General features: G+C 60.5%; 211 protein-coding genes and 2 pseudogenes (1 of these 213 only partly in view). 122 read left to right on the forward strand and 91 right to left on the reverse strand.

The window, feature by feature from the left end; genetic code table 11:
* The 8 genes in view from J5M72_RS09855 to J5M72_RS09890 are tightly spaced (at most 3 nt apart) and all read right to left on the reverse strand, a layout consistent with a single transcriptional unit that may run on beyond the window.
* Positions 1-243, reverse strand: partial view of a glycosyltransferase family 4 protein gene (locus J5M72_RS09855; protein ID WP_169432564.1) — the beginning only. Its footprint begins 888 nt before the window's first position; 243 of the gene's 1,131 nt are visible here — the first part of the coding sequence; the start codon lies at positions 241-243; its stop codon lies off the left edge, out of view.
* Complete coding sequence (locus tag J5M72_RS09860) at positions 244-1,374, reverse strand: glycosyltransferase family 1 protein (protein WP_207865354.1); 1,131 nt, start codon at positions 1,372-1,374, stop codon at positions 244-246.
* Positions 1,358-2,725, reverse strand: coding sequence for a glycosyltransferase family 1 protein (locus tag J5M72_RS09865; RefSeq protein WP_207865355.1), 1,368 nt, complete (start codon positions 2,723-2,725; stop codon positions 1,358-1,360). Before J5M72_RS09865 ends, J5M72_RS09860 begins: the two co-directional genes overlap by 17 nt.
* Positions 2,722-3,972, reverse strand: a complete 1,251-nt coding sequence (locus J5M72_RS09870) for an ABC transporter ATP-binding protein (protein WP_207865356.1) — start codon at positions 3,970-3,972, stop codon at positions 2,722-2,724. Before J5M72_RS09870 ends, J5M72_RS09865 begins: the two co-directional genes overlap by 4 nt.
* Positions 3,972-4,769 carry an ABC transporter permease gene (locus tag J5M72_RS09875; protein WP_169432560.1) on the reverse strand — a complete coding sequence of 266 codons (798 nt, stop codon included), beginning with the start codon at positions 4,767-4,769 and terminating at the stop codon, positions 3,972-3,974. Before J5M72_RS09875 ends, J5M72_RS09870 begins: the two co-directional genes overlap by 1 nt.
* On the reverse strand, positions 4,770-6,212 hold the full coding sequence (locus tag J5M72_RS09880) for a mannose-1-phosphate guanylyltransferase/mannose-6-phosphate isomerase (RefSeq protein ID WP_207865357.1): 1,443 nt from the start codon (positions 6,210-6,212) through the stop codon (positions 4,770-4,772).
* A 3-nt stretch (positions 6,213-6,215) separates the two neighbouring features.
* Positions 6,216-7,187, reverse strand: coding sequence for a GDP-mannose 4,6-dehydratase (gene gmd / locus J5M72_RS09885; protein ID WP_007954189.1), 972 nt, complete (start codon positions 7,185-7,187; stop codon positions 6,216-6,218).
* Positions 7,184-8,098, reverse strand: a complete 915-nt coding sequence (locus J5M72_RS09890; RefSeq protein ID WP_207865358.1) for a GDP-mannose 4,6-dehydratase — start codon at positions 8,096-8,098, stop codon at positions 7,184-7,186. Before J5M72_RS09890 ends, gmd begins: the two co-directional genes overlap by 4 nt.
* Positions 8,099-8,499: 401 nt before the next feature.
* On the opposite strand from J5M72_RS09890, the gene J5M72_RS09895 reads away from it, so the two are divergent.
* Genes J5M72_RS09895 through J5M72_RS09925 form a run of 7 tightly spaced genes read left to right on the forward strand, consistent with a single transcriptional unit; the run spans position 8,500 to position 17,595 of the window.
* Positions 8,500-10,086 (forward strand): glycosyltransferase, encoded by a 1,587-nt coding sequence (locus J5M72_RS09895; protein ID WP_207865359.1) that lies wholly within the window; start codon positions 8,500-8,502, stop codon positions 10,084-10,086.
* Positions 10,080-11,384 carry a glycosyltransferase gene (locus J5M72_RS09900; RefSeq protein ID WP_169432556.1) on the forward strand — a complete coding sequence of 435 codons (1,305 nt, stop codon included), beginning with the start codon at positions 10,080-10,082 and terminating at the stop codon, positions 11,382-11,384. The genes J5M72_RS09895 and J5M72_RS09900 overlap by 7 nt, the downstream gene beginning before the upstream one ends.
* Complete coding sequence (locus J5M72_RS09905) at positions 11,381-12,265, forward strand: class I SAM-dependent methyltransferase (protein ID WP_207865360.1); 885 nt, start codon at positions 11,381-11,383, stop codon at positions 12,263-12,265. Before J5M72_RS09900 ends, J5M72_RS09905 begins: the two co-directional genes overlap by 4 nt.
* Positions 12,262-13,416: an acyltransferase gene (locus J5M72_RS09910; RefSeq protein ID WP_207865361.1), complete on the forward strand. Its 1,155-nt coding sequence runs from the start codon at positions 12,262-12,264 to the stop codon at positions 13,414-13,416. The genes J5M72_RS09905 and J5M72_RS09910 overlap by 4 nt, the downstream gene beginning before the upstream one ends.
* Positions 13,410-14,228: a class I SAM-dependent methyltransferase gene (locus J5M72_RS09915; RefSeq protein WP_169432553.1), complete on the forward strand. Its 819-nt coding sequence runs from the start codon at positions 13,410-13,412 to the stop codon at positions 14,226-14,228. Before J5M72_RS09910 ends, J5M72_RS09915 begins: the two co-directional genes overlap by 7 nt.
* Before the next feature lie 48 nt (positions 14,229-14,276).
* Entirely contained in the window at positions 14,277-15,470 is a 1,194-nt protein-coding gene (locus J5M72_RS09920) for a DUF3142 domain-containing protein (RefSeq protein ID WP_207865362.1), read from the forward strand.
* On the forward strand, positions 15,457-17,595 hold the full coding sequence (locus J5M72_RS09925) for a hypothetical protein (protein ID WP_207865363.1): 2,139 nt from the start codon (positions 15,457-15,459) through the stop codon (positions 17,593-17,595). The genes J5M72_RS09920 and J5M72_RS09925 overlap by 14 nt, the downstream gene beginning before the upstream one ends.
* Here the strand turns inward: J5M72_RS09925 and J5M72_RS09930 are convergent.
* Positions 17,592-18,221, reverse strand: coding sequence for a LysE family translocator (locus tag J5M72_RS09930; protein WP_207865364.1), 630 nt, complete (start codon positions 18,219-18,221; stop codon positions 17,592-17,594). The genes J5M72_RS09925 and J5M72_RS09930 overlap by 4 nt on opposite strands.
* Before the next feature lie 144 nt (positions 18,222-18,365).
* Between J5M72_RS09930 and J5M72_RS09935 the strand changes: the two genes are divergently transcribed.
* Positions 18,366-18,839, forward strand: a complete 474-nt coding sequence (locus J5M72_RS09935; RefSeq protein ID WP_007954205.1) for an Lrp/AsnC family transcriptional regulator — start codon at positions 18,366-18,368, stop codon at positions 18,837-18,839.
* 37 nt (positions 18,840-18,876) lie between these two features.
* Here J5M72_RS09935 and lpdA read toward each other — a convergent pair whose 3' ends face one another.
* On the reverse strand, positions 18,877-20,277 hold the full coding sequence (gene lpdA, locus J5M72_RS09940) for a dihydrolipoyl dehydrogenase (RefSeq protein ID WP_207865365.1): 1,401 nt from the start codon (positions 20,275-20,277) through the stop codon (positions 18,877-18,879).
* 193 nt (positions 20,278-20,470) lie between these two features.
* Between lpdA and J5M72_RS09945 the strand changes: the two genes are divergently transcribed.
* The 5 genes from J5M72_RS09945 (at position 20,471) to cfaB (ending at position 27,787) form a co-directional block, all read left to right on the forward strand.
* The gene (locus J5M72_RS09945; RefSeq protein WP_207865447.1) at positions 20,471-22,429 is read left to right on the forward strand and encodes a protease modulator HflK; all 1,959 of its coding nucleotides are present in this window, start codon (positions 20,471-20,473) and stop codon (positions 22,427-22,429) included.
* The gene (locus tag J5M72_RS09950) at positions 22,426-23,469 is read left to right on the forward strand and encodes a protease modulator HflC (RefSeq protein WP_207865366.1); all 1,044 of its coding nucleotides are present in this window, start codon (positions 22,426-22,428) and stop codon (positions 23,467-23,469) included. The genes J5M72_RS09945 and J5M72_RS09950 overlap by 4 nt, the downstream gene beginning before the upstream one ends.
* Positions 23,466-24,518 (forward strand): protease modulator HflK, encoded by a 1,053-nt coding sequence (locus J5M72_RS09955; protein WP_169432546.1) that lies wholly within the window; start codon positions 23,466-23,468, stop codon positions 24,516-24,518. Before J5M72_RS09950 ends, J5M72_RS09955 begins: the two co-directional genes overlap by 4 nt.
* Complete coding sequence (locus J5M72_RS09960; protein WP_207865367.1) at positions 24,515-26,422, forward strand: heavy metal translocating P-type ATPase; 1,908 nt, start codon at positions 24,515-24,517, stop codon at positions 26,420-26,422. Before J5M72_RS09955 ends, J5M72_RS09960 begins: the two co-directional genes overlap by 4 nt.
* 177 nt (positions 26,423-26,599) lie before the next feature.
* On the forward strand, positions 26,600-27,787 hold the full coding sequence (gene cfaB / locus J5M72_RS09965; RefSeq protein ID WP_169432544.1) for a C17 cyclopropane fatty acid synthase CfaB: 1,188 nt from the start codon (positions 26,600-26,602) through the stop codon (positions 27,785-27,787).
* A 1-nt stretch (position 27,788) separates the two neighbouring features.
* On the opposite strand, the gene cls is transcribed toward cfaB, so the two are convergent.
* Positions 27,789-29,228: a cardiolipin synthase gene (gene cls / locus J5M72_RS09970; protein ID WP_207865368.1), complete on the reverse strand. Its 1,440-nt coding sequence runs from the start codon at positions 29,226-29,228 to the stop codon at positions 27,789-27,791.
* A gap of 146 nt (positions 29,229-29,374) precedes the next feature.
* Here cls and J5M72_RS09975 point away from each other — a divergent pair, with 146 nt between their 5' ends.
* Complete coding sequence (locus J5M72_RS09975; RefSeq protein ID WP_207865369.1) at positions 29,375-29,893, forward strand: DUF3617 domain-containing protein; 519 nt, start codon at positions 29,375-29,377, stop codon at positions 29,891-29,893.
* 38 nt (positions 29,894-29,931) lie between these two features.
* On the opposite strand, the gene J5M72_RS09980 is transcribed toward J5M72_RS09975, so the two are convergent.
* From J5M72_RS09980 to folE2, 6 genes are read right to left on the reverse strand one after another with little or no spacing between them, the layout of a single operon-like run.
* The gene (locus tag J5M72_RS09980) at positions 29,932-31,269 is read right to left on the reverse strand and encodes a dihydroorotase (protein ID WP_207865370.1); all 1,338 of its coding nucleotides are present in this window, start codon (positions 31,267-31,269) and stop codon (positions 29,932-29,934) included.
* Positions 31,270-31,272: 3 nt separating this feature from the next.
* A complete protein-coding gene (locus J5M72_RS09985) occupies positions 31,273-31,833 on the reverse strand; it encodes a carbonate dehydratase (RefSeq protein WP_169432540.1) in 561 nt (186 codons plus the stop codon).
* Complete coding sequence (locus tag J5M72_RS09990) at positions 31,830-32,705, reverse strand: metal ABC transporter substrate-binding protein (RefSeq protein ID WP_207865371.1); 876 nt, start codon at positions 32,703-32,705, stop codon at positions 31,830-31,832. Before J5M72_RS09990 ends, J5M72_RS09985 begins: the two co-directional genes overlap by 4 nt.
* Positions 32,706-32,716: 11 nt before the next feature.
* Positions 32,717-33,583 (reverse strand): metal ABC transporter permease, encoded by an 867-nt coding sequence (locus J5M72_RS09995; RefSeq protein ID WP_169432538.1) that lies wholly within the window; start codon positions 33,581-33,583, stop codon positions 32,717-32,719.
* The gene (locus J5M72_RS10000; protein ID WP_169432537.1) at positions 33,583-34,251 is read right to left on the reverse strand and encodes an ATP-binding cassette domain-containing protein; all 669 of its coding nucleotides are present in this window, start codon (positions 34,249-34,251) and stop codon (positions 33,583-33,585) included. The genes J5M72_RS09995 and J5M72_RS10000 overlap by 1 nt, the downstream gene beginning before the upstream one ends.
* Positions 34,248-35,144, reverse strand: coding sequence for a GTP cyclohydrolase FolE2 (gene folE2 / locus J5M72_RS10005; protein ID WP_207865372.1), 897 nt, complete (start codon positions 35,142-35,144; stop codon positions 34,248-34,250). The genes J5M72_RS10000 and folE2 overlap by 4 nt, the downstream gene beginning before the upstream one ends.
* A gap of 84 nt (positions 35,145-35,228) precedes the next feature.
* Between folE2 and J5M72_RS10010 the strand changes: the two genes are divergently transcribed.
* Entirely contained in the window at positions 35,229-36,428 is a 1,200-nt protein-coding gene (locus tag J5M72_RS10010) for an N-acetylmuramoyl-L-alanine amidase (RefSeq protein ID WP_207865373.1), read from the forward strand.
* Here J5M72_RS10010 and J5M72_RS10015 read toward each other — a convergent pair.
* Positions 36,425-36,799 carry a glutamine synthetase gene (locus J5M72_RS10015; protein ID WP_207865374.1) on the reverse strand — a complete coding sequence of 125 codons (375 nt, stop codon included), beginning with the start codon at positions 36,797-36,799 and terminating at the stop codon, positions 36,425-36,427. The genes J5M72_RS10010 and J5M72_RS10015 overlap by 4 nt on opposite strands.
* A gap of 218 nt (positions 36,800-37,017) precedes the next feature.
* On the opposite strand from J5M72_RS10015, the gene zigA reads away from it, so the two are divergent.
* Together zigA and J5M72_RS10025 are read left to right on the forward strand one after the other, a co-directional pair.
* On the forward strand, positions 37,018-38,223 hold the full coding sequence (gene zigA, locus J5M72_RS10020; RefSeq protein ID WP_207865448.1) for a zinc metallochaperone GTPase ZigA: 1,206 nt from the start codon (positions 37,018-37,020) through the stop codon (positions 38,221-38,223).
* The gene (locus J5M72_RS10025; protein WP_207865375.1) at positions 38,223-38,873 is read left to right on the forward strand and encodes a DUF1826 domain-containing protein; all 651 of its coding nucleotides are present in this window, start codon (positions 38,223-38,225) and stop codon (positions 38,871-38,873) included. Before zigA ends, J5M72_RS10025 begins: the two co-directional genes overlap by 1 nt.
* A gap of 4 nt (positions 38,874-38,877) precedes the next feature.
* Here J5M72_RS10025 and J5M72_RS10030 read toward each other — a convergent pair whose 3' ends face one another.
* Positions 38,878-39,234, reverse strand: coding sequence for an NADH:ubiquinone oxidoreductase (locus tag J5M72_RS10030; protein WP_207865376.1), 357 nt, complete (start codon positions 39,232-39,234; stop codon positions 38,878-38,880).
* 25 nt (positions 39,235-39,259) lie between these two features.
* On the opposite strand from J5M72_RS10030, the gene J5M72_RS10035 reads away from it, so the two are divergent.
* On the forward strand, positions 39,260-40,231 hold the full coding sequence (locus tag J5M72_RS10035) for a CobW-like GTP-binding protein (protein WP_207865377.1): 972 nt from the start codon (positions 39,260-39,262) through the stop codon (positions 40,229-40,231).
* 1 nt (position 40,232) lies between these two features.
* On the opposite strand, the gene J5M72_RS10040 is transcribed toward J5M72_RS10035, so the two are convergent.
* Positions 40,233-40,646, reverse strand: a complete 414-nt coding sequence (locus J5M72_RS10040) for a DUF3301 domain-containing protein (protein ID WP_169432531.1) — start codon at positions 40,644-40,646, stop codon at positions 40,233-40,235.
* A gap of 117 nt (positions 40,647-40,763) precedes the next feature.
* Here J5M72_RS10040 and pdxY point away from each other — a divergent pair, with 117 nt between their 5' ends.
* Positions 40,764-41,636, forward strand: coding sequence for a pyridoxal kinase PdxY (pdxY, locus tag J5M72_RS10045; RefSeq protein WP_169432530.1), 873 nt, complete (start codon positions 40,764-40,766; stop codon positions 41,634-41,636).
* Between the two features lie 117 nt (positions 41,637-41,753).
* On the opposite strand, the gene J5M72_RS10050 is transcribed toward pdxY, so the two are convergent.
* On the reverse strand, positions 41,754-42,236 hold the full coding sequence (locus J5M72_RS10050; protein ID WP_003229693.1) for an acyl-CoA thioesterase: 483 nt from the start codon (positions 42,234-42,236) through the stop codon (positions 41,754-41,756).
* Positions 42,237-42,519: 283 nt separating this feature from the next.
* Here J5M72_RS10050 and J5M72_RS10055 point away from each other — a divergent pair, with 283 nt between their 5' ends.
* Positions 42,520-44,283, forward strand: coding sequence for a cation:proton antiporter (locus tag J5M72_RS10055; RefSeq protein ID WP_169432529.1), 1,764 nt, complete (start codon positions 42,520-42,522; stop codon positions 44,281-44,283).
* Positions 44,284-44,304: 21 nt separating this feature from the next.
* On the opposite strand, the gene J5M72_RS10060 is transcribed toward J5M72_RS10055, so the two are convergent.
* The 4 genes from J5M72_RS10060 to uvrD all read right to left on the reverse strand — a co-directional run bounded on the left by J5M72_RS10060 (position 44,305) and on the right by uvrD (position 48,667).
* Entirely contained in the window at positions 44,305-44,712 is a 408-nt protein-coding gene (locus J5M72_RS10060) for an SMI1/KNR4 family protein (protein WP_007995855.1), read from the reverse strand.
* A 137-nt stretch (positions 44,713-44,849) separates the two neighbouring features.
* The gene (locus tag J5M72_RS10065) at positions 44,850-45,725 is read right to left on the reverse strand and encodes a Tim44 domain-containing protein (RefSeq protein WP_169432528.1); all 876 of its coding nucleotides are present in this window, start codon (positions 45,723-45,725) and stop codon (positions 44,850-44,852) included.
* A gap of 175 nt (positions 45,726-45,900) precedes the next feature.
* A complete protein-coding gene (locus J5M72_RS10070; protein WP_016984014.1) occupies positions 45,901-46,341 on the reverse strand; it encodes an EamA family transporter in 441 nt (146 codons plus the stop codon).
* Between the two features lie 142 nt (positions 46,342-46,483).
* Positions 46,484-48,667 carry a DNA helicase II gene (uvrD, locus tag J5M72_RS10075; RefSeq protein ID WP_207865378.1) on the reverse strand — a complete coding sequence of 728 codons (2,184 nt, stop codon included), beginning with the start codon at positions 48,665-48,667 and terminating at the stop codon, positions 46,484-46,486.
* A gap of 259 nt (positions 48,668-48,926) precedes the next feature.
* Between uvrD and J5M72_RS10080 the strand changes: the two genes are divergently transcribed.
* The 3 genes from J5M72_RS10080 to J5M72_RS10090 all read left to right on the forward strand — a co-directional run bounded on the left by J5M72_RS10080 (position 48,927) and on the right by J5M72_RS10090 (position 53,138).
* On the forward strand, positions 48,927-51,800 hold the full coding sequence (locus J5M72_RS10080; protein ID WP_207865379.1) for a GGDEF domain-containing phosphodiesterase: 2,874 nt from the start codon (positions 48,927-48,929) through the stop codon (positions 51,798-51,800).
* 150 nt (positions 51,801-51,950) lie between these two features.
* A complete protein-coding gene (gene hexR, locus J5M72_RS10085) occupies positions 51,951-52,817 on the forward strand; it encodes a transcriptional regulator HexR (protein WP_007954250.1) in 867 nt (288 codons plus the stop codon).
* Between the two features lie 108 nt (positions 52,818-52,925).
* A complete protein-coding gene (locus J5M72_RS10090) occupies positions 52,926-53,138 on the forward strand; it encodes a hypothetical protein (protein WP_085708792.1) in 213 nt (70 codons plus the stop codon).
* On the opposite strand, the gene J5M72_RS10095 is transcribed toward J5M72_RS10090, so the two are convergent.
* A complete protein-coding gene (locus J5M72_RS10095) occupies positions 53,080-54,042 on the reverse strand; it encodes a LysR family transcriptional regulator (RefSeq protein WP_169432525.1) in 963 nt (320 codons plus the stop codon). The genes J5M72_RS10090 and J5M72_RS10095 overlap by 59 nt on opposite strands.
* Before the next feature lie 191 nt (positions 54,043-54,233).
* Between J5M72_RS10095 and J5M72_RS10100 the strand changes: the two genes are divergently transcribed.
* Both J5M72_RS10100 and oadA read left to right on the forward strand, forming a co-directional pair.
* Positions 54,234-55,649, forward strand: a complete 1,416-nt coding sequence (locus J5M72_RS10100) for an acetyl-CoA carboxylase biotin carboxylase subunit (protein ID WP_169432524.1) — start codon at positions 54,234-54,236, stop codon at positions 55,647-55,649.
* A gap of 11 nt (positions 55,650-55,660) precedes the next feature.
* Entirely contained in the window at positions 55,661-57,469 is a 1,809-nt protein-coding gene (gene oadA / locus J5M72_RS10105) for a sodium-extruding oxaloacetate decarboxylase subunit alpha (RefSeq protein ID WP_169432523.1), read from the forward strand.
* A 104-nt stretch (positions 57,470-57,573) separates the two neighbouring features.
* Here oadA and J5M72_RS10110 read toward each other — a convergent pair whose 3' ends face one another.
* The 5 genes from J5M72_RS10110 to J5M72_RS10130 form a co-directional block, all read right to left on the reverse strand.
* Positions 57,574-59,772 (reverse strand): autotransporter domain-containing protein, encoded by a 2,199-nt coding sequence (locus J5M72_RS10110; RefSeq protein ID WP_207865380.1) that lies wholly within the window; start codon positions 59,770-59,772, stop codon positions 57,574-57,576.
* A gap of 172 nt (positions 59,773-59,944) precedes the next feature.
* Entirely contained in the window at positions 59,945-62,902 is a 2,958-nt protein-coding gene (locus J5M72_RS10115) for an autotransporter outer membrane beta-barrel domain-containing protein (RefSeq protein WP_207865381.1), read from the reverse strand.
* A gap of 222 nt (positions 62,903-63,124) precedes the next feature.
* Positions 63,125-63,796 (reverse strand): GNAT family protein, encoded by a 672-nt coding sequence (locus J5M72_RS10120; RefSeq protein ID WP_207865382.1) that lies wholly within the window; start codon positions 63,794-63,796, stop codon positions 63,125-63,127.
* Positions 63,797-63,808: 12 nt separating this feature from the next.
* A complete protein-coding gene (locus J5M72_RS10125) occupies positions 63,809-64,255 on the reverse strand; it encodes a GNAT family N-acetyltransferase (protein ID WP_207865383.1) in 447 nt (148 codons plus the stop codon).
* A gap of 10 nt (positions 64,256-64,265) precedes the next feature.
* Entirely contained in the window at positions 64,266-64,889 is a 624-nt protein-coding gene (locus tag J5M72_RS10130) for an FMN-binding negative transcriptional regulator (RefSeq protein WP_207865384.1), read from the reverse strand.
* 92 nt (positions 64,890-64,981) lie between these two features.
* Here J5M72_RS10130 and J5M72_RS10135 point away from each other — a divergent pair, with 92 nt between their 5' ends.
* Positions 64,982-66,535, forward strand: coding sequence for a PLP-dependent aminotransferase family protein (locus J5M72_RS10135; RefSeq protein WP_207865385.1), 1,554 nt, complete (start codon positions 64,982-64,984; stop codon positions 66,533-66,535).
* 59 nt (positions 66,536-66,594) lie between these two features.
* Here J5M72_RS10135 and J5M72_RS10140 read toward each other — a convergent pair whose 3' ends face one another.
* From J5M72_RS10140 to J5M72_RS10150, 3 genes are all read right to left on the reverse strand, one after another.
* The gene (locus tag J5M72_RS10140; protein ID WP_207865386.1) at positions 66,595-67,695 is read right to left on the reverse strand and encodes a polyamine ABC transporter substrate-binding protein; all 1,101 of its coding nucleotides are present in this window, start codon (positions 67,693-67,695) and stop codon (positions 66,595-66,597) included.
* The gene (locus J5M72_RS10145; protein WP_169432516.1) at positions 67,692-68,717 is read right to left on the reverse strand and encodes a histone deacetylase family protein; all 1,026 of its coding nucleotides are present in this window, start codon (positions 68,715-68,717) and stop codon (positions 67,692-67,694) included. Before J5M72_RS10145 ends, J5M72_RS10140 begins: the two co-directional genes overlap by 4 nt.
* A 132-nt stretch (positions 68,718-68,849) precedes the next feature.
* Positions 68,850-69,848, reverse strand: coding sequence for an AraC family transcriptional regulator (locus J5M72_RS10150; protein ID WP_169432515.1), 999 nt, complete (start codon positions 69,846-69,848; stop codon positions 68,850-68,852).
* A 329-nt stretch (positions 69,849-70,177) separates the two neighbouring features.
* Here J5M72_RS10150 and J5M72_RS10155 point away from each other — a divergent pair, with 329 nt between their 5' ends.
* Both J5M72_RS10155 and J5M72_RS10160 read left to right on the forward strand, forming a co-directional pair.
* Entirely contained in the window at positions 70,178-70,654 is a 477-nt protein-coding gene (locus tag J5M72_RS10155) for a hypothetical protein (RefSeq protein ID WP_207865387.1), read from the forward strand.
* A 332-nt stretch (positions 70,655-70,986) separates the two neighbouring features.
* Positions 70,987-71,388, forward strand: a complete 402-nt coding sequence (locus J5M72_RS10160; protein WP_207865388.1) for a hypothetical protein — start codon at positions 70,987-70,989, stop codon at positions 71,386-71,388.
* Between the two features lie 166 nt (positions 71,389-71,554).
* Here the strand turns inward: J5M72_RS10160 and J5M72_RS10165 are convergent, their stop codons facing one another.
* The 3 genes from J5M72_RS10165 to aspA all read right to left on the reverse strand — a co-directional run bounded on the left by J5M72_RS10165 (position 71,555) and on the right by aspA (position 75,970).
* The gene (locus J5M72_RS10165) at positions 71,555-72,559 is read right to left on the reverse strand and encodes an asparaginase (protein WP_127800703.1); all 1,005 of its coding nucleotides are present in this window, start codon (positions 72,557-72,559) and stop codon (positions 71,555-71,557) included.
* A 99-nt stretch (positions 72,560-72,658) separates the two neighbouring features.
* Positions 72,659-74,104 (reverse strand): alanine/glycine:cation symporter family protein, encoded by a 1,446-nt coding sequence (locus J5M72_RS10170; protein ID WP_011336625.1) that lies wholly within the window; start codon positions 74,102-74,104, stop codon positions 72,659-72,661.
* Positions 74,105-74,545: 441 nt separating this feature from the next.
* On the reverse strand, positions 74,546-75,970 hold the full coding sequence (gene aspA / locus J5M72_RS10175; RefSeq protein ID WP_039765095.1) for an aspartate ammonia-lyase: 1,425 nt from the start codon (positions 75,968-75,970) through the stop codon (positions 74,546-74,548).
* A gap of 180 nt (positions 75,971-76,150) precedes the next feature.
* Between aspA and J5M72_RS10180 the strand changes: the two genes are divergently transcribed.
* On the forward strand, positions 76,151-77,062 hold the full coding sequence (locus tag J5M72_RS10180) for a LysR substrate-binding domain-containing protein (RefSeq protein WP_207865389.1): 912 nt from the start codon (positions 76,151-76,153) through the stop codon (positions 77,060-77,062).
* Positions 77,063-77,159: 97 nt separating this feature from the next.
* On the opposite strand, the gene J5M72_RS10185 is transcribed toward J5M72_RS10180, so the two are convergent.
* Entirely contained in the window at positions 77,160-77,774 is a 615-nt protein-coding gene (locus J5M72_RS10185) for a hypothetical protein (RefSeq protein ID WP_169432509.1), read from the reverse strand.
* A gap of 510 nt (positions 77,775-78,284) precedes the next feature.
* On the opposite strand from J5M72_RS10185, the gene purE reads away from it, so the two are divergent.
* From purE to J5M72_RS10205, 4 genes are all read left to right on the forward strand, one after another.
* Entirely contained in the window at positions 78,285-78,776 is a 492-nt protein-coding gene (gene purE / locus J5M72_RS10190) for a 5-(carboxyamino)imidazole ribonucleotide mutase (RefSeq protein ID WP_007954291.1), read from the forward strand.
* Positions 78,777-78,786: 10 nt separating this feature from the next.
* Complete coding sequence (locus tag J5M72_RS10195; protein ID WP_169432508.1) at positions 78,787-79,869, forward strand: 5-(carboxyamino)imidazole ribonucleotide synthase; 1,083 nt, start codon at positions 78,787-78,789, stop codon at positions 79,867-79,869.
* 113 nt (positions 79,870-79,982) lie between these two features.
* Entirely contained in the window at positions 79,983-80,228 is a 246-nt protein-coding gene (locus J5M72_RS10200; RefSeq protein WP_003229635.1) for a GlsB/YeaQ/YmgE family stress response membrane protein, read from the forward strand.
* A 103-nt stretch (positions 80,229-80,331) separates the two neighbouring features.
* Entirely contained in the window at positions 80,332-80,868 is a 537-nt protein-coding gene (locus J5M72_RS10205) for a DUF3299 domain-containing protein (protein WP_169432507.1), read from the forward strand.
* Positions 80,869-80,916: 48 nt separating this feature from the next.
* Here the strand turns inward: J5M72_RS10205 and J5M72_RS10210 are convergent, their stop codons facing one another.
* Positions 80,917-81,816: a D-hexose-6-phosphate mutarotase gene (locus tag J5M72_RS10210; RefSeq protein ID WP_207865390.1), complete on the reverse strand. Its 900-nt coding sequence runs from the start codon at positions 81,814-81,816 to the stop codon at positions 80,917-80,919.
* A 57-nt stretch (positions 81,817-81,873) separates the two neighbouring features.
* Complete coding sequence (locus tag J5M72_RS10215; protein ID WP_003229628.1) at positions 81,874-82,278, reverse strand: acyl-CoA thioesterase; 405 nt, start codon at positions 82,276-82,278, stop codon at positions 81,874-81,876.
* Between the two features lie 379 nt (positions 82,279-82,657).
* On the opposite strand from J5M72_RS10215, the gene J5M72_RS10220 reads away from it, so the two are divergent.
* The 8 genes from J5M72_RS10220 to J5M72_RS10255 all read left to right on the forward strand — a co-directional run bounded on the left by J5M72_RS10220 (position 82,658) and on the right by J5M72_RS10255 (position 93,226).
* Positions 82,658-83,956, forward strand: a complete 1,299-nt coding sequence (locus tag J5M72_RS10220) for an MFS transporter (RefSeq protein ID WP_169432505.1) — start codon at positions 82,658-82,660, stop codon at positions 83,954-83,956.
* 154 nt (positions 83,957-84,110) lie between these two features.
* Entirely contained in the window at positions 84,111-85,112 is a 1,002-nt protein-coding gene (locus tag J5M72_RS10225; protein ID WP_011336616.1) for a phosphate ABC transporter substrate-binding protein PstS, read from the forward strand.
* A gap of 424 nt (positions 85,113-85,536) precedes the next feature.
* On the forward strand, positions 85,537-87,570 hold the full coding sequence (locus J5M72_RS10230; protein WP_207865449.1) for an ABC transporter permease subunit: 2,034 nt from the start codon (positions 85,537-85,539) through the stop codon (positions 87,568-87,570).
* Positions 87,571-87,585: 15 nt separating this feature from the next.
* Entirely contained in the window at positions 87,586-89,256 is a 1,671-nt protein-coding gene (gene pstA / locus J5M72_RS10235; protein WP_207865391.1) for a phosphate ABC transporter permease PstA, read from the forward strand.
* A gap of 82 nt (positions 89,257-89,338) precedes the next feature.
* Positions 89,339-90,172, forward strand: coding sequence for a phosphate ABC transporter ATP-binding protein PstB (gene pstB, locus J5M72_RS10240; protein WP_065258233.1), 834 nt, complete (start codon positions 89,339-89,341; stop codon positions 90,170-90,172).
* Positions 90,173-90,246: 74 nt separating this feature from the next.
* Complete coding sequence (gene phoU / locus J5M72_RS10245) at positions 90,247-91,008, forward strand: phosphate signaling complex protein PhoU (RefSeq protein ID WP_065258232.1); 762 nt, start codon at positions 90,247-90,249, stop codon at positions 91,006-91,008.
* Positions 91,009-91,195: 187 nt separating this feature from the next.
* Entirely contained in the window at positions 91,196-92,143 is a 948-nt protein-coding gene (locus J5M72_RS10250; RefSeq protein ID WP_169432503.1) for a response regulator, read from the forward strand.
* 186 nt (positions 92,144-92,329) lie between these two features.
* Complete coding sequence (locus J5M72_RS10255; RefSeq protein ID WP_119426844.1) at positions 92,330-93,226, forward strand: M23 family metallopeptidase; 897 nt, start codon at positions 92,330-92,332, stop codon at positions 93,224-93,226.
* A 6-nt stretch (positions 93,227-93,232) separates the two neighbouring features.
* Here the strand turns inward: J5M72_RS10255 and J5M72_RS10260 are convergent, their stop codons facing one another.
* The 3 genes from J5M72_RS10260 to phoB all read right to left on the reverse strand — a co-directional run bounded on the left by J5M72_RS10260 (position 93,233) and on the right by phoB (position 96,735).
* Entirely contained in the window at positions 93,233-94,573 is a 1,341-nt protein-coding gene (locus tag J5M72_RS10260) for a hemolysin family protein (RefSeq protein ID WP_169432502.1), read from the reverse strand.
* A gap of 111 nt (positions 94,574-94,684) precedes the next feature.
* On the reverse strand, positions 94,685-95,971 hold the full coding sequence (gene phoR / locus J5M72_RS10265) for a phosphate regulon sensor histidine kinase PhoR (protein ID WP_243433280.1): 1,287 nt from the start codon (positions 95,969-95,971) through the stop codon (positions 94,685-94,687).
* A 74-nt stretch (positions 95,972-96,045) separates the two neighbouring features.
* A complete protein-coding gene (gene phoB / locus J5M72_RS10270; protein WP_007896474.1) occupies positions 96,046-96,735 on the reverse strand; it encodes a phosphate regulon transcriptional regulator PhoB in 690 nt (229 codons plus the stop codon).
* Between the two features lie 151 nt (positions 96,736-96,886).
* Here phoB and J5M72_RS10275 point away from each other — a divergent pair, with 151 nt between their 5' ends.
* Positions 96,887-97,270 carry a hypothetical protein gene (locus J5M72_RS10275; protein ID WP_207865393.1) on the forward strand — a complete coding sequence of 128 codons (384 nt, stop codon included), beginning with the start codon at positions 96,887-96,889 and terminating at the stop codon, positions 97,268-97,270.
* A 51-nt stretch (positions 97,271-97,321) separates the two neighbouring features.
* On the opposite strand, the gene ubiA is transcribed toward J5M72_RS10275, so the two are convergent.
* Together ubiA and J5M72_RS10285 are read right to left on the reverse strand one after the other, a co-directional pair.
* On the reverse strand, positions 97,322-98,212 hold the full coding sequence (gene ubiA, locus J5M72_RS10280) for a 4-hydroxybenzoate octaprenyltransferase (protein ID WP_207865394.1): 891 nt from the start codon (positions 98,210-98,212) through the stop codon (positions 97,322-97,324).
* The gene (locus J5M72_RS10285) at positions 98,212-98,763 is read right to left on the reverse strand and encodes a chorismate lyase (protein ID WP_207865395.1); all 552 of its coding nucleotides are present in this window, start codon (positions 98,761-98,763) and stop codon (positions 98,212-98,214) included. Before J5M72_RS10285 ends, ubiA begins: the two co-directional genes overlap by 1 nt.
* Positions 98,764-98,962: 199 nt before the next feature.
* Between J5M72_RS10285 and J5M72_RS10290 the strand changes: the two genes are divergently transcribed.
* The 3 genes from J5M72_RS10290 (at position 98,963) to J5M72_RS10300 (ending at position 100,765) form a co-directional block, all read left to right on the forward strand.
* Complete coding sequence (locus J5M72_RS10290) at positions 98,963-99,130, forward strand: rubredoxin (protein WP_169432497.1); 168 nt, start codon at positions 98,963-98,965, stop codon at positions 99,128-99,130.
* 20 nt (positions 99,131-99,150) lie between these two features.
* Positions 99,151-100,299, forward strand: coding sequence for an FAD-dependent oxidoreductase (locus J5M72_RS10295; RefSeq protein ID WP_207865396.1), 1,149 nt, complete (start codon positions 99,151-99,153; stop codon positions 100,297-100,299).
* A 190-nt stretch (positions 100,300-100,489) separates the two neighbouring features.
* Positions 100,490-100,765 carry an HU family DNA-binding protein gene (locus J5M72_RS10300; protein ID WP_003213368.1) on the forward strand — a complete coding sequence of 92 codons (276 nt, stop codon included), beginning with the start codon at positions 100,490-100,492 and terminating at the stop codon, positions 100,763-100,765.
* A 99-nt stretch (positions 100,766-100,864) separates the two neighbouring features.
* Here the strand turns inward: J5M72_RS10300 and J5M72_RS10305 are convergent, their stop codons facing one another.
* The 3 genes from J5M72_RS10305 to J5M72_RS10315 are packed head-to-tail and all read right to left on the reverse strand — an operon-like array spanning position 100,865 to position 103,024.
* On the reverse strand, positions 100,865-101,809 hold the full coding sequence (locus J5M72_RS10305; protein ID WP_039765128.1) for a phosphatidate cytidylyltransferase: 945 nt from the start codon (positions 101,807-101,809) through the stop codon (positions 100,865-100,867).
* A complete protein-coding gene (locus tag J5M72_RS10310) occupies positions 101,806-102,405 on the reverse strand; it encodes a lysophospholipid acyltransferase family protein (protein WP_085747938.1) in 600 nt (199 codons plus the stop codon). Before J5M72_RS10310 ends, J5M72_RS10305 begins: the two co-directional genes overlap by 4 nt.
* A complete protein-coding gene (locus J5M72_RS10315) occupies positions 102,392-103,024 on the reverse strand; it encodes a CDP-alcohol phosphatidyltransferase family protein (RefSeq protein WP_207865397.1) in 633 nt (210 codons plus the stop codon). The genes J5M72_RS10310 and J5M72_RS10315 overlap by 14 nt, the downstream gene beginning before the upstream one ends.
* A 693-nt stretch (positions 103,025-103,717) precedes the next feature.
* On the opposite strand from J5M72_RS10315, the gene tssA reads away from it, so the two are divergent.
* From tssA to J5M72_RS10530, 43 genes are all read left to right on the forward strand, one after another.
* Positions 103,718-105,280, forward strand: a complete 1,563-nt coding sequence (gene tssA, locus J5M72_RS10320) for a type VI secretion system protein TssA (protein ID WP_207865398.1) — start codon at positions 103,718-103,720, stop codon at positions 105,278-105,280.
* A 32-nt stretch (positions 105,281-105,312) separates the two neighbouring features.
* Positions 105,313-105,816 carry a type VI secretion system contractile sheath small subunit gene (gene tssB / locus J5M72_RS10325; protein ID WP_003229587.1) on the forward strand — a complete coding sequence of 168 codons (504 nt, stop codon included), beginning with the start codon at positions 105,313-105,315 and terminating at the stop codon, positions 105,814-105,816.
* A 28-nt stretch (positions 105,817-105,844) separates the two neighbouring features.
* Positions 105,845-107,320, forward strand: a complete 1,476-nt coding sequence (gene tssC, locus J5M72_RS10330; RefSeq protein ID WP_085731350.1) for a type VI secretion system contractile sheath large subunit — start codon at positions 105,845-105,847, stop codon at positions 107,318-107,320.
* Positions 107,321-107,329: 9 nt separating this feature from the next.
* Positions 107,330-107,737, forward strand: coding sequence for a type VI secretion system baseplate subunit TssE (tssE, locus tag J5M72_RS10335; RefSeq protein ID WP_085708830.1), 408 nt, complete (start codon positions 107,330-107,332; stop codon positions 107,735-107,737).
* Between the two features lie 11 nt (positions 107,738-107,748).
* On the forward strand, positions 107,749-108,261 hold the full coding sequence (locus J5M72_RS10340) for a PAAR domain-containing protein (protein ID WP_207865399.1): 513 nt from the start codon (positions 107,749-107,751) through the stop codon (positions 108,259-108,261).
* On the forward strand, positions 108,258-109,064 hold the full coding sequence (locus J5M72_RS10345) for a hypothetical protein (RefSeq protein WP_207865400.1): 807 nt from the start codon (positions 108,258-108,260) through the stop codon (positions 109,062-109,064). The genes J5M72_RS10340 and J5M72_RS10345 overlap by 4 nt, the downstream gene beginning before the upstream one ends.
* 4 nt (positions 109,065-109,068) lie before the next feature.
* Entirely contained in the window at positions 109,069-109,269 is a 201-nt protein-coding gene (locus J5M72_RS10350; protein WP_207865401.1) for a hypothetical protein, read from the forward strand.
* Positions 109,270-109,397: 128 nt separating this feature from the next.
* On the forward strand, positions 109,398-109,574 hold the full coding sequence (locus J5M72_RS10355) for a hypothetical protein (RefSeq protein ID WP_207865402.1): 177 nt from the start codon (positions 109,398-109,400) through the stop codon (positions 109,572-109,574).
* Entirely contained in the window at positions 109,567-110,349 is a 783-nt protein-coding gene (locus J5M72_RS28915; protein ID WP_243433268.1) for a hypothetical protein, read from the forward strand. Before J5M72_RS10355 ends, J5M72_RS28915 begins: the two co-directional genes overlap by 8 nt.
* Positions 110,350-110,410: 61 nt before the next feature.
* Positions 110,411-110,797, forward strand: a complete 387-nt coding sequence (locus tag J5M72_RS10365; protein ID WP_207865403.1) for a hypothetical protein — start codon at positions 110,411-110,413, stop codon at positions 110,795-110,797.
* Positions 110,794-111,186 (forward strand): hypothetical protein, encoded by a 393-nt coding sequence (locus tag J5M72_RS10370; protein WP_207865404.1) that lies wholly within the window; start codon positions 110,794-110,796, stop codon positions 111,184-111,186. Before J5M72_RS10365 ends, J5M72_RS10370 begins: the two co-directional genes overlap by 4 nt.
* Positions 111,183-111,404, forward strand: coding sequence for a hypothetical protein (locus J5M72_RS10375; protein ID WP_096817211.1), 222 nt, complete (start codon positions 111,183-111,185; stop codon positions 111,402-111,404). Before J5M72_RS10370 ends, J5M72_RS10375 begins: the two co-directional genes overlap by 4 nt.
* 123 nt (positions 111,405-111,527) lie before the next feature.
* Entirely contained in the window at positions 111,528-113,315 is a 1,788-nt protein-coding gene (tssF, locus tag J5M72_RS10380) for a type VI secretion system baseplate subunit TssF (protein WP_207865405.1), read from the forward strand.
* Positions 113,279-114,286, forward strand: a complete 1,008-nt coding sequence (gene tssG / locus J5M72_RS10385) for a type VI secretion system baseplate subunit TssG (RefSeq protein ID WP_039765146.1) — start codon at positions 113,279-113,281, stop codon at positions 114,284-114,286. Before tssF ends, tssG begins: the two co-directional genes overlap by 37 nt.
* Before the next feature lie 11 nt (positions 114,287-114,297).
* On the forward strand, positions 114,298-116,955 hold the full coding sequence (gene tssH / locus J5M72_RS10390; RefSeq protein WP_207865406.1) for a type VI secretion system ATPase TssH: 2,658 nt from the start codon (positions 114,298-114,300) through the stop codon (positions 116,953-116,955).
* 10 nt (positions 116,956-116,965) lie between these two features.
* On the forward strand, positions 116,966-118,486 hold the full coding sequence (locus tag J5M72_RS10395) for a sigma 54-interacting transcriptional regulator (protein WP_207865407.1): 1,521 nt from the start codon (positions 116,966-116,968) through the stop codon (positions 118,484-118,486).
* Positions 118,487-118,579: 93 nt separating this feature from the next.
* Positions 118,580-118,720, forward strand: coding sequence for a type VI secretion protein (locus J5M72_RS10400; RefSeq protein ID WP_207865408.1), 141 nt, complete (start codon positions 118,580-118,582; stop codon positions 118,718-118,720).
* A gap of 18 nt (positions 118,721-118,738) precedes the next feature.
* Positions 118,739-119,932, forward strand: a complete 1,194-nt coding sequence (gene tagH, locus J5M72_RS10405) for a type VI secretion system-associated FHA domain protein TagH (RefSeq protein WP_169432486.1) — start codon at positions 118,739-118,741, stop codon at positions 119,930-119,932.
* A gap of 5 nt (positions 119,933-119,937) precedes the next feature.
* A complete protein-coding gene (tssJ, locus tag J5M72_RS10410) occupies positions 119,938-120,438 on the forward strand; it encodes a type VI secretion system lipoprotein TssJ (protein WP_169432485.1) in 501 nt (166 codons plus the stop codon).
* Between the two features lie 2 nt (positions 120,439-120,440).
* Positions 120,441-121,772: a type VI secretion system baseplate subunit TssK gene (gene tssK / locus J5M72_RS10415; RefSeq protein WP_085731357.1), complete on the forward strand. Its 1,332-nt coding sequence runs from the start codon at positions 120,441-120,443 to the stop codon at positions 121,770-121,772.
* Positions 121,773-121,777: 5 nt separating this feature from the next.
* Positions 121,778-122,653: a type IVB secretion system protein IcmH/DotU gene (gene icmH / locus J5M72_RS10420; protein ID WP_011336585.1), complete on the forward strand. Its 876-nt coding sequence runs from the start codon at positions 121,778-121,780 to the stop codon at positions 122,651-122,653.
* A gap of 13 nt (positions 122,654-122,666) precedes the next feature.
* Positions 122,667-126,206, forward strand: coding sequence for a type VI secretion system membrane subunit TssM (gene tssM / locus J5M72_RS10425; protein ID WP_207865409.1), 3,540 nt, complete (start codon positions 122,667-122,669; stop codon positions 126,204-126,206).
* Positions 126,206-126,934, forward strand: a complete 729-nt coding sequence (locus J5M72_RS10430; protein WP_039765158.1) for a PP2C family serine/threonine-protein phosphatase — start codon at positions 126,206-126,208, stop codon at positions 126,932-126,934. The genes tssM and J5M72_RS10430 overlap by 1 nt, the downstream gene beginning before the upstream one ends.
* The gene (locus J5M72_RS10435; RefSeq protein ID WP_207865410.1) at positions 126,931-127,932 is read left to right on the forward strand and encodes a serine/threonine-protein kinase; all 1,002 of its coding nucleotides are present in this window, start codon (positions 126,931-126,933) and stop codon (positions 127,930-127,932) included. The genes J5M72_RS10430 and J5M72_RS10435 overlap by 4 nt, the downstream gene beginning before the upstream one ends.
* Positions 127,933-127,960: 28 nt before the next feature.
* Complete coding sequence (locus J5M72_RS10440) at positions 127,961-130,015, forward strand: type VI secretion system tip protein VgrG (RefSeq protein WP_207865411.1); 2,055 nt, start codon at positions 127,961-127,963, stop codon at positions 130,013-130,015.
* Positions 130,016-130,066: 51 nt separating this feature from the next.
* A complete protein-coding gene (locus J5M72_RS10445; protein WP_207865412.1) occupies positions 130,067-132,859 on the forward strand; it encodes a hypothetical protein in 2,793 nt (930 codons plus the stop codon).
* Positions 132,859-133,791: a tetratricopeptide repeat protein gene (locus J5M72_RS10450; RefSeq protein WP_207865413.1), complete on the forward strand. Its 933-nt coding sequence runs from the start codon at positions 132,859-132,861 to the stop codon at positions 133,789-133,791. Before J5M72_RS10445 ends, J5M72_RS10450 begins: the two co-directional genes overlap by 1 nt.
* A 199-nt stretch (positions 133,792-133,990) precedes the next feature.
* A complete protein-coding gene (locus tag J5M72_RS10455) occupies positions 133,991-134,395 on the forward strand; it encodes a hypothetical protein (RefSeq protein WP_207865414.1) in 405 nt (134 codons plus the stop codon).
* A 175-nt stretch (positions 134,396-134,570) separates the two neighbouring features.
* Positions 134,571-134,969: a hypothetical protein gene (locus J5M72_RS10460; protein WP_207865415.1), complete on the forward strand. Its 399-nt coding sequence runs from the start codon at positions 134,571-134,573 to the stop codon at positions 134,967-134,969.
* 27 nt (positions 134,970-134,996) lie between these two features.
* Positions 134,997-135,428, forward strand: a complete 432-nt coding sequence (locus J5M72_RS10465) for a hypothetical protein (RefSeq protein WP_243433269.1) — start codon at positions 134,997-134,999, stop codon at positions 135,426-135,428.
* A 9-nt stretch (positions 135,429-135,437) separates the two neighbouring features.
* Positions 135,438-135,899, forward strand: a complete 462-nt coding sequence (locus J5M72_RS10470; protein ID WP_169432476.1) for a hypothetical protein — start codon at positions 135,438-135,440, stop codon at positions 135,897-135,899.
* 54 nt (positions 135,900-135,953) lie between these two features.
* Complete coding sequence (locus J5M72_RS10475; protein WP_207865416.1) at positions 135,954-136,442, forward strand: hypothetical protein; 489 nt, start codon at positions 135,954-135,956, stop codon at positions 136,440-136,442.
* Positions 136,442-136,969 (forward strand): hypothetical protein, encoded by a 528-nt coding sequence (locus J5M72_RS10480; RefSeq protein ID WP_169432474.1) that lies wholly within the window; start codon positions 136,442-136,444, stop codon positions 136,967-136,969. The genes J5M72_RS10475 and J5M72_RS10480 overlap by 1 nt, the downstream gene beginning before the upstream one ends.
* A gap of 26 nt (positions 136,970-136,995) precedes the next feature.
* Entirely contained in the window at positions 136,996-137,571 is a 576-nt protein-coding gene (locus J5M72_RS10485) for a hypothetical protein (RefSeq protein WP_169432473.1), read from the forward strand.
* Positions 137,572-137,670: 99 nt separating this feature from the next.
* A complete protein-coding gene (locus J5M72_RS10490; RefSeq protein ID WP_207865417.1) occupies positions 137,671-139,065 on the forward strand; it encodes a TIGR01777 family oxidoreductase in 1,395 nt (464 codons plus the stop codon).
* Between the two features lie 9 nt (positions 139,066-139,074).
* On the forward strand, positions 139,075-141,525 hold the full coding sequence (locus J5M72_RS10495; protein WP_207865418.1) for an alpha/beta fold hydrolase: 2,451 nt from the start codon (positions 139,075-139,077) through the stop codon (positions 141,523-141,525).
* Positions 141,522-142,031, forward strand: a complete 510-nt coding sequence (locus tag J5M72_RS10500; protein ID WP_236192136.1) for a hypothetical protein — start codon at positions 141,522-141,524, stop codon at positions 142,029-142,031. Before J5M72_RS10495 ends, J5M72_RS10500 begins: the two co-directional genes overlap by 4 nt.
* Before the next feature lie 35 nt (positions 142,032-142,066).
* Positions 142,067-142,573, forward strand: a complete 507-nt coding sequence (locus J5M72_RS10505; protein WP_243433270.1) for a hypothetical protein — start codon at positions 142,067-142,069, stop codon at positions 142,571-142,573.
* A 4-nt stretch (positions 142,574-142,577) separates the two neighbouring features.
* Positions 142,578-143,123, forward strand: coding sequence for a hypothetical protein (locus tag J5M72_RS10510; RefSeq protein WP_207865419.1), 546 nt, complete (start codon positions 142,578-142,580; stop codon positions 143,121-143,123).
* Positions 143,110-143,961 (forward strand): tetratricopeptide repeat protein, encoded by an 852-nt coding sequence (locus tag J5M72_RS10515; protein ID WP_169432724.1) that lies wholly within the window; start codon positions 143,110-143,112, stop codon positions 143,959-143,961. Before J5M72_RS10510 ends, J5M72_RS10515 begins: the two co-directional genes overlap by 14 nt.
* 2 nt (positions 143,962-143,963) lie before the next feature.
* Positions 143,964-144,719 carry a lysozyme inhibitor LprI family protein gene (locus tag J5M72_RS10520; protein WP_169432723.1) on the forward strand — a complete coding sequence of 252 codons (756 nt, stop codon included), beginning with the start codon at positions 143,964-143,966 and terminating at the stop codon, positions 144,717-144,719.
* Positions 144,720-144,770: 51 nt separating this feature from the next.
* Entirely contained in the window at positions 144,771-145,763 is a 993-nt protein-coding gene (locus tag J5M72_RS10525) for a hypothetical protein (protein ID WP_243433271.1), read from the forward strand.
* Between the two features lie 28 nt (positions 145,764-145,791).
* The gene (locus J5M72_RS10530) at positions 145,792-146,880 is read left to right on the forward strand and encodes a hypothetical protein (RefSeq protein ID WP_243433272.1); all 1,089 of its coding nucleotides are present in this window, start codon (positions 145,792-145,794) and stop codon (positions 146,878-146,880) included.
* A 62-nt stretch (positions 146,881-146,942) separates the two neighbouring features.
* Here the strand turns inward: J5M72_RS10530 and J5M72_RS10535 are convergent, their stop codons facing one another.
* On the reverse strand, positions 146,943-147,311 hold the full coding sequence (locus J5M72_RS10535) for a DUF6124 family protein (RefSeq protein ID WP_243433273.1): 369 nt from the start codon (positions 147,309-147,311) through the stop codon (positions 146,943-146,945).
* Between the two features lie 532 nt (positions 147,312-147,843).
* On the opposite strand from J5M72_RS10535, the gene J5M72_RS10540 reads away from it, so the two are divergent.
* Positions 147,844-148,227: an SCP2 sterol-binding domain-containing protein gene (locus J5M72_RS10540; protein ID WP_207865421.1), complete on the forward strand. Its 384-nt coding sequence runs from the start codon at positions 147,844-147,846 to the stop codon at positions 148,225-148,227.
* Positions 148,228-148,342: 115 nt separating this feature from the next.
* Here J5M72_RS10540 and J5M72_RS10545 read toward each other — a convergent pair whose 3' ends face one another.
* Positions 148,343-148,840, reverse strand: coding sequence for a hypothetical protein (locus J5M72_RS10545; RefSeq protein ID WP_207865422.1), 498 nt, complete (start codon positions 148,838-148,840; stop codon positions 148,343-148,345).
* Between the two features lie 460 nt (positions 148,841-149,300).
* Between J5M72_RS10545 and J5M72_RS10550 the strand changes: the two genes are divergently transcribed.
* The 3 genes from J5M72_RS10550 to J5M72_RS10560 all read left to right on the forward strand — a co-directional run bounded on the left by J5M72_RS10550 (position 149,301) and on the right by J5M72_RS10560 (position 151,906).
* Positions 149,301-149,549: a hypothetical protein gene (locus tag J5M72_RS10550; RefSeq protein WP_207865423.1), complete on the forward strand. Its 249-nt coding sequence runs from the start codon at positions 149,301-149,303 to the stop codon at positions 149,547-149,549.
* A gap of 505 nt (positions 149,550-150,054) precedes the next feature.
* Positions 150,055-150,438 carry an SCP2 sterol-binding domain-containing protein gene (locus J5M72_RS10555; protein ID WP_169432469.1) on the forward strand — a complete coding sequence of 128 codons (384 nt, stop codon included), beginning with the start codon at positions 150,055-150,057 and terminating at the stop codon, positions 150,436-150,438.
* 139 nt (positions 150,439-150,577) lie between these two features.
* Complete coding sequence (locus tag J5M72_RS10560; RefSeq protein WP_207865424.1) at positions 150,578-151,906, forward strand: hypothetical protein; 1,329 nt, start codon at positions 150,578-150,580, stop codon at positions 151,904-151,906.
* 59 nt (positions 151,907-151,965) lie between these two features.
* Here the strand turns inward: J5M72_RS10560 and J5M72_RS10565 are convergent, their stop codons facing one another.
* The 6 genes from J5M72_RS10565 to exbB all read right to left on the reverse strand — a co-directional run bounded on the left by J5M72_RS10565 (position 151,966) and on the right by exbB (position 158,772).
* A complete protein-coding gene (locus tag J5M72_RS10565) occupies positions 151,966-153,366 on the reverse strand; it encodes an aminoacyl-tRNA deacylase and HDOD domain-containing protein (RefSeq protein WP_169432467.1) in 1,401 nt (466 codons plus the stop codon).
* Positions 153,367-153,445: 79 nt separating this feature from the next.
* Entirely contained in the window at positions 153,446-155,521 is a 2,076-nt protein-coding gene (recG, locus tag J5M72_RS10570) for an ATP-dependent DNA helicase RecG (protein ID WP_011336566.1), read from the reverse strand.
* A 9-nt stretch (positions 155,522-155,530) separates the two neighbouring features.
* A complete protein-coding gene (locus J5M72_RS10575) occupies positions 155,531-156,460 on the reverse strand; it encodes a hydrogen peroxide-inducible genes activator (RefSeq protein WP_007954418.1) in 930 nt (309 codons plus the stop codon).
* Positions 156,461-156,637: 177 nt separating this feature from the next.
* The gene (locus tag J5M72_RS10580; RefSeq protein ID WP_207865425.1) at positions 156,638-157,387 is read right to left on the reverse strand and encodes an energy transducer TonB; all 750 of its coding nucleotides are present in this window, start codon (positions 157,385-157,387) and stop codon (positions 156,638-156,640) included.
* Complete coding sequence (exbD, locus tag J5M72_RS10585; protein ID WP_169432465.1) at positions 157,384-157,812, reverse strand: TonB system transport protein ExbD; 429 nt, start codon at positions 157,810-157,812, stop codon at positions 157,384-157,386. Before exbD ends, J5M72_RS10580 begins: the two co-directional genes overlap by 4 nt.
* A gap of 6 nt (positions 157,813-157,818) precedes the next feature.
* Positions 157,819-158,772 carry a tonB-system energizer ExbB gene (gene exbB, locus J5M72_RS10590; protein ID WP_207865426.1) on the reverse strand — a complete coding sequence of 318 codons (954 nt, stop codon included), beginning with the start codon at positions 158,770-158,772 and terminating at the stop codon, positions 157,819-157,821.
* Positions 158,773-158,960: 188 nt separating this feature from the next.
* Here exbB and J5M72_RS10595 point away from each other — a divergent pair, with 188 nt between their 5' ends.
* Complete coding sequence (locus J5M72_RS10595) at positions 158,961-159,818, forward strand: SDR family oxidoreductase (protein ID WP_207865427.1); 858 nt, start codon at positions 158,961-158,963, stop codon at positions 159,816-159,818.
* A 139-nt stretch (positions 159,819-159,957) separates the two neighbouring features.
* Here the strand turns inward: J5M72_RS10595 and J5M72_RS10600 are convergent, their stop codons facing one another.
* The 6 genes from J5M72_RS10600 to J5M72_RS10625 form a co-directional block, all read right to left on the reverse strand.
* Positions 159,958-160,698 carry a hypothetical protein gene (locus tag J5M72_RS10600; RefSeq protein WP_169432462.1) on the reverse strand — a complete coding sequence of 247 codons (741 nt, stop codon included), beginning with the start codon at positions 160,696-160,698 and terminating at the stop codon, positions 159,958-159,960.
* A 73-nt stretch (positions 160,699-160,771) separates the two neighbouring features.
* On the reverse strand, positions 160,772-161,152 hold the full coding sequence (locus J5M72_RS10605) for a RidA family protein (RefSeq protein ID WP_003229509.1): 381 nt from the start codon (positions 161,150-161,152) through the stop codon (positions 160,772-160,774).
* A 24-nt stretch (positions 161,153-161,176) separates the two neighbouring features.
* On the reverse strand, positions 161,177-163,282 hold the full coding sequence (gene spoT / locus J5M72_RS10610; protein ID WP_007954439.1) for a bifunctional GTP diphosphokinase/guanosine-3',5'-bis pyrophosphate 3'-pyrophosphohydrolase: 2,106 nt from the start codon (positions 163,280-163,282) through the stop codon (positions 161,177-161,179).
* Positions 163,283-163,339: 57 nt separating this feature from the next.
* Entirely contained in the window at positions 163,340-163,603 is a 264-nt protein-coding gene (gene rpoZ / locus J5M72_RS10615) for a DNA-directed RNA polymerase subunit omega (RefSeq protein ID WP_003229503.1), read from the reverse strand.
* A gap of 168 nt (positions 163,604-163,771) precedes the next feature.
* Positions 163,772-164,392, reverse strand: a complete 621-nt coding sequence (gmk, locus tag J5M72_RS10620) for a guanylate kinase (protein WP_169432461.1) — start codon at positions 164,390-164,392, stop codon at positions 163,772-163,774.
* Positions 164,393-164,402: 10 nt separating this feature from the next.
* Complete coding sequence (locus tag J5M72_RS10625) at positions 164,403-165,266, reverse strand: YicC/YloC family endoribonuclease (RefSeq protein WP_207865428.1); 864 nt, start codon at positions 165,264-165,266, stop codon at positions 164,403-164,405.
* Positions 165,267-165,534: 268 nt separating this feature from the next.
* Here J5M72_RS10625 and rph point away from each other — a divergent pair, with 268 nt between their 5' ends.
* Positions 165,535-166,257, forward strand: coding sequence for a ribonuclease PH (rph, locus tag J5M72_RS10630; RefSeq protein WP_169432459.1), 723 nt, complete (start codon positions 165,535-165,537; stop codon positions 166,255-166,257).
* A gap of 29 nt (positions 166,258-166,286) precedes the next feature.
* Positions 166,287-166,655: a DUF4870 domain-containing protein gene (locus J5M72_RS10635; RefSeq protein WP_207865429.1), complete on the forward strand. Its 369-nt coding sequence runs from the start codon at positions 166,287-166,289 to the stop codon at positions 166,653-166,655.
* A 63-nt stretch (positions 166,656-166,718) separates the two neighbouring features.
* Here the strand turns inward: J5M72_RS10635 and J5M72_RS10640 are convergent, their stop codons facing one another.
* Positions 166,719-167,498, reverse strand: coding sequence for an exodeoxyribonuclease III (locus J5M72_RS10640; protein ID WP_007920349.1), 780 nt, complete (start codon positions 167,496-167,498; stop codon positions 166,719-166,721).
* An 82-nt stretch (positions 167,499-167,580) separates the two neighbouring features.
* Between J5M72_RS10640 and pyrE the strand changes: the two genes are divergently transcribed.
* Positions 167,581-168,225 carry an orotate phosphoribosyltransferase gene (gene pyrE / locus J5M72_RS10645; RefSeq protein WP_169432456.1) on the forward strand — a complete coding sequence of 215 codons (645 nt, stop codon included), beginning with the start codon at positions 167,581-167,583 and terminating at the stop codon, positions 168,223-168,225.
* 70 nt (positions 168,226-168,295) lie between these two features.
* Here pyrE and argB read toward each other — a convergent pair whose 3' ends face one another.
* From argB to coaBC, 4 genes and pseudogenes are all read right to left on the reverse strand, one after another.
* Entirely contained in the window at positions 168,296-169,201 is a 906-nt protein-coding gene (gene argB / locus J5M72_RS10650) for an acetylglutamate kinase (protein WP_003229488.1), read from the reverse strand.
* Between the two features lie 24 nt (positions 169,202-169,225).
* Positions 169,226-170,602, reverse strand: a pseudogene (locus J5M72_RS10655) (phosphomannomutase/phosphoglucomutase); the annotation flags it as partial.
* Between the two features lie 257 nt (positions 170,603-170,859).
* Complete coding sequence (gene dut, locus J5M72_RS10660; protein ID WP_007954445.1) at positions 170,860-171,315, reverse strand: dUTP diphosphatase; 456 nt, start codon at positions 171,313-171,315, stop codon at positions 170,860-170,862.
* A gap of 5 nt (positions 171,316-171,320) precedes the next feature.
* The gene (gene coaBC / locus J5M72_RS10665; protein WP_085606127.1) at positions 171,321-172,529 is read right to left on the reverse strand and encodes a bifunctional phosphopantothenoylcysteine decarboxylase/phosphopantothenate--cysteine ligase CoaBC; all 1,209 of its coding nucleotides are present in this window, start codon (positions 172,527-172,529) and stop codon (positions 171,321-171,323) included.
* 135 nt (positions 172,530-172,664) lie between these two features.
* Between coaBC and radC the strand changes: the two genes are divergently transcribed.
* Positions 172,665-173,339 (forward strand): DNA repair protein RadC, encoded by a 675-nt coding sequence (radC, locus tag J5M72_RS10670; RefSeq protein ID WP_169432454.1) that lies wholly within the window; start codon positions 172,665-172,667, stop codon positions 173,337-173,339.
* Between the two features lie 67 nt (positions 173,340-173,406).
* Here the strand turns inward: radC and J5M72_RS10675 are convergent, their stop codons facing one another.
* Entirely contained in the window at positions 173,407-174,993 is a 1,587-nt protein-coding gene (locus J5M72_RS10675) for an ABC transporter substrate-binding protein (protein ID WP_207865431.1), read from the reverse strand.
* A 79-nt stretch (positions 174,994-175,072) separates the two neighbouring features.
* On the opposite strand from J5M72_RS10675, the gene J5M72_RS10680 reads away from it, so the two are divergent.
* The 3 genes from J5M72_RS10680 to rpmG all read left to right on the forward strand — a co-directional run bounded on the left by J5M72_RS10680 (position 175,073) and on the right by rpmG (position 175,840).
* Complete coding sequence (locus J5M72_RS10680) at positions 175,073-175,240, forward strand: hypothetical protein (RefSeq protein WP_207865432.1); 168 nt, start codon at positions 175,073-175,075, stop codon at positions 175,238-175,240.
* A 199-nt stretch (positions 175,241-175,439) separates the two neighbouring features.
* Positions 175,440-175,673 (forward strand): 50S ribosomal protein L28, encoded by a 234-nt coding sequence (gene rpmB, locus J5M72_RS10685; RefSeq protein WP_003177273.1) that lies wholly within the window; start codon positions 175,440-175,442, stop codon positions 175,671-175,673.
* Between the two features lie 11 nt (positions 175,674-175,684).
* On the forward strand, positions 175,685-175,840 hold the full coding sequence (rpmG, locus tag J5M72_RS10690; protein WP_003177274.1) for a 50S ribosomal protein L33: 156 nt from the start codon (positions 175,685-175,687) through the stop codon (positions 175,838-175,840).
* Positions 175,841-175,913: 73 nt separating this feature from the next.
* Here the strand turns inward: rpmG and J5M72_RS10695 are convergent, their stop codons facing one another.
* Entirely contained in the window at positions 175,914-176,276 is a 363-nt protein-coding gene (locus tag J5M72_RS10695; RefSeq protein WP_169432451.1) for a cupin domain-containing protein, read from the reverse strand.
* A 235-nt stretch (positions 176,277-176,511) separates the two neighbouring features.
* Between J5M72_RS10695 and J5M72_RS10700 the strand changes: the two genes are divergently transcribed.
* Together J5M72_RS10700 and J5M72_RS10705 are read left to right on the forward strand one after the other, a co-directional pair.
* Positions 176,512-178,005, forward strand: coding sequence for an aldehyde dehydrogenase (locus J5M72_RS10700; RefSeq protein WP_085708877.1), 1,494 nt, complete (start codon positions 176,512-176,514; stop codon positions 178,003-178,005).
* Positions 178,006-178,192: 187 nt separating this feature from the next.
* On the forward strand, positions 178,193-179,338 hold the full coding sequence (locus tag J5M72_RS10705; RefSeq protein WP_207865433.1) for an MFS transporter: 1,146 nt from the start codon (positions 178,193-178,195) through the stop codon (positions 179,336-179,338).
* 21 nt (positions 179,339-179,359) lie between these two features.
* Here the strand turns inward: J5M72_RS10705 and J5M72_RS10710 are convergent, their stop codons facing one another.
* Positions 179,360-180,928, reverse strand: coding sequence for a phospholipase D family protein (locus J5M72_RS10710; protein WP_207865434.1), 1,569 nt, complete (start codon positions 180,926-180,928; stop codon positions 179,360-179,362).
* Between the two features lie 60 nt (positions 180,929-180,988).
* Entirely contained in the window at positions 180,989-182,410 is a 1,422-nt protein-coding gene (locus tag J5M72_RS10715; protein WP_207865435.1) for a PLP-dependent aminotransferase family protein, read from the reverse strand.
* Between the two features lie 179 nt (positions 182,411-182,589).
* Between J5M72_RS10715 and J5M72_RS10720 the strand changes: the two genes are divergently transcribed.
* Positions 182,590-182,835: a DUF1127 domain-containing protein gene (locus tag J5M72_RS10720; protein ID WP_169432447.1), complete on the forward strand. Its 246-nt coding sequence runs from the start codon at positions 182,590-182,592 to the stop codon at positions 182,833-182,835.
* A 141-nt stretch (positions 182,836-182,976) separates the two neighbouring features.
* Here J5M72_RS10720 and J5M72_RS10725 read toward each other — a convergent pair whose 3' ends face one another.
* Positions 182,977-184,287 (reverse strand): FAD-binding oxidoreductase, encoded by a 1,311-nt coding sequence (locus J5M72_RS10725; RefSeq protein ID WP_207865436.1) that lies wholly within the window; start codon positions 184,285-184,287, stop codon positions 182,977-182,979.
* 145 nt (positions 184,288-184,432) lie between these two features.
* Between J5M72_RS10725 and J5M72_RS10730 the strand changes: the two genes are divergently transcribed.
* Complete coding sequence (locus J5M72_RS10730; RefSeq protein ID WP_007954485.1) at positions 184,433-184,786, forward strand: YkgJ family cysteine cluster protein; 354 nt, start codon at positions 184,433-184,435, stop codon at positions 184,784-184,786.
* Between the two features lie 4 nt (positions 184,787-184,790).
* Here the strand turns inward: J5M72_RS10730 and J5M72_RS10735 are convergent, their stop codons facing one another.
* Positions 184,791-185,279, reverse strand: a complete 489-nt coding sequence (locus J5M72_RS10735; protein ID WP_003177284.1) for an Lrp/AsnC ligand binding domain-containing protein — start codon at positions 185,277-185,279, stop codon at positions 184,791-184,793.
* Between the two features lie 154 nt (positions 185,280-185,433).
* On the opposite strand from J5M72_RS10735, the gene dadA reads away from it, so the two are divergent.
* The 6 genes from dadA (at position 185,434) to J5M72_RS10765 (ending at position 191,527) form a co-directional block, all read left to right on the forward strand.
* Entirely contained in the window at positions 185,434-186,738 is a 1,305-nt protein-coding gene (dadA, locus tag J5M72_RS10740; protein ID WP_085708888.1) for a D-amino acid dehydrogenase, read from the forward strand.
* Positions 186,710-187,063: a RidA family protein gene (locus J5M72_RS10745; RefSeq protein WP_039765240.1), complete on the forward strand. Its 354-nt coding sequence runs from the start codon at positions 186,710-186,712 to the stop codon at positions 187,061-187,063. Before dadA ends, J5M72_RS10745 begins: the two co-directional genes overlap by 29 nt.
* Before the next feature lie 94 nt (positions 187,064-187,157).
* Positions 187,158-188,231, forward strand: coding sequence for an alanine racemase (gene alr, locus J5M72_RS10750; RefSeq protein ID WP_207865452.1), 1,074 nt, complete (start codon positions 187,158-187,160; stop codon positions 188,229-188,231).
* Positions 188,232-188,320: 89 nt separating this feature from the next.
* Positions 188,321-188,869, forward strand: coding sequence for a cupin domain-containing protein (locus J5M72_RS10755; RefSeq protein WP_003229444.1), 549 nt, complete (start codon positions 188,321-188,323; stop codon positions 188,867-188,869).
* 182 nt (positions 188,870-189,051) lie between these two features.
* Positions 189,052-189,468 (forward strand): c-type cytochrome, encoded by a 417-nt coding sequence (locus J5M72_RS10760; RefSeq protein WP_034152043.1) that lies wholly within the window; start codon positions 189,052-189,054, stop codon positions 189,466-189,468.
* Between the two features lie 136 nt (positions 189,469-189,604).
* Complete coding sequence (locus J5M72_RS10765) at positions 189,605-191,527, forward strand: acetyl-CoA hydrolase/transferase family protein (protein WP_207865437.1); 1,923 nt, start codon at positions 189,605-189,607, stop codon at positions 191,525-191,527.
* Between the two features lie 65 nt (positions 191,528-191,592).
* Here the strand turns inward: J5M72_RS10765 and J5M72_RS10770 are convergent, their stop codons facing one another.
* Positions 191,593-192,165, reverse strand: coding sequence for a xanthine phosphoribosyltransferase (locus tag J5M72_RS10770; RefSeq protein WP_007920398.1), 573 nt, complete (start codon positions 192,163-192,165; stop codon positions 191,593-191,595).
* Positions 192,166-192,223: 58 nt separating this feature from the next.
* A complete protein-coding gene (rep, locus tag J5M72_RS10775; protein WP_039765244.1) occupies positions 192,224-194,233 on the reverse strand; it encodes a DNA helicase Rep in 2,010 nt (669 codons plus the stop codon).
* Between the two features lie 263 nt (positions 194,234-194,496).
* On the opposite strand from rep, the gene J5M72_RS10780 reads away from it, so the two are divergent.
* The gene (locus tag J5M72_RS10780) at positions 194,497-196,167 is read left to right on the forward strand and encodes a bifunctional diguanylate cyclase/phosphodiesterase (RefSeq protein ID WP_169432444.1); all 1,671 of its coding nucleotides are present in this window, start codon (positions 194,497-194,499) and stop codon (positions 196,165-196,167) included.
* 42 nt (positions 196,168-196,209) lie between these two features.
* Here J5M72_RS10780 and J5M72_RS10785 read toward each other — a convergent pair whose 3' ends face one another.
* Positions 196,210-197,604, reverse strand: coding sequence for a NorM family multidrug efflux MATE transporter (locus J5M72_RS10785; protein WP_207865438.1), 1,395 nt, complete (start codon positions 197,602-197,604; stop codon positions 196,210-196,212).
* Positions 197,605-197,762: 158 nt separating this feature from the next.
* On the opposite strand from J5M72_RS10785, the gene J5M72_RS10790 reads away from it, so the two are divergent.
* Together J5M72_RS10790 and J5M72_RS10795 are read left to right on the forward strand one after the other, a co-directional pair.
* Positions 197,763-198,683 (forward strand): LysR substrate-binding domain-containing protein, encoded by a 921-nt coding sequence (locus tag J5M72_RS10790; RefSeq protein WP_169432442.1) that lies wholly within the window; start codon positions 197,763-197,765, stop codon positions 198,681-198,683.
* Between the two features lie 181 nt (positions 198,684-198,864).
* Positions 198,865-200,841 carry a methyl-accepting chemotaxis protein gene (locus J5M72_RS10795; protein ID WP_207865439.1) on the forward strand — a complete coding sequence of 659 codons (1,977 nt, stop codon included), beginning with the start codon at positions 198,865-198,867 and terminating at the stop codon, positions 200,839-200,841.
* Positions 200,842-200,946: 105 nt separating this feature from the next.
* Here J5M72_RS10795 and J5M72_RS10800 read toward each other — a convergent pair whose 3' ends face one another.
* The 3 genes from J5M72_RS10800 to J5M72_RS10810 form a co-directional block, all read right to left on the reverse strand.
* Positions 200,947-202,440, reverse strand: coding sequence for a YifB family Mg chelatase-like AAA ATPase (locus tag J5M72_RS10800; RefSeq protein ID WP_207865440.1), 1,494 nt, complete (start codon positions 202,438-202,440; stop codon positions 200,947-200,949).
* Between the two features lie 178 nt (positions 202,441-202,618).
* On the reverse strand, positions 202,619-202,789 hold the full coding sequence (locus J5M72_RS10805) for a hypothetical protein (RefSeq protein WP_169432438.1): 171 nt from the start codon (positions 202,787-202,789) through the stop codon (positions 202,619-202,621).
* A gap of 34 nt (positions 202,790-202,823) precedes the next feature.
* Positions 202,824-203,360, reverse strand: coding sequence for a GNAT family N-acetyltransferase (locus tag J5M72_RS10810; RefSeq protein ID WP_064379870.1), 537 nt, complete (start codon positions 203,358-203,360; stop codon positions 202,824-202,826).
* A gap of 500 nt (positions 203,361-203,860) precedes the next feature.
* Here J5M72_RS10810 and J5M72_RS10815 point away from each other — a divergent pair, with 500 nt between their 5' ends.
* Positions 203,861-204,064, forward strand: a complete 204-nt coding sequence (locus J5M72_RS10815) for an addiction module antidote protein, HigA family (protein WP_347709518.1) — start codon at positions 203,861-203,863, stop codon at positions 204,062-204,064.
* Positions 204,065-204,126: 62 nt separating this feature from the next.
* Here the strand turns inward: J5M72_RS10815 and J5M72_RS10820 are convergent, their stop codons facing one another.
* Both J5M72_RS10820 and J5M72_RS10825 read right to left on the reverse strand, forming a co-directional pair.
* A complete protein-coding gene (locus J5M72_RS10820; protein WP_169432436.1) occupies positions 204,127-204,648 on the reverse strand; it encodes a Bro-N domain-containing protein in 522 nt (173 codons plus the stop codon).
* 401 nt (positions 204,649-205,049) lie between these two features.
* On the reverse strand, positions 205,050-205,310 hold the full coding sequence (locus J5M72_RS10825) for an accessory factor UbiK family protein (RefSeq protein WP_207865441.1): 261 nt from the start codon (positions 205,308-205,310) through the stop codon (positions 205,050-205,052).
* A 398-nt stretch (positions 205,311-205,708) separates the two neighbouring features.
* Between J5M72_RS10825 and glnK the strand changes: the two genes are divergently transcribed.
* From glnK to sutA, 4 genes are all read left to right on the forward strand, one after another.
* Complete coding sequence (gene glnK / locus J5M72_RS10830) at positions 205,709-206,047, forward strand: P-II family nitrogen regulator (protein WP_002555808.1); 339 nt, start codon at positions 205,709-205,711, stop codon at positions 206,045-206,047.
* A 37-nt stretch (positions 206,048-206,084) separates the two neighbouring features.
* Positions 206,085-207,422 (forward strand): ammonium transporter, encoded by a 1,338-nt coding sequence (locus J5M72_RS10835; RefSeq protein WP_207865442.1) that lies wholly within the window; start codon positions 206,085-206,087, stop codon positions 207,420-207,422.
* Between the two features lie 215 nt (positions 207,423-207,637).
* Positions 207,638-208,063 carry a secondary thiamine-phosphate synthase enzyme YjbQ gene (locus J5M72_RS10840; RefSeq protein ID WP_169432435.1) on the forward strand — a complete coding sequence of 142 codons (426 nt, stop codon included), beginning with the start codon at positions 207,638-207,640 and terminating at the stop codon, positions 208,061-208,063.
* 102 nt (positions 208,064-208,165) lie between these two features.
* On the forward strand, positions 208,166-208,492 hold the full coding sequence (gene sutA / locus J5M72_RS10845) for a transcriptional regulator SutA (RefSeq protein ID WP_007951900.1): 327 nt from the start codon (positions 208,166-208,168) through the stop codon (positions 208,490-208,492).
* A gap of 64 nt (positions 208,493-208,556) precedes the next feature.
* Here sutA and J5M72_RS10850 read toward each other — a convergent pair whose 3' ends face one another.
* From J5M72_RS10850 to J5M72_RS10875, 6 genes are read right to left on the reverse strand one after another with little or no spacing between them, the layout of a single operon-like run.
* The gene (locus tag J5M72_RS10850; protein WP_207865443.1) at positions 208,557-209,261 is read right to left on the reverse strand and encodes an HAD-IA family hydrolase; all 705 of its coding nucleotides are present in this window, start codon (positions 209,259-209,261) and stop codon (positions 208,557-208,559) included.
* Complete coding sequence (gene xerC, locus J5M72_RS10855; protein ID WP_169432434.1) at positions 209,258-210,157, reverse strand: tyrosine recombinase XerC; 900 nt, start codon at positions 210,155-210,157, stop codon at positions 209,258-209,260. The genes J5M72_RS10850 and xerC overlap by 4 nt, the downstream gene beginning before the upstream one ends.
* 2 nt (positions 210,158-210,159) lie before the next feature.
* On the reverse strand, positions 210,160-210,885 hold the full coding sequence (locus J5M72_RS10860) for a DUF484 family protein (protein WP_169432433.1): 726 nt from the start codon (positions 210,883-210,885) through the stop codon (positions 210,160-210,162).
* 13 nt (positions 210,886-210,898) lie between these two features.
* Positions 210,899-211,729 (reverse strand): diaminopimelate epimerase, encoded by an 831-nt coding sequence (gene dapF / locus J5M72_RS10865; protein WP_169432432.1) that lies wholly within the window; start codon positions 211,727-211,729, stop codon positions 210,899-210,901.
* 4 nt (positions 211,730-211,733) lie between these two features.
* Positions 211,734-212,981: a diaminopimelate decarboxylase gene (gene lysA, locus J5M72_RS10870; RefSeq protein ID WP_169432431.1), complete on the reverse strand. Its 1,248-nt coding sequence runs from the start codon at positions 212,979-212,981 to the stop codon at positions 211,734-211,736.
* A gap of 9 nt (positions 212,982-212,990) precedes the next feature.
* Positions 212,991-213,173, reverse strand: coding sequence for a lipoprotein (locus J5M72_RS10875; RefSeq protein WP_207865444.1), 183 nt, complete (start codon positions 213,171-213,173; stop codon positions 212,991-212,993).
* A gap of 239 nt (positions 213,174-213,412) precedes the next feature.
* Here J5M72_RS10875 and cyaY point away from each other — a divergent pair, with 239 nt between their 5' ends.
* The 3 genes from cyaY (at position 213,413) to rnk (ending at position 214,505) form a co-directional block, all read left to right on the forward strand.
* Positions 213,413-213,745 carry an iron donor protein CyaY gene (cyaY, locus tag J5M72_RS10880; RefSeq protein ID WP_114886277.1) on the forward strand — a complete coding sequence of 111 codons (333 nt, stop codon included), beginning with the start codon at positions 213,413-213,415 and terminating at the stop codon, positions 213,743-213,745.
* Between the two features lies 1 nt (position 213,746).
* Positions 213,747-213,965: a DUF1289 domain-containing protein gene (locus tag J5M72_RS10885; RefSeq protein WP_169432430.1), complete on the forward strand. Its 219-nt coding sequence runs from the start codon at positions 213,747-213,749 to the stop codon at positions 213,963-213,965.
* A 129-nt stretch (positions 213,966-214,094) separates the two neighbouring features.
* Positions 214,095-214,505 (forward strand): nucleoside diphosphate kinase regulator, encoded by a 411-nt coding sequence (gene rnk, locus J5M72_RS10890; RefSeq protein WP_169432429.1) that lies wholly within the window; start codon positions 214,095-214,097, stop codon positions 214,503-214,505.
* A gap of 7 nt (positions 214,506-214,512) precedes the next feature.
* Here rnk and J5M72_RS10895 read toward each other — a convergent pair whose 3' ends face one another.
* The 3 genes from J5M72_RS10895 to J5M72_RS10905 all read right to left on the reverse strand — a co-directional run bounded on the left by J5M72_RS10895 (position 214,513) and on the right by J5M72_RS10905 (position 218,272).
* Positions 214,513-217,356 carry a class I adenylate cyclase gene (locus J5M72_RS10895; protein ID WP_207865445.1) on the reverse strand — a complete coding sequence of 948 codons (2,844 nt, stop codon included), beginning with the start codon at positions 217,354-217,356 and terminating at the stop codon, positions 214,513-214,515.
* Between the two features lie 195 nt (positions 217,357-217,551).
* Positions 217,552-217,797, reverse strand: a complete 246-nt coding sequence (locus J5M72_RS10900; RefSeq protein ID WP_007951883.1) for a TIGR02647 family protein — start codon at positions 217,795-217,797, stop codon at positions 217,552-217,554.
* Positions 217,798-217,987: 190 nt separating this feature from the next.
* Positions 217,988-218,272 carry a hypothetical protein gene (locus J5M72_RS10905; RefSeq protein ID WP_085689966.1) on the reverse strand — a complete coding sequence of 95 codons (285 nt, stop codon included), beginning with the start codon at positions 218,270-218,272 and terminating at the stop codon, positions 217,988-217,990.
* A 123-nt stretch (positions 218,273-218,395) separates the two neighbouring features.
* Between J5M72_RS10905 and J5M72_RS10910 the strand changes: the two genes are divergently transcribed.
* Positions 218,396-219,055 (forward strand): glutathione S-transferase, encoded by a 660-nt coding sequence (locus tag J5M72_RS10910; RefSeq protein ID WP_207865446.1) that lies wholly within the window; start codon positions 218,396-218,398, stop codon positions 219,053-219,055.
* Between the two features lie 28 nt (positions 219,056-219,083).
* Here the strand turns inward: J5M72_RS10910 and J5M72_RS28920 are convergent.
* Positions 219,084-219,209: pseudogene (locus J5M72_RS28920) on the reverse strand (hypothetical protein); the annotation flags it as partial.

The following is a 219,209-nucleotide window of genomic DNA, read 5'->3' on the forward strand; positions in this document are numbered from 1 at the left end:
TTCGCGAAACTGCTTGAAGACGCTCCAGGAAAACCCGGTGGAAGCGAACTGGATGTCGAGTCTGGCCCGATGCACCTCGTGTTGCCCCAGTTGAACCACGGCCGGTTCGGGATGGGCGCTGAGGGTCAGCACCTGGCCGTCGATACCGTGCTGGGCGCCGCTCTCGCAGAGCTGGAAGATCACTTGCTCGATGCCGCCGACCGAGTCAGGCAGATACGTCTTGAAAAAATGAAGTACTCGCATTCAACCTCCCATGGCCTGGTGGTAGGCGCCGGCCGTGGCCTGCGCGCAACGCTTCCAGGAAAACAGCCGTGCCTGCTGCAATCCGGCTTCTCGGCATGCCTGCCAATGCGCTTGATCGTCGATCAGGCGGCTCAGCGCATCGCGCAAGCCGTCTGCATCGTCAGCTTCAATGTAGTTACCGGCGACCCCTGCCACTTCCGGCATTGCCGAAGAGCGAGTGACCACCACCGGCGTGCCACTGGCCATCGCTTCCAGTACCGGCAGGCCAAAACCTTCATACAACGAGGGAAAAACCAGCGCCCGGGCGCCGGCCAGCAATTGCGCAACCTGTTCATCCGGCAAGTAGCCGAGCAGGCAGACATGACTGCTGGCCAGGGCTTCACGCAATTGCTCACTGAATTGTTCGCGCTGCCAGCCGGCCATACCGACGATCAACAGCGGGAAGCGCTGGCGCACGGCTTCGGGCAATAGCGCGTGGGCGCGCAGGGCCAGGCTCAGGTTCTTGCGCGGCTCCAGCGTGCCGACGCACAGGAAATACTCCCCCGCCTCCACGGCATGCGCCTTGAGCACGGCGTCGATGGCTTGCGGCTCGCGTGGATGAAAGCGCTCGGCGACACCCAGGGGTGCCACCACGAAGCGCTCGGCTGGCAGCCCGAAATAGCGTTGTGCTTCGTCGGCGATAGCTTGCGAGTCGGTCAGAATCACCTGTGCCTGTTGGATGCCGTCGGCCAGTCGCCGCTCGATTTCCCTGAGCCGTGCCTGCGGCTGCGTGTCCGGGAAATGCAGGTGCGTCAGATCGTGCAGGGTGATCACGGTCGGGCCGTCGAAGGCCAGCGGCCACAGGCTCGGTTCGTGATACAGGTCGATGTCGGGTGTGCGGCCCTGATCGAAGCGTTTCTGTTCCAGCCAGCGGCGTACCTGATAGGCGCCGGGGATCTTGCGCAGCACTGGGCTCAGGCGCGAGTAGCCGGGCATCGCCGCTTCCGGCAACTGCGCACTCCAGCCCCAGCCGTGAAACAGTGCCACGTCGATATCGGTTTCGGTGTGCAAGGCGTTGACCAGTTCAGCAACGTAATGGCCGATCCCGGTGCGTGGTGCCTGGAGAATCCGCGCGTTAAGGGCTATGCGCATGGGACCTCGCTTGCGCCGCGGGCGCTTGCAGCACATGGCGTGCGGTGCGTTCGGCCAGTTGCTGACTGGCTTCGCGCCAGCCGATCCAATGCCACTCGGCCACGTTACGGGCGGCGGGAAACTGACCGCTGCGCTCGAAGGTCGTCACCAGATCGGCAAGGCGTTGCGGATCGTGCAAATCGAAGTAGGCCATGAATTCGCCGCCGATCTCGCGGAACACCGCGATGTCGCTGCCCATCGCCGGCAATCCGCGCTGCATGGCTTCCACCAGCGGCAGGCCGAAGCCCTCGACGAACGACGGGAACACCAATGCGCTGGAGTGGGCATACGCGTATTCCAGGCTGGTGTCGCTCAAGTCGTTGAACATGAACAGACGCCGGTTCAGTTCGGCGTGATTGCGTACTCGGGCGAGCAGGGCATCGCACTTCCAGCCGATGCGTCCGGCGATGCACAGGCGCGCATTTGAACCGGCTGCCCAGGCGCGCTCGAAGGCATCCAGAAGATAGTCGTGGTTCTTGCGTGGTTCGATGGTGCTGACCATCAGGAACACCGGCTCTGGCGTTGTGAACACACGCTCCAGCTGCGGTTCGACGGCTGCATCGACGCTTTGCAGATCCAGCTCGGAGCCGAGGTGGAAATAGTCGAACCAGCGCTTTTCGACATCTGCCGGACCGAGACGGCGCTGCACTTCCTCGCGCACCTGATCGCGCACGGTGGCGGAAATCGCCAGATAACCGTCGGCGGTACGGGTGATCCAGTCGAACCATTCGCTGAAAACCTGCACCAGCCGCGTGTCGTAAAACTGCGGGTGGGTCAGGGGAATCAGGTCGTAGATCACCGCTACGATGCCCACGCCTTGGTGTTTCAGGCGTTCGGCATGCAGAAAGAAGTCCGAGTGCCAGGACGAATCCAGCAACACCAGTTGGTCGCCGGGCTGGTGTTCCAGTGGCTCGCAGCGTTGGGGCAACTGATAGCGGTTGACGCGTTCGATCAGCCGCAACGGGATACCGAACAGGCCGAACGAGCCCAGCCGATAGCCGACGTACAGGGCCCGTCGTGTCGTTTTGCTCCGGCAGCGGCTGTCGAGGCGCTGATGCAGTTGCCAGAAGCGATGGGCCAGCCGTTCCAGGCGCTCGCCAAACGTGACGATGGCATTGAACAGGGGAGCGTTCAGTGGCGCCAGGCGCTTTACGCGGTACAGCTCGCCCTTGAGCAAGACCACCGGCACGCACTCGACACCTTCAGCGCTCGGCGGCAGTTGCTTGATGACATTGCGCACCACGCGCTGAATCCCGGAATTGACTTTCGGGTGTTTGAACACGTGGGTGCATTCGACCAGCAGGCGTTTCATGGCGCACGCTCCGCGAGGCTGTCCGCATGGCGGGTGATCGAGGTTCTGGCGCCCAGCCAGGAACAGCCGACGAAATCTTCCTGGCGGTTGTTGATCACGTGGAACACCAGGCCGTAATCACGCCATTCGAAGTTGCGGTCCAGGTGCGAATCCAGCCGCGAAAGGCTCAGGGCCACGGAGTAATTGCCCTTGCCCAGGCCCATGACGAAGGCGAAGCGATAGGTGATGCGCTCACCGGCATGCAGATCTTCCAGCGCCTTGTTCTGTCGGTGGGTGTTGATGCCGTACATGGCCTGGCCCAGACGATCCTTGATCATGAACCCCAGCACCAGCCGTTCGATGTCCTGACGAATCTCGACGTCGACTTCCAGTGTTACCGGCTGACCGACTTCGGCGGCGTCGATGGAGCGCTCGTGCTCATCGAGCAGTCGCACGCTGAGGATCCCGGCCTCGCCGGTGCCGGACACGGTGCGCACCTGGCCGCCGTCGAGCAGTTCCTGGCGCACGGTCTGGCCCTCGCGTTCGGCGAGCAGGGCGTTGTAGTAATCCATGACCGCTTCGGGTTTGTCGTGCATGGCCATGTGGCCGGCCTCGAGCAGGATCGCCGAGTCGCAGATCGACTGGATCGCCGAGCGGTCGTGGGACACGATCAGCAGCGTGGTGCCGGCTTTGCGGAAGCTGCGGATACGGTCGAAGCTCTTGTGTTGAAAGTAGGCGTCGCCCACCGACAGCGCTTCGTCGACGATCAGTATGTCCGGGCGTCGCGCGGTGGCGACGCTGAAGGCAAGGCGCATCTGCATGCCGCTGGAGTAGGTGCGCACCGGGTGATCGATGGCCTCGCCGATTTCCGCGAAGCGTTCGATGTCCGGCATCAGCGCTTCAATTTCTTCGACGTGCATGCCCAGCAGTTGCCCGGCCATCACCGCATTCTGCCGCCCGGTGAAGTCCGGGTGAAAACCCATGCCCAGTTCCAGCAGCGCCGCGACCCGGCCCTCGAGCTGGATCTGGCCGCAGGTGGGCTGGGTGGTGCCGGTGATCATCTTGAGCAGGGTGCTTTTGCCGGCGCCGTTGACCCCGACGATGCCCACCGCTTCACCGGGGGCGATTTCGAAATTCACATCCTGCAGCACCCAGTGCTGGCGATGGCGCATCGGCGAAAACGGAATCAGCCATTCGGCCAGGCGACTCCAGCGGGTGGGGTACTGCTTGTAGGCCTTGCCCAGGCCGGTGACGCGTATGTGCCCCATCAGAGTTCATCCACCATTTCGCCGACCCGCCGGCGGAACAGGCGCAGCCCGATCACGCACAGCAGCAGGCCGATCACGAAGATCGGCAGCAGCGAGCTCCACACCGGCCATTGACCGTAGAGAAACAGATTCTGGTAACTGCCGATCAGATTGGTCAGCGGGTTGAGTTGCAGCAGGCGCTGCACCCACTCGGGCAGGATGCTCAGCGGGTACACGATGGGCGTCAGCCAGAACCAGAATTGCAGACAGATGGCGAACAATTGCCCGACATCGCGAAAGAACACGTTGAGCACGCCGAGGATCATGCCCAGCCCGGCGCAGAACAGCACTTGCAGCGCCAGCAACGGCGCCAGTGCCAACAGGGCCATCCCCGGCCAGCGTCCGGTGATCAACAGAAAACCGAGGAACAGGCCGATGATGATCGCGAAGTTGATACCGGCATTGAGCAGCACGATCACCGGCAGGCAGAGGCGCGGGAAGCTGATTTTCTTCAGCAGATTGGCGTTCTCCAGAAACATGTTCTGGCTGCGCAGGGTGATTTCCGAGAACAGGCCCCAGGTCAGCAGCCCGGCGCACAGGTAGACGCTGTAGGCCATGCCGTCGTCCACGCCGGGCAGACGGGCGCGCATGATGTGGGAAAAGATCACGGTGTAGACGATGATCATCGACAGCGGGTTGAGTACCGTCCACAGCGCGCCGAACAGCGAATTGCGGTACCGCGCTTGAAACTCCCGCTTGACGCTACCGAGGATGAAACCCCGGTAGTCGTGCAGCGAGCGGTACAGGGAAAGCAGCATTCACACCGTCCTGCCGTATTGGTCTTCGAAGCGGACGATGTCGTCCTCTCCCAGGTATTCGCCACTTTGCACTTCGATGATCACCAGGTCGATCACGCCGGGGTTCTCCAGACGGTGCTTGTGACCGGCAGCGATGAACGTCGACTCGTTCTTGGCCACCAGCGTGGTACCGGTACCGTTGTTGGTGACCTTGGCCATGCCTTCGACCACCACCCAGTGTTCATTGCGGTGATGGTGCATCTGCAACGACAGCTTGCCGCCGGGTTTGACCACGATGCGCTTGATCTTGAAGCGCGGGCCTTCCTCGAGCACGGTGTAGGTGCCCCATGGACGGCTGACCGTGCGGTGCAGGCGATAGGCTTCGTGGGACTTGTCCTTGAGCTGCTTGGCGACCCGGCGTACATCCTGAGCACGATCGGCGTGGGCGACGAGCACGGCGTCGGCGGTGTCGATCACAATCAGGTCTTCCACACCCACCGCAGCCACCAGCCGGCCTTCGCTCTGGACGAAGTTGTTGCGGCTGTCGATGAAGATCGCTTCGCCGCTGGCGCGGTTATTGTCAGCATCCGCGGGCACCAGCGCCGCGACCGCGCCCCATGAACCGATGTCGCTCCAGTCGAAACTGGCGGGAACCACAACCACTTTTTCCGAGCGTTCCATCAGCGCGTAGTCGATGGAAATATCGGTGATCTCGGCGAACAGCGCCGCCGACAATTCCTGTTGCAGGCAGCCGACGGTTTCCACCGGTTCGCTGGCGGCCATGCAGGCGCGGGTCTGTTCCAGCAGCTCGGGGGCGTGCAGCGCCAGCTCGGCGATCAGGGTCGCGGTGGTGAAGCAGAACATTCCCGAGTTCCACAGGAAGTTACCGCTCTCCAGATAATGGGTGGCGGTCTGCAGGTCGGGTTTTTCCACGAAACGCTGCACTTTGGCCGCGCCTCTGGCATCCAGTGGCGCGCCGGTCTCGATGTAGCCGAAGCCGGTTTCCGGAGCGGTCGGCACTACGCCGAAGGTCACCAGGTAACCGTCCTTCGCCAGATTGACCGCGTGTTCGACCGCACTCTTGAGCGCCACTTCGTCGACGATCAGGTGGTCGGCGGGCATCACCACCATGATCGCTTCGTCGCCGTGCAGGGCTTGCAGTGACAGTGCTGCCGCAGCGATGGCCGGGGCCGTGTTGCGGCCGGTGGGCTCGAGCAGGAAGTGTCCGCGGTGCCGTGACAGGCGCGCGGCCTGATAGTGATCCTTGCTTTGGAAGTAGTACTCGCGGTTGGTCACCGTGACAATGTCTCCCCAGCCGTCCAGCAGACCGGCAGCGCGCCGGTAGGTCTTGCCCAGCAGCGACTGGCCGTCGGGCAGGGTCATGAACGGCTTGGGATGGCCCTCTCGGGACACCGGCCACAAACGGGTGCCGGCACCGCCGGACAGAATCACGGGGATCAGCATGGCCTACTCCTTGGCGACGCGTTTCATGTCCGCATCCATCATCATGCGGATCAGGGTGTCGAGGTCGGTCTTCGGTTTCCAGCCCAGCACACGCTGGGCCTTGGCCGGGTTGCCCAGCAGCACTTCGACTTCGGCCGGACGGAAGAAGGCCGGGTCGATTTTCACGTAATCGCGGTAGTTCAGACCGACGTGATCGAAGGCGATGCGGCACATTTCGCGCACAGTGGTGGTGACGCCGGTAGCGACCACGAAATCGTCGGGCTTGTCCTGTTGCAGCATCAGCCACATGGCTTCGACGTAGTCGCCGGCAAAGCCCCAGTCGCGCTTGGCGTCGATGTTGCCCAGGGCCAGCTCCTGCTGTTTGCCCTGCTTGATCCGGGCGGCCGCGTCGGTGACCTTGCGGGTCACGAACTCGATGCCGCGCAGTGGCGATTCATGGTTGAACAGGATGCCGCTGCTGGCGTGCAGGTTGAAACTTTCGCGGTAGTTGACGGTGATCCAGTGGCCGTAGAGTTTGGCCACGCCGTAAGGGCTGCGCGGGTAGAACGGGGTGTTCTCGTCCTGTTGCTCGGCCTGGATCAGACCGAACATCTCGCTGGTCGATGCCTGGTAGAAACGCGTGTGCGGGCTGAACTGGCGGATCGCTTCGAGCAAGTGAGTCACGCCCAGGCCATCGACGATGCCGGTGGTCACCGGTTGATCCCAGGAGGCGGCAACGAAACTTTGGGCCGCCAGGTTGTAGACTTCGTCCGGCGCCGACTTGATGACCGCCCGCTGCACCGAGCAGGCATCGGCCATGTCGCCATCCAGGTACACGATGTCGGCTTCGACCCCCATTTCCCGCAGACGCCAGCGCGAATCGCTGCTGCGCCGCGCCACCAGCCCGTGAACCTTGTAACCCTTGTCGAGCAGCAGTCTGGCCAGATAAGCACCGTCCTGGCCGGTAATCCCTGTGATCAATGCACTTTTTGTCATTCTTGTCGTACTCGCTTCTCCCAGTCGGACAGGATCGCCCGCAGGGATTGTTGTGTAGTGATTTGCGGCGTCCATCCTGTGGTCCGGGCGAGCCGTTGATGGCTGCCGCAGACGCGACGCTGATCCGCGCGACGCATGCGTGCGGGATCCTGAACCAGTTGCAGGTTGACTTCGGCCAGATCGGCCATTTGCTCGATGAGACTGCGGATGCTTTGTTCACGGGCCGAGCAAATGTTGTAGACCTGACCCGGCGTGCCCTTTTCCAGCAGCGCGAAATAGGCGGAAACCACGTCGTCAACGTCGAGGAAATCCCGGGTGACGTCGATGTCGCCGACTTCCAGTTGCGGCCCTTGCAGGCCCTGTTTGATGCGACTGATCTGGCGTGCGGCGCTGGCGATGACGAAGCTGTCTTTCTGCCCGGTGCCGATGTGATTGAACGGGCGCGCCACCAATACCGGCCAGCCTTCGCTGAGGCCCCACTGCAGACTGAGGAATTCCGCCGACAGCTTGCTTACGGCGTAGGGATTGCGCGGGCAGGGTGGTTGTTGTTCGGTAATGGGTAGAGCGTGTTCTTCAACCTGGCCGTAGACATCACCTGAGCTGACATACAGAAACGTGCCTTTGAAACCGCTGGCCTTGAGCGCCTGCAACAGGTTCAAGGTGCCGAGCAGGTTGATGTCCAGGGTACGTGCCGGATCGCGGAAGGCTTCGGGGACAAAGGTCTGGCCAGCGAGGTGAATGACCGCATCGGGCAGTTGCGGCCACAGATCGACAAGGCTTTCAGGTTTTGTCAGGTCATAGGGTGAGGCGGCAGGCAGCAACTGCCACGACGCGTCTTCCCCTTGCAGACGTGACTGGATGTGTTGTCCCACGAACCCACTGAGGCCCGTGATGAACAGACTTTTTTTCAAACAGCGCCCCTTGGTCTTTAACGTTCACCTTTCCCAAAGGCTTGTCGGGAATTTGCTGTCGGATCGTAGGAGCAATTCGGCAGGTCTGTAGGTGAAGTCATTGTTGTAGTTGTTTGGCTGCCAATCTGTGCCAATTGCGTGACAATTTCAACAGGACAAATCGTGACCGGTCAGTTCTCGTCAGAGTAGCCGGATTTTTCTCGCCGGGCGGTTCACGAATCCGCGACGGATGTGTTTAGAATGCCCCTCGTCGCGTTCCCCGGCAGTTTTTCCTGAGGGTCGTGCGACAGGGTAAAACCGACCATTAAAACAAGAACAGAAATGTGCCCGATGACGCAGGACGAACCCCGGTGATACCGGCTCGATCCAACGCCTGGCCGTTATAGCGTGAGGCTGCCGGGATGGCGGTCGCACCTTGGGATGCCATGAATTTCATTCTCTACTCGGACGTCAACGATCGCTCCATCAGCCAGAGTCTCGGGCGTCCCGAATACAGCTATTACTTCGTGCTCAAGGCCTATCGCCCGGTGCTTGAAAGCCTGGGTCGGGTGCATGTGGTGTCCACCACCGCCGAGATCGATCCGCTCTATCGGCAGTTGCTCGCTGCCGGTGAGCGCAGCGTGTTCCTGTCGTTCACGCCGCCGCAAAATACCCCGACCGATATCGAGTGTCCGACGATCTGCGTCATCGCATGGGAGTTCGATACGATTCCCGACGAGTCGTGGGACGGTGATTCGCGCCATGACTGGACGCAGATGCTTGCCCGACATGGACGGGTCATCACGCTGTCGAGCCATACTGCCCGGGCAATCCGCCGCGCCATGGGTGAAGCGTTTCCGGTGCTGGTGCTGCCAACCCCGCTGTGGGAAAGCTTTGCCGCTGTTCGTGAAGGGCATGTCAGTGCGCCGATCAATTCCGGTACGACGCTGGCGATCAAGGGCTGCATTTTCGACAGCAGGACGCTGGGCCTTTGCGCCGATGATCTGTTGCCCAAGCCGCTGACTGCCGAGCAGCTGGCCGAGATCGAGGCGCTGCGCCCGCCACCGCTGACGTTCAAACGGCGCCTGGTGATTGCCCGCCATTACCTGCGCCTGTGGGTGCTGAACCCGAGCGATCAACCTGAGCCCATGGCCCGGGTTAAATATTTGCATCACGGGTACTGGGAAGGATTGCGCGACCTGGTGCCGGACAAAGTCCATGCCTGGCTCGAGCGACGCCTGCCGAACATTGCCGGCCCCCATGCCGTGCCCGTGGCCGAGCCGCCGCCACCGGACCTGCCGGACACCTCGGGGGTGGCTGAAGCCACGGTCGATGGGGTGATTTACGTCACCGTATTCAACCCCAGAGACGGTCGCAAGAACTGGCACCATCTGATCACCGCGTTCTGCTGGGCCTTTCGCCAAACACCTGATGCGACGCTGGTGCTGAAGATCACCCAGAACGATCTGGCGTCCTACTACAGCGAACTGATGACCTTGCTTGCGCAACTGACGCCGTTCGCCTGCCGGGTGCTGGTGATGCACGGTTATCTGGACGATGCGCAATACGCGCGGCTCTACCGGGCCGCCAGTTTCTACGTCAACGCTTCACGCTGCGAAGGTCTTTGCCTGCCGCTGATGGAGTTCATGTCCAGCGGCAAACCGGTGATCGCGCCGGATCACACGGCGATGGAAGACTACATCGATGACACCGTGGCCTTCGTCGTCCAGTCCAGCGAAGAGCTGACGATCTGGCCCCAGGACACCCGCATCATCTACCGCACCCTGCGCTATCGACCGGACTGGGCTTCGCTCAAAAGCGCTTACGAAAACAGCTACCGGATGGCCACGGCGCAGCCGCAGGATTACGCGCGGATGTCTGCCGCCGCTGTCGAACGCATGCACGACTACTGCGCGTTTGCCCCGGTGCAGCAGCGCATGGCGGACTTTTTCGGCCTCGAGCCAGGGGCCGCCGAATCTGCGCCCGTGACGGACAACGCCTCATGCTGATCATCATTCATTCGGAAACCAACCAGCACACCATCGCGCAAAACCTGGGCCGTTCGGAGTACAGCTATTACTTCGTGCTCAAGGAATACCGCCCGGTGCTCGAACGTCTCGGGCGCGTGGTGGAAGTAGTGGACCCGGCCCGGGAAGTCGATGCGCTGTATCTGGAATGCCTGGCCCATGGCGAACCGTGCGTGTTTCTGTCGTTCTCGCCGCCGCACCGCACGCCGATCCATCTGGCGTGCCCGACGCTGCCGGTGTTCGCCTGGGAATTCAGCACCATCCCCAACGAGCCCTTCGACAACGAGCCGCGCAATGACTGGCGCACGGTGCTCCGGGCCTGCGGCGCGGCGATCACCCATTCCAGTTACACGGTCAACGCCGTGCGCGAGGCCATGGGCGCCGATTACCCGATTGTTGCTGTCCCGGCGCCGGTGTGGGATCGCTTCGCGGCCCGGGGCGCGCAGCTTCAGGGGCAGCATTCGACGGGGCCGGTGCGCCTGACCATCAAGGGGCTGGTGGCCGACAGTCGCAAGCTCGATCTCGACGCCTTCGGCCCTAAGCATCTGCGTCGTGGCCAGGGCATCGATTTCCAGGCGCCGGTGTGCGAGCAGGCGTTGTTGCTGGACGGTGTCGTCTACACGTCGGTGTTCAATCCCGGCGACGGACGCAAGAACTGGGAAGACATGCTCAGCGCATTCTGCGTGACGTTCCGCGACATCGAAGACGCGACGCTGGTCCTCAAACTCACCCACCACGATGCCGAAGAGGCCCTCAGCGACATTCTTCATCACCTGTACAAAAACCAGTCCTACCGCTGCCGCATCGTGCTGATTTATGGCTACCTCGCGGACGCGGACTACGAACGTCTGGTGCAGGCCACCCGGTACGTGGTGAACACTTCCTACGGTGAAGGCCAGTGCCTGCCCCTGATGGAATTCATGTCCTGCGGCAAGCCGGCCGTAGCACCGCGTACCACGGCGATGATCGATTACCTGAGCACCGACAACGCGTTCCTGGTTGAGTCCACCGATGAGCTGACCGCCTGGCCCCACGATCCGCGCAAGGCGTTCCGCACGTTGCGCTACATGACCAATTGGGCGTCGGTCTGTGTGGCCTATCGTGACAGCTATGAGGTGGCGAAGAACGATCCCGGGCGTTATGCGCAAATGTCGGCGCAAGCCGTTGCCAGTCTCCAGGCGTTCTGCAGTCAGGCGTTGGCCGAGCAGCGTTTGCGCGATTTTCTCGCTCAAGTGCACGAGCTCCGCGCTGTCGCTGCAACGGAAGCCACAGGCACATGATCCGCGCATTACTGAGGCGCTTGCGTCCGGTCATGCGATCGGTGCCGGTCTCTGCGCCTGAACCGAAGGCTGTCAGTGTGTCGCCGCGGGACGTCGGGCTGCACGATGCGATGCTCGACGGCTGGTTTCACGGCGACAGTGGCGAGTTGCTCGAGGGCTTTGCCATCGGTGCGGACGACACCCTGCTCGACGTGGGGTGCGGTGAGGGCGTGGCGACACTGTTCGCCGTGCGCCAGGGCGCCTCGGTGATCTTCACCGACAGCGAACACGACAAGGTGCGTGACCTCGCCCGGCAAGTCGAAGCGCAGAGCCGTAAACCCAGTCTCGGTCTGGTCAGCAACAGCCTGCCGCTGCCGCTGAGCGATGGTTGTGCAAGCAAGGTGGTGTGCATGGAAGTACTGGAGCACATCGACCAGCCCGAACCGTTCATGGCCGAACTGGTGCGCATGGGTCGTCCCGGAGCGTTGTACCTGCTCAGTGTGCCGGCACCGGTGGGTGAGCATTTGCAGCAGGGAATCGCCCCGGCCAGTTATTACCAGTCACCCAACCACGTGCAGATTTTTACCCCGGAACGTTTCGCGGCACTGGTGGAGGACGCCGGTCTGGTGATCGAGCATCGCCAGGCCACGGGATTTTTCTGGGTCATGGGCATGATCTTTTTCTGGGCCAGCGAACGTGCTGCCGGACGTGATCTCGGCGGTGCCGTGCGCGACCGGATCCAGGCGCCGTATCCACCCCTGATGGAAGGCTGGGCCAGAACCTGGCAGGACTTGCTCGCACAGCCCGACGGATTGGCGATCAAGCAGATGCTGGACCGGTTCATGCCCAAGAGTCAGGTGATCATTGCCCGTAAACCGCTCGATGCAGGGCGTGTGTCATGAGCGGCAAGCGCATCATGGACATCGAAGTCCTGCGCGCGGTCGCCGTGCTCGGCGTGCTGTTTCATCACCTGCAGGGAAGCCTGTTCACCGATCCGGTGCCGCTGCTTGAAAGGGTTCATGCCTGGGCACAGCCGTGGTGGGGCGTTGACCTGTTTTTTGCCATTTCCGGATTTGTCATCGCCCGTAGCCTGATCCCGGCGCTGCGAGGCTGTTCGACTCGCCAGCAATACTGGGAACAGACGCGTAACTTCTGGTTGCGCCGGGCCTTCCGTCTGTTGCCGTCGGCCTGGTTATGGCTGGCGCTGATGCTGCTCGCGTGTGTGTTTCTCAATCGCTCCGGGGCTTTCGGTACGCTGCACGCCAACCTGCAAGCGACGCTGGCCGGCGTATTGCAGTACGCCAATTTCCGTTTTGCCGACAGCTTTTTTCATTACGAGTACGGCAGCAGTTTCGTGTACTGGAGCCTGTCGCTGGAAGAGCAGTTCTATCTGCTGTTCCCGCTGCTGATTCTGGTGTGCCGCAAGCATCTGGTCTGGGCGTTGCTGGCGCTGGTCGCGGTGCAATTGTTCACCTTGCGCACGCCGCTGCTGATGGTGATCCGTACCGATGCGCTGGCCCTCGGCGTGTTGCTGGCGATGTGGAGCGTGCAGCCGTCCTGGCGGCGATGGGAGCCGACCTTCCTGCGTCATCCGTGGGCCGGTACGACTGCGCTGATCGTGCTGGCGCTGCTGTTGAGCTACATGGCCACCGACCGTTTCACCTTCGCCTCTTACCGGATCGGCTCGATTGCCGTGCTCGGCGCGCTGCTGGTGTGGATCGCATCGTACAACCGCGATTACCTGTTGCCGGCCGGCAGAGTGCAGCGGCTGATGGCATGGATCGGCAGCCGCTCCTACGGCATCTATCTGATCCACATCCCGGCCTATCAACTGGTGCGGGAACTGATCTTCCGTTTGCAGAGTGCCGGTCTGCCGAGCCCGGCGGGGCATCCGGTCGTGACGCTGCTGATTGCCGGTGGCCTGATCGTGCTGCTCAGCGAGCTGAATTATCGTTTCATCGAAATGCCGATGCGCAATCGCGGCGCCGCCCTGGTGCGGGGTCTCGGTATATCGCGCAACGCCGTCCCATCCTCTGGAGCCACCTCATGCTGAGCCTTTTGAAGAAACTCACAGCACCGACGCCTGTCCCGGCAGCCGCGCAGCCTGCTGCCGACAAGGTCGATCCGTACATGCTCGGCCTGCACGATGCAATGCTCAGTGGCTGGTTCAACCAGGAGACCGGCGAGCTGTTCAAAGGCTTCCCGGTGACCGCCGATGACACGTTGCTCGATGTCGGTTGTGGCGACGGTGGCAACGTACATTTCTGCGGCATGCGCGGGGCGAAGATCATCATCGCCGACATCGACGGTGCCAAGGTCGAAGCGACCCGCCAGCGCTTGAGCGACACGCCGGCCCGCGGCGTCGAGTGCCACGTCACCGACTGCAACCCGCTGCCGATTGCCGATGGCACCGCCACGCGCGTGGTGTCCACTGAAGTCATCGAGCACGTCGACGACCCGGCACAGTTTCTCGCCGAACTGGTGCGTGTCGGCCAGTCGGGCGCGCTGTACCTGCTGAGCGTGCCGCACCCCAGTTCCGAAGATTTGCAGAAAGACATCGCGGCACCGGAGTATTTCCAGAAGCCCAACCACATTCGCATCATCAGTGAAGAGCAGTTCAAGGCGATGGTCAGCGAGGCAGGCCTGGAGATCATCAGCCATAGCCAGTACGGTTTTTACTGGTCGATGTGGATGATGCTGTTCTGGGAAGCCAAGGTCGAATTCAGCAACCCGGACCATCCGCTGCTCAACCATTGGGCCGATACCTGGCAAGCGGTGCTTGATTCGCCGCGCGGCGCGCAGATCAAGCAGGCGCTGGATGCGGTGGTGGCGAAAAGTCAGGTGATCATTGCCCGCAAGCCCTGAGCGCTTTTGTGTAACCTTGCAGCCTGATGTCTCAGGGATCTGCAAGGTATGCGCTTTTTTATCGGGTGGTCAGCCGTGGTGGCGGTGTTGCTGCTCTATGGTTGTGAACGCCAGGACGCCGTGCCGCTCGATCAGCAACTCTACGTCTGGCAACGGCAATGGACGCCGGCCCATGAAATTGCTCTGAAGGACAGTCATGGCGACTTCTCGACGCTTCGGGTGCTGGCGCTGCAAGCCTTCCCGAATGCCGGGTGGAATCGGGCGCGAGTCGATTACGCACTGCTCAAGCAGGATGCCCGGCCGCTGATTGCGGTGATTCGTCTCGACGGTCAGCTCAAGGCGCTCGACCAGCAAGCCGTCACGGCGCAGATCCTTCAGGTGCTCGCCGACTGGCAAGGGCAGGGACTGACCCCGAGCGGCGTCGAGATCGACCATGACGCCGGCAATGCCCGATTGCCGGCCTACACCGATTTCCTCATTCATTTGCGCGCCGCATTGCCGGCCAACCTGCCCTTGAGCATCACCGCGTTACCCGCCTGGCTCGACAGCCCGCAATTGCCGGCGCTGTTGGCGGCTGTCGACAGCAGTGTGTTGCAGGTGCATGCCGTCAGTGACCCCCGTCGCGGTCTGTTCGACGCCGAGCAGGCACAACGCTGGGCCAGGGCCTGGGGGCGGGTGACCGAACAACCGTTCTACCTGGCGTTGCCCGCCTACGGTGTGGCGCTGTTGCCGGACGCCGGTGGCGCTCCGGTTGTGGAGAGTGAAGTCACACTGGAACGCAGCGGCGAGCGACGCGAGTTACTCGCCGATCCGCAGCAACTGAGCCGGCTGGCCATTGAACTTCGCGAGGATCGCCCGGCACATCTGGCCGGTCTGATCTGGTTTCGCCTGCCGCTGGCCAGCGACCGCAGGGCCTGGAGTCTGAGCACGCTGCAGGCGGTCGCCCGAGGCGATGCGTTGAGCAGTCAGCTCGGCCTGACGTTCACCGAACAGAACGGCCTGCAAGACATCGCCCTGCGTAACGTCGGTAACCTCGACAGCGCCTGGCCCACTCGCATCACCGTCAAAGCCCGGGGTTGCGAAGGCGCCGACGCGCTCGCCGGTTATGCATTGCAACAGACCGCGGATCTGCTTACCTTCACCCGCTTGCGCGACGGCCGATTGCCGGCGGGCGGGCAACGTGCGATCGGTTGGGCACGTTGCGCAAATATTGATCAAGGAGGCTCGCATGTTGACCCGTAACTGGCCCCGCCACCTGCTTTGCCTGAGCCTCAGCCTGCCGCTGGGATCGGCACTGGCCTGCGGCCCTGATTTCCCGATGCGTCTGCTCGACGATCGCGGGCAATCGCTGGCGGAACTGCCGGAGGGCAACTTCAAGTTCGAGATCAGTCGCCTCGGCAAAACCATTGCGGGGCTCAAGAACGTCGCCGCCGCCACCCACAATCCGGATGACATCTACGCCGAGGCGCCAGAGCTTGCCGAGGTGCGCGACAAGGCCGAGCAGATCGGCCTGACGCCTGACCAGCAAGCGCTGGTCAAACAACTGCGCAGCCTGACCGATGCCCGTCAGGTCGAGGTGCAGGGCGCGAGCCTGCCGGCGGAACTGCGTTTGTATGTGGCGGGCGCCGTGGCGTTCGGCGCCGGCGACCATCAATTGGCTGTCGAGTATTTCCGTCAGTTGCTGGCGTTGCCGGCCGATCAGCGAGCGTTGCGCAGCACCTGGGCCGCGTATTCGCTGGGCCGGGCTTTCTTTGCCATGAGCAGCGAGGCGGGTGATGCACTCCAGGCGTTGGAAAACGCCATCGAGGCCTTTCGCCAGACGCGGCAACTGAGCATCGACGGTTTCAGCGATCCACTGGAGCTTGGCGTGGCCAGCCTCGGCGAAGAAGCACGAGCGCTGCGCACGGCGGGCAGTTGGGACAAGGCCATCGAGCTCTATGCCACGCAAAACCTGCATGGCTCGAACGTCGGCTACACCTCGTTGAAGCTGTTGATGAACGACCTGGCCGAAGAGCCTGAAGACAGACTTGAAAAGTTGCTGCGCGGCAAAGCGGTGCAGCAACTGGTGACGGCCTCGCTGATCAGTCGGATCGGATGGTCGTTCGGCGATGAGCCGCCGAATCAGAAAAAGCTGATCAAGGCTTTGCAGGAAAGTACTCGCGGCAGCCTCGACAACGCCGATCGCCTGGCGGCCATGAATTATCAACAGGGCGATTACGCCAGCGCCAAGGCGTTCCTCGAACATGCAGGCGACGGCGGTCTGGCGTGGTGGCTGCGGGCGAAACTGGCGGTGCGTGACGGCGATAAAAACGCCGCTGCAGCGGCTTATGCCAAAGCCGCGCAGGCGTTTCCGCAGGACGAATCCTGGGGCGAACGGCGTACGGCCGACTGGAATCTCGAAACCCTGCAGCCCAAGTGCCGGGTCGAGGGTGAAAGCGCGATTCTTGCGCTGCAACGGGGTGAGTATCTGCAGGCTTTCGACCAGTTGTATCGCAGCAAGGCTATTTATTGGTTTGACGCTGCGACCGTGGCGGAGCGAGTGCTGACGGTCGATGAACTGAAAAACTATGTCGATACCAATGTGCCGGCGCCACCTGCGCTGAGTCAGCAGGATCGCGACAATTACGTGCCGCTGCCGGTCGCCGCAAGCCTGCGCAATCTGCTGGGTCGGCGTTTGTTGCGTGAAGGGCACTACGAAGAAGCGGTCGGTTATTTCGACAATGCCGATCTGCAGAACAAGGCCCGGCTCTACGGCGAACAACGCCTGAAGGCCGATTCGGCATGGTGGCCGACCAAGCGTGCCAGTGCGCTGTTCAATGCCGCGTGGACGGCCCGCGAGTGGGGCATGGACATCCTGGGCTACGAAATGGCCCCGGATTACGCGACCTTCGGCGGCAACTACAGCCTGGAAACCACCGAACTGAAAGTCGGGCCGCTGGTGAGCGAAGCCGAGGTGCAACGCCAGAAAGCCAGTGAAGCGCAGCCGGATGAACGTTATCACTACCGTTTCGTTGCCACGGCGTTGGCCAGTCGTGCGGCGGATAACCTGCCGCACACCAGTCAGGCGTTCGCTGCCGTGCTGTGCTCGGCCGCCGGTTGGAACAGCAGCCTGGAAGAGCAGAGCGCGTTGTACAAGCGCTATGTCGATGAAGGGCCTTACGTTCCGTGGGCAGTGGATTTTGGCCATCAGTGCCCGTACCCGGATTTTGAAAACGCCGACAAGCGCTATGTCACTCAGGTGACCGACTCGGTGCGTTCGACACTGCGGCCGTACAAGTGGCCGGTGCAGATCGGTGCGATTGTCGTGTTCACCGCCGTGGCCGTGTTGATGATTACCCGCCGCCAGCGCAAGGCTCGCAAAGCCTAAGCCTGCTGGACGAACGTCAGGCGCACGGCGAAGCCGATCAACAGGCTGCCGAACAACCACTGTTGCACCCGTTGGGCCGTCGGGCTGTGTTTCAGCCAGCGGCCCAATACCGTGCCGAGCAGGGCATAGGCGCTGTCGAACAGCAATCCTGCGGCCACCAGCATCGCGCCGAGCACCGCAAACTGCGTCAGCACCGGTGCGCCATTCGCCACGATGAACTGTGGCAGCAGTACCGAGCAGAACAACAAGGCTTTCGGGTTGAGCAGGTTGGTCAGCAGGCCACGACGGATCGCTGCGCGCCACTGACCCTGGCTGTCCGTTACGGTGCCGGCGTTCAGATCCGGCAGCAGCGTGGTGCGCAGGCACTGGATGCCGATCCACAGCAGGTACGCCGCCCCGGCCATTCGCACGGCATCGAACGTCCACGGCGCCGCCTTGAACAGCGCCGCCAGCCCCAGCGCCGCGAGCGCTACATGACAGGCTCGGGCGACGGCCAGACCCACCGCCGTGGCAAGTGCTGCGCTGCGACCCTGGCGGGCACCGGTCTGCAACAGCAGAATCATGTCCGGGCCGGGCAGCAGATAGACCACCGCCAAAGCCAGGAAAAACAGCCAGAGACTCGCCATGTCGCACCCCTTTCGTTGTCGATTCGGTGCAATCAGTCTATGACTGAGGGGCAGGGCAGGTGCTTGCGTAGTTCGCTTCAATAACCGCGTGGATTGGCATAACCTGCTTTCTTTTTGCCGTTACACCATCAGGATCTGCCAACCATGAAACTCGACGCCTTCGATCGCAAGATTCTCGCCGCGCTGCAACGAGACGGGCGCCTGAGCAATGTGCAACTGGCGGACGAGATCGGGTTGTCCGCCTCGCCGTGCCTGCGCCGGGTGCGCATGCTGGAAGAGGCCGGGGTGATTCGCGGTTATCAGGCGAACCTGGACCGCGACGAGGTGGGGCTGGGGCTGACGGTGTTCGTCGGGGTCAAGGTCGAGCGCCACAACGATGAACAGGCCGAGGCGTTTCATCGCGCAGTGACAGCATTGCCAGAGGTGATTTCGGCGTTTCTGGTCTCCGGGGAATCGGATTTTCTGCTGCAAGTGGTGGTACCGGACTTGCGTGCCTATGACCGTTTCCTCACCGGTTGCCTGCTGAAGTTGCCGGGGGTAAGCGACATCCGCAGCAATTTTGCGATTCACACGGTGAAGACCCCGGGCGCGTTGCCGCTGGGGCATTTGCCGTCCTGATACTTCCCGCATTGCGCGGGAAGTCTGCGCGAAGTGCTTACATCTGCGTCGCCATGCCCTCGACATTCATGGCCGCCTGACGCAGCGCCTCGGAACGGGTCGGGTGGGGGTGGCAGGTCAGGGCGATATCCTCGGCCGATGCGCTGAACTCCATGGCCACGCAATACTCACCGATCATCTCACTGACGCTCGGGCCGACCAGATGCACGCCGAGGACTTCGTCGGTGTGCGCGTCGGCGAGGACTTTGGCAAAGCCTTCGGTTTCGTGATTGATCTTCGCCCGGCTGTTGGCAGTGAACGGGAATTTGCCGACCTTGTAGGCCCGGCCTTCGGCCTTCAGCTGCTCCTCGGTCTTGCCGACGCTGGCCAGTTCCGGTCGGGTGTAGATCACGTTGGGGATCAGGTCGTAGTTGACCTCGCCCGCCTTGCCGACGATCTGCTCGATGCAGGCCATGGCTTCGTCTTCAGCCTTGTGCGCCAGCATCGGCCCTGACGTGACATCGCCGATCACCCAGACGCCAGGAGCCTCGGTGCGATGGTGTTTGTTGGTGAGCATGCCGCGTTTGTCGGTGCTCAGGCCGACGTTCTCCAACCCCAGACCCTGGGTGTAAGGGCGACGGCCGATGGCGACCAGCACGTAATCGGCTTCCAGCCGTTCGGCGGCGCCGCCGGCTGCCGGTTCGATGCTCAGTTGTACGCCGCTGGCCGAGGACGTGGCGCTGGTGACTTTTGCACTCAGTTTGAAGGTGATGCCCTGTTTGCTCAGTGAACGTTGCAGGGTCTTGCCTGCCTCACCATCGACGCCGGGGCAGATGCGGTCGAGGTATTCCACCACCGTCACCTGCGCGCCGAGCCGCCGCCAGACCGATCCCAGTTCCAGGCCGATGACGCCGGCACCGATCACCACCAGATGTTTGGGCACTTCGCTCAAGGACAACGCGCCGGTGGAGTCAAGAATGCGCTGGTTGTCGATCGCCACGCCGGGCAGGGGAGTGGGCTCGGAACCCGTGGCGATGACGATGTCGGTAGCGGTCAGTTCTATCCGGCTGCCCTGATCGCCGGTCACGCTGACTTTTCCGGGGCCGTCGATGTGGCCCCAGCCCTTGATCCAGTCGACCTTGTTCTTGCGGAACAGGAATTCGATGCCTTTGGTCAGGCCGGCGACGCTTTCGTTCTTCTGTTTCATCATTTGCGCGAGGTTGAGCGTCGGTTTGACCTCGATGCCGAGGTTGGCGAACTCCGCCCCCATCGCCGCATCGTACAGTTCGGACGCGTGCAACAACGCCTTGGACGGCATGCAACCGACGTTGAGGCAGGTGCCGCCCAGCGTGGCACGGCCTTCCACACACGCGGCCTTCAGGCCCAACTGGCCGGCGCGGATCGCTGCGTTATAACCGCCGGGTCCACCGCCCAGAATCACTACGTCATAGTTGCTCATGCGCTTACTCCTGGCTGAAGAATGCGGATCGCTAAAAATTACGTACGTAATATGTGCGTTTCCGGACATTTCGGTCAAGGCTTCAGGAACGCGACAGGTTGGGCATCTTTGAATGTGAAATTGAGTACAAATATTTCACGTATTTCGTTATATCGTAACGAGTTGTGCAGTGAGCCAAGGGTTTTGGGGGGATATGCAAGTCGATCTGGACGTTGATGGCACGCAAGTGACCGGTTTGCCGCGCTTTCAGCAGGCGGCGGCCCAGGGTCGCCGATTGCGCCGGTTGGCCATCGGACTTGGCGGGTTGGCCGTGGCCGGAGTGGTGCTGGCGTTTTTTGTTGGCCTGTTCGCCTCGCAATCGTTGTGGCCGGCGCTGTTGGTCAATCAGAGCGCGGCGTTGCTGGTGCTGGTCGCCGGGCTGCAATCGGCGTGGTGGGTGGCCGATTGGCGGGCGCGGGTGATCACCCCGGTGGTGCCGGTTACCGTCGAGGAAGAAACGCCCGGGCCGGATGGCTGGTACGAGCGACTGCTGGATCGGCTGAGCCGCCGCAGCCTGCATGTACTGGGGCAGATCGGTGCAGCGACATTGTGGCTGGGCGCTCTGGCGCTGCTGGCGTTGCTTGGCATCGAGCAGGTGTGGAATCTCATGCTGCAACCGACTGCCGTGGGCTTGTCCGCCTCCGTCGGCGCGGCGATTGCGCTGTTGCTGGCGTTCGGCCTGCTGGTGCTGGAGCGGCAACTGGCTCAGGAAAACCCGGCGCAATGGCCCGAGGCCGGCGCGCTGGCGCAACTAACGCGCGTGACCATCATCAGCCTGGTGCTGGGCGCGTTGTGCTTGCTGTTTGCCAGCGAGAGTTCGGTGTGGCCCGTGCGGCTGGCGGTGCTGATCGGCATCCTGCCGGGGCTGGTCGCGGTGGAGTTGCTGCTGCGTGCCGTGTTGTCGCTGTTCAGTCCGCGCCGCGAACAACTTGAACCGGTGCTGCTGGCCCGCAGTTTCGTCGCCGATCTGCTGCGCTGGCCACCGCAACCGCTGCTCGTCTTGCAGCACGAATTGCACAACCGCTTCGGTATCGATCTGCGGCAGATCTGGGCCTTCAGTTACATGCGCCGCGCATTCTTGCCGGTATTGGTGCTGGTGGCGACGGTGGGCTGGTTGCTCACCGGCATTCATGAAGTCCCGCTGCAAAGCCGTGGGATCTATGAGCGCTTCGGCAAACCGGTGCAGGTGTTCGGCCCGGGTTTGCATGCCGGTCTGCCCTGGCCGTTGGGCCGGGTGTTGAGCGTGGAGAATGGCGTGGTGCATGAATTGGCGACCAGCGTCGGCGAGAACCCGGCGCCGGTTCAGCCGGATCCGGCGGAAGGTCCGGCCCCGATCACCGCCAATCGCTTGTGGGATGCCAGCCACGTCAACGATAAATCCCAGGTCATCGCCAGCAGCCGTGGCGAGCAACAGAGCTTCCAGATCGTCAATATGGACGTGCGTTTCGTCTACCGCATCGGCCTCAGCGATCACGCGGCGTTGGCCGCGACGTATAACAGCGCGGATGTACCGACGCTGATTCGCAGCACCGCGAGCCGGATTCTGGTCCACGATTTCGCATCGCGCACCCTTGACGGTTTGCTGGGGCAGGACAGGGTTGGACTGGCTGACGAGATCGGCCGCGCGGTGCAAAGCGATCTGCAGAAACTCGACAGTGGTGTGGAGATTCTCGCCACTGTGGTCGAGGCGATTCACCCGCCGGCGGGTGCCGCCAATGCTTATCACAGCGTTCAGGCAGCGCAGATTGGCGCCCAGGCGTTGATCTCTCGCGAGCGTGGGGCGGCGGCCGAAGCGAGCAATCAGGCGCAATTGCAGGCCAGCCTCGCTCGCGACCAAGCCACTGCCAATGCCCACGAAACCGGCTCGACCGCCCGCGCGGCGGATCTGAAATTCAGCGCCGAGCAAAAAGCCTACGCCAGCGCCGGTCAGGCCTTCGTGCTGGAGCAATACCTCAGCCAGCTCAGTCAGGGACTGGGCAAAGCCAAACTGTTGGTGCTCGACCATCGTCTGGGCGGCAGCAGCAACGCGCCGACCATCGACCTGCGTACGTTCACGCTGCCGGCTGACCCGACGCCGGCGCGCACCACCGCTCAACCAGGAGCCACCCATTGAGCCAGTCGCATACTCACGATCACCATGACCACAGCGGTCACGACCATGCTCATGGCGGCCACCACCATCACGGGCATCACCACCATCATCATGGGGCGCCGGAAGAGGCGGGGCCTTTCCCGTGGCGACGCATGGGCTGGGCAGTGTTGCTCGTGGCGTTCGCCATCGCAGCGGCAAGCCTGGTGCAGGTGCGCTCCGGTGAAGCCACCGTCATCACCCGCTTCGGCAACCCGTCCCGGGTTTTGCTGGAGCCCGGTCTGAGTTGGCGCTGGCCGGCGCCGTTCGAAGCGGCAATCCCGGTGGACCTGCGTTTGCGTACGACATCGAGTGGCTTGCAGGACGTCGGCACCCGTGACGGTTTGCGCATCATCGTGCAGGCGTATGTCGCGTGGCAGGTGCAGGGCGATGCGGACAACGTCCAACGGTTCATGCGCGCAGTACAGAATCAGCCGGACGAAGCGGCGCGGCAGATTCGCACCTTTGTCGGCTCGGCGCTGGAGACCACCGCCAGCAGTTTCGACCTGGCCAATCTGGTCAACACCGATGCCAACCAGGTGCACATCGCCGACTTCGAAGCGCAGTTGCGTCAGCAGATTGATCAGCAATTGCTCGCCACTTACGGCGTACGCGTGGTGCAAGTGGGCATCGAGCGGTTGACCTTGCCATCAGTGACTCTCACCGCGACGGTTGACCGGATGCGCGCCGAGCGTGAAACCATCGCCACTGAACGCACTGCAATTGGCAAGCGTGAAGCTGCGCAGATTCGTTCCGGCGCCGAGCGTGATGCCCGAATTGTGCAGGCTGACGCGACCGTGAAAGCGGCGGAAATCGAGGCGCAATCGCGGGTCGAGGCCGCACAGATTTATGGTCGTGCTTATGCCGGATCGCCGCAGCTGTACAACTTGCTGCGCTCACTGGACACCCTCGGCACGATTGTCACGCCAGATACGAAGTTGATCCTGCGCACTGATGCCGCGCCATTCCGCGTGCTGGTGGACGGCCCGCCGAATCTGGACAGCAAGACCGGAACGCAGCCATGAGTGAAGTTCCACGTGGAACAAATTCGTTGAACAGTCCGTGGATTCAGGCGGGACGTCTGGCGTTTTTTGCCCTGTACGCAGTGACGGTGCTGGCGGCGCTGGCCTGGGCGTTTTCCAATGTGCGGCAGATCGATCCGCAAAATCGTGCGGTGGTCATGCATTTCGGTGCACTGGATCGCATCCAGAATGCCGGGTTGTTATTGGCATGGCCGCAGCCGTTCGAACAGGTCGTTTTGCTGCCGGCGGCAGATCGGGTCATCGAACGTCGCGTGGAAAACTTGCTGCGCAGTCCAGCTGCAATACAGGCGGATCGCGTCGCCACATTCGCCACGCCAATAAGCGATGCATTGGCCGGTTCCGGCTATTTGCTCACCGGTGATGCCGGTGTGGTGCAGCTGGACGTGCGGGTGTTTTACAAGGTCACCGATCCCTATGACTTCGTGCTGCAAGGCGACCATGTGTTGCCGGCGCTGGATCGATTGGTGACTCGCAGCGCGGTGGCCCTGACAGCGGCGCGGGATCTGGACACCATTCTGGTGGCGCGTCCGGAGTTGATCGGCGCTGACAATCAAGCCGCCGAACGACGCGAGCGCTTGCGCGGGGATCTGGTGCAAGGCATCAATCGTCGCTTGGCTGAATTGAAGGCAAGCGGGCAGGGCATCGGTATCGAAGTGGCGCGGGTCGATGTGCAATCAAGTCTGCCCGAGCCGGCCGTCGGTGCGTTCAATGCCGTGCTGACAGCCAGCCAACAGGCTGACAAAGCGGTGGCCAATGCCCGCACCGATGCTGAAAAAATCACCCAGACGGCCAACGAACTGGCCGACCGCACCTTGCAGGTCGCCCATGCCCAGGCCGGTGAACGCCTGGCCAAAGCGTCCGCCGATACCGCCACTGTATTGAGTCTGGCCCGGCAACAGAGCACCGACCCGCAAATGCTGCTGCGCCTATACCGCGAACGGATACCGAAGATTCTCGGCCAGGCCGGTTCGGTCACCACGGTCGATCCGAAAGACGATTCCCGCCTGATCATTCAGGGAGCCAGTAAATGACCGCCACTACCGCCGCACCGAGTCTGTTGTCCTCGGCCGAGCAACGTCGCGCTGCGCGCCAGTTGACCCTGGCGATGCTCGCCCTTGGCCTGCTCGGGCTTGGCCTGATCTGGCGCTGGTTGATGCCGGAACAAACCGGGGTCAGTCAGTTGCTGTTGGGTTTTGCTTCTTTGCTGGTGGCGGTGCCGGTGATGCGTTCGGCGTGGTTCAGCCTGCGTTATCCGAGCCTGCACGGCATCACCGACCAGTTGATCGCATTGGCGATGCTCGGTGCCTGGGCCACTGGTGATCTGCTGACCGCCGCGCTGTTGCCGATCATCATGATCTTCGGCCATGTGCTGGAGGAACGCAGTGTGATCGGCTCGCAGGAAGCGATTCATGCCCTGGGCCAGCTCACTCGCAGTCATGCACGGAAAATCCAGGCGGACGGCACCGTGATCGAAGTCGATAACGGCACGCTCAAGGCCGGCGACACCGTTGAAGTCCGCGCCGGCGATCGGATCCCGGCGGACGGTCGCGTGTTGTCCGGTCAGGCCAGCCTCGACACCGCCTCGATCACCGGTGAGTCGGTGCCGGTCGAGGCGGGTGTCGGAATGACGGTTTTCGGCGGGGCGATCAACCTCGATGGGCTGCTGCGTATCGAGGTGACCCGCACCGGCGATGAATCGACCCTGGGCAAGGTCATCGCCCTGATGCAGAACGCCGAGCGTTCCAAACCACCGATCACCCGGCTGCTCGAACGTTATGCCGGCAGCTATATGGTGCTGGTGTTGCTGTTGGCGGCGGTGACCTGGTTTGTTACCAACGATGCGCAGGCGATGCTGGCGGTGCTGGTCGCAGCCTGTCCGTGTGCACTGGTGTTGTCGGCACCGGCCACGGCGATTGCCGGTGTGGCGGTTGCGGCGCGTCACGGGATTCTGATCCGCAGTTCGGCTTTTCTCGAAGAACTGGCCGACCTTACTTCGCTGGTGGTGGACAAGACCGGAACTCTGACTTACGGCACGTTGCGTTTGCAGTCGATCAACAGCGCGCAGGCGGATCACGATTCGGTGATGGCACTGGCCGCCAGCCTTGGTGCTGCGAGCAGTCACCCGGTCAGTCGAGCATTGGCCGGTCTGGTCCACGCGGACAACGTGCTGGTGCTGACCGACATTCACGAACGGCAAGGATTGGGTGTGGTGGCCAAGACCGAGCAGGGTGAAGCGGCCCTCGGTCGCCCAGAGTTGTTTGCGCAACTGGGCATCCCGACCACATCGATTCCCGACCACGACGGCCCGATTGCCGGGCTAGCCTTGAATGGTGAATTTCTCGCCTGGCTGTTGCTGGCTGACAGCGTCAAACCGGAAGCACGATTCGCCTTGAGCGAACTGCGCGAGCTGGGCCTCGGTCGGCAACTGTTGCTGACCGGCGACCGTCTGAGCGTGGCGCACACCCTGGCGCGTGATGTCGGCCTGCATGAAGTCGAAGCTCAGGCGTTGCCTGAAGACAAACTCAATCGGGTGCTGAAGGAAATCGACAACGGTTTCCGGCCGATGGTGGTCGGCGACGGCATCAACGATTCGCTGGCACTCAAGGCCGGGGTGGTAGGTGTTGCGATGGGAGCGGGCGGTGCGGACATTGTGCTGGCGTCCGCCGACATCGTGCTGATCGGCAGCGACCTGCGCCGGCTCGGCACCTGTGTGCGCCTGAGTCGCCAATGCCGGCGCACGCTTCAAGTGAACGTGATCATCGGTCTGGGCTGGACGCTGGCCATCGTCGTGTTCGCCGCGTTCGGCTGGCTGGGCGCGGCCGGGGCGATGATCGCGGCGCTGCTGCACAACCTCAGCACGTTGCTGGTGTTGGGCAACGCTGGCCGCTTGCTGCGGTTTCAGGAGCCGCTGCTGAAACTCAACGAACGGAACTGATCATTTTTCGAACTGTGCGCCTCTCTTGCAGTCATTTGAGAAGGCGCACTGAAGCAGGGAGATCAGTGACGTTAAAGCCATTTCGGCTCATAGGCGGCGACTATTGAATCGATAGCCTGCTAATTTTCAAGGATGGTCTACCCTCAGATCAGACGTCTGAAACCAGGGGGATATTCCATGCTCGCGCAACTTCCACCGGCCTTACAGAATCTGCAGCTTCCGCTTCGCCTGCGACTCTGGGACGGCCATGAATTCAATCTGGGCCCGACGCCCAGCGTCACCATCGTGGTCAAGGACCCGTTGATGGTGTCCCAGTTGACCCATCCAAGTCTCGACGCGCTGGGGGCGGCGTTCGTTGAGGGCAAACTCGAACTCGAGGGTTCGATCAGCGAGGTCATCCGGGTGTGCGATGAGCTGAGCTCCGCGCTGCTCGATGAGGACGAAGACAGTCAGCCAGTGCGCACGCTCCACGACAAGGAAACCGACGCCAAGGCCATCTCTTATCACTACGACCTGTCCAACGCGTTCTACCAGCTATGGCTGGACAGCGACATGGCGTACTCCTGCGCCTATTTCGAAACTGGCAGCGAATCCCTCGAACAGGCCCAGCAGGCCAAATTCCGGCATCTGTGTCGCAAGCTGCGTTTGCAACCGGGCGACTACCTGCTGGATGTCGGCTGCGGCTGGGGCGGCCTGGCGCGTTACGCCGCCCGTGAGTTCGGTGCCAAAGTCTTTGGTATCACCCTGAGCAAGGAGCAGTTGGCCCTGGCTCGGGAGCGCGTCAAAGCTGAAGGCCTGGAAGACCAGATCGAACTGCAACTGCTCGATTACCGCGATCTGCCGCAGGACGGTCGGTTCGACAAAGTGGTCAGCGTCGGCATGTTCGAGCATGTGGGCCACGCCAACCTGGCCGAGTACTGCAAAACCCTGTTCGGCGCGGTGAAAGAGGGCGGTCTGGTGATGAACCACGGCATCACCGCCAAGCACACCGATGGCCGTCCGGTGGGACGCGGTGCCGGGGACTTCATCGAGAAATACGTGTTCCCCAACGGCGAGCTGCCGCACCTGGCGATGATCTCGGCCCAGATCAGCGAGGCCGGTCTGGAGATCGTCGATGTCGAGAGCCTGCGTCTGCATTACGCGCGCACCCTGGACCACTGGAGCGAACGTCTGGAGGACAATCTCGAAGCCGCCGCGAAGCTGGTACCAGATCAGGCTTTGCGTATCTGGCGTCTGTACCTGGCCGGATGCGCCTACGCGTTTGCCCGGGGCTGGATCAATCTGCACCAGATCCTCGCGGTGAAGGCCCACGCCGATGGCAGCCATGAACTGCCGTGGACCCGCGACGACATCTACAACCCTTGAGCTAGAGAATCGGTGAAATCAGCCGGGCGATCCGCATGCCGAGTTGTTGCAGGCGGTGGATTTCCCGGCCTTCTTCCTTGGCGATTTCACAGGCTTGGGCGAAGTCTTCGTTGAGCATCTGTTCCACGTGGCCGGCAAATTCGCTGTCGACCGTCAGCAACATCACCTCGAAATTCAACCGGAAAGAACGGTTGTCCAGATTGGCGCTGCCGATGGCGCTGATTTCGTTGTCGACCAACACCACTTTCTGATGCAGGAAACCCGGTTCGTAGCGGAACACCCGCACCCCGGCGCGCACCGCTTCGAACGCATAAAGGCTCGATGCGGCGTAGACGATGCGGTGATCAGGACGCGACGGCAGCAGCAACCGCACATCGACACCGCGCAGGACGGCGAGGCGCAGTGCAGCGAAAACGGCTTCGTCGGGGATGAAGTAAGGGCTGGTAATCCACACGCGTTCAGTCGCGGCATGGATGGCTTCGACGAAAAACAGTGAGCAGGTTTCGTAGGCATCCGCCGGGCCGCTGGCGAGCAACTGGCAGAGCACGCCGTCTTCCGGGTAAACCTCCGGCAGGATCAGCGGGGGCAGTGTACGGGCAGCCCAGAACCAGTCTTCGGCAAATGACTCCTGCATGCAGGCGACCACCGGCCCGCGCACCTGAACGTGGGTGTCGCGCCATGGCGCCAGAGGTGGTTTTTCGCCCATGTATTCGTCGCCGACGTTGTGCCCGCCAACGAAGCCGGTCATTCCGTCGACCACGACAATCTTGCGATGGTTGCGAAAATTCACCTGGAAGCGATTGAGCCAGCCGCTGCGGGTGGCGAACGCCTTCACCTCGACCCCGCCATCGCGAAGTGCCTGCACGTAGCTGTGGGGCAGGGCATGGCTGCCAATGCGGTCGTACAGCAGATGAATCGCGACTCCTTCGGCGGCTTTCTTCAGCAGCAGTTCGTGCAGGCGCTGGCCGAGGCGATCGTCGTGAATGATGAAAAACTGAATCAGCACAGCTTCCCGTGCCTGGCTGATTGCGTGGAAAAGCGCTTCGAAGGTGGCGGTGCCGTTGATCAGCAATTGCACTTCATTGTTGGCCAGGCACGGCATGCGGCCGAGCTTCGGCATCGCCCGCAATGAGTCGTAGGCATTGGAGGCGCGAGCGGTCAGGGCTTCTTCTACCCAGGGCCGCCAGTTCAGTTCGGAAACGGCCTGGCGCATTTGTTCGTTGGCCTGACGTCGGGCCTTGATATAACCGTCGAAGGTGCTTCGACCGAACACCAGATAGGGGATGAGGGTGAGATAGGGAATGAAGATCAGCGACAGCGCCCAGGCGATCGCGCCTTGCGCCGTGCGGACGGTCAGCACCGCATGGATGGCGGCAATTGTGCCCAGGCTATGTATCAGCGCGATCAGATAACCGAAGATATGCGGTCCAAAATAATCCATGGGGCAACCTTGCTCCTGAAGATTCAATGCTTAACAGACCATGTTCCTTTGCGGTTGTCGCTATTTTCTTTTTAGCCATGAAAGCAGGCCATGAACCGAAACAAGCGGCCGGCGTCTAACGGCCACTACTGATCAGGAGTTTTGCAATGAACGTTCGTCTGCTGGGTTTGGCGCTGGGTCTGGGGTTGGCCTTGCCGTTGGTGGCTCAGGCGCAAATGCTGCAGCCGGGGTTGTGGGAAATGACATCGAGCAATGTGAAGGTCGATGATCAGGCCATGGACGTGCAATCGATCCTCGGCCAGATTCAGGGCCAGATCACCCCGCAACAACGGGCGCAGCTGGAGAAGCAAGGCATCAACATCGGTGGCAAGGGTATTCGTGCCTGCCTGACGCCGCAGCAAGTGGCGACCAATGATATTCCCTTGGCTGACCCGCAGTCGGGGTGCAAACAGCAGATCACCGAGCGCAACGGTAACCAGTGGAAATTCCGTTTCAGTTGCCCGCGAGCGTCTGGCACCGGTGTGGCTACGTTCGTCAGCGACCGTGAGTTCACCACCATTGCCAACGGCACGTTCAATGCCATCGGGATCAACCAGAAGGGCAGTCTGGAAACCCGTGCCGTGTGGCTGGGTCAGGACTGCGGCACCGTCAAACCAAGAGCCTGAACATCGAACCGCCCCCACAATATTGTGGGGGCTTTTTTTTAGCGCATGAATCGCAGCGGTAATCCCTGGCATCCGTCATGCAGCCGGTTGTCGTGCCACGCAACCTGTCCCGACACCAGCGTCGTACTCACCCGGTGGCGAAAGCTGCGACGGGCAAATGGCGTCCACCCGCACTGCGACAGAATCGGTTGTCGTGATACCGCGACACCCTCGGGCTCCGGCTGAATTAATACCAGATCCGCCCAATAACCCTCCCTCAAATAACCGCGATCCGGAATGGCAAACAGATCCGCCACCCGGTGACTGGTCTTCGCCACCAGCGTGGTGATCGGCAGCACGCCATCTGCCACCAGCTCCAACAACGCCGGCAACGCATGTTGCACCAGTGGCAGACCAGACGGTGCCTGGGCATATGACAGCTGTTTCTCCGCCCAGGTATGCGGGGCGTGATCGCTGCCGATCACGTCCAGTCGATTGCTCGACAAGGCCAGACGCAGGGCATCGCGATCAGCCTGGCTTTTGATCGCCGGGTTGCATTTGATCTGGTTGCCGAGGTCCGGGTAGTCGCGGTCATCGAACAGCAGGTGATGCAGGCAGACTTCCGCCGTGATGCGTTTGTGTGCCAGAGGTTTGTTTTCGAACAGCTCCAGCTCCCGGGCGGTGGTCAGGTGCAGCACGTGCAGGCGAGTACCATGGCGTTTGGCGAGTTCCACTGCCAGTGAAGAAGAGCGATAGCAAACCTCGGCATTACGGATCAGCGCATGGGCGTCGGGAGGGAGATGTTCACCGAACTGCTCGCGCAATCTGGCGGTGTTGGCCTCGATGCTCGGCGTGTGTTCGCAATGGGCCAGCAGGATCGTCGGCACCTCGGCGAACAATCGCTCCAGTGTTTTGGGGTCATCAACCAGCAGGTTGCCGGTCGACGCCCCCATGAACACTTTGACCCCGGCCACTTCACTTGGATTGAGCGCCGCGACAGTGTCCAGGTTGTCGTGACTGACGCCGAAGTGAAAGCCGTAGTTGGCCACCGAGTTGATCGCTGCCCGGCGTTTTTTGTCGGTCAGCGCTTCGAGGGTGAGGGTGGCCGGGTTGGTGTTGGGCATGTCCATGAAACTGGTGATGCCACCGGCCACGGCTGCGCGGGATTCGGTGTAGATGCTGCCTTTTGCTGGCGAGCCCGGCTCACGGAAATGTACCTGGTCGTCGATCATTCCAGGCAGCAGCCATTGGCCGTTGGCGTCGATTTCCAGTGTGGCGTTTTCTCCGAAGATGCTGCGGCCGATCTTGACGATGCGACCGTGGCTGACCAGCAGATCGGCGTAGAACTCATGCCCGTCATCAACCAGGCGTGCATTGCGAATCAGCACACTGTTCATGGTTCAGAACTCGTTCTGCAGGGCCTTGTAGCCGCGCACCAGATCGACGTTGGTGCGTGCCACGTCTTCGGAAAACTCCGAAGCGCTGACGCTCACCGGCGGGTATTGCGAGAGGTCGGTGCCCGGGCCGATGCGGGTGGTGGAGGGCACGTAGAACGCATCCGGCAGATCCCGGCCATCGACCACCGAGTTGTGTCGCACCACGCAACCATTGCCCACCACACAATTGAACAGCACGCTGTTGAAGCCGATGAACACTCGGTCGCCGACCTTGCACGGGCCATGCACGATCGAGCGGTGGGCGATGGAGCTGAACTCGCCGATGGTCACCGCCGCGCCGGACTTGGAGTGAATCACCACCCCATCCTGGATGTTCGAGTTGGCGCCGATGGTGATCGGCTCCATCTCGCCCGAGGCGTCCACTTCATCGGCACGAATGACCGCGTAGGGGCCGACGAATACGTTCTCGCCGATCACCACTTTGCCGCAGATGATTGCGGTTTTATCGACGTAGGCAGACTCGGCAATTTGCGGCAGATCGCCGGAAGGGTTTTTGCGGATCATGGTTGGCTCAGGGCGTCGTAAAGAGTGTTGAGGTTGTATTCGAACAGGCCGGTGAACGTGCTGGCCGGACCCGAAGCGGCGAGGGCGTCGGAGTACAGCGTGCCACCGATGTGCGCGCCGCTTTCGTCGGCAATCTGTTTGAGCAGGCGCGCGTCCTTGATGTTTTCCATGAACACAGCTTTGACCTTGGCCTGACGGATCTGGGTGATCAGCGCGGCGACCTCGGCGGCAGAAGGTTCACGCTCGGTGGACAGGCCTTGCGGTGCCATGAAGTCGATTCCGTAGGCTTGCCCCAGATAACCGAAGGCATCGTGGCTGGTGACGATCTTGCGATTGCCCGGCGGCAGTGAACCGAGCTTGGCCTTGGCTTCGGCGAGGAGGGCATGGATCTGTTGCAGGTAGGCCTTGCTGTTGCGTTGGTAGTCGGCCTTGTTCGCCGGGTCGGCGGCGATCAGTGCCTTGGTGATGTTGGCGACATACAACTCGGTGTTGGCCAGGTTGTGCCAGGCGTGAGGGTCGGGAACGGTTTCGCCGTCCTCATCCAGCGAGCGGGGAATCACTCCATGGCTGGCGCTGATGACTGTGGCTTTGGTGTCGGTGCTGGTCACCAGTCGGTCCAGCCATGGCTCGAAACCCAGTCCGTTCTTGACGATCAGTTTCGCTTTCAGAAGTGCCTTGGCATCGTCCGGCGTCGGTTCGTAGGTGTGGGCATCGGCGTCTGGCCCGACCATGTTGGTGATCTGGATATGCTCGCCGCCGACCTGATGCACCATGTCGGCAAGGATGCTGAAACTGGTGACCACCGGCAGTTTCTCCGCCGCTGACAATGACATCGACAGCATCAGGCTGAACAACACAAGTAGAGCGCGCATCGGGAAACACCTCATTGGGATGTGAGCAAGGGCGGGCGGCGCAGCAGGCCGTGAACCGGCCCGAGTACCACGGACAACAGGTAACCGATGCCTGCGACCAGCACGATGGCTGGACCGCTGGGCAGCGAGTAGTAGAACGACAGCAACAGGCCGAGCCACACCGACAGGCAACCGATGGCTGCGGCGATGGCGATCAGGATTGGCAGACGCCGGCTCCAGAAGCGTGAAGCGGCGGCGGGCAGCATCATCAGTCCGACCACCATCAGCGCGCCGATGGCCTGGAAGCCGATGACCAGGTTGAGCACCACCAGCGTCAGGAACACGCCGTGGGCGATCGGACCGAGTCGGCTGACGGTGCGCAGAAACAGTGGATCGAGGGTGTCGAGCAGAAGCGGGCGGTAGATCAGCGCCATGGCAATAAGGCTCAGCAGCGAAACGCCCAACATTCCGTTCAGGGTGGGACCGTCGACCGCCAGTGCCGAACCGAACAGCAAGTGCAGCAGGTCGAGCCGTTTGCCGGCGATGCCCAGAATCAGCACGCCGCTGGCCAGAGAGATCGGGTAGATCGCCGCGAGGCTGGCGTCTTCGCGCAGGCCGGTACGACGAGTGATCCATGCGGCGAGTCCTGCCATGCTCAGACCGGCGCCGAGGCCACCCAGGGTCAGCGCGGGGAGACTCAGGCCGGCAAACCAGAAGCCCAGCGCCGCACCGGGAAGGATGCCGTGGGCGACGGCGTCGCCGATCAGGCTCATGCGCCGCAGGATCAGGAACACGCCTAATGGAGCGGTGCTGCACGCCAGCAGCAAACCGCCGAGCAGTGCCCGGCGCATGAACACGAACTCGAGAAATGGTTGCCAGAAATGAGTGGCGCTGAGCATCAGGCGACCTGCACGTTGGGTGTTTGCTGAATCAGTTCGACACTGGGGCCGAACACGCAGCCGCTGTTTTTGATCAGCAGGGTTTGTGGAATGTGTTGGCGGACAGCGGCGAGGTCGTGGCCCACCATGACCAGCGTCCGACCTTGTGCATGCCAGGTGTGGAGGTGTTGCCAGAGCAATGCCTGACCGAACTCATCCAGTGCAGCATGGGGCTCGTCGAGCAGGAGCACCGGCGTGTCGGTCAGGCTCAAGCGAGCGAGCAGGGCACGTTGCAGTTCACCGCCGGAGAGTGCCATCAACGGGCGCTGTTCAAGGCCGCTCAAGTGCCAATCTTCAAGTGCCTGGGTGAGGCGTTGCGCTCGTAATTGCGTTGACAGTCGACGTCCCCAGAAACCGGCGGCAACCAGTTCCTGAAGGCTGATCGGGAACTGTCGATCCAGGTGCTGCTGTTGGGGGAGGAAAGACAAACCGCTTTGGCGAGGAACACCCAATGCGACGGCGCCGGCCAAAGGCCTTTGGAGTCCGGCGATGACTTTTAGCAGGCTGCTTTTACCGCTGCCGTTGACGCCGATGATGGCGGTCATGCTGCCGCTCTCCAGTTGAAGGCTCAGCGGCGGCGTGAGCGGTTGGCCGGGGGCACCCCAACTCAGAGACTGCAGGCGGATCATGCGGTCTCCCGTCGCCAGTGACTTTCAGCGACTGCATCGTGGGCGTGGAGGCTTTCGGCATGTATCACGCGCAGGTGGAACTCGCGGATGCCGGGTGAACGACGCAACGCCAGATTCAGGCGGCGAGCGGCGTCTTCGCAGAACATCAGGTTCTGGCCGTTGGCGAGGGCGAAGGCTTGTTCGTCGGCGCGTTTCACGGCAGTTTGCACCGCGGTGCCCAGGGCCGCTTCGGCGTCGTTGATTGCCGAGGTCAGTGGTAAACCATCAACAAATTCATCCAGGTGCAGATGCAGTTGTGCGGTGCTGCGTTGGCTGTGTGGGGTTGCGACGATCCCCTGAGTCGAGCCCAGCCAGGCCAGAACTTCGGCATGTTGCAACGGCTTGTTGGCGAAATCGTCGACGAATTGCTGCTGGATCAATTGCCTCGCCAGAGCGGCTGAGCAGGGGCATGTCGAGGAATAGGCCACCTCGATTTTCAGTTCCACGTGGAACACTGTGTTTTTCAGAGTGGCTGCAATAGTCACCGGATAGGTTTTCCATCCTGCCAATGGGCTGACCAATGCGGGTCTTCTGAGCAGCAAATCGGTATGGATATCCAAATAGGCGCTGTTGGCCAGGCCTTCATGGCTGTCGAGAAAACGCTGCAAAACCTGGTGCAGAAGTGCGGGGGTGAGGTTTTTTTGTTCCAGCCTTTCCAGCGCCAAATACAACCGTGACATGTGAATGCCACGGGCTTCGCCGTCATCGAGGCTGACGCCTGCATCGGCTTTTGCTGCCAGGCGTTGGCCTTCGATAAAGACAGGTAGAGCGATGCCACGCATTCCCACCCAATCAAGCGGCAAGGCTTGTCGGGCGGCTTGCGCGGCGATATCCGGCAGCGTCAGCGCATTCATGTTCAGTACCATCGTGTTGATTGAATTTGATGTTACATTATAACAATTCAAATCACGATGCCTTTTTCATGAACGGGCTTTCATATGCACAGACGCCATTTGCTTAACCTGATGTTGGCCAGCGCTGCGTTGGCTTTTCCATTCAGTGTCAGCGCCACACAAATTCGCAATGCACGCCTCTGGCGTTCGGATGACAAGCTTCGGCTGGTCTTTGATTTGAGCGGGCCGGTCAGCTACAAAACGTTCACGCTGAGTGCGCCGGATCGCCTGATCATTGATCTGAGTGGGGCCAGCTTGAGTGGTGATTTCAGTCAATTGGCGCTCAGCGAAACGGTTATTCGCAGCATCCGATCGGGGCATTTTGGTAAGGGCGATACCCGAATCGTTCTGGATTTGAGTGGTCCGGTTCAGCTCAATACCTTCCTGCTGGCGCCTCAGGATGGTCAGGGGCATCGCCTGGTTCTGGATCTTTTGAGCGCTTCAAAAGTCGCAGCCCCGAGCGTTCCACGTGAAACACCGGGAAAAACCAATCATCCAAAACGAGACATTATTGTCGTGGTCGACCCTGGCCATGGCGGCAAAGATCCCGGTGCAGTCGGTGCAAAAGGCGAGCGTGAGAAGGACGTTGTGCTTTCGATTTCCCAGTTGCTCGCGCGTCGCTTGAAGCGGGAGAAGGGCTTCGATGTGAAGCTTGTGCGCAATGACGATTTCTTCGTGCCGCTGCGCAAGCGGGTTGATATTGCCCGCCAGCACAAGGCCGACATGTTCATTTCTGTGCACGCGGATGCCGCGCCGCGCCTCACGGCTTCGGGAGCGTCTGTGTATTGCTTGTCTGAAGGTGGCGCGACTTCAGCCACTGCGCGCTTCATGGCTCAACGGGAAAACGGTGCGGATCTGCTCGGCGCAACCAGCCTGCTGAATCTCAAGGACAAGGATCCGATGCTCGCCGGAGTCATCCTCGATATGTCGATGAACGCCACGATCGCCGCCAGTTTGCAATTAGGCAGCACGGTACTGGGTAGCCTGGCGGGTATTACCACCCTGCATCAAAAACGTGTGGAACAAGCGGGATTTGCGGTGTTGAAGTCGCCCGATGTGCCATCGATTCTGGTGGAAACCGGGTTTATCTCCAACGTGCGGGACAGTCAGCGACTGGTCACGGCGCGACATCAGCAAGCGGTTGCTGACGGTCTTTTCGAGGGATTGCAGCGCTATTTCCAGAAAAACCCGCCGGCTGACAGCTACATCGCTTGGCAGCAGGAGCAGCAACAAGTGCGTGTCTAGCAGCCCGTGAGTCGGCTGCAGGTGAAGCTTCCGGTACTTCCGCCGGAGCTGGAAAAGCGGTTGATTGTTGTCCAGCCCACCCGGCGGTTGTAACCGACCCAGGCCTCGCCGTCGGAAGCAACCCCCGTGAAGAACGTCAACTGCCCGTAAATGCTGTTGGTTTGCGCCCAATATCGTTGGCCGATCTTCTCGAAACCCCGTAGGTAAATCGTCTTGCCGGCGGTGTTGACGCTATAGGCATTGCCATTGGCATCGACGCACGCCAGCAGGTTGGCGCTGCGCGTGCAGGTAGCGAGTCCCGGAACGTGTCCCCATGCATCGAGGGTCAGCAGGGCGAGACCAAAGAGTGAGCATTTCAGCGCAGTTTTCATGAGGCGACCCGACGGGGAAGAGCTAGCAGCTTCCAGTCCTTTGCCATTCTCGGCAAGAAGAATGTGGATTGCTGTTATTGTTATACTATAACATTAAAATCACTTCGGCTTTCCACGGGTTTGCCTTACCTGTGCCCGTGTCACTCGCTAAAGCCGAAGAACGCACGCCGCCAAGAGCATTTCCAGTGTTGCAGCAGCCGCCTGATGAGGTTTATCCAATGTCTAATCCGCTTCCCGTGACCGTTTTGTCCGGCTTTCTCGGCGCCGGAAAAAGTACACTTTTGAATTACGTACTACGTAACAGAGAGGATCTACGCGTGGCTGTCATAGTCAACGATATGAGCGAAATCAATATCGATGGCAGCGAAGTCCAGCGTGATGTCGACCTGAACCGCGCAGAAGAAAAGCTCGTGGAGATGAGCAACGGTTGTATCTGCTGTACGTTACGCGAAGACTTGCTGGAAGAAGTCGCCAAACTGGCCCGGGAAGGCCGCTTCGATTATCTGCTTATAGAATCCACCGGCATTTCCGAACCCCTGCCGATTGCCGAGACCTTCACCTTCCGCGACGAACAGGGCCAGAGCCTCGCTGACATCGCTCGCCTGGACACCATGGTCACTGTAGTCGACGGCCTGAATTTCCTGCCTGATTTCCAGGCCGCCGAAAGCCTGGCTTCCCGTGGCGAAATCCTCGGTGAAGAAGATGAGCGTTCGATCACCGATCTGTTGATCGAACAGATCGAGTTCGCCGACGTTCTGTTGATCAGCAAGATCGATCTGATCAGCAGCAGTGAGCGGGAAGAGCTGATGGCGATCCTCAAGCGGCTGAACGCTAACGCTGAAATCATCCCGATGGTGATGGGCGAAGTGCCGCTGGAGAAGATCCTCAACACTCACCGGTTCGATTTCGACAGGGCTGCAACGGCCCCGGGCTGGCTTCAGGAGTTGCGTGGCGAGCATGTGCCGGAAACCGATGAATACGGTATCGCCTCCACGGCCTACCGCGCGCGTCGCCCCTTTCATCCTCAGCGTTTTTTCGACTTCATCAATCAGACTTGGGTGAACGGCAAGCTGCTGCGATCAAAAGGGTTCTTCTGGCTCGCGAGCAAACCCACGGATGCCGGCAGTTGGTCCCAGGCGGGTGGCTTGATGCGCCACGGTTTCGCCGGGCGCTGGTGGCGTTTCGTGCCGAAGAATCAATGGCCACAGGATCAGGAAAGCACCGCTGCGATCATGGAAAACTGGACCGCGAACGTAGGAGACTGCCGCCAGGAGTTGGTGTTTATCGGCCAAAACATCGATTTCGCACAACTCAAGTCAGCTCTGGACGACTGTCTGCTGACCGATGCGGAGATGGCGCTCGGTGTCGAAGGCTGGCGATTGCTGGCCGATCCGTTCGGCCCCTGGCATGACGAGGCCGCATGATGTTTGCCCTCAAACCGCTGCAAAACGTGACGCGTGATCAAGTCCTTGGCCCAACCCCGCAAGCGCTGGCGAGCATTCTTGAAGATGAAATCAACCTCGCCATCTGGCAGCGGCAGCTACCGCTGCATGTCGCCGATTTTGCGAAATTATTGCTGTCACTCAATGAGCCCTACGCCGAAGCGTTGTGCCTGGAGCTACATGACGAGGACGTCGATCCAGACCTGACCGGGCTGGCCAGCGAATTCCGCGATCTGGAAGGCTACGAAGGTTTTATCGCCGACCTGAAATGGCTGGTCGGCGCCTTCGCCTGCCTGCTCGGCGCGCGGCGGATCGGCTTGCGGTTGCGTGTACTGGACAAGGCGATGTGCCCGCGATTTCACGTCGATCATGTGCCCGTGCGATTGATCACCACCTACGCCGGCGTCGGCAGCGAGTGGTTGAAGGAAGGGGAAATGGATCGCCAGCAACTGGGAAAACCACTGGCCGAGCCGCAGGAAAAATCGCGGATTCAGCAACTAGCCAGCGGCGAAGTGGCGTTGCTCAAAGGGGAGAAGTGGCACGGTAACGAAGGTTTCGGATTGATCCATCGCTCACCGCAACCGGCGCCGGGTGAACGGCGTCTGATGTTGACCCTCGACTGGCTGGGCTGACACCTCAAGGCTTGAGCCAGTTGCCCTGGCTCTGGCTTTCGCAGTACGGCTTCAAATAGGCCGAATCAGTGGCCACGCCGTAATAGTGGATATCCTGGCGATAAGGCATATTGGCGACTTGCGCGTTGCTGCACACGCCAAACGCCCCGGCAGGACATTGATCGACGTACTGCACGTCGACCTTTTGCCCCGCCAGCGTGGGTTGGCAGAAGCCGTCATTGAACAGTTTCTCCGGGATGTTGCGGTTCTGCTGGCAGACCTTCACGTCGAGGCGTTCTGCCTGGCTGTGCACCACACAGGCCTGGGCCAGCGCTTCGCCCGACACCAACGCCAACAGCAACGACCATCCCATCCACCGCATTCCCGACCTCCAGAAAACCTTGACCATGTTGCAGAACATTCCCACCCACGTCATTGCAGGTCCCTTGGGTGCCGGCAAGACCAGCCTGATTCGCCAGCTCATGGCGCAGCGACCGGCCGGCGAGCGCTGGGCGGTGCTGATCAACGAGTTTGGCCAGATCGGCCTCGACGCTGCGCTGTTGACCCGGGACGCCGATGGTATCGCACTGGGCGAAGTGGCCGGGGGCTGTTTGTGTTGCGTGAACGGTGCGCCGTTTCAGATCGGGCTGGGACGTTTATTGCGCAAGGCTCAGCCGGATCGCCTGTTCATCGAGCCTTCCGGATTAGGGCATCCGGCGCAGTTGCTGCAACAACTGAGCGAGGCACCATGGCAAGGCGTTCTCGCCGTTCAGCCCTGCGTTCTGGTGCTGGATGCCCAGGCCATGGCGGCGGACAAGATGCTACCGCCAGCGCAGCGGGAGGCGATCCCGAATGCCGGTTTGCTGATATTGAACAAAGCAGAAAATCTCGATGAATCCACGCGGGAGCGGATCGTTCGCCAGTTGCCACCGGTCAGGCTGATCTGGACGCAACAGGCATCGTTGCCCCTGAGCGAGTTGCCGGGTGTGACGGCTCAAGCGCAGGCGGGTGTGGATAAGTTGATGGTGCCCAAGGGGCTGGCGCAGATGCCGGCCGTCTGGAGCGATCCGGCTTCGCCGATTTGCCTGAGTCAGGCGCAGGAGGGCGGTTGGAGCATAGGCTGGCGCTGGCACCCAAGCCAGGTGTTTGACGTGATTCGCATCACTCGGTGGCTGGAATCCCGGGACTGGCGCCGGGCGAAGCTGGTTATCCACAGCCAGGATGGCTGGGAATCAGCCAATGCCCTGGATAACGCCAAACTGGATTGGCAGCCCAGCGAGTGGCGCAAGGACACTCGAATCGAGTTGATATTCGACCAGCCGCAGGTGATTGATGAGTTGCAGGCAGGACTGGCCGGTTGTCGGGTTCAAGCGGCCTGAGTCAAGGTTTCCACTTGGTGTGTTCCTGGCGCCACTGACTCAGTTCGATCACTTGCGCACTCGGCCTGGCCACTTCTACCACCGGCGGAGTGTCGTCGAACGGTGCGGGGTAGGGCGCCAGTTCGATCTGCGCGCTGTGCGGGCCGAACTGGGTGATGGTGCCGTTGTGACGGGTTTCGCCGGTCACGGTGAATTCGAAGTTGTAGACCCGGGCCAGACGTCGACGCCCACTGGCATCCTTGATGAGACCGATCTTCTTTAGCGCTACGTTACCGTCGAGCAGTTCGACGCCGACATTCGCACAATGCTGCTTGACCCGCTCCAGCGCCCGTTCACGCAGGCCGTGGTTGTGCCAAAGCCACGCGCCGGCAACGGCGAACAGCATCAACACGAAAATGTTTTCCAGGGTCAGCATCAACGAGAAACTCCAAAAGTTGGCATCAGCTTAACTGCGTCGCCGGTCTGTCGTACAGACTGCGTTTCGTCGCATACTGCGCGGCTTGAATTTCAATCGTTTTACGGAAAACCCCGAATGAAACGTACGCCTCATCTGCTCGCCATCCAGTCCCATGTGGTGTTCGGCCATGCCGGCAACAGCGCTGCGGTTTTTCCGATGCAGCGGGTCGGGGTCAATGTCTGGCCGCTCAACACTGTGCAGTTCTCCAATCACACTCAATACGGCCAGTGGGCCGGGGAAGTGCTGGCACCGCAGCGGATCCCGGAATTGGTTGAGGGGATCGCCGCCATTGGGGAATTGGGCAATTGCGATGCGGTGCTGTCCGGCTACCTCGGCAGCGCGGCGCAGGGCCGGGCGATTCTCAGTGGCATCGAGCGGATCAAGGCGGTCAATCCCAAGGCCCTGTATTTGTGCGACCCGGTGATGGGCCATCCGGAGAAGGGTTGCAGCGTGCCGGCTGAAGTCAGCGATTTCCTGCTCGACGAGGCTGCAGCGGTGGCGGACTTCATGTGCCCGAACCAGCTGGAGCTGGACAGCTTCTCCGGGCGCAAGCCACAGTCGCTGTTCGATTGCCTGGCGATGGCGCGCGGGTTGCTGGCGCGCGGGCCGAAAGCGGTGCTGGTCAAGCATCTGGATTACCCGGGGAAACCGGCGGATGGCTTCGAGATGCTGCTGGTTACCGCCGAGGGCAGTTGGCATCTGCGGCGTCCGCTGCTGGCGTTCCCGCGTCAGCCGGTCGGTGTGGGCGATCTGACGTCCGGCCTGTTCCTGGCGCGAGTGCTGCTCGGCGACAGTCTGGTAGCGGCGTTTGAATTCACTGCGGCAGCGGTGCATGAAGTGCTGCTGGAGACCCAGGCCTGCGCCAGCTATGAGCTGCAACTGGTGCGGGCGCAGGACCGGATCACCCATCCGCGCGTGAAGTTCGAGGCGACGGCGATCAGTCTGTAAGACCGCGTTGCCCCCATTCGCGAGCAAGCCCGCTTCCACAGGGGGAACGCATTCCAAATGTGGGAGCGGGCTTGCTCGCGAAAGCTATCTACAAAGCGCCAGAGATCGAAGGGCTGATCAGGCGTCGCCCTTGATTTCCTGATAGCGCTTTTCCAGCTCCTGGCGAATCTGCCGGCGCTGCTGGGCCTGCATGTAGCGACGTTTGTCTTCGCTGTTCTGTGGCTGCAGCGGCGGCACGGCAGCCGGTTTGCGCTGATCGTCCACCGCGACCATGGTGAAGAAGCAGCTGTTGGTGTGGCGCACCGAGCGCTCGCGGATGTTCTCGGTCACCACTTTGATGCCGACTTCCATCGAGGTGTTGCCGGTGTAATTGACGGACGCCAGGAAGGTCACCAGTTCGCCGACATGGATCGGCTCGCGGAAAATCACCTGATCCACCGACAGGGTCACCACGTAGCGGCCGGCGTAGCGGCTCGCGCAGGCGTAGGCCACTTCGTCGAGGTATTTGAGCAGGGTGCCGCCGTGGACATTGCCAGAGAAGTTGGCCATGTCGGGGGTCATCAGTACCGTCATCGACAGCTGGGCGTTTCCGGGTTCCATAACGTTCTCACGGGTCAAGGCAGGGTTGCTGGAAGATGCACCTCTGCGGGTGCCTGGTCGCTTTTCAAAACCACCGTTATCGGGACGCCGGGCAACGGGCCGCCGTCACGCCCTGATCGATCTGTTTCCATATATTGCACCGCCTTTCAGCCGGAAGTCGCGGTGTTACCCTGCAAAAGCCCACCCCAAGGGCGATTCCTACATCTAAAGCGGATTTTTACTCAGCTCGCCCAGGCGTTTTCAGACGCGTGCCGCGAGCGTCGTCATTCAAGGAGCCCACGCCATGCATGCCATCAGCTTTATTCAGGATCTGGCAGTGATCATGTTGGTCGCAGGCGTGGTGACCGTGCTGTTCCACCGTTTCAAGCAGCCGGTGGTGCTCGGCTACATCGTCGCCGGCTTCATCATTGGCCCGCATACCCCGCCGTTCGGCCTGATCCACGACGAAGAAACCATCAAGACCCTCGCCGAGCTGGGGGTGATTTTCCTGATGTTCTGCCTGGGCCTTGAGTTCAGCCTGCGCAAACTGTTCAAGGTCGGTGCCACGGCTTTTATCGCGGCATTCCTGGAAATCATCCTGATGATCTGGATCGGCTACGAAATCGGCCGCTGGTTCGACTGGAACACCATGGACTCGCTGTTCCTCGGCGCCATCCTGGCAATCTCCTCGACCACCATCATCGTCAAGGCGCTCAACGATCTGAAGATGAAAAACGAGCGCTTCGCCCAGTTGATCTTCGGTGTGCTGATCGTCGAGGACATTCTCGGCATCGGCATCATCGCCTTGCTGTCGAGCATCGCGGTCAGCGGCACGGTAAGTTCCGGCGAAGTGTTTTCCACGGTCGGCAAACTCTCGCTGTTCATGATCGTCGCGCTGGTCATCGGCATTCTGCTGGTACCGCGATTGCTGGCCTATGTGGCGAAGTTCGAAAGCAACGAGATGCTGCTGATTACCGTGCTCGGGCTGTGCTTTGGCTTCTGCCTGCTGGTGGTCAAGCTTGAGTACAGCATGGTGCTTGGCGCATTTTTGATCGGTGCGATCATGGCCGAGTCGCGACAATTGCTGAAGATCGAGCGCCTGATCGAGCCGGTTCGCGACCTGTTCAGCGCGATCTTCTTCGTCGCCATCGGCCTGATGCTTGATCCGATGATCCTTCTGCAATACGCGTGGCCGATTGCGGTAATTACTGTGGCCGTGGTGTTGGGCAAGATGTTGTCCTGCGGCCTCGGTGCTTTTATCGCCGGCAATGACGGACGCACCTCACTACGGGTCGGGATGGGGCTTTCGCAGATTGGCGAATTCTCCTTCATCATCGCCGCGCTGGGCATGACGCTGCAGGTGACCAGCAACTTCCTCTATCCGGTGGCCGTTGCGGTTTCGGTGATTACCACGTTACTGACGCCATACCTGATCCGCGCCGCCGATCCGCTGTCGATCAAGTTGTCCGCCGCCATGCCGCAGCGCCTTGGTCGAGTGTTCGGGATGTACGGGGAATGGCTGCGCAGCATTCAGCCGCAGGGTGAGGGTGCGATGCTGGCGTCGATGATCCGGCGGATTCTGCTGCAGGTCGGGGTCAATCTGGCGCTGGTGATTGCGATCTTTTTCGCCGGCGCGTTCTTTGCCGGGCGTCTCTCGACCTGGCTTCAGGACTGGATCAGCGATCCGAGCTGGCAGAAGGCGTTGATCTGGGGCGGGGCGTTGCTGCTATCGCTGCCGTTCCTGATTGCGGCTTATCGCAAGCTCAAGGCGCTTTCGATGCTGCTGGCGGAGATGGGCGTTAAGCCGGAGATGGCAGGGCGTCACACACAGCGAGTGCGTCGGGTGATCGCCGAAGTGATCCCGATCATCTCGCTGCTGGTGATTTTCCTGCTGCTGGCAGCCTTGTCGGCCAGTATCTTGCCGACCAACAAGTTGCTGGTGCTGGTCGCCGTGGTCGCGGCCGCCGTGGCGGCGCTGCTCTGGCGCTGGTTCATCCGGGTACACACGCGGATGCAGGTGGCCTTGCTGGAAACCCTCGACAATCACAAGGAATCGTCGGGGCATTGACCCGGCGTGGCGTCTGGCGGATCAGCTTTCCAGCCAGACGTCCCGTGCCCAGTGCCATACCGACTCCCAGGACTCTTCGGTGATCAGCTCTTCTTCGCCGGACCACAGCACCACGGTGCCGTCTTCTTCGACGCAGTAGTAGTTGTCGCCGTCCTGGCAGATCGGGATCAGGTCGCGTGGCACACCGGCGTCCCAGGCATTGGCCGCCACATCCGGCAGATAGGTGTGGGACTGCGGGTCGGTGACGGTCACAGGCTCCAGGCTGCCGTAAACCACGTCGCTGACGGTCAGCAGAAACTCTTTGAAGACGAACGGGATGTTGATGAAGAGTTCTTCTTCGACTTCCACCAGTTGGTCTTCGTCGGGCAACTCCAGGGGAACCGGTACGGGTTCGTTGGCTTCGCGCAGTTGTTCGATGATTTCTTCCACGTCCGGGATCCTCTTGCTTGAATGGCGCGGTTTATATGGGCCGGTTTATACAGTAGCTCGCTATAGATGCAACCGCGAAATAGAAAACCCCGGCCTGGGCCGGGGTTTTCATGACTGCATGCCTGACGCCGAAGGAATCAGCCGTTCTGGCGGATACCGGCGACCAGCCATGGCTGGTTGTCGCCCTGCGGACGCTCCATGTTCCAGCTTTCGCTGAACACTTCGCCCTGGTCGAAACGCGAGGTTTTCGACACGCCGCTGAAGGTCAGGGTCGCGATGGTCTTGTCCGCGCGATCATCGACGCCATCCAGTTGTACCTGAAGGTTGTCGATGTAGGTGGACTGGAAGCCGTCGCCCAGGTCCGCACGCTCGCGCTTGAGGAAGTCGAGCATTTGCGGGGTCACGAACTCGGCGATCTTGTCCATTTCGTTGGCATCCCAGTGCTGCTGCAGCGACTGGAAGTGGCTGCGGGCGGCTTCGAGGAAGCGCTGCTCGTTGAACCAGGCCGGAGCGTTGATCACCGGACGGGCGGCAGCCGGAGCGGCCGAGCCACCGAAGATCGAACCCATGGCGGCAGGTTTCTGCTCGAATACTTCACGCTGCATCGGCGCGCCGGCCGGAGCGAACTGCTCCTGCTGCTTGCGGCGACGAGCGGCGATGAAGCGGAAGATCACGAAGGCGATCACGGCCATGATCAGGATGTCGAAGATCTGCATGCCCTGGAAGCCGCCGCCCATGAACATGGAAGCGAGCAGGCCACCGGCGGCGATGCCGGCCAGAGGGCCGAGCCATTTCGAAGCGCCGCCAGCCTTGGCCGCAGCGCCTGCGGCACCGGCAGCACCAGCGGTCGCAGCGGCGCCGCCCATGCCTGGGGAAGAAGGAGCCATCTGGCTGGTCTGGTGCGTCGGCGCAGCGCCGGCGCTTTTGCCACCACCGAAGCGCTTGGCGTTGGCGTCGAGGCTCATCGTCAGGCCGATGCACAACGCCATGGCGATGCTAAGAAAACGTTTCATAAAGGGAATTCCCGTTTGTGGAGACACGCGCGCCATGTTGCACAGCTGAAGTGTCACTGGCTAGCGAGAGAGTGTTTCGGGCTTTTGCCTGACAGGTAACGTTCAGCTCAGTCGAGGCAATAAGGCCATGTACTTTTGTCTGTAGGAAAAGGATTTGGGTTCAGTGGGAAATTGATCAGCGTCGAAACGCCAACATCACCACGCCTGCGGTAATCAGACCGATGCCGCCCCATTGGCGCAGGTCGAGTTTCTCGCCCAGCAGGATCACGCCGAGTACCGCCACGAGCACCACGCTGAGTTTGTCCACCGGAGCGACCAGCGAGGCCGGCCCGACTTTCAATGCGCGGAAATAGCACAGCCACGAAGCCCCGGTACCCAGACCCGACAACAGCAGGAACAGGTAGCTTTTGGCAGAGATCGATCCCAGGGACTGATATTGGCCCGTGGCGTACAAAATCAAGGCCAGACTGACGAGTACCACGATGGTGCGCAATAGAGTGGCGAAGTCGGAATTGACGTTTTCGATGCCGACCTTGGCGAAGATCGCCGTCAATGCGGCGAAGGTGGCCGAGAGCAGGGCCCAGAATGTCCAGGAGGAAAAGAAGCCAGAGCCCATGCATGGTGTCCTGTCGGTAAGGGTTGCATAAATCCATGTGGGAGCGAGCCTGCTCGCGATGGCTGCACCGTGGTTTATCAGGTAAACCGCGGCGCTCCAATTCGCGAGCAGGCTCGCTCCCACAGAACAGCAGAACCGGCGTTTAGATCGCTTCCAGCTTTGCGTAACCCAGCATCAGCCACTTGCTGCCTTCGCTGAAGTTCACCTGCACTCGCGCTTGGGCGCCGGCGCCTTCGAAGTTGAGGATCACGCCGTCGCCGAAGATCGAGTGCCGCACGGCCTGGCCCAGACTCAGGCCGGTATCCGGGATCTCGCTGCCGCCGAACAGGTTGCTGCCGCTCATCGACTGGTTGCCGCCGAACGGTCGGCTGACGCTATTCGACAGGCGCACTTCCTGAATCAGGCCTTTCGGCACTTCCCGTACGAATCGCGACACCTTGTTGTAGGTTTCACTGCCGTACAGGCGTCGGGTTTCAGCGTAGGTCATCACCAGATTCTGCATCGCCCGGGTGATGCCGACATAGGCCAGGCGCCGCTCTTCCTCAAGACGTCCCGGTTCTTCCAGGCTCATCTTGTGCGGGAAAAGGCCTTCTTCCATGCCCACCAGGAACACATAAGGGAATTCCAGGCCCTTGGCGCTGTGCAGGGTCATCAACTGAATGCTGTCTTCGTGCTCGTCGGCCTGAGTGTCGCCGGCCTCCAGCGACGCGTGGCCGAGGAACGCCGCCAGTGGCGTCAGGTCTTCGTCTTCTTCGGTGTTCTCGAAGTTGCGCGCGGCACTCACCAGCTCCTCAAGGTTTTCTACCCGGGCCTGGCCCTTCTCGCCTTTTTCCGCTTCGTGGTAGGCGATCAGTCCGGATTGCTCGATGACGGTCTGGGTCATCAGGTGCAACGGCATCTCGGCGCACTTGGCGGCGAGGTTCTCGATCAGCTCGATAAACGCGCCGAGGGCGCCGGCTGCACGACCGGTCAGGCCTTTGTTGGCCACCAGTTGGCGCATGGCTTCCCACATCGACACATCGCTGTGGCGTGCATGTTCACGGATGGCTTCGACGGTCTTCTCGCCGATACCACGAGCCGGGACGTTGATGACCCGCTCCAGCGCCGCATCGTTGCCGCGACCCTCCAGCAAACGCAGGTAGGCCATGGCGTTCTTGATTTCCGCCCGCTCGAAGAAGCGCTGGCCGCCATAAATGCGGTACGGAATGCGTTCGCGCAGCAAGGCTTCTTCCAGAACGCGGGATTGGGCGTTGGAGCGGTAGAGAATCGCGATGTCGCTGCGAGCAAGGCCGGTTTTCAGCGCGCTTTCGATGGTTTCGACAACGTAGCGTGCTTCGTCGTGTTCGTTGAATGCGGCGTACAGATTGATCGCTTCGCCGTCGCCACCGTCGGTCCACAACTCTTTGCCCAGACGTCCGGTGTTGTTGGCGATCAAGGCGTTGGCGGCTTTCAGGATGCCGGCGGTGGAGCGGTAGTTTTGCTCCAGTCGAATGGTCTCGGAATCCGGGAAGTCGGAAGAATATTGGTGAATGTTCTCGATTTTCGCGCCGCGCCAGCCATAGATCGACTGGTCGTCGTCGCCGACCACCATCAGGCTGTCGCCGCCCTTGCCCAGCAGACGCAACCAGGCGTACTGCACGGCGTTGGTGTCCTGGAACTCGTCCACCAGAATGTGCCGGAAACGCTTCTGATAATGCGCGAGCAGGCCCGGATGGTCGCGCCACAGGTCGAGGGCACGCAATAACAGTTCGGAGAAGTCGATGACGCCGGCGCGCTGGCAGGCGGCCTCGTAGGCCTCATAGATGCCGCGCATGGTGGCCAGGTACAGATCGCCGCTGGCCTGAATGTGCTGCGGACGCAGACCTTCGTCTTTCTGCCCGTTGATGAACCACTGGGCCTGACGGGCCGGCCAGCGTTGTTCGTCTAGCCCCAGCTCGCGGATCACCCGTTTGACCAAGCGTTGCTGGTCGTCGCTGTCGAGAATCTGGAAGGTCTGGCTCAGCCCGGCTTCCTGCCAGTGCGCCCGCAACAGGCGGTGCGCCAGGCCGTGGAACGTGCCGACCCACATGCCGGCCGGGTTGATGCCCAGCAACTGCTCGATGCGGTGACGCATCTCGGCAGCGGCCTTATTGGTGAAGGTCACCGACAGGATCGAGTGGGGCGAGGCGTTCTCGACCTGGATCAACCAGGCGATACGGTGCACCAGCACTCGGGTTTTGCCGGAGCCGGCACCGGCCAGGACCAATTGACGACCAACGGGAGCCGCTACGGCCTGGCGTTGGGCATCGTTGAGGGAGTTCAGCAGAAGGGAGAGATCATCGCGCATCGGGGCATTCTAGGGTGCGCCGCAGGCCCGGGCAAACCGAGCTTTGCATTAGCCGATGAAAGTGCCGCCCGTGACGACCGGTCGGTCACCGGCTACAGGCGTTGGCCCGCCTGGCGTCGGGGCTTTGGAGGGCGACGGGCGACGGAAAAGTTTCGGTGAAATTATGATCTGGGGCAGTTTGGCAAGTGGTTCGGCTTGTGTATGCTCGGTCCACGTTTCCGGGCGCATGCTCACACCTATAAGAACAAGAACGTTGCCTATGACCCTCAGCTTCGACCTTTCGGGTCCCTCTGTGGAACCCCGGGTGATCCGCAAGCATTACGCCACCCAAATGGCGGTCGAGCGCACGCGCCTTCTTTATCAGGGTTCGCTGTTGCCCACTCTGTTCATGTTGATCAATGGTCTGGTCTGCGCCGGTCTGCTCTGGAGCCCGCAGCGTTACTTCGTGGTCAGCGTCTGGCTGGTGTGGCTGTTGTCGCTGGTGGCGTTGCGAGTGATTCAGGTCGCCGCGTTCGACTCGGCGATTCCCGATCGCCAGGCCCAGCCGATCTGGGGGCGGATGTTCCTGCTTGGCTCGACCATGACCGGCCTGACCCTGGCCGGCGCCGGCATCGCTTTGGTCCCCGCCGACAATTTCATGCAGCAGGCCTGGGTGTTCGGCCTGATTGGCGCCGCGACCCTGTCGGCCAGCGTGGCCTACGCCGTGAGCATTCCTGCGTTTCTTTCCTTTACCTTGCCATGCCTGCTGCCGGCCATCGGCTATCTGTTCTGGGGCGGTGACGAACTGGCGCGAGGCTGGGGCTGGCTCGGGCTGATCCTGCTCGGCTCGCTGAGCGTGGTGGCGTGGCAGGTCAATCGGTTGATTGATCGTGGGTTGCTGCGGCGCTTCCAGAATCAGCACCTGATCGAGCACCTGCAACAAACGCAAACCCGCAGCGAACAGCTCAATCAGGAGCTGGCCAAGGAAATCGAACAACGGCGCTGTGCCGAGGGCAAGCTGCGCGAAGCGCAGGTCGAGCTGGAAGACCGGGTCGCCCAGCGCAGCCGGGAACTGGACGTCGCCAACCAGGCCCTGAGCAAAAGTGAGGCGCGCCTGGCCCTGGCGTTGAAGGCCAGTGAGCTGGGGCTGTGGGACTGGAACCTGCAGACCGACGAAGTTCACCACACGCAGATTCAGGAATTGTTTGGCATTGACCCGGAATATGTCACCGGTTTGCTCAGACACCTGCGGCCGCGATTGCACCCGGAAGACGTGCCGCCACTCAAGCGAGCGCTGATCGAGCATTTGAAGGGGCGCACCGAGGATTATCAGATCGAGTACCGCGTGCGCCATGGTGACGGCCACTGGGTCTGGATCGAAGACCGTGGGCGCGCGGTGGAGCGCGACGACAGCGGACGGGTCATCCGCATGGTCGGCACCCGCCGCGACATCAGCGTCAGCAAAAGCCTGGAAGCCCAACAGCAACTGGCGGCGACGGTGTTCGAGGCCGCCAGCGAAGGCATCGTGATCCTCGACCCGAATTATTCGCTGATCGCCATCAATCAGGCCTTCAGCCGGGTCACCGGGTATGACATCGACGACATGCTCGGGCGCAACGTCGTCGAACTGCCGTGCAGCCGCGACGCCCGCCGGCATTACGTCGCCATCCGCCACGCGCTGGAGCAGCACGGCAGCTGGCAGGGCGAGCTGGTGGAGACCCGCAAGAACGGCGAGCTGTACCCGCAATGGCTGCAATTGAATGCGGTACGCGACAGTCGGGGAAATGTGAGCCATATCGTCGGCTTCTTCGCCGATCTGTCGGCTCGGCGCGAATCCGAAGAGCGTATGCGTTACCTGACCCATTACGACGAACTCACCGGCCTGGCCAATCGCTCGCTGTTCCGCGAACGTCTGCACGAAGCGCATCTGCGCGTGCGGCAGGGCGGACGCCGGAGTCTGGCGCTGCTGCACATCAACCTGGACCGCTTCAAACTGCTCAACGATAGTTTGGGCCATGAAATCGCTGACAAGTTGCTGCAAAAGATGTCACGACGTCTGGTCAGTGCCTTGCCGGAGGCTGACACCATCGCCCGGTTATCCGGTGATGAGTTCGCGGTGCTGTTCGACGCCTACGGTAACCTGTCGAGCCTGGCGCGGGTCGCCACGCGGCTGTCGACCAAGCTGCGGCTGCCGTTGACGGTGGAAGGGCATGAACTGGTGGTGAGTGCCTCGATGGGCATCAGCATGCTGCCGGACAACGCCCGGGAGATTTCCGCGCTGGTCAGCCAGTCGAACATGGCCATGCAACATGCCAAGCACCTGGGCGGCAACAACTTCCAGTTCTACACCGACAGCCTGCAGGCCAGCACGCTGGAGCGTCTGCAACTGGAAAACCAGCTGCGCAAAGCCATCGAGGACAAGCAGCTCAACGTCTTCTATCAACCGAAACTGTGTCTGGCGACCGGCCGCCTCAACGCGGCGGAAGCGCTGGTGCGCTGGGATCACCCGACCATGGGCCGGGTGCCGCCGGGGGATTTCATCGGCCTGGCCGAAGAGACGGGCCTGATCGGGCCGATCGGTGAATTCGTGCTGCGTCAGGCCTGTTGGCAGGCGTGCGAATGGCAGCGGCAGGGGCTGGCGCCGATCCGGGTTTCGGTAAACCTGTCGGTGCATCAGTTGCGCCAGGGCAAACTGGTCAGTCTGGTGCGTCAGGTGCTGGAGGAAACCGGCCTGGCGCCGCACTACCTCGAACTGGAACTGACCGAAAGCCAGCTGCTCGACAGCGTCGAACACATCATCGCCACGTTCCAGCAACTGCGGGATCTGGGGGTGAAGCTGGCGATCGACGATTTCGGCACCGGCTATTCATCGCTGAGCTATCTGAAGCGGATTCCGGTGGATTACGTGAAGATCGATCAGGCGTTCATTCGCGGGCTGGGGGAGGGCAGCGAAGATGCGGCGATCACCCGGGCGATCATTGCGATGGCTCACGGGCTGTCACTGAAAGTTGTCGCCGAAGGTGTCGAGCGATCCGAGCAGCTGGCGTTTCTGAAAACTGAAGGTTGCGACGAGGTGCAGGGCTATCTGATCAGTCGTCCGGTGGAGGCGGTCGGCCTTGCCGCGTTGCTGCGTGAACAGGAAAAACCGCTGTAAAGGGCTACATGCAGCGCATGTCGCCTGATCCGGGGCGATCCAGTTACGCATTGAGCAGGCAAAAAGCCAATTCATGTAGTATAACTACAAGCTTGCTACATCCCCGGCATCTGGCCAAAGCACATCTTTCCATAACAAGAGTCCAGCCCCTTGAATCTGCTGCAACACATCGCCCAGTCACGTCACCTGTTACGCAAGTCGGAGCTCAAGGTCGCCGACCACGTGCTGCTTGACCCTGCGGCAGTGATGCACAGTTCCATGGCCGATCTGGCCCACAGCGTCGGCATCAGCGAGCCGACCATCGTGCGCTTCTGTCGCGCCATCGGTTGTTCCGGTTTTCAGGATCTGAAACTCAAACTCGCGCAAAGCCTCGCGGCCGGCGCCAGTTTCGGTCAGTTCGCGATCCATGAGGACGACTCGGTCGCCGACTACAGCCTGAAGATTTTCGACACCACCCTGCACACCCTGATGGAGGTTCGCGAGAAGCTCGATCCGCTGGAGCTGCAACGCGCGGTGACGCTGATGTCCCAGGCCCAGCGCGTCGAGTTCTATGGTTTCGGTGCATCGGGCGCAGTAGCCGCGGATGCGCAGCACAAATTTTTCCGCCTGCTGCTGACCGCTGCGGCGTATTCCGACCCGCACATGCAGGCGATGTCGGCAGTGACGCTGAAGCCGACCGATGTGGCGATCTGTATCTCCCAGTCTGGCCGTTCCAAAGACCTGTTGATCACCGCCAACCTGGTTCGCGAAAGCGGGGCGTCGCTGATTACGTTGTGCCCGAGCCAGACGCCGCTGGCCGAGCTGTCGACCGTCAATCTTGCGATCGATGTACATGAAGACACCGAAATCTATACCCCGCTGACTTCGCGCATCGCCCACCTGGTGGTGATCGACGTGCTGGCCATGGGCGTGGCCATGGCGCGCGGGCCGAGCCTGGTCAACCACCTCAAGAGCGTCAAGCGCAGCCTGCGCAGCTTGCGGCTGTCACCCAAGTCGGTGAAAGCGCTGGATGACTGATGGTCATGGGGTGAAGGCAATCTTCATCTGCCTGTAACCCCGACGCAGCCAAACCGTCATCCTCCGGGCCTATCGTGAAACTCCCGTAATCGCCTTGGGAGACTCGAAATGGCTCAGCCTTACGAAGAACGCAACAGCGCCGCGAAAACCCGTCGTCAGCAGGAAGACCAGCGCCGCATGGAGTTCCGCCGCGCCATCGAAGATCGCTTCGAACTACGTCAGCTTCAGACCGAAATCAGCGATTTTCCCGAGGACATCGAACTCAACTACTGGCAGGCCGCTCCCGCAGCTTCCCGTCGAAGCGCTCAACCAGCGCGCTGATCTGCGCCCGTTCGCTGCGGATAAACGCCAGGAAGGCGTGCGCCACCGGTGACAGTCGCTTGGCTTTGGCTTGCACCAGGCACCAGCTACGAAACAGCGGTAACTCTTCGACCGGCAGCTCCACCAGACCGCCGGTCGCCAGCTCCAGGTTCAGGGCGTGGCGCGTCAACAGCGCGACGCCCAGACCCGCCAGTACGCACTCGCGCTGGGCTTCAGCCGAGGCCACTTCCTGGGTCTGGGTGAAGTGCACACGCTTCTCTTTGAAATACTCTTCACAGGCCAGTCGCGTGCCCGAGCCGGGCTCGCGAATCAGCAGTGTGTAGGGTTCAAGATCCTGCAGGCGTAGCGGACCCATGTGTGCCAGCGGATGATCCGGTCGGGCGGTTGCCACGATCGGGTTGTTGAGGAAGGGGAGGAACTCCAGGCCCATGTCCTGCGGCACCATCGACATGATCACCAGGTCGTCGCGGTTGTCGGAGAGGCGGCGGATTACCTGGCCGCGGTTGACCACCGTCAGTTGCAGATTCACCTCCGGATGCTGGCGCTTGAATGCCGCGAACAGGTGCGGCACGAAGTATTTGGCGCTGGATTCCACTGCCAGTTTCAACTGGCCTTGCAGCGAGCCCTGCATGTCCGACAGTTGCATGTCGAGGTTTTCCAGTCGGCCAAAGATGTCGCGACTGGCACGCTGAAGTGCTTCCGCGGCCTCGGTCATGTAGAGTTTTTTGCCGACGTAATCGAACAGTGGCTGCCCGATCAGCTCTTCAAGCTGACGAATCTGTAGGCTGACGGCCGGTTGTGTGAGAGACATTTCCTCGGCTGCGCGGCTGTAGGAACGTAAATCACACACTTCGTTGAAGATCTGCAATTGACGCAATGTCATACGCATCAAGGACTTACGCATTTTCTACCGACTCTGGCCGTTGATGGATGCAGCGACTATAAGTCTTTCCTTATGCCTGACCCAATTTTTATTCATTTTTGTTAATCCATTGTGAGCGCTAGTGTGAAGCCGCGACCAGATTGAAACATTTGGTCACGCGTCGGCCTGGGTCTAGCAGGTCGTGGGTACCACCGGCTCAAGGGAACCTCCAAGTGATAACAAAGATCCTGATCGCCAACCGTGGTGAGATTGCCGTACGAATCGTGCGTGCGTGCGCCGAGATGGGCATTCGCTCGGTTGCGATTTTTTCCGACGCCGACCGCCATGCCTTGCATGTGAAGCGTGCGGACGAGGCCCACAGCATTGGTTCGGAGCCGCTGGCCGGTTACCTGAACCCGCGCAAGCTGGTAAATCTGGCGGTGGAAACCGGCTGCGATGCGCTGCATCCCGGTTACGGTTTCCTCTCGGAAAACGCCGAGCTGGCAGAGATCTGCGCCGAGCGCGGGATCAAATTCATCGGCCCGTCGGCGGAAGTCATCCGCCGCATGGGCGACAAGACCGAAGCGCGCCGCAGCATGATCAAGGCCGGTGTGCCGGTCACGCCGGGCACCGAAGGTAATGTCTCGGGCATCGAGGAAGCATTGAGCGAGGGCGACCGCATCGGTTACCCGGTGATGCTCAAGGCCACCTCCGGTGGTGGCGGTCGCGGTATCCGTCGCTGCAACAGCCGCGAAGAACTCGAACAGAATTTCCCTCGCGTCATCTCCGAGGCGACCAAGGCTTTCGGTTCGGCCGAAGTGTTCCTGGAAAAATGCATCGTCAATCCCAAGCACATCGAAGCGCAGATCCTTGGCGACAGCTTCGGCAATGTGGTGCACCTGTTCGAGCGTGACTGCTCGATCCAGCGTCGCAACCAGAAGCTGATCGAAATCGCCCCGAGCCCGCAGCTGACCCCGGAACAGCGCGCCTACATCGGCGACCTGTCGGTGCGTGCGGCCAAGGCTGTGGGTTACGAGAACGCCGGCACCGTGGAGTTCCTGCTCGCCGAGGGCGAGGTGTACTTCATGGAGATGAACACCCGGGTGCAGGTGGAACACACCATCACCGAAGAAATCACCGGGATCGATATCGTCCGCGAACAGATCCGCATCGCCTCCGGCCTGCCGTTGTCGGTGAAGCAGGAAGACATCCAGCATCGCGGTTTTGCCCTGCAGTTCCGGATCAACGCCGAAGACCCGAAAAACAACTTCCTGCCGAGCTTCGGCAAGATCACCCGTTACTACGCCCCCGGCGGCCCGGGCGTGCGCACCGACACGGCGATCTACACCGGCTACACCATTCCGCCGTTCTACGACTCGATGTGCCTGAAACTGGTGGTCTGGGCGCTGACTTGGGAAGAGGCGATGGACCGCGGTCTGCGCGCCCTCGACGACATGCGTCTGCAAGGGGTGAAGACCACCGCCGCTTACTACCAGGAAATCCTGCGCAACCCGGAATTCCGTAGCGGCCAGTTCAACACCAGCTTCGTTGAAAGCCACCCTGAACTGACCAACTACTCGATCAAGCGCAAACCCGAAGAGCTGGCCCTGGCCATCGCCGCCGCCATCGCCGCCCACGCAGGCCTGTGAGGAATACAAGAATGAGCAAGAAGATCTTTGTCACCGATACCATCCTGCGCGACGCTCACCAATCGCTGCTCGCCACCCGCATGCGCACTGAAGACATGCTGCCGATCTGCGACAAGCTCGACAAAGTCGGCTACTGGTCCCTGGAAGTCTGGGGCGGCGCAACCTTCGACGCCTGTGTTCGCTTCCTGAAAGAAGACCCGTGGGAGCGCCTGCGCCAATTGCGCGCCGCGTTGCCCAACACCCGTCTGCAAATGCTCCTGCGCGGGCAGAACCTGCTGGGCTATCGCCATTACAGCGATGATGTGGTCAAGGCGTTCGTCGCCAAGGCCGCGGTCAACGGCATCGACGTGTTCCGTATCTTCGACGCGATGAACGACGTGCGTAACCTGCGTGTGGCGATCGAAGCGGTGAAGGCTGCCGGCAAACACGCCCAGGGCACCATCGCCTATACCACCAGCCCGGTGCATACCATCGACGCATTCGTGGCCCAGGCCAAGCAGATGGAAGCCATGGGTTGCGACTCGGTGGCGATCAAGGACATGGCCGGCCTGCTGACCCCGTATGCCACCGGTGAACTGGTCAAGGCCCTCAAGGCCGAGCAATCGCTGCCGGTGTTCATCCACTCCCATGACACTGCCGGTCTGGCCGCGATGTGCCAGTTGAAGGCCATCGAAAACGGTGCCGACCATATCGACACCGCGATCTCCAGCTTCGCCTGGGGCACCAGCCACCCGGGCACCGAGTCGATGGTCGCAGCCCTCAAGGGCAGCGAGTTCGACACCGGTCTGGACCTGGAGCTGTTGCAGGAAATCGGTCTGTACTTCTACGCCGTGCGCAAGAAGTACCACCAGTTCGAAAGCGAGTTCACCGCCGTCGACACCCGTGTTCAAGTCAACCAGGTGCCGGGCGGGATGATTTCCAACCTGGCCAACCAGTTGAAAGAGCAGGGCGCTCTGAACCGCATGAACGAAGTGCTGGCGGAAATCCCGCGCGTGCGCGAGGACCTCGGTTTCCCGCCGCTGGTGACCCCGACTTCGCAGATCGTCGGCACCCAGGCGTTCTTCAACGTGCTGGCCGGCGAGCGCTACAAGACCATCACCAACGAGGTGAAGCTCTACCTGCAAGGCGGCTACGGCAAGGCGCCGGGCACCGTGAACGAGAAGCTGCGTCGTCAGGCCATCGGCAGCGAAGAGGTGATCGACGTCCGCCCGGCCGATCTGCTCAAGCCGGAAATGACCAAGCTGCGTGCCGATATCGGCGCTCTGGCCAAGTCCGAAGAAGACGTGTTGACCTTCGCCATGTTCCCGGACATCGGCCGCAAGTTCCTCGAAGAGCGTGCCGCCGGCACCCTCACCCCGGAAGTGCTGCTGCCGATCCCGGAAGCGGGCAAGGTGGCCTCGGCCGGCGGCGAAGGCGTGCCGACCGAGTTCGTCATCGACGTTCACGGCGAAACCTATCGCGTGGACATCACCGGTGTCGGCGTCAAGGCTGAAGGCAAGCGTCACTTCTACCTGTCCATCGACGGCATGCCGGAAGAAGTGGTGTTCGAACCGCTCAACGAATTCGTCGGCGGCGGCAGCAGCAAGCGCAAGCAAGCCTCGGCTCCGGGCCATGTCAGCACCACCATGCCGGGCAACATCGTCGATGTGCTGGTCAAGGAAGGCGACACCGTCAAGGCAGGCCAGGCTGTGCTGATCACCGAAGCGATGAAGATGGAAACCGAAGTCCAGGCCGCGATTGCCGGCAAGGTCACCGCCATTCACGTTGCCAAGGGCGACCGGGTGAACCCGGGCGAAATCCTGATCGAGATCGAAGGCTGAGATAACCGCCTCGATACAACGCTTTAAACCTCGGGGGGGCATGTGCTCCCCTTTTTTTTGCTTTACACACGCGGCCGCACTTTGCAGCCGCGTGTGATCGGTCCTCAGAACGCCATTCGCCACTGGCCCGATACGCCATGGTTGCGGCTGTCGGTACCGATCTCACCCGACAAGCCAACACCGAGTGTGTGATTGGCCGAAACGGTCAGATCAAGCCCGGTGTCCAGCGTCAGACTGTTGCGATCCAGCTCTGCGCCATAAACGGTGTAGTCACGGCCGCCGGTAACCAGACGTTGGCGGGTGCTGGTATAGGTCTCGCCGTAAACGTGCTTCCATCCCGCGCTGAATCGTGGCGTGAGGCGCATGCCGTTATCCAGCGTGCTGACTTTCGCCAAACGCAGGCCGACGGTGGTGTTGAGGTTGCCCTGGGATTGATCGTCCACCTTGAGCGCCGCCGCTCCGCCTTTCTCGGTATAGCCGTTGCGCTGGTAGCGTTGGTAACCGATACCGGCAAACGGCTCGACGCTGACGTTGGCCCGACCCAGGTTGTATCCCGACTCGATGAACGCTTGCTGGGTGCTGGCCTGGTAGTTGCCTTTCAGCCGGTCATGGAAGCGGCCGAACGCGACTTCGCGACGGGTACTGCCTTCGTGACGGCTCCAGGTTGCGCCGAGCCGAAGTGACAACGGGCCGGTCTGGCGCAAGGCGTAGCTGCCGAGGTGCCAACTGTCGAGATCGCCGTCCAGCTCCTTGCTGTCCAGGCGCGTGTCGGAAGTGCCGCCCATCAAGCCCAGGTGCCATCCTTCATTGAGGCGCCAGTCCGCACCGAGCAGCAGTCCTTTGGTGGAGTGCTGCATGGGCTGCACATCGCGATCCAGTTTCCCGCTGTGGCCGAGGGCCTGCAGCCAGACCCTGCCACTCTCGGCGTTTCCGGCCGCGTGGCGGGGGGCGTTTGGCTGGTTGTCATGCAGGTTATCGAGCTGGTGCATGGCCGACAGCAGGCTGGCGCTGACCGGCGTGACGCTGCTCAAGGTGGCCTTGGCGAGGTTGGCGTTACTGCCGCCGGCCAGTTGATCGAGGGCGATGGCGGCCGTGGCTTTGTCGGTGGTGAGTAGTGCCGCGACGGCAGTGTTGCGCGCAGTGGTTGAAACCGCCGGCGTCTGAGGCGTGGCAGGGGATTGCAGCGTTTGCGCTTGTCGGGGTGGTTCGGGAGATTCCGGCGTTTCGGCCGGAGCCTGGGTTTGAACAGGGGAAGGGGCTGGCGACACCTGAGGCTCAATGCTTTTACCGAACTCGCGGCTATTGTCGCTGGTGGCGACTTGCTCGAAGGGCAACCCATTGCGCGCATAGGTCAGGCCGACCCGCTTGGGATCATCGTAATCCAGGGTTGGCGTCATGAAGGCCAGATTGTTTTCAATGGTGCCGAACCGGCCCTCGACCTTGCCGGCCTCAAGGATGGTGTGCTGACTGCTTTGTGGATAGTCACCGCTGGTGACCAGTTTCAGGGTCGCATCCCCGAGGCTGGCAGTGCCCTCGACAATGATGGTCGGGCTGTTGCCGGAAGCATCGACCGAATAGGCCAATACTGCCGGACGCGACAATTTCAGGTCGCCCCTGATCCTGGGTGCGCCATACACCTCGTCAACGGAAAAGCGTCCCTGCACATTCAGGCCGCCGACGACACCGCTGCCGGCGAAATGACCTTTCTCCTGCACATCCACGTTGCCGGCAATGAGCCCCGCGTGAGTCAGATCCCCGCCGGGGAGAACCGTGACCCCGTGATCAATCTGGCCTCTGTTGATGAAAATGCCCTCGGTCAGTGCTCCACCCAGAATATGCCCTTCGTTAATCAGGGATGCCTTGGCGCGTATCAGCACCCCGGTGCTGAAGTCACCCGAACCTGAGCGCGTCCAGGCGCCTTGTTTGACCTCCAGTCCCTCGAAGTTGCGAGATTCGCCGAGTTGTCCTTCCTTGGCATCGAGTTGCAGAACGTTAACTCCGGCGCCTCCGTCAACGATCCCGGCGAAGCTGCCACGAGGCTTCACGATTACCAGGTCGTTTGCATCACTCAGTTGCAGGGAAATGCCGTCTTTTGCCTTTTGCCCGCTCTTGACGGTAGTCGTAAGCGTGTCCGGGGCTTTGATAAATGCGTCGAGCGCTGATAGTCCTGGCGTCGGTGTTTGTTCGGGTGGCGGATCAGGAACGAGAACGGACTCCTGCGCCAGTGAGATCCCCGTATAGCCGAGTGTCAATGCAATAGCGACGGCCAGATGGTGAAGTCGGTGTGTATATCGAACAGGCATCGGGTCAACCTCCGTGTTGGGAGGTCGAACTCTAAAACGGGGTGCCTGGGCATCGATGTCAGTCGGATCTGCCAAGCATGCAGGGATTGTCGACTGACGTGACAGTAAAGCGGCCCATTTTGTTTAACGGACCGCTTTTGCTTTCATCGCGTGGAACATTTGCCTACAGCATTCAGAAGCTCATCTGCCACTGCCCGATCAGCCCGTGATTGCGACTGTTGCTGCCCATCTCGCCGCTGTAGCCAAGGCCCAGCGTATGCCGCGCAGAAACACCCAGGTCCAGCCCTGCCTCGAGGACAAGGCTGTCACGATCCAGCGAGCTGCCATCGACGCTGAACGCGGTCCCGCCCACGACAAACGCCTGACGGGTCGAGCTGCTGACATCGCCATAGGTGTGCTTCCAGCCGGCGGCCATGCGCGGGGTCAGGCTCATGCCATTGTCCAGCGAGCGGAGGTGCGCCAGGCGCACGCCGAAGGTGCTGCTGAAGTTGTCCTGGGTCTGGCTGTCGACCTGCAAGGCTGCTGCGCCGCCCTTTTCCTGATAGCGATCGCGGTGATAGCGCTGGTAGCCGAGGCTGGCGAACGGTTCGGCGCTCAGTCGGCCGCTGCCCATGGCGTAGCCGAGTTCGGCGAACGCTTGCTGGCTGTCGGCGTCGTAATCGCCTGTGGGACGATCGCTGAAACCATTGAATGCGATGGTGCGTTTGCTTTCGCCCTGATGGCCGCTGTACGCGGCGCCGAGGCGCAAGGCCAGCGGGCCGTTCTGATGCAGCGCGTAAACGCCGGCGTGCCAGCTCTCGACATTGCCGTCGACGCCGGTGGCGTCCAGGTCGGTTTTTGAATAACCACCGAGCACGCCCAGGCGCCATTGCGGATTCAGTGCCCAGTCGGCACCGAGCAGGCTGCCCTTGGTGCGTTGTTCCAGACCGCTGCTGCCGTGTTCGCCATCGAGCTTGCCGTAGCCACCGATGGCTTGCAGCCAGAGTCGGCCCCGGGCGTTCGGATCATTCAGGTTTCGCGCTTCGGACGGTACGCCGTTGGCGGCGAGGATTGGTGTGTCACGCTGATCGAGGCCGACCGTCAAGCCTGGGCTGCCACCCATTTGCTGCATCGCCGAGAGCATGCTGCTGCCGACCTGACTGCTGGCGCCGAGGGTGGCGCTGGTCAGGTTGGCGTTGCTGGCGCCGGCCAGTTGCTCGATGGCTGCGCCTGCACTGCTTTGAGTGGTGTTGAGCAAAGCGTTGTACAGCGGGTTGTTCTTGCCCATCGAGGCGAGGCTGTTGGCGGCGTTGCTGCCGTTGCCGGTAGCAGCGAACTCATTGAAGGCCACGTCATTGCGGGTGTAGGTCAGGTTGACCTGCGTTGGCGTGTAAGCGAGGGTCGGCGTGAGGAACGCGTAGTCGCTGGTGACCGCGCCGAACGTGCCGTTGACGCGCGCAGCCTGCAGCACCGTGTAATGGCTCTGCCACGGATAGGTGCCGCTGCCGGGATTGACCGCCAGCGCTGCGCCGTTGAGATTGGCCGTGCCGCCGACCTGGACTGGCGCGCTGCTGCCATCGGCGTTGACGCCGTAGGCGAGGGTGGATGCACTGCCCATGTTCAAGTCGTGCACGATGGTTGCGGTGCCGAGCCGGGTGTCAGTGCGCAACGTGCCATTCACGTTGAGGTTGCCCACCGACCCGCCGCCGGCATACACACCTCCGGCGTCCACGCTCAGGTTACCGGCAATGCCACCCTGGTTGATCAGGGTCGCGCCATTGCGCACGGCACCGCCGTCGCTGAAATCGCCGCTGCCGGTCAGGGTCCAGGCGCCTTGTTTGACCTCAAGCCATTCGAAATGGCGGCTCGCACCAAAGCTGCCGCCCGCCGCGTCGTCCATCACTACTCGGTCGTAACCGCTGCCGCCATCGACCACGCCGACAAAGCGGCTGCCGTTGCGCAGTGTCAGGCTGTCGTTGCCACCGCCCAGGTCCAGCGCCAGACCGTTGCTGCCGCTGATAGTGCCGCCGTTGATCACGTTGTCGGCGAACTCACCGACGAACTTCACACCAAACCCGTCGAGGCCCTGAATGGTGCCGTCGTTCTTCAGCGTGGTGGCCGCCAGCCCCGAACCGCCGCTGCCGTCGTCCACCAGAATGGCGCTGTTGGCACCGCTGATCAGGGCGCCTTTGGCGTTGAGGATGTAACCGCCGCCCAGCGCGATGCCTTCACTGCCATTGGCGAAACCGCCCTTGTCCACGCCGCCCGCGCCGACGCCTTGAATGGTGCCGTAGTTTTCGATGTGAGCGATCTTGTCGATGTCCACGCCGTCACCGTCGCCGTTGGGCTGCAAGCCTGAATACGCACCCGTGATGGTGCCGTGGTTGATCACCGTGCCGTTGCCGTCGGAGCCGAAGCCGGAGCCGTTGCGCCCGGTGATCTGCCCGTAATTGACCAGCGTCGCGCCGAGGTCGGTGGTGATGCCATGACGGCCGCCGGAAATCACGCCGTAGTTGGTCACGCTGACGCCGGTCGCGGTGTCGATATCGATACCGTCGAACTTCTGATTGGCGTTGTGCGAATCACCGGTGGAAATTTCGCCGTAGTTGCTGATGGTCGCGTTGGCGCCGGTTTTCATGCCGTCGCTGGCGTCGCCACGAATCAGCCCTCCGGCGCGGTTGATGATGGTGGTTTTCACACCGTCGCTGCGCAACGCATCCAGATCCAGCCCTTGGCCTGTGGTCGAGCGAAGGGTGCCGCCGTTGTCGATCAAGAGACTGCCACTGACGAAGTTGCTGTCGATGCGAATCGCATCGTTGGAACCGAGAATCTGCCCGCCGCTGCGGTTGTAGATCGCGTAGTTGCGTGCCTGGGTCAGATCGCCACTGCTGTCGATGGCCCGGCCGCCGGATGAGATGATCTTGCCGGCGTTATCGATGATCACGCCGACACCACTGGTTTTGTCCTTCAGGCTCACAGCCTTGCCGCTGTTGGTGATGCTGCCCGGCGCCGAAATCGTCAGCGTATCGCTGCCACCCAATGTCTGCGACGCGGTGGTGGCGGTGTCGATCTGCACGGTCTTGCCGTGGGCGGCACTGGTGGCGATCAGCAGGGCTGTGGCGAGAGAAAGGCGCTGAGGCGGGAGCGGCATGGGGGGAACGTCCTTTTAGTTATAAGTGAGGGCGTTCTGTATAGCGGAGGGTTTTTACAGAATGATGTATGGCCTATGTGCATTCCTTTGCAGTTCAGGCCTCAGATTTGGACGTTCATCTGCAATTCATTGCAGATCCGACGGTGGTGCAGAGTCGAAATCGCAGCCTTGGACATCGCTTGAATGAGATGCCGCAGGCTGCGCTCTTTTACGTTCACTGGCTCAAGCGCGGCACTCAACCAACCCCTTCACCTGCCCATCCGCCGTCTGATTCTCATCGCTCAACCAGCGCTCGAATCCCGCTGCAATCGCCGGCCATTCCGAGTCCAGAATCGAATACCACGCGGTGTCGCGGTTCTGGCCCTTGACCACCATGTGCTGGCGGAACACGCCTTCGAAGCTGAAGCCCAGACGCTCGGCGGCGTATTTGGAGCGGGCGTTGCCGTTGTTGCATTTCCATTCGAGGCGGCGGTAGCCGAGGGCGAAGGATTCTTTGGCCAGCAGGTAGACCGCCTCCGTGCTCTTCGGCGAGCGCTGCATCGGGGCGCCGAAGGTGACGTGGCCGATTTCGATGCGGCCCTGGGCCGGGACGATCGACATCAGGCTGAGGAGGCCTTGCACCTGGCCGCTGGCGCGGTCGATGACGCTGAAGAAATACGGATCGCTGTGGGCGGCGTGGTTGTTCAGCCAGTCATTGAAAGCGCTGCGCTCCGGAAACGGGCCGTAGGGCAAGTAATCCCAGAGTTTCGGATCGGCGCCGGGGCCTTGCAGGGCATTGAAGAGGTCATCGCCGTGGCGTGCCGGGTCGAGTTTTTCCAGGCGGATGAAGCGGCCTTCGATCAGGGTGGTGGAGGGTGGCGGCACGCCTTTCCAGTCTGCGAGAGAAATCGTCATGCACGTGGCTCCTTAAATGGCTTTGCGAAACTGGATGAAACCCGGGCGTTCGGCGATGCGCTCGTAGAGCTGGATCGCCGTGGTGTTGGTTTCGTGGGTCAGCCAGTGCACCTTGCAGCAACCGTCGGCCTTGGCCGTGGCGTAGACGTGTTCGATCAGCAGGCGACCGACGCCGGTGCCACGGGTTTGCGGCTCTACCAGCAGGTCTTGCAGGTAGCAGGAGTTTTCGATGCTCCAGTTCGAACGATGGTAGATGAAATGCACCATGCCCACCGCTTTGCCGTCGGCCCAGGCGAGGGCGGCGTGGGTTGGTTCGTTCGGGTCGAGAAAACGCTGCCAGGTGCTTTGGCTGACCGCGTCGGGCAGCTCAGTGTTGTAGAAGCGCAGGTAGGCCTGCCACAGCGGCAGCCACGCCGTGTGATCGCCGGCGCTGACCGGGCGGATTTCGATCTGACTCATGGTGATTTCCTTAACGCATCAAGTGAGCGAGGGTTTGATCGTTGATGTCGGGGCTGGCGGCCAGGCCTTCGCGCACGCCGGCGATGTCTTCGGCGCTGCGGTTCTGGCTGAGCTTGCGCTTGCCTTCGAGGCGGTCGATCGGAATGGCGAATCCGACGATGGCCTTGAGCATGCCGTCGATGTAATCGGCCGGCGCATCGTCGACGGACCAGGGCCGGTCGCGGCCCGCTTCATGGCGATCGGTGAGGGTGCTGACGATGTCCAGCAGCCGACCGCCATCGCTGAAGGTTTCAGCGTGACCGTAGGCGTGCACGGCGACGTAGTTCCAGGTCGGCACGACTTTGCCGTGCTCGGACTTGCTCGGGTAAAAGCCCGGGCTGACGTAGGCATCGGCACCGGGGAAAATCAGCATGGCCTCGGCGCCGTCGCGCAGGTCTTTCCACTGCGCATTGGCCTTGGCCAGATGCCCGTACAGCGTACCGTTCGGGCCTTGTTCACGATGCAGCAGCACCGGCACGTGGCTGGCCTGCAAGCCTTGTTCGCCGTGGGTGACCAGGATGGCGAGGCGGGTGGCGAGGATCAGTTCGTGCAGTTGGGACAAGTCGTCGATGGCAAAGGCGCGGGGCGTGTACATGGAGATATTTTCCTTGGCGAATGCCTGCATCGTAGGCAGGCTATTGGTCTGTTGTAAGAGCCATTGATGACCAATTTCACAGGTCCATTGTCATGCCCGATCCGACCACGCTGTCGCTGCCGTTCAACCCCGCCGGTATTGAGCTCGACCGCCGCAAAGGCCTGAGTCGTCAGCTCTATCAGGCCTTGCGCCTGCGTGTGCTCGACGGGCTTCTGGCCAGCGGCACGCGCTTGCCGGCCAGTCGCGATCTGGCGGCAGCGTTGGGGATTTCCCGCAACAGCGTGGTGCGCGCCTACGATCAGCTGTATGCCGAGGGTTTTATCGAAGGACGGGTCGGTGACGGGACGTATGTAGCGCAATTGCCGCAATCGACGGCACCGGCGAAAAAACTATCCACAAAAGTATCCACAGGGTTTTCAACAGGCTTACCCACAGCTTTATCCACAACTGTGGCCAAAACCACTGGGGATTTATCCAGAAAAGTTATCCACAGCGGAGCCATGCAGCGGCTTGAACAGAATCATTTGCCAACGCCGCCAAGCGGTCCGCCACGGGCTTTCAGGGTGGGGGTTCCAGCGTTCGATCTGTTCCCGTTCGACGTCTGGGCCAAGCTGAACGCGGCGTTCTGGCGCAAACCCGACTTGCAGCAACTGTGTTACGGCGACCCGGCGGGCGATGCACGCTTGCGCGGTCTGATCGCCGCTTATTTGCGCAGTTCGCGCGGCATGCAGTGTTCCGCTGAGCAAATTGTGATCACCAGTGGCGCGCAGCAGGGAATCAGCCTTTGTGCACAGTTGCTGGTGGAGCCGGGCGCCGGGGTCGGCATTGAAAATCCGGGCTACCGCGCAGCGGGTCACGCCTTCGCGCTGGCCGGTGGCCGATTGCAAGGCATTGCCGTGGACGAAGAGGGTATCGACTGCGCGGCACTGGCGGCCGCCGAAGATTGCCGAGTGGCTTATGTCACGCCCTCTCATCAGTACCCGACGGGGGTGGTGATGAGCCTGGCGCGGCGCCTGGAGTTGCTGGCCTGGGCCGAGCGTACCGGCGGCTGGATTGTCGAGGACGACTACGACGGCGAGTATCGCTACACCGGCGCGCCACTGGCCCCGCTGGCTGCACTCGACCGCCAGGGCCGCGTGCTATACGTCGGCACCTTCGGCAAAGTCGCGTTCCCGGCGCTGCGCCTGGGTTATCTGGTGTTGCCGCCGGGGCTGGTGGAGGCGTTTGCGCAGCGGCGTGCAGTGGATGTCCGGCACTCCGAGGTGAGCACTCAGGCGGTGATGGCCGAGTTCATGGCGGCCGGGCACTTCCAGCGGCACATCCGACGGATGCGTCGGGCAGCCCTGAGCCGGCGCAACACGCTGATCAATGGTTGGCCACATGGCCTGGCGGGTGTGGGGGCATTGCCCGCGGTGTCGGCCGGATTGCATCTCACGGTGACGGTCGACAGCGTGGCCCGCGAACAGCAATTGATCGAGCAGGCCGCCAGCGTAGAGGTGGAAGTCCATGGCTTGAGCAAATACTGGCTGCCGGACTCGACGCTGCCGCTCGATCAGCGCGCCGGTCTGGTGCTGGGTTTTGCGGCGGTGCCGGAGCCGGCGATCGAGTCGGCCCTGGCCCGTTTGCGGCAAGCCTGGGGTGAGTGAAGACGGAACATCGGTATCCAAAGACCCGCCGGGGCGGGTCTGAGCTGGATGGGAAGGTTTCAGGTGCCGGATTTGATCTTCGTCCACGCCCGCGTGCGCGCCCGTTCCGCATCGCGCGGCAGCGGTTGCAAGGTGTAGAGCGTATTCATCGCCGCATCGGTCGGGTACAGATTCGGGTTGTTGCGAATCGCCGGGTCGACAAGTTCGGTGGCGTCCTTGTTCGGGTTCGGATAACCGACAAAATCGCTGACAGGGGCGATCACCTGCGGTTGCAGCAGGTAGTTGATGAAGGTGTAGGCGTCCTGCGGGTTTTTCGCGCCTTTCGGGATAGCGAGCATGTCGAACCAGATCGGCGCTCCTTCCTTCGGCAGGCGCATGTCAACCACCACGCCGTTCTTCGCCTCTTTGGCGCGGTTGGCGGCTTGCGAGAAGCTGCCCGAATAGCCGACCGCGACGCAGATGTCGCCGTTGGCGATGTCGGCCATGTATTTGGACGAATGGAAGTAGGTCACGTACGGGCGAATCTTCATCAGCAGCGCTTCAGCCTTGGCGTAGTCCGCCGGGTTCTTGCTGTTGGGATCCAGACCGAGGTGTTGCAGGGCCAGCGGCAGGATCTCCGACGGCGAGTCGAGCAGGGCGACACCGCACTGCTTGAGCTTGCTGATGTTCTCTTCCTTGAAGATCAGATCCCAGCTATCCACCGGCGCGTTGTCACCCAGCGCCGCTTTGACCTTGGCCGGGTTGAAGCCGATCAGGATGGTGCCGTACATGTACGGCACGGCGAACTGGTTGCCCGGGTCGTTGGCTTCGATCAGCTTCATCAGTTTCGGATCGAGGTGATTCCAGTTCGGCAACTGGCTGCGATCCAGCGGCTGGAACACCCCGGCCTCGATCTGCTTGGCGAGGAACACGTTGGACGGCACCACCACGTCATAGCCGGAGTTGCCGGTCAGCAGCTTGGCCTCCAGCGCTTCGTTGGTGTCGAAGATGTCGTAGACCAGTCTGGTCTGGCTGTTCTGCGCCTTGAAATCTTCCAGTGCCTTGGGGGTGATGTAGTCGAACCAGTTGTAGACGCGCAGGGTGCGTTCTTGCGCGTGGGCGCCGCTGCTCAGCAGCGCCGCGCACAACGCCGGCGCGATGAGGTGCTTGAGTCTGCTCATTGTTCGAAACCTTCAAGCACGTTCACCGCATTGATGCCGATTTCTTCCACCGCGTAGCCACCTTCCATGACGAACAGGGTCGGTTTGCCGAGGGCGGCGATGCGCTTGCCCATGGCCAGATAGTCCGGGCTATCAAGCTTGAACTGCGAGATCGGGTCGTCCTTGAAGGTGTCGACACCCAGCGACACGACGATGATGTCGGCGCCGTAGCTGTCGATCTCAGCGCAGGCCTGATCCAGCGCCGCGCTCCAGACATCCCAGCCGGAACCGGCCGGCAGCGGATAGTTGAAGTTGAAGCCTTCGCCGGCCCCTTCGCCGCGTTCGTCTTCGTAGCCGAGGAAGAACGGGAATTCCGCTTCCGGGTGGCCGTGGATCGAGGTGAACAGCACGTCGCTGCGCTCGTAGAAAATCGACTGGGTACCGTTGCCGTGGTGATAGTCGACGTCGAGGATCGCAACCTTCTTGTGGCCCTGATCGAGGAATGCTTGCGCTGCAATGGCGGCGTTGTTGAGGTAGCAATAACCGCCCATCAAGTCGCCGGCAGCATGGTGTCCCGGCGGACGGCACAGGGCGAAGGCCCCACGGGCGCCGCGCTGGATTTCCGCTTGAGCGGTCAGCGCCACTTGCGCTGCGCTGTAGGCCGCTTGCCAGGTGCCGGCGGTAATCGGTGCGCCGCCGTCGAAGCTGTAGTAACCAAGCTGGCCGTGCAGGCTGGTCGGTTTGACCTGACGCAGAGTGCGCGCCGGCCAGGTGTAGGGCAGCAGGTCGCCGTCGGTGTTGAATTCGGTCCAGCGCGCCCAGGCGCCTTTGAAGAAGTCGAGGTAATCGCGGCTGTGGATGCGCTCGATCGGCCCAAGGCCAAAATCTTTCGGTGCTTCGACCGGGCCGAGTTTTTGATGTTTCACACGTTGCAGCACGTGGTCGGCGCGCGACGGCATCTCGAAGCAAGGCTTGAGTTGCCCGTCGATCAATTCGCAGCGGCCATGGTGCAGGTGGTGATCGTCAGAGTAGATCGTCAGCATTTGTTGTTCTCCGCAGGGGCTGATTCGGTTGGCTCCAGTGTTGCGGCGCGGGGCGAATCGGAGAACGGCCAGAGAGGCCAAAAGGGGATCGATGTGGCCAAAAATACTGACCTGATATCGCCCCTCGACGGTTTAACCGTGTGGGCGGAACTGACTCGGCGCCACGCCGCTCCAGCGCACGAACGCATGGCGGAAGCTGGCGGTCTCGCTGAAACCCAGGGTTTCGGCGATGCGATAGATCGGCAACTGGTCCTCACAAAGCATTTGCTTGGCCCGCTCGAAACGCAGTTCGTCGAGCAGCTCCTGATAGCTGCAACCCATGTCTTTCAGATGCCGGCGCAAGGTGCGCGGCGAGCAGTTCATCTGCTGCGCCAGACCTTCCAGTCCCGGTGCAGCATTGAGTTGCGCGCTGAGCAACTGGCGGATCCGCCCCAGCCACGCCTGGCGGCCGGTGAACTCGGTGTTCTGCTTGCGGCAGCGTTCGGCCATCGCCTGGTGGGTGATGATGTCGGCCAGCGGCAGCGGCTGATCGAGCCAGCGCCGGTCGAAGGCGAAGGCGTTGTCCTTGGCACCGAAATGCAGGGGCGCCTTGAAGTGTTCGGCGTAGCTGTCGCGGTAATCCGGCGCAGCGTGTTCGAAGCGCGCGGCCAGCAATGGCAGTGGATGGCCGAGCAGGTCGTCGCAGATGACTTTCAGCGACACCAGACAGAACTCGGCGTTGAATACGGCCATCGCCGGACTCTCGCGGTAATCGGCGGCGACGAACCAGGCACGCTCGCCGTCGTCCTCCAGGCTCAGCTCGAAAAGTGTTCCCAGCAGCGCCGGATAACGGATCGCCAGGCGCAAAGCGTCACCGAAGGTGGCACAGGTCAGCAGCGCGTAACCGAGGATGCCGTAGCAGGAAACGTGCATGCGCCGGCCCAGTTCCAGACCGATATCGTGCTTGAGCGCGACCGCGTTGGCGCAGACCTGCATCTCCTGATTGGTGGTGATGCGGGTGTCGGCCCGGTTCAGATCCGCCGCGCTGATGCCGCTGCCAGCCAACAGCGCTTCGCTGGACAGGCCTTGATCCCGGAAGGTGTTGAGCACCAGGGAGACAGCGTTGAGGGTGGTGAGGTGGGAGTGGAGCATAGAGGCGTCCCGAGCGAAATACATTTCCTGGAAAGCAAATTACATACCACAAGTTGCATATCGATTGTTTACGGTAATTAATGTTTACAGAAATGGCCACTTTTGTTTTGTCACATATAGGGGCGTGGCTCCCGCCTGTTTAACTTAATGCGAAATAGTTGTTTTGGCGACTGTCAGAAGTAACAGGTTTTTAATTATATGGGCGCCGTTTGTCGTTTAGTTACTAATGTCTATTTATTTGAGTTTTTTATTTGATTTGTATTTGTCTGGGTCTACGCTCAGTTTGTGGTTGTAATGTGTATGGGGTTATTAATAAGGAGGACGAAAAAATGAATTCGAAAAATAAAGAAGTCGAAGACCGTCGTGTTTATATTGAAAGCATATTGGATAAGTACGGTGGCGGAAAGAATCCTGTAGATGAGGGGAGCATAGTAGGGACGCTGGATGGCCAGCATTTTGAATGTCCGGCCGACTCATGGGTGGAACATGTAGATAAAAACGGAAAGAGGTTACTGCTTCTGTTCAGGAGCAAGGATTCCGGTATTAATCTGGAGATCGATCAATCAGCTTTATCCTCGGTTATGTATGATTTTCGTATGGGTTATGGCGATTTTTTTAATTTTCTCTTTGGTAATGATCCCGGTCGTTGGGATGCGGACACAGCAAAGCTTTCTGGTGTGTCCTTTGACGCCAGCACAGGAAGGCTTCAGTGCGACGTTGATGCGACTCTTTGGCGCGGTGATCCCCCGAATCTGGAAACAGCAAAATTAAAGGCGAAACTCCTTGTGGTTAAACCTGTGAAATAGTCGATACCCCTTCATGCAGTAAAGAGGGGTATTGCTGAGCATCATTGATCTCGGCGCTGATTCCCGGGAACCGCGGCAGCACAGCAACCTTGGTCAATTGCTTTGATGGTTGTAGTTAAACGCGGCCGGCAGGAAGTGGCTTTCACGACGCCGCCCTGATGCTCCAGGCGTTTGAACGGATGACGGCGAAAACTGCGCAATTTCGCGCAATGGGTTGGCGCCAGCAGGTATCTGGTGTCTTGTGTCTATTTTATATCTGACATATTCCACGCTTTGGATATGTTGTTTTCATAGGCTCTATATATCAGCTCACTCTTATGAGGGATTGCATAATGGGTAATTCAAAGGAATCAAAAATTACACTTGATGATTTCAAAAGTCTAAAGGCCGGTATTGTAACTGGAAGCCTTTCTGTTCTGGTTGATGGTGGTAATGTGGTCATGCCGGCGCGAGCAGGCGCTGACGGAGAAAACATATTTGTCGAGTTTGAAGACACCAAGAAAACGCACGTTATCATGATCGGTGTCAGCCGAAAGTATCTAGGGCAGGTTGTCGATGCCTCTAGATTTTTTCTTTACTATCGATGCAATGGTGCCGGTTGGACAGCAGACAAAGGCAGCATGATCATACGTGAAGATGAAACAAGTTCGAATTACAGTATTTACTTTGATGCTACTGCAACGCAGCAGTCGGTCCGGCTCAGCTACGGCGTTGCCCATGTAGGGTTTAGATAGATTTTTATTGAGCTGCTAAGTTGTGGGTGGGAGAGGTTTTTCTGATAAGGAATGTTGTGCACTAACGATCAAAATGGTGTGTCGATATGGGTGCAAATCTACTGGATCTGTTCCCGATGTATTTTATTTCTCCCGTCGCGGTACGACGGGAGGAATATTTGAAGGTTTAAATCAGCTCGCCGCACAGGTCGAGTTCGACCAGACGCCGTACTTCAGCTGTCTCAAGGCCGGCACCCAGCAAACCATTTAACTTGCCGAACGCCGCCTCACGGGTCATGCCGCCACCGGACAACACGCCAACACCACGCAAGCGGCTGCCAGCCTCGTACACATCCAGTTCCACACCGCCTTCATGGCACTGCGTGACCGCAACCACCACGACACCGTTGTCCCGCGCCCGACCGAGGCTGGCGAGAAATTGCGGGTTGTCGCTTGGCCCGGTACCGCTGCCATAGCACTCCAACACCAGACCCTGAATGCCGCTGTCGAGCAGGCCGTCGATGATCTCGGCGCCAATGCCCGGGAACAGCGGTAACACCGCCACCTTGGCCAGTTGCTTGGGTTGGTTGTAGTTCAGCGCGGCTGGCAGCGAGGTGGCTTTCACGCCACCGCCCTGACGTTCCAGACGTTTGAACGGATGGCGGCCGAAGCTGCGCACTTTCGCGCAGCGGGTCGGGGCCAGCAGTTCGCCGTGGAAATACAGATGCACGCCCGGCGCCAGGCCGTGGCCGAGGGCGACCAATGCGCCGCTGAGGTTTTCCCACGCGTCGCTGTCGGTGACGCCGGCCGGCAGCATCGAGCCGGTGAAGCACACGCGGGCATGCAGGCCGAGCAACTGGAAGCTCATGGCGGCGGCGCTGTAGGCCAGGGTGTCGGTGCCGTGCAGGATCAGCACGCTGTCGCAGCCTTGCACATCGACGGCGTCGACCACCGCTTCACGCAGTTGCTGCCAGTAGGCCGGGGTCATGTTGGCGCTGTCGATCAGCGGCGACATCTCGCGAAAGCGCCACTGCGGTACCACCAGCTCAGGCTGGCTGTGCAGGTAATCGCGCATCCGCGCTTCAAAACCGGACGCCGGAGCCAGGCCATTGGCGCTGGCCTGCATGCCGATGGTGCCACCGGTGTACAGCACCATCACGTGCTGGGCGGCAGGGTAGGTCGAGGAATTCATGGGGAGTTCTCCTGAACGAGGACAGCATGCGGTCGAGCATGACGCCGACCGCTGCTTGTGTCACGCCGGGCGCAAGAGCTGCGCCCGGTTTTTACCCGATCAGCGTTGCGCTGCAGGGATGCCTTGCGGCTGAGCGTTGGCCTGGGTGTCGGCCGACGGATTGGCAGGCCAGGCCTTCAGGTCCAGATCCAGGTCGCTGAACTTGCTGGAGTCGAACACCGGCTGGTCGACGCCGGCACGGCGCTGCGCGTCGTAGTCGCGCATCACACGCATGCCGACCTTGAACAGCAGGGCCAGGGCCATCAGGTTGACGAAGGCCAGGCAGGTCATGGTGATGTCGGCGAAGGCGAACACGGTCGACAGATCCTGCATCGAACCCCAGACCACCAGTGCCAGCACCAGACCGCGGAACGTCATCAGCGCAGCGCGGTTGCGGGTGAGGAATTGCAGGCTGTTTTCGCCCAGGTAGTAGTTGTAGAGGATGCAAGTGAAGACGAACAGCGACAGCGCGACGCTGACGAACATGCGGCCCCAGTCACCGACCACGGCGGCCAGCGAGTTCTGGGTCAGGACGATGCCGTCACCTTCGAAGCCCGGGGTGTAGAAGCCCGACAGCAGGATCAGCAGTGCGGTGCAGGTGCAGATCACGAAGGTGTCGAGGAACACGCTGAACGCCTGAACCACGCCCTGAGCGCCCGGGTGCTTCACGGCCGCCACGGCGGCGACGTTCGGCGCACTGCCCAGGCCCGCTTCGTTGGCGAACACGCCACGCTTCACGCCCATGACGATGGCGCTGCCGAGCAGGCCGCCGAAGGCCGGGTCGAGACCGAAGGCGCTCTTGAAAATGGTAACCAGCATGGCGGGCACGTGTTCGATCTGGGTGCCGATCACGTACAGGGTCACGCCGATGTAGGCCAGGGTCTTGATCGGTACCAGCAGGTCGGACACCGAAGCGATGCGCTTGATGCCGCCGATGAAGGTGATGGCCAGCAGCACAGCCAGGACGATACCGGTGTGTTGCGGGTCAAAGGCAAAGGCGTTCTGCAGCGAGTGGGTCACGGTGTAGGACTGCAGGCCGATGAAGGCGAAGCCGTAGGTGACCAGCAGCAGGATCGAGAACACCACCGCCATGCCTTTGAGTTTCAGGCCGTGCTGGATGTAGTAAGCCGGACCGCCACGGTACAGGCCGTCGCCATCGGCGCGCTTGTAGACCTGAGCCAGCGTACATTCGAAGAAGCTGCTGGACATGCCGACCAGAGCGGTCACCCACATCCAGAACACCGCACCCGGACCACCGAGGGTCACGGCGATGCCGACACCGGCGATGTTGCCTGCACCGACGCGGCCGGCGAGGCTGAGCATCAGGGCCTGGAACGAGCTGAGTTGCCCGGCGCTGCCTTTGAGGCTGTCGCGGAACACCGCGAACATGTGGAAGAAGTGGCGCAATTGAACGAAACGCGAGCGAATCGTGAAGTAGCTACCGAGCCCGACAATGAGCACGATCAGTACTTTCCCTGAGAGGAAGTCGTTGATGACTTCGAGCATGGATTTTTCCTCGCTGTTTATTGTTTAAGCAAATGCTGGATGGTCAGAAACATCGCGTTACACCGGTGTGCGTGCGGCACAACGGGCGAGGCGAGGGTTCGTCCCGGATCCATATCGCGGGTTTGTTATTAGTTCGGGTTTCGCATGGGTTATGGCCTCGTTACCGACGACCGCTCACGCGAAGAGGGGCGGCACTATACCGATCAGTGCGGCGCCCGTCTGCACGGTTGTGGTGCAAGCGACGAAACGAAGCTTTGAAACACCCGACGTTACCGGCGTCGGGTTTGTGTGAAAGCTGATTTGCGGTCAGCTTCCATACATACGGTTCTCAGGTTCAAACAGTTAAAAAAAAGGGCTCGGGGAATGCTCCCCAAGCCCTCAAAAGGTGAGAGGTGTCTAGTCCCTCGACCTGGTGAGCGGTGCTACAAGTCACGCGTCGGATCAGGCCTTCAGGGGCACCAGACGCGGAGCAATCATGTTTTCCGGGCGCAGGATGTCGGCGAGCATGGCTTCGTCGAGCAGACCTTCTTCGCGCACCAGTTCCAGCACGCCGCGGCCGCTTTCAAGGGCGATACGGGCGATGCGGGTGGCGTTTTTGTAGCCGATGTACGGGTTCAGTGCGGTGACCAGACCGATCGAGTGTTCGACCAGTTCGCGGCAGCGCGCTTCGTTGGCGGTGATGCCGACGATGCAGTGCTCGCGCAGCATGTCCATGGCGCGTTGCAGCAGGCGGATCGAGTCGAGGATCTTGAAGGCGATCAGCGGCTCCATCACGTTCAGTTGCAGCTGGCCGCCTTCGGCTGCCATGGTCAGCGCCAGATCGTTACCGATGACCTGGAAGGCCACCTGGTTCACGGCTTCCGGGATAACCGGGTTGACCTTGCCTGGCATGATCGAGCTGCCTGGCTGACGCGCCGGCAGGTTGATTTCGTTGATGCCGGTACGCGGGCCGCTGGACAGCAGACGCAGGTCGTTGCAGATCTTCGACAGCTTGACCGCGGTGCGCTTGAGCATGCCGGAGAACAGCACGAAGGCGCCCATGTCGGAGGTGGCTTCGATCAGGTCGGCGGCTGGAACCAGCGGTTGACCGCTGATCAGTGCCAGACGCTGTACGGCCAGGGCCTGGTAGCGCGGGTCGGCGTTGATGCCGGTACCGATCGCGGTGCCGCCCAGGTTCACTTCAGTCAGCAGTTCCGGGGCCAGCGTCTTCAGACGGGCCAGGTCTTCGCCCATGGTGGTGGCGAAAGCGCGGAACTCTTGACCCAAGGTCATCGGCACGGCGTCTTGCAGCTGGGTACGACCCATCTTCAGGACGTGGTTGAATTCTTCACCCTTGGCCGCGAATGCCTGAATCAGGCTGTCGAGGCTGGCCAGGAGCGCGTCGTGACCCAGCAGCAGACCCAGACGGATCGCGGTCGGATAGGCGTCGTTGGTCGACTGCGCCATGTTCACGTCGTCGTTCGGGTGCAGGTACTGGTATTCGCCTTTCTGGTGACCCATCGCTTCCAGCGCGATGTTGGCGATCACTTCGTTGGCGTTCATGTTGGTGGAGGTACCGGCGCCACCTTGAATCATGTCGACCACGAACTCTTCGTGGAAATCACCGCGGATCAGACGGGCACAGGCTTCGCTGATGGCAGCGTGCTTGGCTTCGCTCAGGTGACCCAGCTCGCGGTTGGCGTCAGCGGCGGCCTGTTTGACCATCGCCAGACCGACAACCAGCTTCGGGTAGTGCGAAATCGGAACGCCCGAGAGACGGAAGTTGTTCACCGCTCGCAGGGTCTGGATGCCGTAATACGCTTGAGCAGGGACTTCGAGGGTGCCAAGCAGGTCGTTTTCTGTGCGGAATGATGCAGCGGAGGACATGATAGAAATCATCTCGATATGGACCCGGTCTGTGCCGGAACGCTGCGAATGCTAGGCTTGTGGGAATTTTTGGGCCAATGCTGTTAAACACTGCCCTATGCACATTCGGCATAATGCCCGTGTGACGCCGTGTGCGCGGCAGACGTGTGACCTGTTTTGGTGCGTGTCCGGGAGGACGTGATGAATCTGGAAAGCAAATGGCTCGAGGACTTCAGTGCCCTGGCCGCCACCCGCAGCTTCTCGCAGGCGGCCGAACGGCGCTTCGTGACCCAGCCGGCGTTCAGTCGGCGGATCCGCAGCCTGGAAGCGGCGCTCGGACTGACGCTGGTCAACCGCTCGCGCACACCGGTCGAGCTGACGGCGGCGGGGCAACTGTTTCTGGTGACGGCGCGCACCGTGGTCGAACAGCTCGGTGAAGTGTTGCGCCATTTGCATCACCTGGAAGGCGGGCAGGGTGAAGTGATCCAGGTGGCGGCGGCGCACTCGCTGGCGCTCGGTTTCTTCCCGCGCTGGATCGCGCAACTGCGTAACGAAGGCCTGAACATCGCCACGCGGCTGGTCGCGACCAACGTTGGCGACGCGGTGCACGCGCTGCGTGAAGGTGGCTGTGATCTGATGCTGGCATTCTACGACCCGGACGCCGCGATGCAGATGGACCCGGAAATTTTCCCGTCACTGCATCTGGGGCAGACCGAAATGCTCCCGGTGTGCGCAGCGGATGTCAATGGCAAGCCACTGTTCGACCTGGAAGGCGAGGCCAGCGTGCCGCTGCTGGCCTACAGCGCCGGGGCGTTTCTCGGACGTTCGGTGAACGGCTTGCTGCGCCAGCGTCAGTTGCGCTTCACCACGATCTACGAAACCGCCATGGCCGACAGCCTTAAAAGCATGGCCCTGGAAGGCCTCGGCATTGCCTGGGTGCCGCAACTGAGCGTGCGTGCCGAGCTGGCCCGTGGCGAACTGGTTGTCTGCGGCGGCCCGCAATGGCATGTGCCGCTGGAAATTCGCCTGTACCGCTGTGCACTGGTGCGCAAGGCCAACGTGCGGTTGTTGTGGCGCAAGCTGGAAGGCGGTGCAGCGAGTGGCAATAACTGAATGAAAGCAGAGGCGAATGTTGTTTTTCGCCTCTGCCAAGCCGGGTGAGCTTTATTAAAATACGAGAGCTCGTGGGATGCGGCAGGTTTGCATCAGTTCAATCGTCGTCCCAATCGTCTTGGGGGCGCGGCACGGCCCGCTGTGCAATCGGTTTGTCCAGGTAATTGCGAATGTTCTCTCTGTTTTTATCACTGAAGCGGTTGGCATTGCTTCGAAGTGGTGAGAAAGTATCATCACTCATGATTGTTTCGCTCCACCAGCCGTTGTACAGGATTTCGCTGTCTTCATGAGTCGCGCCGAACATGTGGCCCGCTTCGTGAGCAGGAACCATGTCGCTTCTTATCGAGGATATACCCGCGTAACCCTTGTTTTGTGCAATTCCCATTGTGCTCGGGTTTATATTGTCGCGAGTCAGCAATAGATATTTGTTGAATCTTGTGTGCGAGTCTTGCAGGAGCACGGAGCCGAAATGGCTTTTTAATTTTTCTGCCCAAGCGTCCAAAGAACTGGCGGCGGATATTTTTTTATAATCAAAACCACTCAAGGTCTCTGCTTCTGACGGGGTGAACATATTGACTGATAGCTTGCGGCCGGACAGTTCCTGGATTTCGTCGGTAAACCAGGAAAAATGAGTGTTGTACAAGTCTCGTCTGCTGTCGTCCGATAAGTCCTCATGGATGAAGACATTCAGTGTTAAAGGCTGTTTGGCCATGTTCCGTTCCTTTGGATGATTGCAATTTACTTGATAGTGACGGGCAGGCGTGATGGTGCCGACTGTCCTGCCGTTGCGATTTTGGAAGTGCTATTAATATGGATCTGTTGCTGTGCAATATAAGTTTTTGTTTTTTGGGTGGGGTCTCTGTTTTTTTATTTCATGCTTGGTTGTATATCATTTAAATTTTGTTGTGGCTCTTGGGAATGTTTTGATTTTTATTACATGAACTCATGCGGAAATTTGAGTACGCTCTCCATTCGACCTGTTGATCATGTTTCCCGTGGGAAAAACGAAGCAATATTCTTGAACCTAGAGTCAGCAAAATGTGTCGTTAGGTTCAGATGACAGATGGTCGCGACGGGGGCTGTTTATTGCTTTCTTTGCGGTATACTGCGCGGCCTTCGGCCGGTACGTCCGGCCATTTTTCGTACAATCAAGCCACGCAACCTGCGTGGCTTGTTGTTTTATGACGCGCCTGCGGGCGCTCCAGAGAGAAGAGGCGCGACGATGAGTGCACTGGTTGGCGTGATCATGGGCTCCAAGTCCGATTGGTCCACCCTTAGCCACACCGCCGATATGCTGGAAAAGCTCGGCATCCCTTACGAGGTCAAGGTGGTCTCTGCCCACCGCACCCCGGATCTGCTGTTCCAGTACGCCGAAGAGGCTGAAGGCCGCGGCATCGAGGTGATCATCGCCGGTGCCGGTGGCGCAGCCCACTTGCCAGGCATGTGTGCGGCCAAGACCCACCTGCCGGTGCTGGGCGTTCCGGTCCAGTCGGCGATGCTCTCGGGCGTCGATTCGCTGCTGTCGATCGTGCAGATGCCGGCCGGCATCCCGGTGGCCACCCTGGCCATCGGCAAGGCCGGTGCGATCAACGCAGCCCTGCTGTCAGCGAGCATCCTGGGCGCCAAGCATCCACAATTCCACGCGGTACTGAAGACCTTCCGTGCCGAGCAGACGGACAGCGTCCTGGACAATCCAGACCCACGTATTGCCTGAGGTTGTTGAGATGAAGATCGGTGTAATCGGTGGCGGCCAGTTGGGTCGCATGTTGGCCCTGGCGGGCACCCCGCTGGGCATGAACTTCGCTTTCCTCGACCCTGCGCCGGACGCTTGCGCCGCCGCGCTGGGCGAACACCTGCGGGCCGATTACGGCGATCAGGATCATCTGCGCCAGTTGGCCGATGAAGTCGACCTGGTGACCTTCGAGTTCGAAAGCGTTCCGGCTGAAACCGTGGCGTTTCTTTCGCAATTCGTGCCGGTCTACCCGAGCGCCGAAGCGCTGCGCATCGCACGCGACCGCTGGTTCGAAAAGAGCATGTTCAAGGATTTGGGGATTCCGACCCCGGCGTTCGCCGACATCCAGTCGCAAGCCGATCTGGACGCCGCGGTCGCTTCGATCGGTCTGCCGGCCGTGCTGAAAACCCGCACCCTGGGTTATGACGGCAAGGGCCAGAAAGTCCTGCGCAAGCCGGAAGACGTTGTCGGTACCTTCGCCGAACTGGGCAGCGTGCCTTGCCTGCTGGAAGGCTTCGTGCCGTTCACCGGCGAAGTATCGTTGATCGCCGTGCGTGCCCGCGATGGTGAGACCAGGTTCTATCCACTGGTGCACAACACCCACGACAGCGGCATTCTCAAGCTGTCGGTCGCCAGCTCCGATCATCCGTTGCAGGCTCTGGCCGAAGACTATTCCGGCCGCGTCCTCAAGCAACTGGATTACGTTGGCGTGATGGCATTCGAGTTCTTTGAAGTCGACGGTGGCCTCAAGGCCAACGAAATCGCCCCGCGTGTGCATAACTCCGGGCACTGGACCACCGAAGGCGCCGAGTGCAGCCAGTTCGAAAACCACCTGCGGGCCGTCGCCGGTCTGCCGCTGGGTTCGACCGCCAAGGTCGGTGAGAGCGCGATGCTCAACTTCATCGGTGTGGTTCCGCCGGTCGAAAAGGTCATCGCCATCGACGATTGCCATCTGCATCACTACGGCAAGGCCTTCAAGGCCGGGCGCAAGGTCGGACACGCCAATCTGCGCTGCAAGGACAAGGCGACCCTCGAGCAGCAGATCCTCAAGGTCGAAGCGCTGATCGCCGAGTAACGAGAGTTTCATCTGGCAGCGGCGGAACCATTGCGGGGCCGCCGTTCTCTGATGGCAGGATGCGAAAGTCTGACTAGGCTTCATCGCATATCTACCATTCAGAGGGAAATGCCATGGGAATTATCGGAACCATCTTTATCGGCCTCATCGTCGGCCTGCTGGCGCGGTTCCTGAAACCGGGCGATGACAGCATGGGCTGGATCATGACCATCCTGCTCGGTATCGGCGGTTCGCTGGCAGCCACTTACGGCGGTCAGGCCCTGGGCATCTATCAGGCAGGTCAGGGCGCAGGCTTCATTGGCGCGCTGGTTGGCGCGATCGTGCTGCTGGTGATCTACGGTCTGATCAAAAAGAACTGATCCAAAGCGACAAAGTCCTCTCTGCCAATCCGGTAGGGAGGGCTAGAATGCTCGACGATTCACTTTGCCCTCCTTATTCGAGCATCCTTTACCGAGCACCTTCATGCGCCGTCTTCTGTTGACTCTCCTTTTGCTGGGCAGCGGTCTGGCCCACGCCGGCGAACTGCCGGAAACCGACTGGCTGGAACTGATGCCCAAGTCGGACCAGAAAGCCCTCGAGGCCATGCCTGAAATCGACCACAACTCTCCGGAGGCCACCGGCACCTTCACCCAGAAAGGCGGGATGAAGCAGGCCAAGGGTTTGCCGGCGGTGATGTATTCGACCAAGACCGTGGCGTCGATGAACGACAAACACATCCGCATCGGTGGTTATCCGGTACCGCTGGAATCCGACGCAAAGGGCCGCAGTACGCTGTTTTTCCTCGTGCCATACCCCGGCGCGTGCATCCACGTGCCGCCGCCACCGCCGAACCAACTGGTGCTGGTGCGTTATCCAAAAGGCTTGAAGCTGGACGACATCTACACACCGCTGTGGGTGACCGGCACGCTGAAGATCGAAAAGGTCAGCAATGACCTGGCCGATGCGGCCTACGCACTGGATGCGGACAAGGTGCGGGTAGTGCAGGAGTCGGATCTGTAATTCAGACCCGCAAAAAAAATCGCAGCCCCAGGGCTGCGATTTTTGTTTTCAGAGCGGCTGACTGCCGACGCTGACCCCCATCGTATGACTGGCACTCGGTGCCAGTGTCACAACGTCGTCCAGCACATTCGCCGTCTCGATGCACAGCATGCGCTGCCAGCCGTCGTTGTCCATGTCGCTGAACGCGGCGGCGCGGTCGATCCATGGGTTCCAGATCACGGCGGTGCGTGAGCCGGTCGCGGTCAGCACGATGCGCCGCTCCCAGGCCGGGTCGACGATGCTCAGTTGCGGCGGGACGTCGAGATAGATGCGGTCGGTTTCCCCGGCAAAGCGCAGGTCGCCTTGCTGGGCGTGCGTCTTCCAGTCATCCAGCGTCTCGATGTAGTCCAGACCGTCCACGCCTTCGACGCGCACGTTGCGCACATCGCTGACCGCGAAATAGCTGTGCAGCGCCTGGCTGATACTGACGGTGTTGACACCGCGGTTGTGGCTGGTCAGGCTGATGTTCAACTGATCATTCAGATGCAGGGTCAGAGTCAGGTCAACCTGATGCGGCCAACCCGGGAAACCGCCTTCGGGATACGGCAGCTTGAATTCAACCTTGACGCCCTGGTCCTCGGCTTCGATGCCGCCTAATTCCCAATCCATTGCCCGGACAAACCCGTGGGCGGCGGCCGGCTCTTCGCTGACACGCATCGCCTGCACGCTCTGCGGGTTGCGTTCGAACTTGCCGAACCACGGCCAGCACACCGGCACACCGGCGCGGATGCTCTTGCCGGTCTTGAACACGGCCTTGTCGTTGAGCCAGATGATCGGCGGCTGGCCATCGATCTGATAACTGAGGATGTGCGCACCTTGCTGGGCCACCAGCACTTCGGCCTGACCGTGGCGGATGCGCCAGCAGTTCAGTTCATCCAGTTTCACGGCTTCAACGTTGGGCGTGTTCATCGGACAACTCTCGATCAGCAACTTGGACGACTATCGACCGTGAAACGGTCGCGAGGTTTAACGTGCGCGTGGCGGAACCGAACGGGTGCGACCGCTGCCATCGATGGCCACGAACACGAACACCGCCTCGGTCACTTTACGCCACTCGCTGGACAGCGGGTCGTCGCTCCACACCTCGACCATCATCTGGATCGAGCTGCGGCCGATCTCCAGGGTCTGGGTATAAAAGGACAATTGCGCGCCGACAGCCACCGGCACCAGGAACGCCATGCGATCGATGGCGACCGTTGCAACACGACCACCGGCGACGCGGCTGGCCATTGCGGTGCCGGCCAGGTCCATCTGCGCCACCAGCCAGCCGCCGAAAATATCGCCGAAGCCGTTGGTTTCGCGGGGAAGCGCGGTGATTTGCAAGGCCAGGTCGCCTTGCGGGATCGGATCTTCTTGTTCGAGCTCTATCATGCCGGGGGTGCCTCTGACCCGTGACTCTTCGTTGGGTATTGCTGGTGGTAGCCGTCTTCAGGAAAAACGATTCAGCACCGAACATACTACGTTCGTCACGTTTTCCATAAGGCAACTAAAGGGGAAACTCTGCGAAACCGGCTGGATCCACGCGCCAGGGCGACCAACGACGTTTTCGCACAGCAACCCCCTACAAGCCGGAGCAGGATTGCGAGTATATCGGTCGGTAGACTCCGCGACGACCATCCGGTTCTCATTTCGACCGTCAAATACGCGCCTCTATGTGCTTTTTCGAACAATTTGCTATGGTGCCGAACCTGCCCGAGCCACAGCCAGCGTTGTTGTGGCGGCAGATCCGACTATAAGAGAAGACCTTGCCATGACCACAGCGCCCTCGAGTCTCGCGCAGCCAGACCAACCCGCACGACCCTTGACCCGCAATGACTACAAGACTCTGTCGCTATCGGCCCTGGGGGGCGCGCTGGAGTTCTACGATTTCATCATTTTCGTGTTCTTTGCCACCGTGGTCGGCAAATTGTTCTTCCCCGCCGACATGCCCGAGTGGCTGCGCCTGATGCAGACCTTCGGCATCTTTGCCGCCGGCTACCTCGCGCGGCCGCTGGGCGGTATCGTCATGGCGCACTTCGGCGACCTGCTGGGGCGCAAGAAGATGTTCACCCTGAGCATTTTCATGATGGCCGTGCCGACCCTGATCATGGGCCTGCTGCCGACTTACGCGCAGATCGGCCTGTGGGCGCCGATCCTGCTGCTGTTGATGCGCGTCATCCAGGGCGCGGCGATTGGCGGCGAAGTGCCGGGGGCGTGGGTCTTCGTTTCCGAACACGTGCCCGGAAAGCATGTCGGCTATGCCTGCGGCACCCTGACCAGCGGCCTGACGGCGGGCATTCTGCTCGGCTCGCTGGTCGCCACTGCGATCAACAGCATTTATACGCCAACGGAAGTTTCGGATTACGCCTGGCGGATTCCGTTCCTGCTCGGTGGCGTGTTCGGCCTGTTCTCGGTCTACCTGCGCCGCTGGCTGCACGAAACCCCGGTATTCGCCGAACTGCAACTGCGCAAGGCTCTGGCCGAGGAAGTGCCGCTGCGCGCGGTGCTGCGTGACCATCGCGGGGCTATCGCAGTCTCGATGCTGCTGACCTGGCTGCTGTCGGCCGGCATCGTCGTGGTGATCCTGATGACCCCGACCGTGCTGCAGACGGTCTATCACTTCTCGCCGACGGTGGCGTTGCAATCCAACAGCCTGGCCATCGTATTTTTGAGCGTGGGCTGCATCATTTCCGGCGCGCTGGCGGACCGCTTCGGCGCCGGTCGCGTATTCGTATTCGGTTGCCTGGGTTTGCTGGCCAGCTCCTGGACCTTCTATCACAGCCTCGCCGATCACCCGAACTGGCTGTTCCCGCTGTATGCGCTGACCGGTTTCCTGGTCGGCACCATTGGCGCGGTGCCTTATGTGATGGTGAAAGCGTTCCCGCCGGTGGTGCGCTTCAGCGGTCTGTCCTTCTCTTATAACGTCGCCTACGCCATCTTCGGCGGCCTGACCCCGATGGTGGTCAGCCTGCTGCTGAAAGAAAGCGCGATGGGGCCTGCCTACTATGTGGCGGTGCTGTGCGGGATGGGGATCCTGGTCGGTGCGTGGTTGTGGAGCAAAGGTCGCTAAGCCACCTTCACACTTGCCGTTACAACTGAAAGGCCGGCTTTCCGACAGGGATGCTGGCCTTTCATCCAATTGTCATATTTCAGCCATAGAGTGTTCACACGGCCTGCTGATACTTGGCCCCGACTTAACACACCCTATTTGCTAGGAGTAAGGCATGAAACTGAAGCGTTTGATGGCGGCAATGACTTTTGTCGCTGCTGGCGTTGCGACTGCCAACGCGGTTGCCGCTGTTGACCCTGCTATCCCGAGCTACACCAAGACCACTGGTGTGTCGGGCAACCTGTCCAGCGTCGGTTCCGATACCCTGGCCAACCTCATGACCCTCTGGGCTGAGAACTACAAAAAAGAATACCCGAACGTAAACATCCAGATTCAGGCCGCTGGCTCCGCCACTGCGCCACCTGCGCTGACTGAAGGCACCTCCAACCTGGGCCCGATGAGCCGCAAGATGAAGGACACCGAGCTGGCGGCCTTCGAACAGAAATACGGCTACAAGCCAACCGCTATCCCGGTTGCCGTGGACGCCCTGGCTGTGTTCGTGCACAAGGACAACCCGATCCAGCACCTGACCATGGAACAGGTTGACGCGATTTTCTCGTCCACCCGTCTGTGCGGCGCCAAGGCCGACGTGAAAACCTGGGGCGACCTGGGCGTGACCGGCGACCTGGCCAACAAGCCGGTTCAGCTGTTCGGTCGCAACTCGGTATCCGGTACCTACGGCTACTTCAAGGAAGAAGCCCTGTGCAAAGGCGACTACAAGCCTAACGTCAACGAACAGCCAGGCTCGGCTTCGGTCGTGCAGTCGATCAGCTCCTCGCTGAACGGCATCGGTTACTCGGGCATCGGCTACAAGACCGCCAGCGTGAAAACCGTTGCTCTGTCGAAGAAAGGCAGCACTGACTTCATCGAAGACACCGAAGAAAACGCCCTGAACGGCAAATACCCGCTGTCGCGTTTCCTGTACGTGTACGTCAACAAAGCCCCGAACAAGCCTCTGGCCCCGCTGGAAGCCGAGTTCGTGAAACTGGTTCTGTCGAAACAGGGCCAGGAAGTGGTCGTGAAAGACGGCTACATCCCGCTGCCAGCCAAGGTTGCTGCAAAAGCACTGGCTGACCTGGGTCTGCAGGAAGGCGGCGCTGAAGTCGCAAAAAAGTAACAAACTGAGTCAGGGGTGAACCCCGCCTGACTCCCGTGTGGGGCCCGGCCCGCAAGCGGCCCGGCTCCCACACTCCCCGAATTCTTCTATCCACTGCCAGTGCCCTGCTGGCGGCGGATTTGGTGCGTCACTGCATTGTCATCTTTCTGTCATACAGGATCGCTAGGGTGTGCGCATGAATGATCTGGCCAATTCCAAAATGACTACGAACCCTCCCAAGCGCATTGATTTCAATACGCCTGAGTTGCAACGCAAGCGCCGCATTCGCGCGCTCAAGGATCGCTTCACCCGCTGGTACGTCCTCGTCGGCGGTCTGGCGGTGCTGGCAGCCATCACCCTGATCTTCTTTTTCCTCGCCTACGTCGTCGCGCCCCTGTTCAAGGGTGCGGAACTGACCGCGAAAGACGCCATCACCCCGGCCTGGATGCAGGACGCCGGCAAGCCGCTGATGATTTCGCTCGAAGAGCAGAATCAGGTGGCCATGCGCGTTTCCGACAAGGGCCAGGCGCTGTTCTTCGATATCGACAGTGGCGCTGAATTGAAGCGCGTCGATCTGCCTTTGCCGGCAGGCGCCAGTGTGACCTCCATCGGCGAAGACCAGCCGGGCCATCCGCTGGTGGCCGTGGGCCTGTCCAACGGTCAGGCGCTGGTGTTCCGTCACACTTATAAAGTCAGCTACCCGGACGGCAAGAAAACCATCACCCCGGCGATCGAGTTCCCGTACGGCGAAGCGCCGATTGCGCTGAACGAGAGCGGCGGTGCGCTGGAGCACGTCAGCCTCAATGCCACCGACTCGACCCTGATGCTGGTCGGTTCCACCGGTTCGCAACTCAACGTGCTGTCGCTGACCAGCGAAGAAAACATGATGACCGGCGAAGTCACCAACGAGCAGAAGCGTATCGATCTGCCGCAGATGACTGAGCCGGTGAAAAACATCTTCGTCGACCCGCGTCAGCAATGGCTGTACGTGGTCAACGGTCGCGCTCAGGCCGACGTGTTCAGCCTGCGCGACAAGAGCCTCAACGGTCGTTACAAACTGCTGGAAAACGCCGATGCGCAAGTCACTGCCGCCACTCAACTGGTAGGCGGTATCTCGCTGATTGTTGGCGACTCCACCGGTGGCCTGGCCCAGTGGTTCATGGCCCGTGACACCGATGGCGAGCTGCGCCTCAAGCAGATCCGCACCTTCCAGATGGGCAAGACGCCGATCGTTGAAATCACCGCCGAAGAGCGCCGCAAAGGCTTCGTTGCCCTGGATGCTTCCGGCAAGCTCGGCGTGTTCCACAGCACCGCGCACCGCACCTTGCTGGTCGATCAGGTGGTCGAGGGCCAGGGTCTGTTCGGTCTGTCGCCACGTGCCAACCGTGTGATCGTCGAGGCCGGCGGCAAGCTGCAACCGTTGCTGCTCGACAACCCGCACCCGGAAGTGTCGTGGAGCGCACTGTGGAGCAAGGTCTGGTACGAGAACTACGACGAGCCTAAATACGTCTGGCAATCGACTGCGGCCAACACCGATTTCGAACCGAAACTGAGCCTGTCGCCACTGACCTTCGGCACCCTGAAAGCCGCGTTCTACGCGATGCTGCTGGCTGCACCGCTGGCCGTTGCCGCTGCGATCTACACCGCGTACTTCATGGCCCCGGGCATGCGCCGCAAGGTCAAACCGGTGATCGAGCTGATGGAAGCGATGCCGACGGTGATCCTCGGTTTCTTCGCCGGTCTGTTCCTCGCACCTTATGTGGAAGGGCATCTGCCAGGCATTTTCAGCCTGCTGATGCTGCTGCCGATCGGCATCCTGATCGCCGGTTTCACTTTCAGTCGCCTGCCTGAGTCGATCCGCCTGAAAGTCCCGGACGGCTGGGAAAGTGCGCTGCTGATCCCGGTGATCCTGTTCGTGGGCTGGCTGTCGCTGTACATGAGCCCGTTCATGGAGAACTGGTTCTTCGGCGGTGACATGCGCATGTGGATCTCCCACGACCTGGGCATCACCTACGACCAGCGCAACGCTCTGGTGGTCGGTCTGGCCATGGGCTTTGCGGTGATCCCGAACATCTACTCGATCGCTGAAGACGCCGTGTTCAGCGTGCCGCGCGGCCTGACCCTGGGCTCGCTGGCCCTCGGTGCCACGCCATGGCAGACCATGACTCGCGTGGTGATCCTGACCGCCAGCCCGGGCATCTTCTCGGCACTGATGATCGGGATGGGCCGTGCAGTCGGCGAGACCATGATCGTGCTGATGGCCACCGGCAACACCCCGGTCATGGAAATGAACCTGTTCGAAGGCCTGCGCACCCTGGCCGCCAACGTCGCGGTGGAAATGCCGGAGTCGGAAGTCGGCGGCAGCCACTACCGCGTGCTGTTCCTCTCGGCGCTGGTGCTGCTGTTGTTCACCTTCGTCATGAACACCCTCGCGGAACTGATTCGTCAGCGTCTGCGCAAGAAATACTCGTCGCTTTAAGAAAGGTAGAAGTCTGTGAAACAGAACTCCCTGAAAGGATGGTTCAAGAGCGGCGCCCCGGGCGTCTGGATCAGCGGTGGCGCGGTGTCCATCGCGGTCATCATGACCATTGGCCTGCTGGCGGTGATTGCCGTGCGCGGTCTGGGTCACTTCTGGCCGGCGGACCTGATCCACGCCAGCTACGACGTGCCGGGCCAGGGCAATCACCTGGTCATCGGCGAAGTGGTGCAGAAGGAAGAAGTACCCCGCGCACGCCTGAAGAGCGCCGGCCTGCCGGTGCCTGACCAGGGCCCGGAATTCATGACCCGCGAGCTGATCAAGGTCGGCAACCGGGACCTGAACGGCAACGACTTCACCTGGATCGTCGGCGAGTGGCTGACCGACCAGAAGAATCCGCCGGAACTGATGGCGCTGGAGCGTCGTGAGTGGGGCAACTTCTACGGCTACCTGGTCAACGTCAAACAGGAAGGCAAGGTGATCGCCGAAGGCGAAGCCGCCTGGCCTGAGCTGCAAGCGCGGATCAACCGCGTGAACGGCCTCGCCGCGCAGCTCAAGTCGCTGGAAAAGACCGATATCGGCGCGATCAACGCCGGACTCGAGCGCATCCGCCTGCATGGCCGCAAACTGGAACTGGAAGGCAAGCTCGACGCCACCGCGCAAGCGGACATGGAATCCGAGCGAGCCGAGCTGAATGCTCGCTATCAGGACATCGAGGCGCGTCTGGCCGATCTGCACGCGCAGTTCAACCGCGACGCTTTGACCGCTCGGGATGCCAACGGCAAGGAAATCGAAATCGGCCTGGGCAAAGTGGTTCACGCTTACCAGCCCAACGCCATGGGTACCTTCACCAAGATCGGTTTCTACTTCAGCAAGGTCTGGGAATTCCTGTCTGACGACCCGCGTGAAGCGAACACCGAAGGCGGGATCTTCCCGGCGATCTTCGGCACCGTGATGATGACCCTGATCATGGCGATGATCGTTACCCCGTTCGGCGTGCTGGCGGCGGTGTACCTGCGTGAATACGCCAGGCAGAACACCCTGACCCGGGTTATCCGGATCGCGGTGAACAACCTGGCGGGTGTTCCGGCGATTGTTTACGGCGTGTTCGGTCTGGGCTTCTTCGTCTACGTGCTGGGTGGTTCGCTCGACCGTCTGTTCTTCCCGGAAGCGCTGCCGGCACCGACCTTCGGTACGCCGGGTCTGCTCTGGGCTTCGTTGACCCTGGCGCTGCTGGCGGTACCCGTGGTGATCGTGGCCACCGAAGAAGGTCTGGCGCGTATCCCGCGCACCGTGCGTGAAGGCTCGCTGGCCCTCGGCGCGACCAAGGCTGAAACCCTCTGGAAGATTGTACTGCCGATGGCCAGCCCGGCGATGATGACCGGCATGATCCTCGCCGTGGCTCGCGCCGCCGGTGAAGTGGCGCCGCTGATGCTGGTGGGTGTGGTGAAACTGGCGCCGTCGCTGCCGGTGGACGGCAACTACCCGTACCTGCACCTGGATCAGAAGATCATGCACCTGGGCTTCCACATCTACGACGTCGGCTTCCAGAGCCCGAACGTCGAGGCTGCGCGGCCGCTGGTCTACGCCACGGCGCTGCTGCTGGTACTGGTGATCGCCACCCTGAACCTGTCGGCGGTGTACATCCGTAACCACCTGCGCGAGAAGTACAAGGCGCTGGACAGCTGATCGCCGTCACAAGAATTGAAGGGCTGCCGGCCTGTATCCCGGCAGCCAACCGAACCGAATTTGTTAGCACAGGGGATCTCCCATGCAGCACGAAACACATACCCACGGCATCAACATGTCCGCCCTGGGCCGCGACAAGCAGAGCCTGAACCTCGAGCAGGAAACCGTGGCCATCGAAGTGCCGGGCCTGAGCCTGTTCTACGGCGAGAAACAAGCGCTGTACGACGTCAGCATGAACATCCCGAAACAGCGCGTGACCGCCTTCATCGGCCCGTCCGGCTGCGGCAAGTCCACGCTGCTGCGCACTTTCAACCGCATGAACGACCTGGTGGACGGCTGCCGCGTCGAAGGCGCGATCAACCTGTACGGCAACAACATCTACCGCAAGGGCGAAGACGTGGCCGAGCTGCGTCGCCGGGTCGGCATGGTGTTCCAGAAGCCTAACCCGTTCCCCAAGACCATCTACGAAAACGTGGTCTACGGCCTGCGCATCCAGGGCATCAACAAGAAGCGCATCCTCGACGAAGCCGTCGAGTGGGCATTGAAAGGCGCGGCCCTGTGGGACGAAGTGAAAGACCGTCTGCATGACTCGGCCCTCGGCCTGTCGGGTGGTCAGCAACAGCGTCTGGTGATCGCCCGGACCATCGCCGTGGAACCGGAAGTGCTGCTGCTCGACGAACCGTGCTCGGCCCTCGACCCTATCTCGACCCTGAAAGTCGAAGAGCTGATCTATGAGCTCAAATCCAAGTTCACCATCGTCATCGTGACCCACAACATGCAGCAGGCGGCGCGGGTGTCGGACTACACGGCGTTCATGTACATGGGCAAACTGGTGGAATTCGGCGACACCGATACCCTGTTCACCAATCCGGCCAAGAAGCAGACCGAAGACTACATCACCGGTCGTTACGGCTAGCAGACACTGGTTGTCGCTCACTGAATTGACGCTGCGGCCCGCCGCACCTTACCGGACGCTCCAAGGACGCCAACATGATTAGTAAAGAAGGCCTTACCCATCACATTTCCGCGCAGTTCAACGCCGAACTGGAAGAAGTGCGCAGCCACCTGCTGGCCATGGGCGGACTGGTCGAAAAGCAGGTCAACGACGCGGTCACCGCGCTGATCGAGGCCGACTCGGGCCTGGCCCAGCAAGTGCGCGAGATCGATGACCAGATCAACCAGATGGAACGCAACATCGACGAAGAATGCCTGCGCATTCTGGCCCGTCGTCAGCCGGCGGCGTCCGACCTGCGTCTGATCATCAGCATCTCCAAGTCGGTGATCGACCTGGAGCGTATCGGCGACGAAGCGACCAAGATCGCCCGCCGTGCGATCCAGCTGTGCGAAGAAGGGGAAGCGCCGCGCGGTTACGTCGAGGTGCGCCACATCGGCGACCAGGTGCGCAACATGGTGCGTGATGCGCTGGACGCTTTTGCTCGCTTCGATGCCGATCTGGCGCTGTCGGTGGCGCAGTACGACAAGATCATCGACCGTGAATACAAGACCGCCCTGCGCGAGCTGGCGACCTTCATGATGGAAGACCCGCGCTCTATCTCGCGGGTCTTGAGCATCATCTGGGTCCTGCGTTCGCTGGAGCGGATCGGCGACCACGCACGCAACATCTCGGAGCTGGTGATCTACCTGGTGCGCGGCACCGACGTGCGCCACATGGGCCTCAAGCGCATGAAGGAAGAAGTTGAAGGGACAAGCGGCGAAACCGCTAATGTTCCGGGCGATGCTGACGATAAGTAAGATTGCCTGAGAAAAGCGCCCGGCCCTTTGGCCGGGCGTTTTTGTTTCTGCTTTCACATGGCAGATCCGAATGAAACAGCGAATTAAAGCAGCACCCGCGAACGAAAAGTCCCGGCGTGACTGAAGAGTTTTGGCAATGTGCCATCAGCCAGCGTTATGCTTGCCGGGATTTTAATAGGGGTGTTGGATGAGCAAGATCAGTGTGTTGGTCGTGGACGATGCATCGTTCATTCGTGACCTGGTGAAAAAGTGCCTGCGTAATTACTTCCCGGGGATCCGCACCGAGGACGCCATCAACGGCAAGAAGGCCCAGGCCATGCTGGCCAAGGAAGCCTTCGATCTGGTGCTGTGCGACTGGGAAATGCCGGAAATGTCCGGCCTCGAGCTGCTGACCTGGTGCCGTGAGCAGGACAACCTCAAGACCATGCCGTTCATCATGGTTACCAGTCGCGGCGACAAGGAAAACGTCGTGCAGGCGATTCAGGCCGGTGTTTCCGGCTACGTCAGCAAACCGTTCACCAACGAGCAACTGCTGACCAAGGTCAAACAGGCCCTGAACAAGATCGGCAAGCTCGATGCCCTGATGAACAGCGCGCCAACCAAGATGAACTCGGCGTTCGGCAACGACTCCCTGAGCGCGCTGACCGGTGGCAAGGCTGCGGTTGTCGGTGCTGCACCGGCCGCCAACCCGTTTGCCAAACCTGCCGCTGCAGCCCCGGCACCTGCCGCCGCGCCACAGCGTGGCCTGCTCAACAGCCCGCCGGTGAAAGCCCCGGCAGCCTCCAGCGCTCCGGCCGGCGGTCGCGGTCAGGGCCAACTGCGCCTGCCGGGCGGTACCCAGCAATGCGTGATCAAGGCCTTGAGCATCAAGGAAGCGCTGTTGGTGGTGAAACGCACCGACAGCCTGCCACAGGTCCTCGACAGCGCCGTGCTGGACCTGGAACAGGGCGACAACGCCGAAATCGCCCGCCTCAACGGCTACCTGCACGCCGTGGTCGCCCACGAGCCGAAGCCCGACAGCGAGTGGCTGCAACTGACCTTCCGCTTCGTCGACCAGGACGCGCAGAAGCTCGACTACATCTCCCGCCTGATCGCCCGCGGCACGGCGCAGAAGCACTTCGTTCCGGGCGCGTAAGCGTCGCGGCCAAAAAGGTCGCAGCCCTGTGGCATCCCCCGCAACGGATCGTATTCCAATGCGGGGAGTGCCCGGGCTGCGACCTTTTGTTTTGTGCTGTGCCAAATTTGAAACATCTGTCGACTAGCCTGGTCTGCTTCAGCTGCTAGGCTCATTCCCAGGCCTTACTCGACAGAGCTTTTGCCCATGCCCCTGCGCCTGCTGTTTTTCTGTGGTCTGTTCATGGCCTCCACCTCGACGGTGGCCATGACGATCTACAAATCCACCGATGCCAACGGAGTGGTTTCGTACAGCGACCGTCCGAGCAAAGGCTCCCAGGTGTTCGTGTTTCAGGACCGGATGGTCGAGCGCCTGGAGCGTCAGGTGTATCTCGACATCAAGAAACAGAAGGGCACTGACGTTGTGTTCGTGCGCAACGACCTGTATGCACCGGTCGAGGTTGCGCTGGCGTTTACCGGGATGAGCAACGTGCGTGGCGCACCGACGGAAACGATCCGCCGGGTGCTGCCGGCGCGCAGCAATACACGGCTGGCGTTGCTGACGGCGGTGTCCGGTGGCAAACCGCTGGTGTATACGCCGCAGTTCCAGTATTCCCTCGGCGACCCCGCTGGCGCCGCACAGAGCTATCGCTATCCGTTTCCCTGGCGTGGCGGGCCGTTCCGTCTGAGTCAGGGCGCCAATGGCGACTACAGCCACTACGGGCCGAAGAACAAATACGCGATGGACATCGCCATGCCGGTGGGCACGCCGATCATTGCGGCGAGGGCCGGAGTGGTGGTGAAGACCGAGAACTCGCAGAACGGCCGCGGCACCGATCCTTCCGGCAACTTCGTGCGGGTGCTGCACGACGACGGCACGATGGGTGTGTACCTGCATCTCAAGCAAGGGTCGGTGAGTGTGCGTGAAGGGCAACGGGTGGCGGTGGGCAGTCCGCTGGCGCTGTCCGGCAACACCGGCAACAGCAGCGGCCCGCACCTGCATTTCGTGGTGCAGCGCAATACAGGAGGGGGGCTGGTATCGATTCCGTATCAGTTCAACCAGCCGCTGGGCGCATTGCCCAACTTTGCGTTGGGCAAGCGGTAATCCCCATCAGTCGAGCATCAGCACCTTGGCCAGAATGATCTTCGGGCCTTTCATCTTCTTGATGATGATGCGCAGGCCCTCGACTTCCAGCACTTCTTCCTCTTCCGGTACCCGTTTCAGGGTTTCGTAGATCAGCCCGGCGAGGGTTTCGGCCTCAATGTGGTCCAGATCGATACCCAGCAGGCGCTCGACCTTGAACAGTGGTGTATCGCCTCGTACGAGCAACTTGCCCGGCTGGTAGGCGAGGATGCCGCGCTCGGCCTTGCGGTGTTCGTCCTGGATGTCGCCGACCAGCACTTCCAGCACGTCTTCCATGGTCAGGTAGCCGATGATGTTGCCATCGGCCTCTTCGACCAAGGCGAAGTGCGAGCCGCCCTTGCGGAACTGCTCCAGCAGCTGCGACAGCGGCATGTGCCGCGACACGCGCTCCAGCGGGCGGGTCAGTTCGGCGAGGTTGAACGACTCGGGAATGTGATCCAGCGCCGCCAGTTCCAGCAGCAGATCCTTGATGTGCAACAGGCCGACGAATTCCTTGCGCTCGCTGTCGTACACCGGATAGCGGCTGAACTTGTGGCGACGGAACATCGCCAGGATTTCTTTCAGCGGTGCGTTGAACTCGAGGGTGATCAGGTCTTCGCGGGAGTTGGCCCAGTCGACCACTTCCAGCTCACCCATTTCCACCGCCGAGGCCAGCACGCGCATGCCCTGGTCGCTCGGGTCCTGGCCACGGCTGGAGTGCAGGATCAGTTTCAGTTCTTCACGGCTGTAATGGTGCTCGTGATGCGGGCCGGGTTCACCTTGCCCTGCAATGCGCAGGATGGTGTTGGCGCTGGCGTTGAGCAGGTAGATCGCCGGGTACATGGCCCAGTAGAACAGATACAGCGGCACCGCCGTCCACAGCGACAGCAGCTCGGGTTTGCGGATCGCCCAGGATTTGGGCGCGAGTTCGCCGACCACGATGTGCAGGTAGGAGATGATGAAGAACGCGGTGAAAAACGAGATGCCTTTGACGACTTCGGCCGACTGCACGCCGACCGCGCTCAGCAGCGGTTCGAGAATGTGTGCGAACGCCGGCTCACCGACCCAGCCAAGTCCCAGGGAGGCGAGGGTGATACCGAGCTGGCACGCCGAGAGGTAAGCATCGAGCTGACTGTGCACCGTGCGCAGGATGTGCCCGCGCCAGCCGTGCTGCTCAGCGATGGCTTCGACCCGGGTCGAGCGCAGTTTGACCATGGCGAATTCCGCCGCAACGAAGAAGCCGTTGAGCAAAACCAGGATCAGAGCGAAAAGAATCATGCCGAAATCGGCGAATATTGTTGCGAGGGACAAGCCAGGGGAAGGGTCCATGATGGAGTTTTGCGGGTTCCGTGTGATTCGAAAGAAAGAAAAATCCGCACCTGAAAGGCAGGCGCAAGTCAGCCAATGTAGCGGCTGACCTGGCGATTGCCTAGTCCGGCGTTACTCAGCGGCGCTGACGGCCCGTGCCTGGGCGACCTGAGCCGGGGCGAAATGGCAGGTGAACGTGCTGCCGTGGCCGGGCACGCTGCTGATCTCCATCCGTGCGCGATGGCGCAGCAGCACGTGTTTGACGATGGCCAGGCCCAGCCCGGTGCCGCCGGTGTTGGAGTTGCGGCTGGAGTCGACGCGGTAGAAGCGTTCGGTCAGGCGCGGCAGGTGTTTGCTGTCGATGCCGATCCCGGAATCCTGCACGCTCAGGTGCGCGCCCTGATCGTCGCCCCACCAGCGGATGCGGATATTGCCTTCGGCCGGGGTGTATTTGACGGCGTTGAACACCAGGTTGGAAAACGCGCTGCGCAGTTCCGCCTCGCTGCCCTTGAGCAGGATGCTGGCGTCGGCTTCCAGGGTGATTTTCTGATTCTTCGATCCGGACAGTTGCTGCGCATCGCTTTTGATCGATCGCAACAGGGTGTCGATGTGCACCGGCTGGTTGTCCGACGGATAATCGGTGGCTTCCAGTTTGGCCAGCAGCAGCAAGTCGTTTAGCAGGGTCTGCATGCGTCCGCCCTGTTGCTGCATCTGCTGCAGCGCGCGGCTCCAGCGCGGGTTCACTTCCTCGACGTTGTCGAGCAGGGTTTCCAGATAGCCGCAGATCACCGTCAGCGGGGTGCGCAGCTCGTGGGAGACGTTGGCGATGAAGTCCTTGCGCATCTGCTCCAGCTGATGGATGCGCGTGACGTCGCGCACCAGCATCAGGTGTTCGTTATTGCCGTAGCGCGTGAGGTACAGCTGGATACGCACGCGGTCGTTGGTCGGCGAAGAGATTTCCAGCGGTTCGGCGTAACTTTCCTGCTCGAAGTATTCCTTGAAGCGCGGATGGCGTACGAGGTTGGTGACTGGCTGACCGCTGTCCTGCGGGGTCTTGAGGCCGAGCAGGGTTTCGGCGGCGCGGTTCCACCATTCGAGGTTGCCGTCGCTGTCGAGCATGATCACCGCGTCTTTCAGTGCGGCGGTGGACTCCTGGACGCGGTCGATCACTGCCTGCAGGCGCCCGCGCACCCGCTGATCGCGGCGTTGCAGGTGGTAGATGCTGTCGAACACCTCGCCCCACAGGCCGTAGCCATCGGGTGGTGCTTCATCGGGTTGGTGCAGGCGCAGCCATTCGTGCAGGCGCAGCAGTTGCTTGAGCGTCCAGGCCAGGTACAGGCCCAGGCCCGCGGCGAGGCTCCAGCCGTAGTAGCCGGTGATCAGGCCGATCACCAGGCAGGCGGTGACCAGCAACAGCATGTGGCGAATCAGGGTGCCATGCCAGTTTTGGTTCACGGGGAATACGGTCCTTGTCAGCGGGTCTGGCGGTCGGCTCAGGCCTTGGTGGAAAACCGGTAGCCGGTGCCGCGCACGGTTTGTACCAGATTTTCGTAGGCATCGCCGAGGGCCTTGCGCAGGCGCCGGATGTGCACGTCGACGGTGCGCTCTTCAACATAGACGTTGCCGCCCCAGACCTGGTCCAGCAACTGGCCACGGGTGTAGGCACGTTCCTGGTGGGTCATGAAGAATTGCAGTAGTCGGTATTCGGTCGGGCCCATCTCGGCTGGTTTGCCGTCGATGGTCACGCGGTGGCTGATCGGGTCGAGCAGCAGGCCGCCGACTTCGATCGGTGCTTCGCCATCGGTCGGGCCGGCACGACGCAGCACGGCCTTCAGGCGTGCCACCAGTTCACGCGGGGAAAACGGTTTGGTGATGTAGTCGTCGGCGCCGACTTCCAGACCCTGGATCTTGTTGTCTTCTTCACCCTTGGCCGTGAGCATGATGATCGGGATGTCCCCGGTCAGCTCGTCACGCTTGAGGCGGCGGGCCAGCTCGATGCCGGAGGTGCCGGGCAGCATCCAGTCGAGCAGGATCAGATCCGGTTTGCGGTCGACGATGATGGCGTGAGCCTGCTGCGAGTTTTCTGCCTCAAGGCAGTCATAGCCGGCCATTTCCAACGCAACGGCGATCATTTCGCGAATGGGCGCTTCGTCGTCGACGATCAGAATGCTCCTGCCAACCATGCCTTAATCCTCTTGTCATTTAACTGTCTTGCGCCGCATTAGATAACGGAATTATTGCAGTCGTGTGACAGTATTTTAGTCCGGCGGCGATTGTGCGAATCCTGAACTAAGCTCTAAGTCCGAATCCTGACAACCACAAGAGAAGGTTTCCATGACACAAATGACTGCTTCCTTTAAGGCTTTGCTGATGGCTGCCGCCCTGGCTTTGCCTGGACTGGCGATGGCGGCCGAGCCGGCCATGATGAAAGACGGCATGATGGTCGATCACAAAGGCATGACCGTTTATACGTTCGACAAGGACGCGGGCGGCAAGTCGATGTGCAACGGTGACTGTGCGAAGAACTGGCCGCCGATGATGGCGCCGGCAGGTGCGAAGGCGGAAGGCAAATGGACGGTCATCAAGCGCGATGACGGCATGATGCAGTACGCCTACGACGGCAAGCCGCTGTACACCTTCGTGAAGGACGAGAAGCCGGGAGAAATGAAGGGCGATGGCATGAAGGATGTGTGGCACGTGGTTCACGAACACAAGTAAACGCAAATTCCCTGTGGGAGCGAGCAAGCCCGCTCCCACAGGTCATGCACTTCAGCGCAACGCGTAATCCAGCACGATCCCGACGAAAATCGCCAGCCCGGCCCAGTGGTTGTGCAGGAACGCCCTAAAGCAACGCATCCGGTCCCGGTCGCGGGTGTACCAGAACTCCCAGGCGTAGCACCCGGCCGCCACCAGCAGGCCGAGGTGGAACCACATCCCCAGCTCGAATTTCGACCCGGCCAGCAACAGGCAGCCCAGTGACAGTGCCTGCAAGGTCAGGATGATCACCCGGTCCGCCTCGCCGAACAGGATCGCCGTGGATTTCACGCCGATCTTCAGGTCATCGTCGCGGTCGGTCATCGCGTAATAGGTGTCGTAGCCCACCGTCCACAGCAGATTGGCGATCCACAGCAGCCAGGCCGTCGCCGGCAACTCACCGGTCTCGGCGGTGAAGGCCATCGGCATGCCCCAGGAAAACGCCGCCCCCAGCACCACTTGCGGGTAATAGGTGTAGCGCTTCATGAACGGATAAGTGAACGCCAGCGCCAGACCGCCCAGCGACAGCCAGATCGTCGCGGCGTTGGTGCACAGCACCAGCAGGAAACTCACGCCCATCAGCAGGGCGAAGAACACCAGCGCCTCTTTCGAGCTGATCTTGCCGGCAGCGAGAGGCCGCTGCGCAGTGCGTTTGACGTGGCCGTCGACCTTGCGGTCGGCCCAGTCGTTGATCACGCAGCCGCCGGCGCGGGTCAATACCACGCCGAGGACGAAAATCACGATATTGGCCAGTGATGGCGAGCCTTTGCCGGCAATCCACAGGGCCCAGAGGGTTGGCCACAGCAGCAGGTAAATGCCGATCGGCTTGTCCATCCGGGTCAGCTGGATGAAGTCCCAGGCGCGCGGGTTCAAGCGATTCAGGGATTTGAGCAGGCTTTGATACATCAGCAGTTCTCCGGACGGGCGCGGACGGCTTCCCACAGCGTAGGCAGGAAAATCTCCGCCACCAGTACGCTCAATGCCCCACGGTCGAAACGTGAGCGGCGGCCCCACAGACCGGCAGCCCGGGAACCTTCGGGCAGCCAGTGCTCCGGGTAATGGCAGACTTCGATGGCGCGACGCTGGAAGGCGTGATCGCAGAACAGCAGTTCGCCCAGCGAGCGGCTGCCCAGTTCATCCATGTGCAACCCGTCGCCCTGCAAGGCACTGCGCGATGCCACGCTGCGGGCGAACACCCAGGCCTCGCCATGACCGCGCAGATACACCTCGCGCACCCAGCCTTCGCTGCCTTCGGCCAGTTCCAGCGCTGCGCATTCGTCGTCGCGCAGGGTCTGCCAGCCCTCGAACAGCGGCGTGACACTGAAGCCGTCATCGGACAGGCGCGTCAGGCGGCGGGTCAGGGAGCCTTCGTCGAACAGCCAGTCGAGCGTGGATGTGTCGGGGAGGGGTGTCAGTTCGCTTTGCGGGCGCCACAGCGGAGCGTTTGTGTGTTGCACAATGAGTCAGTATTGGCAGCAAATGAGGCGGCGAGCTTACCATGGCAAACCGCGAGTTTGATTGATCCGGGCCGCCATTGCGCCGAACAGGCTTGCATCCGGTCGGTTCGATCAGTACAAAACGCCCTGAGCCGGATGGCAGCGCAGCACCATCGACCGTCCGTGCCGGACAACGCCTGAATCCTGAGGAAGTACCTGAATGAAGAAGTGGCAATGCATCGTCTGTGGCCTGATCTACAACGAAGCCGAAGGTTGGCCGGATGACGGCATTGCGCCGGGCACCGCATGGCAGGATGTACCGGAAGACTGGCTGTGCCCGGACTGCGGCGTCGGCAAGATGGACTTCGAAATGATCGAAATCAACTGAGCATCAACAAGGAGTAAGGCATGAACGCACCTGTCGTGATCGTCGGCACCGGGCTTGCGGGTTACAACCTGGCCCGCGAGTTTCGCAAACTCGATGGCGAAACCCCGCTGCTGCTGATTACCGCCGATGACGGACGTTCCTACTCCAAGCCGATGCTGTCCACCGGTTTCGGCAAGAACAAGGACGCCGACGGCCTGAGCATGGCCGAGCCGGGTGCCATGGCAGAGCAACTGAAAGCCGAGATCCGCACCCACACCCGCATCAGCGGCATCGATCCGGGCCACAAGCGCCTGTGGATCGGTGAGGAAGCGGTGAGTTATCGCGACCTGATCCTCGCCTGGGGCGCGGAAACCGTGCGTGTGCCGATCGAGGGCGACGGCGGCGATCTGGTGTTCCCGATCAACGACCTCGAAGATTACGCACGTTTTCGTGCTGCAGCGGCAGACAAGCGTCGGGTGTTGCTGCTCGGTGCCGGGCTGATCGGCTGCGAATTCGCCAACGACCTGATTCTGGGCGGCTACGAGGTGCAACTGGTTGCACCGTGCGAACAAGTGATGCCGACCCTGTTGCACCCGTCCGCCGCCGCAGCGGTGCAGGCCGGGCTGGAAAGCCTCGGCGCGCGCTTCCACCTCGGTCCGGTGCTGACCCGATTGCAAAAGGTCGCTGATGGGCTGGAAGCACACCTCTCCGATGGTCAGGTGATTCCGTGCGATGTGGTGGTGTCGGCCATCGGCCTGCGCCCGCGCATCGATCTGGCAGCGGCTGCCGGCATCCAGACCAATCGCGGTGTAGTGGTCGACCGTCACCTGCAAACTTCTCACGCCAACATTTACGCTCTGGGCGACTGCGCCGAGGTCGACGGGCTCAATCTTCTGTACGTCATGCCCCTCATGAGCTGTGCGCGTGCGTTGGCACAAACCCTGGCGGGCAATGCGACGTCGGTGAGCTACGGCCCGATGCCGATTACCGTGAAAACCCCGGTGTGCCCGTTGGTCGTTTCGCCACCGCCACGGGGCAGAGAAGGTGTCTGGACCGTTGAAGGGCAGGGCGCCGACATCAAGGCCCTGTGCCACAGCGCCGATGGTCAGCTCCTCGGTTACGCGCTGACCGGTGCAGCGGTGATGGAAAAACTCGCACTGAACAAACAACTTCCGGCCTTGCTGGCGTAAATACCGGTCGTTCTGTCGGAATCACCCCGCTTTTGCCCGCACAAAGGTCGCGGGGAGACTGGCGCCGCCCTTAACCGCGTGCCATCCTCACTCCCGTCTGCCGCAGAGTAGAGCCTGCGGCGCCTTGGGCGCTGTTCCAACGAGAACAGCACGGACATAACAACAAAAAACCGTCAAAGGGGCTTCACTAATGCGTAAACCAGAACTCGCCGCTGCAATCGCTGAAAAAGCAGATCTGACCAAAGAACAGGCCAACCGCGTTCTCAACGCCGTTCTCGAAGAAATCACCGGCGCCCTGCACCGCAAGGACAGCGTCACGCTGGTGGGCTTCGGCACCTTCCTGCAACGCCACCGCGGCGCCCGCACCGGCAAAAACCCGCAAACCGGTGAACCGGTGAAGATCAAGGCCAGCAACACCGTTGCGTTCAAGCCAGGCAAATCGTTGAAAGACAGCGTCAATCCGTAATGGCGGCGAGCGCCCGGTCAGCCGGGCGCGCTGCATGAAAAATGGGCATACCGATTGCGGTCGGATGCCCATTTTTTGTGGCTGATGATTGCGTCCGGATCAGGCCGAAAAGAAGTACCGGGTCAGGTGAAAGAAGATCGGCGCGGCGAAACAGATCGAGTCCATCCGGTCGAGCATCCCGCCGTGGCCCTTGATCATCGTGCCCCAGTCCTTGGCGCTCAGGCTGCGTTTGATCGCCGACATGACCAGACCGCCGAGGAAGCCCATGACCACGATGACCAGCGACATCAGCAACGACTGCCAGAAGCTGAACGGTGTCATCCAGAACATGCAGCCACCGATCAGCGTGGCGGACAATCCGCCGCCGACCAGTCCTTCCACGGTTTTCGACGGGCTCACCAGCGGCGCAACCTTGCGTTTGCCGAAGAGCTTGCCGAACACGTACTGCAACACGTCGCTCATCTGCACCACGAATACCAGGTAGAACAGCAGCAGGGCGTTCTGACCCTGGAAACCCTGCAGATCCAGCAACAGCAGCGCCGGCGCATGGCTGATGCAGTAGATGCAGATCATCACGCCCCACTGAATCTTTGCCGTGCGCTCGAGGAAGCCCTCGGTGTCCTGGCTCAGCACGGCAATCGCCGGCAGCAGCAGGAACGCGTACACCGGCACCAGCAGCGTGAACATCGAATACCAATGGGTGCCGATCAGCAGGTATTGCAGCGGGATCAGAATGAAAAACGCCGAAAAAAGCGCGTTATGGTCACCGCGCGCGGTCGGCGTCAGGGTGATGAACTCGCGCAGCGCAAACAGCGAAATGAAGCCGAACAGCACCACCGTCGCATTGGGGCCCAGCAGCCAGGAGACGAAGAAAATAATGACCATCCCCCACCAGGCATTCACGCGCTGGTTGAGGTTTTCGATGGTCGCGATCGAGCTTTCGCTCTTCGCCCGCCGTGCCAGTACGCCGCCAATCAGCGAAGCCACCGCCAGCAACCCGGCGATTGCCGCGAAGAACCACAGGAACTTGGTTTCCAGACTCATTTCGACAACCTCACGATGGCGTCACGCGCCCGTTCCAGAAACGCCTGTTTCTCCTCGCCGGCAATTCTTTGCAGCGGGTCGCCGATGCGGATCGTACAGATGATCGGCAGCGGCACATGTTTGCCCTTGGGCATCGAGCGATGCAGGTTTTCCAGGTAGATCGGCACCAGATCGACGTCCGGAAAGGTTTCGGCCAGACGGAAAATCCCGGATTTGAACTCCCCCGGCAGTGGCTGAGTGGAGCGCGTCCCTTCAGGAAAAATGATGATCGAATGACCGGCGCGCACCACATCGAAGATCGGCTCGAGCACGTTGGTACCCGGCGCCGGATTGCGCTCGATCAGCACCGCATTCAGTCCTTTCTGCGAGATATATGACAGAAAACGGTTCTTGCCCCAGTAGTCGGCGGCCGCCACCGGTTTCACGTTCAATCGGGCTTCCGGTGGCAGTGCGGCGATGATTGCCAAGGTGTCCATATGGCTGGTGTGGTTGGCGTAGTAGATGCGCTGGCGCGTGAGATCCGGCGGGCTCTCCCAGCGGGCGGTCACGCCGATCAAGAAGCGCAGCACCGAAATCAGCGCATTACTGATCCACATGGCCATTCCCCTTCAGTTGTCTGGCGATGGCCAGGGTGCGTGTCACGCAGGTCGCGACGGAGCCAAGGGCGATGATCACCAGCGCGATCAGCAAAGCGTAGTGGGTCGCGTAGTAGATGGTTTCGAACACGTTCAACAGCAACGCCACGGTCATCACCGCCATCCGGTGCTGCTTGGCCATCGGCCCCATGAAGCTCTGGGTGAGCCCGAGTGAACCGCCGAACACCCGGACATACGCCGTGAGCGCGGCAGCCAGTGCGGCAAACCAGCCAAGATCGGACTGGCCGATCGCAAAACCCAGCCCGACGATCAGCAGGCTGTCCGCGACCCGATCCGGAAACTCGTTGTACAGGCTGCCGATGGCCGACTGCTTGCCGCCTTCGATCGCCACCATCCCGTCGAACAGATTGCACAGCAGCCGCAGTTGAATGCCGACGATGCACAAGATCGAACCGGCCACGCCGTTATCGATGTAAAGCGTCACCGCGCCGAACAGCGCGAAGAGCATGCTGATGACGGAGATCTGGTTGGGGGAGATGTCCCGCTTGACCAGTTCATCCGTGAAGCGTTTCGCCCAGCCCGCCGAGCGGGTCTTGATGGGCCGTCTGTTTTCATCCATTTGCCAATGTCCGTATCAGTGGTAAGCCGTCAATTGATGACTGAGGCTGGCAATATAAAGGCACGTTCGCAGCATGAAATATATTGATGTAAGAACAGGTCCGCGACATTTGTCAGAACAATCCACATCAAAAGTGTGTGCTTACGCAGGGTGGATCGATTGACGAAAAGACGGCGACTTGCATGAAGTCCTGCAATTGTGCGGAAAAAGAAGTCTTGTGAAGTATGCAAAGTGTGAGTTGCCATCAAATTGATGGCACTTTTATTGTTGCCTGTTGTCGTCCGGGATTTGTTTAAAGATGCCTGTCCGTTTTCGGAAGATTCCTACTTTATTTTCTTTCCAGTGTTGTCATGCTTTCGTTCGTGTTTTGGAACGTGCGTTCAAGGAGGCTTCGGCGGGTTTCGGGCAGCCGCTCTGGGACGCCGGTTACGCCGTGGTTTGAACGGCTCGTTTGATATAAGCGGAAATCAGGGAAACCCCTGACACATATAGGGCGATCTCCTACAGCGCCCAATGAACAGTTCGTCTTGTTGTTTAATCAGATGCTTGCTAGTGGCCATCATAGTGATTACGATGCGCCCACTTGAAAGAGCACACACTCAATTGGATGAGTCTTCCGACTGCTCTTCGATACTGTCCCGCGCTGCTGCAACTCCAATAGGCGCACGACCGTAATCCAAATAAAGGCCATGGATGTCCTACTCAAGCAAACTTTCTGCTCATTACCTCGAACTCGCTAAAGTCTCTGTTTCCAAAGAGAATTTTGCGGGTGAAGACGTTCGTTTCTCGAGCGAATTCGAGGCTCTGGAAAGCGAGCTGGCCAAAGCCTCGTCGATGCACGAAAGCGGGCAGATCGACTGGCTGAAAATTCGCGAAAACAGCGAAAACCTCCTGCGTACCCAATCCAAGGATTTGCGTGTCGGCGCCTGGCTGACCTGGTCGCTGTACCAGCGCGAATCCTTCCCCGGCCTGCTGGCCGGCCTCGGTTTTCTGCACCATCTGTCGGAAAACAACTGGGCCGAGATTCACCCGCTCAAACCCCGCACCCGGGCCGCCGCCATCGGCTGGCTGGTGCCGCGTCTTGAGCAGGTGATCACCGAGAACATCGCGATCAAGGAACAGCTGCCGATGTTCCGGCAGTTGTCCGAACACCTGTCCGGTCTCGACGCGGCCTGCACCGAGCATCTGGGCGATGATGCACCGTTGTTGCTGCCGCTTTCCCGCCGTCTGAAAACCATGATCCAGCGCGCCGCCGACAACCAGCCGGCGCCCGGCGTGGTGGGGGCTGCGGTGGCCCAGGTCAAGCAGGCGGCGACTCAGTTGCTGGCCCCCGGCGCGCCGATCGACAACGAGAAAGAAGCCCACAAGGCCCTGCGCGCCCAGCAGGAAAGCGCCCGTCCGTTGTGCGCCTGGTGGCTCAAGCAGAAAGCCACTGACCTGCGCGCCCTGCGCCTCAACCGCACCTTGCTGTGGATGACGATCGACGCGGTGCCCGAGCGCAACGTCGAGCAGATCACTGTGTTGCGTGGGTTGCCGGTCGACAAGCTCAAGCAGTATCAGGACCGTTTCGATCAGGGCAAATACGCCGACCTGCTGGTGGAACTGGAGGCGAGCCTGGCGAAGGCGCCATTCTGGTTCGATGGCCAGAGGATGGTCTGGGAATGTCTCCAGAACCTCAACGCCGAGCTGGCCATGCGCGAAGTGGAAATCCACTTCGCGCTTTTGATTCAGCGCCTGCCCGGCATCATTGAGCTGCGTTTCCATGACGGCGCGCCGTTCGCCGATCCGTCCACCCGGGCGTGGATCGCCGCCAACGTCATGCCGCACCTGCAAAGCGCCAGCGCGCCGCGCAAGGTCGAAACCGAAAACGCCGAAACCCAGCCAGCCTGGGAAAAGGCCCTCGAAGAAGTCCAGCCGATCCTGCGCAAGGAAGGCCTCAAGCCCGCGGTGCAGATCCTCAAGCAGGGTCTGCAATCGGCGCACGGCGGCCGCGAACGCTTCTTCTGGCAGTTCGCCCTCGCGCGGCTGTGCTTCCTGGCCAAGAAATACGAACTGGCCAAGAACCAGCTCGAAACCCTCGATCAGACATTACAGGACTCAGGCCTGCACGCCTGGGAGCCCGATCTTGCATTGGAAGTGCTGCACCTGCTGCACAGTTGCTGCGAGTTGTTGCCGCAGAACCATGCCGTACGTGAACGCAAGGAAGAGATTTATCGCAGGCTGTGCCACCTCGACCTCGAAGTGGTACTCGAATAGGCCCCAGGGCCACAACCGCAAGGAGAAAAGCCATGGCCAAAGAAGGCTCGGTAGCCCCCAAGGAACGCATCAACGTCACCTTCAAACCCGCCACCGGCGGTGCTCAGGAAGAGATTGAACTGCCGCTGAAGCTGCTGGCAATCGGTGACTACACCCACCGCAAGGACGATCGCAAGATCGAGGATCGCAAGCCGATCAGCATCGACAAGATGACCTTCGACGAAGTGCTGGCCAAGCAAGAGCTGGGTCTGACGCTGAGCGTGCCGAACCGTCTGCAGGAAGATGGCGAGGCCGACGAGCTGGCCGTGCAACTGCGCGTCAACTCCATGAAGGACTTCAACCCGGCCAGCCTGGTCGAGCAAGTGCCTGAGCTGAAAAAACTGATGGAACTGCGCGACGCGCTGGTGGCCCTCAAAGGCCCGCTGGGTAACGCACCTGCGTTCCGTAAAGCCATCGAAGGCGTGCTCGCCGACGATGAATCCCGCGGTCGCGTACTCGGTGAGCTGGGCCTGAACGCCGCAGCCCCGGACGCTTGAGACTCCAGCAGCCAAGGAAGCCAACACAATGAGCACTAGCGCAGCACAACAGAACGCCGCCGAAAACGGCGAATACAGCATCCTCGACAGCATCATCGCCGAAACCCGCCTGACGCCGGACGACGAAGCCTACGACATCGCCAAGCGCGGTGTGTCGGCGTTCATCGAAGAGCTGCTCAAGCCGCAGAACAACGGTGAGCCGGTCAAGAAAGCCATGGTTGACCGCATGATCGCCGAGATCGATGCCAAGCTCAGCCGCCAGATGGACGAAATCCTGCACCACCCGGACTTCCAGGCCCTGGAATCGTCGTGGCGTGGCCTGCAACTGCTGGTCGACCGCACCAACTTCCGCGAAAACATCAAGATCGAAATCCTCAACGTCTCCAAGGACGACCTGCTGGATGACTTCGAAGATTCGCCGGAAGTGATGCAGTCGGGCCTGTACAAGCACATCTACACCGCTGAATACGGCCAGTTCGGTGGTCAGCCGGTTGGCGCGATCATTGCCAACTACTACATGTCCCCAAGCTCGCCGGACGTGAAGCTGATGCAGTACGTGTCCAGCGTAGCCTGCATGTCCCACGCGCCGTTCATCGCCGCCGCCGGCCCGAAATTCTTCGGTCTGGAAAGCTTCACTGGTCTGCCGGACCTGAAGGATCTGAAAGATCACTTCGAAGGCCCGCAATTCGCCAAATGGCAGAGCTTCCGTACTTCGGAAGACTCCCGTTACGTTGGCCTGACCGTTCCGCGTTTCCTGCTGCGTAACCCGTACGACCCGGAAGAAAACCCGGTCAAATCGTTCGTGTACAAGGAAAACGTTGCCAACAGCCACGAGCACTACCTGTGGGGCAACACCGCTTACGCGTTCGGCACCAAGCTGACCGACAGCTTCGCCAAATTCCGCTGGTGCCCGAACATCATCGGCCCACAGAGCGGCGGCGCGGTTGAAGACCTGCCTCTGCACCACTTCGAAAGCATGGGCGAAATCGAAACCAAGATTCCTACGGAAGTTCTGGTTTCCGACCGTCGTGAATACGAACTGGCCGAGGAAGGCTTCATCTCCCTCACCATGCGCAAAGGCTCCGACAACGCGGCGTTCTTCTCCGCAAGCTCGGTGCAGAAGCCGAAGTTCTTCGGCATCAGCGCAGAAGGCAAGGCGGCAGAGCTGAACTACAAGCTCGGCACCCAACTGCCGTACATGATGATCGTCAACCGCCTGGCTCACTACCTGAAAGTGCTGCAGCGCGAGCAACTCGGTTCGTGGAAAGAGCGCACCGACCTCGAGCTGGAACTGAACAAGTGGATCCGCCAGTACGTGGCCGACCAGGAAAACCCGAGCGCCGAAGTGCGTGGCCGTCGTCCGCTGCGCGCTGCGCAAGTGATCGTCAGCGACGTTGAAGGCGAGCCGGGCTGGTACCGCGTCAGCCTGAACGTGCGTCCGCACTTCAAGTACATGGGTGCCGATTTCACCCTGTCGCTGGTTGGCAAGCTGGACAAAGAGTAAGAGCGACTCATGGACGGATACGGCAGCCTTTTCGAACGCCTCAACGGCGACGCGGAACTACGCAAGGGCAGGAGCCTCGAGGCTTCGGCCATGGCGTCGGTGGCTGCCCATCTGGCCAAAATGCTCAGCACCCGGGCCGGCAGCGTGCAAACGCTGTCCGACTACGGGTTGCCCGATCTCAATGACATGCGCCTGAGCCTGCACGACTCCCTGAGTCAGGCCCGCCTGGCCATCGAAAGCTTCATCGAAGCCTACGAACCGCGCCTGAGCAACGTGCGTGTCATTTCCCTGCCGCGTGACCACGACCAGCTTCGCCTGGCCTTCAGCATCGAAGGCCTGCTGGAAGTCGAGGGTTTCAAGCGTCAGGTCAGTTTTGCCGCGCGCCTGGATGGCAGCGGTCAAGTGAAGGTCACCTAAGGAGAACCCCGATGTCTGGCAAACCTGCAGCACGCGTATCCGACCCCACCGCTTGCCCGCTCCCCGGCCACGGCACCAACCCGATCGCCGCCGGTTCCGGCGACGTGTTCTTCGACGGCCTGCCGGCGGCCCGCGAAGGCGATGCCTCCGCGTGTGGTGGTGCGCTGGTCGGCGGTTTGGCCACAACTGTAAAAATCAACGGCAAGTCAGCTGCTACCGTCGATTCCGAAGGTACGCATGGGAACAAGGTTACGGCGGGTTCCGGCACAGTGATTATTGGTAACTCGCATTCGCCGGTGCCGTTTGTGCCGCCATTGCCGCTGATGCTGTTCTCTCACACACAACACGTAGTGATGAAAGATCAGGACGGCAATCCATTGCAAGGTATCCCTTACTGCATCCGAAACGCCAAAGGCGAAGTCATTACGGGTAGAACCGATGCAATGGGTAGAAGCCAACTGGTCGGTGGTAAAGAAGGTGAAAGTTTTGATTTTCACCCGGCAGTCAAGGAGCTCGAAAAGTGAGTGCTGAAGTACTTTCGATGTTGACCATGAGGTCGGTGGCGCTCACTCCGAAAGCCGAACAGGCAGGCAAGGAAGTTGTTCTCAAGGTTTTTTGGGCAACCACTGAACATTGGGATGAAACATACATCGCCAACTACCATAAAGAGGTACCTGCAATCGTTGAGCGGCTAATGAGTTCCCAATATAAGAACTCGGCCGGAGAGACGAAAAATAATGAATTCACCTGTGAGGATTTTGCGATCAGGGTGTTGTCGGAGTTTGCGCAGAAGTACGGACTTCCCGTTAAATTGACAACGGGTGTCAGAACATACCGGAATATGGAGAATTACAATCCAGGTCAGCATTCCGATTACGCCTCCGATCAGTATGGTTTCGCTGAGATGGTGATGAAGAGCTATGGCGCTCGCGACATGCAGAAAGTCGATGTCAACACCGTTGTAGTCGCGTCTCCGGCAGAACTGATGTCAGGCGATATTCTGGCTCAGGCAAAAGACAAAGATAAAGGCATCGCTCACCACATTCAGCTAGCCCTTGAAGTAGCTGATGACAGGATTGATATCCGTCAGGGCAACGCCGCTTTGCCCATCGTTCGACCATTCACCTGGATTGTGACCGCCCTCGGGATGAATATGGCTGACCCTCAGAGCATCCTGTATGCAGGTGTTCCCGTTCAAAAAGGGTATTTTGAAAAGAGTGGGGAATCCTGGACCTACCATAATCCAGGTACGGGAGTCGTGAAGGAAAATTATCTTTCCATCTTTGAACTTTATCGTTGGAATTTTCTCGAGTTCAATAAGGAGTAACGAGATGGAAAGGTATTTCCTTGATTTAATCGATGATAACTATTTTGGCGATCTCGCCCTTGTTTGTTTTGTTGTTGGTTTGCTGGGACTGTTTCCGAGGTTTCGCAACAACAGGATTCATCAAGTGCTGAATTTTCTGTGTGTGATGGCTATTCCGCTGATGTTTGCCATCGGGGTTTATTACATGATGAGTTCAGGGGTGTGACCTTGGCGTCGGTGGCGGGTCGTTCGGCGGGGAGACTGTCGCTGTTTTTTTCTGGGAACATGAAACCGAAATGAACACCTGCGTCCGCGTTGCCATGTGCCTGCCCGTCCTTCGCAGGAGGTGGTCGCATGACCCGCTCAGGCCGCCTCGCACTGATGTGGCTGCAGCGCCTCCTCATGGTGATGGGCGCGCTCGCCTGCGTGGCGCTCGGGGTGATTGTCAGCTACATGGATTTCTCCAAAGCGCAGCAGCGTGTGCTGAGCGAACACCCGAACGCGCAATGGCGCGGGGGGGCGTATGAATAGCCGTCGAGTCATCGGGCTGGCCGTGCATGCGCTGGTCTGCGTGATTTATATCGTCCTGAATGGCTATGCCGTGCCCGCCTACAAACAGCTGGTCGGTGGGCTGACCTCGCGTGGCGTTGCCATTGGCATGGCGATGTACCTGATTTTCTACTTTTTCGTTTCCCTGAATCTGATTCTGGTCTTCATTCAGCGCCAAGCCATTGCGTTTGGCCTGGTGATTTTCATGATGCTGACGATCCTGTTTTACCTGCTGCCGCAGTATCCCATCCGGGGTTTGGCGTACTGCGCACTTACGGGTGGTTTGACGGTTGGCGCGATCCTGCTGACCAGCGCCATAAATTCGGTGTACACCCGCTGGCGCCGGCAGACTGGGGCGCAACCGCTGACGATTCATCCGCGTCGAGCGACATCGCGAATGCTGTTGGTGACCGCGCTGGTCGGTGTGTGCATTTGTACTGTTTTGCTTGGGTTGAAGATTTTCGGTGGTTTAACGGCAGAGCCCATCACCCGGCACTCGAGCGATTCGGGCGAGTGCTATCTCGTAACTTACGCGCCTGGCTATCACAAGCTGGGATTGCTCGGGAGTGTGTTCGAGTTGTTCGCCAGTGAGTACTTTTTCCGCGTGTACACCGCTGACGGTACGCTACTGGAATCGTCCGAATGGAATTTTCGGGTGACTGAAGTTTTTGTTGAGCCTCCGGATTTCAGAGGCGCGACGGTGCTGTATCCAGGCACGCAGGGTTATGAAGACTGGTGGGTGCCGGAATGCGCCTGATCGCCAAAAACAACCAGTGCACAGGCTTCGACAAGCGCGATGTGCGTACATGGTGCACGCCATGATGCCTTGGCCGCGCGTATGGAAATGGCTCAACCACCTGCTGAGCCTGATCGGAGCATTGGCAATCATCGCGGTCGTGATGGTCGCGAGCAAATTGAGCTGGAGTCACTCGAAAAAACCGGTATTGCCCGGTCATCCCGACGCGGTTTGGCGTGTTGCCGAGGATGGTGGCGACTTCATCGAAATTACCCGGTCGAGTCCACCGGACTACTTCATTGAGGTGCGCTCAGAGGGCGGCAGTCTCGTCAAGGAAGGCTGGGTGCGCTTCGCCACTCACGATGGCAAACCGTTGACGATGAATCGGGTCAGCGCTTTCGACGGTGAATACCTCTTCGTTGATTCGTACGTGCCGGTCACGACGAGCAAGGGAGGGCGTGTTCAGTGAAATTCAGCGCCTGCATGACATCGCTGTCGGCGGTTGGCCTGTTGTTCGGGGGCTGCACGACGCAGCTGGTTTATATAAACGACATTTACCTCGTCAACACCTGTGGTGTACCGCTTGAAGTGCAACCGCAGCATTCGACCAACTGGTTGCCGCCGATCACGCCGCGTCTGGTTGCACCGGGCGAGCGAGTCAGTGTTGCCAGCTACAAGTCCTACGGTGAAGACGTCGAAGAGCAGATCAGCGGTCGCTATTCGCTCACGATGAAAGGGCCGGAGCGTGAGCGCCTTGTCAGCGCAGATGAAATGCGCCACGCCTTGCTCGGTGCCAAACGCGATCGCGATGGACTGCAACGCAGCTGGATTCTCAAGGATGGAGTGTTTTGCCCATGATCGCGGTATCCGACGAGATGCGCATGTATCTGATGTTCATCGCCGACAGCAATCTGTTCGGCGGCATCGCGATCTTGAGTTTCATGTTGATCGTCACGGCGATCAGCAAACGTCTGCGCCAGTCATGGTTGCATCGAGCACTGACGTTCATGGTTCTGGTTTCGCTGGTCACAATCGAAATCGCCGGCGGTTACTACTCATCGGTGCCTCCCGCATGAATACATCGATGACGCTGCCTGCTCGTGCCGTACCTCCTGATCGGCGGCTATTTCTGTGCCGGCGTGACTGTCGCGCTCTACAGGATATTTTTTTGATGAGTAACACTACCAGGCAGGTAACCCGTGTCCTTTAACCACTACTACCAAAGCGAACTCACCGCACTGCGCCAACTGGGCCGCCGTTTCGCCGAGCGTAGTCCGGCGTTGGCGCCGTTCCTGGGGCAGGCCGGGCGGGATCCGGATGTGGAGCGGTTGCTGGAAGGCTTTGCGTTTCTGACCGGGCGGCTGCGCCAGAAGCTCGATGACGAGTTGCCGGAGCTCAGCCATTCCCTGATGCAGCTGCTGTGGCCGAACTACATGCGCCCGCTGCCGGCGTTCAGCATTCTGCAGTTCGATCCGCTCAAGCGTTCCGGGCCGGCGCTGAAGGTCGAGCGTGACACGCCGATCGAGAGCGTGCCGATCGAAGACGTGCGCTGCCGCTTCCGCACCTGCTACCCGACTGAAGTCATGGCCCTGGATCTGGCTGCGCTGAACTACTCGGTGAAGGGCGACGGTTCGCTGCTCAGCCTGCGCCTGGAGATGAGTGCCGATGGCCACCTCGGCGAGCTGGAGCTGAGCAAACTGCGCCTGCACTTTGCCGGCGAGCGCTACATCAGCCAGATGCTCTACCTGAGCCTGCTGCGCAACCTCGACGGCATCGAACTGATCCCGCTCGACGTCGCTGGCAAGCCCATCGATGGCGTGAGCGGCAAGCCGATGGCGTTCAAGATTCCGGGCGACCGGGTCAAGCCGGTGGGCTTTGCCGAAGAAGAAGCGTTGATCCCGTATCCGCTGAACACCTTCCGCGGCTATCGCTACCTGCAGGAATACTTCGCCTTCCAGGACAAGTTCCTGTTCGTCGATGTCCACGGCCTCGACATTCTCAAGGCGCTGCCGGAAGACACCCTCAAGCAGATGCGCGGCCTGGAATTGCGCTTCGACATCCGCAAGAGCGGCATCATGCGCATGCGTCCGACCCTGGATAACGTGAAGCTGTTCTGCACGCCGATCGTCAACCTGTTCAAGCACGACGCACTGCCGATCCGCCTCGACGGCAAACAGGACGAATACCTGCTGCTGCCGGCTGAATACGATCTGGAAAACTGCGGCGTGTTCTCGGTTGAAACCGTGACCGGCTGGAAACCCGGCGGCCTCGGTTATCAGGAGTACGTGCCGTTCGAATCCTTCGAGCACGACCCGAGTTTCGACGTGCCCAACAGCCGTCCGCATTACAGCATCCGCCAGCGTTCGTCGCTGCTGCACGACGGCCTCGACACCTACCTGAGCTTTGGTATCCGCCACACCGAAGCCCACGAAACCCTGTCGATCGAGCTGGTCTGCACCAACCAGAACCTGCCGCGCAAACTCAAGCTCGGGCAGATCTGCATGGCCTGTGAAGAGACCCCGGAGTTCCTGAGTTTCCGCAACATCACCCCGGCCACTTCCAGTTTCGCGCCGCCGCTGAACCGTGACTTCCTGTGGAAGCTGATCAGCAACATGTCGCTTAACTATCTGTCGCTGGCCGACGTCAATGCACTGAAGGTGATTCTCGAAACCTACGACCTGCCGCGCTACTACGACCAGCACGCGGAGAAGGTCAGCAAACGCCTGCTCGGCGGTCTGAAACTGATCAAGCATCACCACGTGGACCGGTTGCACCGTGGTCTGCCGGTGCGCGGTCTGCGTACCGAACTGACCATCGACCCGGAAGGGTATATCGGTGAGGGCGACCTGTTCGTCTTCGCCTCGGTTCTCAACGAGTTTTTCGCGCTTTACGCCAGTCTCAATTCATTCCATGAGCTGCGGGTAAAAAGCACACAGGGAGAGGTGTACCAATGGACACCACGTATGGGCCTGCAGCCCCTGCTTTAAGCGGGCTGACGAAGGTAATACGCGAGTACTCGCTGTTTCAGGCCGTGCTGCTGGTGATCGACCGGCTGCGCGATGCGCACCCGTACCTGAGCGAAGACGACCTGTACGACCAGCTGGAATTCCAGGCCAACCCGAGCCTTGGATTTCCGCGCAGCGATGTCGATCGCGTGGAGTTTTTCGAAGAGCACGGGCAGATGCGCGCGCGCCTGCGGTTCAACCTGATCGGCCTGGTCGGTTCCGGTTCGCCGCTGCCGGCGTTCTACGGCGAGCAAGCCCTGGGCGACAGCGAAGACGGCAACCCGACGCGCAACTTCCTCGACCTGTTCCACCATCGCCTGCAACGGCTGATGCTGCCGATCTGGCGCAAGTACCGCTATCGCGCGAGCTTCCAGAGCGGCGCGGTCGACCCGTTTTCGTCGCAGCTGTTCGCCCTGATCGGCCTCGGCGGCGACGAGATCCGAAAAGCCAAGGAACTGAACTGGAAACGCCTGCTGCCGTACCTCGGCCTGCTGAGCCTGCGCGCGCACTCGGCGGCGTTGATCGAAGCGGTGCTGCGTTACTACTTCAAGCACGAAGACCTGGTCATCGAGCAGTGCATCGAGCGCCGCGTGGAAATCCTCGAAGAACAGCGCAACCGCCTCGGCTTCGCCAACAGCGTACTGGGTGAAGACCTGGTGCTGGGCGAACGCGTGCGCGACCGCAGCGGCAAATTCCGCATTCACATCACCGAACTCGACTGGGAGCGATTCCACGAATTCCTGCCCATCGGTTTCGGTTACCAGCCGCTCTGCGCGCTGGTGCGGTTCACCTTGCGTGACCCGCTCGATTACGACATTCGCCTGGTGCTGCGCCCGGAAGAAATCCGTGAACTGCGCATTGGCGAGAAGAACGACTGTCGCCTGGGGTGGACCAGTTGGCTGGGCTGCGAAAAAGCAGACGGCGTGGTGACCCTGGGCAGCAAAATTCATTAAGGACGTGAGCCATGATCAACGTAGACCTGCAACAACTCATCCAGGCGCTGGACGCCGAAACCCGTCGCGATCTGGAGCGTTCGGCCGAGCGCTGCGTGGCCCGTGGCGGCAGCAAGATTTTGGTCGAAGACTTGCTGCTCGGCCTGCTGGAGCGCCCGAACGGTCTGCTCTCCCGCGCACTGCAGGATGCCGACGTTGACGCTGGCGAACTGAGCGCCGCGCTGCAATCTCGCGTTGAACACAGTGCCTCGCGCAACCCGGTGTTTGCCCCGGAACTGGTGCAGTGGCTGCAAGACGCGCTGCTGGTAGCCAACCTCGAACTGGGCCAGACCTCGGTTGAAGACGCCGCCCTGATCCTCGCGCTGCTGCGCAACCCGATGCGCTACGCCGGCAGCCGTTATCAGCCGCTGCTCGCCAAACTGAACATTGATCGCCTGAAAGAATTCGCTCTGTCGCAACAGGAGCAACCAGCCGCCAACGGTAAGCCGGCCGCTCAGGGCGAATCGCTGCTGCAGCGCTTCACCCACAACCTGACGCAACAGGCCCGCGACGGCAAACTCGACCCGGTGCTGTGCCGCGATGGCGCGATCCGCCAGATGGTCGACATCCTCGCCCGTCGCCGCAAGAACAACCCGATCGTGGTCGGTGAAGCCGGTGTCGGTAAAACCGCCATCGTCGAAGGCCTGGCCTCGCGCATCGCTGCCGGTGAAGTGCCGCAAGTGCTCAAAGGCGTGGAGCTGCTGTCGCTGGACATGGGCCTGCTGCAAGCGGGCGCCAGCGTCAAAGGTGAATTCGAACGTCGTCTGAAAGGCGTGATCGACGAGGTCAAAGCCTCGCCGAAGCCGATCATCCTGTTCATCGACGAAGCCCACACCCTGATCGGCGCGGGCGGCAATGCCGGCGGTTCCGACGCGGCCAACCTGCTGAAACCGGCGCTGGCCCGTGGCGAACTGCGCACCATCGCCGCGACCACCTGGGCCGAGTACAAGAAATACTTCGAGAAAGACCCGGCGCTGGCCCGTCGTTTCCAGCCGGTTCAATTGCACGAACCGACCGTGAGCGAAGCGGTGACCATCCTGCGTGGCCTGGCTCAGGTCTACGAGAAGAGCCACGGCATCTACCTGCGTGACGACGCCGTGGTTTCGGCAGCGGAACTGTCCGCCCGTTACCTGGCCGGTCGGCAACTGCCGGACAAGGCGGTCGATGTGCTCGACACCGCGTGCGCCCGTGTTCGCATCAGCCTCGCCGCTGCCCCTGAAAGCCTGGAGCGCCTGCGTGGCGAACTGGCTGAAGGTGGCCGTCAGCGTCAGGCCCTGCGTCGCGATGCCGAAGCCGGTCTGCTGATCGACCACGAAGCGCTGGAGGCACTGGAAGCGCGCCTGGACGAAGCCGAAGACGAAATGGTCGCACTGGAAACCCTGTGGACCGAGCAGAAGCAACTGGCCGAGCGCCTGCTGGAACTGCGTCAGCAACTGGCCAAGGCCCGTGAAGCTGCCGCCATCGAGCCAACCGTCAGCGTTGAGGAAGACGCCGAAGGCACGGTGATCGAAACCGTGGTCGCTGAAGTTGAAGAAGGCCAAAGCGTCGAAGCGCTGGAAGCACAGCTCAACGAAACCCACAGTGCCCTGACCGCCGCTCAGGTCAAGGAGCGTCTGGTCAGCTTCGAAGTCTGCCCGCGTCTGGTGGCCGAAGTGATCAGCGCCTGGACCGGCGTGCCGCTGGCGCAACTGGCCCGTGAACACAACGCCAAGGTCGCGAGCTTCGCCACTGACCTGCGCACCCGCATCCGTGGTCAGGAACAGGCCGTGCACGCACTGGATCGCTCGATGCGCGCCACTGCTGCCGGCCTGAACAAACCTGACGCACCGGTCGGCGTGTTCCTGCTGGTGGGCCCGAGCGGCGTCGGCAAGACCGAAACCGCCCTGGCACTCGCCGACCTGCTGTACGGCGGCGACCGTTTCATCACCACGATCAACATGTCCGAGTTCCAGGAGAAGCACACCGTTTCCCGCCTGATCGGTGCACCGCCAGGCTACGTCGGTTACGGTGAGGGCGGCATGCTCACTGAAGCCGTGCGCCAGAAGCCGTACTCGGTGGTGCTGCTCGATGAAGTCGAGAAGGCCGACCCGGACGTGCTCAACCTGTTCTACCAAATCTTCGACAAGGGCGTGGCCAACGACGGCGAGGGGCGCGAGATCGACTTCCGCAACACGCTGATCCTGATGACCTCGAACCTGGGCAGCGACAAGATCAGCGACCTCTGCGAAGACGGCGCACGTCCGACTGCCGAAGTGCTGGAAGAAACCATTCGCCCGGTGCTCAGCAAACACTTCAAACCGGCCCTGCTGGCGCGGATGAAAGTGGTGCCGTACTACCCGGTCGGCGGCCCGGTGCTGCGCGAGCTGATCGAGATCAAACTCGGTCGTCTGGGCGAGCGCCTGAACCGTCGCCAACTGGATTTCACCTGGTGCCAGAACCTCGTCGATCACCTGTCCGAGCGTTGCACGCAAAGCGAAAGCGGTGCGCGCCTGATCGACCATTTGCTCGACCAGCACGTGCTGCCGCTGGTGGCTGACCGCCTGCTCGACGCCATGGCCACCGGTGAAAGCCTCAAGCGCGTGCATGCGACGCTCGACGGCGAAGCCAGCGTGACTTGCGAGTTCGCCTGAGGTGAGTGTGATGTTCACTCAAGTGCCGCAGCCACTGCTCTATGCCGAAGCCTTGCTGGCGCAGTTCGCCAGTCTGTCGCGGGCGGCGGACGGTGCTGCGCTGCTGGGTGACTTCGTGCGCGGCGTGGCCGGGTTGAGCGGTTGCGAATTGGCGCAGCTGTATCTGCTCGATGCCACCCACACGTGCCTGGGAATGAACGCCGAGTGCCTCGACGGCTTGTTGCAGCCGCGTGGAGCGGCGAGCCTGCCGGCGGACTACAACGGCGAGCAGTTGCTGCAATTTGCCCTGTGCCAGAACCGCGTGGTGAGCTTCGACGACTTGGGCGGCAGCCTGCAAGAAACCAGTTTTCTGCCGGCGTCGTCCACGCCGTGGCAGTCGCTGTTGTGCGTGCCGCTGGTCAATCCGCAGAAGGCTGTCGAGGGGTTGTTGCTGTGCGCCAGCCGTCGTCACATCAACCTGCAAGGGTTTGCCGATTCTCTCGGTCAGCTCGGCTCGTTCGTGCTCGGACAGTTGCACTTGCTGCAACGTCTGCGCCAGCCGGTGGATGCGGCCGCGCCGGTCGTGCGCAGTCTGCCGAGTGCAAGCGGCTACGGCCTGATCGGCAAGAGCGCGGCCATGCGCCAGACCTACTCGTTGATCAGCAAAGTCCTGCACAGCCCGTACACCGTGCTGTTGCGTGGCGAGACCGGCACCGGCAAGGAAGTGGTCGCGCGGGCGATCCACGATTGTGGGCCCCGCCGGTCCCAGGCGTTCATCGTGCAGAACTGCGCGGCGTTCCCGGAGAACCTGCTGGAAAGTGAGCTGTTCGGCTACCGCAAAGGCGCGTTCACCGGTGCCGACCGTGACCGCGCCGGGCTGTTCGACGCGGCCAACGGCGGCACGCTGTTGCTCGACGAAATCGGCGACATGCCGCTGTCGCTGCAAGCCAAGTTGCTGCGCGTGTTGCAGGAAGGCGAGATCCGTCCGCTGGGTTCCAACGACACCCACAAGATCGACGTGCGCATCATCGCCGCGACGCACCGCGATCTGTCGGTGCTGGTCAGCGAAGGCAAATTCCGCGAGGACCTGTACTACCGCCTCGCGCAATTTCCGATCGAATTGCCAGCCCTGCGCCAGCGCGAAGGCGACATCCTCGACCTGGCCAAACACTTCGCCGACAAGGCCTGCACCTTCCTGCAACGCGATCCGGTGCGCTGGTCGGACGCGGCGCTGGAACACCTGTCCGGTTACACCTTCCCCGGCAACGTGCGTGAACTCAAAGGCCTGGTCGAGCGGGCGGTGCTGTTGTGCGAAGGCGGCGAGTTGCTGGCCGAGCATTTCTCACTTCGCCTGGAACCGATGCCGGAAGACAACTGCGGCCTCAATTTGCGCGAACGACTGGAGCAGGTCGAACGCCATCTACTGCTCGATTGCCTGCGCAAGAACGATGGCAACCAGACGCTCGCCGCCCGGGAACTGGGCCTGCCGCGCCGCACGCTGCTGTACCGGCTCGGTCGCTTGAACATCAATCTGGGTGATTTCGATGGGTAGGCGAAAGTCCGTCGGATTCACCTCGTCCGCTTATATCAGCGCCGCCCGAAAGGGTCGGCGCTTTGTGCTTTGTCTACACCTGGAGACCCTCTGATGTCTGTTCGTCACTGGCACACTGTCCTGCTGACCCTCGTCGTTCTATGCGGCCTCGGCGGCTGCAGCGGCAATTACAAATTCAACGATAACGATTACCGCCCATTGGGTGATCCGCAGGCGGCCAATCGCGGCAAGTGACCGCAAGGAGCATCAAACATGGAATTGGTTTTCGAAATGCTGAACACCAAGCAGTTCGTGCCCACCGAGCTGTGCCAGCGGACCTTCAAACAGGCCGGTGGCGTGATCGGGCGGGGTGAGGACTGCGACTGGATCATCCCTGACCGCAAGCGTCACTTGTCCAATCACCACGCGATCGTCAGCTATCGCGAGGGCACGTTTTTCCTGACCGACACCAGCAGCAACGGTGTTCAGGACGGCGACAGCGGCGCGCGCCTGCACAAGGGCGAGCCGGTGCGCATCGAGCACGGCAGCACCTACGTGCTGGGCGACTTCGAGATTCGCGCACGACTGGTGCGCGACCCGGCGACGTTCGACGGTGAAGTCGGCCTGCCACGCGCCGCCGGCAGCATCATTCCGGACGATGCGTTCCTCGATCTCGATCCGCTGAAGTCGCTGGAGCAGCAAGAGCGCGTGTACTCGGAATTCGAGGAAATGCTCGCACCGGTGACCGACCCTGAAGACTCCCGTCAGCGCGCCGACTATGCGCGCATCGACATGGAAAGCCTGATGGTGCCGGAGCTGATCGTCGAGCCCAAACCTGAGCCTGCGCCTGCACCGAAAGCCGTCGAGCGTCAGAGCGAAACGTTCTGGGACAAATTCGGCGCAGCCCTCGGCGTGGACGTGAAGCACCTCGGCCACGACGAACGTGAAGCCCTCGCGCTGAATGCGGCACGTCTGCTGCGCCAGAGCATCGGTGGTCTGCAACAGAGCCTGCGCACCCGCTCGGAGCTGAAGAACGAGCTGCGTCTGGCCCAGACTACCGTGCAAGGCACCAACAAGAACCCGCTGAAATTTGCCGTCGATCCGAGCGAAGCGCTGGACATCCTGTTGCAGCCGCACAAGCCGGGACACTTGCCGGCCGAGCAGGCGATCTCCCGTGCGTTCCGCGACTTGCAGGCGCATCAGGTGGCGCTGTTGACCGCCAGCCGCGCGGCGGTGCGCGGCACCCTGGAGCACTTCTCGCCGGAACAGCTGACCCTGCGATTCGAGCGCGACAACAAGCCACTGCTCGCCACCTCCGGCGGGCGCTGGAGAGCGTTCAACCGTTACCACCAGGCGTTGCGTCAGGACGATGACTGGAGCGAGCGCCTGCTGGCCCGCGACTTCGCCCAGGCCTACGAAGAACAGATCCGCCTGATTTCCACCCTCCACACCGACCACCAAGGATGATGCGCATGTCTCGCCGCTCGACCGCTTTTTTCAAGACGCTGACGGCGCTCACCGTACTGGTGCTGCTCGCCGGTTGTTCGTCGATGTCGCCGTATTCGAAAGTGACCAAGGTCAACCTGAAGATCACCGGCAGCGATCAGTTGAACCCGGACCTCAACGGGCGTCCGTCGCCGATCGTGGTGCGCCTGTTTGAACTCAAGCACCCGGTGACCTTCGAGAACGCCGATTTCTTCAGTCTGTACGAACGCGCCAAGGAATCCCTCAACCCGGATCTGGTGGCCAGCGAAGAACTCGAACTGCGCCCGGGTGAAACCGTGGAAATGAAGCTCAGCGTGGAGGAGGGCAGCCGTTACGTCGGCATCCTCGCCGCGTACCGCGACCTGCCGGAAACCAAATGGCGCTACACATTCCAGGTCACGCCGCTTGAGGTCACCGAAGCCGATCTGACCCTCGATCGGACCGGCATCCGCAACACCCACGAAGCGCTCGCCAAGGCAGATGACTGATCATGAATACCCATAAAGTCATCTGGCAGGAAGGCATGCTGCTGCGTCCGCAGCACTTCCAGCACAACGACCGCTACTACGATCACCAGATGAAGACCCGTACCCAGTTGCTGGGCGGCTACACCTGGGGTTTCCTGAACCTTCAGATCGACTTGCAGTTCCTCAACATGGGCAAGCTGGTGATCAGTGAAGCCTCGGGGATCCTGCCGGACGGCAGCCTGTTCGAACTCGGTGGCAACACCGAACCGCTGGCGCTGGACGTGCCGCCGAACACCGGCAACATGCCGATCTATCTGGCGCTGCCACTGGTTACCGGTAACCACATCGAGGCCCGTCGCCCGGAGCAGTCGGACGTTCTTGCGCGTTACACCGCGTATGACGCCGAAGTCGCCGACTCCAACGCGGGAGACGATTCCGCCAGTCAGGTCAGTTGCGGTCGTCCGGACTTCAAGCTGTTGCTCGGCGAGCAGCAGAGCGACCAGGCCTACGTGAAGCTGAAGATCTGCGACGTGCTCGACACCACGCCCGACGGCGTGATCAGCCTCGACCCGGATTTCGTGCCGACCTACATTCAGGCCCACGCGTCCAGCTATCTGCTGTCGTGCCTGAAGGAAGTGATCAGCATGCTCGGTCACCGGGGCGACACCATTGCCGAGCGGATTCGTTCGAACGGCAAGGTCGGCGGCGCGGAGATCGGCGACTTCATGATGCTGCAACTGATCAACCGCACCGAACTGCTGCTGCGCCACTACCTGGGCCTGGAGCAGGTTCACCCGGAAGAGTTGTACCGCACGCTGCTGACCATGCTTGGCGATCTGGCGACCTTCTCCAGCGACAGCAAACGCCCGCGCCTGGACAGCCGTTACTCCCACGCCGACCAGGGCGCGAGCTTCCGCAAACTGATGGAGTCGATCCGTCAGGTGCTGTCGATGGTGCTGGAACAGCACGCCATCGAGCTGATCCTGCAAGCGCGTCAGTACGGGATCATCGTGTCGCCGCTGCACGACCACAAACTGCTGGGCTCGGCGTCGTTCGTGCTGGCAGCCAGTGCCAACTGCGACTCCGAAGAACTGCGCAATCGCTTGCCTGCGCACCTCAAGGTCGGCCCGGTGGAGCGTATCCGCCAACTGGTCAACCTGCACCTGCCGGGGATCAAGGTCAAACCGTTGCCGGTGGCCCCGCGGCAGATCGCGTTCCACTCCAACAAAACCTATTTCATCCTCGAACTCAGTTCCGAAGACCTGGCACAACTCGAGCGCTCCGGCGGCTTCGCGTTCCACGTGTCCGGCGAATTCGCCGAGCTTGAACTGAAATTCTGGGCCATCAGGAACTGACCGACATGATCAAGGACATGGAACACAACCAGGACGACAAAACCGTCCTGCTCGACCGTCAGGGCCATGGCCCGGCGGCGAGTCCGCTGACCGACTTCGCCGCGCCGCCGCGCTTCGAACAACTGGAAGAACGGATGATCTACGCCGCGCGCCTGCGCCCGGCGGAAGCCTTCAACATCAGCCTCAATTCGCTGGTGGCGGCCTCGTCCGAACTGCTGTCGGAAGTGGTGCGCCTCAAGCACAGCGAAACCCGCGAAGACCTCTACGCGCTCAACGAGCGCCTGACCGCCGGGCTCAAGCTGTTTGAAGTGCGCGCCCTGCACAACGGCGCCGAAAGCAGCCAGGTGATGGCCGCCCGATACGTGCTCTGCACCGTGGTCGACGAAGCTGTCGTGACCACGCCGTGGGGCAACGAGAGCGAGTGGTCGCAAATGAGCCTGCTCAGCAGCTTCCACAACGAAACCTTCGGTGGCGAGAAGTTCTTCCAGCTGCTCGATCGGCTGTCGAAAAACCCGGTCAAGCACCTGCCGATGCTGGAGCTGATGTACCTGTGCCTGTCCCTCGGTTTCGAGGGCAAGTACCGCGTGCAGGCGCGCGGCATGCTGGAGCTCGAAGGCATCCGCGACGCCCTGTACCGGCAGATCCGTCAGTTGCGCGGCGACGTGCCGCGTGAATTGTCGCCGCAGTGGGAAGGCCTCAACGATCAGCGCCGCAACCTGGTGCGCATCGTGCCGGCGTGGATGGTGGTGCTGTTCACCTTCGTCTGCCTGGTGATGATGTATTCGGGCTTCGCCTGGGTCTTGGGCGAGCAGCGCGACACCGTTCTGCAACCTTATCAGCCGCTTGATCCGGCCGCGGCCCAGCCGCAGTCGCAGCCGTAAACAGGGACGTGTGATGAAAAAGTTTTTCAAGAAAGTCGGCGCCTTCCTGCGCCAGACCTGGGTCTGGACCCTGCTGCTGGTGCTGTTCGTGGCGCTGCTGGTGTGGTTCGTCGGCCCGTTGTTGGCGGTAGATGACTACAAGTTCTGGGAGAGCGCGACGTCGCGTCTGCTGACCATCAGCGTGCTGTTCCTGATCTGGGGCCTGACCATGGTCTTCGTCAGCTGGCGCGCCGGTATCCGCAAGAAAGCCGTCGAAGAAACCGAAGACGGGCAGGACCGTATCCGCCGCGAAGAGTTGATCGACGAAGAGCAGAAAGAGCTGAAGGAGCGTTTCAAGGACGCCCTGAAAACCCTCAAGACGTCGAGCCTGTATCGCGGCCGCAGCGAGCGCTGGCGCAATGACTTGCCGTGGTACTTGCTGATCGGCCCGCAGGCCAGCGGCAAGACCAGCCTGCTGGACTTCTCCGGGCTGGAATTTCCGATCAACAAGATCGACCGCAAGCTGACCCGTGATACCCACGGCACCCGCCACTGCGACTGGTACTTCGCCGACCACGGTGTGCTGATCGACACCGCCGGCCGCTACCTGACCCAGCCGGATGCGGAAGTCGACGGCAGCGCCTGGACCACCTTGCTGGAGCTGCTGCGCAAGCGTCGTCGTGGTCGTCCGTTGAACGGTGTGCTGGTGACCATTCCGGTGGAAACCCTGACCAGCGGCAGCGAACAGGACATCGAAACCCTGGCCCGCCAGGTGCGTGCGCGTCTGCAAGACGTCTATCAGAAGCTGCACGTCGATGTGCCGGTGTATCTGGTGCTGAGCAAGGCTGACAAGCTGCTGGGCTTCGACGAGTTCTTCGACCAACTGACCCGCGAAGAAAGCGATCAGGTGCTGGGCACCAGTTTCCGCAAGGATCAGGTCGGCACCGACGTGGCGGTGCTGCGCAACGAGTTCGAAGAGCTGCTGCGTCGCCTCAACAGCCAGGTGATCATGCGCATGCACTCCGAGCGCGATACCCAGCGCCGGGGCCGCATCCTCGACTTCCCGCACCAGATGGGCCAGATCGGCGAGCGTCTGTGCCTGCTCGTCGACATGGCGTTCACCGGCAACCGCTACCAGCGTGCGACGCAGCTGCGTGGTTTCTACCTGACCAGCGCACCGCACCTGACCCACGAAATGGATTCGACCACCGCCGGCATCGGCGCGAGTCTGGGCATGAGCGCCGGCGTGTTGCCGACGCTGCGCAGCGGTCGTTCGCGTTTCATCCACCACTTGCTCAGCCGGGTGATTTTCCCCGAGGCCGATCTGGCCGGTCTGGACAAGCGCGAGCGCAGCCGCATCCACTGGGGCCAGCGTGCGCTGTACGTCGGCGCACTGGGCGCGCTGGTCCTGTTCGGCATGCTCTGGGCCGGTGGTTTTTCGGCCAACTACGAGCGTCTGGAAGACCTGCGCAACCTGGCGCAGAACTGGACCCAGCAACGCACGGCACTGTCGCCGCGCGATGACGCCATGGGCGCACTGAAAACCCTCGACTCCAGCTACGCCGCCACCCAGGTGTTCCCGAACAAGAGCGACGTGTCTTACCACGAGCGTGTCGGTCTGTATCAAGGCCAGGACGTCAGTCCGGTGGTCAAGGAAGCCTACGAACGCGAGCTTGAAAAGCAACTGCTGCCGCGTGTCGCAACGATGCTCGAAGGCCAGATCCGCGCCAACATGAAGGACCGCGAAAAGCTGATCAACAGCCTGCGCGCGTACCTGATGTTGAACATGAAGGATCGTCGCGACGCGGCATGGCTCAAGGACTGGATCGCGGCTGACTGGTCGCAGCGCTACACCGGCAACACCGCGGTGCAGAACGGTCTGAACGCGCACCTTGAGCGTCTGCTCAAGCAGCCGTTCATCTACCCGCTCAACGAGCAACTGGTGACTCAGGCGCGTCAGGTCCTGCGTAGCGAATCTTTGGCCGCCGTGGTTTATCGCATGCTCCGCGAGCAGGCGCGCAACCTGCCGGACTACCGCTTCAGCCAGCACCTCGGCCCGCAGGGCTCGCTGTTCATCGGCACCGAATACGTCATCCCGGGCTTCTACACCCAGACCGGCTATCAGCAGTATTTCTCGGTACAAGGCGCGTCGCTGGTGACCGACATCCTGCGTGACAACTGGGTGCTGGGCGAAGGCGCCGGCATCAGCGACATGGACTTGCGTCGCCTGATGGTCGAGCTGGAGCAACTGTACTTCCGTGACTACGCCAACTACTGGAGCGAGGCCGTTGGCCAGGTGGCGCTGCCGCCGATCAGCGATGCCGGTGAAGGCGCCGAACAACTGGCGGGCCTGACCTCGGCCAACTCGCCGGTGCTGGCACTGCTGACCGAAGTTCGCGAGAACACCCGCTTCCAGGCAGCCCCTGAGCCGGTGGACGAAGCCGGTGACGCCGCCGATGCGCTGGCGGGGCAGAAGGGCAAACTGGGCAAGGTCGGCAAACTGGCCTCCGCTGTCGCGGACAAGGCTTCGGCCATGAACGTGGCGAAAAACCTGCCGGACACCGCCAAGAAGGCTCTGCAACGTCGCTTCGAGCCGCTGCACAAGCTGCTCGACGACAACAACGGCCCGGCCGCTGACCTGACCCCGGCATTCACCGCACTCAACGACCTGCAACTGCAACTGGCGGGCCTCGCCCGTTCCAGTACGCCGGAGCAAGCCGCGTTCGAACTGGCCAAGACCCGCATGAGCGGTCAGCGTGATGCGCTGACCAACCTGCGCAATGCGTCCGGTCGTCTGCCGCGTCCGCTGAGCGTGTGGTTCAACGTGCTGGCCGAAGACTCGTGGCGCCTGGTGCTCAACGATGCCTATCAATACCTGAACGGCCGTTATCAGAGCGAGCTGTACAGCGTGTATGGCAAGACCATCAGCCAGCGTTACCCGTTCAGCGCATCGAGCACCAGCGATGTGGCGATCAGCGATTTCCGCGAGTTCTTCCGGGCTCAAGGCACCATCGACCGCTTCTTCGACAGCTACATGCGTCCGTTCGTCAGCGGTGATCCGGGCAACTACCGGATGCGCAGCATCGACGGTCGCAGCCTGCCGGTGTCCAAGGTGTTCCTCGACCAGATGGCGGCGGCCCTGAACATCCGTCAGAGCTTCTTCTCGATCAACCCGGCCGAGCCGACCGTGCAGTTCAAGCTGGAGCCGTACACCCTCGATCCGGCGGTCAGCCGTTCCGAGTTCAAGTTCGGCGACAAGACCATGGAATACCGCCACGGTCCGATCCTGCCCATGAGCTTCAAGTGGCCGACCGATGCTGAAGACGGTCGCACCAGCCTGGTCATGGACAAGATGGCCGGACGCCCGATCGGCATCGAGAAGAACTCCGGCCCGTGGTCGCTGTTCCGTCTGTTCGACCTGATGCAGACCGAGTACCTGACCGGTCGCGACGTGCTGGTGCTGAAGGCCGACGTAGGTGGCCTGCGCGCCAACTACCTGCTGACCAGCCAGCGCACGCCGAATCCGTTCGACATGGGCGTGCTGCGCACCTTCCGTATGCCGGTGCAGCTCTGATGCTGGTGGCCAGTCCCTGGCGCAGCGCGGCGCGAACCGATCCGGGCAAGGTGCGGTCGCGCAACGAAGATGCCTTCCTCGACACCCCGCAGCATGGGCTGTGGGTGGTCGCGGACGGCATGGGCGGTCATCAGGGTGGCGACATCGCCAGCCAGTTGATCGTCGCCAGCCTGGCTGAACTGCCGCAGCACGAAGACTTCGACGAACGCCTCAAAGCCATCCGCCAGTGCCTGCACTGGCTGAACCGGCGCCTGGGGCAGGAGTTGACCGTCACCGCCGGGCGCCACGACAGCATCATGGGCAGCACCGTCGTGGCGCTGCTGGTGGAAGGCAATCGTGCGGCCTGCATCTGGGCCGGCGACAGCCGTTGCTACATGTGGCGCGGACAGCGGTTGTATCAGCTGTCGAAGGACCATTCGCTGCAACAACAACTGATCGACGAGCAACAGATGAGCGTCGAACAGGCAGCGGCGCACCCGGCGGCCCAGGCGTTGACCCGGGCGGTCGGCGCGGCGGAACAACTGACCCTCGATGTGCTGGAACTCGAGGTCTATCCGGGCGATGTATTCCTGCTGTGCAGCGATGGTTTGTATCAAGGCCTGAGCAGCGATGCCCTCGGCAACGCCCTCAGCCTGGCGGCGCCACACGTGGCGCTGGAACGTCTGTTCGACGGCGCCCTGCGGGGTGCCGCTCGCGACAACCTGACGGCCGTGGTGATCCGCCAATGACTGAAATCGAATCCTCAGTCGACGACTTGCTGATGAGCGAAGAGCAGGCCAACAACCTGACTTACTTCGCCTTCGCCAGCGAAAACAAGGCAGAGCCTTTGCTGGCGCCAACCAAGGCCAGCATCGGCGCACTGCCGGACGTACTCGCCGGCCGCTATCACCTCGAGCGCCTGCTCGGGGCCGGCGGCATGGGTGCGGTTTACCGGGCCCGGGATCTGCTGCACGAACAGTTCGGCGATCCCGATCCCTACATTGCGCTGAAAATCCTCAGCGAAGAATTTGCCGAGTCGCCGGACGCCAGTGCCTTGCTCTACAGCGAGTTCGCCTTGACCCGACGCCTGCGCCACGACAACGTGCTGCGACCGCACACGTTCGAAGTGGACACCGATTGCCAGCGGGCCTTCATCACCATGGAACTCATGCGTGGCCTGACCCTGGACAAACTGCTCTGCGAGCGGCCACTGGGCCTGCCGTGGAAAGAACTGCGCGACATCGCGCTGCCGCTGCTCGACGCGCTGGCCTACGCCCACCGTCGCGGCGTGCTGCACGGTGACATGAAACCGAGCAACGTCATGCTCTGCGAAGACGGCGTGCGCCTGTTTGACTTCGGTCTAGGACAAGCCGAGGAGGGCATCCTGCCCGGCCTGCCGCACTTGAGTCGCGAGCGTTTCAACGCCTGGACCCCGGGCTACGCCGCCCCCGAACTGCTCGAGGGCCAACCGCTGTCGGCCAGCGCGGACGTGTACGGCGTGGCCTGCGTGATCTATGAACTGGCGGGCGGCAAACCCCCGTTCCGCCGCTTGCCGTCGACCCAGGCCCGTGACGAACACCTGGAGCGCGAGCTGCAAGCACCGTCGAATCTACCGAAACACTGCTGGCCCGCGCTGCGTACCGCGCTGGCCTTTGACCCGGCAGAGCGCAACATCACTGCCGACCAATTGCGTGACGCCTTGGGCGCCACTTCGTCCTGGCTGCAGCGTTTGCGACTGCGGGCGTAACGGATGACATTCGAACAGGGAGCACTTTATGTTCAACCCAGCTAACGAAACGCACTTCAGCCTCACCGTTGAAGACTACGTAGGCGACCTGCAAGTGCTGTCGTTCACCGGCACCGAAGGCATCAGCCAGCCATTCCGTTTCGACCTGGAACTGGTCAGCGAAAACCCCGATCTGGACCTGGAAAAACTCCTGCACAAACAGGCGTTCCTCGCCCTCGATCCGCAAGGCTCGGGCATCCACGGCCAGATCTACCGCGTCGCCCAGGGCGATGCCGGCAAGCGCCTGACCCGCTACAAGGTTTCGCTGGTGCCGCAGCTGCAATACCTGCATCACCGCACCAACCAGCGCATCTACCAACAGATGTCGGCGCCGAAAATCATCGCGCTGATCCTCGACGAGCACGGCATCAAGGGCAACGCCTACAGCTTTCAGCTGAGCCAGCCGTGCCCGGATCGCGACTACTGCGTGCAGTACGACGAAACCGACCTGCATTTCATCCAGCGTCTGTGCGAAGAGGAGGGGATTCACTACCACTTCCAGCACAGCAAGAAAGGCCACCTGCTGGTGTTCGGCGATGACCAGACCGTGTTCCCGAACCTCGGCCAACCGACCGCGTATGTGCAGGGTAGCGGCATGGTCGCCGAAGAACCGGTGATCAAAGGTTTCAAGCTGCGCCTGGAAACCCGCACCAGCCGCACCACGCGCCGCGACTACGACTTCGAAAAACCGCGCCTGCAAATGGAAGCCGCCTACAAACCGGACGGCGCTCTTGATAGCAAAGACGCTGAACCGGATCTGGAAGACTACGACTACCCCGGCCGCTTCATCGACCGCGCGCGCGGCAAGTTCCTCAGCCAGCGCGCCCTCGAACGCCACCGCGCCGACTACCGCCAGGCCGAAGGTCGTGGCGATCAGACCAAACTGGTCAGCGGCCACTTCATGGAAATGTCCGACCACCCGCGCAGCGAGTGGAACGACCTTTGGCTGCTCACCGAAATCTTCCACGAAGGCAAACAACCGCAAGTCCTCGAAGAGTCGGTCACCAGCGACACCACCGACAACAAGGATGACTTCCACCAGGGCTACCGCAACACCTTCCTCGCCACCCCGTGGGACGTGTTCTACCGCCCGGCCCTCGAACACCCGAAACCCCGCGTGCTCGGCAGCCAGACCGCCATGGTCACCGGCCCCAAAGGCGAAGAAATCCACTGCGACCAATACGGCCGCATCAAGGTGCAATTCCACTGGGACCGCGAAGGCCTGGCCGACGACAAGACCAGTTGCTGGCTACGCGTCTCCAGCTCCTGGGCCGGCGACCGCTACGGCGCCATCTCCATCCCGCGCATCGGCATGGAAGTCCTCGTCACCTTCCTCGAAGGCGACCCCGACCAGCCACTGGTCACCGGCTGCCTGTACCACAAGGAAAACCCGGTGCCCTACGCCCTCCCGGCGAACAAAACCCGCAGCGTCTTCAAAACCCTCAGCTCCCCGGGCGGCGGTGGCTACAACGAACTGCGCATCGAAGACAAAAAAGGCGCCGAACAAATCTTCATCCACGCCCAGCGCGATTGGGATGAAAACGTCGAGCACGACCAGAAGATTCGGGTCGGGAATGAACGTCACGACACTGTGGTGAAGAACAGCTACACCGAGCTGAAGGCTGAAGAGCATCGCACCACCATCTCCGACCGCAAGATCGAAGCGAAAGCTGACGATCACCTGACGGTAGGAGAGAGCCAGCACGTCAAACTTGGTACCGCCCAGTTGACCAGTGTGGGGAAAGAGATCCACCTGAAGTCTGGCGACAAGATGGTGATTGAGGCCGGCACCGAACTGACGATTCTGGGCGGTGGGAGCTTTATCAAGCTCGATGGCGGTGGTGTGACGGTGGTTGGGCCGGTGGTGAAGATTAATGCTGGCGGGTCGGCGGGGAGTGGCACCGGGATCGGGATCAAACCGCCGGTGCTCCCGGGGGCGGCGGATAAGGATAAGGCGGGGAGTTTGATGGATCAGGCGTTGTTGAATGCGCCTGAAGAACAGGTCAAACGCAAGCCAAAACGCATGCTCAATTTTTCTGGGTAATACATCGACGGCAATCCAAGCCACCAGGGATCAGAATTCAGGTAATTGGTAATGACAGAGACAACGAACAAAATTCAAAAATGGTCGTATCCCCTGAAGGTAGGGACAGCCGAAGCGACCGATCCACAGCAGTTCTACAAAGCGTTAGCTAAAGCAAAGGACGGTTACTACCCATTGGGGGCCAATGGTCTTTGGCATGGTGGCGTTCATTTCGATGAAGCTTCAGGGTTGGTGAAGGATCTGACGGAGGTCAGGTGCATCGCTGATGGAGAAGTCGTCGCCTACCGTATTGACGAGAAGTATCCGACTTCGGATTTTGGCTCGACGCACTCGGTTTATTCGACGGGGTTTGTGCTGGTTAAGCATCGACTTGAGTTACCGGCACCTCCGGCGCCTGTAGCCGGGGCGGCTCCCGCAAGCTCGCCGGTGGCAGGGCCAAGCCTGACGTTTTTCAGCCTCTATATGCACTTGCTGGATTGGGAGGGTTACAAAGCGAACCCTACGCTTAAAGACCGGCCGGGTTTTTGGGGAAAGGGGCTTTATGAAGTTAAGGCCAATGCTCCAGACAAGCCTTTGGGCATCCGGATGCGAAGTGGTAACGCCGGGCACTTTCCCGTCTTGGCAGTTTTGCCCCGGGGGACGACCGTGGTTACACAACCTGCCCCAGCGAATCAAATGTGGGTTGCGGTTATCAGCGTTAGTCCTGAAATCGCAGGCTTGCCTGCGGGCGGATGGGTATATAAGGGTCAATTGAAAGACTTGGGGGGTGGCAAGTATTTCGTGGGTAACGAAGCTCAAGATCCTATCCCTGGAGGCGCTCAGCACGGAGCGAATATCAGGGGCGCCCATACCAGCGGCCTCCCGCTTAGCCACTTACCAGCAGGCGCACAAGTACGGCTTGGTGACGAAGCGACACCTAACAACTTTCGTAAGCTCGCCGAAATCGTCAGTGGCCAGGCGACTCCAGCCCTAGCCGCCGGCGCGGATGGCAAGTTTCCTGGGTTTATTTGGCTGCAGTCACTTACGCCGAAGAGTGAGCCGCATAGCCCGATGGGAGATGTTGTTGTCCTCTCTCCGACATACAAGATCAAAGCTGGTGAAGTTCTCGGGCATGTTGGCAAGTATCAAAACCATTCAGATGCAGCTCCGAAGAACCTCCTGCACCTAGAGGTTTTCAGCTGTGAGGATGTGAAGGCGTTCACTGAGCAGAGTAAAGCTAAAGCCGCAGGGGCACCCGTCGCTGAGAAATCAATAGTCAAAATACCTGTAGGCACCAAGCTTATTACGCACGTGCAAGGTATGAACGCTACAAATCCTCCTAAGGCATCAGACGCTGGGAATGATGTGGGGTACGATTTTTATGTCCCTGTAGGATTGCTGGAGACGCTACCTGCGGACAAAAAAATAAAACAAACAGTCACAATGGGGCAGTCAACGACAACCACGTATTGGTGGCGTCTAGATGGTCTTTTGGGGGACAAGGACGGTAACGGGATTGATGGGTGGTTTGCGGAGCAAGACATAGTTATTTCGCGACATTCACCATTTGAGTGGAATGGCTTCGATTTTATCGAAGAGACCACCAGCAACGCCGATCACTTTGCAGCGTTTTTACATGCCCAAGAGAATCTCAGTGAGCAGGAGCGTGAGGGCTATTTGCCAAACGTGGAGGCGGCTATTGCGGGTTCCGTTAACGAGAAGCTGTATAAAATACTTGATAGGGACGGGGATAAAAAAATCGCCCCGACTGAGATTGCAGAAGCATTGAACAAGCCTTGGTTCTCTCAACCAATATCGCAAATGGTCACCCGTTATGAAAATGAGTGGGACTTTAAAAAAGATAAGTGGGATGCCCTAGACGAAATAATTGGGCATAGCGATTCTGAACCTCATAAAGAATGGGTAGAAGAAAAGGCGCGAATTGAGAAGCTCAGTTGGTGGAGCAAGCTGTTGGGGCAGCACGGAATCTCCAATGATGCGAGAGTGCAACATATTCATCCTGTCGGACTAATTTCTTCGTTTGCACATAGCGGTGGCTGTAGTTGTTCGGATGTTATTACTAAAGAGCAAATTAAATTAATTGCCCCAGCGGCTACGCAGGCTAATATTGACAAGTACACAGATCTGCTAACTGAAATGTACGCTACGGCTGGAATTGTTACCTGTATAAGTAAGGCGCATGTTTTGGCGCAGATGTTACATGAGAGTGGCAGTCTTGGAGTTACGATTGAGGGTTATAATAGTCTTCCTTCGTATGCGCCATATATTGGTCGGGGCTTGATCCAAATTACTTACGAAGAAAACTATAAGGCTTATGGTATTTTTATAGGCGAAAATTTCTTGGGCGCGCCCGACTATAATAAAATGGCACAGCTGCCTCATAGTGTGGTTTCCGTGGGGTGGTTCTGGGCGAATTTTAAAAAGTTAACTGCGAGTTCGGATTTGGATGATTTTATCTATTGTACTGCCGTGGTGAATGGTGGCTTCAATGGTTACGATGATAGATTGCAGTTTTTGAATCGAGCAATTGAAGCGCTTGATATAAAAGGGTGCGCCAAGCTGAATAAATTGGGCGTCTATGAGTTGGCTGACAGTAAAGCATATAAGAATGCCAAGTTTTCGTTTGCTTGGGGGCTATGGAGTGATCCGGCGGGAGGAACTAGCGGGAAGGCCGCAGACCGAAATCAAGCGATTATAGGGTATAAGCGTTTTATTGAGCTATATAACTCGGACTCGTCCGTAAGTGGCAATGCTACCCGCAAATACTACGCATCTTCCCGCACCGCGTCTGTCGCGAAACAGTATGCTGAAGCTCGAATAGTTGCTCTTGGAGGAACTCTATGATGAAGTTTTTATTTGGTTTCATGCTTTTTTCCGTGTTCGGCGTTGTGCAGGCAGCTACTCAATGTCAGATCGATCTGAATTCTGATGGAGTATGTGATCATTATGCTGTGTCCTCTTCTGCGGAAGATGAGACTTTTTCAAATATAACCATCGATATTGGTGGTAGTGATAAAAAAATAACAGGTGGTTTTGAGCTCGGTAGCGGCGGGCTTTCAGAGGGATATATACCAGGTGATTTTTCACTTCTGATTGACTACTACCCGCATAACACACTGATAACGAAGTATGACTTCAGATGGGATCGAAGTCTTAACGATTTCTTGCTATACAAAATGTCCGGCTGGGAGGAGCCTGATCGTGATGAAAAATATTCTATTGGCGACGAGAACGTGCCAGGCGAGGATAGAATTCCTCGTGGATTTGATGTGCGGCGCATTGAGTGTTGCGTAAAATTTTCCCAATTTTCTGGTAATGGTCCTGCTGTCAAGAACATGAGTGAAAGTGCAAAGGTTGCTGAAATTAATAAAGACTTTAAGTATGTATTGAAGAAGCTTCCTGAAGGTGAAAAAGGGGGGCTTTTTCTTCAGCCCGGCACAAGTGGGGAACGAATTAGCATTCCAAAAGATTTGGTATATGAAATATCATTGATTGTTGGGGATAATAATGTTGGAGCGATCAATGATTATGCTTATTATTTATACCGTAATAAAGAGAGTGCTTTAGCAGTATTGCTTCTGAAGAAAATTCACCAAAAGTATCCTGAAAGGTTAGTTGCCATACTGAATTTGGCAGATGCTTATTGGGATCTGGGTATGAAAGAAGATGCTTGCCCTCTTTATGCGAGTTATATCGATAAGATGAATGTGCTTGGCAAGTCTTCACGTATACCTGCATCCGTTAAAGATAAGGATTTTTGTATAAAGAGGGGCTGATATATTTGTCATGATAATAAAAAAAGGTGACAGATTTATTTGTGGAGCCAAAATCGTCTAAATCGGTTTTCGGGGAGTGGTCGAATGCCTGCTTGATCCGCGCGACGATAGAGCGAGCCCGTCAATTGGCTATGGCTCCGGGCAAGAGCAAACAGTGAACTAAAGCATTTGATCAGCAGGTTTATGGAGTGGGTGAGTCTTGAAAGGATTGTCGCTGTTTTCAGTTTTGTGTTTTTCATGTTGTGCATTTGCAGGCAATGCACGAGGGCCGGTCGTCGATATATATAAAGCCGATGTTGCTCAAGTTTCCGGAAAACTGGTCCGTTATTACCAAACGTTCGATAGCCCCTGCGTCAATATTCAGATTCTCAAGCCTGGGGGACAAGGAGCAGCGAGCGACTCGATGGAGTTCTGCGACATTGAAGGGAAGAACTTTAACAACGGCTTCACCGATGTTTCATTGGATAGGGCCACGTTTTCCGACACCGAATTGCAGTTGACCTTCAAGCTGATGTCGTTGGTCGGAGTGAATGAAACTACCGAATTATGCAAATTCCGAGTTGATGGTGAACATCTCGCAGAACCTGAATGTACGGCGCAGTAAGGGTCGTGCATTGCATATCGGTCAGCCATGCCATCGGAGATTCAGAGTGAAAGTCGCTCCCCTGTTGTTCCTGGCGTTGACGTGGGCGTTGTCCGCAAGCGCAGCGCCAACCGGTGTCAGTACAAGCCATACAATGCCCACCGCGATGGTCGCTGCACTCACGAAGGAAAACCAAATGCCTGCCGATAGTTTTCGCGCCATTGCAGATGGCGTGGTGAACTGGAGCGGTGGAACGATGGCTGCCGTGGTGATTGAAGATCCGAATGGCATTTGCGCGATTTACAGGTATCAAGACGGCCGGTTGGATCTGCCTTTTGACGGCGTGCCCTGTAAGTTTCTGGGGCCACCCACGCTGATGTCGGATAGAAAAACTGCTTTGCCCGATGTCGTGTTCGCCGTCGAGTTGTTTGTCCCCAACCGGGGTGGGATGGCCAAGCACAAGGTCGCGTTTTATTACGATGCCGAGAAGAACGCTTATTGCGAGAGTCAGTCGCTTGCGAGTTGGTATCTGTCGGGAAATCGGGCGCTAGCTCCTGATCTTCAGGATGGGCAGTGTGTAGCGGGATCGGAATAGGCAGTGCCCCCGATCTCTCATAAGGAAATGAACGTGAAAAAAGCCCTTCTTCTGCTGGTCAGCCTCTTCCCCCTGATGGCTTATGCGGAGGTCACCACCGAATCACTTTGCTTCGAACTTTCACAGGACAGCCCGGTGAAGTTCGAACTGCGTACCTACTACGACTCATCCAGCAAGTGGTCAGGTGGATTCGTCAAGTACGCCAAGTCCAGCGAGCCCATCTCCATTGTGTTGACGGATTCCGAGGAGGAGATGCTCGGTCCCGACGCCCCTTGGCAGAGAGCCACAACGTGGTCTGAAGTCGTCAATGGCAAAGTTGCGGGAACCTACGATTTCGTGACTCAAGGGGCGCAGATCGTCTCGATGAAGTACACGAAAAAGTCCAACGGAAAGGTTTACCACTTCTTGAATAACCCCAACATCGACTCCTCCCTAGAGTCCGGATGCGAGTGGGAGTAGAACGAGTAAATGCAATTCAAAACTCTAGTGGTTTCATTGCTTGCCCTGCTGTGGACGATCTCGGTGTGGGCCGAACCAACCACGTTCAGTCCAGCCAAAGGCGTCGAAGCGACATTGATACTCGAAGGTTCCACTCTGAATGTCGCTCTTAAAAACGCAGCGCACAGCGAGTCGCAGACAATCAATTTTCAAGCGGAAAAACCGCTGCATATGCAGATCGGTGATTTCAATTTCGACGGTATGAAGGACTTTTCTGTCTGGCAGATTGATGACGGTATGGGTACTTACTCCTACTTCAGAGTGTTCATCTACCAACCTGAGACAAACCGCTTCGAAGAGGCTAAGCCCGATTGCGGCGATGGCTTCGTCAACCTGCGCGTAGACAAAAAGCGTAAGGCGTTGCTCAGCACTTATTGGGGCATGAACGGGCCAGAGCAATGCATTACCCGATTCACCAAACGCAAGACCTGAATGGCTCAAGGAAGAACACTGTTGAAACATTTTTTTGCGGTACCGAGTTGCGGTATGACAACACGCAGGCTGAACCACTGGCTTTCCATCGCATTGTTGAGCACCGTCCTGTGCACAAGCGCCTTCGCCTCTTCTGAACAGCAATGCCCGGCTAACAACTTCGCTGACTTCGTCAAAATCTTTTCATCGGACTCGGCGGTACAGAAAGCGTTTACCGCGTTGCTGATTCAGGCAACTCATGTCGTGGCTGAAGGCAACATACCCAAGGTTGTCGTGCGCAGCGTCAAGCATTTGCCCGCCGATGAATTGAGCGTGCTGGGTACGGAAAATGCTGCCGCGTTGAGCCTGTCTACCGAGATCGCGTTTCCGAACAAGGTGGTCGTGCGTGATCAGCAGGGTACCTTCTTGAAGATTTTCGTCTTCAAACACAGCGACTGCTGGGTGCTGAACAGTGTTGAAGACTGGACGCTCGAAGCGGTGATGGATGACGTGGCTCGAACAGATCGCCCTTCACCCGGTGAGCGCGAGATGAAAAAAGCGTGATGTTCGATCGGCTGGTCAACAAGGCATCTGGCGAATCCGGTGTCTCTTTGTACGCAGCAGCGCTGGACAGCTATGTGGACGGTGCCCGCAAAGGTTCGGCCCAGGCGGCAGTGGCGGCCGCGGGAATCAGTCTTTCCGGGCAGGCACCGCGATTGCCGAATGAACAGATTCTGGCGCTCATGAATCAGGCATTTCAGAGTAATCCCGACGATGGCGTGTTCCTCTCCTTGTTTTACTGCGATGAGGGTGAGTACGACGATCACAAGGCCTGCATTGATCCGCAAAAATCGATGGCCACATTGGAAAGCGCCGCGCTACGAGGCTCTAGCCACGCACTCCTGCGATTGGGTGACGTCTACGAAACCGGCACTGTCGTCGCTGCTGATCTGCCCCGTGCAATGGCCTGTTATCGCGAGGCCAGCAAGACCGAGCTTAAGTCGGGCCCTGCTGCGGTCGAGCGTTTGTTGGCCCGAGGCGTCATCGCGGACAGCTCCATTCAATGCATTGGTGCGGGTCATACACAGTGAATGGAAATGTGTACAAGGACATTCAATTGAGCGTGCCCCAATCTTGTTTCACCTGGGTGTTCGCGTTCTGCACGGCACTTCTATCACCGACAGTGTTTGCTCAAGAATCCACCTGCGAGTTTCATGACGTCCAATCAACCCTTGAGGTGGTCAGTTGCCTCAACGAGGGCGCCGTGGAAGTCTTGAAGCTGTCGCCGCGCAATCATCCAGCTTATGAAAGTGATATAGACCGCCTCTCTACGTTTATCGTGCGGGGTAATGACCTCAACGAGGTCAAGAAGATGGTGGGGGTGAGTGCTTTGTCGTCGCCTTACAACTTGCTCGTCAAGTTGCCGAATGCTGAGGGAATCATGCATTTCGATCAGTTGCCCGAATCAGCCACTAAAAAACTGGCGATGCCAGGCTGGGTACTGATGGATGCGCGGGATGTCGTGTACGAACGACAGGGTGGCGGGGAAGGTTTTGGACTTGTATGCAGTACCCATGAAAAAGCGACCGGCTCTGAATATGTAGTCGTCACCCAATGTAATGGTTTTTACGAAGAGGATATTGCCAGGTTGAAGGATTTACTCGGCGTGATCGACGCTCACTCCGCGCAATAGCGATCACTGAACGGGACCAAACGTTTTGTCTTCGCGCGACTGACAACCCCCATTTTCCTTTAAACTCCCCGCCCTCAAGGAACACGCTCAGGACACGGAATGCCAGCCCCCTCTTTCTCTCTTCGCCCCGCGATGGTGCTTTGGCTGTATGCCGCGGCGATCGTGCATGTGCTCGCCGGTCTCACGCTGACCTGGGCCGGTCATTCCGGATTACTCGACGGCTATTTGCACACCCTCGAACTCGCATTCTGGGGCGCCGATGCGGTCCCCGCCGCCGGTCACGAGCTGCAGGTCTGGTGGCTCGCGTTGTTCGGCGCGACGCTGCAAAGCTATTCGCTGTACATGCTCGCGTTGGTGCACCTCGGCAACCGTCTTAAAGCTCCCGCAATTTGGGGCTGGTTGATGGCGGGCGTGCTGTTATGGGCGCCGCAGGACATGTGGCTTTCAGCGCAAAAACAGGTCTGGTCGCATCTGTGGCTCGACGGTTTCGCGCTGCTGGTGCTGTTGCCGCCGCTGATCTGGTTGTTGCGTCATGATCGTCGGTCATCCCCGCCAGAAAGGACCGTAAGCAAGTCCAACCCCTTTGTCGGCGGCGCCTACAAGCGTGTGCTGATCACCGGGGGTACCGGGTTTATCGGTGAAGCCGTGGTCAATCAGTTACTCGACGCCGGCCACACGGTCAGTGTGTTGGCGCGGGATCCGTTGAAAGCGGCGAACCTGTTCGACGGTCGCGTTCGCTGTGTGCGGTCGCTGAGCGAACTCGGCTGCGACGAACCCTTCGATGTGGTGATCAACCTCGCCGGCGCACCGGTCGCCGGTCCACGCTGGAGCCCCAAACGGCAGGCGCAACTACTCGCCAGTCGGGTCGATACCACCGAAGCCTTGATGTCCTGGCTGAAGCACACAAGCCATAAACCCGCGCTGTGGATTCAAGCCTCGGCCATCGGTTTCTACGGCGTGCGCGATGCCAGCGAAAACCTCGATGAGCAGGCCAGCAAGGGCGACGGTTTCATGGCCGAGCTCTGCGCGCGCTGGGAGGCTTCGGCGCAACCCGCCACGCAGTTTGGCGTGCGTCAGGTTCTGCTGCGCCTCGGCGTGGTGTTCGGGCCGGGCGGTGCGTTGTTGCCATTGCTGATCCCGTTCCGTCTGGGTTTCGGCGGGCGCATGGGCGACGGTCAGCAGATCATGAGCTGGGTGCATCGCGACGATGTGATTCAGGTGATCGCTCGATCTTTCCACGATGAAAATTTGCGCGGCACCTACAACATGGTCGCGCCGGAAACGGTCAGTCAGGCAGCCTTCGCCGAGAACGTCGGAAAGGTCCTCAAGCGCCCGATATGGTTCCACATTCCAGCCGCACCAGTGCGTGCGTTGGCCGGGGAAATGGCTCAGCTGTTCTTCGACGGTCAGCGTGTGGTGCCGCAGCGTTTGAGCGAGGCGGGCTACACGTTCCGCTATCCGACCCTCGACGCCGCGCTGCGCGATCTGGCCTGAGGATCGCCCATGAGCAAGCCCTTGATGTACCTGCTGGCCGGCAACGGCAGCGCCGCCGATTGGTGGGATGACGCGCTGCCGCATTTTCAGCGTTACGAGGTGGTGCCGCTGGAGCTGCCGGGCTTCGGCGCCAACCCGCAGCCGCCCTGTGAGGATCTGGCAGCTTACGCCCAGACCTTGTTGGCGATGACGCAAAAGGGCAGCGCGATCATGGCCGTCGGGGTCAACGCGTTGCTGGTGCTGCATGCGCTACAACGTCGGCCCGGGCACTTTGCTCGCAGTGTATTGCTGGCGCCGGTGGGCGCCTTTTTGTGGCAGCGCCGATTGCCGGCGCTTATGTCTCCGCTGCCAATCCGCAAGTCCATTCACTGGCTGCTGTCGAACAGACCCACGCTGTTCGCGCGCAAGTTTTCCAACCAGACCTGGACGCCCGCGCAGTACCAGCGCATGGGCGCCGGTTATGCGCGTTGCCGTGCGTTTGTGCCGCACTGGGATCTGATCCGTGCCGACACCGCGCTGCCATTGCTGGAGTGGATCACCGACCCGGTCGAGCTGGTCTGGGGCGATCAGGACAAGGTGCTCGGCATCGAGCAAGCGGCGGCATGGTCGGCGATTCTTGCGCGCGCGGATCTGACCATCAGCCTCCAACCCGGTTGGGGCCATTACCCATGGATCGACGCGCCCGCGCAGTTTGCGCAGTGGCTGGAGTCGGGCGAGCGCGGGTTTGTCGCGCACACCAAGGGCGGGCGTTTGCGTCTGGCGGAACTGGCCCGGCAACCGGTGCCGGCGGCGCTGACTCTCAACGATTGCAACGACCCGCGACTACCGGCCTTTCTCGCCCGCCAACCACAGGCGACCTGGGCGGTGCGCTCCTCCAGTTATGGCGAAGATCAGGCCGACTCGGCGAATGCCGGTTTGAGCACGACTTACCTGCGCGAGCCGACCGCCAGCGTGCCGGCGCGCATTGCCGAGCTGACTGCCGAAGGTGTCGAGGAAGTGGTGGTGCAGCGCTTCATCACGCCGCAGGTGTCGGGCATCGCGTTTGTGCGTCATCTGTCGGTGGAACTCGAATGGGTTGAAGGTCATCTTGAGTCCCTTGCCGACGGCCAGATCAGCCCGGAACGAGCGACGCTTTCGCGGCTCGGCGAAGCCTGGCGCAGCGGCACGTTCACGGCCACCCATGGGTTGGCCGAAGACGTGCTGTGGCGCTTTCTCCAGGATGTCTTGCGGGTGTTTCACTATGTGCCGGGCGATGTCGAATGGGCCTGGGACGGTACGCAACTGTGGCTGCTGCAATACCGGCCGATCAGCGACTACGGCTGGCGTCGGCACCTGACGGCCGCCAACATCGCCGAGATCCTGCCGCCGCAACCCAGCGTGCTGGTGGAGTACGCCCAGCGCCGGGCCGCCGCGAGCATTCCGGCGATCATGGCCCGTTGGGATACGCGGGTGTTGCAGGACAACGAGCCGTTCACGGCTGTATTTGGCGGTGCGTCCTACATCAACAACGACCTGTTTCTCGCACGGTTGGCCGACTGGGGCATCAGCGCCAGCAACTATGCCGGTGAAGTCGGCGGCGCGACCCCGCATCTGCCGTGGCGACCGCTGCGGATATTGCGTTCGCTGCCGTTGTTTCTGCGCATGCAACGTATCGCTCGCGGGCATTTGCTGAGCCTTGAACACGGCCTGCAACGCTTCGACCGGGAGCTGACCGACCTCGTCGCCCAGAGTGCTGACGGTCAGCAACTGGCCGACTGGTTCACCCGGTTCTATGTGTTCGTGGTGCAGGGCAATCTGTGTATCGCCACGGCGCTGGCCAGCAGCGGCGGGGACTGGCTGGGCCGACCGCCCACCGCTTACGACAACCTGGAAAACAGCCCTCATCGACTGCCGTGGGAGACCGATCCGGCCACTCCTCGGCCTGCGTCGAGCGCGCTTCCATTACAGGCCTTCCCGCAATGGTCAGGCCTGATCCGCCTCGCCCATTCGACCGGCCTGCCGGGCCTTCGTGGTTACTACCTGCAAGTGCGCGAGTGGTATCGCGACAACCTGATGCGCATCTTCTTCCGCCTGCATCACGCCATGCCGCTGGCGGATCGCGAACACTGGTTTGCGCCGCACCCGGACATCCGCACGCGCGACGGCAGCTTCTGGCAGGACGGCCGCGAAGGTGCCGAACAGGCCACCGGATTCATGATCTACCCGGGGCAGGTGCGGGGCATTCTTGGCGAAGACATCTTGCTGGAAGACACCCTCGATCCCGGGCGTCACGCGCACTATCAGGCAGCGCGGGCGGTGATTGCGCGAATGGGCGGGCGGTTGTCGCATGGTTCGACGTTGTTGCGGGAATTGCGCAAGCCTTCGGCGGTGATGCCGCAGGTGGATCTGGCGTGGATCGGGTGCGAAGTGTTGTATCGGGATGGTGAATTGGAATTGATGAATTCGAAGGATGTGAAGTGAAACGACTGCTGGTGTTATGCATGAGCTGGTTGCCAATGGCAGCGATGGCGTCGGATATCTGCAACGAGAAAAGCGATACCAAGACTTTTCTTACGCAATGGAAAGACAGTGGAGAAAGTGTCGAAGACATACATTCTGGCTTCTACGATGACGGATTTTCTCTAGAGCGTGGCAAGGTGGTGTACCAAGGCGATCTCAACGGCGATGGCCGAGACGACTTCATCTTCCTCTCCTATTCAAGTCACGGCTCGGCCGGCGACATGACGTACGCCTTCCTGATCCAGTGCCGTGGTTACTTGAAGCATACCGGCGGTGATTACTTTGCCGGGATCAAGGTTCTGGACGGTCCGCCCAAGAACGGCGGCGACGTCAAAGACATCGAGATCTATTCCTACATCAGGGATAAGCGCGGGCAGATTCGCTACAAAAAAAATGTAGCCATGACCCGGCCACATCTGTGGCAGTTCAACCCACAGACACAGCGTTATGAAGGTCAGTCTGAGTAAGCCAACGGTTCCCACTGCAGTTATGGAGTTAGTACTTGAAAGGATTTTCGATTGTTCTCGGCAGCTTGCTTTCAGCTGCCACTTCCATAGCATTCGCCGCCGATCCCGACTTCAAGGATTACGCCGTCACCCCCGTTTTCAGCGGCCCCAACCATGAACCGGTGCAGCAGGAACAAAGCAACCCGGTCATGGACAGCACCCGGGCGAAGATCCTGCAAGGCAAGGTCAACTTCGCCGGCCATTACATCCTGTACAGGTTCGGCTGTGGCGGCGGCGCCATTTGCGGCGAAGTGCTGGACGCCCAGACCGGTGATGTCGTTGGTGGTCTTCCGAATGCCTACGACGGCAGCACTTTCGACACGACGTACCTGCCCGATAGTCGCTTGATCATCATTTCCGGCGTCACGCTCGATGGCGAAGAAGACGCCCAGGGAAATCGCCTGGAAAACCGTAACCGGGATCGGTACTACGAATTCGTGAACAACGAGTTCCGGCTGCTTGGCATGACCGACGTGGAATCGCCGTCAATCGATGAGGAATGAGTGGATGAACCGTCTTCTAGCAGGCAGCCTTTCGCTGCTGCTCTCATTTCCAGCTTTCGCCGCTCCCCAGGACGCCTACACCCAGCGCGATGTCATGCAATGTGGCGGTGTTGAAGTGGTGATGGTGTCGTCGTGCCGATCCGTGACGGTGGATGACGCGGAAACCCACCTCATCCCGGTCTGCTCCGATCAGACGATCAACATTGGCGGCAAAGTGTTGCGCCGCAACATCGACAAGGTTTCACAGCTCACGTCTGACGGTAAGAAGACGAAGATGCTGAGTAACGTGGCAGTGGAGATGGATTGTGTAAAAGGAAGCAAGGGCAGCCTGGTGTTCATCGGCGGTTATGGCGGGTGTGGGTCCTGCCCGGAGTGGCGCGGGTATTACTCCACCGCTGGAAGGTTGGAGCATTACAGCTACAGCAATAGTTATCGGTCGTTTGGTTCGAAGGGTTCCTGGGAAGGGCTCATAGAGGCTTATGGCATCACTGAAAGACAGTTACAGCAAACAAGCCCTGCGGTTAAAAGGATCGACTATGGGCAGCCTTAGATCCGCACTATTGCTCGCGAGTCTGTTGCTGGCGAATGGGGCTACGGCAGAAGAAGTGCGAGTCACTGGAGTCGACGGGCACACACTGACATTGCATTTGAAAGCAAAGGTATGGCCCGAACACTCAGTGGAAGCGGCGAGTGCGACCTTTACCGCGAATGGAAAAACATTCCCGCTTTACGGAACCGATATCGGGGTCGAAGTCCTTCCTCGATGGCTTAGCCCTGACAAGAAGACCTTACTCGTGAACCAAACGATGTATGGAATGTTGTCAGACGGGAGTGGTGAAGACAGCTTCCAGTCACGAAGCCACTGCGATGTGATTTCGATGGAGACCGGTTGTGTCCTGCTTCAGCGTGATGATCAGTTCTGCGCTGGTAAATGGGTGGGCAATAGCTGGACTACCGACGAGGGTGAAGTACTCAAAGCTGAAATGGAGACACCTTCCCCACAGGCACTACTGAAAACCCTCTCGAACATTGAATCTGCGCAATATCGAGCCAGCGAGATCGAATGGAGCTTGGTCATGGGGGCGGATTCGTACATGGCTTGCCATCCACCGGCTCGCAATGTTCAGGGTATCAATGATCTTGGTTTCTATTTGGCTGAGGGCGGCAACGATGCACTGGCGCTGAAGTTGTATCGCGGCGTCGAGGCAGTCGGTAAACGCACAGTGCTAATGTTGAACATCGCCGATTCACTCTGGCGCCTTGATCGCAAAGACGAAGCGCAGCGCTATTACAGCCAGTACCGCGACGCGATGAGCGCCGACGGCAAGGCGCAGAAAATACCTCAACGTGCAGTTGAGCGATCCGTCATTCAGGGAATGAAAAATTGAACATGTTTGTGCGCTTTATCGCGTTGTCCTTTGGATGCCTGTTTGCCTCTTTCGCAATGGCCGATGACGACTGCAAAGAGATTTCCGTGAGCTCACAGGTCGATCGCTGCGTGGAGGCGGCCCGCAAGGAAGCCGATGCACAGCTCAATATCAGCTACAAAAAACTACTGGCGCGCTTCGAGTCTCAGCAGCGGAGCGACCCGGAGCAGGGCAAGACGCTGGTCGCCATGGCCAGAGAATCCCAGCGCGCCTGGATCAAGCTGCGCGACACCACGTGCCCGCTCGAAGCCACGGAAATCGAGCCTGGGATGGCCGCGCATGTCACGACCATCAACAACTGCATGGCCAGAATGAGCCTAGAGCGTGCAGCCTTCCTGGATGCGGTCGTCCCGGATGATCCGAGTGAAGTGATCGATGTCGCCAAGGTTTCCAGTTCTGCTTCGCAACGATACGGCGATGTGGTGGCTCGTTATGTCACTACGTTTGGCAGCCCCTGCCTCAATGTTCAGATCCTCGCGCCCAAGGGCAATTGGCGGGTGCTCTCCTCAAAACGGTTTTGCAGTTTTAATGGCAAATCGTTTTGGGATGGTTACGCCAGTGCGTTGTTTGAGGATCATGCATTCACTGCGGATGGTTTACAGCTGACGCTCAGCTTGTTCGAGCTTCGTGAGGAGGCAGAGAAGCGCCTCGCCTGTGTAATTCCGATTCAAAACGAGCAAATCAAAGAGCTGAGATGCGGCGCACCTGAGTCATCGTGAAACCATCAGCGTAAATATTTAGAAGATTGATCAGCAGGGAAGTGATCGGAATTGAACAGGCTCTTAAGTTGTTTTGGTGTGCTCGGGCTCATCGTCGGCTTGTCGGCTCAGCCGGCATCGGCAAGTGACACACAAACCATCGGAGAATTGCATCCCCCGGTGGTTGCTTCGTTGGGTGATCAAAAGATCACGGTGTTCTTTTTGAAGAACAACCTCAAGGGTCAGGTCAGGGGCGTGCATGTGCCAGGTGCCGAGATTTTCTACGCGCCCATGAATGCGGTGAATCCTTCGCTGAATTATGTGTGGAAGGTTGAAGACGAACAGATTGCCTCGGTGTTCTTCTTCGAGCGCAAATTCCCTGAGCGAGCGGGGAAGTCCATGTTTGTCCTGACAAAACACAAAGTTCTGGACGAACATTTCGAAGGAGATTCCTATTCGGTGCTGGAACTGCCGCTCTTCAAGGACGGCGACCACTTGGCTTTGCAGTTCTTTCGAGGTGACCCGCCAGACCCTGAGTTGCAGAACTGCCTTGACGGTATAAATCGAGAAGATGGCGTAGAAGTCGACTGTGCTTACAAGGATGCGACGAGCATCAAGAAGTACTTGGCGGATCTGGATGGAAGGATGATTTCGGATTCGAAACTGGATCAGAGCAACCGTCAGAAGCCACTCAAAACTGAGGGTGACAAGGCCAGTGTCGCTTGCCCCTCACCCAACTTTTCAACCTTCCTCTCAGCCTTCTCTGAGCGCGCAGAGGTGCAGAAAGCCTTCGTCCAGCAGCCGCTGAAAATGGTCACGACCGTGGCCGGTGATCCCGAACCCGAGATGCAAAAAAGCAGCCTCAGCGGCGATCAGCTCAAATTCCCGATCATCCCGGATGTAGCGAAGCGAGAGGCTCAGGGCCTGACGTTGACCGTCAAGGACGAGCAGGGTGATCACGCCGTTGCGATCCTGCAGAAACCGGATACCGATTATGTCTTCGAGTATCGGTTTGTCCGTGGGCAATGCTGGCGTCTGGAAGATGTGATGGATTACTCGCTTTGAAGCAGGTGGCAAGTTGAAAAGATTAGGTTTGATCGCGTTATTGCTGTGTTCTTTCACTGCTGTGGCGGGGCCGATGTTCCCGTCACTCACGTCGTGCAGGGACGTTGGCAGCGACTGTGCGCTGGCGCTGAAGGACAATTTTCTGGTGGACGCACACTCCGGGCAGCGTCTCTCCGAGACGGAGGAACCGGCTGGAGCGATGAGTGGCTTTTGGCTGTATCGAGATGGCGAGCGCTACATCCTTCAGGAAGAAAATTACTCCCAGGCGAAGTCGCGCCGTTGGCTGGTTTTTACTTACGACAGCGGCAAAGTTGTGCTCGACGGCGCTTATGTTTTCTCGATCGACATTGATATGAACACCGGGCCCTACTGGCATGGCTACGACTGCCGAGGTGATGCCAAGCCGTTCGCCGTGCCAACGAAAGACTCGTTCAGTGAAGTCGCTTTGGAGGCGTTATGCGGGGAGGCCGAAGGCTGGGTCGTCTCGGGCGGGGATACCAAGGTGCCGGTGTCGGCCAAAGGGCTGGCCGTCAGTGTTCCCGTTTATCACGACCGCAATCGTGAGGGTTCAGCGACGTACCTGTTTACTGAAAGCGATGTTCCGGATCTTTCGAAACTGGTTTGCCTGTCCAACTGTGCTGATGTCGCGCAAACGCCGGAGCGCGTTTCGCAGGAGACGGCGCCGTTGAAGCGCGGGCAGGATGGAACGTTGTGCTCGGATGATGAAGACATCTACTTCAGTTGCCCGTTGCGGGGCGGTAAGACGGTTTCTGTTTGTGCGACGGGAAACAGCAAGCCCACGGCCGGTTCTGTTCAGTATCGCTATGGTGTGCCGGGGAACATCGAGATGGTTTACCCAAAGAACGCTATGCCACCCAAGGGCAAGTTCTTTGTTGTAGATGCGTCGGAAGGCAGCGTGAACCTGAACATCATCAAGTTCAAAAGCGGTGCGTATACCTACCTCGTTAGCCAGGCCTTCGTAAGTTTTCTGACGGTGCTCAAGGGGGACGAAGTTGTATTCCGGCAGTCCTGTAATGCCGGTGGTCATGCTTACGTACATCGGTTGGCGGATTTCGGGTTGGAGACGCGACCCAAAAGCGCAGAGGACTTTCGCTAATCGCTGCTGCCGAAGATCAGGAAAGGGGACTCAACGTCCCCTTTTTCCCGCCCGCAATTCAGCTACGGCTTGCCCTGATACTCCCGAAACTCAATGTGATCGAGCGTGCCTTCCACCATCAACCGCACGCCATCGGCCATTCTGCTCAGGCCCAGTGCCATCGAGCGGCGGGGGCCGTCGAGGTCGTCGGCCAGGTTGGCGGCGATGGCGCTGATGGACAGGAGGTCTTCGGAGGCGTTGGCCATGAGGGCTTCGGCGTCGGTGTCGGGGCAGAGGGCGAACAGGCCGCCCAGGCGTTTGGGGCGTGAGGCTCTGGGTTTGAAGTGGTGGTCGAGGGCGCGTTCGGCGGCTTCGTGGAGTTTCTTTGAATCGAGGGATTCGTAGGGGGAGGTTTCGGGTGTTTCTGGGGGATTGGGTGTTGGTTTGATCATTGCGCAGCTTCCTGGAATTGTGAGGCCGACACCCATTCGCTTGCACTTCGAAAGAGGTGGCAGCTATGCGTTGGTGTGCAAGACCGGTCCAGGTGGCCGGCAGACTCGAGAGTCTCCGACGCACAGCCGCCATAACGATCCGCGAGCATAGGAAAACACTCAGCGAATTGCCATCAACGATTGTGCACCTGAACCGGACTTGCACGTCCGAGTCACCGATTTTGCGGTGACACACAGAGGCTATCGGTGATCTCCAAGTTCGCCTAGTTCATGGGTATCCCGGCGTATTGCGGGAAATTTCCCATAGGTTTGCGGGGGAGAAGATCAAAAGATCGCAGCCTTCAGCAGCTCCTACAGGAATGTGTTTCTTCAGGTGTAGGACGGGGACCAAGTCCAGAGGGTGAAATCGTGACTTGGTAGTCATCATGCGAGAAAATCGCTGCATCGTCTTCTATCCGTGCAAGATAGTGGCGAATCCGTCCGAATCCCTTACACTCCCCCAGCCGTTCATTTTCCTTTTGAGGCTGTGCGCATGAAATTTCGTTTTCTTCTGTGGATGCTGGGTCTGTTGATGGGTAAGGCCAGTCGGACAAATCCTGCGTTCCAGCAGCAGTTGGGTGACAAGGATCTGGTGTTTCAGCTACAGACTCTGGACGGGAAGGTGGCGCGGCATTTCGTGGTGAAGGACCAGCGCATTACCAGCAAGTCCGGGGTGGTGGCGGAGCCGGCGTTTGCGATTGCGTTCAAGGACGCGGCGTTCGGGTTTGCCACGATGCAGGCGAAGAACAAGCAGTTGGCGTTCATGCAGGGGATTCAGGACAAGTCGATCCAGCTCAAGGGCAACCCGGCGCTGGTCATGTGGTTTCAGGGGTTGATGAAGTATTTGAAGCCGCGGAAGGCCAAACAGAAGGCTTGAATCCGGTGTTTGGTCAGAAGAGAAGTCGTGGCGAGAGAGATTGCTCCTACCAAGGCGCAAAGCGGCCCGGACACATGAGTGTCAGGGCCACTAGATGATGTCAGTCAATGCGATTCTATAGCTGTCTTTTAGTTACTGGCTCATCTTTTGAAAGCATTTCCGTAGGAGTCAGGTCAATCGACATATCGTCAACATCTATCGAGCGAAAGGAGTAGATGTTCACAATTACTTCGTCGCTTCCAACAGGCACTCTTAAAAAAATGTAGCCCTCAAGTGTTTGCCACTCATGGTGTTTTATATCAGGGGGTTCTAGTTCAACGCGTAATGCGATGTGCGCTCCTGGATATCCATTTCCGACGACCACCTGTACGCCAATCATTTTTTCCATATCGGATTGCGTGCGAATTTTTATACTGAATTTATAGGGTTTCCCAACATCAAAATTAATATCTTTCTGAAAATCAACTCCGTTGTATGCGTATGGGGCGTCGGAGCGGTAGAAGTAGTTTTCTCTGTCTCGGATTATTTCTCCATTCTGGCCACCAACAACTTCCCATCCGTTCGTATGGCCTTTCGTAAAGTCAGTGAAGTCTATTGATGATGTATTAGCCATATAATCCTCTTCTTCTCATCTGGTTTTATTGATACAACAGGAATTGAGAGCGCAGTCTCTACCTGGAACGCGGAGGCGTAAACTGTAGTTTCTGACAGGTTTTTATAGCTTTTCGAAGTGAGGGTGCTAACTCTGTAGAATAAGTGTTGGTTGTTTTTTCTTTTTCAGTGAGCGAGGTTTGTTTTAATCTGGCTTATTTGTTTTCACGTTTCTCTAACAGGCTCGATCTATGAGTTCAAAACGGAGTTTTCTCATTCGCCACTATACCGGCCGAGAACAAGCAGATGGCGTTCATACAGGGGATTTAGGGCAGTTCGATCCAGCTCCAGCGCAAACTTGCGCTGGTGATTTGATTTCAGGGGTTGACCAAGTATTTGAAGTCTCGTAAGCCCAAGCCCTGAGCCTGGTGTGAACGAGCAACAAAAAGGCCCCACACTCGTTTGAGTGTGGGGCCTTTTCTATGGACGCAAATCATGGTGGTCGGGACGGATCTGTTTTTTGGAGGGGAAGAAAAAAAATCAACAAAATTGAGCGTTATAACGCCGATGGACCTATAGATAAAAAATTTTGTGGAGTGGGCTACATAACTCTTGATGGTGTGCCGGGTAGCGCTGTGGCCGCATCCTTAGCATTGACGACAGATAATCGAGTGGCTTATCTCGTTAAAGACATCTGGGCTTCAGATTCTATCGTACGAATTTTGGCTTGAGCAAAGTGATCTGCCTTAAGTGTCGCAAACGACGTACTCCCACAGTTAGCTGTTGAAGCACTGTGGGAGAGCGGCAGGCTCGAAAGCCTCCCACACACAGCCGCCTTAACGACCCGCGAGCATAGGAAAATGCCCGATGAATTGCCATAAGCGATTGTGTGCCCTATCGGACTTGCACGTCCGAGTCACCGATTTTGCGGTGACACACAGAGGCTATCGGTGATGTCCAGGTTCGCCTAGTTCATGGGTATCCCGGCGTATTGCGGGAAATTTCCCATAGGTTTGCGGGGGAGAAGATCAAAAGATCGCAGCCTTCAGCAGCTCCTACAGGAATGTGTTTCTTCAGGTGTAGGACGGGGATCAAGTCCAGAGGGTGAAATCGTGACTTGGTAGTCATCATGCGAGAAAATCGCTGCATCGTCTTCTATCCGTGCAAGAGAGTGGCGAATCCATCCGAATCCCTTACACTCCCCCAGCCGTTCATTTTCCTTTTGAGGCTGTGCGCATGAAATTTCGTTTTCTTCTGTGGATGCTGGGTCTGTTGATGGGTAAGGCCAGTCGGACAAATCCTGCGTTCCAGCAGCAGTTGGGTGACAAGGATCTGGTGTTTCAGCTGCAGACTCTGGACGGGAAGGTGGCGCGGCATTTCGTGGTGAAGGACCAGCGCATTACCAGCAAGTCTGGCGTGGTGGCGGAGCCGGCGTTTGCGATTGCGTTCAAGGACGCGGCGTTCGGGTTTGCCACGATGCAGGCCAAGAACAAGCAGCTGGCGTTCATGCAGGGGATTCAGGACAAGTCGATCCAGCTCAAGGGCAATCCGGCGCTGGTGATGTGGTTTCAGGGGTTGATGAAGTATTTGAAGCCGCGGAAGGTCAAACCCAAGATTTGAGGCCGTTCAGTTCGGCCATTTGGCTGTTGTAGGTATTCGCACTGTCATTTCTGACAGGTGAAATCTCGTCATTTTCAGAGCATTGTCAGGTTGCGTTCGAAGTTGAAGAATTTCTATGCAACCTTGAGGATTTATGAAAATGAATCGAAATCTGAAAAATACTCAACCTGGTCAGCCGGATCCGGATTTTGCTACTGGCGGTAAGCTGACGTTTCCTACAAGAGAACTTTCTGGAAATGATTGCAATGGTCTCATGGCGCTGCCAGACAACAAGTTTCTAGTTGCGAACTATCAGGAAGGAGGTGAGTCCATTTATGTCGCACGGATGACCAGCCAAGGGCAGATTGATGATGGATCCGGGTACGGTGATGGGAACCGGGGCGTTGCTAAAATATCTTTGCCTGGTGAGTACGTCAGTGTTAATGGTCTTGGATCTCTGAGGGATGGCGGTTGTTTGATATCGGCGCAAACACTCACTCGTGGTCAAATACTCATTAGATTATCGAGTAGTGGTGCCTTGGTAGAGGGTTTCGGTAAGGGCGGTGTACTTGCTATTGCTGATCTTGGGATCGCAACAGTAGGTCAGAAATGGGAACCCAAGAAAGATTCGGCATCTCGACACGATCTCTTGCCCAATGAGGCAAGTAACCGGACTAGCCCCGCAACGCGGCTTTCTTTTGCTGAGCAGCCAGATGGAAAAATCGTATTCGCCAGCACTGTAGAAAGCCAAGAGTCTAGCGCGGGAGCTGTCGTGCGTATTACTCCTCTTGGTGGGTTAGATATAACTTTCAATAAGGTAGGCTATGCGATTGCTGAACTTGGAAGCGGCTTGGATAGCATAGGTGGAGGCGTGGCGTCTCAGCGGGACGGACGTTTGGTGCTGTTTGGCGCATTCTATTCTGAAGCTGGAAGGGGGGCTTTCGCGGTACGTTTTCACGCGGATGGAACGTCTGATGAGCAATTTCAAACGCTAAAGCTACTTGGCCCGACCATCGCCGGCATGAGTATAAGGGCGCGCGACGATTTGATTGCTCTTGTCGGAGACCGTCCTCAAGGGTTTGAAGAAGGGCAGGGCGTGATTATTGTCTTGAATCACAATGGGGTGCCCAATCGGGTTTTTAATGAAGGGCAACCGTTGTATACGAAGTTACAGCCTATGGGCGAGAAGTGGCATCGGTGCGCGTTTAGTGGAGTGGGAGATAATACACTAACTGTCGCGGGTACAACTGCAAGTAGTTTTTTAACTGATAAAACGCATTCCCTCATTGCGCGTTTTGAATTAACGTCTGCGCTGGATCGGAAGTTCAACGGCAAAGGCTGGTATGGATTCGACGAGCCTCCTCATTTGGAAGTTACAGGTGATATGGCAATCTTGCGGGATGGCGACATTCTTGTAAGCGGTGCACTTCATGCAGGCCGTGATCAGCTCCTTCCTTATGCCAGCTTTGTCATCAAGTTGAAAGGATAGTTAAAGAGGCTCGCTCCCACAGAAGCTGTGAAACCCTGTGGGAGTGGGCCTGTTGAGTTTTAGGCCTGGCTGAACTGCGAAGCCAGTTCGCGCAGCAGCACTTCCGCCTCAAGCACTTTGCTGACCACATCATTGGCCTTGTCGCGGCTCAGGCCAACGCGTTCCAGCAGCGCATCCGGAATGTCTTCATCCGGGCCGGAGCCGATGCCGCGGCTGCGCAGCAGGCGCACGGCCAGGCAGACGAGGTTCGGGTATTCGGCGTAGGCGCCGTCGTAGTTCGGGTCGTGCTGGAAGCGCAGAGCGGTGGCCAGTTCCTCCGGCATGTCCCAGTAGCGCATCAGCCAGGAGCCGATCTGTTCGCGGCTGATGCCCAGCAGGTGTTGCTCGACATAGCTGTGGCACAGGTGCGGGTTGACCTCCAGGTGGCGGCAGATCAGCGAGAAGTGCGGCGGGAACACGTGGGCCAGCAGCAGGTAGCCGAAGTTGTGCAGCAGGCCGGCGAGGTAGGTCAGGCCGGATTCCGGGCGCTGGGCACGCGGCATGGCGCGGGTCAGGCCTTCGATGACGGCGGCGGTGTAGATCGACTGCTGCCAGTACGGCGTGGTGTGCTGCGGGTGATCCTTGGGCAGGCTCAGGGTCTTGCCGAGGGCCAGGCCCAGCGCCAGGTTGATCACCAGATCGAAGCCCAGCACGCGCACGATCGCGTCTTCCACCGAACGGATCTTGCCCGGCGACGCGTAGTACGGCGATGCCGCCCAGCTCACCACTTGCGCAGCCAGCGCCGGGTCGGTTTCGACCACGCCGGTGATGTCGTCGATGGTGGCGTTCGGGTCAACGCGCAGCTTGATGATTTTTTGCGCGGTTTCGGCCAGCGGCGGAATCTCGATGGTCGCTTCCAGACGCTGCTGGATGCGTCGCGCGGTGAACGCCTGCACGGCCTGGGTGATTTCCTCGCGGTCATCGTCCGGGCGGTCGAGGTTCGGGCGGATGCTGCTCAGGGCTTCGCCGAAGTTGGCGGCGCTGGCCTTGGTCAGCATGGTCTTGAAGTCTTCGCTGGCGATTTCCAGCAGCAGGCCCGGCTCGCCGGAGTTGATCAGCAACTTCGGCTCGCGCAGCAGGCTTTCTTCGTAGAGGCACGGCGAACTGGTCAGCGCCGGCAGGCCCGGCAGCAGGCTCAGGCTGTGTTTGCCGAGCATCTTTTCCAGGCGCTCGGTGGACACGGCGGTCAGGCGACGGCCCGTCAGCTCGGCGAGGCGGTTGAGATCCAGCAACTGGCTCTGTGGAAACAGCACCATCAGTGCACCGACTGCGTCGTCCAGCAACACGGCCTGCACTTTGCGCGAAGCATTGAGGCCGTGGTGGTCGAGTACCTCTTCGTAGGCGACGCCCAGCTTGTTGAGCAGCAGCCGAATAACAGACGGAGCGTGCGGGGATTCGGGGGCGAGAGCAGCTTCGGTCATGGTCTGTATCCGTTTTTGAAACAATTGCTGGAGTATAACCAGCTTGGTTGGAACGAGCTGTCAGAAACTGCGACGGTGCTCACACTTGGCCGTATTGCTGCCCGTGTCGCAGCCAGCGGTCGAGCAGCGGGCTGACGTGGGTGGGCCAGCGCTCAAGCAAGGCCTGGGCGGCATCGCGCACGGCGGGCAGCAGATCGGCGTCGCGCATCAGGTCGGCGACCTTGAATTGCAGCAGACCGGTCTGGCGGGTGCCAAGCATCTCGCCGGGGCCGCGCAGTTCGAGGTCTTTTTCGGCGATGACGAAACCGTCGTTGGTCTCGCGCATGATGCCCAGGCGCTGGCGGCCGATCTGTGACAGCGGCGGATGGTAGAGCAACACGCAATGGCTGACCGCGCTGCCCCGGCCGACGCGGCCACGCAACTGGTGCAGTTGCGCAAGGCCCAGGCGCTCGGGGTTTTCGATGATCATCAGGCTGGCGTTGGGTACGTCAACGCCGACTTCGATCACGGTGGTGGCAACCAGCAGTTGCAGGTTGCCGGCCTTGAACTCGGCCATGACGGCGGCTTTCTCGGCGGGTTTCATGCGGCCGTGGATCAGCCCGACCTTCAGTTCGCCGAGGGCGGCGGTCAGGTCTTCGAAAGTGGTTTCGGCGGCCTGGCAGGTCAGTTCTTCGGACTCTTCAATCAGCGTGCACACCCAATAGGCCTGACGGCCCTCGGCGCAGGCACTGCGCACCCGCTCGATGACTTCGACGCGGCGGGTGTCGGTGACCAGTACGGTGTTGACCGGGGTTCGGCCGGGCGGCAGCTCGTCGAGGATTGAGGTGTCGAGGTCGGCGTAGGCGCTCATCGCCAGCGTCCGCGGAATCGGCGTGGCGGTCATGATCAATTGGTGCGGACACATGCGCCCGCCGACGCCTTTCTGCCGCAACGCCAGACGCTGCTGCACGCCGAAGCGGTGCTGTTCGTCGATGATCACCAGTGCGAGGTTCTTGAACTGCACTTCGTCCTGGAACAGCGCGTGGGTGCCGACCACCATCGGCGTGCCGCTGGCGATCTGCTCCAGCGCGGCGACGCGGTTCTTGCCCTTGAGCTTGCCAGCCAGCCACGCCACGTCGATGCCCAGCGGTTCGAGCCAGCGCTTGAAGGTGATGAAGTGCTGTTCGGCGAGGATCTCGGTCGGCGCCATCAGGGCGACCTGATAACCCGCCTCCAGCGCTTGCAGCGCAGCGAGGGCGGCGACCACGGTTTTGCCCGCGCCGACGTCGCCCTGAATCAGCCGCAGCATCGGTTCGTGCTGGCTGAGGTCGTAGGCGATTTCGTTGCCGACCCGCTGTTGCGCGCCGGTCGGGTTGAAGCCGAGGTTGGCCAGGTATTTCGCCGGCAGCTTCGTGGCTTTCGGCATCGCCGGTGCGCGCAGGGAGCGCATGCTTTCGCGCAGGCGCTGCTGGGACAGTTGATGGGTCAGCAGTTCTTCGAAGGCCAGACGATGCTGGGCCCAGTGATGACCGAGGGCGAGTTCGTCGACGTCGGCATCGGCGGGCGGGTTGTGCAGGTAGCGGATCGCATCGGCCAGCGGCGCCAGTTGATAGTCGCGAGCCAGTTCGGTCGGCAGCCAGTCGGGCAGGGTGGCCGGCTTGAGCAGGGTCAGGGTCTGCATGCACAACTGACGCAGGCGGGCCTGGGTCAAGCCTTCGGTCAGCGGGTAGACCGGGGTCAGGGTTTCATCCACCGGCGGCGGTTCGTCGCCGTTGATGGCGCGGTATTCCGGGTGATAGATCTCCAGCCCCGAGGCGCCGGGCCGTGCTTCGCCGTAGCAGCGAATCCGCGTGCCGCGCTTGAGGCCTTCTTTCTGCGCGTTGCTGAAATGGTAGAAACGCAGGCTCAGTCCACCGGTGCCGTCCTGCAAGCGCACCACGAGACTGCGGCGCCGGCCCATGACCACGTCGGCACCGCTGACGGTACCTTCGACCACGGCGTCCTGTCCCGGCCGCAACGCGCCGATCGGCACCACGCGGGTGCGATCCTGATAACGCAGCGGCAGGTGGAACAGCACGTCCTGAAGGTTTTCCAGGCCGACCTTGGCCAGTTTCTCGGCCATGGCTTCACCGACACCCTTGAGTGCGGTGACCGAGACCTGCGACAGCTCAGTCATGACGCTGACTTAACCGGCCGTAACCGGCGCGGCAGGTTTGGCGACCGAGCACAGGCGTATGGAGTCGGCGAGGATCTCGATGGCTTTCGGCCGCGGGAAGCTGGCGCGCCAGGCAATGGCCACGGTGCGGAATGGCACCGGTGCCGACAACGGACGCACTTCGATCACGCCCGGAGCGTAGTGATGGCTGTCCACCGCCGACAGCGGCAGGATCGAGATGCCCAGGCCGGACGCGACCATGTGGCGAATGGTTTCCAGCGAGCTGGATTCCACCGTGGTGTGCTTGGCGCCGTCGTTGCCCTTGGTCAGGGTCGGGCAGGCTTCCAGCACCTGATCGCGGAAGCAGTGGCCTTCACCGAGCAGCAGCAGGCTCTTGTCGTTGAGCAGGGCGGCGTCGATGGACTCTTTCTGGGTCCACGGGTGCTGGGCCGGCATCAGGACGTAGAACGGCTCGTCGTAGAGTTGCAGGGTCAGCACGTCGGCTTCGTTGAACGGCAGGGCGATGATGATCGCGTCCAGTTCGCCGTTGCGCAGTTTGTCGCGCAGCACGTGGGTGAAGTTTTCTTCGATGTACAACGGCATCTGCGGGGCGACCCGGTGCAGTTGTGGAATCAGATGCGGGAACAGGTACGGGCCGACGGTGTAGATCGCGCCGACTTTCAGCGGGGCGGTCAGCTGGTTCTTGCCGGCCTGGGCCAGTTCGCGGATGCCTTGGGCCTGCTCCAGTACTTTCTGCGCCTGGGCGACGATGCCTTCACCGACCGGGGTCAGGCGCACGGCGCTTTTGCTGCGCTCGAAAATCAGCACACCGAGTTCGTCTTCAAGCTTTTTCACGCCCACCGACAGGGTCGGCTGGCTGACGTGGCAACGCTCGGCCGCGTGGCCGAAATGCTGCTCTTGGGCGAGGGTAACGATGTAGCGTAATTCTGTGAGGGTCATAGCAAGCGTCCATGAAGATGCGGGCCAAGCATACCGGCTGCAATCGATAGACGCACGTTATCAGACTGAGTGATGAATGCCACACCGGACAATGCCTGTTTGCCGTTTGCAGATATGACAAAGGCACCTTTCGGTGCCTTTGTCTGTCCGGTGCAACTCCAACGGGGGCGTTGTGCGTCAGCGGCGCTTCTCGATCGAGTACACAAACGGCGCAACAATTTCGATGGAGCCGTTGTTCAGCATGTCCGCCGGTGGTTTGGGCAGCGGCTGGGCACGACGGATCATTTCCAGGGTGGCCCGGTCCAGATCAGCGTTGCCGGAGCGGTCCACCAGCTCGAACGACAGCACATTGCCTTCGCCATCGACCACGAAACGCAGGCGGTTGGTACCGGTCTTGTTCCGTGACCTGGCGCTGTCCGGGTACTTTTTGTACTTCTGCAGATGCGCGAGCAGCGCACCCTGCCAGCTGGCCTTGGCCGCCAGTTGTGCTGGCGACGGACCTGGTGCCGGCTGGGCGGATTTCTCCGTTGGTGCCTGGGTCTGCTGAGGTTCTGCCGGTTTTTCCTCGGAAGGTTTTTCCTTCACGGGTTCCGGTTTCTTCTCGATCGGCTTCGGCGGTTGCGGTTTGGGCTTGGGTTTTGGTTTGGGCTTGGGCACGGCAATTTCTGCCTTGGGTGCTTCGGCCAGTTTCGGGATTGGCAGTTCTTCAACCGGAGCCGGTGGCTGCGGTGGCGTGACGACTTTTGGCGGTGCAGGCGGTGGCGGGGCCGGAACCGGTGCCAGCTCGACCATCATCGCCTGCGGCGGCAATTCGATGGGAGGGCGGGTGGTCCAGTTAAGCGCCAGCGCGATGGCCAGCGCATGCACACCCAGCACCACGGCCAGGCTACCGCTGTAACGCGTCAGCTTATGGCGCGTCGTGATCATTTCTTGACTGCGCTCTCAAGGCCGACCAGACCGACTTTCAGATAACCGGCGCTGCGCAGCTTGTCCATCACGCTCATCAGGTCGCCGTAGTCCACGCCTTTGTCGGCCTGGAAGAAGATGGTGGTGTCTTTTTTGCCCTGAGTCCTGGCGTCGAGCATGGCGCCGAGGGTTTCGGCCTTGACTTCGTCGTCACCGATGTACAGGCGCTGATCAGCCTTTACGCTGAGGAACACCGGTTTCTCCGGCCGCGGCGCCGGTTTGGCGGTCGAGGCGGGCAGGTCGACTTTGATGTCCACGGTGGCCAAAGGCGCGGCCACCATGAAAATGATCAGCAGCACCAGCATCACGTCGATGAACGGCGTGACGTTGATTTCGTGGTTCTCGGCCAGATCGTCGTCTGCGCCTTCTTTCAAATGCAGGCCCATGGCCGATTACCCCACTTTGACCATGTGCGGCTGCGAGCTGCTGCGCTCAGGCTGGTGGTCGAGGTCGCGGCTGACCAGCAGCAGGACTTCTGCCGATGCATCGGACACCTGAGCCTTGTAACCGGCGATGGAGCGGGCGAACACGTTGTAGATGACCACGGCAGGAATCGCGGCCACCAGACCCAGTGCGGTAGCCAGCAACGCTTCAGCGATACCCGGTGCTACGACAGCAAGGTTGGTGGTCTGGGTTTTGGCGATGCCGATGAAGCTGTTCATGATGCCCCACACGGTGCCGAACAGGCCGACGAACGGTGCGGTGGAGCCGATGGTGGCGAGCACGCCGGTGCCGCTGCTCATGTTGCGGCCACAGGCGGCCACCAGACGCTCGAGGCGGAAGCTGACGCGTTCCTTGATGCCTTCTTTCTCGCGGGAATTGGCCGACAGGCGCATTTCTTCGAGGGCGTCATGCACCAGCAGGTTGGCGAGGGTGCCTTCTTTCGCTGCGGTGGTGCTGGCTTCCTTGAGGGTGGTGGCTTTCTTCAGGGCGGCGATTTCGCCACGCAGGCGACGTTTGGCACCCATCAGCTCGAACCCTTTGGCAATCCAGATGGTCCAGGTGATGATCGAAGCGATGGCCAGACCGATCATCACGATTTTCACGATGATGTCGGCATTCTTGTACATGCCCCATGGCGACAGGTCGTGGGCCATGCCCAGGGAGTTGTCGGCTTCGAGGACTTCCGGTGCGTCGGCGGCGCTGGCGTCTACGGCCTGCACCGGAACGGTCGCGGCAGGTGCGGCGGCCGGAGCGCTCTGCTCGGTGGCGGCTGGTGCGGCCGGGGTTTGTGCGTCAGCGAAGGCGGCGGCCGGCGCCAGCATCAGGCTGAGGAGCAGGGCAGCCACTGCGCTCCAGGCGCGAGGTCGGTTGGTTGGCGAAGCGGGGTTTTGAATGCGTGTCATGCTGGCCGGACCTGAGATAGAAAAACGGTGATGCTCTTCCAGGCCTCGTGAGGCCGAGAACAAAAGTGACGTGCATTATTGCAAGTAATTCTTGTTAACAGAAGTAATAGAGTTGCTTTTTTTCCTTCATTGCTAGCCGCTCGTCCCCTGTCGAGGCTAGTCTGTCGCTTTCCGATGGGAGATTTTTGATGTCCGCGCCCTCTGTTTTGATCGCCGGTTGCGGTGATGTCGGCAGCCGTCTGGCCACGCAATTGCTGGCTGCCGGCTTTCAGGTGTATGGCCTGCGCCGGAATATTTCACGTTTACCGGACGGCGTTATCGGTGTCGCCGGTGACTTGTTCAATGAGGATTGCCCCGAGACCTGGCCGGTGGGTGCCATCGATTACCTGGTGTATAGCGCGGCGGCCACCGATCACGATGAGGCCGGTTATCGCGCGGCGTATGTGCAGGGGTTGCAGCATGTGCTGGGTTGGCTGAACGATTACGGTCAGGAGCCTGAGCGGTTGCTGTTCGTTTCCAGCAGCAGTGTTTACGGGCAGCAGAACGGCGAATGGGTCGATGAAAAATCCGAAACCGTTGCCGCGGGTTATTCCGGTCGGGTGATGCTGGAGGCCGAGCAGGTTGCGCTCAACAGCGGTATTCCTGCGAGCATCGTGCGCCTGACCGGCATTTACGGCCCCGGCCGTGAATGGCTGCTGACCCAGGTACGTCGGGGATATCGGGTGGCGGTCGACCCGCCGCTGTATGGCAATCGCATCCATGCCGATGATGCGGCGGGGTTGATGGCGTTTCTGCTGGAAGCGGATCGCAAGGGCGTGGCGCTGGATGACATCTATATCGGCGTGGACGACGCGCCGGCGCCTTTGGCCGAGGTGGTGGCGTGGCTGCGCGAGTATCTGGGTGTCACCGAATGGTCGGAAGACGAGAGCGTGCGCCGCACCGGCAGCAAACGTTGCAGCAATGCCCGTGCGAAGGCGCTGGGCTGGGTGCCGAAGTATCCGAGTTATCGTGAGGGGTATGCCGCGATTCTTGAGGGGCGCTGCTGACTTTCAGGCATTACAAAGTAAATGTGGGAGCGAGCCTGCTCGCGATGAGGTCATAACATTCAACATTGATGCTGACTGTCAGACTGCTATCGCGAGCAGGCTCGCTCCCACATGGGATCTCTGTAGCTTCAGAGGCTGGTTACTGCTTCTCGAGCAACCACTTGCGCTCACCCGGGGTGAACTGCGGTTGTTCGTCCGCCAGTGCGGTGTTCACGGCCTGCAAAATTTCAAGCTCCTTGCCTTTGCGCACGAAGATCCAGTTGTTGCCCTGACCGTTCTGTTGCAGCCACATGCTGTCGTTGCCGCTGCTCATCGATGCGCAGTCGCCCGCCAGGCACAGGGCATAGCGGTCGGCGCCCGGCAGGCCGGAGACTTGTCCGTCGGCCTGGAATTGCACCGTGGCACCTTCGCCCTGGCCGCTGGCGATTGTCCAGTTTCCGCCCAGGTAGGCCGAATACAGCGCCCGTTCGAAGCTGGCGCCGATCGGTGCGCCCTCCGGCACCGGAATCTGCGCGCGGTCGAAGAGCTGCTGTGGTTCATTTTCGCTGGCGGCCTGGTGCAACTGGCTGCCGTCACGTTTCAGCTCGCTGGCCGAGCTGCCATAGAAATCGACTTTCCAGGCGCCGGACTGTTCGCCGAGCAAGCGACCTTCCACGTTTTCGAAACCGTTGGTGTAGCGGGCCTGACTGGCCTTGGTGTTGATGTCCCATTCCAGGTTCGGGCCGTAGGCCTGAAGCGCTTCACGCAGGGGGCCGCCCTTGGCGGCGGCATCGATGGCGATCTGGTTGATCCAGGTGCCGCTGATGTCACGGTCGGCAGGGTTGCTGGCGCAACCGCCGAGGAAAATGGCGAGCAGCGAGAGAGCAAGCGCTTTGCGCATGGTGGAATCCTTTCAAAACCTTTTCTTTACCGCAGAGCAGTCGGCGCGACCTTGAAGGGCCGCGCCGTGCGCATTACTCGATGACCAGAATGGCATCCATTTCAACCTGCGAACCCTTTGGCAGGGCAGCAACGCCGATGGCGGCGCGCGCCGGGTACGGCTGGTCGAAGTACTTGCCCATGATCTCGTTGACCTTGGCGAAGTGGCTCAGGTCGGTGAGGAAGATGTTCAGCTTGACGATATCCTTGAACGAACCGCCGGCGGCTTCGGCCACGGCTTTCAGGTTCTCGAAGACCTGGACGGTCTGGGCTTCGAAACCTTCGACCAGCTCCATGGTTTTCGGGTCCAACGGGATCTGGCCCGACATGTAGACAGTGTTGCCAGCCTTGATCGCCTGGGAATAAGTACCGATGGCGGCCGGGGCCTTGTCGCTGGTGATAACGGTCTTGGTCATGTATGACTCCTTGTAATGGTGGGCTCAGGCACGCATGCGGGTGATGCGGATCACGCCGGTCAGTGCGCGCAGTTTCTTGATCACGCGGGCCAGGTGCACACGGTCGTGGACGCTGACCACCAGTTGGACGACGCTGATGCGGCCATCGCGTTCGTCCATGCTGATTTTCTCGATATTGCCGTCGGCTGCGTTGACGCTGCTGGCCAGCAGGGCAATCAGGCCGCGCTGGTGTTCCAGCTCGACGCGCAGTTCGACGTTGAATTCACCGGTGACATCCTTGGCCCACGAGAGCTGGATGCATTTTTCCGGGTTGTGGCGGATTTCGCTGATGTTGCGGCAGTTGTCCAGGTGCACGACCATGCCTTTGCCCGCCGACAGGTGCCCGACAATCGGGTCGCCCGGAATCGGCGTGCAGCACTTGGCGTAGCTGAGGACCAGACCTTCGGTGCCGCGAATCGCCAGCGGGCCTTCCGGGCTTGGCAGTTGTTCGCCTTCGCCCAGCAGGCGGCGGGCCACGACGTAGGCCATGCGGTTGCCCAGGCCGATGTCTTCCAGCAAGTCTTCGATCAGTTCGAGGCGGTACTCGGTGAGCATCGCCTTCACGCGTTCGGCCGGAATCTGTTCCAGCGCGCTGTCGAAACCGTTGAGCACCTTGTTCAGCAGGCGTTCGCCGAGGCTGATGGATTCGGAGCGGCGTTGCAGTTTCAGCGCATGACGGATGTGGGTCCGCGCCTTGCCGGTGACCACGAAGTTGAGCCACGCCGGGTTCGGCCGCGCGCCGGGGGCGCTGACGATCTCGACCGTGGAGCCGCTTTGCAACGGTTCGGAGAGCGGTGCGAGACGACGGTTGATCCGGCAGGCGATGCAGCTGTTGCCGACGTCGGTGTGCACCGCGTAGGCAAAGTCGACCGCCGTGGAGCCTTTGGGCAGCTCCATGATCCGGCCTTTGGGCGTGAACACGTAGACCTCGTCCGGGAACAGGTCGATCTTCACGCTCTCGATGAATTCCAGCGAGTTGCCGGCACGTTGCTGCATTTCCAGCACGCCCTTGACCCACTGACGGGCCCGGGCATGGGTGCCTTTGGGCTGTTCGTCGCCGCTGGATTTGTACAGCCAATGGGCGGCGATGCCGTTGTTGGCCATCTCCTCCATTTCGCGGGTGCGGATCTGGATTTCGATCGGCACGCCGTGCATGCCGAACAGTGTGGTGTGCAGCGACTGATAGCCGTTGGCCTTGGGGATCGCGATGTAATCCTTGAAGCGCCCCGGCAACGGTTTGTACAAATTATGTACAGCACCCAGCACGCGGTAGCAGGTATCGACCTTGTCGACGATGATCCGGAACGCGTAGACGTCCATGATCTCGTTAAAGGCCCGACGCTTGCCGCGCATTTTCTTGTAGATGCCGTAGAGGTGTTTCTGGCGACCGCTGACTTCACCCTGGATGCCGTCGATGGCGAGGCAGTGGCCAAGGGATTCCTCGATCTTGTTGACGATTTCCTTGCGGTTGCCCCGGGCGCGTTTGACGGCCTGGTAGATCCGCGCGGAACGCATCGGGTGCATGGCCTTGAAGCCGAGGTCTTCGAACTCGATACGGATCGCGTGCATGCCCAGCCGATTGGCGATGGGTGCATAGATCTCCAGGGTTTCCTTGGCGATGCGCCGGCGTTTTTCGCCGGACAGCACTTCCAGCGTGCGCATGTTGTGCAGGCGGTCGGCGAGCTTGACCAGGATCACGCGAATGTCGCGTGCCATGGCCATGGCCATTTTCTGGAAGTTTTCAGCCTGGGCTTCGGCCTTGGTCTCGAAATTCATCTGGGTCAGTTTGCTGACCCCGTCGACCAGTTCGGCCACGGTTTCACCGAACTGCGCTTGCAGCGCTTCCTTGGCGATACCGGTGTCTTCGATCACGTCATGCAGCATCGCGGCCATCAGGCTCTGATGGTCCATGTGCATGTCGGCAAGAATATTCGCCACGGCAAGAGGATGCGTGACGTACGCCTCGCCGCTACGGCGGCGTTGGCCGTCGTGGGCTTGTTCGGCGTAGAAATACGCTCGGCGGACCAGGTTGACCTGGTCGTTGCCGAGGTAGGTCGATAAGCGATCGGCGAGGGCGTCTATGCTCGGCATGATGTCTCCTGCCGCAAGCTGTGATCCCGCGCCGTGCTACGTCGACCAGGCATAGGCTTAGACGGCCTCGTTGGACTCGTCCTCGAACGCAGCGAAGACCGGGTCTTCGTGGACGATTTCCTGCTCGGCGATGAACTCGTAGCTCATCAGGCCTTCAGCGATTTCACGCAGCGCAACTACGGTCGGTTTGTCGTTTTCCCACTGAACCAGGGGCTCTTTGCCGCCGGTGGCCAGTTGACGGGCACGCTTGGTAGAGAGCATGACCAGCTCAAAGCGGTTTTCCACGTGTTCTAGGCAGTCTTCAACGGTTACGCGGGCCATGGTATTCCTCGGAGCGAATGCAATATGCGCGCTGCCCGGTTGGGCGAGCGGACTCAACAGTTTAAAAAATCACCAGCGATTAGGGAAGCGCTGATTTTTTGACCAGGCTCTTCAACGCGCCGCAAGCACCAATGTAAAGCCCTTGCAGCGGTTTTGGGAAGTGCTGTTTCAGCCCAGCAATTCAGCCAGCAATCTGCCGAAACGCACTTGTTGGCGTTTCTGTTGCAGCTGATTGGCGCGAAAAATCGCTTTCAGATCATCCAGTGCGTGGGCGAAATCGTCGTTGATGATCAGGTAATCGTACTCAACGTAGTGGCTCATCTCGCTGACGGCTTCGCGCATCCGGCCGTCGATGATTTCGTCGCTGTCCTGGCCACGGTTGGTCAGGCGCTGGTGCAGGGCTTGAAGCGATGGCGGCAGAATGAAGATCGAGCGTGCCTGGGGCATCAGCTTGCGCACTTGCTCGGCGCCTTGCCAGTCGATTTCCAGAATCAGGTCGTGACCTTCGTCCAGGGTCTGCTGCAGACGACTTTGCGAGGTGCCGTAAAAGTTGCCGAAGACTTCCGCGCGTTCAAGGAAATCGCCGTGCTCGCCCATCTTCACGAACTCTTCGCGGCTTACGAAGTGGTAGTTCACTCCGTCCACCTCGCCCGGGCGCATGGCACGGGTAGTGTGGGAAATCGAGACGCGAATGTCCGGGTTGGTGTCTGTCAGGGCCTTGACCAGACTGCTCTTGCCCGCGCCCGAAGGGGCGGAAATGATGTACAGGGTGCCGGTGCTGTGGGTCATGTCTGTTGCCTTACTCAATATTCTGCACTTGTTCGCGCATCTGCTCGATCAACACCTTGAGGTTGACCGCCGCCTGGGTGCTGCGCGGGTCGAAGGCCTTGGAGCCCAGTGTGTTGGCTTCGCGGTTGAGTTCCTGCATCAGGAAGTCCAGGCGCCGACCGGCGGCACCGCCGGACTTCAGGACCCGGCGAACTTCGATGATGTGAGTGCTCAGGCGATCCAGTTCTTCGGCCACGTCGCTCTTTTGCGCGAGCATCACCATTTCCTGTTCCAGGCGCTGCGGGTCCATCTCGGCCTTCATGTCGGCGAAGCGGTCGAGGACCTTCTGGCGCTGGGTGGCGAGCATCTGCGGAACCAGTTCGCGCAGCGTCACCACGTCTTCCTCGATGGAGGTCAGGCGATCGTTGATCAGGCGTGCCAGCTCCGCGCCTTCGCGCTCGCGGCCGGCCTTCAGCTCCTTCAGGCCTTGATTGAACAGCTCCAGCGCTTCGGCGTTAAGGGCTTGTGGATCGCTCGCATCGGCCACCAGCACGCCGGGCCAGGCCAGCACTTCCAGCGGGTTCAGCGCGGCCGGATTCTTGATCAGGCCGGCGACGGTTTCGGCAGCGGCGACCAGCTGCGCGGCGCGTTCGCGATCCACTTGCAGTGGCTTGCCGGTACTTTCCTCGGTGAAGCGCAGGGTGCATTCCAGTTTGCCGCGCGACAGGCCCTGACGCAGGGCTTCGCGGACAGCGCCTTCGAGGTCGCGAAACGACTCCGGCAGGCGCAGGTGGGGCTCCAGGTAGCGGCTGTTGACCGAGCGCAGTTCCCAGCTCAGGGTGCCCTGAACGCCGGCTTTCTCGACGCGGGCGAAGGCGGTCATGCTGTGCACCATGGCGGTGACCTCGCGATACAGATCGGCGCGAATTGAAGCTCCGCAGCTCGATATCAATGAATTTAAGCCGACTGGCAGCAAAGGCGCAGGATTGTAGCGCAGTGCGGCGGATGCGCCCAAACACACGGTGTGACAAAGGGCTGCAGGCCGTCGGCAAAGCGCGTTTCAGGGCTTTCGGTCGTCGGCCGGATTTTTTAACGAGTGCCCAGGCGCGGTGCGCGGCTCTATAATGCTCCGCAGTTTTCCGTCCCCAGTACAGGTATCTCCTATGAAACGTCCAAGTGGTCGCGCTGCCGATCAGCTCCGCTCGATCCGCATTACCCGCAACTACACCAAACACGCCGAGGGATCGGTACTGGTCGAATTCGGTGATACCAAAGTCATCTGCACCGTCAGCGTCGAAAACGGCGTACCGCGTTTCCTCAAAGGTCAGGGCCAGGGTTGGCTGACCGCCGAATACGGCATGCTGCCCCGTGCCACCGGCGAGCGTAACCAGCGTGAAGCGAGCCGTGGCAAGCAGGGTGGCCGTACCCTGGAGATCCAGCGCCTGATCGGCCGTTCCCTGCGCGCTGCGCTGGACATGTCCAAGCTGGGCGACGTCACCCTGTACGTCGACTGCGACGTGATCCAGGCCGACGGCGGTACCCGCACCGCGTCGATCACCGGCGCCATGGTTGCGCTGGTCGATGCCCTGAAAGTGATCAAGAAGCGCGGCGGCCTGAAGGGCGGCGACCCGCTCAAGCAAATGATCGGTGCCGTTTCCGTGGGCATGTACCAGGGCGAGCCGGTGCTGGATCTGGACTATCTTGAAGACTCCGCCGCAGAGACTGACCTGAACGTAGTGATGACCAGCACCGGCGGCTTCATCGAAGTGCAGGGCACCGCCGAAGGCGCGCCATTCCAGCCTGAAGAGCTGACCGCGATGCTGGAACTGGCCAAGAAAGGCATGAATGAGATCTTCGAACTGCAACAGGCTGCACTGGCCGACTGAGCAGGTTCGCAACCCGCAAGGAGGACGCGATGAGTGATGAGCAAGAGCTGCTACCCAAGCCGAGCCAGGAGGTTCGCCAATGGGCGATGTTTTGTCACTTGTCCGCCTTGCTGGGGATCTGGATTCCGTTCGGTACGCTGATCGGGCCGTTGATCCTGTGGCAGATGAAGCGCGAGACTGATCCTTTCATCGACGCCCAGGGTAAAGAAGCACTGAATTTCCAGATCACCGTGGCGATCGCTTCGATGATCTGTTTTGTGCTGATGCTGCTGATTATCGGATTCGTGCTGTTCGGCCTGCTGGCCATTGCAGCGCTGGTGCTGACGATCATCGGTGGGGTGAAGGCCAACGAAGGTTTCCCGTATCGCTATCCGTTCACTTGGCGGTTGATCAAATAATGAACGATCGCCCACAAAAAAACCGACAGTGATGTCGGTTTTTTTGTGTCTGCGAAAGGCCGCTTAGATAGTCAGCGTCCAGTCGTAGTCCACGATCAGCGGCGCGTGCTGCGAGAACCGTGGCTGACGTGGCAGGCGTGCGCTGCGCACGAAGCGCCGCAGGCCCGGGGTCAGGATCTGGTAGTCGAAGCGCCAGCCCAGATTCAGCATCTCGGCCTGTTCGTTGTCCGGCCACCAGCTGTACTGGTCGCCTTCGCGGCTGACTTCGCGCAGGGCGTCTACGTAGCCCATGTTGCCGACAATCTCGTCCATCCAGGCGCGTTCCGGCGCCAGGAAGCCCGGGGATTGCTGGCTGTCGCGCCAGTTCTTGATGTCGAGCTTCTGCTGCGCGACGTACAGCGAGCCACAATAAATGTACTCGCGACGTTTGCGCCGCTGTTTGTCCAGGTACTTGCCGAAGTCGTCCATGAGCTTGAACTTCTGGTTCAAGTCCTCATCGCCGTTCATCCCCGAAGGAAGCAGCAAGGTGGCAATACTGACTTTGTCGAAATCTGCTTGCAGGTAGCGCCCGTAGCGGTCGGCCGTCTCGAAACCGAGACCGCTGATGACAGCCTTCGGTTGCAACCGCGAATACAAAGCCACGCCGCCTTGGGCAGGGACTTCAGCATCGCAGGCATAAAGGAAGTAGCCATCCAGTTGGAAGGCTGGGTCATCCAGTTCAAAGGCGGAGGCACGGGTGTCCTGCAGGCAGATGACGTCGGCATTCTGTGCCTGCAGCCAACTGAGCAAACCACGCTCGACTGCAGCCTGAATACCATTGACGTTCACACTGATGATCCGCATAAATGGCCCCAAAAATCGCGTGCGTGTATGATACACGGCGTCAAGCTAATTAGCTAAATCCGTGGTATTTGGGGTTTTTTTCATGCAAGCGTATCAGCGCGATTTCATTCGTTTTGCCATCGATCGCGGCGTTTTGCGCTTCGGTGAGTTCACCCTGAAGTCCGGGCGCACCAGTCCTTACTTCTTCAATGCCGGCCTGTTCAACACGGGCTCGGCCCTGGCGCAGCTGGGGCGTTTCTACGCGGCAGCCATCGCCGAAAGCGGCATTTCTTTCGACGTACTGTTCGGCCCGGCCTACAAAGGCATTCCGCTGGCAGCAACCACTGCCGTGGCGCTGGCCGAGCACCACAACCGTGACTTGCCATGGTGCTTCAACCGCAAGGAAGCCAAGGCCCACGGCGAAGGTGGCAGCCTGGTCGGCGCACCGCTGACCGGCGACGTGCTGATCATCGACGACGTGATCACCGCCGGCACCGCGATCCGTGAAGTGATGCAGATCATCGCTTCCCAGGACGGCGCCAAGGCTGCCGGGGTGCTGATCGCCCTGAACCGTCAGGAGCGCGGCAACGGCGAGTTGTCGGCAATCCAGGAAGTCGAGCGTGATTTCGGTATCCCGGTCATCAGCATCGTGTCGCTGAACCAGGTGCTGGAATTCCTGGCTGACGATCCGCAGCTCAAGCAGCACCTGCCAGCCGTTGAAGCCTATCGCGCCCAGTTCGGCGTCTGATCGCGTCTTCAGGGCAAAAAAAGACCCCGCTCAGCCAGGCTGAGCGGGGTCTTTTTGTTTGCGCGAGCGCTTATGGGCGCTTGCGATTACTGATCAGCGTACCCACACCGGTGTCGGTGAAGATTTCCAGCAGGATCGCGTTCGGTACACGGCCGTCGATGATCAGCGAGCTGCCGACACCACCCTGAACCGCTTCCAGTGCACAGCGGATCTTCGGCAGCATGCCGCCGTAGATGGTGCCGTCGGCGATCAGGTCGTCGACCTGCTGGGTGCTCAGGCCGGTCAGTACGGTGCCCGACTTGTCCATCAGACCGGCGATGTTGGTCAGCAGCATCAGCTTTTCGGCTTTCAGCGCTTCAGCAACCTTGCCGGCCACCAGGTCCGCGTTGATGTTGTACGACTCGCCATTTTCACCCACGCCGATCGGCGCGATCACCGGGATGAAGTTGCCTTTGACCAGCAGGTTCAGCAGTTCGGTGTTGATCCCGACCACTTCGCCCACCTGGCCGATGTCGATGATTTCCGGCTGGGTCATCTCCGGCGTTTGACGGGTGACAGTGAGCTTCTTCGCCCGAATCAGCCCGGCGTCTTTACCGGTCAGGCCGATGGCGCTGCCGCCGTGGCGGTTGATCAGATTGACGATGCTTTTGTTCACCTGACCACCGAGGACCATTTCCACCACGTCCATGGTGGCGGCGTCGGTCACGCGCATGCCGTCGACGAAGTGGCTTTCGATCGACAGGCGCTTGAGCAGATCACCGATCTGCGGGCCACCGCCGTGCACGACCACCGGGTTGATACCGACGGCCTTCATCAGCACGATGTCGCGGGCGAAGCCGGTTTTCAGCTCCTCGCTTTCCATCGCGTTGCCGCCGTATTTGATCACCAGGGTCTTGCCGACATAACGTCGGATGTAAGGCAGCGCTTCGGACAGGACCTGGGCGGTGTGGGCGGCGGCTTCGCGTTCGAGGGTCATTCAGGGCTCCGGGTGAATCAGAAATCAGAACGGTAGTTGGAGATCAGGTGCAACGCGTTTCAGTTGGGCATGGAACACAGCCTTGATGCGCTGCAATTCAGCCTCGTCATCGGCCTCGAAGCGCAGCACCAGCACCGGTGTGGTGTTGGAGGCGCGCACCAGGCCCCAGCCTTTGGCGTAATCGACCCGCACGCCGTCAATGGTGGTCAGGTCGGCGCCTGGGCCCCACTGCGCATCGTGCAGTGCATCAATGATGCTGAATTTGCTCTCTTCGGTCACATGGATATTGATTTCCGGCGTGGAAATATCGTTCGGGAAGGTCGCGAACAGCTCCTCGGCCGAAGATTTTTCCTTGCTGAGGATTTCCAGCAGCCGTGCGGCGCTGTAAATGCCGTCGTCAAAACCGAACCAGCGTTCCTTGAAGAAAATGTGCCCGCTCATTTCGCCGGCCAACAGTGCGCCGGACTGTTTCATTTTCTTTTTGATCAACGAGTGACCGGTCTTCCACATTAGCGGCCGACCGCCATATTCCTTGATCAGCGGGATTAGGCGACGGGTGCATTTGACGTCGAAGATGATCTCCGCGTCCGGGTTGCGCGCCACCACGTCACGGGCGAACAGCATCAGCAGGCGATCCGGGAAGACGATGGTACCGGTGTTGGTCACCACGCCGACGCGGTCGCCGTCGCCGTCGAAGGCCAGGCCGATGTCAGCCTTGGTTTCCTTGACCTTGGCGATCAGGTCGACAAGGTTTTCAGGCTTGCCCGGGTCCGGGTGGTGGTTCGGGAAGTTGCCGTCGACTTCGCAGAACAGCGGGATGACTTCGCAGTTCAGTGCTTCGATCAGTTGCGGGGCGATCACGCCGGCCGCGCCGTTGCCGCAATCGACCACGACTTTCAGGCGCCGGGCCAGTTTGATGTCCTGGACGATTTCGGTGGTGTAGCGGTCGAGGATCTCGACCTGGGTTACGCTGCCCTGGCCGCTGCTCAGGTTGCCGGTCTTGATACGTTCATGCAGGACCTGGATCTGTTCGTTGGCGAGGGTATCGCCGGCGATCACGATCTTGAAGCCGTTGTAGTTCGACGGGTTGTGGCTGCCGGTGAGCATCACGCCGGATTTGCCGGCCAGCACGTTGGCGGCGTAGTACAGCGCAGGCGTCGGCACCAGGCCGACGTCGCTGACATGGCAGCCGCTTTCGGCGATGCCGCGGATCAGTTCGGCAACCAGTTCCGGGCCGGACAGACGGCCGTCACGACCGACGGACACGTTCGGTTCGCCCTGGGCCAGGCTCTGGGAGCCGATGGCGCGGCCAATCCAGTAGGCTGTTTCGCCATTGAGGAATTCCGGCACGGTGCCGCGAATGTCATAGGCGCGGAAGATGCTGTCGGGAAGCTTCGGGGCGACTTGGGCGGGGGTGCTCATCTGCGAAAATGCTCCATCTCGAAAGTGGCTGGACACACCGACGACTCATTCGACGGCAAGCTCAAACTGAAGGATATGACGGCGGTTTTCACAGAGAGTTCGTGGTGTGAAAGGGCCATGACGCCTTGTGCGGCGTGGCTTTGGCCTGCCAATGCCTTGATTTTCAGCAGTAAAGCTTGCAGATGAATCTGCGTATTTTTATGGCGAAGGAGCAGGCTCCCACGCCACAAGACAAATCACTTGGTGCCGGAATGGCCGAAGCCGCCAGCGCCGCGCTCGGTCTCGACGAACTCTTCGACCATTTCGAAATGCGCCTGCACTACGGGCACCAGCACCAGCTGCGCCAGACGCTCGCCCACCGGCATGGTGAACTCGGTCTGGCCACGGTTCCAGCAGGAGACCATCAGCGGGCCCTGGTAGTCGGAGTCGATCAGGCCGACCAGATTGCCCAGCACGATGCCGTGCTTATGGCCCATGCCCGAGCGCGGCAGGATCAGCGCGGCGAGGTTCGGGTCGCCGATGTAGACCGACAGACCGGTCGGGATCAGCACGGTTTCACCCGGCTTGATGACGATGTCCTCTTGCAGCATGGCGCGCAGGTCGAGGCCGGCGGAGCCTGGCGTGGCGTATTGCGGCAGCGGGAATTCGGTACCGATGCGTGGGTCGAGGATCTTGGCTTGCAAAGCGTGCATGTAAATTAAACCTGGTTCAGACGTTCGGCGATAAAAGTGACCAGTTGGCGAGCGATCTTGCTCTTGCTGGTCTGGGCGAAAACCGTGGCGTGCAGCGCACGGTCGATGACGCTGCAGGCGTTTTCTTCGCTGTTGAAACCGATGCTCGGGTTGGCGACGTCGTTGGCGACGATCAGATCGAGATTCTTGTCCTTCAGCTTGCGCGCTGCGTAGTCGAGCAGGTGTTCGGTCTCGGCGGCGAAACCGACACTGAACGGACGGTCGGGACGGGTCGCGATGGTGGCCAGGATGTCCGGGTTACGCACCATTTGCAGGACGAAGCCGTCGCCGCTCGTAGGGTCTTTCTTCAATTTTTGCGGGGCGACGACTTCCGGACGGTAGTCCGCCACCGCCGCCGAGGCGATGAAGATGTCGCAAGGGATCGCGGCTTCACACGCGGCGAGCATGTCGCGGGCGCTGACCACGTCGATGCGGGTGACGCGATCCGGCGTCGGCAAATGCACCGGGCCGCTGATCAGCGTGACGCGGGCGCCGGCTTCCACCGCCGCTTCAGCCAGGGCGAAGCCCATTTTGCCGGAGCTGTGGTTGGTGATGTAGCGCACCGGGTCGATGTTTTCCTGGGTCGGGCCGGCGGTGATGACCACGTGCTTGCCGGTCAGCGCCTGACGCTGGAAGCAGTCCGCCGCGAGCTGGGCCAGATCGGTGGCTTCCATCATGCGGCCCATGCCGACGTCGCCGCAGGCCTGGCTGCCCGAGGCCGGGCCGAAGGTTTTCAGGCCACGGCTTTCAAGGAGTTGCAGATTGGCCTGGGTCGCCGGATCGCGCCACATGGCCTGGTTCATGGCCGGAGCGACAGCGACGATGGCGTCGGTGGCCAGCACCAGCGTGGTCAGCAGGTCGTTGGCGATACCTTGGGCCAGGCGGGCCAGCAGGTCGGCGGTGGCCGGGGCGATCAGCACCAGATCGGCCCATTTGGCCAGTTCGATGTGGCCCATCGCCGCTTCGGCGGCCGGGTCGAGCAAGTCCAGGTGAACCGGGTGGCCGGACAGCGCCTGCATGGTCAGCGGGGTGATGAATTCGCTGCCGCCACGGGTCATGACCACGCGCACTTCGGCGCCCTGATCGATCAGGCGGCGCACGAGATCGGCGCTCTTGTAGGCAGCAATGCCGCCGCCGACGCCCAGAACGATGCGTTTCCGATACAGCCGCTGCATAGGTCTGCCTTTCATTTCGTTGGTGACATACGTGGCGAAACCCCCTCCCCAGGGTGAATTCGCCCGCAAAAAAGATGGGCTACGATATCACAGCGACCGCTACGGAACAGCGGCGCCCACAGACAAGGAAGGTGTATGAGTATTCGCGATTGGCCGGCGGCGGAAAGGCCGCGGGAGAAGCTGCTTGAACAGGGCTCGGGAAGTCTTTCCGATGCCGAATTGCTGGCGATTTTTCTGCGGACCGGCGTATCCGGTAAAAGCGCGGTGGATCTGGCGCGACACTTGTTGAATCAGTTCGGCAGCCTGCGTGCGTTGCTGGAGGCTGATCTCGGGGCGTTCAGCGAGCAATTGGGTCTGGGGCCGGCGAAGTTCGCCCAACTGCAGGCCGTGCTGGAGATGGGGCGGCGACATTTGGCCGAGCGCATGCGGCAGAAAACGGCGCTGGAGAATCCGCAGGTGGTCCGCGATTACCTCAAGGCCATGCTGCGCCATGAGCCGCACGAGGTGTTCGGCTGCCTGTTTCTCGACTCCAAACATCAGGTGCTGACCTTCGAGACCCTGTTTCGCGGCTCGATCGACAACACCGCGGTACATCCCCGAGAAGTGGTGAAGCGCTCGTTGGCCAATAACGCGGCCGCCGTGATCCTGTGCCACAACCATCCGTCGGGCAACAGCGATCCGAGTCAGGCTGATCGATTATTGACCAAGCGCTTGCAGAAGGCTTTGGAGTTGGTTGACGTGCGGGTGCTCGATCACTTCATCGTTGGCGATGGGGAGCCGTTGTCGATGGCGGAGTGTGGCTGGATGTAGCTTCCAAGTACAAACGCTAACCCCTGTGGGAGCAAGCCCGCTCCCACAGGTTTTGTGTTGTGGCGGGTTATTTGAGGGTGACCTTGGAATAGTCCTGCCGCCCGAACGGGGAGACCGAGTAACCCTGCACGTCTTTGCGCGTCAGTGCATACGCCGTCGGATGCGCCAGCGGCAGCCACAGCGCCTGCTGCTGGATCTGCGCCTGCGCCTGCTCATACAGCTTGGTGCGCACACCTTGTTCGCTGGTGGTCTTGCCGGCGCTGATCAGCTTGTCCAGGTCGGCATTGCAGTAGCGGGCGAAGTTGGTGCCGGATTTCACCGCTGCGCAGGAAAACTGCGGCGTGAGGAAGTTATCCGGGTCGCCGTTGTCGCCGGCCCAGCCCATGAACAGCAGGTCATGCTCGCCCGCCTTGGCACGACGGATCAATTCGCCCCATTCGATCACGCGGATTTCCGCCTGAATGCCGATCTCCGCCAGATCCGACTGCAGCAATTGCGCACCGAGGCTCGGGTTGGGGTTGAGCAGGCTGCCGGACGGACGTGTCCAGATGGTGGTCTGGAAACCGTCCTTCAGGCCGGCCTTGGCCAGCAGTGCCTTGGCTTTTGCCACGTCGTGCGGGTAACCCGGCAGATTCTTCGCGTAGCTCCAGGTGTTCGGCGGATACGGGCCGTTGGCGGGCTCGGCGGTGTCTTCGAACACAGCCTTCAGGTAGTTGGCCTTGTCGAAGGCGAGGTTGATCGCCTGACGCACTTCCGGTTTGTCCAGCGGCGGATGCTGGCTGTTGATGCCGACGAATGCGGTCATGAACGCGTCAGTCTTTTCGACTTTGAGCGTCGGTTCCTGCTTCGCGGCCTGTACGTCCAGCGGTTTTGGCGACAGGGCAATCTGGCACTCGTTACGCCGCAGTTTTTGCAGGCGCACGTTGGCGTCCGGCGTGATGGCGAAGATCAGCGGGTCCACCGCAGGCTTGCCGCGGAAGTAATCCGGGTTGGCCTTGTAGCGGATCGACGCGTCTTTCTGGAATCGGGTGAAGACGAACGGGCCGGTGCCGACCGGCTGGCTGTTGAGCTTGTCGGTCGAGCCGGCCTTCAGCAGTTTGTCGGCGTATTCCGCGGAGTAGATCGAGGCGAAGCCCATGCTCAGGGTCGCCAGGAACGTCGAGTCCGGGTGATCGAGGGTGAAGCGCACGGTCAGCGGGTCCAGTGCGTCGATCTTCTTGATCAGGCTCGGCAGCTGCATCGACTGGGCATGCGGGAAGCCACTCTGGGCGACCTTGTGCCACGGGTTGGCCGGGTCGAGCATGCGGTCGAAGCTGAACTTGACGTCTTCGGCGGTCAACTCGCGGGTTGGCTTGAAGTAGTCGGTCGTATGAAATTTCACCTGCGGGTGCAATTTGAAGACATAGCTCAGGCCGTCGGTGCTGACTTCCCAGCTGTCGGCCAGGCTCGGGACCACCTTGCCGCTGGCGGTGTCGAAGTCCACCAGGCGATTCATCAGTACGTCGGCCGAGGCGTTGGTGGTGGTCAGCGAGTTGTATTGCACCACGTCGAACCCTTCAGGGCTGGCCTCGGTGCAGACGCTCAGGGCGGCGGCATGGACCAGGGGGCTCAGCAATAGCGGGGCGAGCAGCAGGGGGAGGGCAGCGAGGCGCATGGTCGGCTTCCTTTACAGATCGAAGGCCCATCTGCAAGTGCAGTCTGGAAAAGGCCTACCCTAGTGGTCGCAATTGCAAATGACTATCCCCTTTTTGCATTTTCGAGTCCTTGTGGCCGGGGAATTGTCGGAAATGGCGGCAGGAAAAATCCCGAATGCGGGTATGATCGATTTTCTTCGACGAATGGTAAAAATTGCCGGCAGCCTTTACCCAAGGCGCTTGCAGGCGGAAAAAGCGGCTTTTTAGCTATTCATTGCACACGGAAAGTTGTTGCTCCGTGGTCTTTCTGGTATAAAGCAGCGCTCTTTTCTAGGGGCCCGGTTCCTTCGCTTGTAGGTGTAGCCGGTAAGACCTCTAAAGAATCGCGGCGCCTGGCGCCACAATGACTAGAGATTAAGCGGCCAACCCATGCCGGGTTGGGCATGTGGTTTTAGAGGGCTGAGGCATGTCTAGAGTATGTCAAGTTACCGGTAAGGGTCCGGTAACCGGGAATAACATTTCCCACGCAAACAACAAAACCCGTCGTCGTTTCCTGCCGAACCTGCAGCATCACCGCTTCTGGGTTGAAGAAGAGAAACGTTTCGTACGCCTGCGCGTTTCCGCCAAAGGCATGCGTATCATCGACAAGCGTGGCATCAGCGTTGTGCTGGCCGAGCTGCGTCGCGACGGCAAGGTTTAAGGGAGCTAATCATGCGTGAATTGATTCGTTTGATCTCGAGCGCCGGTACTGGTCACTTCTACACTACCGACAAGAACAAGCGTACTACCCCGGACAAAATCGAGATCAAGAAATATGATCCGGTTGTTCGCAAGCACGTGATCTACAAGGAAGGCAAAATCAAGTAATTGATTTTTCCCGACTTACGAAAAAGGCCCGTATCTCACGATACGGGCCTTTTTTGTTGTCTGGCGAAAAGCCTCAGGCCTTCTGTTCGAAGATCACATAGACCTTGCGGCACGCTTCCAGCACTTCCCAGGTGCCACGGAAACCGGCGGGAATCACGAAGCGGTCACCGACACGCAGGGTCTTGGCGTTGCCTTCGCTGTCTCGCAGCACTGAAACGCCCTGGAGGATTTCGCAGTATTCATGTTCGGTGTAATTCACCGTCCACTGCCCAACCGCACCTTCCCACACGCCGACACCCATTTGCCCGCAAGGGCTGTCGTACTGATTGAACACCGCCTGCTCGGGATCGCCCTTCAATACTTTGGCCGGGTCCGGACGGTAGCGCTCGGCCTGGTCCATGGTCAGGCTGATGTCGACGACGTTCTGGATGTTCATTGTTGTTTTCTCCCGTGATGACGGCGCGGTGGCTTGAAAGGGCCAAAGTCTATGTTGATTAAATTGAACGCCGCAAGGCCGTATAAGGAGCTTATGTCAAATATATTGAAACAACCCCGGCCGCTGGTTTAGGGTGGCGGATGCCTTGGGCCGAAAAGCAGGCTGGCCGGGCAGTATTCCTGAGGACGACCGCGACGATCGCGGCGCTCGTATTGAACAAGAGGAGGACACTCGAATGACCACCCTGACTCGTGCCGACTGGGAACAACGCGCCCGCGACCTGAAGATCGAAGGCCGCGCCTACCTCAACGGCGAGTACACCGATGCCGTCTCCGGCGAGACCTTCGAGTGCATCAGCCCGGTCGATGGCCGTCTGCTGGGCAAGATTGCCAGCTGTGACGCCGCCGATGCCCAGCGCGCCGTGGAAAACGCCCGCGCCACCTTCAATTCCGGCGTCTGGTCGCGCCTGGCACCGACCAAGCGCAAAGCCACCATGATCCGTTTCGCCGGCCTGCTCAAACAGCACGCCGAAGAACTGGCCCTGCTCGAAACCCTCGACATGGGCAAGCCGATCAGCGATTCGCTGTACATCGACGTGCCGGGCGCCGCGCAGGCGTTGAGCTGGAGCGGTGAAGCGATCGACAAGATCTACGACGAAGTCGCCGCTACGCCGCACGACCAGCTGGGACTGGTAACCCGCGAGCCAGTGGGTGTGGTCGGCGCCATCGTGCCGTGGAACTTCCCGCTGATGATGGCCTGCTGGAAGCTCGGTCCGGCCCTGTCGACCGGTAACTCGGTGATCCTCAAACCGTCGGAAAAATCCCCGCTGACCGCCATTCGCATCGCCGAACTGGCGGTCGAGGCCGGTATTCCGAAAGGCGTGCTGAACGTGCTGCCGGGCTACGGTCACACCGTCGGCAAGGCGCTCGCTCTGCATAATGATGTCGACACCCTGGTGTTCACCGGTTCGACCAAAATTGCCAAGCAACTGATGATCTATTCCGGCGAATCGAACATGAAACGCGTCTGGCTGGAAGCTGGCGGCAAGAGCCCGAACATCGTGTTTGCCGATGCGCCGGATCTGCAGGCCGCCGCCGAATCCGCCGCCAGTGCCATCGCCTTCAACCAGGGCGAAGTCTGCACTGCCGGTTCGCGTCTGCTGGTCGAGCGTTCGATCAAGGACAAATTCCTGCCGATGGTGATCGAGGCGCTGAAAGCCTGGAAACCGGGCAACCCGCTGGATCCGGCTACCAACGTTGGCGCGCTGGTCGATACCCAACAGATGAACACCGTGCTGTCCTACATCGAGTCGGGCCATACCGACGGCGCCAAACTGGTGGCTGGCGGCAAGCGCATTCTTCAGGAAACCGGTGGCACCTACGTCGAGCCGACGATTTTCGACGGCGTGAGCAACGCGATGAAGATCGCCCAGGAAGAGATCTTCGGCCCGGTGCTGTCGGTCATCGCTTTTGATACCGCCGAAGAGGCGATCAACATCGCCAACGACACGCCTTACGGCCTGGCGGCAGCGGTCTGGACTCAGGACATCTCCAAGGCACACCTGACCGCCAAGGCACTGCGTGCCGGCAGCGTGTGGGTCAACCAGTACGATGGCGGCGACATGACCGCGCCGTTCGGCGGCTTCAAGCAGTCGGGCAACGGCCGTGACAAGTCGCTGCATGCATTCGATAAATACACCGAGCTGAAGGCGACCTGGATCAAGCTGTAAGCCGTTGACGGGAGCCCGGTCACTCCAGGCTCCCTGACGAAACAGAGACCCTTGTGGGAGCGGGCTTGCTCGCGAAGGCGGTGTGTCAGTCAGCAATAATGTCGACTGTCAGACTGCATTCGCGAGCAAGCCCGCTCCCACATTGGTTTTGTGGTGCACATAAAAATTATCCACAGGAGCGTGGACCATGCGTTGGGCGACGTATTTCGCCGTGTTGGCGTCTGTCTTGAGTGTTGGCCTGGCCCTCGGTGTCAGCATGCCGCTGGTGTCGTTGCGTCTGGAGGGCTGGGGTTACGGCTCGTTCGCCATTGGTGTGATGGCCGCGATGCCGGCCATTGGCGTGTTGCTCGGGGCGAAGATTTCCAGTCATCTGGCGGCGCGTTTCGGCACGGCGAACCTGATGCGCCTGTGCCTGTGGGGCGGCGCATTGTCCATCGGCCTGCTGGCACTGCTACCGAGCTACCCGATCTGGCTGGTGCTGCGGTTGATGATCGGGGTGATCCTGACCATCGTCTTCATCCTCGGCGAAAGCTGGATCAACCAACTGGTGGTCGAGCAGTGGCGTGGGCGGCTGGTGGCGCTGTATGGCAGCAGTTATGCGCTTAGCCAACTGTCCGGTCCGTTGCTGCTGGGCGCACTCGGCACCGCGCATGATTACGGCTTCTGGGTCGGCGTCGCCCTGCTGATTGTCTCGCCGCTGTTGCTGCTGGGTCGCAGCGGGGCGCCGAGCAGCGAGGCCAGTAGTGTGACTTTCGGTGATCTGTGGGGCTTCAGTCGCGAGCTGCCGGCAATTGCCTGGGCGGTGTCGCTGTTCGCCGCGTTCGAGGCGATGATTTTGACCCTGTTGCCGGTGTATTGCCTGCAACAAGGCTTTACGGCAGAAATGGCGCTGGCGATGGTCAGCACCGTGGTGGTGGGCGATGCGCTGCTGCAATTGCCCATCGGTGCATTGGCCGACTACCTGTCTCGGCGGACCTTGTTCGCCGGTTGCGCCGTGGTGCTGATGCTGTCGAGTCTGGCGATCCCGATGCTGATCGACACCTTGCTGATCTGGCCGCTGTGGGTGCTGTTCGGCGCCAGTGCCGGTGGCTTGTTCACCTTGTCGCTGATCCTGATCGGCGAGCGCTACCGTGACGATGCGCTGGTGCGCGCCAATGCGCATGTCGCGCAACTTTGGGGTGTCGGTTGCCTGATCGGGCCTTTGGCGGCGGGGGCGGGCAGTCAATGGATCAGCGGGCACGCGCTGCCATGGTTTATGGCGGCCGGGGCGTTCGGGCTGGTGATACTGCTGTTGCGGCAAGGTGCGTTCGGCAAGGTGCCGGAGCCTGCCTGAGGATCCGACCGGGGCGGATCGCTACAGCATCCGCTCCAGCCCCACCGTGGTGCTGAACCACGCATTGACGCGCCGCCACCAGCTGCCGGGCTCCTTGGTCAAGGTGTGCATCTGGCCGTTGTCCTCGGTGACCCATACCACTTTCCCGTCCTGCAGTTTCGCTTCGTAGCTCAGCGCCGGGGCCATGCCTTGCAGGGCCAGTTCCCGCACATGGGCTGCCAGTTCGGGGCTGTCCACCAGCACCCCGACTTCGGTGTTCCACAGCACCGAGCGGGGGTCGAAGTTGAACGAGCCGATGAACGCTTTCTTTCCGTCGAAGATCATCGCCTTGCTGTGCAGGCTGGAATCCGAGCCGCGAAACGACTTGCTGTAAAACAGATGCGGGCCGCTGCCGAAGTTATCCCCAGGCTGGCGCCGCAGCTCGAACAGTTTCACGCCATGTTCCAGCAACGCCTTGCGATACGGCGCATAACCACCGTGTACTGCCGGCACATCGGTGGCTTCCAGCGAGTTGGTCAGCAGGCTCACCGATACGCCCGCATCGGCCCGGCCGGTGAGGTAAACCAGCCCCGGCTGGCCCGGTACGAAGTAGGCGGAAATCATCATCAGTTCCTTGCTGACACCCCGCAGTTCCGGTGCCAGTTGCGTGGTCAGCAGCAGTTGCGGATCGGGCTCGCCGTCCGCCAGCACCTTGCTCGGTCCATCCCACAACGCCTGGTTCCACGCCCAGATCAGCTCTCGGCGCCAGATGTCCATGCGCGGGTGGGTGGTGAAGGTCATCAACTGCTGATAGAGCGCGTGATTTTGTTTGCGGGTTTCCTCGAGGGATTCTTCCAGGCGCGTGCGGGTGTTCTGCAGGTCTTTGGCCGAGGGTTTGCTGGAGAGGAATTCGTCGATCGGTTTGCTCAGGGCGCTGTTCCAGTACTGGTCGAAACTGTGTCCGAGCTGTTCGGCGACCGGTCCGACGCTGAGCATGTCGATGTCGGTGAAGTTCAGGTTGGGCTCGGCATCGAAGTACTCGTCACCCAGATTGCGTCCGCCGACGATCGCGGCACTGTTGTCCGCCAGCCACAGTTTGTTGTGCATCCGCCGGTGTTGCTGCGACAGGTTGAACAGCCGGCCAGCGGCGCGGGTCACGCCGGTGCTGCGGCCCAGGTGCAATGGATTGAACAGGCGGATCTGGATATTCGGATGCGCCGCCAGCGTGGCGATGATCAGGTCGAGACCGTCGCTGGTGGTGTCGTCCAGCAGGATCCGCACCCGCACGCCACGGTCGGCGGCCTTCAGCACTTCTTCCACCAGCATTCGCGTGCTGATGCCGTCATGGACGATGTAGTACTGCAGGTCGAGGCTGCTTTGGGCGTTGCGGATCAGTTCGGCGCGGGCGGTGAAGGCTTCGGTGCTGTTGGACAGCAGGCGAAAGCCGGACTGGCCCTTGTAGGGAGCCGCCTGGGCCTGGATCGAGCGGCCGAACGCGGAGTCGGACGCCGGCAAGGCCTGGCTCGATTCGCGCGGTACGTCGATAGACGCACAACCGCCAAGGAACGAGGCGAGTACCAGCAGAGCGAGTAGGGGCTGTCTGAAGCTCACGTGGGATTGTTCCGGTTGGCGGCAGGGTTGGGCATATGGACGCTGTTTGCTCGTGAAAAGTCAGTCGGCTTCCGCCAGCAATCTGATTGCCGTTGCACCGACCTTGCGCACCGCGTCTTCGATCAGCGGTGTCGGTTTGGCCGCGTAGTTCATGCGCAGACAATTGCGGTACTTGCCCGAGGCGGAAAAGATGCTGCCGACGGCAATCTGTACGCCTTGATCGTGCAGCGCACGATTCAGTTTCAGGGTATCGAAACCTTCCGGCAGTTCGACCCAGAGCATGAAGCTGCCTTGCGGACGGCTGGCGCGGGTGCCTGCCGGGAAATAACGGGCCACCCAGTCGATCATCACGTCGCGATTGCGCTGGTATTGCGTGCGCACCCGCCGCAAATGCGGTTCGAAGTGCCCTGCCTTGAGAAATTCGGCGATGGCGATCTGCGGCTGTGGGGCGGTGGAGCCGGTGCTGATGTATTTCATGTGCAGCACGCGTTCGAGATACCGACCCGGCGCAACCCAGCCGATGCGCAGCCCCGGCGCGAGGGTCTTGGAGAACGAGCTGCACAGCAACACGCGGCCATCCTCGTCGAAGGATTTGATCGTGCGCGGACGCGGGTAGGTGTAGGCCAGCTCGCCATATACATCGTCCTCGATGATCGCCACGTCGAAGCGCTGGGCCAGATTGAGCAAGGCCCGCTTGCGCGACTCCGGCATGATGTAACCGAGCGGATTGTTGCAGTTGGGCGTGAGCTGGATGACCTTGATCGGCCATTGCTCCAGCGCCAGTTCCAGCGCTTCGAGGCTGATGCCGGTGAGCGGGTCGGTGGGGATTTCCAGGGCTTTCATGCCCAGCCCTTTGAGGGTCTGCATGGCGCCGTGGAAGCTTGGCGATTCCACCGCGACGATGTCACCCGGATCGCAGATCGCGTGGATGCTGGTGGACAGCGCTTCATGGCAACCGGTGGTGATGACGAGGTCGCTGGCGCTCAACTGGCAGCCGGAATCGAGCATCAGCCGGGCGATCTGTTCGCGCAGTTCGAGGGAGCCGTGGATGTTGTCGTAATACAGACCGGGCATGTCCTGGCGGCGACTGATACGGGCCAGTCCGCGCAGCAGCGGTTTCATCGTCGGTGACGAAATGTCCGGCATGCCGCGACCGAGTTGCACCACATCCTTGCGCGGCACCGTGCGAATCAGTTCCAGCACCTGATCCCACTGGGAAATTTCCACCGGGCGCTGGGCCGGGCGCCCGACCGCTGGCAGTTCCGGCAGCTCGCGGCCGACCGGCACGAAGTACCCGGATTTGGGCTTTGGCGTGGCCAGGCCGCTGTCTTCCAGCATTCGATAGGCCTGCTGCACCGTGCTCAGGCTGACCCCGTGTTCTACGCTCAAGGCGCGCACCGACGGCAGGCGATCACCAGGACGGTAGAAGCCTTGTTCGATGCGGGTGCCGAGCAGTTCGGCGAGGTTCACATACAGGGTCATGGCACTGCCTCGATGCAGGTGATTCGAAAAACCAGTACAGATGCGGCGTAAATCGACAATTCAGTCCTGGAGACAGCAAATCTGTATGGAAATAATACAGATGTGTTGAATCTGTAATGCTTTTGTCGGCCCGCGCATCATGGAATCTCTGGCTACCCAAGTAAACAGGAGCGACAAAAATGAACGGCTTGAGCGATGTGCGGCTGACGTTACACAGTCAGGAACTGGAGGCAGGGCAACAGGACAACGCGCGCAACGAGATGCTGCGCAACGCGCCGTCCGGCCTGAACCGCTGGGGCCTGTTCTGGCATCGTCTGCACACACGCAAAGCGCTGCTGGGCCTGACGGCGGAGCAGCTCAAGGATGTCGGGCTGACTCGCGAACAGGCGCTGGAGGAGGGGTTGAAGCCGTTCTGGCGGATCTGAACGCTTTAGCGTCTGTTTCGGCCCCTTCGCGAGCAAGCCCGCTCCCACAGTAGTGGTGGTGTTCACAAAATCAGTGTCCACCACCGACCTTGTGGGAGCTGGCTTGCCAGCGATGGCGGCCTCAAGGACGCTACAAAATCATCAGACCAACTCTTTAAGGCGATGCCACAACATCCCCAACGCCAGCAACGGCGAGCGCAGATGCTTGCCACCGGGGAAGGTGATGTGGGGCACTTTGGCGAACAGGTCGAAACCGCCGCTGTGCTGGCCGCTGATGGCCTCGGCCAGCAACTTGCCCGCCAGGTGCGTGGCATTCACCCCGTGACCGGAATAGGCCTGGGCGTAATACACGTTCGGCTGATCGCTTAGCCGGCCAATCTGCGGCAGACGGTTGGCACCGATGCCGATCATCCCGCCCCACTGATACTCGATCTTCGCCGAGGCCAGTTGCGGGAACACTTCGAGCATCTTCGGCCGCATGTACGCGCCGATGTCCTTCGGATCACGACCCGAGTAATGGCAGGCGCCGCCGAACAGCAGACGACGGTCCGCCGAGAGGCGGTAGTAATCCAGCGCCACCCGCTGGTCGCAGACCGCCATGTTCTGTGGCAGCAGGGCGTGGGCCTGTTCTTCGCTCAGCGGTTCGGTGGCGATGATATAGCTGCCGGCGGGCAGCACCTTGCCGCTGAGTTGCGGATTCAGATTGTTGAGATAGGCGTTGCAGCCGAGCACCAGAGTCTTCGCCCGCACCGAGCCTTTCGCCGTGTACACCCGGACTTCAGGGCCGTAGTCGATGCGGGTGACCGCCGATTGTTCGAACAGCTTCACCCCCAGTTGCTGCGCCGCGGCGGCTTCGCCGAGTGCCAGGTTCAATGGATGCAGATGCCCGGAACCCATATCGATCAGGCCGCCGACGTAGCGTCTGGAGCCGACCACAGTGTGCATTTCGTTCGCTTGCAGCAGGCGGGTTTCGTAGCGGTAACCGAGGCTGCGCAGCTCTTCGGCGTCTTCGGCAAAACCTTCAAGGTCGGAAGGTTTGTTGGCGAGGTCGCAGTAGCCCCAGGTCAGGTCGCAGGGGATCTGAAAACGCTCGACGCGTTGTCGGACGATTTCCACGGCTTCCAGGCCCATGAGTTTCATCTGGCGCACGCCGTCGGCGCCGATCACATTGGCGAACTGATCGAGGCCGTGACCCACCCCGCGAATCAATTGCCCACCATTGCGGCCGCTGGCGCCCCAGCCAATCCGGTGCGCTTCCAGCAGCACGACGCTCAGCCCGCGATCTGCCAGCTCCAGCGCGGTGTTCAGCCCGGAGAAACCGCCGCCGACCACGCACACGTCCGCGATCAGCTCGCCTTGCAGCACCGGATGGTCGGGCTGCGGCAGGCTGCTGGCGGCGTAGTAAGAGGCAACGTGGGGTTGGCTCGCGAAGGCTTGGGCGCGGGCATTCATGGGCGTCATCCTGAACGGGTGTCGAGAAAATTTGACGGAGCATAAGCCGCAGGCCCGAGGCCGGGCAACATTGGTCGGCCCGTGGTGTCTGGATCACGGCTTTTGCGGCACAATTGCCGCCTATTTCGCTCCGGTTACCGCTGCAATGAGCTGCAACAGTCAGAAAATCCGCACCCTGCGTCAGCAGATTCCCACGTTCGAGTGCGTGCCGGGCTGTCATGACTGCTGTGGGCCGGTGACCACCTCGCCCGAGGAAATGTCCCGCCTGCCGCGCAAGACGCGCGCCGAGCAGGACGCGGCCATGGAGGAACTCAACTGTGTGCACCTGGGGCCGAACGGCTGCACGGTGTATGACGAACGGCCGCTGATCTGCCGCTTGTTTGGCACCACCCAGACCTTGCCGTGCCCCAACGGCCGTCGGCCGGTGGAGCTGATTCACCCACGGGTCGAGAAGCAGGTGTTCGAGTACATGGCCGAGAACCGGCAAGTGCTGGTCTGAGCGTTCAGTCCGGAATCGGCAGGCTCAGGCTCTCTTTCACTTCTTCCATCACGATGTAGCTCTTGGATTCGCGTACGTGCGGCAGCTTGAGCAGGATGTCGCCCAGCAGCTTGCGGTACGAGGCCATCTCGGAAATCCGCGCCTTCACCAGATAGTCGAAATCCCCTGACACCAGGTGGCACTCCAGTACGTGGGGCAATTTCAGCACCGCGCGTCGGAACTCTTCGAAAGTATCGCCGGACTTGTAGTCGAGGCTGATCTCGACGAACACCAGAAGACTACCCTTCAAGTGCTGCGGATTCAGGCGGGCGTTGTAGCCCATGATGATCCCCTCACGCTCCAGGCGTCGCACCCGCTCGGTGCAGGGCGTGGTGGAGAGCCCGACTTTTTCGCCCAGTTCAGTGAATGATATCCGCCCGTCCGCCTGCAGGATCCGCAAGATGTTGCGGTCGATCTTGTCCAGCTCACGTTTGGTCTGAGTGTTGGTACGCATAGGGGATGCGCCTCCGTGAAAAGGGTTTTTGCCGAGAATTGTCGCCAAATATAGGCGCTTATACAGTGAAAAGCACTGGCGAATCTTTTTTACACTGCGCGCATCATTGCTCTGACAACAGACGTACGCGGCACGCCGCGAGAGGGATACAAAAATGCGCGTTATGGTCTTGGGTAGCGGCGTCATCGGTACCGCCAGTGCTTACTATCTGGCCCGTGCCGGGTTTGAAGTGGTGGTGGTCGACCGGCAGCCCGCCGCGGCCATGGAGACCAGTTTCGCCAACGCCGGCCAGGTCTCGCCGGGCTACGCCTCGCCGTGGGCCGCGCCGGGCGTTCCGCTCAAGGCCATCAAATGGCTGCTGCAACGCCACGCGCCGCTGGCGATCAAGGCCACCGCCGACATCGACCAGTACCTGTGGATGGCGCAGATGCTGCGCAACTGCACCGCCAACCGTTACGCGGTGAACAAGGAGCGCATGGTGCGTCTGTCCGAGTACAGCCGCGACTGCCTCGACGAATTGCGCGCCGAAACCGGCATCGCCTACGAAGGTCGCAGCCTGGGCACCACCCAGCTGTTCCGCACCCAGGCTCAGCTTGATGGCGCCGCCAAGGACATCGCCGTCCTGAAAGAGTCCGGCGTACCGTTCGAAGTCCTCGACCGCGCCGGCATTGCCCGCGTCGAGCCGGCGCTGGCCAGCGTCACCGACATCCTCGCCGGTGCCCTGCGCCTGCCGAACGACCAGACCGGCGACTGCCAGATTTTCACCACCCGCCTCGCCGAAATGGCCGTGAACCTGGGTGTGGAATTCCGTTTCAACCAGGACATCCAGCGCCTCGACTTCGCCGGTGACCGCATCAACGGCGTGTGGATCGACGGCAAGCTGGAAACCGCCGACCGCTACGTGCTGGCCCTCGGCAGCTACTCGCCGCAACTGCTCAAGCCGCTGGGCATCAAGGCCCCGGTCTATCCGTTGAAGGGCTACTCGCTGACCGTGCCGATCACCAACCCGGCCATGGCCCCGACTTCGACCATCCTCGACGAGACCTACAAGGTCGCGATCACTCGTTTCGACAACCGCATCCGCGTTGGCGGCATGGCGGAGATCGCCGGTTTTGACCTGTCGCTCAACCCGCGTCGGCGCGAAACCCTGGAGATGATCGTCAACGACCTTTATCCTCAGGGCGGCAATCTGGCCGAAGCGAGTTTCTGGACCGGTCTGCGTCCAACCACGCCGGATGGCACGCCAATCGTCGGCGCCACCCCGTTCAAGAACCTGTTCCTGAACACCGGTCACGGCACCCTCGGCTGGACCATGGCGTGTGGCTCCGGTCGCTTGCTGGCTGACCTGATGGCGAAGAAAAAGCCGCAGATCAGCGCCGAAGGCCTCGATATTTCCCGTTATGGCAACAAGACCCAGGAGTCCGCAAAGCATGGCAATCCAGCGCCAGCTCACCAATGAGCGCATGAGTCAGATCGTCAGCCACAACGGTACGGTGTATCTGTCCGGGCAGGTCGGCGATGACTTCAACGCCGGTGTCGAACAGCAGACCCGCGACGTACTCGCCAACATCGAGCGTCTGCTCGATCTGGCCGGCACCGACAAACAGCATCTGCTGTCGGCGACGATCTATCTGAACGACATCGAGGCGCACTTTGCCGGCATGAATTCGGTGTGGGATCAGTGGCTGCCCAAAGGCGCCGCGCCGGCCCGTGCCACGGTTGAAGCGAAGATGGCCAAGCCGAGCATCCTGGTCGAGATCTCCATCGTCGCCGCGTTGCCGTAACACGTTGTAAAGATCCCTCTCCCGGTGCTGTTGGCGGTTCACGCCGCCAGCCAGCGCCGGTTTTTATTCCATGACCGCCAAGAAGTCTGCTGCCATGCGTCCTGCCCGTGCCCTGATCGACCTTCAAGCCCTGCGTCACAACTACCGTATCGCCCGCGAAGTCACCGGTGCCAAGGCATTGGCGGTGATCAAGGCCGATGCCTACGGCCACGGCGCAGTGCGATGTGCCCAGGCGCTGGAGGCTGAAGCGGATGGCTTCGCGGTGGCCTGTATCGAAGAAGCCCTGGAGCTGCGTGCCGCTGGCATTCGTGCGCCGGTGCTGTTGCTTGAAGGTTTTTTCGAAGCCGATGAGCTGGCGCTGATCGTCGAGCACGATTTCTGGTGTGTGGTGCATTCGCTGTGGCAGCTCGAAGCGATCGAACAGACGACGTTGAGCAAACCGATCACTGTGTGGCTGAAGCTCGATTCGGGCATGCACCGTGTCGGCCTGCATCCCAAGGATTACCCGGCGGCTTACCAGCGTCTGCTGGCCAGCGGCAAAGTGGCGAAAGTCGTGCTGATGAGCCACTTCGCCCGTGCCGATGAGCTGCACGAGCAGAGCAGCGCCGATCAGGTTGCAGTGTTTGAAGCGGCACGTCAGGGCCTGGCAGCCGAAGTCAGCCTGCGCAACTCGCCGGCGGTACTGGGCTGGCCACAGATTCACAGCGACTGGGTGCGTCCGGGCATCATGCTTTACGGTGCCACCCCTTTCGAAGAAGCCAACGCCGTGGCCGAGCGCCTGCAACCGGTGATGACGCTGGAGTCGAAAGTCATCAGCGTACGTGAATTGCCTGCCGGTGAACCGGTGGGCTATGGCGCCAAATTCATCACTGACAAACCGATGCGTATCGGCGTGGTCGCCATGGGTTACGCCGACGGCTATCCGCGCCAGGCGCCGACCGGCACCCCGGTGCTGGTCGCTGGCAAGCGCAGCCGCATTCTGGGCCGCGTGTCGATGGACATGCTGTGCATCGACCTGACCGATGTGCCGGAAGCCGGCCTGGGTTCGACCGTCGAGCTGTGGGGCAAGAACATCCTCGCCAGCGACGTGGCGAAGTGGGCGGATACCATTGCGTACCAGATCTTCTGCAACCTGCGCCGGGTGCCAAGGCTCTATTCCGGGGGTTGAAGCCCGGGCCGGGCACAAGTGTTGTAAATACTGAACGCTGTCGCCATGATAACGCTCAATATTTCTACAACACTCAGGAGGCCCAAGCCTTGGACGTCGGTGAACGACTGCAATCGATCCGCAAGCTCAAAGGGCTTTCCCAGCGTGAACTCGCCAAGCGCGCGGGCGTCACCAACAGCACCATTTCGATGATCGAAAAGAACAGTGTCAGCCCTTCGATCAGTTCGCTGAGGAAGGTGCTGGGCGGGATTCCCATGTCCATGGTCGAGTTCTTTTCCGAAGAAATCCTCCAGGAAAAACCGACCCAGATCGTCTACAAGGCCAACGAGCTGATCGACATTTCCGACGGCGCCGTGACCATGAAACTGGTCGGCCGCGCACACCCGAGCCGGGCCATCGCGTTTCTCAACGAAATCTATCCACCGGGCGCCGACACCGGCGAAGAAATGCTCACCCACGAAGGCGAAGAAACCGGAATTCTGGTGGAGGGGCGCCTGGAACTGGTGGTGGGCCTTGAAACTTTTATCCTCGAAGCCGGCGACAGCTACTACTTTGAAAGTACCAAGCCGCATCGTTTCCGTAATCCGTTCGACGCGCCGGCGCGACTAATCAGCGCAGCCACGCCGGCGAACTTTTAAACCGAGAGACGCCAGGCCACTGCGGCAAAGGTGTCCGGACTGTTTGACCGATGCGCAACAAGACCCCTTTAACTTTGGGGTTGTTTCAGTGTGGCGGGCTACCCGCTATACTTGCGCCCGCCTGCGAACCGTGGCCGCAGGCGTGAATAGCCACCATTGAGGGTGAACGCGTGAATCTAATTATGAAAATGCTGGCTGCACCAGCAACCGTACTGGCCCTCTGGGCTGTCAGCGCTCAAGCTGCGACGAATGACGACATTGCCAAACGCCTCGAGCCCGTCGGCCAGGTCTGTGTTCAAGGGCAAGAGTGCAAGGGGATGGAAGTCGCTGCTTCGGCGGGCGGCGGTGGCGGCGCCAAGACGCCGGATGAAGTGATTGCCAAACATTGCAACGCTTGCCACGGCACCGGCCTGCTGGGCGCACCGAAAATCGGTGACGCCGCAGCATGGAAAGAGCGCGCCGATCACCAGGGCGGCCTCGACGGCATCCTGGCCAAGGCCATCACCGGTATCAACTCCATGCCTCCGAAAGGCACCTGCGCCGACTGCTCGGATGATGAGCTGAAGGGCGCCATCCAGAAGATGTCCGGCCTGAAGTAAGGCGCGCTTCTGACGAAAAAAACCGTCTTCGGACGGTTTTTTTGTACCTGCGATTCAGGCCCGAGGCTGTTCATTGCAGCAAACAACCGGCAATCTCGGTCGTACCCCTATTCACGGAACGGGCAGGAGGCTTCAGATGGTGCAGTTGTGTTCGATCGAACAAGCAGTGGACGACGTACTGGCACGGTTGCCGGCGCACATCCACATGGGCCTGCCGCTGGGGCTGGGCAAACCCAATCCCTTCGTCAACGCGCTGTACCGGCGGGTTGCCGGATTGCCTGAACGGCAGCTGACGATCTACACCGCCCTGTGCCTCGGCCGTCCTGCCCTGGGCGATGGTTTGCAAAAGCGCTTCATCGAGCCCTTCGTCGAGCGGGTGTTCGGTGATTACCCGGAGCTGGAGTTTCTTGCTGACCTGCGCCGCGACAGCCTGCCGGCCAACATCCGTATCGAGCAATTTTTCATGCAGCCCGGCAGTCTGCTCAACAGCGCGCGGGCCCAGCAGGATTACGTCAGCAGCAACTACAGCCACGCCGCCCGTGACATCAACGCCGCCGGCCTGAACCTGGTGGCGCAGTTGCTCGCCAGCAGCAGCGAACACCCGGATCGCCTGAGCCTGAGCTGCAACCCGGACATCACCCTCGACCTGTTCCCGATGATCGCCAAACGCCGGGCGGCGGGGGAGACCATTCTGCTGGTCGGGCAGGTGCACACCGAGCTGCCGTACATGCCGGGCGACGCCGAAGTCGATATTGATACCTTTGACCTGCTGATCGACGAAAAGGACAGCAGCACACTGTTTTCCACGCCGAACATGCCCGTCGGCTTTCAGGATCACTTCATCGGCCTGCACGCCAGTACGTTGGTGCGCGACGGCGGCACGTTGCAGATCGGTATCGGTTCGATGGGCGATGCGCTGACCGCCGCGTTGCTGGCGCGTCAGGCCGACAATACCGGCTACCGGGAGTTGCTGGCCGATATGAATCTCAGCCAGTGGGCGCAACTGATCGAACGCGAGGGCGGCATCGAGCCGTTCGCCAAAGGCCTTTACGGTTGCAGCGAAATGTTCGTCAACGGCCTGCTGGTACTGGCGGACGCGGGGATCATCCGGCGCAAGGTCTACCCTGACGTGCAGACTCAGGAACAGGCCAACGCCGGCACCCTCGACGAGGCCGCGCAAACCGACGGCATTTCAGTGCACGGCGGTTTCTTCCTCGGACCGCGCAGCTTCTATGAGCGATTGCGCGAACTGCCCCACAGCAAACGTCTTGAATTCAACATGACCCGCATCAGCTACATCAACGAGCTGTACGGTCAGGAAGAGCTCAAGCGCCTGCAGCGCATTGATGCTCGATTCATCAACACCGCATTCACCATGACCCTGCTCGGGGCAGGGGTGTCCGATCAGCTACAGGATGGTCGGGTGCTCAGCGGCGTCGGCGGGCAGTACAACTTCGTCGCCCAGGGCCATGCGTTGCACGATGCGCGGTCGATCCTGCTGCTGCGCAGCTGGCGCGAATCCGGCGGCGATGTCAGTTCGAACATTGTCTGGGAGTACGGCCACTGCACGATTCCACGGCACCTGCGCGACATCGTGGTGACCGAGTACGGCATCGCCGATCTGCGCGGCAAGTCCGATGCAGTGGTGATCGAGGCGTTGCTCAATATCAGCGACTCACGCTTCCAGCAGGGCCTGATCGAACAGGCGCAGAAGGTCGGCAAGCTGCCGAAGGATTTTCCACTCGATCCGCGCTTTACCGACAACACGCCGCAACGCTTGCAGGCGATTGCCGCGCGGCATCCGAACCTGTTTCCGGAGTATCCGCTGGGCTGCGATTTCACTGAGGTCGAGAAGGATCTGTTGCGGGCGCTGAACTGGCTCAAGAGCAAGTTCAAGCTGACCGAGATTCTGGAGCTGGGCAAGGCAGCGCTGGACGCGCCTGAGGCTTCGCTGTATCCGGAGCATCTGGCGCGCATGCAGCTCACCCATCCGGAAGGCCTGAAGGAAGACCTGTTTCAACGGTTGTTGCTCAGTGGCCTGAAGGCCACCGCGCAATAGTGTTCACCGTAAAACCAACTGTGGGAGCAAGCCCGCTCCCACAGGGATAATGCGATGAAGCCGGGTTATTCGATGAAAGTCACCACGCCATCCTTCAGCGACTTCACGCGAGCCAGCGACTCGACGCGGTAACCCTGCGAATCAAGCTCCGCACGGCCGCCCTGAAACGACTTCTCGATCACGATGCCCAGGCCCGCGACGGTGGCGCCGGCCTGCTTGATGATCGAAATCAGCGCCTGGGACGCCTTACCGTTGGCCAGGAAGTCGTCGATGATCAGCACGCGGTCGCTGCTGGTCAGGTGACGCGGGGAGATGGCGACGGTGCTTTCGGTCTTCTTGGTGAACGAGTAAACGGTCGCCGACAGCAGGTTTTCAGTCAGGGTCAGGGACTGTTGCTTGCGGGCGAAGATCACCGGGACGCCGAGGTTCAGACCGGTCATGATCGCCGGGGCGATGCCCGACGCTTCGATGGTGACGATCTTGGTGATGCCGGAATCCTTGAACAGCGAGGCGAATTCGTCGCCGATCAGCTTCATCAGGGCCGGGTCGATCTGGTGGTTCAGGAAGGCGTCGACCTTCAGGACCTGGTCGGAAAGCACAATGCCTTGTTCGCGGATTTTCTGGTGCAATGCTTCCATGAAGCTGTCCTCTGTTGGCGCTTTGTGCGCCGAAGGTCTAGTAAAAAAGTGGTCAATTCTAGCGCTTTAACATCGCGCGTATATCAGCCAGTGCGCTGTTGCCCCGCACGGCTTTGACTTCGGTCGGTGTGTCGTCGTTGCCTTCCCAGGCCAGGTCGTCCGGCGGCAGCTCATCGAGGAAGCGGCTGGGCGCGCAGTCGATGATCTCGCCGTATTGTTTGCGCTTGGCGGCGAAGGTGAACGCGAGGGTCTGGCGCGCGCGGGTAATGCCCACGTAGGCCAGGCGGCGTTCTTCTTCGATGGTGTCGGCTTCGATGCTGGAGCGGTGCGGGAGGATTTCCTCTTCCATGCCCATGATGAACACGTAAGGGAATTCCAGGCCCTTGGACGCATGCAAGGTCATCATCTGCACGCCTTCGGCGCCGTCCTCTTCTTCCTGTTGACGTTCCAGCATGTCACGCAGGACCAGTTTGCCGATGGCGTCCTCGACGGTCATTTCGCCGTCTTCGTCTTTTTCCAGAGTGTTCTTCAAGGCTTCGATCAGGAACCAGACGTTGCTCATCCGGTAGTCCGCGGCCTTGTCGCTGGAACTGTTGGTGCGCAGCCAGTTCTCGTAGTCGATGTCCATGACCATGCTGCGCAGGGCCGAGATCGGGTCTTCGCCGGCGCATTGCTCGCGCACCTTGTCCATGAAGCGCTTGAAGCGCGACAGACGATCGGTGAAGCGGCTGTCCAGATGCTCGCCCAGGCCGAGTTCGTCGGTGGCGGCGTACATCGAAATCTTGCGTTCGGTGGCGTAGTTGCCGAGTTTTTCCAGGGTCGTCGAGCCGATTTCCCGGCGCGGTACGTTGATCACCCGCAGGAAGGCGTTGTCGTCGTCCGGGTTCACGATCAGGCGGAAGTAGGCCATCAGGTCTTTCACTTCCTGGCGGCCGAAGAAGCTGTTGCCGCCGCTCAAACGGTACGGCACCTGGTGGTGCTGCAGTTTCAGCTCGATCAGCTTGGCCTGGTAGTTACCGCGATAGAGGATCGCGAAATCGCTGTACGGGCGGTCGGTGCGCAAGTGCAGGCTGAGGATTTCCATGGCCACGCGCTCGGCTTCGGCGTCCTCGTTGCGGCAGCGGATCACGCGGATCTCGTCGCCGTGCCCCATCTCACTCCACAGCTGCTTTTCGAATTCGTGCGGGTTGTTCGAGATCAGCACGTTGGCGCAACGCAGGATGCGGCTGGTGGAGCGGTAGTTCTGCTCCAGCATCACCACTTTCAGGGACGGATAGTCGTCCTTGAGCAGCATCAGGTTTTCCGGCCGCGCGCCGCGCCAGGCGTAGATCGACTGGTCGTCGTCGCCTACCACGGTGAACTGGTTGCGCTTGCCAATGAGCATTTTCACCAGCAGGTACTGGCTGGCGTTGGTGTCCTGGTATTCGTCGACCAGCAGGTAACGCACCTTGTTCTGCCACTTTTCGAGGATGTCGGCGTGTTCTTCGAAGAGTTTTACCGGCAGCAGGATCAGGTCGTCGAAGTCCACCGCGTTGAACGCCTTGAGCGTGCGCTGGTAGTGGGTGTAGACGATGGCAGCGGTCTGTTCCTTGGGGTTGCGGGCGTTTTCCAGGGCCTGGGCCGGCAGGATCAGGTCGTTTTTCCAGGCGCCGATCATGTTCTTGATCTCGTCGACGCCGTCGTCGCCTGCGTATTCCTTCTGCATGATGTCAGTCATCAGCGACTTGACGTCGGTCTCATCGAAGATCGAGAAACCGGGTTTGTAGCCCAGCCGTTCATGTTCCTTGCGGATGATGTTCAGGCCCAGGTTGTGGAAGGTGCAAACGGTCAGGCCGCGACCTTCACCTGGACGCAGCAGGGTGCCGACCCGTTCCTTCATCTCCCGCGCAGCCTTGTTGGTGAAGGTCATGGCGACGATGTACTGGGCGCGAATGCCGCAGTTCTGGATCAGGTGCGCGATCTTGCGGGTGATCACGCTGGTCTTGCCGGAGCCGGCACCGGCGAGCACCAATAGAGGGCCGCCGACGTAGTTCACGGCTTCTTGCTGCCGGGGATTGAGTCGGGACATACGAAAATTCGGGAGTCGTTGACGAAATGGGCCGGCATTTTAACAGGCTCAGCGATTTGTGCTGCTCTCTCCGACTTGTGACGTACCACGCGATTCAAATTTGCCGGTTTTGTTACTTTCACGCAGGATGCGCGGTGATTTTGCGGCTAATGTACTCATTCGTGACACAAAATAACGTTTTGATAACCGTTGTCATTGGTCATTGTTCTTCGCAACGGCATAATGCCCGCCGCCCACATCATTGCAGAGTCTAGGGAGTCAGCTTGTCTACGCCTGTCGAACCCTTGCGTTTGCTGCTACTGGCCGAAGAGCCAGCGTGGACAGCGTTATTGCGCGAGTGTCTGGCTCCGATGGGGAGCGCAGCGGTGCTGATCAGCGCGCCAAGCTGGGAGTCGGTCAGCACTCTGTTCGAAGACAACCGCCATGCGGTGCTGTTGACTGTTCCCGCGTTGCAGCCGGCGCCCGGCCGGTGCAACCTGCCGACGGTGTTGCTGCTGGAGCACGAACCGGCGACCGCGCCCGACGGCGTCAGCGACTGGCTGGTGTTCGATGCCCTCGATGCCGGCATGCTGCGGCGTTGCCTGCGCCATGTGCGCGAACGCGGCGTGCTGGAAAACACCTTGCAACGTCTGGCGGAACAGGATCCGCTGACCGGTATCGCCAACCGCCAGGGCTTTCAGACCTTGCTGGCGGCGCGCCTTGCCGAAAATGACGGCCGTGGCCTGGCCCTCGGCCATCTCGATCTTGATAACTTCCGCTACGCCAACGATGCCCTCGGCCACCAGGCCGGCGACCGCTTGATCCTGCAAGTGGTCGCCCGGCTGAAAAGTCAGCTGGAGGCCGGCGATCAACTGGCGCGTCTGGGCAGCGATGAATTCGCCCTGCTGATCGACACCCGTCGCGCCCCGCAACGGGCCGAATGGATGGCTGAGCGTATTACCGAAGCCTTGGCCGAGCCTTACTGGATCGACGGTGAAAGCCTGTTGATCGGTTCCAGTCTGGGCATCGCCCATGCCCGTGCGCAGGGGGGGGCCGATCCATTGATGTGGCACGCGCACATTGCCATGCAGCAGGCCAAGAGCACTCAAGGCTGCACCTTTCACATCTTCAACGAACGGATCAACCGCAACGCCCGGAGCATTGCCGACCTCGAAAGTGAGTTGCGCCGGGCGCTGCGCCGCGACGAACTGGAGCTGCATTACCAGCCGCGCCTGAACCTGCAGGACGGCCAGATCGTCGGCCTCGAGGCGTTGGTGCGCTGGCGTCACAGTGAACGCGGTCTGCTGCCGCCGAGCGAATTCGTGCCGCTGGCCGAGCAGAGCGGTCTGATCGTGCCGCTGGGTTACTGGGTCATTTCCCGGGCCCTGCGCGACATGCAGGCCTTGCGCGAACGCGGATTGCCGGCGCTGCACATGGCGATCAACCTGTCGTTCCGCCAGTTCCAGGACAGCCAGTTGCTGCCGACCCTCAGCCGTTTGATTGCGGAGCGCGGGGTTGAGGCGCAATGGCTGGAATTCGAACTCACCGAAACCGCCGTGATGCGTCGCAGCGATCTGGTCAAGCAAACCATGGACGCCCTCGGTCGCCTCGGCGTGCGGTTCTCGCTGGATGATTTCGGCACCGGGTTCTCGTCGTTCGTGCACCTCAACAGCCTGCCGATCACCTTGCTGAAGATCGACAAGAGCTTCGTTGGCGGCATGGAACAGCGCGAAGAGAACCGCAAACTGGTGCACGCGATGATCAACCTTGCACACAACCTGCACCTGGAGGTGGTGGCCGAAGGGGTGGAAACCCGGGAGCAACTGGATCTGTTGCGCGGGTTCGGCTGCGATCAGGTGCAGGGTTACCTGATCAGCAAGCCGTTGCCACTGGCGGAGCTGGTTGACTATCTGATTGCTGACGCCAGCCAGCCTCCGCTGGGGATCGTGGTTTAGCCTCAAATCCCTGTGGGAGCGAGCGTGCTCCCGCAGGGAAACTCACTCGGGCTGAGCGATTTTGAAGCCTTGAGATTGCGGTTCCAGTCGAATCATCCGCTTCATCTTCCATTCGAACGCCAGCGTCAGGCTGATCGCCGCGCAGGCCAGACCCAGCGCCAGACCCCACCAGACGCCGGTCGGCCCCCAGTGCAGATGAAACGCCATCAGCCACGCCGCTGGTGCACCGATCAGCCAGTAGCAACCGAGCCCGACCAGGAAAGTGGTCTTGGCATCCTTGAGTCCGCGGATGCAGCCCATGGCAATCGTCTGGGTGCCGTCGAACAGCTCGAACCACGCTGCCACGGCGAGCAGGCTGACGGCCAGACGAATCACCTCGGCAAACGCCGGGTCGTTATGGTCGAGGAACAAGCCGACCAACTGATTCGGCAGCAACCAGAACACCATCGCAAACCCCAGCATCACCACTGCACCAAAGACGATGCCGACTCGCCCGGACATCCGCGCATCGCCCAGTTGTCCGGCGCCGTAGTGCTGGCCGACGCGCATGGTGATCGCGTAGGACATGCCCGCCGGCACCATGAACGCTACCGAAACGATTTGCAGGGCAATCTGGTGCGCCGCCAGTTGGGTGCTGCCCATGGTGCCCATGCACAGGGCCGCGAAGGCGAACAGGCCGACTTCCACCGCGTAGGTGCCGCCAATCGGCAGGCCCAGGCGCCAGAGCTCTTTCAGGTACTGGCGGTTCGGCCGCGACAGGCCCTGGCGCAGCGGGTAAGCGTCATAGGCCGGATGCCGACGGATATGCCACGCCAACCCCAGCGCCATGCAGTTGGCAACAATCGCCGTAACCAGTCCGATCCCCGTCAGCCCCAGTTTCGGCAGGCCGAACATGCCGGTGATCAATGCGTAATTGAGCAGGAAATTGGCCACGGTGCCGGCGAGACTGATGACCATCACCGGCGTTGCCCGGCCGATGGCACTGGTGAAACCGCGCAGGGCCATGAAGCTCAGGTAGCCGGGCAGGGCGAACGGCAGGGCGATCAGAAATTGCCCGGCGGCGTTGACGTTGGTCTCGGTCTGGCCGAAGAGCAACAGCACCGGTTTCAGATTCCACAGCAGCAGCCCGGCGCCCAGCGCCATCAGCCACGCCAGCCACAGTCCGGCCTGGGTCAGCTTGGCGGCGCCGAGAATGTCGCCGGCGCCCTGACGGATTGCCACCAGGGTGCCGACCGCCGCGATCACACCAATGCAGAAGATCGACACGAATGAATAGCTCGCCGCTCCCAGACCGCCGCCGGCCAGTGCTTCGGGACTGAGGCGCGCCATCATCAGGGTGTCGGTCAGCACCATCAGCATGTGCGCCAACTGCGAGGCGATCAACGGCCCCGCCAGCCGCAGGATGGCCCAGAGTTCGTTATGCACAGGACGCTGCATGGTGTTCACATCCTTATAAAAGAGGGAGCAAGAGACCGTCGATTCTCAGGGTTTGGCGCAGGTTGCACAAAGGGATAAAAAGGATGGGTGGCATGATTAAAACTCATCTTGCCGCGATTCTGCTAAGTTGACGCAATCCCGCCATTGGAGTGCTGTGCATGTCCCGTCGTCTTCCACCCTTGTATGCCCTGCGCGCATTCGAAGCGGCGGCACGCCACAGCTCGTTCACCCGCGCAGCCGAAGAGCTTTCGATTACGCAGAGTGCGGTCAGCCGGCATATCCGCACGCTCGAGGAGCACTTCGCCTGCCGGCTGTTCCATCGCAGCGGACGCAATCTGCAACTGACCGAATCGGCGCGCCTGCTGTTGCCCGGCATCCGTGAAGGTTTTGCGGCGCTTGAGCGAGCCTGCAATACGTTGCGTGCCGAAGATGACATCCTGCGCATGAAAGCCCCATCGACCCTGACCATGCGCTGGCTGCTGGCGCGGCTCAGTCGCTTCCGCCATTTGCAGCCGGGTAACGAGGTGCAGCTGACCAGTGCCTGGATGGACGTGGACTCGGTGGACTTCAACAACGAGCCTTTCGATTGCGCGGTGCTGTTGAGCGACGGGCATTTTCCGCCGGACTGGGAGGCCAGTTTGTTGTTCCCGGAAGAACTGATCCCGGTCGGGGCGCCCAACCTGCTTAATGACCAGCCCTGGGATGTGGCGCGACTGGCCGCCACTGAATTGCTGCACCCGACCCCGGATCGTCGCGACTGGCGCAGCTGGCTGGAGCACATGGGTCTGTCCGATCAGGTGTCGCTCAAGGGCGGGCAGGTGTTCGATACCCTGGAACTCGGGATGATTGCGGCCGCCCGTGGCTATGGGGTTTCCATGGGCGATCTGCTGATGGTGGCCGAGGATGTCGCGCAAGGGCGCCTGAGTCTGCCGTGGCCAACGGCGGTTGCCAGCGGACTGAATTATTACCTGGTGTGGCCAAAGACCCGTCCGGGAGGTGAACGTTTGCGCCGACTCAGCGACTTCCTGCAAGGCGAAGTCCACGCCATGGTGCTGCCGCAGGTCGCGCGCTTGAGCTGAAACGTTCGAGCCGCCACAATGCAGGCCCGGGGCCATACCCCTGCTGTGCGCTCAAGTATTCGCGTTTACCGCCGAATACGTCCAAGTGGAACCGTCGTGCCGGTTCCACGCATCACCCCCATTATTAGAATTTTCCGAGCCGCGATCAGGGAGGATCCGCAGACTCGGCCAGGAGCTGTCCATGTCTCAACCTCGCGCTCGGATCGCCTCGCAGCTGGGCCTCGCGCTCGCCGTGATACTGGCGATAGTCATCAGCGGCAGTACGGTGTTCGCCCTGCGTTCGCTGGATACCGCCAACCTCGCCACCCGTGAAGAACACCTGGCCAGCGAAGCCCGCCTGCTCGCCGACCAGTTGAGTACCTTCCACGGCACGCTGCGTGAAAGCACCCAGCGCCTCAGCGGGCTGTTCGAGAAGCGCTTCAGCGCGGGCCTGAGCATTCACCCGGACGAGCCGGTCAGCGTGGCGGGCACCCAGACCCCGGGCCTGCACCTGGGTAGCGAAGTGTTGAACAACAACTTCAAGGAAGTCGACGAGTTCAAGCAGATGACGGCGGGCGTTGCCACGCTGTTTGTGCGCAGCGGCGAAGACTTCGTGCGGGTCAGCACCTCGCTGACCAAGCAGGACGGCAGCCGCGCCATCGGCACCTTGCTTGATCACGCTCACCCGGCCTACGCAAAGTTGATGGCGGGGCAGGGCTACGTCGGTCGCGCGCTGCTGTTTGATCGTTCCTACATGACTCAGTACACCCCGGTGCGCGACAGCAGCGGCAAGGTGATCGCGGTGTTGTTCGTCGGTTTCGATTACACCGACGCGCAGAACGCCCAGTTCGACAACCTCAAGCGCTTCCGCATCGGCCAGACCGGCTCGCTGGCGCTGCTGGACGAAAAGAACCAGTGGCTGGTGGCGCCGGCCGGCGTACAGGCGCTGGATCAAGCGGTCCCGGTGATCAACGGTCTGGCGAAAGCACCGGGTAAAGGCCGCTTCTGGAGCGACAAGTCCGAAGACTTCTACAGCATCGCCGTGCCGTTCGAAGGCGGCCCGTGGTCGGTGGTGGCGAGCATGCCGAAAGCCGAGATCCGCGCGGTGACCTGGAGCGTCGGCACTCAGCTGGCCATCGGCAGCCTGCTGGCGATGCTGCTGGCAGTCGGCTCCGTAGTCTGGTTGTTGCGCAGCAAACTGGCGCCGCTGGGCGATCTGGTGCGTCAGGCTGAAGCCTTGGGTGCCGGTGATCTGAGCGTGCGTCTGAACGTGTCGAGCAACGATGAAATCGGCCAACTGGCCCGCGCCTTCAATCAGATGAGCCAGGCGCTGTCGACCATGGTCGAGCACATCCGCCGCGCCTCGGAAGAGGTCAACAGCCGTGCCCAGGCGCTGTCCGGTTTGTCCGGTGGCGCTTACGAAGGCATGGAGCAGCAGTCGGGCGAAATCACCAGCATGGCCGGCGCGGTGGAAGAGTTCTCCGCCACCTCGCTGAACATTGCCGACAACATGGGCAACACCCAGCGTCTGGCCCAGGAAAATGCCCAGCAGACCCAGATCGGTCGCAGCTCGATGGAAGAAGCGTCGTCCTCGCTGGAGCAGATTGCCGGTGCGCTGAACACCACGGCGACCGTGATCAACACCCTGGGTCAGCGCTCCCAGGAAATCGGCGGCATCGTCAGCGTGATCACCTCGATTGCCGAACAGACCAACCTGCTGGCACTCAACGCTGCCATCGAGGCGGCCCGTGCCGGCGAGCAAGGTCGCGGCTTTGCTGTGGTGGCCGACGAGGTGCGCAGCCTGGCTTCGCGTACCCGTCAGGCGACGGATGAAATTTCCAGCATGATTCACAGCATTCAGCAGGAAACCGGCAACGCCATCAGCACCATGGAGCAGGGCAACCTGCTGATGCAGGAAGGCCTGTCGCGTAACGCCAACGTGGCGTCGGCGCTGGCGCGGATCGATGAGCAGAGCCGTTCGGCAGGGCAGCAGTTTGCGGCAATCACCACGGCGACCCAGGAACAGAGCAGCACCGCGACGTTGTTGAGCAGCAATCTGCAGAGCATTGCGATGGCCAACAGCGAACAGCGCGAAGTGGTGTCGAACCTGGCGATCACCGCCAAGGAGCTGGAAGGCCTGGCAGCCGACCTGCGCCAAGAGGTCGACCGCTTCCGTTGAAGTGTTTTTGAAATAGCTATCGCGAGCAGGCTCGCTCCCACAGGATTCGCGTTGAACCTGTGAGAGCGAGCCTGCTCGCGTTTGAGCTCGCCACAATCTCGGCACTTACTGAGTCGCCGGCCGATACTGCAACGCTTCGGCCAGATGCTCGCGACTGATATCCGCGCACTTTTCCAGATCCGCCAGCGTCCGCGCGACCTTGAGCAGCCGGTGCGCCGAGCGCAGCGACAAGGTCAATCTTTCGCACGCGGTCTCCAGCCAGGTTTCATCGGCTGTGGATAACTTGCAGTGCTTCTTCAGCCCTGGCAAATCGAGAAACGCATTGGCGCAGCCCTGGCGCTTTTGCTGGCGCTCGCGGGCTTCGGCGACCAACGCCGCCGCACTGGCACTGTCCTCTCCCGGTTTCACCGCAGGGTTCAACGCTGTGGCCTCCCGCGCCACCGTCAGGTGCAAATCGATCCGGTCCAGCAACGGCCCCGACAGTTTGTTGCGATAGCGCTGCACCATGTCCGGTGTGCACGAGCATTTGCCGCTCGGCTCGCCAAGATATCCACAGGGGCAGGGATTCATCGCCGCCACCAACTGGAATCTCGCGGGAAACCGCACCCGTTCCTTGGCCCTTGCGATCACGATGCAGCCGGATTCCAGCGGTTCGCGCAGCACCTCCAGCACCTTGCGATCAAACTCCGGCAGTTCGTCGAGGAACAGCACGCCGTGGTGGGCGAGTGTGATTTCGCCGGGTTGCGGTTTTGAGCTGCCGCCGACCAGCGCCGGCCCGGAGGCCGAGTGATGCGGTTGGCGGAACGGGCGCTGTGGCCAGTGAGTCAGGGGGACGCCGCTGGCGACGGATTGAATCGCCGCCACTTCCAGCGCCTCACTCTCGGCCAGCGGTGGCAGCAACCCCGGCAATCGACTGGCCAGCAACGTTTTACCCGTCCCCGGTGGCCCGCTGAACAGCAGGTTGTGCGCGCCGGCCGCGGCAATCAGCAGCGCTCGTTTCGCGGCCAGTTGGCCCTGGACTTCATTCAGGTCGGGATAGGGTTTGGCGGCATGGATCAGCCCATCCGAGACATAAGGCTCGACTGGCGTATGCCCGTTGAAATGCGCCACGGCCTCGAGCAGATGATCCACTGCGATCACCCTCAATCCTGACGCCAGACACGCTTCCTCGGCATTCGCCCGTGGCACCACCAGCGTCCGCCCGGCCTTGCGCGCCGCCAGCGCCGCCGGCAACACCCCGCGCACCGCCCGCACTGCGCCGGATAACGCCAGCTCTCCCAGGCATTCCACGTCATCGAGCGTCAACGTCGGCACCTGCACACTCGCCGACAGAATCCCCAGCGCAATCGCCAGATCGAACCGCCCGCCATCCTTGGGCAGATCCGCCGGCGCCAGATTCAAGGTGATCCGCCGCGCCGGAAACTGCAGCCCGGAATTGATGATCGCACTGCGCACCCGGTCCTTGCTCTCCTTCACCGCCGCTTCGGGCAGGCCGACCATGGTCAGCGAGGGCAAGCCGTTGGCCAGGTGGACTTCGACGGTGACTGCGGGGGCATCCACGCCAATCTGGGCGCGGCTATGGACGATGGCGAGGGACATGGTCGTTCCTTGAGTTGAATCGAGGGGCCGCTTCCTGCGGTTTTTTAAGGGTAGTTGGGGAGGAGAGTGTTGGAGGGACGGCTGCCTGGGCAAACCTTCACTGGATGTTGCTGGAGTCGAAATGATTAATCGTCAGGCGTAAAAAAACCGCCAACTAGGCGGTCTTTTAATTCGGGATTCAGGTTCCGCCACCGGCGAGCCAGCCATCTGGCTCCAATTCTTTGCCATAGGTCGCGGCGACCTTCAAAAAGTGCCGCTGACTGGCAGAAATCGTATCGGCCAAACTGGGCGCTTCTACACGAAGCCTGGATGCAAGTAACGGCTGTTTTTTCCGCTTCTTCTGTTTCATAGACACCTCTCGTGTCTGGAGGAATGAATCGATCTTATTGGTCGTCCAGTGGAAAGACAAGGCGGTCGGTTGTGTCGAAATGAAAGCCAAGTTTTTGGTAGTAAGGGATGGCGCCAGAGTCAGGTTCCTGGACCTCGATTTCAGTACATCCCAGTCTCCGTGCGTAGAATTCAGTTGTCAGTAGCGCCATGGGTGCGATCCAGCCTCGCAAGGTGTGGGTTCTGCCAGTTCGTCCCTGCAAAAGGATGATTTTTATGCAGATCGTGCTTTTGCGCGGAGTTGCGTAACACAAGCCGCACAGTTCTCCTTCGTACCAAAAAGCCAGGTCCAGACCCTTTGCGTCTTTGGTTTTCCACTTCAGCACGTCATCCCATGGATAGCTCACGGGCCCGCTCCACTGGTGGTATGCATTGATTGCTACAGGAGTAATTGGCTCAATGCCGAGTGATGTTGCATCCACCCCGGCCGCTAATGCTTCCGGGTCCATAGATACGGTTCGGTGTGCAAGTTTGCGGGCTTCAGATTTGAGTGTCTGATTACGGAGCTCGGTACCTTTTCCTTTTCTTCGCATTGTCTGTGTTCTGTTTGGATCAGGCCGCAGAAGGTAGCGAAGGCAGGGATACTCACGTAATCAGGCATGGGGGACAGTCCTTGTAGGACGGTACTTACGTAAGTGAAGGACGTTGGTTTGGACGGATTCAGGATTTTCTGCCCGCCAACAAACCGCTTGGCTCAAGCTCAGGTCCGCACGTAAGGGCGACTTCAATAAACCTCCGTTGATTGGCTGACATATTTCCAGCCAGTCGGAGTGCTTCAAGGTGTAGTTCAACAATCAGAAGTAGCTTTGTCTTCCTCTTTTTATCCTTCACAGAGACCTCCATCCTGATGGGTGCATTTTCGTTTGCCAATGTAATGACAGGTGTAAGGACTGCATAACCAGGCGTAGACGCCGATTTTTGTAGGGGCATGCCCTAATAGTTGTAGGACGCTAGTGAAAGCGACTCGACGGTCTTGTATTGCAAAGTCGGGTGCTCCAGTTTGACCACTCAATGCAGCCTCTGGAGGCGAAAAATGAACCGCAATGGTATGCGCTCGATTCATCCCGGCGAGGTTCTGAATAAGGAGTTCATGGAGCCGTTGGGCATGACGGTCATGGACTTGGCCATGCCCACGAACTGGCCTGAAATCGAGATCGAGAAGCTTGTGAAATGCCAGCTCCAGGATCTGCGCCGATCTGGCAATCAGGCTGGCCATCCACCTCAACACCCCGCCTGAGTTCTGGATGAGTCTTCAGTCGACTTGCGATTTACGCAGGGCCCAGCATCCGGGATGCGGGCCTATAGCGATTGCAGCATCCGCGAAGCCCTCTTCCACCAAGTGCCCGGTTCTGGGCGCTTTAGCTTTTCCCGTTCTACCACCATCAACGGCACATCCTGCAACCGAATCCACGGCTGGTTGTTCCAGTGCAGCAAACTCAACGACATCTCGGGCCAATTCAGCAGGCTTAGCTGTGGGCGTTCGCTTGTGGTGGGGTGCTGGGCGTCGCGCAGGGTGGGGATGACCTGATGGGTGAGCCATTCGCGCAGGGCACGGTATTCGGGGCAGTAGTGGTAGACGAGGAGGGCGTAGATGCCGGATTCGCTGATCAGGAGGGTGTTTTCGATCTGGTTGTGGATCAGGGTTTTGCGGGTTTGGTATTGGTCGGGGTCGAGTTTTCGCAGCATGCGTTCGTTGAGGTAAATGTGCAGCAGACGGCCCAGGTCGCGGGCGGAGAACCAAGGTTGGTTCTGGATAAGAAGGGCGTGAAGGTGGAGTTTGTGGCGGATGAAGACGTTGGGAATTAAATAGCTTTCGTCCATGACTCGGTTCTCGAATGTGGTGAAGAAAGCTGCCTCTGATCGTCGCCAAACAAAAAGGGTGGCAGCTATGCGCGGATTGGCGAACCGGGACATTCGAAAACCGGCAGACCCGAAGGTCTCCCACGCACAGCCGCCATAATTCGAGGTGGGAGTATTTCCCTCGTTCGAACATCATCGCGCTGCGTCAAATGTTGCCGGGTCGCCAAACCCAGTGCTGAACATTCAGCATTGGGTGAGCTTAGGAATCAGGGCTTCACGACGCAATCGGACGGCGGGGTTGCAAACTGTAGGATTCTGCCGAGATTCGGCAGCGAATCCTGAATGGCGGGAAGGTCGTTCCGACCTTCATTCGCGGGCAAGCCCGCTCCCACAAGGGACCGCATTCACAAAGAAACGAGGTGTTACTCAGCCGGCGGCGTCGGCTTCGCCTCCATTTCCGCCACCTTCGCCTCAAGGCTCTCAAGCCGGGCGCGAGTGCGCGCCAGCACCACCATCTGACTGTCAAACTCTTCGCGGCTCACCAGGTCCAGTTTGCTGAAGGCACTTTGCAGCAGCATCTTGAACTGGCTTTCGATTTCGGCTTTTGGCAAGGGCGTGTCGCCGCTGAACAGGCGGGAGGCGGTGCCGCTCAGGGCGTCGAGGAAGTCTTTGGGCGCGAGCATGGGATATGTCCTGGAAACAATGGCCGGCAGTGTATCACGCAGTGTCTATAGTCATTGGCGCAGGCATGGATGCACGCTTTTCGCGCAATGGGATGCACGGCCGCGCACCGTTGTTGTGCGTATCCCGCGTGCCATTTGGGTGATGGCATCTGCGACAGCGGCCAAGGGATTGAAATCAGTGGTTTTTGGCGAGATGGCAAGCTTTCTGCTTAGTCACCTTCGACCCATGCACTGATGCAGTCGCTGTGACGAATGCAGTGCGGCAGACGGAGCGGGGAGTTTCGTCTGGAGCGGTTAGCTGGCGTCGACAACGAAGCGTTACAAAGCCAGGCACTGCGCTTAGACTTGAGTCGGGTTTGTTTTCCTGGGGCAAGTCCACCAATTCGGGAGAGAGTTTCATGAAGCTAGTCACTGCCATCATCAAGCCGTTCAAGTTGGACGACGTGCGCGAGTCGCTGTCCGAAATCGGCGTGCAGGGCATTACCGTTACTGAAGTCAAAGGCTTCGGTCGGCAGAAGGGTCACACCGAGCTGTATCGCGGCGCGGAGTATGTGGTCGATTTTCTGCCCAAGGTGAAAATCGACGTTGCCATCGACGACAAGGATCTGGATCGGGTTATCGAGGCGATAACCAAGGCTGCCAACACCGGCAAGATCGGTGACGGCAAGATCTTCGTGGTCAATCTGGAACAGGCGATCCGCATCCGTACCGGCGAAACCGATACCGACGCAATCTAAACGCCGCCACAAACCCAACGCCCCAGGAGAAAACAATATGACTCTGCGTAAATTCGCAGGGCTAGGAGCCCTGTTGTCTATCGTAATGCCCGGCCTGGCCATGGCGGCAGACGAAGTGGCAGCTCCAGTCCTGAACTCCGGCGACACCGCCTGGATGCTCACCTCCACAGCCCTCGTGCTGTTCATGACCATTCCCGGCCTCGCGCTGTTCTACGGCGGCATGGTTCGGTCGAAAAACATTCTTTCCGTGATGATGCAGTGCTTCGCCATTACCGGTCTGATCAGCATCCTGTGGGTCATTTATGGCTACAGCATTGCGTTCGACACCACCGGCATGGAGCAGGGCGTCGTCAACTTCAACTCGTTCGTGGGCGGTTTTGGCAAGGCGTTCCTCGCCGGTGTCACGCCAGCGAGCCTGACCGGCCCTGCGGCGTTGTTCCCCGAGGCGGTCTTCATCACCTTCCAGATGACCTTCGCGATCATCACCCCGGCGCTGATCGTCGGTGCGTTCGCCGAGCGGATGAAGTTCTCCGCGATGCTGATCTTCATGGGCATCTGGTTCACCCTGGTCTATGCACCGATCGCGCACATGGTCTGGTCCGGCAACGGCGGCCTGATGTGGGACTGGGGCGTACTCGACTTCGCCGGCGGCACCGTGGTGCACATCAACGCCGGTGTGGCCGGTCTGATTGCCTGCCTGGTATTGGGTAAGCGCAAAGGCTTCCCGACCACTCCGATGGCGCCACACAATCTGGGTTACACCCTGATGGGCGCGGCGATGCTGTGGGTTGGCTGGTTTGGCTTCAACGCCGGTTCCGCTGCGGCCGCCAATGGCACCGCCGGCATGGCGATGCTGGTGACTCAGATCGCGACCGCCGCTGCCGCACTGGGCTGGATGTTCGCCGAGTGGATCACCCACGGTAAACCAAGCGCACTGGGTATCGCATCCGGCGTTGTTGCCGGTCTGGTCGCGATCACTCCGGCCGCTGGTACCGTGGGCCCGATGGGCGCACTGGTGATCGGTCTGGCGGCAGGCGTGGTGTGCTTCTTCTGCGCCACCACCCTGAAACGCAAACTCGGTTATGACGACTCCCTGGACGCCTTCGGCGTGCACGGTATCGGCGGTATCCTCGGCGCGATCCTGACCGGTGTGTTCGCCGCACCGTCGCTGGGTGGCTTCGGCACCGTCACCGACATCGCCGCACAAGTGTGGATTCAGTGCAAAGGCGTCGGCTTCACCGTGATCTACACCGCCATCGTCACCTTCATCATCCTCAAGGTGCTGGATGCCGTGATGGGGCTGCGCGTGACCGAGGAAGAAGAATCGGTCGGCCTGGATCTGGCACAACACAACGAGCGCGGCTACAACCTGTAAGCACGCGCCGCAAAAAACTTGCCCGGCTCGCCGGGCATTTTTTTGTCTGGAATTTGTCTTCCCTGATACAGCTGAAAGGATTTTTCGTACTGCTTTGGTCGTGTTTACGACGAGTGTTTTTCTGCGGCCAAAGGCTTACATCATTGAAGGAATATTAGGGCCTTTGTTTTTTTCCAGAGCGCGCTAGAATGCGCCCCGAACGTGCGGAGAACTGTATGTGGCAACAGACTCTGATAACCCTGCGGGCACGGCCCCGGGGCTTTCATCTGGTGACGGACGAGTTGCTCGCCGGCCTGCCTGAACTCAGGGCATGCCGGGTCGGTCTGTTGCATTTGTGGCTGCAGCATACCTCGGCGTCGTTGACCATCAACGAGAACGCCGATCCGGCGGTACGTCGCGACTTCGAACGATTTTTCAATCGTCTGATCCCACAAGGAGCAGACGGCTATGAGCATAACGACGAAGGCCTGGACGACCTCCCGGCGCACTTCAAGGCCAGCGTGCTGGGCTGTCAGATCAGTTTGCCGGTAACGGCGGGTCGACTGGCACTGGGTACCTGGCAAGGCGTTTATCTGGGCGAGCACCGTGATCATGGCGGTGCCCGTAAAGTCCTCGCCACCTTGCACGGTGAAGGGGCATAAACCGTTGGTCACCAATGGTTACCGATTTTTTTCCGGCGACTTTCGACAGTCGCCAAAGCTGGTCTATAACTAATCTGCTTTTCGCAAGTCATGAGGTAGAACATGAGCGACGATGATCTGGAAAACGACGACCTCGAAGTAGGCGACGAAGACGAGGCCGAAGACGGTCTGGAAGCAGCAGCGGAAGACGTTGCTGAAGACGATGGCGGTGACGATACGCCGGCCCCGGCTGCCAAAGGCAAAGCCAAGGCTGCGGTGTCGGTCGACGAGTTGCCGAGCATCGAAGCCAAGAACAAGGAGCGCGACGCCCTGGCCAAGGCCATGGAAGAATTCCTTGCGCGCGGTGGCAAGGTTCAGGAAGTGGAGGCCAACGTGGTCGCCGATCCGCCCAAGAAGCCGGACAACAAGTACGGCAGCCGCCCTATCTGAGGCGTGTCGCTTGCTTGCTGAAATAGCCCGCCGTCGCTGCGGGCTTTTTCATGGGCGAAAGAAACTAGCCGAGGCTGTTCCAGCGGGCGAGCACCGCGGGCAGATCGTTAAGACTGCGAATCTCGGCATCCGGCAGGCGCTCCGCTTCCCAGACCTTGCCGGCGGGGTTGAACCAGATCGCTCGCAGACCGGCCTGCTGCGCCCCGGCGATGTCATCCCCCGGGTGATCACCGATATGCACCGCCGCTTCGGCGCTGACGCCACCGCGCTGCAACGCTTCATGGAACAGTCGCGCATCCGGCTTGGCGATGCCGATGTCTTCGGCGCACAGCGCAAACTTGAAGTAGTCCGCCAGCCCGAGACGACGCACATCGGCGTTGCCGTTGGTGACCACGCCGAGGGCGTAGTGTTTGGCGAGGGTTTCCAGGATTGGCTCGACTTCCGGGAACACGTCGATCTGATGCCGGGCATGCAGAAACACTTCAAAACTCTTGTCCGCCAGATCCGACGCTTCGCCGTGGGCGTACCCGGCTTCTTCCAGCGCATGGAACAGCACCCGCCGCCGCAACGCGCTTATGCGGTGCTTGAGCCCCGGTTCGCTGGCCAGCACCCGCTCGCGGATCGACCACAGATGCTCCACCGGCACCGCGCCCAGATTCGGTGCATGTTCGCCCAGCCATTCACGCAAAACCGCTTCGGCGCTGACGATCACCGGGGCGGTATCCCACAGAGTGTCGTCGAGGTCGAAGGTGATCAACTGGATGCTCATGAATCATCGCCTTTCATGCGTTTGGCCCGTGGATGGGCGCTGTCGTAGACCGCCGCCAGGTGCTGGAAGTCCAGGTGGGTATAGATCTGGGTGGTCTTGATGTCCGAGTGGCCGAGCAGTTCCTGCACCGCGCGCAGGTCCTGGGAGGACTCGAGCAAATGGCTGGCGAAGGAATGTCGCAACATGTGTGGGTGCAGGTTCTGCCCCAGTTCGCGCTCGCCGGCCAGTTTGACCCGCACCTGAATCGCTCGCGGGCCGAGGCGGCGGCCTTGCTGGCTGACGAACACGGCGTCGTCCGCCGGGTTGGTCAGCGCCCGCAGCGGCAGCCATTGCTCCAGCGCTTCCCGAGCCTTTTTGCCGACGGGCAGCAGGCGTGTCTTGCTGCCCTTGCCGAGCACCTGGACCATGCCGTCGGCCAGATCGAGCTGATCGAGATTGAGCCCGGTCAGCTCCGACAGCCGCAGGCCGGAGGAATAGAACAATTCCAGAATCGCCTGATCGCGCCGGGCCAGAAAGTCGTCCTCGACTGCGCCTTCGAGCAGTTGCAGCGCTCGGTCGGTATCGAGGGTTTTCGGCAAGCGGCGCTCGCCTTTGGGCGGTGCCAGGCCGGTAGCCGGGTCGTGATCGCAAAAGCCTTCGCGATTCAGGTAGTGATAGAGCCCGCGCACCGCCGAAAGCAGGCGTGCCAGGCTGCGGGAGGACTGGCCCTGTGCATGCAGGCGGGCGATCAGGCTGCGCAGGCGCTGGATGTCCAGCGCCTGCCAGCTGCCGATGTTCTGTTTGTTGCACCAGCCGAGGACTTTATCGAGGTCGCGGCGGTAGGCCGAAAGCGTGTGCGGCGACACCTGCCGCTCACTGCGCAGGTGTTCGCAGTAAGCGTCCAGTTGTCGTTCCATGCTCAGCGTACCGAGCGCAGGGAGCTGTTGACCCGTGGCAGCACGCGGCCCATGACTTCGGCGATGTAGCTGAGGAACAGCGTGCCGACCGAGCTCTTGTAGTGCTGCGGATCACGGCTGGCAATGGCCAGGATTCCGTGGATGCCCTGATGGCTGACGGCGACCACGGCGGTGGAGCCGATCTGCTTGCGCTGCTCCTCGCCGAACAGGAAGTCCAGCTCATGCTCGCGCAGGCTGCCGCTGACGCTCTTGCCTTCGGTGAGCAATCCACCGATGGCGGTTTGTGCGTCGGCGTGGGTCACCCAGCGGCCGACCGGGGCCGGGTTGTCGCCGAGCAGGATCAGGCTGACAAAGGGCACCTGAAAATCCTGGCGCAGACTGTCTTCGACGCTGATCACCACATCTTCCAGAGTGGCAGCGTCCATCAGGGCGAGGATCAGGCGACGGGTCTTGTCGAACAGGCGATCGTTGTCCCGGGCCACGTCCATCAAGTGCGAGAGGCGATGGCGCATCTCGATGTTGCGGTCGCGCAGGATGGACATCTGGCGCTCGACCAGCGATACGGTGTCGCCGCGACGATGAGGAATGCGCAGGGACGGCAGCAGCTCTTCGTGTTCGATGAAGAAATCCGGATGAGCCTCCAGGTACGCGGCAACCGCTGCCGCCTCCAGACTTTCGGGCGCTGTTTCAGTGGACTTTCGGGCGGGTACCTGAGGCTTGTCGGTCATGGCTTCTGCTCACTCAAAGACGCACTTGTCCTTCGTATACACGCACTGCCGGGCCGGTCATCAGCACCGGTTGGCCGGGGCCTGCCCATTCGATGGACAGGCGCCCGCCCGGCAGGTCGATCAGCAGTGGCGAATCCATCCACCCCTGGCTGATCGCAGCTACAGCAGCAGCGCAGGCACCGGTGCCGCAGGCCTGGGTTTCCCCGGCACCGCGCTCCCAGACGCGCAGTTGTGCGCGATGGCGGTCGATGACCTGGAGAAAACCGACGTTGACCCGTGCCGGGAAGCGCGGATGGTGTTCGATTTTCGGCCCCAGTTCATGCACCGGTGCAGTGTTGATATCGCTGACTCGCAGCACCGCATGGGGGTTGCCCATGGACACTGCGGCCAATTCGACCGGCGTACCGTCGACATCGACCTGATAACTCAAGGCCTGCTCCGGTGCCTGGAACGGAATGTCCGCCGGCACCAGGCGCGGGGCGCCCATGTTCACGCTGATCTGGCCGTCGTTACGCACGTCCAGTTCGATGATGCCGCCCTTGGTCTCGACGCGGATCTGCCGCTTGGCGGTCAGACGCTTGTCGAGCACGAAGCGGGCGAAGCAGCGCGCACCGTTGCCGCACTGCTCCACTTCGGAACCGTCGGAGTTGAAGATCCGGTAACGGAAATCCACATCCGGATTGCTCGGCGCTTCGACGATCAGCAACTGGTCGAAACCGATGCCGGTGTGCCGGTCGCCCCACATTTTTGCGTGCTTGGGCTGAATATGCGCGTGCTGGCTGACCAGGTCGAGAACCATGAAGTCGTTGCCCAGGCCGTGCATCTTGGTAAAACGCAGCAGCATGGGGTTACTCCGGCAGCAGGCTTTCGCCGGCAAACAGCTCGGCCACGGTCTCGCGGCGACGCACTTCAAATGCCTGATCGCCATCTACCAGCACCTCGGCGGCACGGCCGCGGGTGTTGTAGTTGGAGCTCATTACGAAACCATAGGCGCCGGCCGAATGCACGGCCAGCAGATCGCCTTCTTCCAGCGCCAGTTCGCGTTCCTTGGCGAGGAAATCGCCGGTTTCGCAGATCGGGCCGACGACGTCATAGGTGCGCGCAGCGGTCTCGCGGGGCTTGACCGGGGTCACGTCCATCCAGGCCTGGTACAGCGCCGGGCGGATCAGGTCGTTCATCGCCGCATCGACGATGGCGAAGTCCTTGTGTTCGGTGTGCTTGAGGTACTCGACCTGAGTCAGCAGCACGCCGGCGTTGGCGACGATGAAGCGGCCCGGTTCGAACACCAGCGCCAGATCACGACCGACCAGACGCTCGCGCACGGCCTTGATGTAATCGGCGGCCAATGGCGGCTCTTCATCGCGATAGCGCACACCCAGACCGCCACCGAGATCGATGTGGCGCAGGTGGATGCCGCAATCGCCGAGGCGATCGACCAGATCCAGCAGGCGATCGAGGGCATCGAGGAACGGAGGCAGAGTGGTCAGTTGCGAACCGATGTGGCAGTCGACGCCGACCACTTCCAGGTTCGGCAGGTGCGCGGCACGCACGTACACGTCTTCGGCGTCGGCGATGGCGATGCCGAACTTGTTCTCTTTGAGACCGGTGGAAATGTACGGGTGGGTGCCGGCATCGACGTCCGGGTTCACGCGCAGCGAGACCGGCGCACGAACGCCCAGCTCGGCGGCGACCACTTGCAGGCGCTCAAGCTCGTCGGTGGATTCGACGTTGAAGCAATGCACGCCGACTTCCAGCGCGCGACGCATGTCGTCACGGGTCTTGCCGACGCCGGAGAACACGATCTTGTCAGGACTGCCACCGGCGGCCAGGACGCGTTCCAGCTCGCCACGGGACACGATGTCGAAACCGGCGCCGATACGGGCCAGGACATTCAATACGCCGAGGTTGGAGTTGGCCTTGACCGCGAAGCACACCAGGTGCGGCATGCCGGCCAGCGCATCGGCATAGGCCAGGTACTGGGCCTCGATGTGGGCGCGGGAGTAGACGTAGGTCGGTGTGCCGAAGCGATCGGCGATGGCGGACAGCGCCACACCTTCCGCGAACAGCTCCCCGCCACGGTAGTTAAAAGCGTCCATGGCGATCCCTTAGTAAACGTCGTGCTTGTGTGCCTTGGAGACAGGCTGCTTTTGCGAAGACTGGGCTTGCTCGGCCGGGTCCTGATCTTCATCGGGCAGGTACAGCGGGCCTTTCTGACCGCAGGCCGAAATCAAGCAGGCAAAAGCGACGAGCGAAGCGAGCGCAGCAAGGGAAGAGATCAGGCGCTTCATGGCGAAATCCTTGAATATGCGTTAATTGCGCCGGAGTATACCGGCCACCCGGCAGCTTGCCTATGCGACGGAACTCCCGTCCGGCGGGGCTCGGGCTGCGGCGCGGAAACTTTTCCTGCAAGGCGGGTGCATATTTCGTCGCCGGGCAGGGCGCTTGGTCGTTATCCTTTGCAATCGGCTGGCCGCGTCCGTATCTTGCGGCGCTTGAGCCTGATCAGACATTTTTTGAGGTTGCCGCAATGAGTTTGTCCGAAGCCCGTTTCCATGATCTGGTCGATGCCACCCAGCAAGCGCTGGAGGACATCTTTGATGAAAGTGGCCTGGATCTGGACATGGAGAACTCGGCCGGTGTGCTGACTATCAAGTTCGACAACGGCAGTCAGTTGATCTTCAGCCGTCAGGAACCTCTGCGTCAGCTGTGGCTGGCCGACCGTTCCGGCGGTTTCCATTTCGACTATGACGAGCAGGCCGGCAAGTGGGTCTGCGAGAAAACCGAAGAGTTGCTGGGCGAAATGCTGGAGCGCATCGTCTGGGAGCGCGCCGGCGAAAAACTCGATTTCGACGAAATCTGAGATGAGTACCGCGCCACGGCCTGCCAAGCCGCTCTACAGCAACGTCAGCCCGGCAGTGCCTTCGCCGTGCACCGGCGTCTGTCGGCTGGATGAGCAGAAGGTCTGTCTCGGCTGCCTGCGGCATGTCGAAGACATCCGTGAATGGCGTTCGGCCGATGACGAGCGCCGCCGGGTTATCTGTGCCCAGGCGATGCAGCGCAGGCAACTGTCCGGGACGTAGCTTGTATATTTTTTGAGCTGTGATAGTGTCCGGAAACGCCTCAACCCATCGAGGCCTGGTGAAAACCCCGTCTTTTTTTGGCGGGGTTTTGCTTTTTTTGTGTGCAGAAGAAAGGAGTCTGCCCGGATCATGACCGCACCTTCCATCACCCTTACCCGTCTGGACGTGCAACGTCTGGAGCGCCTGATCGACAGCCTGGATGAATCGCTGCCGGGCGTGATCGCGCTGCAAACCGAACTGGACCGCGCCGATACCCTGGTCGGCCACGATGAAGTGCCCGCCGACGTCGTAACGATGAATTCCCGTGTGCACTGTCGCGAAGAAGGCAGTGGCAAGGACTACCACCTGACTCTGGTCTACCCGAAGCACGCCAATGCCGACGAGGGCAAAATCTCGATCCTCGCTCCGGTCGGCAGTGCGCTGCTGGGCCTGAAAGTCGGCCAGCACATCGACTGGCCGGCACCGGGCGGCAAGACCCTGAAACTGACGTTGCTCGAAGTCGAATCGCAGCCGGCCAACGGCGGCGACTTTCCGGAGTAGCCCCGCCTCAGACCTGCTCGAGCGCCTCGTTCAGAGAGCGTTCCAGGTCGGCCTTGTAACGCAGATACAGATTGCTGGAACTTTGCCCGTCACCGAGCAGGCCCGAGAGGTCGAGGTCGGTGATGTAGCAGCGGTAGCGCTCGGTTTCCCGGCGCTGGCCGACGATTTCCCGGGCGACCACGCTGAACAGCTGGTCGCCATGTTCCAGCTCGCTGAATTCCCGTTGATTGCAATACAGCGTGACCTGCACTTCGCCGGGCGCGGCTTTGCCGACGATCGCCTGCACGTCGTAGAACGGTTTGTTGACTGGCGTCTGCGGTGCGGTGCGCATTTCCACCCGTCGCGCGCGTCCGGGCCCTGATGGCAATAACTGGTAATACAAGATTTCGAGGCTGGCGGCCTGGCTCGCATCCATCGGCAGCAGCGCTTCGCGCCGGAACTGGATCGATTGCAGGAACCGCTGCAACGGCACCAACAGGCTTTGCTCGTCGTGGTAGGGCAAGTGCTGTTGCCACAGCGCATTGAACTCGTCGAGTACGTACAGCTCGGCTGTTTGCTCGATGATCCGGTAGAACACCTGTATGCATTCGGGCTGGCCCATCGGCAGGATCAACGCCAGGTCGTGGTCTTCCAGTGCCATCGGGTCCAGGTGCAGCGGGCTATAGCGTGGCTGTTCCTCGCCCAGATAATCGAGCAGCGCCGGCAGGGTGGCGAGGGGCACATGGCTGACCTGGCCCGGCACCAGCTCCAGCACGTGATAGTGCTGCTGCACCTGGATCAGGTAGCGGTGATTCAAGTCGCTGAGCAACAGGGTCTGCGCGGTATCGACGATTTCTTCTACCCGGCGGGCGATGAATTGCGCGCGGTTGTGGCAGAAGCAACGTACCCGCAGTGATGGCTGTTGCGGTCCGCGCGGCAGGTTGTTGAGGTAATCGCGCAGGCAGTCGAGCAGCGCGTGCGGACCGTCGAAGCGGTTGACCAGCACTTCGTTCCAGCTGTTGAGCGTGACCTGATCGAGGGTCAGTACGAGGTTCTCGCGGACCCCGGCATAACTCAGGGAATCGGTGCGCTCGGTGGTCATCAGGATGTTCAGGTCGCGGTGATGCTTGAGCGGGTCGACCCCGACATTCACCAGCATCAGCACCTCGCTCGGCACACTGGCGCGCAGCAGTGGTTCTTCTGCAACCGTGGTCAGGGGCAGGGCAATGCTCTGTTGCAGGCTGCCGAGCAAATTGAACAGCTCGAACTCGCTCATGTCGCTGGTGCCGGGGTGCAGGGCCAGTCGCGTGCTGCTGTCAATCACGCCGTTGCGGTGACACCAGGTCAGTAGCTCCAACAGATGCCGGCAGCGCTTGATCGGAGCGAAATGCTCCCACTCCAGCGCCGTGAGACTGCCGTTGTACAGGCCCCATTGGGTTTGGCCGGGCTCCTTTTTGTTCGGCGACTGCACCAGGGTCAGGGTGTCTTCAGCCAGGTCAGGGGCGATGCCGGGGTTGATGAACTCGACCTTGTCGGCCTTGCGTTCGAATGCGGCGTACAGGCGCCGGCCGAGAACGTTGAGGTCGCGCTTGTTGATCAGGCTCACGGTCTGTTCGGTGCGGGCGAACTGGGTCAGGAAGCGGTAGCTGTAGTTCAGCTCGTTGACCAGGGCACGGCGCTCTGCACTGACCTGGCGGACTTTCCACTGGCTGCGGCTGTCGAGCAGTGCCAGTTGCCGCTGGTCCCAGTGCCATTCGCTGGCCAGTCTTTCCAGCAATGAGCGCTGCCAGCTCTGGGTGCGGCTGTTGCCGGTGAGCTTGCGGTTGATCTTGAGGTACAGCGCCCGACGCACCAGCTCCAGCCGTTCCGGCTCGCTGCGCGCAGTGAGGTACTCCTCGATCCGGCGGTAAACCACCATGTACGGATCCAGCTCGTCGAGATCCAACCGGTTGGCGAATACGGCCTGCTTGAAGCGCAGGCTGAGGCATTGCACCTGCGGATGTTCGCTGGCGTAGACCTCGATCAGCAGCAGCTTGAGCACCGACTTGTAAGGCGACTCGATGCCCTTGAACAGTTGCCACAGCCCGGCGCCCACGAACTCGCCCGGCGGAATGTGGGCCAGGGGGCCGAGGTCGAGGGTTTCATCGTTGCGGATGAAACGCTTGGAAATCAGGGTGTGGGTGTACGCGTCGTAGGCACGTTCTTCGTAAACCGGCACCAGCCACCAGATCGGCGTACGTCCGGCCAGCCAGATCGCGGTGCGGTAGAACTCGTCCAGCAGCAGATAGTGCTGAGTGGTGCCGCAATCTTCGGAGCTGAGCTGGGTATCGCGCTCGCCTTTGACGAAGCGTGCCGGGTCGATCAGGAAGAAATGCGCCTCCGCGCCCTGGCTGGCGGCCCAGGTTTCGAGCAACTGGCACTTTTTACGCAGCTCGGCCAGTTCGCTGTCGCTCAGGTCGGGGGCGTGGCACACCCACACGTCCATGTCGCTCTGGTCGGCCTGGGCCAGGGTGCCGAGGCTGCCCATCAGATACAAACCATGAATAGGCCGTGGCGGATTGCTGCCATGGCGCGGCTTGTAGGAAAACGAACGCGTCAGGCGCTGGGCTTCGGCGAGTGCATCGGCGTCCGGTTCGTAATTCGACAGTCCGGCCGGCGTGCTGCCCGAGACATATCCGGGCAACAGCGGATGATTGACGTGGAAAAACAGCGGTAACAGGGTCAGCACGCTTTGCTGGCGTGTCGACAGGCCTTCGAGGGCCCGGTTCAGGCGGCCTTCATTGAGTTTGAGAAAGCGTGCACGCAGCTGGCTGAGAACCTTGCGGTCGATGCCTTCGTCCAGGTCGGGGCGGATTTCATGGGTGAGGGTCATGTCGGCTCAAACCGGCGCGCAGGGCTCGGAGGCAAGGGGTCTCGGGTGTCCGGGAGTTTAGCGCCTGAGCGGCAGGAGTTTTAAGCTGAATTTGTTTTTTTGACGTCAGATTTCTATCGCGCGGCGAGGGGCGACGTTCATGGCTGGCCCGCGGAAATCCCGTGGCAGGGGTTTCCGTGGGCAAAGTCGGGAGGATCAGGCGGTTTGTTGCTCTTTGAGAATCGTCAGTACGGTTTGCACGTTCTGTGCGGCATCGCGACCGAGGCTGGTCAGGTAACCGCCATCAGGCTGGTCTGTCAGTTCTTTTTCGAACAGGCGTTGTGCAGCGGCAATGTGCTTCGGGGCAGCGGTCTGATGAATTTTCAGACCTTCCTGGGAACTGTCCAGGTTGAAGAGTGCGAGGACTTCCAGTTCGGCAACCAACTCAGGGGTAAGCGACATAAGGACTCCAGACTTTCTAGGAATTGGACGACAGCGCCCCTAAGGTGAACCTGCCGGCGCGGCCTGTCCAGTACGCGTGCCAGGGTTTTTGTCCCGGGGTGGATTCCAGTGTAGTCAGGGGGCGGGAGAAGGCCGCAGAGATGGGTGACAAATTGTGTGGGAGCAGGTCTGCTCCCACAGGAGCGGCCGTTTACTGCTTTTCCGGTGGCAGTTCCGGCAGAGCGCGCAGCGCCGTTTCGTACCACTCGGTATCGAACGCGCGGTCATCGTCGAGCATCGCGTCGATTTCGTAGGCCAGCACATGGGCCATCAGGTTCAGAATGTCTTCGCGCTCGTAGCCGACCAGGGTCAGCTTGTTGAAGGTTGCCTTGGCCGCTGGCGGGTTGTCGCTTTCGATCTGGTTCTCGATCGCTTCGATCAGCGTCGATTCGGTGAACTCTTCTTCATCATTGTCGATGTCAGTCGGCTCGCTCATGGCAGGCTCCTCAAGGAAAGGCGCCAGTTTACCCGCATTCAGCGGCGTGATGCTGCTGGCACGAATCCCCGGGGCGATCTATAAACAGGCACTGCCCACCCCGCACGGCCTGGAGGCTATGTGATGTTCAAGCTCTACGGATTCTCAGTCAGCAACTACTACAACATGGTCAAACTGGCGCTGCTGGAAAAAGGCCTGCCGTTCGAAGAGGTCACGTTCTATCCGACCCAGACTCCAGAGTCTTTGAAGATCAGTCCTCGCGGCAAGGTGCCGGTGTTGGGCACGGAGCGGGGTTACATCAACGAAACGGCGGTCATCCTCGAGTTCCTCGAAAGTACTGGCAAGGGTGTGTCGCTGCTCCCGGCCGACGCGTTCGAGCGTGCGCAGGTGCTGGCGCTGGCCAAGGAAATCGAGCTGTACATCGAACTGCCGGCCCGGGCCTGCTTCGGCGAAGCGTTTTTCGGCGCGGTGCTGCCTGAAGCGATCAAGGAAAAGTCCAGGACCGAACTGCTGCTGGGGTTCGCCGCGTTGGGTCGCCATGGCAAGTTCGCTCCCTATGTGGCGGGCGACAGTCTGAGTATTGCTGACCTGTATTTTCTTTACAGCGTGCCGCCGGCGATTGCGGTTGGGCATAAGCTGTTCGGACTGGATTTGCTGGCGGACATGCCGAAGGCCAAGGCGCTGCTGGAGCGGCTTGAGCAGAATTCGCACGTGCAGAAGATTGCCGCGGACAAGGACGCGGCGATGCCGGCGTTTTTGGCGATGATCGCTGCGAAGAAGTAAGTTTTTTGGTGCTTTCGAGATAGCTTTCGCGAGCAACGGCTGCCTTGACCTGTGCCGGCGCAGTCCCGCCGATATGGTCACGGGCATTCACCGAGCCTTCCAGGGTCAGTACGGCAAACACGTCCTGCTCGATCTGGTCGCTGAACTGACGCAG

Source organism: Pseudomonas sp. 58(2021) (assembly GCF_017491585.1).
GTDB lineage: Bacteria > Pseudomonadota > Gammaproteobacteria > Pseudomonadales > Pseudomonadaceae > Aquipseudomonas > Aquipseudomonas fluorescens_BT.

Excerpts from the sequence above, each read along its gene's own strand:
- J5M72_RS09860 (WP_207865354.1), bottom strand. The coding sequence starts at position 1,374 with ATGCGCATAGCCCTTAACGCGCGGATTCTCCAGGCACCACGCACCGGG.
- J5M72_RS09865 (WP_207865355.1), bottom strand. The coding sequence starts at position 2,725 with ATGAAACGCCTGCTGGTCGAATGCACCCACGTGTTCAAACACCCGAAA.
- J5M72_RS09870 (WP_207865356.1), bottom strand. The coding sequence starts at position 3,972 with ATGGGGCACATACGCGTCACCGGCCTGGGCAAGGCCTACAAGCAGTAC.
- J5M72_RS09875 (WP_169432560.1), bottom strand. The coding sequence starts at position 4,769 with ATGCTGCTTTCCCTGTACCGCTCGCTGCACGACTACCGGGGTTTCATC.
- J5M72_RS09880 (WP_207865357.1), bottom strand. The coding sequence starts at position 6,212 with ATGCTGATCCCCGTGATTCTGTCCGGCGGTGCCGGCACCCGTTTGTGG.
- gmd (WP_007954189.1), bottom strand. The coding sequence starts at position 7,187 with ATGACAAAAAGTGCATTGATCACAGGGATTACCGGCCAGGACGGTGCT.
- J5M72_RS09895 (WP_207865359.1), top strand. The coding sequence starts at position 8,500 with ATGGCGGTCGCACCTTGGGATGCCATGAATTTCATTCTCTACTCGGAC.
- J5M72_RS09900 (WP_169432556.1), top strand. The coding sequence starts at position 10,080 with ATGCTGATCATCATTCATTCGGAAACCAACCAGCACACCATCGCGCAA.
- J5M72_RS09905 (WP_207865360.1), top strand. The coding sequence starts at position 11,381 with ATGATCCGCGCATTACTGAGGCGCTTGCGTCCGGTCATGCGATCGGTG.
- J5M72_RS09910 (WP_207865361.1), top strand. The coding sequence starts at position 12,262 with ATGAGCGGCAAGCGCATCATGGACATCGAAGTCCTGCGCGCGGTCGCC.
- J5M72_RS09915 (WP_169432553.1), top strand. The coding sequence starts at position 13,410 with ATGCTGAGCCTTTTGAAGAAACTCACAGCACCGACGCCTGTCCCGGCA.
- J5M72_RS09920 (WP_207865362.1), top strand. The coding sequence starts at position 14,277 with ATGCGCTTTTTTATCGGGTGGTCAGCCGTGGTGGCGGTGTTGCTGCTC.
- J5M72_RS09925 (WP_207865363.1), top strand. The coding sequence starts at position 15,457 with ATGTTGACCCGTAACTGGCCCCGCCACCTGCTTTGCCTGAGCCTCAGC.
- J5M72_RS09930 (WP_207865364.1), bottom strand. The coding sequence starts at position 18,221 with ATGGCGAGTCTCTGGCTGTTTTTCCTGGCTTTGGCGGTGGTCTATCTG.
- J5M72_RS09935 (WP_007954205.1), top strand. The coding sequence starts at position 18,366 with ATGAAACTCGACGCCTTCGATCGCAAGATTCTCGCCGCGCTGCAACGA.
- lpdA (WP_207865365.1), bottom strand. The coding sequence starts at position 20,277 with ATGAGCAACTATGACGTAGTGATTCTGGGCGGTGGACCCGGCGGTTAT.
- J5M72_RS09945 (WP_207865447.1), top strand. The coding sequence starts at position 20,471 with ATGCAAGTCGATCTGGACGTTGATGGCACGCAAGTGACCGGTTTGCCG.
- J5M72_RS09955 (WP_169432546.1), top strand. The coding sequence starts at position 23,466 with ATGAGTGAAGTTCCACGTGGAACAAATTCGTTGAACAGTCCGTGGATT.
- J5M72_RS09960 (WP_207865367.1), top strand. The coding sequence starts at position 24,515 with ATGACCGCCACTACCGCCGCACCGAGTCTGTTGTCCTCGGCCGAGCAA.
- cfaB (WP_169432544.1), top strand. The coding sequence starts at position 26,600 with ATGCTCGCGCAACTTCCACCGGCCTTACAGAATCTGCAGCTTCCGCTT.
- cls (WP_207865368.1), bottom strand. The coding sequence starts at position 29,228 with ATGGATTATTTTGGACCGCATATCTTCGGTTATCTGATCGCGCTGATA.
- J5M72_RS09975 (WP_207865369.1), top strand. The coding sequence starts at position 29,375 with ATGAACGTTCGTCTGCTGGGTTTGGCGCTGGGTCTGGGGTTGGCCTTG.
- J5M72_RS09980 (WP_207865370.1), bottom strand. The coding sequence starts at position 31,269 with ATGAACAGTGTGCTGATTCGCAATGCACGCCTGGTTGATGACGGGCAT.
- J5M72_RS09985 (WP_169432540.1), bottom strand. The coding sequence starts at position 31,833 with ATGATCCGCAAAAACCCTTCCGGCGATCTGCCGCAAATTGCCGAGTCT.
- J5M72_RS09990 (WP_207865371.1), bottom strand. The coding sequence starts at position 32,705 with ATGCGCGCTCTACTTGTGTTGTTCAGCCTGATGCTGTCGATGTCATTG.
- J5M72_RS09995 (WP_169432538.1), bottom strand. The coding sequence starts at position 33,583 with ATGCTCAGCGCCACTCATTTCTGGCAACCATTTCTCGAGTTCGTGTTC.
- J5M72_RS10000 (WP_169432537.1), bottom strand. The coding sequence starts at position 34,251 with ATGATCCGCCTGCAGTCTCTGAGTTGGGGTGCCCCCGGCCAACCGCTC.
- folE2 (WP_207865372.1), bottom strand. The coding sequence starts at position 35,144 with ATGAATGCGCTGACGCTGCCGGATATCGCCGCGCAAGCCGCCCGACAA.
- J5M72_RS10010 (WP_207865373.1), top strand. The coding sequence starts at position 35,229 with ATGCACAGACGCCATTTGCTTAACCTGATGTTGGCCAGCGCTGCGTTG.
- J5M72_RS10015 (WP_207865374.1), bottom strand. The coding sequence starts at position 36,799 with ATGAAAACTGCGCTGAAATGCTCACTCTTTGGTCTCGCCCTGCTGACC.
- zigA (WP_207865448.1), top strand. The coding sequence starts at position 37,018 with ATGTCTAATCCGCTTCCCGTGACCGTTTTGTCCGGCTTTCTCGGCGCC.
- J5M72_RS10025 (WP_207865375.1), top strand. The coding sequence starts at position 38,223 with ATGTTTGCCCTCAAACCGCTGCAAAACGTGACGCGTGATCAAGTCCTT.
- J5M72_RS10030 (WP_207865376.1), bottom strand. The coding sequence starts at position 39,234 with ATGCGGTGGATGGGATGGTCGTTGCTGTTGGCGTTGGTGTCGGGCGAA.
- J5M72_RS10035 (WP_207865377.1), top strand. The coding sequence starts at position 39,260 with ATGTTGCAGAACATTCCCACCCACGTCATTGCAGGTCCCTTGGGTGCC.
- J5M72_RS10040 (WP_169432531.1), bottom strand. The coding sequence starts at position 40,646 with ATGCTGACCCTGGAAAACATTTTCGTGTTGATGCTGTTCGCCGTTGCC.
- pdxY (WP_169432530.1), top strand. The coding sequence starts at position 40,764 with ATGAAACGTACGCCTCATCTGCTCGCCATCCAGTCCCATGTGGTGTTC.
- J5M72_RS10050 (WP_003229693.1), bottom strand. The coding sequence starts at position 42,236 with ATGGAACCCGGAAACGCCCAGCTGTCGATGACGGTACTGATGACCCCC.
- J5M72_RS10055 (WP_169432529.1), top strand. The coding sequence starts at position 42,520 with ATGCATGCCATCAGCTTTATTCAGGATCTGGCAGTGATCATGTTGGTC.
- J5M72_RS10065 (WP_169432528.1), bottom strand. The coding sequence starts at position 45,725 with ATGAAACGTTTTCTTAGCATCGCCATGGCGTTGTGCATCGGCCTGACG.
- J5M72_RS10070 (WP_016984014.1), bottom strand. The coding sequence starts at position 46,341 with ATGGGCTCTGGCTTCTTTTCCTCCTGGACATTCTGGGCCCTGCTCTCG.
- uvrD (WP_207865378.1), bottom strand. The coding sequence starts at position 48,667 with ATGCGCGATGATCTCTCCCTTCTGCTGAACTCCCTCAACGATGCCCAA.
- J5M72_RS10080 (WP_207865379.1), top strand. The coding sequence starts at position 48,927 with ATGACCCTCAGCTTCGACCTTTCGGGTCCCTCTGTGGAACCCCGGGTG.
- J5M72_RS10090 (WP_085708792.1), top strand. The coding sequence starts at position 52,926 with ATGGCTCAGCCTTACGAAGAACGCAACAGCGCCGCGAAAACCCGTCGT.
- J5M72_RS10095 (WP_169432525.1), bottom strand. The coding sequence starts at position 54,042 with ATGCGTAAGTCCTTGATGCGTATGACATTGCGTCAATTGCAGATCTTC.
- oadA (WP_169432523.1), top strand. The coding sequence starts at position 55,661 with ATGAGCAAGAAGATCTTTGTCACCGATACCATCCTGCGCGACGCTCAC.
- J5M72_RS10110 (WP_207865380.1), bottom strand. The coding sequence starts at position 59,772 with ATGCCTGTTCGATATACACACCGACTTCACCATCTGGCCGTCGCTATT.
- J5M72_RS10115 (WP_207865381.1), bottom strand. The coding sequence starts at position 62,902 with ATGCCGCTCCCGCCTCAGCGCCTTTCTCTCGCCACAGCCCTGCTGATC.
- J5M72_RS10120 (WP_207865382.1), bottom strand. The coding sequence starts at position 63,796 with ATGACGATTTCTCTCGCAGACTGGAAAGGCGTGCCGCCACCCTCCACC.
- J5M72_RS10125 (WP_207865383.1), bottom strand. The coding sequence starts at position 64,255 with ATGAGTCAGATCGAAATCCGCCCGGTCAGCGCCGGCGATCACACGGCG.
- J5M72_RS10130 (WP_207865384.1), bottom strand. The coding sequence starts at position 64,889 with ATGTACACGCCCCGCGCCTTTGCCATCGACGACTTGTCCCAACTGCAC.
- J5M72_RS10135 (WP_207865385.1), top strand. The coding sequence starts at position 64,982 with ATGCCCGATCCGACCACGCTGTCGCTGCCGTTCAACCCCGCCGGTATT.
- J5M72_RS10140 (WP_207865386.1), bottom strand. The coding sequence starts at position 67,695 with ATGAGCAGACTCAAGCACCTCATCGCGCCGGCGTTGTGCGCGGCGCTG.
- J5M72_RS10145 (WP_169432516.1), bottom strand. The coding sequence starts at position 68,717 with ATGCTGACGATCTACTCTGACGATCACCACCTGCACCATGGCCGCTGC.
- J5M72_RS10150 (WP_169432515.1), bottom strand. The coding sequence starts at position 69,848 with ATGCTCCACTCCCACCTCACCACCCTCAACGCTGTCTCCCTGGTGCTC.
- J5M72_RS10155 (WP_207865387.1), top strand. The coding sequence starts at position 70,178 with ATGAATTCGAAAAATAAAGAAGTCGAAGACCGTCGTGTTTATATTGAA.
- J5M72_RS10160 (WP_207865388.1), top strand. The coding sequence starts at position 70,987 with ATGGGTAATTCAAAGGAATCAAAAATTACACTTGATGATTTCAAAAGT.
- J5M72_RS10165 (WP_127800703.1), bottom strand. The coding sequence starts at position 72,559 with ATGAATTCCTCGACCTACCCTGCCGCCCAGCACGTGATGGTGCTGTAC.
- J5M72_RS10170 (WP_011336625.1), bottom strand. The coding sequence starts at position 74,104 with ATGCTCGAAGTCATCAACGACTTCCTCTCAGGGAAAGTACTGATCGTG.
- aspA (WP_039765095.1), bottom strand. The coding sequence starts at position 75,970 with ATGTCCTCCGCTGCATCATTCCGCACAGAAAACGACCTGCTTGGCACC.
- J5M72_RS10180 (WP_207865389.1), top strand. The coding sequence starts at position 76,151 with ATGAATCTGGAAAGCAAATGGCTCGAGGACTTCAGTGCCCTGGCCGCC.
- J5M72_RS10185 (WP_169432509.1), bottom strand. The coding sequence starts at position 77,774 with ATGGCCAAACAGCCTTTAACACTGAATGTCTTCATCCATGAGGACTTA.
- purE (WP_007954291.1), top strand. The coding sequence starts at position 78,285 with ATGAGTGCACTGGTTGGCGTGATCATGGGCTCCAAGTCCGATTGGTCC.
- J5M72_RS10195 (WP_169432508.1), top strand. The coding sequence starts at position 78,787 with ATGAAGATCGGTGTAATCGGTGGCGGCCAGTTGGGTCGCATGTTGGCC.
- J5M72_RS10200 (WP_003229635.1), top strand. The coding sequence starts at position 79,983 with ATGGGAATTATCGGAACCATCTTTATCGGCCTCATCGTCGGCCTGCTG.
- J5M72_RS10205 (WP_169432507.1), top strand. The coding sequence starts at position 80,332 with ATGCGCCGTCTTCTGTTGACTCTCCTTTTGCTGGGCAGCGGTCTGGCC.
- J5M72_RS10210 (WP_207865390.1), bottom strand. The coding sequence starts at position 81,816 with ATGAACACGCCCAACGTTGAAGCCGTGAAACTGGATGAACTGAACTGC.
- J5M72_RS10215 (WP_003229628.1), bottom strand. The coding sequence starts at position 82,278 with ATGATAGAGCTCGAACAAGAAGATCCGATCCCGCAAGGCGACCTGGCC.
- J5M72_RS10220 (WP_169432505.1), top strand. The coding sequence starts at position 82,658 with ATGACCACAGCGCCCTCGAGTCTCGCGCAGCCAGACCAACCCGCACGA.
- J5M72_RS10225 (WP_011336616.1), top strand. The coding sequence starts at position 84,111 with ATGAAACTGAAGCGTTTGATGGCGGCAATGACTTTTGTCGCTGCTGGC.
- J5M72_RS10230 (WP_207865449.1), top strand. The coding sequence starts at position 85,537 with ATGCAGGACGCCGGCAAGCCGCTGATGATTTCGCTCGAAGAGCAGAAT.
- pstB (WP_065258233.1), top strand. The coding sequence starts at position 89,339 with ATGCAGCACGAAACACATACCCACGGCATCAACATGTCCGCCCTGGGC.
- phoU (WP_065258232.1), top strand. The coding sequence starts at position 90,247 with ATGATTAGTAAAGAAGGCCTTACCCATCACATTTCCGCGCAGTTCAAC.
- J5M72_RS10250 (WP_169432503.1), top strand. The coding sequence starts at position 91,196 with ATGAGCAAGATCAGTGTGTTGGTCGTGGACGATGCATCGTTCATTCGT.
- J5M72_RS10255 (WP_119426844.1), top strand. The coding sequence starts at position 92,330 with ATGCCCCTGCGCCTGCTGTTTTTCTGTGGTCTGTTCATGGCCTCCACC.
- J5M72_RS10260 (WP_169432502.1), bottom strand. The coding sequence starts at position 94,573 with ATGGACCCTTCCCCTGGCTTGTCCCTCGCAACAATATTCGCCGATTTC.
- phoR (WP_243433280.1), bottom strand. The coding sequence starts at position 95,971 with ATGCTGTTGCTGGTCACCGCCTGCCTGGTGATCGGCCTGATCACCGGC.
- phoB (WP_007896474.1), bottom strand. The coding sequence starts at position 96,735 with ATGGTTGGCAGGAGCATTCTGATCGTCGACGACGAAGCGCCCATTCGC.
- J5M72_RS10275 (WP_207865393.1), top strand. The coding sequence starts at position 96,887 with ATGACACAAATGACTGCTTCCTTTAAGGCTTTGCTGATGGCTGCCGCC.
- ubiA (WP_207865394.1), bottom strand. The coding sequence starts at position 98,212 with ATGTATCAAAGCCTGCTCAAATCCCTGAATCGCTTGAACCCGCGCGCC.
- J5M72_RS10290 (WP_169432497.1), top strand. The coding sequence starts at position 98,963 with ATGAAGAAGTGGCAATGCATCGTCTGTGGCCTGATCTACAACGAAGCC.
- J5M72_RS10295 (WP_207865396.1), top strand. The coding sequence starts at position 99,151 with ATGAACGCACCTGTCGTGATCGTCGGCACCGGGCTTGCGGGTTACAAC.
- J5M72_RS10300 (WP_003213368.1), top strand. The coding sequence starts at position 100,490 with ATGCGTAAACCAGAACTCGCCGCTGCAATCGCTGAAAAAGCAGATCTG.
- J5M72_RS10305 (WP_039765128.1), bottom strand. The coding sequence starts at position 101,809 with ATGAGTCTGGAAACCAAGTTCCTGTGGTTCTTCGCGGCAATCGCCGGG.
- J5M72_RS10310 (WP_085747938.1), bottom strand. The coding sequence starts at position 102,405 with ATGTGGATCAGTAATGCGCTGATTTCGGTGCTGCGCTTCTTGATCGGC.
- J5M72_RS10315 (WP_207865397.1), bottom strand. The coding sequence starts at position 103,024 with ATGGATGAAAACAGACGGCCCATCAAGACCCGCTCGGCGGGCTGGGCG.
- tssA (WP_207865398.1), top strand. The coding sequence starts at position 103,718 with ATGTCCTACTCAAGCAAACTTTCTGCTCATTACCTCGAACTCGCTAAA.
- tssB (WP_003229587.1), top strand. The coding sequence starts at position 105,313 with ATGGCCAAAGAAGGCTCGGTAGCCCCCAAGGAACGCATCAACGTCACC.
- tssC (WP_085731350.1), top strand. The coding sequence starts at position 105,845 with ATGAGCACTAGCGCAGCACAACAGAACGCCGCCGAAAACGGCGAATAC.
- tssE (WP_085708830.1), top strand. The coding sequence starts at position 107,330 with ATGGACGGATACGGCAGCCTTTTCGAACGCCTCAACGGCGACGCGGAA.
- J5M72_RS10340 (WP_207865399.1), top strand. The coding sequence starts at position 107,749 with ATGTCTGGCAAACCTGCAGCACGCGTATCCGACCCCACCGCTTGCCCG.
- J5M72_RS10350 (WP_207865401.1), top strand. The coding sequence starts at position 109,069 with ATGGAAAGGTATTTCCTTGATTTAATCGATGATAACTATTTTGGCGAT.
- J5M72_RS10355 (WP_207865402.1), top strand. The coding sequence starts at position 109,398 with ATGACCCGCTCAGGCCGCCTCGCACTGATGTGGCTGCAGCGCCTCCTC.
- J5M72_RS28915 (WP_243433268.1), top strand. The coding sequence starts at position 109,567 with ATGAATAGCCGTCGAGTCATCGGGCTGGCCGTGCATGCGCTGGTCTGC.
- J5M72_RS10365 (WP_207865403.1), top strand. The coding sequence starts at position 110,411 with ATGATGCCTTGGCCGCGCGTATGGAAATGGCTCAACCACCTGCTGAGC.
- J5M72_RS10375 (WP_096817211.1), top strand. The coding sequence starts at position 111,183 with ATGATCGCGGTATCCGACGAGATGCGCATGTATCTGATGTTCATCGCC.
- tssG (WP_039765146.1), top strand. The coding sequence starts at position 113,279 with ATGGACACCACGTATGGGCCTGCAGCCCCTGCTTTAAGCGGGCTGACG.
- tssH (WP_207865406.1), top strand. The coding sequence starts at position 114,298 with ATGATCAACGTAGACCTGCAACAACTCATCCAGGCGCTGGACGCCGAA.
- J5M72_RS10395 (WP_207865407.1), top strand. The coding sequence starts at position 116,966 with ATGTTCACTCAAGTGCCGCAGCCACTGCTCTATGCCGAAGCCTTGCTG.
- J5M72_RS10400 (WP_207865408.1), top strand. The coding sequence starts at position 118,580 with ATGTCTGTTCGTCACTGGCACACTGTCCTGCTGACCCTCGTCGTTCTA.
- tagH (WP_169432486.1), top strand. The coding sequence starts at position 118,739 with ATGGAATTGGTTTTCGAAATGCTGAACACCAAGCAGTTCGTGCCCACC.
- tssJ (WP_169432485.1), top strand. The coding sequence starts at position 119,938 with ATGTCTCGCCGCTCGACCGCTTTTTTCAAGACGCTGACGGCGCTCACC.
- tssK (WP_085731357.1), top strand. The coding sequence starts at position 120,441 with ATGAATACCCATAAAGTCATCTGGCAGGAAGGCATGCTGCTGCGTCCG.
- icmH (WP_011336585.1), top strand. The coding sequence starts at position 121,778 with ATGATCAAGGACATGGAACACAACCAGGACGACAAAACCGTCCTGCTC.
- tssM (WP_207865409.1), top strand. The coding sequence starts at position 122,667 with ATGAAAAAGTTTTTCAAGAAAGTCGGCGCCTTCCTGCGCCAGACCTGG.
- J5M72_RS10430 (WP_039765158.1), top strand. The coding sequence starts at position 126,206 with ATGCTGGTGGCCAGTCCCTGGCGCAGCGCGGCGCGAACCGATCCGGGC.
- J5M72_RS10435 (WP_207865410.1), top strand. The coding sequence starts at position 126,931 with ATGACTGAAATCGAATCCTCAGTCGACGACTTGCTGATGAGCGAAGAG.
- J5M72_RS10440 (WP_207865411.1), top strand. The coding sequence starts at position 127,961 with ATGTTCAACCCAGCTAACGAAACGCACTTCAGCCTCACCGTTGAAGAC.
- J5M72_RS10445 (WP_207865412.1), top strand. The coding sequence starts at position 130,067 with ATGACAGAGACAACGAACAAAATTCAAAAATGGTCGTATCCCCTGAAG.
- J5M72_RS10450 (WP_207865413.1), top strand. The coding sequence starts at position 132,859 with ATGAAGTTTTTATTTGGTTTCATGCTTTTTTCCGTGTTCGGCGTTGTG.
- J5M72_RS10460 (WP_207865415.1), top strand. The coding sequence starts at position 134,571 with ATGCCTGCCGATAGTTTTCGCGCCATTGCAGATGGCGTGGTGAACTGG.
- J5M72_RS10465 (WP_243433269.1), top strand. The coding sequence starts at position 134,997 with ATGAACGTGAAAAAAGCCCTTCTTCTGCTGGTCAGCCTCTTCCCCCTG.
- J5M72_RS10470 (WP_169432476.1), top strand. The coding sequence starts at position 135,438 with ATGCAATTCAAAACTCTAGTGGTTTCATTGCTTGCCCTGCTGTGGACG.
- J5M72_RS10475 (WP_207865416.1), top strand. The coding sequence starts at position 135,954 with ATGACAACACGCAGGCTGAACCACTGGCTTTCCATCGCATTGTTGAGC.
- J5M72_RS10480 (WP_169432474.1), top strand. The coding sequence starts at position 136,442 with ATGTTCGATCGGCTGGTCAACAAGGCATCTGGCGAATCCGGTGTCTCT.
- J5M72_RS10490 (WP_207865417.1), top strand. The coding sequence starts at position 137,671 with ATGCCAGCCCCCTCTTTCTCTCTTCGCCCCGCGATGGTGCTTTGGCTG.
- J5M72_RS10495 (WP_207865418.1), top strand. The coding sequence starts at position 139,075 with ATGAGCAAGCCCTTGATGTACCTGCTGGCCGGCAACGGCAGCGCCGCC.
- J5M72_RS10510 (WP_207865419.1), top strand. The coding sequence starts at position 142,578 with ATGAACCGTCTTCTAGCAGGCAGCCTTTCGCTGCTGCTCTCATTTCCA.
- J5M72_RS10515 (WP_169432724.1), top strand. The coding sequence starts at position 143,110 with ATGGGCAGCCTTAGATCCGCACTATTGCTCGCGAGTCTGTTGCTGGCG.
- J5M72_RS10520 (WP_169432723.1), top strand. The coding sequence starts at position 143,964 with ATGTTTGTGCGCTTTATCGCGTTGTCCTTTGGATGCCTGTTTGCCTCT.
- J5M72_RS10535 (WP_243433273.1), bottom strand. The coding sequence starts at position 147,311 with ATGATCAAACCAACACCCAATCCCCCAGAAACACCCGAAACCTCCCCC.
- J5M72_RS10540 (WP_207865421.1), top strand. The coding sequence starts at position 147,844 with ATGAAATTTCGTTTTCTTCTGTGGATGCTGGGTCTGTTGATGGGTAAG.
- J5M72_RS10545 (WP_207865422.1), bottom strand. The coding sequence starts at position 148,840 with ATGGCTAATACATCATCAATAGACTTCACTGACTTTACGAAAGGCCAT.
- J5M72_RS10550 (WP_207865423.1), top strand. The coding sequence starts at position 149,301 with ATGGACGCAAATCATGGTGGTCGGGACGGATCTGTTTTTTGGAGGGGA.
- J5M72_RS10555 (WP_169432469.1), top strand. The coding sequence starts at position 150,055 with ATGAAATTTCGTTTTCTTCTGTGGATGCTGGGTCTGTTGATGGGTAAG.
- J5M72_RS10560 (WP_207865424.1), top strand. The coding sequence starts at position 150,578 with ATGAATCGAAATCTGAAAAATACTCAACCTGGTCAGCCGGATCCGGAT.
- J5M72_RS10565 (WP_169432467.1), bottom strand. The coding sequence starts at position 153,366 with ATGACCGAAGCTGCTCTCGCCCCCGAATCCCCGCACGCTCCGTCTGTT.
- recG (WP_011336566.1), bottom strand. The coding sequence starts at position 155,521 with ATGACTGAGCTGTCGCAGGTCTCGGTCACCGCACTCAAGGGTGTCGGT.
- J5M72_RS10575 (WP_007954418.1), bottom strand. The coding sequence starts at position 156,460 with ATGACCCTCACAGAATTACGCTACATCGTTACCCTCGCCCAAGAGCAG.
- J5M72_RS10580 (WP_207865425.1), bottom strand. The coding sequence starts at position 157,387 with ATGATCACGACGCGCCATAAGCTGACGCGTTACAGCGGTAGCCTGGCC.
- exbD (WP_169432465.1), bottom strand. The coding sequence starts at position 157,812 with ATGGGCCTGCATTTGAAAGAAGGCGCAGACGACGATCTGGCCGAGAAC.
- exbB (WP_207865426.1), bottom strand. The coding sequence starts at position 158,772 with ATGACACGCATTCAAAACCCCGCTTCGCCAACCAACCGACCTCGCGCC.
- J5M72_RS10595 (WP_207865427.1), top strand. The coding sequence starts at position 158,961 with ATGTCCGCGCCCTCTGTTTTGATCGCCGGTTGCGGTGATGTCGGCAGC.
- J5M72_RS10600 (WP_169432462.1), bottom strand. The coding sequence starts at position 160,698 with ATGCGCAAAGCGCTTGCTCTCTCGCTGCTCGCCATTTTCCTCGGCGGT.
- J5M72_RS10605 (WP_003229509.1), bottom strand. The coding sequence starts at position 161,152 with ATGACCAAGACCGTTATCACCAGCGACAAGGCCCCGGCCGCCATCGGT.
- spoT (WP_007954439.1), bottom strand. The coding sequence starts at position 163,282 with ATGCCGAGCATAGACGCCCTCGCCGATCGCTTATCGACCTACCTCGGC.
- rpoZ (WP_003229503.1), bottom strand. The coding sequence starts at position 163,603 with ATGGCCCGCGTAACCGTTGAAGACTGCCTAGAACACGTGGAAAACCGC.
- gmk (WP_169432461.1), bottom strand. The coding sequence starts at position 164,392 with ATGACCCACAGCACCGGCACCCTGTACATCATTTCCGCCCCTTCGGGC.
- J5M72_RS10625 (WP_207865428.1), bottom strand. The coding sequence starts at position 165,266 with ATGGTGCACAGCATGACCGCCTTCGCCCGCGTCGAGAAAGCCGGCGTT.
- rph (WP_169432459.1), top strand. The coding sequence starts at position 165,535 with ATGAAACGTCCAAGTGGTCGCGCTGCCGATCAGCTCCGCTCGATCCGC.
- J5M72_RS10635 (WP_207865429.1), top strand. The coding sequence starts at position 166,287 with ATGAGTGATGAGCAAGAGCTGCTACCCAAGCCGAGCCAGGAGGTTCGC.
- J5M72_RS10640 (WP_007920349.1), bottom strand. The coding sequence starts at position 167,498 with ATGCGGATCATCAGTGTGAACGTCAATGGTATTCAGGCTGCAGTCGAG.
- pyrE (WP_169432456.1), top strand. The coding sequence starts at position 167,581 with ATGCAAGCGTATCAGCGCGATTTCATTCGTTTTGCCATCGATCGCGGC.
- argB (WP_003229488.1), bottom strand. The coding sequence starts at position 169,201 with ATGACCCTCGAACGCGAAGCCGCCGCCCACACCGCCCAGGTCCTGTCC.
- dut (WP_007954445.1), bottom strand. The coding sequence starts at position 171,315 with ATGCACGCTTTGCAAGCCAAGATCCTCGACCCACGCATCGGTACCGAA.
- coaBC (WP_085606127.1), bottom strand. The coding sequence starts at position 172,529 with ATGCAGCGGCTGTATCGGAAACGCATCGTTCTGGGCGTCGGCGGCGGC.
- radC (WP_169432454.1), top strand. The coding sequence starts at position 172,665 with ATGAGTATTCGCGATTGGCCGGCGGCGGAAAGGCCGCGGGAGAAGCTG.
- J5M72_RS10675 (WP_207865431.1), bottom strand. The coding sequence starts at position 174,993 with ATGCGCCTCGCTGCCCTCCCCCTGCTGCTCGCCCCGCTATTGCTGAGC.
- J5M72_RS10680 (WP_207865432.1), top strand. The coding sequence starts at position 175,073 with ATGACTATCCCCTTTTTGCATTTTCGAGTCCTTGTGGCCGGGGAATTG.
- rpmB (WP_003177273.1), top strand. The coding sequence starts at position 175,440 with ATGTCTAGAGTATGTCAAGTTACCGGTAAGGGTCCGGTAACCGGGAAT.
- rpmG (WP_003177274.1), top strand. The coding sequence starts at position 175,685 with ATGCGTGAATTGATTCGTTTGATCTCGAGCGCCGGTACTGGTCACTTC.
- J5M72_RS10695 (WP_169432451.1), bottom strand. The coding sequence starts at position 176,276 with ATGAACATCCAGAACGTCGTCGACATCAGCCTGACCATGGACCAGGCC.
- J5M72_RS10700 (WP_085708877.1), top strand. The coding sequence starts at position 176,512 with ATGACCACCCTGACTCGTGCCGACTGGGAACAACGCGCCCGCGACCTG.
- J5M72_RS10705 (WP_207865433.1), top strand. The coding sequence starts at position 178,193 with ATGCGTTGGGCGACGTATTTCGCCGTGTTGGCGTCTGTCTTGAGTGTT.
- J5M72_RS10715 (WP_207865435.1), bottom strand. The coding sequence starts at position 182,410 with ATGACCCTGTATGTGAACCTCGCCGAACTGCTCGGCACCCGCATCGAA.
- J5M72_RS10720 (WP_169432447.1), top strand. The coding sequence starts at position 182,590 with ATGAACGGCTTGAGCGATGTGCGGCTGACGTTACACAGTCAGGAACTG.
- J5M72_RS10725 (WP_207865436.1), bottom strand. The coding sequence starts at position 184,287 with ATGAATGCCCGCGCCCAAGCCTTCGCGAGCCAACCCCACGTTGCCTCT.
- J5M72_RS10730 (WP_007954485.1), top strand. The coding sequence starts at position 184,433 with ATGAGCTGCAACAGTCAGAAAATCCGCACCCTGCGTCAGCAGATTCCC.
- J5M72_RS10735 (WP_003177284.1), bottom strand. The coding sequence starts at position 185,279 with ATGCGTACCAACACTCAGACCAAACGTGAGCTGGACAAGATCGACCGC.
- dadA (WP_085708888.1), top strand. The coding sequence starts at position 185,434 with ATGCGCGTTATGGTCTTGGGTAGCGGCGTCATCGGTACCGCCAGTGCT.
- J5M72_RS10745 (WP_039765240.1), top strand. The coding sequence starts at position 186,710 with ATGGCAATCCAGCGCCAGCTCACCAATGAGCGCATGAGTCAGATCGTC.
- alr (WP_207865452.1), top strand. The coding sequence starts at position 187,158 with ATGCGTCCTGCCCGTGCCCTGATCGACCTTCAAGCCCTGCGTCACAAC.
- J5M72_RS10760 (WP_034152043.1), top strand. The coding sequence starts at position 189,052 with ATGAAAATGCTGGCTGCACCAGCAACCGTACTGGCCCTCTGGGCTGTC.
- J5M72_RS10765 (WP_207865437.1), top strand. The coding sequence starts at position 189,605 with ATGGTGCAGTTGTGTTCGATCGAACAAGCAGTGGACGACGTACTGGCA.
- J5M72_RS10770 (WP_007920398.1), bottom strand. The coding sequence starts at position 192,165 with ATGGAAGCATTGCACCAGAAAATCCGCGAACAAGGCATTGTGCTTTCC.
- rep (WP_039765244.1), bottom strand. The coding sequence starts at position 194,233 with ATGTCCCGACTCAATCCCCGGCAGCAAGAAGCCGTGAACTACGTCGGC.
- J5M72_RS10785 (WP_207865438.1), bottom strand. The coding sequence starts at position 197,604 with ATGCAGCGTCCTGTGCATAACGAACTCTGGGCCATCCTGCGGCTGGCG.
- J5M72_RS10790 (WP_169432442.1), top strand. The coding sequence starts at position 197,763 with ATGTCCCGTCGTCTTCCACCCTTGTATGCCCTGCGCGCATTCGAAGCG.
- J5M72_RS10795 (WP_207865439.1), top strand. The coding sequence starts at position 198,865 with ATGTCTCAACCTCGCGCTCGGATCGCCTCGCAGCTGGGCCTCGCGCTC.
- J5M72_RS10800 (WP_207865440.1), bottom strand. The coding sequence starts at position 202,440 with ATGTCCCTCGCCATCGTCCATAGCCGCGCCCAGATTGGCGTGGATGCC.
- J5M72_RS10805 (WP_169432438.1), bottom strand. The coding sequence starts at position 202,789 with ATGAAACAGAAGAAGCGGAAAAAACAGCCGTTACTTGCATCCAGGCTT.
- J5M72_RS10810 (WP_064379870.1), bottom strand. The coding sequence starts at position 203,360 with ATGCGAAGAAAAGGAAAAGGTACCGAGCTCCGTAATCAGACACTCAAA.
- J5M72_RS10815 (WP_347709518.1), top strand. The coding sequence starts at position 203,861 with ATGAACCGCAATGGTATGCGCTCGATTCATCCCGGCGAGGTTCTGAAT.
- J5M72_RS10820 (WP_169432436.1), bottom strand. The coding sequence starts at position 204,648 with ATGGACGAAAGCTATTTAATTCCCAACGTCTTCATCCGCCACAAACTC.
- J5M72_RS10825 (WP_207865441.1), bottom strand. The coding sequence starts at position 205,310 with ATGCTCGCGCCCAAAGACTTCCTCGACGCCCTGAGCGGCACCGCCTCC.
- glnK (WP_002555808.1), top strand. The coding sequence starts at position 205,709 with ATGAAGCTAGTCACTGCCATCATCAAGCCGTTCAAGTTGGACGACGTG.
- J5M72_RS10835 (WP_207865442.1), top strand. The coding sequence starts at position 206,085 with ATGACTCTGCGTAAATTCGCAGGGCTAGGAGCCCTGTTGTCTATCGTA.
- J5M72_RS10840 (WP_169432435.1), top strand. The coding sequence starts at position 207,638 with ATGTGGCAACAGACTCTGATAACCCTGCGGGCACGGCCCCGGGGCTTT.
- sutA (WP_007951900.1), top strand. The coding sequence starts at position 208,166 with ATGAGCGACGATGATCTGGAAAACGACGACCTCGAAGTAGGCGACGAA.
- J5M72_RS10850 (WP_207865443.1), bottom strand. The coding sequence starts at position 209,261 with ATGAGCATCCAGTTGATCACCTTCGACCTCGACGACACTCTGTGGGAT.
- xerC (WP_169432434.1), bottom strand. The coding sequence starts at position 210,157 with ATGGAACGACAACTGGACGCTTACTGCGAACACCTGCGCAGTGAGCGG.
- J5M72_RS10860 (WP_169432433.1), bottom strand. The coding sequence starts at position 210,885 with ATGACCGACAAGCCTCAGGTACCCGCCCGAAAGTCCACTGAAACAGCG.
- dapF (WP_169432432.1), bottom strand. The coding sequence starts at position 211,729 with ATGCTGCTGCGTTTTACCAAGATGCACGGCCTGGGCAACGACTTCATG.
- lysA (WP_169432431.1), bottom strand. The coding sequence starts at position 212,981 with ATGGACGCTTTTAACTACCGTGGCGGGGAGCTGTTCGCGGAAGGTGTG.
- J5M72_RS10875 (WP_207865444.1), bottom strand. The coding sequence starts at position 213,173 with ATGAAGCGCCTGATCTCTTCCCTTGCTGCGCTCGCTTCGCTCGTCGCT.
- cyaY (WP_114886277.1), top strand. The coding sequence starts at position 213,413 with ATGAGTTTGTCCGAAGCCCGTTTCCATGATCTGGTCGATGCCACCCAG.
- J5M72_RS10885 (WP_169432430.1), top strand. The coding sequence starts at position 213,747 with ATGAGTACCGCGCCACGGCCTGCCAAGCCGCTCTACAGCAACGTCAGC.
- rnk (WP_169432429.1), top strand. The coding sequence starts at position 214,095 with ATGACCGCACCTTCCATCACCCTTACCCGTCTGGACGTGCAACGTCTG.
- J5M72_RS10895 (WP_207865445.1), bottom strand. The coding sequence starts at position 217,356 with ATGACCCTCACCCATGAAATCCGCCCCGACCTGGACGAAGGCATCGAC.
- J5M72_RS10900 (WP_007951883.1), bottom strand. The coding sequence starts at position 217,797 with ATGTCGCTTACCCCTGAGTTGGTTGCCGAACTGGAAGTCCTCGCACTC.
- J5M72_RS10905 (WP_085689966.1), bottom strand. The coding sequence starts at position 218,272 with ATGAGCGAGCCGACTGACATCGACAATGATGAAGAAGAGTTCACCGAA.
- J5M72_RS10910 (WP_207865446.1), top strand. The coding sequence starts at position 218,396 with ATGTTCAAGCTCTACGGATTCTCAGTCAGCAACTACTACAACATGGTC.